The organism is Methanobrevibacter wolinii SH (genome assembly GCF_000621965.1).
Taxonomy (GTDB): Archaea; Methanobacteriota; Methanobacteria; order Methanobacteriales; family Methanobacteriaceae; genus Methanarmilla; species Methanarmilla wolinii.
In genome coordinates this window covers 115,051-317,697 of sequence record NZ_KK211376.1, presented here as the reverse complement: position 1 = coordinate 317,697, position 202,647 = coordinate 115,051, and the positions used below count along the sequence as shown (strand labels likewise).

Here is a 202,647-nt window from a genome sequence, read left to right as displayed (position 1 = left end):
GTTAAGTGTTTTCAGTATTGGGTGAAAGTGTGTAGTTTTTTATTATCATTATTATCAATATTGATTGTTATTTATTGTTATTTATTGTTTTTTTGTTTTGATTGTTGTTTTTTTTGTGATTCCTTTTTTTTGTTATTTATTGTTATTGTTCGTGTTTATGTTTGTAGGTTTAGCGGTCATAGTGATGGGGTTATACCTGGTCTCGTTTCGATCCCAGAAGTGAAGTCTGTTACGTTTTGTTTAGTACTATGGAGGTATCTATGGGAGTTTCATTTCGCTGCTAGCCTTTTTTTTATCTTGTTTTGTATAACGTTGTTATATTGTTTTTTGTGTTTTTTTCTTTTCTTATTTTTTTGTATTTGTGTTTTAAGTAGTTTCTTAATTTTTTTAATTAATTAAAATAAGTTAAGTTTTTAATGGAATTTAATCTTTAACAGATTTTATTTTATTTTTTATTGTTTCCATTAATTATATATACAATTTTTAAGAAAATTTATATTGTCGTATCATTTTTTTAATTTTGGAAATTATTTTTCCATTGCTGATTAAGATTATTAAAATGACTGATGCCTTAGGTCCTTTTAAGAGGGAAGTTTATACTGTCTATGATTAAAAGCAACCCAGCATTAGATAGGCTGCCCGTTTCTGAGGGTTACTCGTGGAGGGAAGGGTAAACTACCTGTGAAGCATAAGAGTTAGTTTACGGGCAAAATTTTTTATATTCTTTTTTTTACAATGGTATTATTCTTTTTTATAATAATTTTTATTTTTTAAACTTTTTATTTTGAATATTTTTTTAAAAAAGAGTTAAATTTTTAAATAAAATAGTTTTGTATGGTTTAAATATTTGTTTTTTAAAAATAGTTTATTTATAGTAATTTGTTTGGTTTTTTATTTATTTTATAATAAATTAATTAATGTTCTTTGATTTATTAAAAAATATTAAAAAAAGAGTTTAATCATTTCCCATATATTTAAGCACAGTAAATACACCTAATATTAAACTTATTACAAATCCAACAAATCCAAGTATTGGCATATCTTCTATCATTGGTCCTTTATCAATACTCATTACATATGATGATCCAATAAGTAATGCTGAAATAATTAAAGCTAAAGATATTTTATTTGTTATTCTATTAAGATTTTCTAATTCTAAATTTATCTTAATTTCTCCTTCTTCAACTTTATAAAATATTTTATTAATTCTTTTAGGTAATATTTTAATCATATGTTCTATACCAAACATACTAGTTTTAATTGAAGATGCGATTTTTTTAGGACTATATTTTTTAGTTATAATTTTTCTTGCAATTGGTTGTAATATAGGAACTACATCAAAACTTGGATCTAAGTTTTGACCAATATCTTCTACCATTGCAATTCCACGTGCCATTAAAACAAATTCATTTGGAAGTTTTACTTGATATTTTGTCATTAAATTTATTAAATCATTCATTGCACCTTTAACTTGACCTAATTCTGCACCATAATATCTACTGAACATATCATTTAAGTCTCTTTTTAAACTTTTAATATCTACCTTTTCAGTAAGAATTTCCATGTACATTAATTGATCTATTAAATTGTCTACATTATTATCTGTAAATAATATCATTAATTCTGCAAGGTTTTCTTTAAATTCCCTATCAAGAAGACCCATCATTCCTTCATCTATGAAACATACTACATTGTTATCAAGAATAAAAATATTACCTGGATGAGGATCAGCATGGAAGAATCCATTAATAAATATTTGTTGAAAATATGCTTTTACTCCTCTATCTGCAATGATTTTTTTATCAAATTTAGGATCATCACTATTAAATACATCTGCTAATTTAACTCCATCAATATATTCCATAGTAATTACTTTTTTAGAACAATATTCTGGATAAACTTTTGGAATATGTATGGTGTTATCATTTTTAAAATCATATGCTAAATGTTTCATATTCATTAATTCTTGATTATAATCTATCTCTTTTTTTATAGATCTTTCAAATTCATCAATAATACCTGGTAAATTATAAATTTTTAAAGAATTAATATATTTATCTGCTTTTTCAGCAATGAATTTCATTATAGTTAAATCAGTATCAATGGTTTCTTCAATATCTGCTTTCTGTATTTTAATTGCTACTTTTTCTCCAGTTGGTAATATTCCTTCATGGACTTGTCCTATTGATGCTGTTGCAATTGGTTTTTTAGAAAAACTTTTGTATAAATTAGGTATGGATTCATGTAATTCTGTTTCAATAGTGTTTTGGATTTCATCATAACCTACACTTGGATTATTATCTTGTAATTTTGATAATTCATTAGCAATTCTTCTTCCTACAATATCTGGCCTTGTACTTAATAATTGGCCTAATTTTATGTAAGTAGTACCAAGTTCTTGAAACATTAATCTTAAACGTCTTGGTAAATCAGTATCTAATGCTTTTTTTACATCATCAAAATCTGAAGAGCGAAATGGGTTATATCTTTTTATTGTTGTTTGTCCTAAAAGATAACTAAATCCATATTTTCTAAAAATTTTGAGGATTTCATTAAATCTTCCAAAAATTTTTTTATTATTTGAATTCCTAATTTTCATTATAAAATAATTTATTATTTCTATTATAAATAATAAATGTTTAATTTAATTTTCAGTTTTTCATTTTCTTTTTATTTTTGTTTCTTTTTAGGTTTATTAGATGTTTTTATTAAGTTATTTTTTTATTATTTCTTCTAAAATTATTTTTTGTCTAAAAAAGTATATATTTGAATTTTATATTATTCTTGAATACATTTATTAAAATTAAATCATATTAATTTATATTAATTTTTATAAAATAAGATGTAAAATTAGTGTTTTTTAATTATTTATTAGCTGTATGTTTTTGTGTTGGGGTGTAAATTAGTGTTTTTTATTTCTTAAGTAAATATTTAAAATTAAAAATAAATAAGTATAATTGACTTATTTTAAGTCAATTAAAATTATCTAATGCTTGTATAAGTTTTAAAGCATAATCATTTTTTTTCTCTTGTGAATATCCTTGATTTACTTCAAATAACATTGTTTCAATGTTTTTGTTTGCAATAGGTTCTGTTACATATTGAGGACTTGTTCCTGCACTATATGTAGATTGTTTTACAACACCAATAGAATTTGCAAGTTTTTGTGCATCTTGCTCTCCTTTTGAATCTTCAGTTATTGGTAACATAAATGTTGTTCTATCATAATAAACTTCCATTTCATGAACATCCATAACTAATTGAGGATTATATTGTTCTACATCATTTACAATAAATCTATTTGCAAGCATTTCTCCCATATGCCTATTTGTATTATATTCACTTACATTATATTTTTTCTGGTTATGGTTTATTTTCACAAAATAAACTACATATTTCTTAGAAAGTTTGTTTTCTTTAGTTAAATTACTAAGAGTTTCATTTGTAGCATTATGTATTCCACTTTCTAAGTCATGTACACCAAGAATAACTACAATAGTTTTATTTGATGATTGATTACCATAATAATATTTATGTACTGTACCATTTTCATTATGTCCTATAATACTTTTATCAGGATAAAGTTTATTATTGATTTTATGGTACAATTTGTCTAAAACAGTTGATGAATTATGTTCTTGTAAATCATAATCTGATATAATAGTTTCATCTGTTATAATATATGAAATTGCACCAAGTATACAACATATAATTATTATTATAATAATAAGCGTATGACTTTTTTTCATTTTATAAAATCCTACTTTTTTATTACAATTTAATACTTTTTATTTTATCTTATTTAAATTTATTATTTTTCTATTCTATTTATTGTATATTACTTGTTTAATAAAAAATTCATTTTAATTTTAATATATTTGTTTTTAATAATTTTCCTATTTTATTTTAATTATTGGCTTTTAATTTTAATCTTTTATTTTAATTTCTTTTTAATGTTAAATTATTTTATTTAAAAATACTTATTTTTATAAATTTTTTATTTATGTTCTATTTATTAGAAATTAACAGTGTATAGTTAATTTTTAACTTATTTGCTCATATTTTTAAGGATTTAATATTTTCATTTTATTTAATTATAATATTAGTTTTCAAATGCTCTTTCTAAAATTTATTTATATTTCTTAAATAAAATATCTATTAATTTTATTAAAAAATTAATTTAACAATTAGGTTTGGTATTATGTCTAATGTAAAAAATGAAAATAATTCTTTACAGTTACAGAGTATTAAAGGTGTAGGTAATAAATTATCTTCGAAAATTTTAAAAGAAGTAGGTGGTGAAGATAATCTTAAAAGAATTGTTGATAATTTGGAACTAGAAAATTTAATATCTATTGATGGAATTTCTCAAAGAAAAGCAATTGAAATAATGAATGAATTACTTGGAAATCCTAAACAAAATTTTTTAAAAAATGAAAAAGCATTTCAATTATATGATGAAATCATTGAAAAAATTTTGTCTTATTCAAATACAGATTATTCTAAAAATAGAATTCTTTTAATTTCACCTTTAAAAGATGAGGAAGAAATTAATAATAGATTAAATTTTGTTACGGATGCTAAAAAAGTAGTTTCTGATTTACCTATAATAAAACTTAGAGGTTTAATGAAAAATTTAACTGAGCCTAAGGAATTTGAATTGACTTATGATTCAAGTAAATTAATTGTTGTTGAATCAGAAGAAGATAATCAATATCTTACAGAATTAGGTTTAAATCAATATTATCCAATTGTAACTGCAGTTAACTCTCCAGAATTTGCTGAAGAATTACATAATTATGAATTAATATTTTATATTTATTCTAATGGTACATTAGACTTCGGTGAGTTAAATAATCTTATAATGATTAGTAAAGAATCATCTATTAATGAGATTATTCCAGATAAAATTATTGGTTATTTTAATAAAAATAGATTTCTTTTTAGTCAAGTTTCCCAAATTAGGAAAATCTTAAACAAAGAAACAGTTCTTAATGATATTGATTCAATATTAGATAGTATTAATTTAGTTGAAAAAGAAAACATCGACTTTGATGAAATATTATCAAAAGTTAAATCTTATGGTGATGATAGACTTAAAAATGAAATAAAAAAAGTTGATCTTGAAGGAGATGAAATTCTTGACTTATTAAATCATGAGATGCCATCTAAACTTGATAAAATATTTAATAATATTTTAAATGAATTAAGTGAAATGGTTTATAAAAAAACTTCTATTAAATTCAATCCATTTCTTGAAAGATATCCTTTAGAAATTGATGATAATGAAGTTTGTCGTATTAAACAAGATTTAAATTCAAAAGTTGAAAATAATCTTTTTGATATGAAAATTAAAGTAGCAAAATATCTTTCAAGTATTAAAGATAAAGCTTATGATGAAGTTATGGAAATTATTAAATTTGATTATATGTTTACTCTTGGAAGTTTTGCTTATGAATATGATTTACATAGACCTTATATTTCTAATGATTTTAAACTTGAGGGTGCTATTCATTTAAATCTTGCATTAAAAGATTCTAATAAAGTACAAAGAATAAACTATGAACTTACAGAAGATGATAATATTGCACTATTGACTGGTGCAAATAGTGGAGGTAAAACTACATTATTAGAAACCATTTCTCAAGTTTCTATAATGACTCAAATGGGACTTCCAGTTGCTTGTAATCATGCAGAAGTACCTATTTTTGATGAATTGTATCATTTTTCTAAGAAAAGATCATTAGATGCAGGAGCATTTGAATCATTTTTAAGGGTTTTTATTCCAATTGTTACTACAGATTCCAAAAAGCTTGTTCTACTTGATGAGCTTGAAGGAATTACAGAACTTGATGCATCTGTAAAAATTATTTCAAGTTTTATAGATCTTATTAAAAAAACAGATTCTTTTGCTGTTATTGTTACTCATATGGCTAAAGAATTAATAAATTATACAGATATACGTGTAGATGGTATTGAAGCAAAAGGTCTTGATGAGAATTATGAATTAATTGTAGATAGAACTCCCAAAATGAATTATCTTGCTAGAAGTACTCCTGAATTAATTTTAAAAAGGATATATGAAAATTCTAATGGATGTCTAAAAGAAGTTTATGGGGAAATATTAAAAAAATTTGAATAATTTTTTATATTTTCTCTATTATAATTATATTCCTTTTGTTTTTTAATCTAAATTATATTCATTTATTAATTTAAGATTTCCTTTTTCACATTGGGGACATTTATCAAAATTCCATACTGCATCTATTTCTCTTCCACATTCTGGACAGTTTCTATGATAAATACTTTTTAAATTTGTAGTGAATATTATTTTATCATGTTTTGATAATTTCATAATAAGTTTTTCTACTTCTCTTATACTTAATTTAGTTTTATTTGAAACAATATCATATTCATCTACAAAATCTTTACAATGAATACAATACCATGTATGTATAAATCCAGAAATCTTGGAAGCAGTCATAGCTCTTGAAGATAATATACCTAATGCTTCTTCAGTCATTTCATTTAAATCATCATTTATATAAAATACAACATCTTTATTCTCAAATATGAAATTGCAATTATCACACATAAACATTGAATATCTTGTCATAAAATTAGTATCTATTTATATTTTTAAATAGTTTTTTATTTAATATTTAATTGGTAAAATCATTCTTAAATTAAATATTTAAATATCTATGTTTTTAAAGTTTTATTTTTTAAAATTAAGTTTAAAAAAATTATAAAGATTTAAATAAAGTTTATTTATAAATATTTGAAAAGTAGTTGTTTATTAGATTTTTTTATGAAATTAAAAAAATTTAATATAGTAATTATATTTTTTCATTACTATATTTGATTATTTTATTTAATTGTTCTTTTGCTTTTCCATTTGCTACTAATTCTTTAGAAAGTTCTACACCTTCTTTAAGATTTTTAACTTTATCTGCAACATATAACATAGCTGAAGAATTTATTAATGCTAAATCTAATTTAGCTTTATCTTCTTTAGTATCTTGTTTATTATTTAATATGTTTTTAATAATTTCTACATGTTCTTCTAAAGTGTTAGGTGCTTTTATATATTCTGGATTAACTTTTTTGCATCCAAAATTTTCTGGACTTATGTATTTAATCTCAATTTTTTCATGATCTATGAATGCTACTTTTGTTTTTCCAATTATTGAAATCTCATCCATAGCAGGATTTCCATTTTGATCAAATCCATGTACAATCATTGCACGTTCTCTTCCTAAATTTACTAATACTTTAGCAATATCTTCAATAAGATTGGGATTATATATTCCCATCATTTGTGCATTTAAATTTGATGGACAAGTTAATGGTCCAAGAAGATTAAAGACAGTACGTGTGTTTAAACTTTTTCTTATTCCCATTACATTTTTTGTAGCAGGATGGTATATTGGAGCAAATAAAAATCCATAATTACAATGTTCTAATGAGTTTTCATTAACTTTTGGTCCAGCACTAATGTTTACACCTAATGCTTCAAGTACATCTGCTCCTCCACATTTACTACTAACACTACGATTTCCATGTTTTGAAATTTCTGCTCCACCACTACTTGCAATGATTGATGCTGCAGTACTTACATTAAATGTTTTAAAAGTATCTCCACCAGTACCACATGCATCTAACATATAACCTTTAGGTTTGTAATCAACATGTTTTCCATGATCTCTCATAGATTTTGCAAATCCTGTAATTTCAGGTATGGTTTCACCTTTAATTCTAAGTGCAATTAAAAATGCTGCTATGATATTATCATTACATGTTTCATTAATCATATCATCCATACAAGCATAAGCTTCTTCTTCAGTTAAATCTCTTTGTTTGTCTATTAATTCATCAAATATTTCAGTAATCATTTAACATCATCTTTTTTAGTAGCTAATTTCATAGAACTAACATATTCTTTAATATCATTTAACATTTTTTCTTTATTGTCTAAATTATCAGCAATAATGTTTATAATAGCACTACCTACAATTGCACCATTAGCACCAGAATTTATTACTTCTTTAACATGTTCTGGTTTAGAAATACCAAATCCAACACATAAAGGCATATCTGTGTGTTTTCTCATTCTTTTAATCATATCTGTTGTATTGTGTTCTACTTTATCTCTTGCACCTGTAATTCCCATAACAGATACAGTATATATAAATCCACTTGCATAATCTGCAATTAATTTTAATCTTTCAGTTGTTGTACTTGGTGCTGCAATAAATATTTCTTCCACACCATATTCTTTAGAAGCTTTACGTACATATTCTGATTCTTCTGGAGGTAAATCTGCTACAAGTACTGCGTTTACTCCAAGTTTACTTAATCTTTCATAGAATGCATCAATTCCATATTTATAAATAATATTATAATAAAGAAGTAAACCAAATGGTTTATCAGTATATTCTCTTAATTCTTCAAGAAATTTAAAACATTTTTCAATGGTTGTTCCAGATTTAAATGATCTAATATCTGCATTTTGAACAGTTTTGCCATCTGCTACAGGGTCACTAAATGGAAATCCAATTTCTAATGCATCTGCTCCATTATCTACCATTGTTTTAGCAATTTCTATGGAAGTTTCATAATCTGGATCCCCTACAACTAAGAATGGTATAAATATTCCTTCATTTTTAGATTCTGCTTCTTCAAATGTTTGTTTATATGTTTTCATATTCATTTTATTAACCTTCTTAATTGTTTAATTATATTTCTACTCCTAATTCTTTAGCAACAATATTCATATCTTTGTCCCCTCTTCCTGAAAGATTGACAATAATTGTTTTACCTTTATTTTCTTCTTTTTTAGCATATTTAATTGCATATGCAATAGCATGTGCACTTTCAAGTGCAGGAATAACTCCTTCGACTTCACATAATGTTTTAAATCCATTAAGTGCTTCTTCATTATTAACAGATACATATTCTGCACGGTTAATACTATCTAAATATGCATGTTCTGGTCCTACACCAGGATAATCAAGTCCTGCTGATACACAACTTGCTTCTTCAATTTGTCCTTCATCAGTTTGGAGAACTTTAGATAATGCACCATGTAATATTCCATCACTACCATTTTCAATGGTTGCAGCATTTTCATCAGTATTTGCACCTTTTCCTCCGCCTTCAACTCCTATTAAATCAACATCTTTATCATTTACAAATCCTGAAAATATCCCCATTGCATTACTTCCACCACCAACACATGCAATAACAGTGTCTGGAAGTTTACCTTCAATTTCTAATATTTGTTTCCTTGCTTCTTTTCCAATAACACTTTGGAAATATTTAACCATTGTTGGATATGGGTGTGGACCCATTGTTGTACCTATAAGATAATGGGTTGTATCAACATTTGAAATCCAATCTCTAAATGCTTCATTAATTGAATCTTTAAGTGTACAACTTCCTGCATCTACTGGAATTACTTTTGCTCCAGATAATTCCATTCTAAATACATTCATTTTTTGTCTTTCAACATCTTTTGAACCCATATAAATATCAACATCTAAACCTAATTTTGCACCAATAACTGAAGTTGCAATACCATGTTGTCCAGCTCCAGTTTCTGCAATAAGTCTTGTTTTACCCATATATTTTGCAAGTAATCCTTGTCCTATAGCATTATTAATTTTATGTGCTCCTGTATGTAACATATCTTCTCTTTTAAGATAAATTTTACAACCTAATTTTTCAGATAAATTCCCAGCATAATATAATCCTGTTGGTCTACCTGCAAATTCTTTTAAATATTTATTTAATTCTGAGTTAAATTTAGGATTATCTTTATATTTGTAGAAAGCTTCTTCTAATTCTTCAATAGCAGGCATTAATAATTCTGGAACATAAATTCCCCCATACTTACCAAATTTTCCATCGTGATTCATATTTTTAACTCCATTTTAATAATTTTAATTTTTATCTAAAATTTATTCTTTAATATTTTTAATTTTATGATTAATTTAGTTAATTTTTATTTTTTAATTTTTAATTAATTCAACGATTCTTTTAATTTTTCCTAGATTTTTGATTCCGGGACTATCTTCAACACCACTATTTACATCAACCATATCAAAATTATCCAAATATTCAAAAATTTCTTTTAAATATTCATAATTTAATCCACCTGCAAGTATTGCATTAACTTTTGGGTTTTTATTTTTTATAATTTTACTTGCTTCTACTGCAGTTTCAATAGGTATATGTGTATTAGTGCCTCCAGTTAGTCCATCTTTTATATAATCAAATAAAATATTATCTACATATTGAGAATATTTCTCTAAATTATTTTTAACTTCTGAATCAATTTTATTTTTAATACCAATTACCATAGTAATATTTATTGTATTATTAAGTTCTTTTAACTTTTTAATATTCTTTATAGTAATATTAGAATGGAATTGAACATTTTTAATTTTCGTTTTATTTATTTTATTGTTAATTTCTTCTGGATTTTCATCATCAATTACTAAAGTTAAAAAATTTTTATTTTCAAGGTTTTTTGTTAAATCATTTATTTTATCAAGACTAACAAAACGTTTTGATCGTTTAATATTAATGAAACCTAAATAATCAATATTTAATTTGGATAATTCATTTACAATATTTTTATCAGTCATTCCACAAATTTTAATTTTTGTAGACAATTCAAACACCTAATTTTTTAAAACTTTATTTAAATCTTTAATAAAATTTTTAGTTTCAATATCATTTTTATTTTTAAGGAGACTAGTGCCAATTAAAAGTGCATCTGCACCATATGATTTTAATATTTTAGCATCATTAGTTGTTTCAACACCACTTTCAGATATTAAATAACCATCAACAAGTTTTCCTAAATTTTTAGTAGTATTAAAATCAATTGTGAAATCTGCAAGATTTCTATTATTTATTCCAATTATAGGTGCTTTTATATCATTGGCAAATTCAATTTCTTCTTTATTGTGACATTCTATTATATAATCAAGGCCAAGATTTGAAGCAATATTTTTATACTCTTCTATATCTATATCTAAATTACTAATTAATAAGATACAACTTGCACCATTAAGTGCTGCTTCATAAATCATATATTCATCAATAAAAAAGTCTTTCCTTAAAATTGGTTTATTTGTAATTTTAACTGCTTTTTTAAGATTATTTAAGTTACTCTTAAAATATAATTCCTCAGTTAAGCATGAAATCATATCAACAGGACTTTCATTATAGATTTTTATTATATCCTCTACTTTAACAGAACTTATATCTCCTTTTGAAGGAGATGCAGGTTTAAATTCTGCAATAAGTTTTGTACCTTTGATATTATTAAATTTTTCTTGAAATCTAAATTTTTTATCTCTTGTTGAAACGAAATCTTCAGCTTCTTTTTTAATTTCATTTAATGGTTTTTTATCTTTTAATTTAACCATTATTTTTTTCTTATTTTCAATTATTTCTCCTACTTTGTCCATTATATTACCTTTTTTACATATTCAAGAAATTTTTAACAATAATATCAGAATAATGTCCACCAATAGATTCTGGATGGAATTGAATACCATAAGTAGGATATTCTTTGTGTTCAATACTCATAATAATATTATCTTTATTATAAGAAGTAACTTTTAATTCTTCAGGTATAGTTTCATTATCACAAATTAATGAATGGTATCTAATTATATTAAATTCTTCAGGAATTCCTTCAAATAATTCTGATTTGTCATGTTTTATTCTGTCTTTTTTACCATGTACTGGTGTTGATTTTTTTATTTCTCCACCATATGTATAAAAGATACCTTGGTGTCCAAGACATACTCCAAGTATTGGAGTTTCTTTAAACTTTTTAATTACTTCACTACATATTCCAAAGTCTTTTTTATTTGTAGCATTTCCTGGTCCTGGTGAAATAATAATATGTGATGGATTTAATTTCTCAATATCTTTAATTTTAATTTTATCATTTCTTATAACTTTTATATCATTTTCAAATTTTCCAAATAATTGGTATAAATTGTAAGTAAATGAGTCATAATTATCAATAAGTAAAATCATTTTATCACCTAATATTTAAAATCTCCAGATTCTTCAAGGGCAGTTACAATAGCTTGTCTTTTTCTTGCACATTCTTCATATTCATTCTCAGGTATAGAATCATAAACAATTCCTGCACCTGCCTGAATTTCTGCAAGTTCTCCATTGGTTGTTAATGTTCTTATTGTTATTGCAAAATCTGCATTTCCATTAAGTGAGAAATAACCTACTGCACCACCATAAGGTCCTCTTGCAAAATTTTCATTATCATTAATGATTTTCATAGCCCTTATTTTAGGTGCTCCACTTAAAGTTCCTGCTGGGAAAAGACTCATAAATCCATCTACTGCATCTAAATTATCTTTAAGTTCTCCTTCAACATGACTTACAATATGTTGTACATGTGAAAATTTTCTAATACTATATAATTCAGGTACATTAACAGTTCCTATTTCAGATACTTTTCCTACATCATTTCTTGATAAATCAACAAGCATTAAATGTTCTGCACATTCTTTTTTATCATTAAGTAAATCTTCTTCGATTTTTTTATCTTCTTCTGGATTTTTACCCCTTGGTCTTGTTCCTGCAATTGGGTAAGATTCAATATGTTTACCTTCAAGTCTCATTAACATTTCTGGTGAAGATCCTATAATTTCTCTATCTCCTAATTTTATATGATACATATATGGTGAAGGATTAATTTTTCTTAAATGTTCATATAATGGTAATTTACTACCTTTTAAAATATAATGTTCTGAATTTGATAAAACAACTTGGAATATTTCTCCATCGTTGATAGCTTTTTTTGCTTTTTTAACAATGTTTATATATTCTTCTTTAGTAAAATCATCTTTTTCTTTTTTATATTCTAAAATACCATTACTATGTACTTCTGTGTATATTTTTTCAATTAATTCTTTTCTATCATTATTAAATGTAATATATTTACATGTGTTATTTATTCTATCTTGAATTACACAATCTAAGAATAATCCAAATTCAAAATCAGGGTATAAACTTTTATGTGTAGGTACATCTTCAATATATTTTATTGATTCATAAGAAACATAACCTAAAAGACCTCCAAAGAAACTTTTTTCTTCAAATCCAAAATTAATAAGTTTTTTTAATTCTAAAAAAGGGTTTTCACTTTTAAATTCAACAGTTTTTCTATCAGTTGTAACTGTTATAACATGGTCTTGTACTTTTATTTTTGCAATAGGATCAAAACCAATAATTGAGAATCTTGAAAGTTTTGAATCATTTTCCATTGATTCTAAAATAAATGCATCTTTATAATTATAATATAAATTTTTAAATAAGATAAATGGAGATTCAATATTTATTTCACTTACTTTTGGTTTATCTGCAATTAAATCTCTTAATTCATCTATAATATTTCTTTTTAAAATAATATCACCTAAATAATCTTGATTAATAATTTATAAGAATAAATTTAGGTATAATAAAAATTTTAATGTTTGGGATGAAAGTCTTAAAATTTTTTATATCATACCTATATATTATAATACTTGAAAGTACTATTTAAAACTTTAGTGCACAAAAATGTACATTTAATATTTTTTGAAAAATTTAATATATTTTTTTTACTTAAATTAATTGAATTATTTCTATTTATTAAAATTAACAATTGTTAAACTTAATATTAAATAATATTTTTTCTATTTTATATTTTAAAGGTTTTTCTTGGAATCCTATTTTTTTAAAAATAGATAATAGTTTACTTGTAAATCAAGTTAATACTTTTTTTTTAAAAGGCTTAATAGAACTATTTTAAAAATCTCTTTATTATCTATTATTATTTTCATTTTTAATTAAATTTTAATTAGTTTATTTATTTTAAAATATAATATGATTTTATTAAAAATAGTAAATTTTTTTCTTTTATAATGATTTTATTTAAAAAACTAAAATAACTTTAATTAAATAATTTTTTTTTAAATTTAAGAAGTTTAAAAAATTGAAAAATTAAGTATTTAAATTTTATAATAATTTCTTATTATAATTTAAATTACTTGTTTCAAGCCAATATTTTTCTAGATTATTATTTAATTTTTCAAGAGTATTGTCATCTAATTTATTTTTTATACCTTCATTAAATAAATCAATGATGTTATTGATATTATATTTATTTTCCCATCTTAAATCAATTGCATAATTTTTAATTCCAAATTCTTTTAATTCATTTAATTTATTAAGTAAAGATAATTTTTTATTGTATAAAATTAATAACTCTTGGCTTATAGTACTTTTTACAGGATAATATTCATTTTTAATATTTTTTATAGATATATTTAAATCAGTATCTTTAGTTATTTTAATGTTTAATTTTTTCTTAATATTTTTAATGTCTTTTTTACGAAGTATTGGTTTTCTTGTAATCATTGCTTCAAGAGTTCCACCAACAATCATTTCTAATTTATCTTGGGAATTTTCAGAAAGTTCTTTAATATCATTTTTACTAAGTTCTGGAGATATTGTAAGTATATCAAAATTATTAAGATTTTTAACACTTTGACTATTATAAATATTTAAATACTGTGAACCATATGCTTTTATTTCATGATTTTTTAATATTTCATCTATACCTAAAATACTAGTCATTATATCTAAATTAACTCCTAATTTTGAAAGAATTCCATAAGTTTTAAAAAGACCATTTAATGTGTCTTTTGTAGCTATTTCTGGCCATTTCCATATTAATTCATAATTTTGATTTTTGCTAATAGAATATGCTTCTTTTAAGAAGTTAACACAATAATTTATATTGAATTTTTCTTTATGATTTTTAAATAAAAAATTCATATTTTTTTCAGGAATTTCAAGATATATTCTGTTTATTGATTTTTTATTATTAAGTTCTTTAAGTTGTTCTAAGCTATTTAAATATACTGAAAGTTTATAGTCTTTATTTGGTATTTTTTTGTTGAATTTTTCTTTATAATAATTATCCTTAAATTTTTTAGAATTTTCTTTAATTTTATCAATATTTTTAGGTAAATATGATTCTTCAATTTCTTTTACTAAATTATTGTAGAAATCTCTTCTAAGTTTATTAAGATTACTTATTGGTGTAAATAAATTTTCTAGATAATTGATGTTAATATTTCCTATGTAAAATGGTAAATGATCTATTTTTCTTAAATTGTTTTCTATTTGTTTAGAGGATATTGGTTTATTTTTTGCTTCTTCCCATTTATTTTCTGCTTTATATTTGTACTTAATTATTTTACCATTTCCAAGTTTTAATCTAGATTTTATTATTGGATAATTATTTTTATTAATTTTGAAATCAAGATTTAAGATAGATTTTTTATAACTCTTATTTTTTCCAGTTAATGCTTGTTTGGTTTTGTTGCTTATTTTATTTCTTTTAGTAATATATACTTTAGATTCATTATCTATTTTAATATCAATATTTTTGTTTTCTCTTATTGTTTTAAGAATTAAAGTGTCCTCTTGGACTTCTGAATCTACTGATAATTCAAATCCATAGCTTGCTTTAGAATTATTTTCAAGGGATTTACCTTCTATTAATATTATATCTCCTTTATCTGGAATAATATGACTTGATTGATTTATTTTAATTATGTTTTTACCATTAAATTCTTTAACATTTCCAATATATAATCCATTATTTGATGGTTTTTTATAATTTATAATTTTATTAGGGTTATCAAATAAATGGCCTCTTGTAAATTGGCGATTAAATACAAGACTTAATTCTTCATTATCTTTTCTTCTTTTATTATGTTTAAGTTTATTTAATCCTTGTCTATAAGCATGAACTACAGTAGAAACATAATCCTCATTTCTCATTCTTCCTTCTATTTTTAATGAATCTACAAATAGGATTTTGTCTAAATCTTTATATAATGAAAGATCTTTAGGTGATAATGGGTAATTTTTACTTAATTCTATTAGAAAATTTTCATCTAAATTTTCACCATTTTCACAGGAAACTGTATATTTTTGTCTACATGGTTGTGCACATGTTCCTCTATTACCACTTCTTCCTCCAATGTATGATGATAAAAGACAATGCCCAGAATAGGAGTAACATAATGCTCCATGAACGAAAATTTCAGTTTCTATATTATTTTTATGTGCATATTCTGTTATTTCTTTAACTTCATCAATTCTTAACTCACGAGGTAGTACTATTCTTTTAATACCTTGAGATTTAGCCCAATCAACACCTTCAATATTATGTATATTTAATTGTGTTGATGCATGGATTGGAAAATTAGGGAGGATTTCATGAATTATTTTAATAAGTCCAATATCTTGAACTAAAACTGCATCTACTCCAATATTATATAAATCTATTAGATAATTAATTACTTCCTTAATTTCTGATTCTTTTATTAAAATATTAACAGTAACATAAACTTTTACATTATATAAATGTGCGAATTTAACTGCTTTTTCAATTTCATCTATATTAAAATTTTCAGCATACTTTCTTGCACCAAATTCTTTTCCACTTAAATAAATAGAACTTGCACCATTGTATACTGCAAGTTTTAAATGATTCATATTTCCAACAGGGGCGAGTAATTCTGGTAGTTTCATTTTTATCCTCTAAAATATTATATTCATTATTTTATAATTTTTAAATATTAAATTTTAATAATTGTAAAGAAATTAATTTATTAAAATATGTTCTGTTGATATTTTATTTTCTAAAGTTTATTTATTTTTAAATTAGAAATAAATTTTATATTAAAAATAAAGAGTTTCAACATAGTTGATTTTATTTAAAAAAATAAAATTACTAAAAAATAAGTTAAATTAAAAAAAATAATATTAAATTTAAATTTTTATCTAATTGAAAAATTATATTCTTCAATTTATTCAGGTAATTTAAAAGCAAATCTATATTCTTGGTTTACTATTTTAAAACCAATGAATTCACCGTTTAAAATATCTGCTATTTTTGTTAAATCTTCTGTAGTTATTGCTTTACCAATGTTTATAGAAGAAAATATGTTAATTACATTATCATCTGTAATAAGATAATTTAAAATATAATCTTTTTCTTTGTGGTATGGTTTAACAATTGCTAAGACTTTTTCTTCAGTTTCTTTATCTAAATCTACCATGGTTATTCACCTCTTTAATTCTATTATAATCTAAGACTTATTTATATTTATTGAATTATTTAAGACTAATTTTATTTAACTTAATTTTTTTAATTTTTTAGTTTAATAAATTATATTAATAATTTTTATCTTCTAATCTTCTACCATCAATAAAATTACCATTGTCTAATGGTGATTGAGATATTGATGAAATGGTTTCTTTAAGTGTTTCTCCTTCTGCTTCTTTGTTTATTGCTTGTATATATAAAGATATTATTTTTGAAACATATTTTTCACTTGAAAATCTACAATCAAGGGCAATGGTATCAAGTCCAATACTTTTAAGAGTATCTATTTCATCTATTAAACATAAACAGTTTTGATTGAAGAAGTGAGTGAAATTATTATAATCAAATCTAATTTTGATTTTAAGTTTTCTTTTTTTATCTTCTAAAGTTACATAATCTTTATTATTTTTTAATTTAAGTTCTTTATCTCCATTTAATTTAGTAAAATCATCTTTACTTGTCATTAATTCAAGATTTCCATGTACAAGTAATTCTAATGGTATATTTTTATCATTTCTTACAGTTAATGCTTTAATTTCATCTTTGGATAATTCATTAGATATTGTAAGTCCTGTAAATCCACTTTCATATAATGTTTCTACACTATAACTATTCCAAATATTTAGATTATGGTGTCCATAAACTGGACAATCAAATATATTACTTATTCCTGGTGAATCAGTCATAACTGAAATATTTATTCCTTTTTTCTTAAGACTATTAATTACATCATTTGACTTAGCAATATCTTTTTCTGATATAAATGATGATAAAACCCATACAAGCTCTACACCATTAGCTATTTCATATGCTTTACTGAGTTCCTTATTAATATTGTTGAAATAATCTTTAGAATCTTTAAAATTAAATGATGGATCGTAGTATACTCTTAATATTGGATGTTTACATACTTCTTTTAACAAATCAAGATTATCTACATAAACACTTAATCCAATATATTTTTCATAATTTGTATCAAAGTTAGATTCTGTAGCTTCAATAAATTTTCCACGTTCTTTATAATTTTTACCATATTTTTTAATTTCTTTCTTAATGGTTTTAACTTCTTTTTCATTTGGGATATAATAATCAAGCATTAATTCTGTTGCTTTGTTTAATATTTCTCTTCGAATTTCATTAAGTTTACCCATTGGAATAAATAAATCATCTTTAATTTCTTCAATATTAATATTTTCAATGTAAAATGGAGTATTTCCTGTTTTTGACATTTGTTTAATTATTTTTTCACTACTTATTGGTTTTTTGATTGCTTTTTCAAATTTTTCAGTAGATGTATAATTAAATTCAATATTATCCTCTTGAACTTTAAATTCTACATGAGCTTCTAATAAATTATCTTTATTAATTTTTAAATCTAATGATATTGGATAACTTGGTTTTACTTGTTCTTTAGTATATTTTTTAAGTTTATCATGTGCTTCTTTTGAATAACTTAGATAAACTTCACTTCCAACTCTTATGTCTCTTGTAGTATTAAGTTGGATTTCTTTATCAGTTTGTTTTATGATATTATCTATGTATATTCCTTTAATTTTATTATGATATTTAAATCCAATTCCATCACCATTTTGAAGTTTAATTGGATGTTGTTTTTTACTTGTATCAATAGTAATTAATTCTCCATCAATATCACTTATTACTCCAACATAAATTCCTTGATGATATGAACTTTCTCTTCCCATAACATCTCCTGGTGCATCATTTAAGATATAACCATTTGTATAATATCTATTAAATGCAAGATCAAGATCATATTTTAATTCATCAATAATTTCATTTTCAGGTTTCCCATTAATTATTATTGGTGATTTATCTCCTTCTTTTTCCATTTTTTCTCTTTTTTCTAGGATATCTAACATTGTTCTATAAGAATGTACAATAGTTCCTACATAATCTGCATTTTTAAGACGACCTTCAATTTTTAAAGAACAAACTCCTGCATCTGAAATACTTTTAAGATCATTATAGGTAGCAAGGTCATGGGTTGAGATTAAACATCCATTACTTATTGTATGGTTATTGTATCTTAATCTATATTTATTACGACAAGGTTGGGAACATGCTCCTCTATTTGCACTTCTTCCATTGTTAAAAGAAGAAATATAACATTTACCACTTAAACAATAACATAATGAACCATGACCAAATACTTCTAGGTCCATTTTTATTTTATCTTCTTTTAATCTTTTTGAAATTCTTGAAATTTCTTTTACACTCATTTCACGAGGTAATATTACACGTGACATACCTTGTTTTGATGCCCATTTTATACTTTCATAATCTCTAAGTGTCATTTGTGTTGAAGAATGAATTTCAAGATTTGGAATAAATTTATGTGCTAAGTTAACTACTCCTAAATCTTGTACAATTACAGCATCAACACCAATACGATATAAATAATGTAAATATTTTAATACTGAAATTATTTCAAAATTATTTATAAGAGTATTTACTGTAACATGTACGGTTGCACCATTTAAATGAGCATATTCTACTGCTTTTTCAAGTTCTTCTGAAGTAAAATTATGTGCAAAAGCTCTTGCCCCATAACGGTGTCCTGATAAATATACTGCATTTGCTCCAGTATTTATAGCTACTATAAATACTTCCATTGATCCTGCAGGTGCTAATAATTCTTTAAGTTTCATAATGTTTCTCCATTAAATATGATAAAAATAATTTATTAGAAATTATATAATATGTATAATAATTAAATATTGATTTTAATTTATTTTAAATTATGTACAATTAACCTTTTATTAAAAATTTTAATTAATTTTTAACATTTACTTATTTAAAAAATCGTGATTAAAATGTATATTGTTTTTGAAGGAATTGATGGCTCTGGTAAATCTACACAGTCTAAATTATTAAAAGATTATTTAATCTCAAAAGGTTATGATGTTGAACTTTTTGTAGAACCAACAGATAGTGATATAGGCAGATTAATAAGAAGATTATTACAAAATCCAGATGCAAGATCTGATTTAATGCAAAAAACTTTTGGATTACTTTTTGCTGCTGATAGGATGATTCTAATGAAAAAAATTAATGATTTAGAATGTAAAAATAAAGTTATAATTAGTGATAGATCTTTTTATTCAAGTCTAGTTTATCAAGAACCTTATGATTGGATTAAAGAAATTAATAGGTATGCTAAACAACCAGATTTAGTACTTTTATTAGACATGGATTTGAAAACAGCTGTTAGTAGAAGCAAAGAAACTGATGAATTTGAAAATGAAGAGTTTTTATCTTCTGTTAAAGAAAAATATTTAACACTTGCAAGGAATTCATCAAATTTCAAAATAATTAATGCTAATAATAATTTAGAAGAAGTTTCATCTGATATAAAAAGAGTTGTTGATTCTGTCTTTGATAAAAATTAATAATTTATATTAAAATTAAATATAAATTTTTAATTTATTTTATATTGTGTTTTTTATTATATACTTCTCTAGGGTTTTCTAATTCTTTAAGTCTTTTTTCAATTGATTTTTTAAAGAATTCTTGAACTTTTTCTAATTCTTCCATAGATCCAATTAATTTTGGACCATACTCTGTCTGTTTTAACTCAATATCAAATTTTTCATATGCTTCAGAAAGCATCTCTTCTCCAATACCATTTGGAATTCTCATTTCATAATCCATTTAATCACCCTATTAATCTTTTAATTCTTGGATTTTTATAATAAATATAATCTATTAATTTTTTTCCATATATTCTCTTACAGGTCTTAATAATTCAATCATATAATTACTTATTCCGTTTTTTAAGTCCATTGGGTGTAAGTTACCTTCACTATATACTTTAATAAGTTCTTCTTTAGTGAGTTCGAGATTTCCACCAAATTTTTCAGGTCTTTCAATTAATAATTTTTCTTGATATGGGTAGACGAAGTGTTCTGCAATTTCAATCATTGGATTATCTTTAACTTCTCCTTTAGGACAGTAACTTTTGTTTATTTTATTTTTAATATCTTTTTCACTATCATCTACTGCAATGAAATTTCCTTTACTTGAAGACATTTTAGCATCACCATCAAGACCATGTAATAATGGTGTGTGTATACATACTGGTGCTTCAAATCCAAGTTTTGGTAATTCTTCTCTTGCTAACATTTGTATTTTTCTTTGTTCAAGACCACCTAATGCAATATCTGTATTTAATGCTACCATATCTGCAGTCTGCATTAAAGGATAAATAGTACTTGCTACTTTAGGATTATCATCATCTCTACTTACCATATCCATACTTCTTCTAGCTCTTTTTAATGTAGTTAATGTAGCTAATTTATATACAATATTAGTATAATCTTCTTTTGTTTCAAATTCAGAACCTAATATAAATTCAGTATCTTCAGCTAAACCTAATGCTTGGAAACATTTTTTATTATATTCTGCAGTTTTTGAAATTTCTTCAAGACTTCCTTTTCCATTTAGGTATGCATGAAAATCTGCAAGTAATATTTTGATTTTGAAACCTAAAGACTGTAATTGTTTTAATTTCATTATAGTAATTGCATGTCCTAAATGGATTTTTCCAGAAGGTTCATATCCAGTATAAGCAATTGGATTTTCTTTATTTAATTTTTCTTTTAATTCTTCTTCTTCAATTACTTCAACAGTTCCTTCCTTAATTAATTTGATTTTTTCTTCAGTATTCATATAATCACGATTTTTTTTATTGTATATTTTAACTAATAATTATTGTTGATTTTGATTAGTTTACTAATGGATAAAATTCATTATTAATTTTAATAACATTTATTTCATCTCCAATATTGATATCTTTATATTTGTCTTTCATTTCAATATCATACTCTAAATATGTTTCTGGATTTAATATTTGGAGTGTTGAAGGAGATTTTGAAATAACCATTGTTTTTTGGAAATCTTCTTTTCTTTCAATAAGATTTACTTCTTCATAATGTGCCCATGATGCTGAAAAAGTTTTATCTGTTTTTAAATCATTAAATAAACTTTTATCTGCATTAATATCAATTACTTGTCCTGTTTTATCCTGATATTTTATAATATCTCCTAATTGGAATTTTGGAATTCTAATTGAAATCCAGATTCTATATAATTTTTTACCTGTAGACTTATCTTCTGATATTAATCTTGGAGATTCTTTGATTATTCCACCAAATTGATCTTTAAGTCTATTTATTACTTTTTTTCCTGATTTATAGGAGCCTATATAATAATCAGTTCCTTCTTTAAGTTTTGCTTTTTCTTGAAGAACTGCTAATTTATCTTTTTTATATTGTTTATTTAGAACAGTATTAACAATATTATCTGCAATTTCTTTTTCTTCAGGTTTGAGTTCTCTATCATCAGCTCTTAATTGTATTACTACTTCATAATATCCTGAAGCTATTTTAGAACAATTAGGACAAGTTGAATTTTTTATTTGAACTTCAGTATTATAATGTTCTCTAAGTTCTCTTCCTTTAAATTCACCTATTGCATCAATAGTACATTCTGCAATTGTTCCTCTCATCTGTCTAATTTCAAGATCTATGATTTCATTTTCAATCATTTCATCTACATGTATATTGTCTTCTAAAGTTCTGTAGATAACTTCTTCCTCAGGAATAGCTGCATCAATCCAATTTCCTCTAAAGTACTTAGCATTACAATGTTTACATATAGTAATATTAATATGTTGAGGAATTTCTAAAAATTTGTAATTTTTTAAAAAACAGTCAATACAAATGTCGCCAATCATTTCTTTATCAGAACTTCCACATTCTGGACAAAACATAACTACACTTCATATTTTTAATTAGTAAAAATTTAAAAACTCATATAAAATTAAATATAAAAAGTTTATTTTAATATATTATTTAAATAATATTAAATTTATTTTATATGATTTTTTTTTTGCTTTTTTGAAAATTTATTTAATAATTTAATTTTTTAAATTCTTAAAAAATTTTTATTTTAAATTTAATCTTTTCAATAAAGCTTTTTTATTTTATTTTATTAAATAAAATATTTATAATGGTTTAACTGGAGCTCTTGCACCACAAGCTAAACATTTAAGTAAAAATATTCTATCTTCTCTTATGATTTTAGTATCTGGTCTGTTACATTCAGGACAGATAACATATTTATCAACATAATCTTCAATTCTATCATTAATTACATAATGAGTAAATTTACCTTGTAATATTGCTCTTCCACCTTCAAGGTTTCCTGCAGTACCTAACTCTCTAAGTAAGAATTTTAATAAATGTTGTGGATCTCTGTTTAATCTTTCTGCAACATCTTTAAAATTTTTAATAAAAGTTCTATTTCCTTGAATGTCAGAATATGCTCTAGGTATTTTAAACCTTTTTGTTTCAAATACTTCTGGAGGTAATTGGTCAATTGCTCTGTTTAATAAATCTTCATAATCACTCATATTATCACTCCTTAATAAAATTTATTGTGAATAAATAATTATAATGATATTAAATTATAAAATTATAATAAATATATTTTTGTTTTTAATCCTTTATTAATGTACTTAATATATATTTTAAAATATTGTTTTAAGATTTTATTAAATTTTTATAAAATTAGTTTATATTTTTTCTTTTAATATTTTAATTTAAAAAGTAATGGTTGTATAAATTAGGAATAATTTATTCAACTAATTTGAAGTATCCATTACTTGGTTGGAAGATGATACCTTTTTGACTAAGTGATTTAATAATTCTCTTAGATTTATCTTCATCCATACTATATTTATCAGTTAAATTAGATATTAGAACATTTTCTGGTGCTTGATCACCATATTCTTCTTGTAAATTTCTAATTTCTTCTATAACTTTTTGTATTTTGTCTCTGTCTGATTGTGGTGTTCTTCCTTCAACCTTATCAATATCTATTTCACCAGTCTCTGGGTCTAGACCAACTTCTTTAAGACATGAAAGTTGTAATTTCACTGCTTCATGCGCATCATTTGCATCTACTGTGTCTTTAAGTTTAATTTTAGCACAAGCTTCTGAAAGCCTAATTGTAGCCTCAAGTTGTCTTGCAGTTATTGGTACAGGACCTTGTTCTTCAGCAGAACTATTTCTTGTTGATACATAAAACTCTTTTAATACTTCCATTGCTTCATCACTAAGCCTTGGGTGGCAATTTTTACGAGCATATGCAATATATTTTCTTAATAATTCTGGTTCAATTTCATAATTTATGTCTTTTGCTTGGTGAGTTTTTAATATATGTTGAGCAAGTTCTGTATCATTTTTAACATCTGGTTTATCCTCAATTACAAAGATTAAATCGAAACGAGAAAGAATTGGTGAAGGTAAATCAATTTGTTCTGCTAATGCTTTGTATCTATCAAATCTTCCAAATTTTGGGTTTGCTGCTGCAAGTACTGAACATCTTGAATTTAATGTAGCCATAATTCCTGCTTTTGCAATACTTACAGTTTGTTGTTCTAAAGCTTCGTGAAGTGCAGATCTATCTTCAGGTCTCATTTTATCCAATTCATCAACACAAACATTTCCTTGATCTCCAAGTACTAATGCACCTGCTTCAAGAGACCATCCTCCAAGTTCATCTCTAACTGCTGCTGCAGTTAAACCTGCTCCAGTAGTACCTTTACCACTAGTATAAATACTTCTTGGTGCAAGTCTTGATACGTATTTTAATATCTGAGATTTACCAATACCCGGGTCTCCAACAATTAAAATATGAATATCTCCTCTTAAACGAGTATTATCTTCAAATAATTTAGCTGTTCCACCAAATAATTGGAATGCAATAGCTTTTTTTACATCACGATAACCTCTAATTGAAGGAGCTGTTGATTTAATAATTTTTTCTTCAATATTTGGATCTTTAGAAAGTTCTATAATTTCATCCTCTTCTTCTTCACTTATTTTTAATTCTTCAAATTCTTGTTCTAATGGTTCTATCTGATTTACATAAATATAATTTCTGAATTGTCCAGTACGGTCTTCTCTAAATGTTTTTAAGGTTCCAGTAATTCTAACTTTATCACCAGGATTTAATTCATCTACAAGATCATCTTCAAGAATCATTAGCATTTGTTTAGGTTCTGTTCCTCCAGAAAGATTTTCTAATGGTTCTTGCATACGTGCTGTTTGTGTGTCAATATAATGGGATTCTTCTTGTAATAATCTAAATGAACGTCCACCACAATTAGGACACATAGATGGTTCTATAATATGATTAGATGATGTTTGTTCTACTTCATATTTCTTCATACAACCTCTACATTCAAAGACACCTGTTTCAATCCTTGGTCTAATTTCATCAGTTTTTCTTACAATACCATCAGCAGCTATAAAACTTCCAATATATTTACTTAATAATATTTTAAGAGGTATAACATTTGTAAGACTAGATATTCTAACATTTAACTCAGCATTCTGATTTAATGGATCAATATTTTTAATTGCTTTTTGAGCAGAATTTAAAATTTCTTCTGGTGATTCAATTAAATGATCTGCTAAATCAGGATCAAACATTTCTAAATCAGTGTAATCTATTGTAACTGATCTTTCCTCAGGATATGCTTCTAATGCATTAAATATTTCATCCTTATATTGTGTTGAGAAAAATTCCTCAAATTTTGTAATCGTTGTATTTATTTTTTCATTTGAATTCATTATATTAACATTGATTTTCTATATATAAAAAATTAGTTAATTACTAAATTTTTAATTGTTTTTTATAATTTAGTACTTGAATATTATTCATATTTTTATTAAATTTTTATAATTTTGTATAAATATTTTTTATTATTTCATTGATTTTATATAAAATTACTAATTTTTTTTATATGAATTTTAATTTTATAATCATCATTTTTTAGATTTTTTATAATTATTTTTTAATGGTATTCTTAGATTATATGTTTTTTCTTATTTTTAATGGGAATTATTTTTTTAAATTAGTTTTTTATTAATTTTTTAATTTATAATAATTTGAATTTTTAATAATTTTTTATATTTATAGAAAATTTTAAAAATAATTTAAAATATATAATAAATATACTTTTTATAATTTCAAACTATTATTAAATAATCTTAAAAAAAGGGATTTTTTATGAAAAAATCAAGATTAAATTTATTTAAGTCTACTTCCATGTTAGTATCAATACTTGGAGTAATCATGATTATTGCTACTATTGTGGTCGTGGCTTATATTGGTTTTAATATGGTTTCTTCTGGAATTACCACAGGTATTTCTTCTGGAAATCAATATGATGAATTATCTCAATTAAAATCAAATTACTCTGCTTTAGAATCACAATTTAATAATTCTCAAAGTTCTCTAGATAATACTAAATATGATGATATTAAGCTTGAGTTAACTAGATCTAGTGGGGATATTGATGATGTTGATAGTGCTTTAGCAGCAGGTAAGTCTTCGGAAGAAGTTAACAATAGAATTGCTATTGCTAAAAAAGAACTTAACTACACTAAAAAACTATTAGATGAATCTACTAATTCATCATAATATTATTTTTTTATTTTTTATTGTTTTTTTAATTGTTTTTGTATTTTATACTGTATTTATGTAAGCTTGTTTTTTTTAATTGTTTTTCTATTATTTATATGGGCCTTAAATTCAAATTCTATAATTTTATAATCTAAATTCCTATTTGAATTTTATAAATAATAATATAATTTTATATAGATTTTTTAATAGTTTCTTTAAGAATTAATGAGTTTTGATTTTATTTTTATAATAATATAAATAGTATTTTTTTTAAAATTAGAAGAATTTAAAAAGGTTAAAAAGTAAAAAAGTAGTATTTTAATTATTTTTAGGTTTTTTAAAACCTATTCCTACAATATACATTTCTCTACTTTTTTTACGTGATGATGGTGGTTTTGTTGTTTTTAAAATTTTAAATTTCTTTTTAAGTTTTTCAATTAAATGTTTATATTCTGGGCCTTGGAAAACTTTAATCACAATATTTCCATGTTCTTCTAAAATATTGTCTCCAATATCAATTACAACATTTATTAAATCAATACTTCTAAGATGGTCTATATCCCTAATTCCACTGAGTGAAGGGGATGCATCAGAAACAATTACTTTTGCTTTACCTCCAATTAGTTTCATTATTTTATTTTGAACTTCTTGGCTTGTGAAATCTCCTCTAATTCTATAATAATTTTCATTTGGAAGAGGTTTTATTCTATTTAAATCTACTCCAACAACAATTCCATCTTCTTGAACTTTTTCAAGTGCTATTTGTGACCATCCACCTGGAGCTGCACCTAAATCTACTACAGTGTCTCCTTTTTTTATAATTCTATATTTTTTATCTAATTGTTTTAATTTATAAGATGCTCTTGAACGATATTCATTAGCTTTTGCTCTTTTATAATATGGATCATTTTTTCTTTCCATTTCCCATCTACTACCCATATTTCATTACCTTCTTTTAATGTTTATTTTTCTACTGAATTTTTATGTATTTTATTTTTATTTAATAATTTAATTTCTAAATTATTATTTATTTTAAATTTTAATCTTGTTTTTTAAATATTTTTAATATAAATTTATTTTTTTCTATTTTATAAAAATTTAAAATTATTTAATACTTGAGAATTAAAATTAAAAAGTTTATTTTAAGAATTAAGATATTTTCAAAAAATCATTTTTAATTTAAAGTATTATATTTTATAAATTTAAATAAACATCTTTTAATAGATTCTATTTTTTCATATTTTTTTCTAAAAACATCGTTGATTTACAAGTTGGTTTTCCAACCTTTATTGCTTCAATATTCACATTTTTATCATTTATTTCCATTACCATTACTGAGGGATCTGAAAGTCTTGGGCTTGTTGGACTTCCAGGATTAACTAAAAGAACATCTTTTACAGTGTCAATTGCAGGAATATGGGAATGTCCACTAATAAGTATTTTTACACCTAGTTCTTCTGCTAAATAATATAATTGTTGTTTATCTCCTCTAGGATAAACTTCTCCATGAATTAAGCCTATTTTTATGTTTTCTTTTTCAATTATTTTATATTTTGGAAGATTTATATTATTGTTTCTATCCATATTTCCTTGTACTGCAATTGTTGGTGCTATTTTTTCTAATTCTTCTATAACCGATTTATCAGTTAAGTCACCAGCATGTAAAATTAAATCAACAGATTCAAATGCTTCATAAACTTTTTTAGGTAATTTATTATATCTGTCTGGTATATGTGTATCTGAAATTAAACCTATTTTCATATAATCACCATTATTAATATTATAGTTGATTTATTATTTTTATTTTTAATTTTTTATTTTTTTATCTAATAAATTATAAATTACCTTTTATTATATTTAATTTTATTAAAAATTAAATAAAAAATATTATATGTTTTTAATTACATAGTGAAAATTATATCTATTTTTATGAAGGAGATTAATAATGGGAAAAATTAAAAAGGAACATATTTTGGATATTTTAAATGGGTATGATAAAGATAATATTACTATTGCTACTTTAGGTAGTCATACTTCTTTACATATTTTGCGTGGAGCTCAATTAGAAGGTTTTAAAACTGCTATAGTATGTGAAAAAGGTCGTGAAGTTCCATATAAACGATTTGGTGTTGCTGATGAATTTATTATGGTTGATAAATTTAAAGATATCGTTAATGAAGATGTTCAACAGAAACTTCGTGATATGAATGCTATAGTAATACCACATGGATCTTTTGTTGCTTATGCTGGATTAAGTAATGTTGAGGATAAATTTAATGTACCTATGTTTGGTAATAGGGATATCTTAAGATGGGAAGCAGAACGTGATAAAGAAAGAAAAATGTTGGTAAATGGTGATATTAGAATTCCTAAAAAATTTGAAAGTCCTTCAGACATCGATTGTGAGGTAATGGTTAAATTCCCTGGAGCTAGAGGTGGTAGAGGTTACTTTATTTGTTCTAGTCCTGAAGAATTTAATAAAAAAATTGATGAAATGAAAAATCGTGGATGGATTAAAGACTCTGATGTTGCTGAAGCACATATTGAAGAATATGTTTGTGGTTGTAATTATTGTATACACTATTTTTACTCTGCATTAAATGATGAAGTTGAGTTAATGGGTATGGATAGTAGGTATGAATCTTGTATTGATGGTTTAGTAAGAATGCCTGCTAAAGATCAAATTGAAACTAATTTATCTCCGTCCTATGTTGTAACTGGTAATCACCCTGTTGTTATAAGAGAATCATTACTTACTCAAGCATTTGATTTAGGTGATAAATTAGTAAAAAGTGCTAAAGAATTAGTTAAACCTGGTTTAAATGGCCCATTTTGTTTACAAACTCTTGTAAATGATAATCTTGAATTAGTTGTTTTTGAAACTAGTGCTAGGATTGATGGAGGAACTAATACTTTCATGAATGGTTCTCCTTATTCTTATCTTAAATATGGTGAAGGTATGAGTATGGGTAGGAGAATTGCTCTTGAGATTAAAAATGCTATTGAAAAAGGAGAATTAGATAAAATAATTACATAATTAATCTAATTTAATTTAATGTCTTGATGACAATATAAAAAATAGAGTAAGATAATTTCAATTATCTTATTTAGTATTTTTTTTAGGATTTTTCTTGTTTATTTATTCTCTTAGTTTAATTTTTCCTATATTTTTTCTAAATATAATTAATACCTAGTTTTTTTTTAATTATTTTTTTTTTAAAAACAATTTATTAAGTATTAATTTTCTAATATTCTTTTTTAAAGTAATTTTTTATTTAATTTTAAGTTTTAGAATTAGTTTAATAAAATAAGTAAGTAAGTATTCTTTTTAGATTTAGTTTAATAAGAGCAGTAAATAACTATTTTTTTAGAATTAGTTTATTTTTAATAAAAAATTAGTAAATATTTTTAAAGTTAAAAAAATAAAAAAGATTTATTTTTTTCTAAATCTATTTTTTAGTTTATTGATTGCTGGTTCAATAGGTCTTTTTTTAACTTTAACATTTTTCTTTCCTTTTTTCTCATTTTCAGCCATTTCTAATGCTTTTTCTCTATTTGCTTTAAATAGAGTTCCAACAATTGCTATAAATCCACCCATAATAAAGCATATTACAATTACAAGTATATTCATAGTGTACATATCAAACATTGGTGTAGTATAAGGTCCAAGATATCCATATATAGTTGCAAGGCTTAAAAATATTCCTGAAATACCACCTACAATAAATCCTTGTTTGTAGTTCTTAGATTTATATCCAATATATAATGGGCCTGCTGCTGAGAATGGAACTATCCAATCTATATTATTATGATATCCTAAGATTGGTAAACATACAAATATTGCAGTTCCAATAAGGAATGCAATATAATCAAAGTCATGTAGTTCATCTAGATTCATTTAACCACCTTTCTGATTATTCCTCCAACTCCTCCAGCAATACCGCATGCAAGAGTGTATATGATTAATTGTTTGATTACAGGAATATAATAATCATTTCCTGAAACAGTAAATCCTCCAATTCCTCCTGCAATTGATTGCATAGGCATTCCTACAACGCTTACATATAGTATAAATATTATATCTATTATTATCACCCCAATGAATGCTGATTTACTAGCAGTAATGAATCCTTTAATTGGTTTTCTATTTAAAAATCCTAATAATAATCCAATTATTATTAATCCAGCATTCATATATGGGTTGAAAAATAATCCTAATATTAATATTAAGATTATCCCAAAAATAGTCATTAATTTCATATTAAAACCGTTGTAATTATACAATAAATTTTTAGTTCTTAATATTATAAAATATTTTCTTTTTGATTTTTAATTAATTTTATAAGCTTTTTAATATTTTAAATCTTTAAAATTAATTATTTTTATTAATTTATAATATTTTAAATTAAAGTGTAAAATTTATTATAAATTTATAGTTTCTATGAAATCTTTTATTTTTGCATTTGGGTTTTTAAGATCTTCATCTGTTAAACATAAATTAGCAATACTTTGTTTTCCTGCAACTTTTGATATTTTATCACAGGTTTTTTCTGCACCAGAACCTTTACATGTTGCAAAACATGCTATTTTTCTGAAATTATTTCTATTCCTTTCAGCATAAGTGATTACAGGACTTGCAGGACTTGATGCCCATACTGGACTACCTATTATTGTTATATCATAATTCATTGGGTCTTTTTCTGGAAGTATTATAGAAGAACCTTTTCCTATTATTGATTCTAATGCTCCTTTTACATATCCTCTTTTTCCTTGATGTGATTGATTATCTCTAATTTCTTCAATATCACATTCAATATTTTTAGCTATTTTTTCTGCAATTTCTTTTGTATGGCCATCTCTTGAATAATATACAATTAATGCTTTCATAATATCACTTTCTTATTTTTAAATAAAAATAATTGTACTTATTTTTTAATCATGTTTATTTATATTTAAATATTGTGGATATTGTTCATGTAATTTTTTAAATTTATTATTTTTTGATGCTATTAAGAATATGTTTATTGAAATTTTAATTTTTTAAATTTATTATTTTTTGATGCTATTAAGAATATGTTTATTGAAATTTTAATTTTTAAAATTTTTTATTTTTAATTTTAGATTTGATTATTTCCTAAATTCTATGAAATTAAAGATTTTTAGTTTATTTTTAATTTTAAGTTTTTATTATTAATTTATTTTTTTTATTTACTATTTTTAATAGTAATATTCTTCTTTTAATTTTGTTTTTATTTTTTCAAGGATTGCTTTATGCATTCTTTTTACATATTGTGCTTTATCATTATTATTTAAAACATCAAGATATCCTTGTGAAACTAAATTAAATGCAAATGGACTTGGAATTACAGTATTTATGGTTTTTATTTCCATTTCTTGATTTTCAATTGCTTTAATTACTTTAAGAGCATTTTCTACATCCATATATTCTTCAATAGATTCTCTTCTTGCTTCTTTAAGTATTGGAAAATTTTGATCCATTTCTTGAACATATTTAAGTAATATTTTACTTCTAACTTGTTGACGTCCAGTTGTTTTTGTATGGCCTTTATAATGTCTTAATGTCATAAGTGATCTTCCAGCACAATCTCTAAATCTATGGGATAAGATTTCTGTTTTATTAATTGATTGTATTAGAATATTTCTAAAATTTTCACTAGTTAATTTTTTAAATGATTCAAGAGCTCCGATTTTACCTTCATCTGCACTTAAATAAAATCCATTATCTGATATAGATATGGTAACATTGACATTATAGTTTCTTGATACGATATATGCAACTGCACGTGATAATGCATCATTTACTCTTCTTCCAAATAAAGAATGAAAAACAACGAATCGTCTATTTCCATATCCTTTATAATATTCAATTAATAATTTTTTATAAGAAGGAACAACTGCATATACATATTGTTCATTAAAGTATTCATAGATTGCATTTGCTGCAAAATCATCAACATAAAGGTATTCATTAATGTAATTAATAACATCTTCTTTACTTTTACTATATTGAAGTTTTGTTTCTATATTTGCTCTAAATCTTTGGATATCTAATGCTAAATCATAAGATAAAGGAAGTTGTTCTGAGAACCATCTTGGGATTGTTGGAGGTCCACTTGCTGGTGAAACATTAATGACCATTCCTCTTCCATAATTGAATCTAAATGTGGTTCCTCCTAATACAAAGGTGTCTCCTTTTTTAAGTTTTTCATAAAAATCTTCTTCAACTTTACCTACTACTTCACCATTACATTTAACTAAAACACCTGATCTATCTGGGATTGTACCAATATTTGTTGAATATAACATTCTAGCTAATTTTCCACGTTTTCCAAATGTATTTTTATCATAGTCAATCCAGATTTTTGGATATACATATCTTTCTTCAAGTTCAACATATTCTCCAGCAAGATAACTTAATACATCTTCATAATCATCTCTTTCAAGATTTCTAAAGCAATAACTTTTTTTTATTATATCAAAAGCATAATCTATATCCCATGGATTTTCAATAGCCATTCCATAGATATGTTGTGATAAAACATCTAAACTATTTTCAGGGATTTGTATTCTATCTATTTTACCTTCTTTTGCATCTTTTACAATTACACTACATTCTACAAGGTCATCTCTATCTGTTACTATAATACGTCCTTTAGATTTTTCATGTAATTTGTGACCACTTCTTCCAATCCTTTGAAGAGCACGAGATACAGATTTTGGAGAATTAATTAAAATAACTAAATCTATATACCCAATATCAATTCCTAATTCAAGTGATGTTGAAGATACAACTGCTCTTAAATTTCCTTTTTTTAAATTTTCTTCAGTTCTAAGACGTACTTCTTTTGAAAGTGAAGAGTGGTGTGCCATTAAATTATTACTATTATAATGGTTTGGATACATCTTTTTTAAATTGTAAACAAAACTTTCTGTACCACTACGTGTATTTGTGAATATTAATGTTGTTTCATGTTCTTGTATTAAATCGTCTACTAAATCATACATTGCAAGACGTGTATCTTCATTATCTGCAATTACTATATCATTTACAGGACACATTACTTCAAGATCTAATTCTTTTAAATAATTAACATCCACTATAATACAATTTCTTTCTACTCCATATTCATTACCTACAAGAAATCTTGCAACATTTTTCAGTGGAGATACTGTAGCTGAAAGACCAATTCTTGTAAAACCTCCAACAAGTGCCTGAAGTCGTTCTAATGATAAACTTAAATGTACTCCTCTTTTGTTTTCTGCAAGAGAATGTATTTCGTCTATAATAACATATTTTACATTTGCTAATTTAAGTCTAAACTTAGGTGCAACAAGGAGAATAGAAAGTGTTTCAGGGGTTGTTATTAATATGTGAGGTGGTTTTTTAAGCATTTTTTGTCTTTGATATTGTGTAGTGTCTCCAGTACGTACTGCTTTTCTTATTCCTAAATCTTTTCCTGCTATCTTTTCAATTTCTTTAAGAGGGATATCTAAATTCCTTTCAATATCATTATCTAATGCTTTAAGTGGGGATATATAAATACAATATACCTTATCTTCAAGTTCTCCTTTGTCTGCAAGTGTAGTAAGTTCGGATATAATTGATAAAAATGCAGTTAATGTTTTTCCTGAACCTGTTGGTGATGATATTAATATATTGTTTTGTTTATGTATTTCAGGAATAGCTTGTTTTTGAGCAGGTGTAAAATCATCAAAATTATCATCAAACCATTTTTTTACTGCAGGATGAAGAATTTTGTAAATTTCTTTTTTAGTATATGTTTTTGTCTGTTTTTTTATCATTTTATCGATATTCTTCTTTTCTTTTATTTAAATATTTTAATTAATAATTTATTTAATATTTTAAATCTAAATTGTTGATTTCTTAATTGTATTTTTATTTAAACAAATATTAACTTTATTTAAATTATTTAAATTATTTAAAATTAAATTTTCAATTTAAAGATTTTAAAAAAATTAAAATTTCAAATAAAAAAATGTTTTTTAGTAAAATAAATATTTTAATTTGTTTATATTATTTAAATTATTTTTTTATTTTAAGATTTTTTATAAATTTGGATTTTTAGAAAAATATTAATAAATTAAATAATAAATATTTTATTACTTTATTAAAGTTTTATTTTTATATAATATAATCTTAGAGGAAATATGATATTATGGGCAATTTAACTGTTGAAGAAGCAATTTTAAAACTTAAAGATAATGATGTTGAAGTAAGAAAAGAAGCAATTAAAAATTTATATGGGGTTAAAGATGAAGCAGTTATTGACCCATTAATTGATGCTACTACTGATGAAAATACTAATGTAAGATTTAAAGCAGCTCAAATTTTAGGAACTTTTGGAGATGTTGCTGTAAATAAGTTAATTGATAAATTTAATACTGCTACTGGTTCAGATAAACGTTATTTAATTTTTGCACTTAAAGAAACTCATAGTCCTAATACTATTGATGTTCTTGTAAGTGCAGTTAATGATGAAGATCCAAATGTACGTAAAACAGCTATTCGTGGTTTAGGTGCTCTTCAAGCAAGAGATAAAATGGATTACATTGCATCAGGTCTTAATGATGATGACTGGGGTGTAAGATTATATGCAATTTATGCATTAGGTGATCTTGCAACTCCTGAATCTATTGCTTTAATTAAACAAGCAAGACGTAAAGAAAAGGATAAAGACTTTAAAAAATCTTGTAATAAAACTATTAAAAAAGCTGAAAAAGTAATGAAAGAAGGAGGTAAACTTAAACCTGCTTCTAAAGCAAAACCTATGAAAGATATTAAAGTTTTAGAAAAAGAAGATATTGAAGCAGCTGCAAGAGAGTATGAAGTATATGTTAAAGAAAAAGCAACAAGTCAAGCACCTTATAAAAGGTTATGTATTCTTTATCGTAAAATGAATAAATATGATGATGAAGTACGTACCTTAAATGTAGCTATTGAAACATTATCAAAATTAAATCCAGGTAAAGAAGATTGGTTCCAAAAAAGATTAGATAAATTAACTAATTAAAGTTAATATTATCTATTTTTTAGCTATTTTTTCAATTTTATATAAATCATCACGTCTATTTTTAATTATTGGAATTTCATTTCTTACTTTATTTATTTTATCTAAATCAATATTAACTACTTTAAGTTCTTCATCATATCCACATTCTGCAATAACATCTCCCCATGGGCTTGCAACTATGGAATGACCAAATGACTTATAATTTGAATTTTTATTTAATGCAGGTGCGACACCTATTGTGTAAACTTGATTATCTAATGCTCTAGATCTAAATAATAATTCCCAATGAGCAGGTCCTGTTGTAAGATTAAATGCACCAGGATAAATTAATATTTTAGCACCATTAAGTGTTAATATTCTTCCAAGTTCTATAAACCTTATATCATAACATATGCCTATTCCTATTTTTACAAAAGGGGTATCTGCTATTGTAAAATCATCTCCAGCACTTAAGGTGTCAGATTCCATGAATCTAATTTTTCCTTTCACATCTATATCAAATAGGTGCATTTTTTTATGATTTGCAATGATTTTACCATTATTATCGAAAAAATAACTACTATTATATATTTTATTTTCCTTTTTTTCAGGAATACTTCCTGCAAGTATGTATATGTTTAAATCATTAGCAAGTTTTGATATTGTTTTAAGGGTAAAACTATCTTCTTTTGTTTCAGCATATTCTACAAACTTTTCATTTTCATATGGGCAATTAAACATTTCTGGAAGTATTGCAATATCTGCTTCTTTTTCATTTGCTGCTTTTATCATGTTTACTGCTTTTTTAATATTTGTTTCTTTATTATCAACTACATTCATTTGACATAATCCAATTTTAAGATTATTGTTCATTTTATCACTAATATTTTTTTATTGTTTTAATTTTTAAAATATTTTTTTATATAATTTAATATTAATATATTTGAATTAAATTTAGAGAAATCTTAAAAAGAAAGTTTTTTTAATTTATATAACTAAATATAATTAATAATTATATATTAATTTTAATTTTATTATTATAAAAAATAGTGATATTATGGTAAATACTGATAAATACGTTGTTAAATGTGATGATATTGATTATGCAATTTATACAGTTGGTGAATGGAAAAATGATTATAAAATAAATCTTATTGGTACTTCTGATGAAATTCCAGTCACAAAAGTTACACGTGAGCATGTTTTATTTAGTTTAGATCAAATTAGAAAATCTGTATTTAATATTAATGGAAAAGAAGTTAATGGTTTAGTTGCACTTGGTAGACAATTAAATCCAGAAATTCAAGAAATGCCTCTTGATGATATTATTGCTCTTGAAGAAAAAGAATATAAAAATATTACTGATGAAATTCTTGAATTACCTATGTTACCTGAAGATGAAGAAATAGATTTAGCAACTGAAGATTATTTAATTTATAAACTTGTAAAAGAAGAACATAGTATTACTGCTTCAAAACCTGCAAATAAATTTACTTTAGATCATCATATGAATGAAATTAAAAAATTACAAAAACGAAATAATATAACAAATTAGTTTTTTTAAATTTTATTTAAAAATATATTATTTCTTTTTGTTTTAAATTATTTTTATTTCCAAATTAAAATAAAAAAATTTTAAGTTCAATGTTTTAATAATTGTTTTTTTTAGTTTTATGGTTTTATGTTTTTTTAATGCTTGTTTTTTCTTTTTTTTAGTTTTATGGTTTTATGTTTTTTTAATGCTTGTTTTTTCTTTTTTTAGTTTTATTGTTTTCATTGTTTTTTAATGGTTTAATTATTTAAATTAATTTAAATATACTTAACATAGCTAAAATAGCTATTATAAATCCACTTAAACATATTAAAAGTTGAATTAGTCCGTGTTTTCTAATTTTTGAATTTGATGAATTTATCATATAAAATGGTAAAAATAATCCAAAGAATCCAATAAATCCTATTCCACTTAATGCATTTAAAAATAATAATGGAACCCATCCCCAACCAAAGATAATTGAAACTATGTATCCTATGAGAATTATTTTATCTTCATTATAATTTATTGGATTTGTGTATGTTTGTGTATTGTCAAATCCTTGAGTATATGTTTCTTTGTTAAAATCCTCTTCAAGAAGTGATTTGCCACAATAATTACAATATCTTGCCCAATCTTCATTAACAGTTCCACAATATTTACATTTTTTCATATTATCTTCCTATAATTATTTTATTTACTTATTATTTATTTAAATAAGTCTAATGTTACTTTTTTATCTTTTTTAAGTTCTTTTGGAGGTTCACATGCTACAAATTCAAAATTTTCTTCTTCAATCATCTCTTTAGCATCATTATCTATTTTTGGAGCTACTAATATTCCTCTTATTCTTTTCTTATTATTGTCTGTTTCAAATTCTTTATTTTCTGTGTTTTTTAAATCTTCAACATAACGTCTTATTTGCTTAACTGCACTTACTCCAATTTTACGTGATTTTAACTCTAAAACCATTAAATTTCCATTTTTATCTTTACCTAAAATATCAATAAATCCACTGTTTACACTGTACTCTCTTGAGCTAGGTTTAAATCCTTCTTCTATTATATGTGGGTTTTTCATAATCATGTCACCCATATCTTTTTCATAACCTGCTTGTTCTAATTCTTCATAATCTTCAAGAATAGCATAAGTTCCAGTTTCAATATTATTTATTTCTACTTCTAATCTTTCTCTTGGAGTTTTTCTATTACTTTCTAAAAATAACTTATTATTTTTAATATAAACTTTAGTTCTTGATTTTGGTGGTTGCCAATTTACTGGTTCTACTTTTTTATTTTGATGAATTAAAAAGGATCCATCAGGTTTAATTATTATTAAACGTTCACCATAATTAAGTTGACTAAGAGCACGTCCTTCATATTCTACTTTACAATATGTGTATAAGCTTATTGTTGCTCTTTTACGAAGTCCTTCTTCTATGAAATTATAACTTTCATTTATATTTGGTTTTTCAATATTTTTGTAATTCATTGTTTTATTCTTTTCTAAATTTTCTTTTATAAATTTAGTTATTAGTTTGATTTTCTTAAAATCTTATTTTTTTAATAATCTAAATAGTATTTATAGTTGAAATTTAAATTTAAGAAAGTTTTTTTTAAAAATTATAATGATTTCAACAAGGTCATTAATTTATTAATTTAGTATTTATTTAATTAGTTTTAATTTAATAAATTATTTAAGTAATTTAATTAAATATATGTTTATATATTAAGCTTTTAGAAATTTATTTTATTTTTTTTAGGATTTGTTAAAATCTTAAATTATAATATTTTCAATTTAAAAAAAATAAATTGATTTTATAAATTAATTTTTTATTAAAATATATTTTATTAGTTTCATTTTTACATGATTAATATTTAGAGGTTATTTATTTGTTTTCAGAGATTGACTTTACAAAACCAAAATATTTTACTTTAGATGAGTTTAAATTTTCTACTGGTGATATTTTAGAAAATGTTGATGTAGAATACATTACTGCAGGTACTCCTATATATAATGAAGATGGGGAAATAATTAATGGAGTATTATATTGTCATGGTTCTAGTGGAGATTATGGTTCATTAAGACGTATTAATGATATTTCTGGTAGTGGTGAAGTTTTTGATACTGATAAATTATTTTTTATTTCATTAAGTGCACTTGGTTCACCAAGGTCTCTTTCACCTTCAATGACTAATCTTAAAGGTGATTTTCCACATTATTCTATATTGGATATGGTTAATTTTCAAAGAGAATTTTTAAGAGAAAAATTTAATATTACTCATCTTAAGGGGATGATTGGAAATTCTATGGGTGGTTTTACAGTTCTTACATGGGCTGCATATTATCCTTTAGAGATGGATTTTGTAATTTCACTTGTAAGTAGTTATAAGGTAGCAGGACATAATTATGCTTTATCTCGTATTATGGATGATATTGTTAAATCTTGTCCAGATTATAATAATGGGGATTATGTTGAGTCTGAAGAATTAGATAGAACATTTAGACTTGCAAATGAAATAATGTTTAATTATGGTTTTTCAAGAGAATATTATCGTAATAAATCTAATTCTGAAATTGATTTAAGTATTAATGAAATGCTTAATGAAGATACTCTTGATGATATTAATGATTTAGTTTATAGAAATGATGCTTCTTTAAATTATGATATTGAAGATAAACTTAAAAATATTGTTGCAAAAGTATTAATCATTGCTATTAATCAAGATCAATATTTTCCACCTAAATTAGATGCTATTCCTATGTCTCATATGATTAAAAATTCAGAACTCTTAATATTTGATTCAATTAATGGACATATTGGTTCACGTGAACTTATAAAAATAGAATCTGATTTAAAAAGATTTTTAAATGAATTTATTTAAGGTGTATATTATGATGAATGTTGAAATTACAGATTATGGTTCAAAAGATAAAGATGATAATTTTATTGTTTATACTGTTAGTAATCTTGATGATGGTGCTTTAAATTATTTGGATAATCATATTAATGATAAACATGAAATTATTAATAATGATCTTATAATTACTATGAATTTCACTGATAAATATTATCCATTTGCTTCTGATCTTGCACTTTTTAAATTTGATGATTTTAAAGCTCGTGAAGAAATAGAAATGACTTGTTATCTTTCTGGTGTTTTAGAAGATATGCTTTATTAGGTTTTTTTTTAATATTTAAATAAATTATAAAATTAATTTTATATGATAAAAAATAGTAGTTTATATTTTAATTTAATATAATCTAATTTATTTAAATATATTTTAGATAAAAATATAATTTTTTATTTAGTCTTTTAAAAAAATGTTAAATGAAAGAGTTAAAATTTATTTAGATGCTTTTAACATTCTTTCAACAGATTGTTTAGATTTTTTAACTAATTCCTCAGGAACTTTAATTTGAGGTTCTTCATTAAGAAGACAATCTCTTACTTTTTCAAGAGTATGTAATTTCATAGTTTTACATATAGCATCATCAAGTAATGGATAACATTTTTTATCTGGAATTTCAAGTTCTATTCTAGATATTATGTCTCTTTCTGTTCCTAAAATAAATTCGTCTTTATCTGATTCTTTAATATATTTTAACATATCTCCAGTACTTAACACTAAATCTGCAGCTTCTTGTACATCAATATTAGATTCTGGATGAACAAGAACTTCTGCATTAGGATGTTCTTCTTTTTTAAAAGCTACATCTCCAGGATTGAACATTTTATGTACATAACAATGTCCATCTCCAGGTATTGGGATTATTTCTTTATCTGTAAATTTTTGTGTGTAATTTGCAAGATTTGTATCTGGTCCAAATAAAACTACATCTTCATCTAATGCATTAACAACTTTTGTTGCATTACCACTTGTAACTAATATATCACTTTCTGCTTTTGCTTCTGCTGTACTGTTTACATATAGAGCAACTGCAGCTTCAGGGTATTGTTTTTTGGCTTTTCTAATTTGTTCTGCAGATAACATATTTGCCATTGGACAATCTGCTCTTGCATCAGGGATTAATATTTTTTTATCAGGATTTAATATGTATGCTGTTTCTGCCATGAAATCTACACCACAGAAAACAACTATGTCTTTATCTTTGATTTGTGTTGCTTTCATACATAATCCTAATGAATCTCCTAAATAATCAGCGATTTCTTGAATTTCTTTCCTTTGGTAATTATGTGCAAGTATAATTGCATTTTTTTCTTCTTTTAAGTCTATAATTTCTTTTTGTAATTCATTTAACATTTTTAATCACCTAACCCTTAGATGTAATTATATTATTTTAATTATATTATTTAATTTTTAAGTTTTAGTAATTAATTATCATAATTCATATTTTATTAATCTTATTTACTCTTTTTATTTAAGTATTACTTTATTTGTATTTGTATTCTGTGATTTATTCATATCATTAATAATTTTTCTAATTTTATTTGCAATTATTAATCTATACCTCTCAATATTTTCATAGTCACTTACTCCAATAACTAAAACTATATTTGTACCCATTTCATTTATTTCTTTTACATTAACTTTCATTACTGAATCTTTAACTGTAAAATCAAAATTTTTACAAGTTTCAATAGCTTTTTTTTCAAATTCTTCAATATCTATATTAGGACTAAGAAGAATAGGTAATGTTAAAAGAGTTGTAAGTTCATTAGTATTATTTGCATAAGGGGTATTACCTAATTGGGAGTTTGGTATTGTTATAATCACATTATCTGCTGTTTTTATAGTGGTTGTCCTAAATCCAACTTGTATAACTTCACCTTTGAAATTATTTACTGTAATAGTTTCTCCTACTTTTACAGTTTTATCTATTAATAGAAACATTCCACTCATAATGTTTGATATTGCATCTTTAGCAGCAAAACCTATTATAATACCTACAATTCCTATACTTACAAGAATACCTTGAATATTTATTCCAAATATTTCTAAAATAAGTAAAGCTGCAACAATATATATTGTATATTGTAGTAAATCACGGATAAGGTATGGTCCTGTCATATCTATATCTGTATTTTTTTTAAGATGTTTCATTGAAAAAGTTATTAATCTAAGAAGTATTGTTGCAAGAACAATTATAATAATTATAAAAAATACTTTTTCATAGTTATTTACAGGATGTGTTAATATTTTAATAAAATTAATCATTAATTCCAATCCTTTTTTATTAATTATTTAAATATGCTTTTGATATCATATTTAAATTTTTTATAATTAGTTTTTATGATATTAAAATCTGTATTTTAAATTAAACTTTTATTTTTAAAAATATTTTTAATTATTATTTTTAATATTTTTACTTAAAATATTTATAAATAGCTATTTTTTAACTTATTTTTATATTTAATATTAATTAATTTCACATTTTGAAAAAATTTTTAATATAATTTATATTATAATATAAATTTTAACTTTATTTTTTAAAATTTAATTAATTTGAATTTCATTTTTGTTTTTTATTATGACTTGCATAAAATCTTTAGCAACTGTTGTATTTTTAAATATTTCTTTTGTTTCTTTTTTAAATGGTTTAATATTTGTATAACGGTTACTAAAATGGGTAATTATTAATTTGTTAACATTAGCATTTTTTGCTATCTCTGCAGCTTCTTTAGTAGTTGAATGTCCGTTTTCAATTGCTTTATCTTTGTCTTCTTCTAAAAAAGTTGCTTCATGTATTAAAAGAGAACTATCTTTTGCAAGATTAACCATATTATCACAAGGTCTACTGTCTCCAGAATAAGTAATTTTTATGCCTTTGCGTGGTTTTCCAAGAACCATTTCTGGTTTTATTGTTTTACCATTTACTTCAACTTCTTCTCCATTATGAAGCTTTCCAAAATCAGGACCTACTTCTACTCCAAGGCTTATGGCTTTTTCTCTTAAAAATCTTGGTTTTTTCTTTTCTTCAACAGAATATGAATAATTTAATAAGTTATGTTTTGTTTTTTCTGTTTTTATTATGTATTCATCATTTTCAATAAGAGTTCCACTTTCTTTTATTTCTACTACATTTACTTCAAAGTTAACTAAGTTAAATCCATTATTAAAGAAGCAATTCTTGATTTTTAAGATTCCTTTAGGACCATAAATTGTTAATGGTTCTTCTCTTCCTCTAAATGCCATTGATTGTATAAGTCCAGGTAATCCAAGTATATGATCTCCATGAAGATGGCTTATAAATATTTTTGTAATTTTCATTGGTGATATGTTTGTAAAATTGAGTTGCCTCTGTGTACCTTCTCCACAATCAAATAAAAAAACCTCACCAAAAGCTTTTAGGGCAATAGATGCATGATTTCTATTTTTTGATGGTATTGCAGATGCAGTTCCTAAAAAAGTAATTTCCATTTTTATCACAATATAATTTCTTATAAATTAAGTATTTAATAGAAATTTTTTATTTCTAATTTTTTTTTTAATAATTGTATTTTATTAGAATTATAATTTCTATTAAGTATAATTTAGTTTTATTTTTAAAATTAAGATATATTTATTATAAAATATATTTTCTTAGATATGCAAATTATCGTTAAGAAAAATAAATTCTTGTAATATATTATTATTTAATGTCTGTTGAAACCCTATTTTTTATAAAAATTTAAATTTAGTTAATACTTGAAAATCAATTTTAAGAAAGTTTATTTATAAAAATTTTGAGGATTTCAACAAAGTCATTATTTAATTAAAATAGTGTTTTTTAAGAAAATAATTAAAAATTGATATTCTTATTTTTTATCTTTAATTTATTTCTTATAAAAGTTATAGTTTACTTATATTATTTAATTTATTTTTAATCTTATAGTAAATTTATTTATATAAATAATTATATATTATATTTAGTTTTTATTTGATTATTAAAATTCTTAAAAAAGTTTTTTAATAGTATTATTTAATTATGTAGTTGTGTTTATATGGATAAGATAATTAATTATATTCTAGATGAAGATAAAGGTTTTGGAGATATAAGTTCTGAATCAGTTATTCCTAAAGATTTAAAGGTCACTGGGTTTATTGTATCTAAAGATGTTGGAATCGCTGCTGGTATGGATATTGTAGAAGATATCTTTAAATCATATGGTATACGCGTTGCTAAAAAAGTAGAAGATGGACAAGAAATAGAAAAAGGAGATATTCTTTTTAATTTCTCTGGTGATGCAAGAACAATTCTCCTATTAGAACGAACAGTTTTAAATATTTCTATGAGAATGTCTGGTGTTGCAACAAGTACTAATGAAATTACTAAAATCGTACATAATGTAAATCCAAACATTATTATTGCAGGAACACGTAAAACTTCACCAGCATTTTCTCATTTTGATAAAGCTGCAATAAAAATTGGTGGTGGAGATCCACATCGTTATGCTTTAGATGATATGGTTTTAATTAAAGATAATCATATTGCAATTGCAGGTTCTCCTCTTGAAGCATTAAAATCTGCTAAGAATAATGTAAGTTTCTCTAAAAAAATAGAAATTGAAGTTGGAACTATTGAAGATGCTATTGAGGTTGCTAAAAATGGTGCAGATATAGTAATGCTTGATAATTTTGATCCAGATAAAGTTAAAGAATGTATTAAAAGATTAAAAGAACTTAATCTTAGAAATAATGTTCTAATTGAAGTTTCTGGTGGAATCACAAAAGATAATATATTAAATTATGCTCCTTTAAATATTGATATTATTTCACTTGGTTACTTAACTCATTCCGCAAGAAGTCTTGATTTTAGTTTAAAAATTAATCAGGTGTAAATATTGGATTCTTGGATATATCTTGTTATTGCAGGAATTTTTGAAATGTTATGGGTAGTTGAATTAAAACTTTCAAATGGTTTTAATAAAATTATACACTTAATACTTGTTGTTATATTTATGGTTTTAAGTTTAGTATTTCTATCTATGTCATTTAATAATATTCCTATGGGTACAGCTTATGCTTGTTGGACTGCAATTGGTGCAGTAAGTATATGTATTGTAGGTATGATCTTTTTTAATGAACCTTATGATTTATTTAGAATCCTATTTTTGGTGCTTATAATTATTGGTATTGTTGGTTTGAAGTTAACTTCTAATGCTTAATATTTTTTATTTTAAATATTAGATAAATTAAAATTATATGATTAGTTAAATTTTTAACTATTTTTTCTATTTTTTATAAAAATTTAATATTAAAAAATAAGTTTAAGAATTTTTATTCTAAAATTATTGACTTTAATAAAATATTTTATTATAATTAATTTTAAATCATTGATTTTGTTTATTTTATGGAAACTATTTTTTTGATTTTTAGTTCATTATTAAAATATTGATTTTACATATAATTATTTTGATATTTTAATATAAAACTATTAAAATTATAGTATATCTTGTTAAATAAACTATATATTTATATATGATTTTAAACAAAATTATTAGTGTAGTATTGCTATAGTAATTCTTTTTTCAGATTTTATTAAGATTCCTTATTATAATGAATATTCCTTTTGTTTAAAAGTCTTATTAAATAGAATTATTATATTGCAATTATCTTTGTTTTAAAAATTTATGGAGACTAAAAACATGGTAGATATCGAAGATGAAAATTTAGTTGAAGGCGAAGAAATAAATGATAATGAAATAGCAGAAAATACTGAAGAAACTACTGTTGAAGATGATTCTTTACCTTTTGCTAAAGCAGAAGTTGTTCGTTTAATGAAAGAAAACCTTGATGATGATAAAATGATCAGGGAAAGAGTAAAAGTAGAAATGAACAAATTTTTAGGTGATGTTCTTAAAAATGTTTGTAAACAATTAAACGATTACCCATATACTACTATTGAATATGAAATGTTAAAAGAATCCATTTATCCTTATACTAATATTACAAGGATTAATCAAGAGAAAAAAAGAATTTTATTACATTTAGAAGCTATTAAAGCTGATTGTGATGCATTATCCATGGATGTTAAAAAAACACTTAAATTAAAAGACACTGAAGAAGAAGAAAGCTTCACTCTTTTTGATGATGAAGATGAATCAATAGAAGAATAAATTTCTTCTATATTTTTATTTTCATTGGTTTTAGTTATTTGTTTTTTGTGTTTTTATTTTCATTGGTTTTAGTTATTTGTTTTTTGTGTTTTTATTCTATTAATTTATATTTTATCTGTTTTTATTGATTTTTATTTTTGTATTTAATTATCTGTATTACTTTTTTTATTTTCTTCTTTTTTGATTTCTTCTCTTTCTTCATTTAAATCTTCTTGATCAAGAATTGTAAATCCTGTTTTTAAAGTTTTAAGTTCTTCTTCAGTTAATGGAACACTTTTTGCTTTTAAATCTACAATTTTACTTTGACCATAAGGATCTTCTATAATTAATGTTGCTTCATTTTCTCCTTTAAGAATGCTTTCAAGGAAGTTTTTTGTTGCTATAATATTTTTTATAGATTTTTCATCTTCATCATATAATGCACGTGCTCTATGGGTTGCATTAATAAATCTTTCAATTACTCCCTCTACATTAGATACATATCCTTGTGATTTTGGTCCTGGTTCAACTTTAATTCCTGCTTCTGGAATTGATACAGTTGAAGTTTGTGATCTAACTACTCTTGAATTTAAATTATTTTTATTTATAGTTAATGTGTGTTTTGCTGGGTCGTTTTTTTCAACTGACATCACATCACTATGTTTAAATCCACAATGTGGGCATGTAATGGATGTTTCTATAACTTCTCCAAAATATGGGATATTTGTTGTATCCATTTTAGAAATAGCTCCATTTTTTACTCCACATACAGGACAATCAATTTTCATATCCATAGTATCACCTCATTTTATTAAATTAATATTTTTTATTATTTTTATCTAGTTACTATATTTAAATATATTATTTTACATATATTTAATAATAATAAAATTAATAAATCTAAGTGAATATATAAATCTTGATATTAAATGGAATTTATTTATTTTTTAATTTAATTTTAATAATCATAATTTATCGTATGAAAATGTTTTTTTTAGGAGTGATAATTTGTATTCTGTAGCTTCAGTTAAAGAGATTCAAGAGCTAAATCCATTTGTAGTAGTTGGTGCTGGTGGAGGTGGAGAAAAATTCTCTAATCTTGAAGGTGTTGAAACTGTAGGATTTATTGATGATGCTGAATTTAAACAAGGAACTGAATTTTTAAATCATACTGTAAGAGCATCATTAGATGAAGTATTAGAAAAAGATGGTTCTGCAAATAGTATTGCAATTATGTTGCCTATTGGGGCTGAAGGTTCAGCATTAAAATATGCAGTACAAGCTATTGATAAAGGATTAAATGTTGTCTGTTCTTTTAGATCATTATCTGTTCAAGATAATCTTTCATTAGCTAAATTTGCTAATGAAAAAGGAGTTGTAATTAAAGAAATCAACTCTAGATTAGATGTTGTTAAAAAAATATTTGGTGTAGCACCTGAAAAATGTACTGAGGTATTACCTAAGATTTCATATAAACCAAATGCAAAAATAGTTTATATTGGTGGAACATCACAAGAATGTGGTAAAAGAACTACTACTAGGCTTTTAGGTAAAGAAGCTAGAAGTAGGGGTATGAATGTAGGAATTATATCAACTGATGAAATGGGTCTTGAACCACCTACTGACTTTAATTTTAGGGCAGGAAGTTTATCTGTTATGGATGTGCCTTCTGCAGTATTAGGTGCAATTAGATATATGGATCAAAAACAACATCCTGAGATAATATTTATTGAAAGTCAATCTAGTTTAACTGAAGATGGAAATCCACACCCAAGAGGATTATCTGCATCTATTTTAGTTGGTGCACATCCTGATGCAGTCATTGTTGGTCATAGACCTAACCACCCATATCGTGAGCCTAGGGGTATTGAATATGAAGTTAAAGCTATTGAAGCTGTTGAACCTACTAAAGTGGTTGGTCTTTCAATTAACCTTAGAAATGCTGGAGATTTAACTGTTGAAGACTTCGAAGAAAAATATGGTTTACCTGCAGTTGATATGCGTAATGGTGGAGCTCCTAAATTATTAGATGTTATTTTAGATTATTTAAAGGAGAATGAAAAATGAGTTTTATGGATGACTTAAGAAGGAGTTTAGGTTTTGAAGAGAACCAAAACAATCGTTCAAATCAAAATACAAGGTCATCTTCTTATAATAATCATGCAGATTTATCTCGTGGTGGATCAAATCAATTTTATAATTCATCAGGATATGATTCTACTTATAACTCTTATGAAGATGATTTTTCTATTACTCCAGAGCAAGATGTATATGATATCATATTAAGTAAACCACTTGATACTGATGATATGGATTATGTCTTTGATCAAGTAGTTGAAGAAAATAATACTGTTATTGTAGATTTATCTAAATTAGCAAAAGCTCAAAATGGAGATTTTAGAACAGCTGGTCAAATGCTTAGTTCTCTTAGAAAAGATTATGGTGCTGAAGCTATTCTTTTAGAAAGGAATAAAAATAGAATCATGATTTTAATTACTCCAAAAAGAGTTAATGTTATTAAAAAATAGTTTTTTATTTTTAATTTTTTATTTGATTTTTTATAATCAAATTAAATTTCTTATTTGTTTTCTTATTTTTTAAGTTCTTGTTTTTTGGATTTTTTATTTTTTTAAGTAAGTTTCTTGGTTTTGTTTGGAATTTTATATTTTTTTAAGTAGGCTTGTTTTTGTTGAATTTTACTAATTTTTAGAATAAGATTTCTTAAATTTATTTTTCAAGTATTTGATTTTTAAAATATAAAAAAATAATATAATAAAAGTTTAAATATTAAAAAATTTTTCAGCATTTTTATATGAAACTTTTTTTATACATTTTTTAGAGTATCCTAATTTTTTAAGTGTTCTAACAGTTTTAGGTACTGATAATGGATCTGAAGGTTTATTACTAATATCACTGTTTAATAAAAATTTATCAAAACCATAATTATCTAATATATAAACTGCTTCAGAAACATCCATTTTTTGAGGTTGTACTGTAAGACCTAATGTGAAATCTTCATCAATTACATCATCTACAACTTTAGGATTAATATGGTCTATTACAACAAGTTTTGGATTAATTGTGTCTAATACAATTTTTTTAATTTCTTTTAAAACGGATTTCTTATTTTTTCTAGGTGTATGTATAATTGCTTTTGTTTTTGTTTCATCAGCTATTTCTAATTGTCTTTTAAATACTTCTTTTTCTTTTTTTGTTAAATCTTCAAGACCTATTTCACCAATTGCTACAATATCTTTATTTTCAATATATTTGTATAAATTTTCATAGATTAAATCTGGTTTAATATTAACATTTGCAGGATGTATTCCAAGTGCAACTTTTAAATCAAGTCCATATTCTGCAGCACGTTTTGTATCATAATTTAAAATTCTTTCTAAATGATTTAATAGAACAGTTTCATTCATTAAATCATATGGATAGAAACTACATGTAATTGCAGTATCAATTCCTGCAGTATACATTTTTTCAAAATCTTCACTACTTCTTGAATCACAATGTGTATGTGTGTCTATCATATTATTACTTCCATTTTAACAAACAGTATAATTTTATATTTTAATTCTTATTTAATGTTTATGTTTTTATTTATATTACTATTTTTTATTCGGATTTCTTTTAAATTATTTGTATTTTGTATAATTTTTTTATATTCTTAATATATTTAATTTCTATTAATTTTATATTTATCTAATTATTCGATTATTTTCTTATTATTTTTATTTTTAAGAATTATTTGTTAATATACATCGGTTTTAACTATTTATGTATCTTAAAAAGATTTATATAGTAGTTTAATCAATTATTTAATTAGTTAAAAGATTTTTAAATTTAAAGTATTATTTATTTTTAATATAATGATTATAAAATTAATTTTTTTTATATTGAAATTATATAATTTTTATTTTTATTAATCTTTTATTAGGGTATTTTTTCTATTGTATTTTTTTAGATGTTTGGGGATTAAATTTTTTCATATTATTGTTTAAAAGGTGTCAATATGAATAAATTAATTGAAAAAAATAATTTAGAAAGAAATTACTTAATTAAATTTGATAGTATCTTTGATGAATTGTCTTTTTTAACAAATTCTAATGATCGTTTATATATTTTAAAATATCTTTTAATGTATGAATGTGGAAACTTCTCTGAAATGCATAAGAACTTAAAATTAACATATCCAACATTGAGCAATAATATTAATCGTTTAAAAGAATTAGGTTTTGTAATTAAAAAAGATTCAAAATTTTATTTAACTAATAGTGGAAAAATAAAAACACAATTAATTTTTAATCTTAATAATTCTATTAAAGTTATAGATTCATATAAATTATTATGGTCTAATCATACTGTTGAAGATTTCCCAGAAGAACTTTTATTAAACATTAGTCTTTTAAGAAATTCTAAAATTATAACTTCATCTAGAACTAATATTTATGGTTTAGATAATATGATTATAGAAAATATGAAGAAAGGTAAATTTATTTATCTTATGATTTCTGAGGTAAATTTTAAGTATGCTGATTTAATTTCATATTCTTTAAATAAGAATATTCCTGTTTATTTGATTCTTCCTCGAAATATTTATAATAAATTTCTTTCATTAATAGATGAAGAAATATTAAAACTTGCTTTTTATAATAAAAAATTACATCTATTGGCATCAAATGAATTATTTAAATTTAATTTATTTTTAAATGACTTTGTTTTTTGTATTAATCTTTTTTATGATAATGGTTTAATAGATAAAAATAAATTACTTATTTCATATGATATTGATTCATTAACTTGGGGAAAATCTCTTTTTGATATTTGTTATAATAGTGGAGGTACAAAATACGGTTCATTTATTAAGTCTTAATTTGTTTTTTAATAATGAAAATTGTATTTAAGAAAAAATCAGTAGATTTTATAATGTCTAATTATTTATTAATAAAAAAGGGATATTATGTCAAATAAAGAAGAATTATTATTAAATAAAACAATTTCTTTAACAAGATCTAAACTTAAATCTTATGTATTTTTAAATTTAATTAATCAAAATAAAAATTTTTCTGAACTGAAATTATTAGGACAAACATCATCTATATCAAATACTATTCATTACTTTGAAGATAATAATATTATTGAACTTAAAAACAATGAAAATTATGGTCTTGCATCTGAAGGACAAATTATTGCTATTAATTTTTTAAATTTTTTAGATGCTTGGCCTACAAAAGGGATTTCTGAATTTTTAAATAAACATATAATTAATGATATTCCTAGTCACTTAATTGATGAATTATATTTACTTCATAATGGAAAATTATTAACTTATGATTTTAATTCACCATATGAGTCTTTTAATGTATATACTGATTTGCTTAGTAAAACTCATAGTTTAAACATTGTTTTATCTATATGTTCAAGTGAACATATTAATATTTTATATGATTTAGTAAAAGATGATTCTAATTTTATTTTAAATATTATAGTTACAGAATCTATTTTATATGAATTGTATATAAATCATATAGATAATTTTAATAATTTACTTAGTTTATCAAATGTTAATTTTTATAAATCAAATGAAGAATTAAATATTTTTTTAAACTCAGGAAGTAATTTTATAAGTATTCAATTATTTGATTTAAATAATGAGTATGATACAATGTTTATGTTTTATGATACTTCTAAATCTGGAACTCATTGGGGTAAAGAATTATTTAATTATTTTTTAAATAATTCAAAATATCTTAATATTAAATCCTCTAATGATTTAAAAGAATATTTTATTAAAAAATGAGTCTGTTTAAATCTTTGTTTTTTATAAATAATTTAAACAGTATTAATATTTAAAAATTAAATTTAAGAAACTTATTCTAAAAATTAGGTGATTTTAACAAAGCTTAAAATAGTTTTTTAACTTTTAAATAAGAAATATATAAAAATAGTATTATATCTTGAAATTTATTCTATTTATGGTTTTAGAATATTATTAAGTTTAAATTTAAAATTTTTAGATTAATAGTTTAACTATAACTATTAATCTTTATATTAGAATAAATTAATATTTTATTCATTAAAATAATTATTAATATATTCATTTAATTTATTAATATTGATTCTTTCTTGTTCTTCTGTATCTCTATTTCTTACAGTAACAGAGTTATCTTCAATACTATCAAAATCTACAGTAATTGCAAGAGGGATACCAATTTCATCTGCTTTTGCATATCTTTTACCAATAGATCCAGATATATTGTAATCTACAGAATAACCTTCTTCTCTAAGAGAATTTGTAATTTTTTGACTAATTTCTGGCATTTCTTTTTTGTTTTGAAGTGGGAATACACTTATTTGTATTGGTGCAATTTCTTTTTTAAATTTGAAATATTCTTTTTCTCCTTCATCAACAAAAGAATGTAATAATACGCAATATAATATACGATCAATACCAAAGGAAGGTTCAATTACATGAGGAATTATTTTTTCTCCTTTAAGCTCTTCTTCAATATCTTCAAATTTAATATGTTCTGGTAATAACTCTAAATCAGTATCTAATTTAATTATATATTTTCCTTCATTCTCAATTTTTGTTTTAAGTTCTTGAACTTCTTCTGAACTTAAATTATCAAGATATGCTTTTACTTTAGGACTGTATTGTTTAAATGAAGGTCCAAATTTAGCCATATTTGGTCTGATAATTGTTTTTTTAACTATTTTTGCTTCATCATATGGTATATAAACGTTTAATTCTTCATTACTTTCTTTAGAATGTGCAGTTAAATCATAATTTCCTCTATCTGCAATACCTATAATTTCAACCCATCCATATTTATCAGTTTTACATTCAACATCCCAACAGTCAAGAGCATAATGTGCCATTTCTCCAGGTAAATGTTGTCTAAATCTTAATACATCTTCTGGGATTCCAAGTTCTTCTAAGAATTTTCTTGCAAGATATAATTGATAAATAAGCATTTCACTAGATACAATACCTTTATCAAGTGCTTCTTTAGCTGTTACAATTATTTCTTCAGTTTCATTCATTTGAACTTCTTGTGAACATAATCTAAATTTAACATTTTCAATAGTATGGAATTTTGGGTGTTTTTTGTTATTTGGATTTAAAAATATTTCTGCTTCTGCTTGTGTAAATTCACGAAGTCTAATAACTCCTTGTCTTGGTGAAATTTCATTTCTGTATGCTTTTCCAAGTTGAACTACTCCAAATGGTAATTTTCCTCTAAAATATCTTAACATTCTTTTAAATAATATGAAAATACCTTGTGCAGTTTCTGGTCTCATATATCCAACTTTATTTCCTTTTGCACCTATTTGGGTTTTGAACATTAAATTATAATCCCAAATTTTAGAAAGTTTTCCACCACATTCACTACATCTAATATTATTATCTTCAATAATTTTATCTAATTCTTCGTTTTCTAAACTTTCAACATCTTTATTAATATTTTCTTCAATAATGTGGTCTGCTCTATATACTTCACCACATTCTGTACATTTACACATTGGGTCTGTAAAATTATCAACATGTCCAGATGCTTTAAGAACTTCTTTTGGCATTACAGTTGGTGCTTCAATTTCTGAGAAACCTTCTTGTACAACATATTGTTTTCTCCATTTTTGCATTATGTTGTTTTTTAATGTAGCTCCAAGAGGTCCATAATCTGTAAATCCAGAAACTCCTGAGTAAATTTCAAAAGAAGGCCATAAAAAACCTCTTTTTCTACTAATATTAGTCATTTTATCATGATTCATTTAATAACACCAAAATAATTTTTTTATTTAAATTTATTATAATAGTTAAACTTTGTTTTAAATTTTATTTTATTTATTCTAACAAAGTATAAATTTATAAATATTATTTTTATAATTAATTTTTATTAATTCTATAGTTTTTAAATTTTTAATTGAAATATTTTTTTAAAATAATAATTTAATTTGGAAAAAATAAGTTTAATTTAATGAATTTTTAAGATAAGCTTTTTATCTATTTAATTCATAATCATATTTAATACGACTTGTTTCAGGACTTTTTTGTCCCATATATTTACTATTTCTGTCAGGATGCCCATATGGCTTTTCTGCAGGATTTGTCATAGTTTCAAAAACAAGTTGGCATACTCTTTGTCCAGGATATAATGCTACAGGCATTGCTCCTATATTTGAAATTTCAAGAGTAATTTTACCTTCAAATCCAGGATCTATATAACCAGCAGTTACATGCATTGTAACTCCTAATCTCCCCATAGAAGAACGGCCTTCTACACGTGCAACTAAATCATTTGGAACTTTAACATATTCATAGGTTGTTGCAAGTGCAAATTCTCCTGGATGTATTATAAATGCATTATTATTCTCAACAATTATTGATTCCATATATGATGCAAGGTCTTCATCATCCTTTGGGTCAATATATGGTTTTCTAATGACTTTAAATACTTTAAATTCATCACCTAATCTCATATCTACTGATGAAGGTTGTATTTGTTCTTCATCTTTTAATGGATCAATAATGATTTTCTTATTTTTTATATATTCTTTAAGATCCTGATCACTTAATATTGCCATATTTTATCCTCAATTTCTTCTTTTAATTAATATTTAATTATTATTCTTTACCATGTAAAACTTGATTAATATGTCTTAAGATACCTATAAATGTATGTGCTTCTCGACCTGTGATAAATGCACGATTTATAATATTTTTAAAAGTTTTTAATCCATTTTTCTTTTTATGTTCTGGGATATTTAATGTATCTATAATTTCTTCCATATCTTTTAGTAAATATTTCTTTTCAGTGTAAGTACTTTCTGTTAATCCTTCTTTAGGGAAAGTATTTCTATTTTTAAATATTTCATAAAATATTATTGCTGCTGCATGAGTTATATTCATTATTGGATAACTTGGATCAGTAGGAATAGATACAATCATATCACACTTGTCTATTTCATTATTAGTTAGTCCGTCCCCTTCTCTTCCAAATAATATTGCACTAGTATTATTTGTATTTATTTTTTTACCTAATTCTTCAGGTCTGATAGGTATTCTTGAAAGATTATAACTTCCACCAGGTGCACCAGTAGTTCCTATAACAAAATCGATTTGTTTGGATTCTAAGAAAGTATCTAAATCTGGATAAATTTCTGCTGTTTCTACAATACTTTTTGCGTGCATTGCTTGATAATATGCATCATCTTTTAATTTACATGGATTTATTAATACAAGATTTTTTAAACCGAAGTTTGCCATAGTTCTTGCAAGAAATCCTACATTTCCAGAAGTTTCACATTCTACAAAAACAATATATAAATTATTTCTAATTTCTTTTGCAGCATCTGAAAAATTATTTTCATTATTAACGATTCCACGAGTCTTGGATTTTGAAATAGCTTTAGTTTTAGATTTGGATTCTGTATCTTTTTTTTCAGTTTTTTCAATTAAAGGTGTGTTTTCTATAATAATTTCTTCTGTTGCAGTATCTCCGATATTAACACCTTCTATTAAATTTCATCAGCATAAGCTTCTTTTAATAATTCTATAAGATTTATTGCTTTAATGTTTAATCCTTCTTCATTTAATGCATCTTGTATATTTCTTTGGCAGAAGGGACAAATACTAATAAGATTTTCTGCTCCAGTATCTTTAATCATATTTACTTTATCTTTTGCTAAATTCATTGCTATTTCTGGTTTTGCACTTTTTACTCCTCCACCAGCACCACAACATTGGGAAGGATATTTCATTTCTCTAAATTCAATTCCAGGTATTTTTTCTAAAATTTCACGTGGTTCCTCTGTTATTCCTTGTCCTCTTGCAAGATGACATGGGTCATGCCAAGTTACAATTTTGTTTACTTCTTTCATTTTTGAATAATCTAATTTATCAATAAGGAATTCACTAATATCTTGTACATTAAGTGTTGAACCATATTTTGGATGGTCATTTTTAAGTGTAGCACCACAACCTGCACATATTGTTATTATAACATCATAATCTTTAAAAACTTCATTGTTTTTATCTACAAGTCCTTGTATTAGATCAGTTTGACCAGTTCTAATAAGTGGTGAACCACAGCATACTTGTCCTTCAGGTACATCAACTTCGATTCCATTAGCTTTAAATACATCCATTAATGCATAACCCACTTTCTGTAATCTATAATCAACCATACATCCAGTAAATAATGCATATTTTGCTTTTTTATTGGATTTATGTGTTTTGTTATAATTTTCAATAAATCCTCCTTCTTCAGGATAAGATACAGATCTTGTTGTTTCTTTAACTGATTTATGTATTCCTTTATGTGCATCTAAAGGTCCAAGATTATTATTTACTATTAATGCTCTAAGTTTTTCTATTGCATCCCCATAATTATTAATATTTTTAGGACAAACTTCTTCACATTTTCTACAGCTTGTACAATCATAAATTCCTTCAGATAATATTTCATTTAAACGATTATTGTCATTTCTTGGATCAAATTGAAATTTAGATAAATATCTCATAAAGTAAGGTCCTGCATATTCATCACCAAATTGTTTAACTACGGGGCAACTTGTAAGACAAGAATAACAATCAATACATGTTCTAACTTTTTTTGTTTCTTCAAGTTCTTCAGGACTTAAATTGAGATTAAGTTTTTTACTTTCTTTAGAATTTAATTCTAATTTTAATTTGGAAGTTTTATTTTCATAAGGTGTTCTATCAACTATTAAATCTTTAATTATTGGTAAATTTAATGGTTCAATAATATCTCCATCTTTTATTTCTCTTTTACAAGCAAGTGCTCCATTTCCATTAACTTTAACACCACAAGAACCACATTGTCCCGCTCTACAAGAGCTTCTGAAACTAATATCTGCATCATATTTATCATTAATAAAGTTTAATGCATCTAAAACTTTCATTTTATTTGTTTCTTCAATTTCATAACTTTCAAAATAAGGTTCTTTGTCTTTTTCTGGGTTGAACCTTAACACTTTAATTGTAATCATGATGTATTCAAATCCTTTAATTTTTTTCTTAAAGTCTATTAAAAAGTAATTATTAATATTCTAATTTTATATTTTATATATAAAATAATTATTTATTATACCTAATTTTAACAAGATTTTCTCTTTATTAAAATTTTTATTATTTCGATATTTTTTATGAAAAATATTATAATAATTATATATATTTCCTTAGACTAAAATATAAATTAATAAAGTATATTTTTATCTAAAATTTGTATTTATAAATATTTTCTTAGAATTTTTTTATTTTTATTAAAATTAGCTTTGATTTGTAAAAATTCTTTATTTTTTAGAATTTTTTTTATTAAATTTAATTTTGATTCATGATAAAATTCTTTATTTATCTAATTTACAAATTTAAAAGTATAATTAATTTATTATTATTTTTAATAACTTTTTATAAATATTGAGGTAAGTTTATGGGTTATGAACAATTAGTTAATGGTAAAAAAGGAGATAAATTATTTTTACTAGGTAATGAAGCAGCAGTAAGAGGAGCTATTGAAGCAGGTTTATCTGTTGCAGCAACTTATCCTGGAACTCCTTCTTCTGAAATTGGAAATATTTTATCTGTTGTTGCTAAAGATGCAGGTATTTATTTTGAGTTTTCAACTAATGAAAAAGTAGCTATGGAAGTAGCAGCTACTTCAGCTGTTTCTGGTCTTAGATCTTTTACATTTATGAAACATGTTGGTTTAAATGTAGCAGCAGATTCATTTGTTACAACTGGTTATTCTGGTGTTCATGGTGGAATGGTTATATTAGTAGCAGATGATCCATCAGTGTTTTCATCACAAAATGAACAAGATACAAGAAATTATGCTCGTCTTGCAAATATTCCTGTACTTGAACCATCTAATCCACAAGAAGTAAAAGATATGATGGTTTATGGTTTTAATCTTTCTGAAAAACTTGAAATTCCAGTTATTGTAAGAACTACTACTCGTGTTTCTCATATGAGGGGAATTGTTGAACTTGGAGATATTAGAAAACATAATGGTAAAGAAAGTGAAAATCATTGGAATCTTGGTCACTTTAATAAAAATCCTGAAGCATATGTTCCAGTACCTGCAAATTCTGCAGGAATGCATGAAAGACTAGTTAATAAAATAGATGATTTCTCTAAAAAAGCAGCAGATTCTGAATTTAATCAAGTAATTACTATTAGTGAAAATGCTAAAATTGGAGTAATTTCATCAAGTAGTGCATTTAATTATGTATATGATGTTGTAAATGAAGATAATATAGAAGCTAATTTCTTAAAATTAGGACTTTCTTATCCAGCTCCAAATGATTTAATTTTAGATTTTGTTAAAGATTTAGATCAAATATTTGTTGTTGAAGAAGTTGATCCTATTATTGAAAGAGATGTTTTAGTTGTAATTGGTTCAAATGGTCTTTCAATACCAGTTCATGGTAAATTTGATGGAACTTTCCCTAAATTTAAAGAATTTAATTGTGATATCATAAGAAAAGGTATGTCAAATGCTTTAGATTATGAAACTGAGAAAAGATGTTTTGCAAAAACTGAAGATCTTAAACAAATCATGGAAAATTTACCTGGAAGAGCACCTACATTATGTCCTGGTTGTTCACATAGGGCTACTTATTATGCTGTAAAACAAGCATTAAAAGAATCTAAAATATCTCAAGATGATGTTATTTTTGCATCTGATATTGGTTGTTATACTTTAGGTATTAATGCACCATATAGGGAAGCAGATTATCTTTTAAGTATGGGTTCAAGTATTGGTGATGGTTGTGGATTTAGTGTATCTACTGATCAGATGGTTATGAGTTTCATTGGAGATTCTACTTTTTTCCATAGTGGTGTGGCTCCTCTTATTAATGGTGCACATAATAAACATAAGTTCATTGTAACTGTACTTGATAATCGTATCACTGCAATGACTGGAGGTCAACCTAATCCTGGAATGCCTGTAGATGGTATGGGTGATGAAGCACCTGAAATTTCTATACGTGAACTTGCAAAAGCTTCAAAAGCAAGTTTTGTTAGGGTAGTAAATCCTTTAAATTTAAAACAAACAGTGGATACATATAAAAAAGCATTTGAAAATGATGGTGTTTCTGTAATTATTGCAAAATCTCCATGTACTTTAATTAAAGGATTCCATAAAAAACCACCAGTTTATGTAAATTATGATAAATGTACTAATTGTGATACTTGTATTAATGAATTAGCATGTCCTGCAATTAGTAAAATTGATGGTAAAATTGTAGTTAATCAATCTATGTGTACTGGTTGTTCTATTTGTATGCAAATCTGTCAATATGGTGGTTTTGAACAAACACAAGAGTGAGGTATTATCATGAGTGAAAATAATTATTCAATTTATATTTGTGGTGTTGGAGGTCAAGGAATTATTAAGACTTCTACTATTATTGGTGAAGCAGTAATGAATGAAGGTTATAATGTAGTTATGAGTGAAATTCATGGAATGTCTCAAAGAGGAGGTTCTGTTTCTACAGAACTTAAAATAGGTGATTTTAAAAGTTCTATATTAGAAAATCATACTGCAGACATGATTCTTGGATTTGAACCTTCTGAGGTTATTAGAGGATTACATAAAGCAAATAAAGACACTTATTTAGTATTTAATACTACTCCTGTTGTTCCTGCACAACTTGCAAGTTCAAAACAATCTTATCCTAATGTTGATTCAATGATAAATGCTTTGAAACAGAATTTTAATAATGTTCATCCTGTTGATGGAAATAATTATGCTAAAGAAGCTGGAAGTATTTTATCTTTAAATATGGCGTTACTTGGTTCAGCAGTTGCAGTTAAATCTTTCCCTATTTCAAAAGATTTAGTTATTGATGCAATGAAAAACAACCTTAAAGAAAAATACCATAAAATGAATATTAAAGCTTTTGAATTAGGATATAATGCAGTTAAACAGTAAATATTAGTTTTAAATTAATATTTATTTTTTATTTTTTCTATTTTTATTAGGTTTTTAGGTTTTTTTTCTATTTTTTTATAGGTTTTTTTATAAATTCTTTTGTTTTTATTCTTTTAATTTATTATTCATCGAATTTTTCTGTTTTTCATTTTATATGGAATAATTTGAAATTAAACTATATTTTATTTTTAATTTTAAAATAACTTGATTTAAGAGCTTAAATTTTTAAATATTCTGATTTTTTTCGTGTTTTTATTTTTAATATTTTAAATTTTATTTTAAAAAAATTTTAATATTAATTATTATAAAGTTAATATTAGGTGAGGAAATGTCATATAAAATTAAAAATGCTATTATTAAAAGAAACAATAATGGAATTAATGAATTCAATTTATTTGATTCTAATAATGAATTTAAAGATAAAGATGTATTAGTTGCTATTGATAGTGATGATTTAATTACTATACAATTAATAATAAATGCAATTATTAATAATGATTTTAAAAAATGGAATGAAATTGAAGTAGATGAGTCTGAATCACTTAAGACTTTATTTGTAAAATTAGGTTATACTAGAGAAGAATTACTTGAATTATTAAAAGAAATATAGCTTATTTATATATATTTCACTTGAAATTAAATAGATAATTTTATATGTAATATTTAATTAATCTTAAATTGAATTTAGTTTCATTTAAAAGAAGAAGTGTTTTTATGCAGTTCTTAAAATTAAATGGATAATTTTATATGTAATATTCAATTAATTTTTAATTGAATTTATTTTCTTTAAAACAAAAAAATATTAAGGTGGTTCAATATGCCTGAATTTAAATTAACTAATTTGTCTAGTTCAGCAGATTGTGAGATTCAAATGGCTATTGATTATGATGATGATGGTGAAGTAGAGAATCAAGAATTTTATACTGGTTCAGATTGGACAGATAATCCTGCAGAGTTAAGGGAGAATACTACATTTATCTGTGATGAAGAAGAACAAGAAGAGTGGAATTATTTCTTTAATGGTTTTATGCATTTATTAGAAAGTGGAGAATTAGTTGAAGAGTTAAAAAATCTTAAAGAAATTAATGATTCTTATGAATTTGATGATGAAGATATTAAAGTTGAATTAGTTGATGATGATTAACTTATTTCATCATCTTTAAATTAATTTAATATATAATTTAATTTTTTTATAATTGTAATAATTTTTATGTTTTGTTTTAAATTTTGTATTTTTTTATAATTTTTTTTAAAAATTAGTTTTTTTTAAGTGTTTTATGGTTTATATCTTTTAGAATTAGTTTTTTATTTGCTTTGTGGTTTTCTTTAGAAAATTAGTTTCTTATTTTAAAAGTAGTTTATAATTAAATTTTTTATTAAATATAAGGTTTATAATTATTTAAAAATTTTGAGAAAATATTAAAAACTTTATAAGTTTTCAATATCTTCTTCATCGAATAAATGTGCATTTTTGCTTTCTAAAAGTTTTTTAGCTTTTTCATAATCTTCTACTTTTATTACAACTACTGCTTCATCAGTTTTATTATTTGCAAATGCATATATGTATTCGAGATTGATTTTTTCTGTTTCTAATGTTTCAAGAAGTTCATTTAGTCCATTTGGTTTATCTGGAATTCCAATAACTATAACTTCTGTTTCTCTTACAATAAAACCTTCTTTTTCAAGAAGTTCTTTAGATTTTTTATTATCTGTTACAATTAATCTTAAAATTCCAAATTTTGATCCATCTGCTACAGATAATGCACGTATGTTAATCCCTTTTGAAGAAATAGAATTAATTGCTTTTTTAATTCTTCCTTCAGTATTTTCAATAAATATTGAAATTTGTTTTACTACCATAGTATCACCTATTCAAAATTTCTTTCATCAATTACACGAATAGCTTTACCTTCACTTCTTGGAAGTGATCCTGGTTCAACTAATGTAACATTTACTCTAAGTCCAATTTCTTTTCCAATACTTTTAGCTATTTTAGCTTCGAGTTTATCTAAATCTTTCATCTCATCTGAAAATAGTTCGGGAGTAATTTCAACTTTAACTTCAACTTCATCTAAAGTTCCAGGTCTTGTAATGTGTATTTGGTAATTAGGGCTAGAGTTACTTACTTTAAGTAATCCTCTTTCAATTTGTGATGGGAAAACCATTACTCCTCTAATTTTGAACATATCATCAGTTCTTCCTGTAATACGAGTCATTTTAACTGTTGTTCTTCCACAGGAACATTTTCCATGTACAAGTGAAGTTACATCTTTAGTTCTAAATCTTAAAATTGGCATTCCAGTTTTTGTAAGACATGTTAAAACAAGTTCACCTTTTTCATTGTCTCCTAAAACTTCTAATGTTTTTGGATTAATAATTTCTGGATAAAAATGATCTTCTTGTATATGCATACCTGTTTGTTCTTCACATTCATTTGCTACTCCAGGCCCCATAACCTCAGTAAGACCATAGATGTTTAATGCTTTAATTCCTAATTTTTCTTCAATTCTATGTCTTAATTCTTCAGTCCACATTTCTGCACCGAAAATTCCAGATTTAAGGTTAATATCTTCAGGACCATATCCTTCTTCTTCAAGTGCTTCACCAAGATACATTGCATATGATGGAGTACAAGTTAAAATATCACTTTTAAAATCTCTCATAATTTCAAGTTGTCTTTTTGTGTTTCCTGATGACATAGGTATAACAGTTGCACCGAATTTTTTAGCACCATGGTCAATACCAAATCCTCCAGTAAATAATCCATATCCATAACAATTCTGGATTTTATCTTTTCTTAATCCTCCAGCCATTCCAATAGCTCTTGCAGTTATTTCTGCCCATATGTCAATGTCTTTTTCAGTATAACATGTTACTGTTGCAGTACCTGTAGTACCTGATGAAGCATGAATTTCAACAATATCTTCAGGTTCTGCTGCAACCATATCAAATGGATATGCTGCTCTTAAATCATCTTTAGTTGTAAATGGTATTTTTTGAATATCTTCTAAACTTTGAATATCTTCTGGTTTAAGTCCTATTTCATCAAATCTTTTATGATAAAAAGGTACTTCATGATATGCTCTTTGAACGGTTTTTTTTAATCTTTTAAGTTGTAACTCTTTCCTTTCTTCAAGATTCATACATTCCATTTTTTCATTCCATATCATTATATCACTTGGTTGTACTTTTTATAGTAATAAAAATGAAAATTATTTTTTCAATAATTTATATTATAGTAATATATATTTTAAATTACTATTTAAATTTTAATTTATTTGATTATTGAATAATTTTTATATTTTATATGGTTTATTAATAATTTTTATAAATATTTTAATTTAAATCTAAAAATTTATATATTTTATAATTGTTATTTAATAATGTAGAAAATTTTTTAATGAATTTTTATATGAGATATTTTAAAAAAATATTTTTTGTCTTGTTTAAATTTTTATGATAATTTTCATATACCTATATTTTATGAATCAACTAAAATTATTAACTTTGAGAAAATGTTTTTTAAAATGGTATAATTTTTGAGATTAATTTAAAGTGGGATTCTTGTTCTATTTTTTATTCATTTGTTTATCTGGAAGTTAATAAATTATTTTAGTTTTTATTATTTTTTTGATTAAATTTAGAGGTTTAAAATGAATTATTTAATATTAAGTATTGTTTTCATAGTCTACTTATTTATGGTTGTATTTGTAGGTTATGTTGCATATAAAAGAACTGATTCCTCTGAAGATTATTTGATTGCAGGTAGAGATACTCATCCTTATGTTATGGCATTAAGTTATGGTGCAACATTTATTTCTACAGCTGCAATTGTTGGTTTTGGGGGTATTGCAGGTCAATATGGTATGAGTATTTTATGGCTTGCTCTTTTGAATTTAGTAGTTGGTATATTTATAGCATTTGTGTTTTTAGGTAAAAGAACACGTAGAATTGGTGCTAACTTGAAATCAGTTACGTTTCCAGATTTTCTATCTCTTAGATATAATAGTAAGTTTTTAAAAATATTTGCAGGACTTATTATATTTTTAGGTATGACTTTATATTCTTCTGTTGTACTTATTGGAGCAGCAAGATTTATGGAAACATCACTTTCAATTAATTTCCAATTAGCATTACTTATTTTATCTATAATTATTGCAATGTATGTATTTTATGGTGGTATTAAAGGTGTTATGTATACTGATGCTTTACAAGGTACTATCATGTTTTGTGGAATGATCTTTTTATTATTCTTCACATTTTGGCAATTAGGTGGAATAAGTCATGCAAATATGGCATTAACAAACATGGCTCCACTATATCCTAAAGAAGCACTTGCTCAAGGTGGTACTGGTTGGACTAGTTTCCCTAAATTTGGAAGTCCTTTCTGGTGGTATTTAGTATCTACATTAATTATGGGTGTAGGTATTGGTACTATTGCTCAACCTCAATTAATTGTACGTTTTATGACTGTTAAATCTGACAAAGAATTAAATAGATCTGTTTTAATTGGTGGAATATTTATTGCTGTAATGCCTGTTACTGCATATGTTGTAGGTTCATTATCTAATGTATATTTCTATCAAAAATTAGGTAAAACGGCAGTTCAAGTTGTGGGGGGAAATATTGATAAGATTATACCTACATTCATTAATATGGCACTTCCAGAATGGTTTGTTTATATATTTTTATTAACATTACTTGCAGCAGCAATGAGTACTTTATCTGCATTATATCATACTCAAGGAACTGCACTTGGTAGTGATGTAGTAGGTTCATTAAAAAAATTGAATAATGATTCTTTAATTAGCACTACTAAGATTGGTATTCTTATTGCTGTAATTATCTCATTATTACTTGGTTATATATTACCATCAAGTATTATTGCATTAGGTACTTCTTTATTTATGGGTATTTGTGCAGCTGCATTTTTACCATTATATATTGCATCTATATATTGGAAAGGCACTACTAAAGCAGGAGCTATTGCAGGAGTTGTCTCTGGTTTGTGTACTAGTTTATTCTGTTTATTATTTGTATATAAAAAAACAGCAGCAACTTTAGGTATTTGTAAATTCATAACTGGTCAACCATTTTTAATACAAGCAATGCCTTGGCCTTCTATTGATCCATTAATATTTGGAGTACCAATATCTGCAATATTTTTAATTATTGTAAGTTTAATGACTAAACCATTAGATGAAGAATTAATTAATAAATCTTTTAAAGGAATTGATTAGGTGATAATATGATGGTTTTAGGTATTGAAGATCCAATGATTTGGGGATGTTATGTCCTTATATTAATATTTCTAATTATTTGTGTTGTATATGGTATAATAAACTGGAACAAAGGAGATGAATAATTAAATTTTTTTATTTTTTTATTTTTTATTATTTTTTGACTATTTTTAAAGCTTATATTGTTTAAAAATTTTTTAAAAAGATTTTTTATTTTTTAGTTATTTTTGTTTTTTGTTTTAATTGTTTTTTGTTGTTTTTGTATTTTTTCTGTTGTTTTTAGTAAGTTTTTATTACTTTTTTTTAAAATATTGTATTTTTTGATTTTTTTTAAAATTTATTTATACTTTAAAATACATAATAATTATTAATATATTTCTTAAAATATTGGAGGAAGCATCATGAGAATAGTTAAAGATTTAATTGGTAAAGAAGTATTAGATGCAGATGTTAATAATATGGGTGTTGTTGATGATGTAGAAATTGACAAAGAAACTAGTACTGTTTTATCACTTGTAATTAAAAAGAAAGGTATTTCTAATGCAATTAGAGCTTCTAAAAGTGAAGATATTATTCCATTTGATTTAGTTAAAACAGTTGGGGATAAAATTATTCTCAAAGATACATATGATATATAAAATTATTATTTAGGTTATTTATATGGCTTCAAAAGATTATTTAATTAAAATTTTAAAAGAAAATAAAGTTTTTGAAAAAGGACATTTTGTTTTAGCTTCTGGTAAAGAAAGCGATTATTATGTTAATATGAAAAAAGCTATTACTAATCCAGAAATTCTTAAAACAATTGCAGAATTAATTAGTGAAAAAATTGAAGGCGAAAATATTGATAAAATTGCGGGGCCTGCTTTAGGTGCAGTTCCTATTGCTGTTGCATCTTCTTTAAATACTAAAATTCCTCTTTTGATGATTAGGAAAGAGAAAAAAGGTTATGGAACTTCAAAACAAATTGAAGGTGAATTAAATACTGGAGATAATGTTATTGTAGTTGAAGATGTAACTACTACTGGTGGTTCTCTTCTTAAAGCAATTAAAGTTATTAAAGATAATGGTGGTATTGTAAAAAGAGCATTTGTTGTTGTAGATAGAGAAGAAGGAGCAATTGATGCTTTTGAAAATGAAGGTATTAAATTAGAACCGTTAATTTCTGTTAGTGAATTTTTTAAAGATTAACTAATTCTAATTTATTCTATTTTTGATTATTTTTTAATTCTATTGAAAAGAGTTTTACTTAAAAATTTAATTTTTATAGTGGAATTAAATAGTATCTTAAATTTAGAGAATTTCAACAAACTTAATATTTTAGTATTGTTTTTTTTATTTTTTAAGTAGATTCTTCTCTTTTATTTTAGTATTGTTTTTTTTATTTTTTAAGTAAAATCTTTTTTTTGAACTTATAATTAAGATTTTTATCTATATTTTTTTTAAATTGAAATTATTAATTTAATTTTTTAGTTAAAAATAATTTTTTTGTATTTTTTAAATTAAATTATTAATTTTACATATTTTATTTAAACATAATTTATATGATTATAACTTATATTTTGAATTTTAACTAATATAAAATATTATAAGAAAATAAATTAATTTTACTTATTTATTTATTATTTTCTTGTATGTTTTACAATATGAGCAATTTCATCTTTAATTATATTCATAGCTGTTTTAACTGCATTTGGTGATCCTGGCATTGAGAATATGAGTGTTTTATTATAAACCCCTGCAGAGGCTCTTGATAATAATGCTCCTGAACCTAACTCTTCATATGATTTTAATCTAAATAATTCTCCAAAACCTGGAACTTCTTTATCATATAATGGTTTTAATGTTTCTATTGTAATATCTCTTGATTCTAATCCAGTTCCACCAGTAGTAAATATAACATCAATAGATTTTTTGTTCATCTCTTTTATTGTTTTTAAAAGTAAATCTTTATTATCTGGAATAATTGTATATTGTTCTATTGTATGATTTCTTTTTTCTAATATTTTTATAATATTTTCTCCAGAAATATCTGTATTTTTATTATTTTTTGAATCTTCATATTTACTATCACTTAATGTAATTACTCCACATTTTACATCAGTGGGAACATGTTTTTTATGTTCTTCCATACTTAGACTTTTCATATTTTGACTCCTATTAATTAATTTTTATATTATTCATATATTTTGTTTATTTTTTATAATAAAATTTATTAATTCTAAAAATTTAATCTATTATTATGGTTAAAAAGTATAATATTTTAGATGCTTCTGCTTTTATCGGTGGTTTTGAACCAAAAAATAATTTAAATTTTACTGTTCCTGAAATAACATATGAAGTTAAAGATTTAAAGTCTAAGATTCTCTTAGATCAATGTATTGATCAAGGTAAGATTGTAATTAAAAGCCCTGAAGATAAATATCTTAATGAATTAGATAATATTATTTCAGAATCTGGTGATGATTTAAGATTATCTTATCCAGATAAACAACTTTTGGCTCTTGCTCTTGAAATACAAGATAAAAAAGGAAATATTTGTGTTTATACTGATGATTATTCTATTCAGAATGTTTTGAAAATTATAAATCTTCCATTTAGTTCAATTATTACTGAAGGTATTCATGAAGTATATAATTGGATAAAAACATGTGAGGGATGTAAAAAAGAATATCCTTCTGATTATCCTGAGGATGTTTGTGAAATTTGTGGTTCTAAAATATTTAAAAGAAGAATTAAAAATTAGTTTTTACCTCTAAATTTTTAATTAAGTTTTTTTAGTATATTTTTAAATTTTAATTTATGTATTTTTAAAATTATTATTAAGTATTTTAAAAGTTTTTTAGTATATTTTTAAATTTTAATTTATGGATTTTTAAAATTATTATTTAAGTATTTTAATTCTATTTTTATAATTTATTTAAGTTGGTTTTATGAAAATTGGTGTTGTTGTACATGGTCCAAACATTATAGATTCTGGTTATGCAAGTGAGATTATTGATTTTTTATCAAAAGATAATGAGGTATACTGTAGATTAGGTGGTACAATGGGTAGAACTGCAGTTATTGATGCTTCTCTAGAAGATACAATTGATATTTCACATAAATTGCTTCCAAGTGAATCTTTGTCTCTTTTTGCTAATGAGAATGTTGATGTTATATTTTTACTTAATTATGGTAAATCTTCTACAACAGGGCATGTTTTTGGGTATAAAGTTTTCAACCATTATTTAAAAAGGAATTTTAATGAAAATATTCCATTAATACAAATTGAACGTCCTGGGGAAGATGATGGATCTATTGTTTTATGGAATTTACCTATTAATAATAAAGATAATGTATTTAATATAGTGTCTCAATTAAAATCTATTTTTAATATAGTTGAAGTTACTCCCTCTGAAATTGAAAAAAAACATTTCTCTGTTTTAGATACTGTTGATGTAAATAAATATGGAAAAGATGTGGTTAAACGTAAAATTCATGGTGTAAGTCCTGGAGAAAATATTCTTGTTAATGGTACAGTTATTGGTAAATCTGAAAGTGAATCATTGATACTTATTAGTAAAGATGGTATTATTGTTGATATTATTGGAGGTAAAATTAAGCAGCATGGTGTTGATAAACTTGGAAAAATTGATCTAAAAAAAGCAATTGTTAAAACAGGTCTTTTAAGAAGAGCTGAAGTATCTCCAAGAATTATTGGACATGACTCAAGTAAAAATATTTTTAAAGTAGGTTATCTTGACCATGCTGCAGAAGATGTTTATAGTTTAAAAGATATGGATTTAATTGTCACTGTTGGGGATGATACAACACTTCTAGCATCTGATATTCTATTTAGGTTTAAAATCCCAATTATTGGAATTACTGATGGTGATTTAGATAAGGTTGTTGAGAAAGGTTATAAATCAAATGATTCTATAATTTTCCAAGTTCAATCTGGGTATGATGATAAAATAGGTCATAAAATATTTAGTGACTTATTTAATTCAAATAATTTTTTTGAAGTTTCTTCAGATTCATCTACTTTAACAGAAATTATTTCTGAACTTTCCTTGGAAATTATGGAAATTATAAAATACATGAAAATTAAATACATAATTAAATAATTTTTTTTTAAAAATTTTATAAAATAAGTAGAAGGTGTACTTTTTGGATTTGGCTAATCTAGTTAAATTAATTCAAGATTTTAAAGGCGTTACTAGAAAAAATTCTATTTCTGAGGTTACTAATTTATTAGAAAGTGTTTATAATATTTCTGGTGATGTTCTTTTAGACTTTGGTGATGATGCATCAGCAATTGACATTGGAAATAATCAAGTAATATTATTTGCAGCAGATGGTATTTGGGGTCAATTAATAGAATTAGATCCTTACTGGGCAGGTTATTGTGCTGTTTTAGTAAATGTAAATGATATTGCTGCAATGGGAGGTAAACCTCTTGCAATGGTTAATATATTAGCTGCAAATAATGATAATGTTTCTGAAGAATTAATTAAAGGAATTAAATGTGGTTGTGAGAAATTTAATGTTCCTATGGTTGGGGGACATTTCCATCCTGATGCAGAGTATAATTCAGTTAGTGTTGCAATTATTGGGATAATGGATAAAGATAAAATTATTTCTTCTTCTGGTGCAAATGTTGGAGATAAAGTTCTTGTTGCAATTGATTTAGAAGGAAGATTTTATGATGAAGAAACTAAATTAAATTGGGATACTACATATAATAAAGATTTTCAGCTTGTAAGAGACCAAATAAGTGTTATGAATAAAATTGCAAATGAAAAATTACCTACTGCTGGTAAAGATATTAGTAATCCTGGAATTCTTGGGACATTAGAAATGTTACTTGAGGCATCTGGTGTTGGTGCAGTTGTTAATCTTGAGAAAATCCCTAAAAATGAAGATGTACCGTGGGAAGTTTGGCTTAAAGCTTATCCTGGTGCTGGCTTTGTTTTAACAGCTCCAAGTGAAAATTGTGATAATATTATTAAAAATTTAGAAAAGTATTCCTTAACTACAAATGTTGTTGGTACTGTTACAAATGAAAAAGTACTTTATTTAGAAAATGAAAATGAAAAATTAGCAGTATTTAAACAAGATGAAAATCCTGTTTTAAAATTTGGAGATTATTAATATTTATTAAAATTAATATCTTTAACTTGTTGAAATTATTTAAATTTTAAATAATATTTATTTTTAATTTAAAGTTATGTAGTTTTTTGATATTTTAATTTTAAATACTCTCTAATTTTGGTTTAAAATTAATTAATCTTTTATATTTTAAATTTTAGAGGTATTTATTTTTTATTTTAAAAATAATTACTTTATATAACTTAAATTTTTAAATTAAATTAAGTTTTCAACATAGTTATTTTTTATTATTTTTTTAATTATTTAGAAAGATTTTTTTATTATACTTTTTATATAATTATTTAAGATATTTTTTATAAAATTAATTATATTTAAAAATCTAATTAAGGAGATTTTATGTTAATAAAAATCAATGGAGAAGAAATAAATATTAAAGATGGCTCTACTATTAAAGATGCTATTGAATATTCTAATGCTCCTTATAATCCTGGAAGTATTCTATGTTTGATTAAAGGAGAAAAGGAAATTCAGAAGAATATTAACAAATTTAAAATTAAAACTCCTAAAGGTAGTATAATTATTGAGATGTCTGATAAGAAAGAGGCAAAACCTCTTGTAGATATTTGGAAAAATCAATATAAAGAGATTATTGGTTGTCCTATCAGATGGTTTTCTTCAACAGAGGTGGCTGCTGGTCCTTTTGTTACTGATTTAAAACCTACTCATAATGAATATAGATATATGGATTTAGAAGTGATTTTAAGTTTATCTGGTTTTAGTAATGAGTCAACTCATATTATTTTTTCTAAAGATAAACATAATAGTATTTATGGAGTTCCTGATTATAATAGGGGAGTTTTTGCTGAAGTTATTGGTGGTAGAAAAACTCTTAATAAATTAAATGAAGATGACTCTATTTTAAATATTGAACCAATTATTGAAAGAACCACTACTACAGATAGTGCTTCTGTTTATGATTTAGACACTGAATTGAAAGAAGGTTATGAACTATTTACTTATGTTGAAATTAAACCAAATTTTAATTCACCTAATTCTGTAGAACATTTATTTTCATTAATTGATGATGGTGTTATTAAAGTAGATTATGATGCTAATTCTTTCATTGGTTTTTACCAACTACAAGGTATTGGAAGACCTCTTGAAGAAACTGGGGTTCGTAAACGTGGTACTATTACTATGAGAAATACAGGTAGTGGAATTGGTAATATTTATATTTATAGGTCTGAAAGAGTAGAAGTAGATTCTCATACTATTGTTGGTAATGTTGTTAAAGGTATGGAACTTATTGATTCTGCTAAATTTGGTGACACTATCACTATTAGATCAAATCCACAAAGAATAATGACATTAAATAAAACTCAAAAAGAAGCTAATGATTTATTAGATTCTATGGGTATTGAACAAATTAGAGATGGATTTAAAGATGATGATGCAATTGTTGTTTCTCAAGTACCAGAATCAACTTTAGATATTATTAAAGAAGGTAAAGTTACTACTACTGCATACCCTGAAAAAGATATTACTATTATTGAACTCACTGATAAAGCACCAAGAACTGTTTGGTACTTTAGAAAATTAACTGGATTGGTTGAAAAACCAATTGGTCAATTAAAAGTTCATTTTGCTTTTCCTGGAATGAATATGTCCATATTTGAAGGAGATTCTAAAGATGCTAAAGGTCTTATTCCTGAAAATACTCCAAATGTAGATACTATTGATGCAGGTATTATTGGTGTAACTAATATGGTTAAAAAGAATGTTGGTTTAGTAGGTGTAAGGTTTGAACCAAATAATGATTTTGGTCCAACAGCTGAACCATTTGAAGCTACTAATATTATTGGAAAAGTTATAACTGATTTAGAATTAATTGGTAGATTAAAAGAAGGAGAGATTTTATATGTCCGCGAACTTAAGCATTAGTCCTAAATTATCTGCTGAAGAATCTGATCCTGATTATGCAATTAGAATGATTATATTAGGTCCTAAAGCTAATGTTAGTGAAAATCAAATTGCTAATCGTATGCATTTACTAAATTTACCTTTAACTATTAAATGGACATGTTATGGTGCAATGGTTAGTGGTAAAAGAGAATATGTTGAAGAAGCAGTAAAAGAAGTAAGAAAATTAGATCCTTATAATATATTTACTAAATCTAGAGGATTTCCACCAGGAGATCCTAGACGTTGTAGAGGTCATAGGTATGGTCCTAGAGAAGGTTTTCACCAAATGGAGAAAGAATATGAGATTCTTGGTGATGTTGGTGATGCATTAAAACATCCTAAAGAAGTTTATGTTGAAAGACCTAAACCTGTACCTGTTAATGATTTAGTTGATATTGTAAATGAAATAATAGAAAAAGAAGATTCCAAAGAAGAATCATAATTTTAAATATTCTTAATTAGATTAAATAAAAATCATATAAGATTCATGATTTTAAATATTCTTAATTAGATTAAATAAAAAACATATAAAAAATAGAGAGATAATATGATTATGGTGATATAATGGTAAAAGTAGCTATTTATCCTCCCAATTCTTTAGTTTTAGGAGATTTAATTGAAAGAAAAGGCCATACTGTATTGGCTTTACAAAAAGCAATGTCTCAAAAAGTAAGAGATCCTGAGATAGATTCTCCACCTATGAATATTACTGAGGAAGATCCTTTAAAAGGATTAAAATATGCAGCTATTGAAGTTCCTTCTGGAGTAAGGGGAAGGATGGCTGTAATCGGCCCATTAATTGATGATGCAGAAGCAGCAATTATTATCGATGATGCACCTATTGGTTTTGGTTGTGTTGGTTGCGCAAGAACTAATGAACTTGCTATGTTTTGTTTACGTAAAAAAAATATTCCTAAATTAGAACTTTCATATCCTACTAACCGTGATGAAACATTTGATATGGTAAATAAAATTAATGCATTTTTAGATTCATTAAATGAAGAAGGAGGAAATTAGTATGGTAAAGATAGCATTAGTTGGATGTGGTGTAGAATACAGTGGTATTCTTAAAGAAGTTGAAAAAGCTGCTTTAACATTTGGTGCTGAAATCATACTTCCTGATATTGATTTAGATTATATTGAAGAATCTTATGTTAAGTTTGGTTTTTCAGCTCAAAGTCCAAACTTAAAATTGATGATTGCACGTGCTATGAGTATTGTTGAAGGACGTACAAAAGCTGATGCAGTATTTGTATGTACTTGTTTCAGATGTGCTGAAGGTGCATTAATAAGAAATGAAGTTAGAAGATTTATACAACAAAACTCCCATATACCTGTAGTTACTTATTCTTTCACAGAAAAAACTAAAGCAGATGAATTATTTATTCGTATGGAAGCTTTAGTAACTACTGTTGCTAGAAGAAGTATTCTTGCTCGTGAAAAACAAGAAGGATTAACTATGGGTATTGATTCTGGTTCAACTACTACTAAAGTTGTTTTAATGGAAAAAAATAAAGTAATTGGTACTGGTTGGACTGCAACTAAAGATATTATGGAATCTGTTAATAAAGCTGCAAGTGATGCATTTGGTGAAACTGGATATGGTTGGAATGATCTTGATGGTATTGGAACTACTGGATATGGTCGTTTAACTATAGGTAAACAATTAAATGCAGAACTTATTCAAGAAGAAATTTCTGTAAATGCTAAAGGTGCAGTTTATCTTGCAGATAAACAAAGAGGTGAAGCTACTGTTTTAGATATTGGTGGTATGGATAATAAAGTAATTACTGTAAACAATGGTATTCCAGATAACTTTACTATGGGTGGTATTTGTGCAGGTGCTTCTGGAAGATTTTTAGATTTAACTTCTCGTCGTTTAGATGTAGATATTACAGAACTTGGTCCTTTAGCTGTTAAAGGTAATTATAGAAATGCTACATTAAACAGTTACTGTATTGTATTTGGTATTCAAGATTTAGTAACTACCTTAGCAGCAGGTGGATCTAAAGAAGATGTTGCAGATGCAGCATGTCACTCAGTAGCTCAACAAGTCTATGAGCAACAACTTCAAGAAATTGATATTAGGGAACCTTTAATCCAAGTAGGTGGTACTTCTTTAATTTCTGGTCTTGTTGAAGCTGTAAGTGATATTTTAGGTGGAATTGATATTATTGTACCTGAATATTCACAACATATTGGTGCTGTTGGTGCAGCATTACTTGTATCTGGTTTAGGAAATAGGAATAATGAATAATTATAGTGATTTTTATGTTAGTTGAATCATATGATGAAAATGGTGCTGAAGTTTATGATATGATTATTAAACAAATATTTCAAGATCTTCAGTTAGGGCCTTCTGTTTTGGATTTAAGGGCATTTGTAAATCCTGATGATGCAGTTTTTATTATTGCTATTAAAATGAAAAAGACTGCATCTACTAAATATCTTAAGGATGTTGCTAAAGCAAAATATTCTGAATCAGATAATCAAACTAGAGTATTAATTGATGATGAAAATTATCTTCCAAATATTCTTAAAGTTTTATGGAGAGAATATGATAGAGAAAATGTTCATCAACCAGATAGATATACAATTATTTTAGATGGTGATGAATCTAGAGCAAATGATTTCATTGTTGATAATCCATTTATTAATCTTCAAAAAAGAATATATGATGGGATTTATAGGATTGTCCCAGAAGGTTTTAAAATAATTAAAGATATGTCAATTAATGATATTGTTGCAGTTGTTGCAACTGATGAGTTAATTATGGATAAATATGTTGAAAAAGCTGAAGAATATATTAAAGAATTAAGTTAATTTTTAAGTATTTTTTATATTTTTAAAAATTATTTAATCTTAATTCTCATTATCTCTTTATTTTTCGTTTAAATATTTTGGTTATTTTACTAATTTTTTATAGATATTTTTTATTTTAATTTTATATTTTCAAAAAAAGATATATTATAAAATTATAGTAAAATTTATAAACATGATTTTATAATATAATTTTAATTAATTCGTATATTTTCGAATAAGTTTTTATTTATTTAATATTAATATTTCTGAGGCAGATAATATGAGTAATATTAATAATAAGCAAGATCAAACAGGACCTTTATCTAAATTAGGTCAAGGAGAACACAGAGCAACTAAATTTGCACATCTTACTAAAGCTCATCCATGTTTTAATGAGAAATTACATGATAAAGTAGGTAGGGCACATGTACCTATTGCTCCTAAATGTAATATTGGATGTAATTTTTGTGAAAGGTCATTACATAATCCTGATGAAGATAGACCTGGTGTTGCAGGATGTGTATTAAATGCTAATGAAGCAATTGAACATGTTGATAAAATTTTAGATGAAGAACCTATTGCAGTTGTAGGTGTAGCTGGACCTGGTGATTCATTAGATAATGAAGAAACATTTGAATTTTTTAATAAATTAAATGAAACTCACCCTGAGTTAATTAAATGTATGAGTACTAATGGTCTTTTACTTCCAGAGAAAGCACAAGAAATTGCAGATTGTGGAGTAAACAGTGTAACTGTAACAGTTAATGCAGTTGATCCTGAAATACTTAAAGATATTGTTGGTTTTGTTCATTATCATCATAAAGTATATAAAGGTGTTGAAGGAGCAAAAATTTTAATAAAAAATCAACTTGAAGGTATTGAGGCATTAGATAAATTAGGAATTATTGTAAAAGTTAATTCTGTATTAATTCCTGGATTAAATGATAAACATATTGTTGAAATTGCAAAAGAAGTTTCAAAAAGAGGCGCTTCATTGATGAATGTACTTCCACTTATTCCATTAAATAAAATGAAAGATTATCAACGTCCTGACTGTATGATGATTGAAGGAGTAAGAGAAGAAGTTGAGGAGATAATACCTGTATTTAGAGCATGTACTCAATGTAGGGCGGATGCTTATGGTATTCCAGGTAAAAAATCTCATGATCATCATTTAGGTGGTAGTCAAACACCACAAAGTCATTTCTAATTTAATTTTTTAAAATTTAAATCTATTGATTTTTTAATTTTTTAAAATTAATTTATTTTTAATGAGGTAATTTATACCTTATTTTTAAATGATTTTAATAAAAATCTTTTTTTTTAGTTTATTGTATTAATTTTTAAAGTTAAATTTTAAAATAATTTAAATATTAACTATTTTTTGAATTTAAAATTATCATTTTTTATTATGTGTTTTTTTAATTTAATTATAATTAAATACTTTTTTTAAATTTTATCAAAACTTTTTTTAATTTTTAAATTTAATAAATATTTATGAAAACTTTAGAATGGGAAAATAATAAACTTAAACTTATTGATCAAAGAAAATTACCTGATGAATTAACATATGTTTACTGTGATAACTATAAAGATGTTATTAAGGCAATTAAAAACATGACTGTAAGAGGCGCTCCTGCTATTGGTGTATCTGCAGCATTTGCTATGGTTCTTGCATATATTAATGATGTTGATTTAAATAAAGCTGCAAAAGAAATTAAAGATGCAAGACCAACAGCAAAAAATCTTTTTTGGGCAGTAGATAGGGTTTTAAATAGTAAAAATCCTTTGGATGAAGCTATTAAAATGTATAATGAAGATATGAAAATTAATCGTTTAATTGGTAAATATGGTGCAGAAATCATTGATGATGGAGATACTATACTTACTCATTGTAATGCTGGAGCATTAGCATGTGTTGATTATGGTACTGCTTTAGGAGTTATAAGGGCGGCAAATGAACAAAATAAAAATATTAATGTTATTTGTGATGAAACTCGTCCTCGTGGTCAAGGTGCTAGCTTAAGTGTCTGGGAAATGCAACAGGAAAACATACCTGTAAAACTTATTTGTGATGTTGCAAGTGGTTATCTTATGAGTCAAGGTATGATTGATAAAGTTGTAATTGGTGCTGATAGAATAGCAAAAGGAGGAGTTGTTAATAAAATAGGTTCCTTTATGGTTGCTCTTGCAGCTAAACGATTTAATATTCCATTTTATGTTGCTGCGCCTTACTCTACCTTTGATAATGAAATTTCAATTTATGATACTAAAATTGAAGAAAGATCTGCTGATGAAGTAACTCATTATGGAAAATGTAGAATCTGTCCTAAAGGTACTGAAGTAATTAATCCTGCATTTGATATTGTTCCTAATGATTTAATTACTGGAATAATTACAGAAAAAGGAATTATTGATCCATTATGATTTTAAGTATTAAAATAAGAAATAGTAACAGGTTTTAATTAATTTTTTAAAAATTTATTATTTTTTTTTGCTTTCTTGAAATTCTCAAAATTTTTATAAATAAACTTTCTTAATACTGATTTTTAAATATTAATTATTCTTATAAAAATTGGATTTCAATAAAATCTATTTTTTTAAAATATATATTTAATAAAGATATTTTCTATCTTTATTTTTTTAGTATTTTACTCTACAATCAAAAGCCATTTGCCACATTCCTGGACTTGTAGAACGTACTTTATGGCATTTTTCAATTTTTACTTTCATATTATGTTCTTTTGCTTTTTTTTCTAGTTTTTTTCTACCTTCTTCACAGTTAGGTGCAAATTCATAATAATGTATTATACCATTGTTTTCAATAAGTTCAAATGCATAATCAAGAAAATCATAAGCAGTTCCAGGTAAATTCATAAGAATCCTATCAAATTTTTGATTTTTTAATTTATTTTTAATAACCTCTTTAATATCTCCACAAATTGGGGTGATTCTACCTTTTAATTTATTCATCTTTATATTTTCTTTAAGATATTTGATTGCAACATCATTTATATCTACTGCAGTTATATCAACATCTTTTCTTGATGCAATTACTATTGGGAATGGTCCGACTCCACAGAACATATCTAATATTTTTTCACCATCATGACTTATATCACGGATTCTTTTTCTTTCATTAGTAAGTCTTGGTGAAAAATAAACTTTACTTACATCTAATTTTAAACGTATTTTTTGCTCTTTATGGATTGTAACTGGATTATTTACTCCACATAAAAATTCAATATCTCTAACTCTTGTGACTCCTTTTATAGGACTATTTTTCATATAAACTGAATTTCTTTTAGTAAATTTAAGGGTTGTTTCTCCAATTAGCTTTTTATATTTTCTTAAATCTTCTGGAATTTCAACAATTACTATTTTACCAATTATATCATAAGAGTTTCTAAGATCAGTAATTTCCTGGTCACTAAGTTTATCCTTTAGCATTTCTCTAATGCTATGGGGATATCTTGGAATTAATTCTAATTCTTTATCAACAACCTCTATTTCTAAAGGTTCTCCATTAAGTAATTCTTGGACTTTTTTTACTTTTCCTGCTTTTTCTTTCATCATCTGTATTTCTTCATCATTAACTGGTGATGTAATTCCAATGTAACCATATTTTTTTTCTGGTTTAATTCTATGGTCCATATCCATAATTTCCATATCCATTAGAATTTTACGTACTTCATCTACAGCAGGTAAACTTATTTTCAAAGATTGCATAATATCATTAATTAAATTGATTTGTTAATAAAAATATTTAATTGAATTATTTTATTTTTAAGTTTATTACTTGATATTTCAATTAAATTATATAAAAATTAATTGCTTTTTTTTAGTAATATTTTTAAAATTTTAAATTATTGTTATTCATTAAAATTTATTTTCAAAATATTAAATTATTTTATAAAATTTAGGAATTTCAATAAATCCATTATTTATTATATATAAAATATATTTATTTTAACTAATAAATTAATATTAGTAAAAAGTTATTTTATATTCTTGGAATATTTATTTTAACTAATAAATTAATATTAGTAAAAAGTTATTTTATTTTCTTGGAATATTTAATATATTTTAGTAAATATTCTATTTTCATTGTAAATTATTGTTTTAATATAAATTTAATTATAAAAGGTTTAAAAAAATGTTTTATTTAATTGGTTTAGGATTATTTGATGTTACTGATATGTCACTTAAAGCTATTAATGTTTTAAAAGAAGTAGATATTGTTTATGCTGAATTTTTTACTTCAAGATTAATGGGATCTAATTTAAAAGCTATTGAAGATATTATTGGTAAAAAAATTAATGTTTTAGTTCGTAATGAAGTTGAAGAAGATAGTCCATTTATTGAAGAGGCTAAAAATAAAAAAGTTGCTCTTATTACTGGTGGTGATCCTTTAATTGCAACTACTCATTCTGATTTTTTAGTTCAATGTAGTAAAAAAGGAATTGATTATCAAGTAATTCATGGTTCTTCTATTATATCTTCTGCTCCAGCTATTAGTGGTCTTCAAGCATATAAATTTGGTAAAGTTACTACTATTCCTTTTCCAGATCATAATTTCTTTCCAAAATCTCCATATATAGCAATTAAAGAAAATTTAGATATGGATATGCATACCTTAGTTTTACTTGATATTCAAGCTCATAAAGATAGGTATATGACTATTAATCAAGGTCTTGAATATTTATTAAAAGTTAAGGATACTCTTCCAGAAGAAGAACGAGTAATTGATGAAGATACTTTAGCAATTGGTATTGCACGTGTTGGTTCTAAAGAAGGTATTATAAAAGCAGGTAAAATAAGTGAATTAATTAATTATGATTTTGGAAGTCCTTTACATTGTATTGTTATTCCTTCTAAATTACATATAGTAGAAGCAGAATATCTTGTTTATGTTGCAGGTGCTGATAAAAGTATATTAGATAATTGTTAATTTTCTTATAAATTAATTATTTTTTTAAAATTATTGTATTTAGAATTTTTATTTTTTTTATTTTGACGATTTTTAAATCATGTTTTTAATTTTTTTTAGTTTTATATGATTTTTACAGGTATTTAAAAAGTTAATAATGTTGAATTAATATTTAATTTCTAATAATTTTTATTTTTATTAATTTTTTACTGGATAAATCATTTAAATAATTTTAATTTATTAAAAAAAGTAGATTTTATTATTAAATTAGGGTGAGGACACAACTTCGTTAGTTTCTAATCCTAACCAATTTTATATTGGTTAATAATTTATAGTTATGCCCTATGTTTCTAAATCTGTTTAAATATGGAGATTTATTATATTTTTTTATAAAAATATACTTCCCTATTATCTATTATTATTTTTTTACTTTATAAATTTTATTTATTGATTTTCTCTTAAAACTAAATTTTTTATTAATTTTTATTAATTTTAATTTTATAAATTATAAATTAATTCTAAAAATAGTATCTGATAAATAATTTTTTATCTTTTTTACATTGTTTTTATAAAATAAAAAGAGTATATATTGTGTAGAGTATTAAGAATTTTTTACAGATAATATTTTATTTAGTGGTAAGTAATTTTATGATTTTAATTCTTAATATTCATATTACTCTTTTATTTTATATGAATTCTCTAAATTTTAGTATAGATTATAAAATGGTTGAGATATTCAAGATGTGTAGATTTATGCACATCGTATAATAATTGATTTTTATAAGTTATAAATCTTTTGATTTTTTTCTAAAACAAAAATAATTTAAATTTATTAAATTAATTTTTTAAATTAAAATTCTTATTTTGAATATTAAATTTTCTTGAAAATGTTTAAATTTATTTATTGTCTGTTGAAATTCTATTTTTTATAATAACTTAACAATATTAATATTGAAAATTAAATTTAAGAGTATTATTCTAAAAATCAGAAGGATTTCAACAAAATTTTTTATTTTAAGTTTTTAAATAAGTAGTTTTTTTAAACATATTAAACTATTGATTATTGTTAATTTTTAAGAAAATATAAAATTTTTATAAAACTTTTATATAAATAATTTTTTTTAAAAAAATTTAAGTATACTTAAACTATATATTATTGTGAATTATTGATTATTTTTAAATAATTCTTTTAATTTAAATTATAAAGGTGTTTAATATTAGTTCTAAAAACACTAAAAATAAAGATGAATATAAAAATAAATATGAATTTAAATCATATGAAGATTTAAATATTGATTATACAGTTTTAAATGATAAAGAAAAGAAAATAGCGAAAAATCCAAATATTTATCGTAAGAATGCTGAATTAATTAGTATTTGTTTACCTGGTATTGGACTTGTTTATCTTGGTAAAAAAATTCAAGGTATTTCTATTTTTATAATATTTGTAATACTTGTACTTTTATTATTTAAAATTTCATATGGTAAATGGATTATTGCTATTTATTATATTGCTCAATTAATTTATACAGTATTTCTTGCTTATGATCAAATAAATAAAGTTTTATTAAAATCTTCTAAATAATTTTATTAACTTTTATTTATTTTTATAATAACTTAATGCTCCAGATTTACATTTATCTATTGTTTTTTTAATTTCTTCTGTTGTTCCATTCTCTATTTTTACCCATGGTCTTTCTGCAGGTTTAAATACTTCAGGTAAATTTCTCCAACATTCACCTAAATGTTGACATTTTTGAGGTTTCCAAACTATGGTTATTTCTTCATTTGAATATTCTTTAATTTTTTCTTTATTTTCCATTTATATAACTCCTTGATTTTTTTCAATTAAATACTTTATATTTTTTAATTTTTATATATTATTATCTCTAAAACCCTATTATTTGTATATTATTTTTTTATACTTAGTTCATTTTCGATAAATATTAATATATTAAATTACATAATATTCAATACAATATAGGAGGTATGTTTTATGGCTAATTTAAAAGGTAGTAAAACTGAAAAAAATTTAGAAGCTGCTTTTGCAGGTGAATCTCAAGCAAGAAATAAATATTCTTATTTTGCAAGTAAAGCAAAAAAAGATGGATATGTACAAATTTCTCAATTATTTGAAGAAACTGCACATAATGAAAAAGAACATGCTAAAATATGGTTTAAAATATTAAGTGGTGGAGATATTCAATCTACTGAAGAAAACCTTGCAGCTGCTGCAGCTGGAGAACATTATGAATGGACTGAAATGTATAAAACTTTCGCTGAAGAAGCTAAAGAAGAAGGTTTTGATGAAATTGCATTTTTATTTGAGAAAGTTGCAGATATTGAAAAACATCATGAAGAAAGATACAACGAATTACTTGAAAATGTAAAAGACGGTTCTGTTTTCAAAAAAGATAAAGAAATTGTTTGGATTTGTGCTAATTGTGGACACGTTTATATTGGTGAAGAACCTCCTGAAATATGTCCAGTATGTGCTCATCCAAAAGCATTTTTCCAAGAAAAAGCAGAAAACTATCATTAAGTTTTCTATTTTCTTTTTTTCTTTTTTATAATTAATTTGATTTATTTTAATTTTAGATATTTAATTAAACTTGCCTTATTTTCTTAATATTTGAAATATCAATATTTAAATTTATAAAAAGATTTATCTTATTTTTCTTTTATTAATATTATTCTTTATATTTTCTTTTTAAATATCGAAATATTTAAAAGTCATGCTTATATATAATTATTATATTATGTTAGATTGACTTTTTCAATACTAATTTTTTTAAAATTTATATAAGGGATTTTATGGCTGATAATGAATCGAAAATTGCAAAAGGTAGTTTTATATTACTGCTTGGTACATTTATTTTTCGTATTGGTGGGTTTTTATACCGTTTTCTTATGACGTGGCTTATGACTGCTGCTGATTATGGTATACTTGGTTTAACACTACCATTTCAGAATTTCTTAAACATCACTGCATCTGGGGGTCTTCCTTCAGCAATTGCAAAATATGTTGCAGAGTATTCGGCTTTAGATAATGAACAAATGGAACAACAAGTAATTAGAACATCTTTTAAGCTGATTATTATTATGGCAATAATTGGTGCAACTATAATGTTCTTGATTGCAAAACCTATTGCTTTAGGTTGGTGGCATAAACCTGCAGCAGTATTACCTCTTGAACTTGTTGCTGTTATTACTCCATTTAGTGTTATTGTTGGTTTGTATCGTGGAGTTTTCCAAGGTTATTATCAAATGACTAATATACTTATTACAAAAGCATTTGAACAATTAGGTATGATTTGTTTTGCTGTTTTATTAGTTGTTATTGGATGGAGAGTTTCTGGTGCAGTTTTAGGTACTGTTATGGGATTTTTAATTGCATCATTATCTGCTATTTGGTTATTTAAAAAAGATGTAACTTCTAAATTTAAAACTGGTCGTAAAAAGATTACAAGAGCTCAGGAATGGGATATTATAATAATGCTTCTTAAATTTTCAATTCCTGTATTAATTACTGGTGTTGCTGAAGTTTTACTTTATGATGTTGGTACATTATTTATTGGTGCATATTTAGCAAGTAACTTTGCAGGTTATTATACTAATGCAAGTGCTATTGCACGTTTACCTTTAATTATTTCAATGTCTGTTGCAACAAGTGCACTTCCTGCAGCTTCAGAAGCATTTTCATTAAAAGATCATTCTTTACTTGAAAAATATATTCATCAATCATATAGGTATGTTATTATAGTTGTATTACCCCTTTGTGTTGGTGTTGCAGTATTTGCACAACCTATTCTTGGATTATTATTTGGTGTAGAATATACTTTAGGTACAACTGCATTGCAAATATTAGTTCTTGGTATGTTGTGTTTTGCAGTATATACTATATCTTCAAGTATTACTCAAGGTCTTGGAAAACCTCTTGTTCCAATGATTGCACTTATATTAGGTGTAATAATTCAATTCGTATTAAGTATGTTTATGGTATTGTGGTGGAATATTAATGGTGCTGCATTAGCTACATCTATTAGTACTGCATTTATCATGGTAGTTTGTATAATTTATACTCATAAAGTATCTAATGTTAAATTTGAAACTGTTGATTTCTTAAAAATATTATTTGCTTCTTTAATTATGGGATTAGTATGTATGTTTATTCCTAAAAATATTATTGGTATGATAATTGGTTTTATTGTAGGAATATTTGTTTATATTGGTTCTTTAGTTGCAGTTAAAGGATTAAAAAAAGGAGATTTAGTATTAATGTATAAAACAGGTTCTAAATTAGGTCCTTTAAAAGAATATGTTTATAAATTTACAGATAAATTAGAAAAATATGCTAAAGATTAATTTTTTTAATCTTTTTTTTACTTTTTTTTTATTAGGTTTTTTGTTAATTGTTAAGAAATAGATTTAATGTTTTTTTTTATTGGATTGTTTTTGTTAATTGTTAAGAAATAGATTTAATGTTTTTTTACTTTTTAAAGCTTATTTTATTTAAAATTTATTTTTTTAGATTTAAAATTAGTTTTTATGTTTTATTAAGCTTTTTTAGAAATAATTTTCTTTTTAGGTTTTTTTTAATAAAAAAATTAGTTTTAAGATATTTTTTTAAAATTAGTTTTAATTAAATAATTTTATTTTAAAAAAGAAATAAAATAAAAAAATTATTTATTTGCTTTTTTAATTTTTTGTTTTATTTCTTCCCACATTGCTTGTTCTTCACCACATCCTGTCATTAAAATATATTTGTATTTTGACTCTTTAACAAGATTACACATTCCATCAATTCTTTTTTTCATTTCTTCATAAGGATATGGATAGAAATCTGCATTAAATTCATCTTTTATTTGATTATAATATTCTTTTGCAATATCTACTGATTCTCTTCCTGGAATAACAATTAAATGTTCTGGTTTAATTGCACGTATTGCTTCAAGATGATCTTCAAATACTTCTTCTTCACTTACATCTGGTGTAGTATAAATAAATTCAAGTGGACCTTGTATATATGGTTTCATACATAATACATTTACTTTAAGTGCATCTCCATTATCTCCTTGTCCTAATCCAACGAGTCTATTATCATTAAGTTTTACTACTTCAAAACGTCCTGGTGGTAAAATTGCCATTGTTAAACTGGAGAACACTTTTTTTGCTGTTTTTTCAATTTTTTCAGGAGTAGGTGTAAATGTTGCATATACTGTTGTAGAACATATTATATTGTATAAATTATGAATACCAAAATTTGGAACATTAGTATCAAATTTAAATGAAACATTTTTACCAACAGTGTAATTATATACTTCTCCTTTAACTGTTATGTACCATCTTTCAGGTTTTAATTTGAAATTTATTAATTTAACATTTGGTTCTGGTCTTTTAAATCCACATTCACACTCATAAATTCCTCTATGGTTCATGAATCTTTTAGAATATTTAAGGTTTTTTCCACATCTTGGACATTTAACTGGTTTTTCTTCAAAAATATCTTCTACATTGTCTATATCAAATCCAAAATAATTAACATGGACATCTTTTTCTTTATTTTTACCAATAAATGTGGTTCTTGGATCATCTGCATTTGTAATTATAGCTCCTCGAGTCATATTTTTACTTAATTCTGCTTTTGCAGCTAAATATTTTTCAAAAGGATTTTTTACTCCAAGAACTTGGGTATGTTCTCTAGATATTGTAGTATAAGTTACTCCAACTGGATCTACAAGCCTTTGAACTTCTCCTGGGATTCCATGTTCAAAATCTCGTATTCCATATTCAAATACTCCTAATTTTGAATTTGTTTTAAGTAATCCTGTTGCTATAGCATTAATAGTGTTACTTTCAAAGTTTGAACAAATTTCTGTATCTTCTGATAATAATTTAATTGTTAGTGTTGTTGAAGTTGTTTTTCCATTAGTTCCTGTAATAATAATTGATCCATATTCTGGTTCTTGAGCTAAGTTGTTTAAAGCTTCATAAGATCCAATTTTTAGAAATAACCATCCTGGGAAACTTTTTCCCATGCCTCCATTTAATCCCACTATTTTTTTACCAAATTTTCCCATTGCTTTAGCAATTTTATATCTGAAATTTCCAATCATATTATTATGCCCTTTATTATTAATATTAAATTAAATATTAGTAAAATCTTTGTTATTTTTAATATTTATAATTGATTATTTTTCTTATAATCCTTATTATTTTTTATAAATTAGTTTATATTTTTTGAATTATTATATAAATTGGATATATTATTTAAATCCTTATTTATTTTATTTTTAAGTGATATAAACTTTTAATCATTATTAAAAGTAATTTTCATATCTTATTCATTTAAAAGAAGTTTTTTTTAAATATTTATTATTGAATAAATTTTTATATATTTAAAGTATTCATAAATTTAAAATTCATTTTTTGTCTAAATTTTTAATTAATTTTTATAAATTAAAATTATTATTTTAAATATTAAGCTTTAATTGAATATTAAATAATTATTTACCCCCTAAATTTTAAAAAAAAGTATTGAAAATCAATTAAGATTTCCAAGAATATTTATTGTTAAATTTATATTTTAAAATTTAAATTATTCAAAATAATTTATTTTTAAATTAAAAATAAGTTTTATCTTATAATTAATTTATAAATAAATTAAATATTTTTAAAGATTATAACTAAGATTTTATCTGATTTATATTTCTTTTATTATAATCTGTGTTTCCTCCTCCGTTTTTGGAGAATATTTGTTTTATAACACCATAAAATGTTTTTAAAACCATTGGACCATCTATTAAAAATTCTTTAATTAAATATTGTGGTCTTAAATAAAATTTAATAAATGCTTTGGCTTGTATTTTTCTTAAATCACTAATTGAACAATCAATAGTTTCTAAAATTGGTGAAATTAAAGTAAATTTTGACCAATCTTTAACTTTTATTAAATTTTTCTCAAATGCTTCTTTATAGAACCTAGTTCCAGGGTATGGTGTTGCAAGACTGTATATTGCATAATTTGGTTTTAAGCTATGAACAAATTTAATTGTTTTATTCATTGCTTTTTTAGTATCTCCAGGCATTCCTAAAGCAACAGAAGCTATAGTTCTAATTTTTTTCTCATGAGCTATTCTAAATGCTTCTTTAATTTTAGGAATATTTGTTCTTTTACCCATTTTATCAAGAACATTTTGGTCTGCTGATTCAACACCCATAAATATACATATACATCCAGATTGTTTCATTTTTTCAAGAACTTCTTCATTTAATGTATCTACTCTTGCAGTACAACCCCACATTATGTTAATATTTCTATTTATGATTTCATCACAGAGTTCTTTTACTCTTTTTTTATTTATTGTAAAAGTATCATCCATAAAAGCTATTGTTTCAATTCCATAATCATATTTTAAATGTTCTATTTCATCTACAATATTTTTAATACTTCTTCTTCTAATTTTACGACCATGCATTGCTGCAGATGAACAAAATGAACATTGTATTGGACAACCTCTACTTGTAATCATTGTACTCATATGAGTATCCATATTTAATAATTTATAATGATCCATTGGAAGAAGATGTAATGCTGGGAATGGAAGTTCATCTAAGTCCATGATTGGTTCTCTATCTGGAGTTACAATCATTATTTTATCACCATTCTCATTTTCTTCTTCATAGACTATTCCTTTAACTCTTGATAAATCTCCACCTTTTTCTATGGTTTGAACTAAATCTAACATGGTGTATTCACCTTCACCACGTATAACAAGGTCTACATTTTCATCATGTAATGTTTCTTCAAAGTTAAATGTTGGATGGTATCCACCTAAAATTACCATTGTATCAGGAATAGTTTCTTTAACTATTTGTGCGCTTTCTAATGCACTACCAATAGTTGGAGTAAGTGCAGATATTGATACGATATCTGGATTTTCTTTTTTAATTCTTTCTGATAAGTCTTCTAAGGTATAATCTAGTGCACATGCATCAACTATACTTACATCATAATTATTTTTCTCAAGTACTGCAGCAATATATGCCATACCTAATGGGGGTGCAATTACTCCCATAAATTTATATTTTGATGCTGTTTGTGGTGGGTTTATAAAGGTTATTTTCATAGTATCCCCTTTTTTTAAATTATTACATTAATTTATTTTATATTAATATATAATAAATTGTTTTGTTTATAAAATATATGCTTATTTTTATTTTTTATAAAATTATTTTTTTGCTTAAGACATTTTTAATTATTTATCTTTAAATAGAATTTTAAAATTATTAAAATATATATCTTATTTTTTAAAATAATTGTGTATTTTTTAGTAGATAATCTTCATGTTCTTTATCAAGTATTTTAAGAGCAGCTATATTCTGAGGACTTGTTGTTGATCTTTCTTCTACTAAATTTCTTAAACTTCTATTTTTCATATGCCATCTTACTTCTCTTAATACTAAATCTAATGTATTTTTATTATATTCTTCAATTTCTTTTCTTTCCATATTTTCATATATTTTATAAATATTTAAGTCATAATTTTTAGTAGGAGTCATAAGAACATTCATATAACTATAATATTTACTTGAATCTATTAAAAATCCATCAACCCCCATATATGAAAGTAATGGTATGAAAGAGCATTCTGAAAATGGGAATATTAAAAAACTATTTGGATTAAGATTTTCTCTTAGATTAACAATTAATTCAACTAAATCTTTTGGATGTTGTAATAAATCATCTCCATTTGCTATTAAAAACATATTATATCCTAATTCTTCTAATTTATTGCAACAATCAATACGTAAATCAATATATTTTCCACCTTGAATAACTGCAATATCTGAGTTTTTAAATACTTCTTCATCTGATGATTTTTTAATTGTTTCATCAACACTCCATTTAGCTAATTCTTTTTCAATATTATATGCAAGTCCTTGATTATCTGCTATTTTAAAATCTTTAGTATCTATTAATAAGGGTGTTTTTATTTTATTTAAACGACCAAATCTTCCAGGCCCATCATGTGATTTAATTTCAAATTTATTCATAGTATCCTCTTGATAGATGTTTTTCTATAAAAAATTTTTTATATATTTAATAATAAATAATCTTGGATTTTTTATATATAATATATTATAATAATTATTTTTTTATATATTTTTAATAATTTTTTGAATATCATTTCATAAATTTCATATATTGATGTCACCTTTTAGGTTACAGTTTTGAATTTTTTAGTAATCTTTATATACTATTCTATTAAAAATTATATTAAGGATTTGAGGTAAATTAGTCCTGTGATTTTCCTAGGGTGTGTTTTTCATGTCTGTGTTTTCTTTTATTAAATCTTTATTTGGAAAAAATGAAGATAATAAAAAGGCTAAAGAAGTTAAAGTTAAAGCTTCTGTTAAATTTGAGAAATCTAAACAGACATCTTCTGATAATGCCATTAATGAAAATGGTGTTTCTGGAATTAAATCTTCTGAACCAATAACTAAAAGTTCAAATGATGAAGTAAAACCTCCTGTTGAAGAAGTTAATACTTCTACAATTGATGAGGAAACTAAATTAGATGATTCTATTAAAGAACCAGAAGTTTCCCAAAAAGAAATTATTAACTCTGAAGATACTTCTGAAGAATTAGTTAAAGATGAAATTTCTAATTCTGAAAGTTTAAGTGAAAATGAAGAAGTATCTGAAGAAAAAACTGTTTCTGTTGAAGAAACTGAAGTTTCTAATCCTGAAGAATCTTCTGAAGAAGAAATTGATGAAGTTAAAATTTCAGTTGAATCTGAAGATAATTCTGAAGATGAAAACGAAATGGATAATGAGAGAGATAATATGACTTTATTAAAAGATAATGATATTTATACAATGGATGACATCGATGAAGATTTCAAACAAAGATTTATTGATGCAGGTCTTGAAACAGTAGATCACTGTTTCCAATGTGGTACTTGTGGTGGAAGTTGTCCATCTGGTAGAAGGACTCCTTACAGAGTAAGACAAGTTGTTAGAAAATGTTTATTAGGATTAAGAGAAGAAGTTATTTCTGATCCTGCTTTATGGATGTGTACTACTTGTTACACTTGTCAAGAAAGATGTCCTAGAAGTGTAGAAATTGTTGAAGTTATTAAATTTGCACGTAACGAAGCTGCTCATGCTGGTTACATGGCTGATGCACACAAAGCTACTGGTAGGTTCGTATTAGAAACTGGTCATGCAGTACCAATTAATGATAAATTCAAAAACTTAAGAAAAGAAATTGGTCTTCCTGAAGTACCTCCAACAACTCACAAATATCCAGAAGCTTTAAAAGAAGTTCAAGATATTTGTAAAATCTGTGAATTTGATAAATTAATTGGATATGAAGGATTATAGGAGGAATTTTAATGGAAATTGCATACTTTTTAGGTTGTATTGTAAATAACCGTTACCCTGGTGTAGAAAAAGCTACTAGATTATTATTTGATAAATTAGGTGTAGAACTTAAAGATATGGAAGGAGCTTCTTGTTGTCCTGCTCCTGGTGTATTTGGTTCTTTCGATCAAAAAACCTGGGCAGCTGTTGCAGCACGTAACCTTTGTCTTGCTGAAGAAATGGGAGACGACATTGTCACTGAATGTAACGGATGTTTCGGTTCTTTATTTGAAGCAAATGAAATGTTAAAAGAAAACAGTGAAAAAAGAGATGAAATCAACGAAATCTTAGCAAAAACTGGTGATCATGAATTTAAAGGTACCATTAATGTAAGACACTTTGCTGAAGTATTATATAATGATGTTGGTTTAGATAAAATCTCTGAATTATTTGAAAAACCTTTAGATATCAATGTTGCTGTACACTACGGATGCCACTTCTTAAGACCTACTGCTGAAAAACAAATTGATGATGCAGAAAACCCATCTATTTTAGATGAATTAGTTGAAATCACAGGTGCTAAATCTATTGACTATGACAACAAAATGATGTGTTGTGGTGCAGGTGGAGGATTAAGAGCTAGAGATAAATCTGTAAGTACTAGTTTCACCCATGAAAAACTTGAAAGTATGAAAAAAGCAGGTGCTGATTGTATTGTAGATGTTTGTCCTTTCTGCCACTTACAATTTGATGTAGGTCAAGGTGAAGTTAAAGAACAATATGGTGATGAATACGATTTACCTGTTTTACACTTAGCACAACTTTATGGTTTAGCTATGGGATTATCTCCTGAAGAATTAACTTTAGGTGCTCAACAAGTAAGTTCTGAACCACTTCTTAAAAAATTAGGTTACTAAATTTTTTTATAGAGATTTTTTATCTCTATTTTTTTATTCATTTATACTATTTTTTGTAGTTTTTAATTATTGTTTTATTTTTTATTATTGTTTTTTAGTATTTTATTTTTTAAAATCCTTCTAATTTTTTAAAAAAGCTTTATTAAATTTAAATTTTAACTATAAATACTATTTATATTATTAAAAAAATAGTTTCAAACAGAAATATTATTTTTTTAGAATTTTTATTAAAAAAACTTTTATATAACTTTTAATTAAAATAGAATTAACAAAATTTTGATGTATATATAATATAAATTATATATTATATTTATAAATTTTTTAGTTTAAAACGTTGAGGTGGTTTAATGTTTATAGCTACATTAGGTGGATTATTTAAATATGAAGATTTACCTGAGGAATATGGTCCTTATGTAAAATTCAAAGCAACTATTGAAAAAAGAGAAGTTAAAAATGATGATTTAATAGCTATTTTGGATATTACAGGGACTACTAGTCATCATGTTCTTTTTTTAGATTCATATGATAATATAGATCAAATTAAAGAAGAACTAAAAGATGCAGATGCTAAGGTCAACGTAAATACATTAAAAATATTAGAAGGTCATTTATGAATTTACCAGCAGAACAGGTATGGCTTGTACTTTCCGAGTTTTTATCTGATTTAATCAAAAGAGATATTGAAGTTCCGACAGATATTAATAAAAACATGGGATTTACTAAAACACAAATTAGTTTTTATAAAAAAGATACATCTCATCCAGATATGATTAAAGAACTTTCAAAAGCTAATATAACTTTATCTGAAATGCAAAACAAATTACTTGATGTTGCATCAGAAAATGTTTCTGAAGAGTATGCTAATGAATGGTTTGATAAGTTAAAAAGAGCAAATAGGGGAGAAAAATTATATGATACTCCAGATATTCACTCTAAATTTAATTTAAATCCACCACCAGGATTTTCTACTGGTCGTATAACTTTGAAAAAACCAATAACTGAAGATAGAGTTCAAGAAATTGCAGAATATTATGGTTTAATAATTGAATTTGAAGATGATGTAACTTTATCTTTATATGGTGATAAATCTGATGTTAAAAAAGGAATTCAAGAAATGGCGGGCTTCTTTTTTGACTAATATTTTTTTATTTTTCTTTTTTTCTTTAAAATTTATTGTTAAATTCTTAAGTTTTATATTTAAATAATTCTAAGCTATTTTTTTTATTTATTATTTAAATCTTATTCTGTTTTTTAATTTTTGGATTTCTTGCTTTCTTGATTTTTAGAATAAACTTTCTAATATTGATTTTTAAATATTATTTTTTTATAAAAAATAAGATTTTAAAAGCCATAATTTTTTTAATATTCATTTATTTTTAAATTTAGAATAAATTTTATAATAATTTCAAAATAAATTTAATTAATTTATATATGATTTTTGTTTAAACTTTAAAATTATTTTCTTTTAAATCTTTATTTATTTAAGATATTTTATTTAATTCATATAGAAAATTTTATTATATTATGGATAAAATATTATTAATTATATTATAATTTTTAAGAGGTGCTTCTGTTGAAAATTTTATCAATTAGTGATATTCACAGTGAAAAAAATGAAAATTTTTTTGAATATTTAAAGAATAATGAGGAGAATATTGATTTAATATTAATTAATGGGGATTTAACTGATTTTGGACCATTAGAGTTTGCATCAGACTTTCTTAATAAAATTTCTGATTTAGGTTTTGATGTTTTTGCAGTTCCAGGTAATTGTGATCCTAATGGAATTTGTAATGTTATTACTGATACAAATGCAGTTTGTCTACATAATCAAATTATTGCATATGGTGATGTTGTAATATTTGGATTTGGAGGATCTAATGAAACACCATTTGATACACCTGGTGAATTTAAAGACCCTCATATATATGATGCAATTAAAGAGTTATATGCTGAATATGATTTCATGGCTAATGATAAAATACCTAAAGTAAAAATATTACTTACTCATGCACCACCTTTTGATACTAAAGCTGATAAAATACCCGATGGTTCTCATGTTGGTAGTAAAGCTTTAAGGAAAGCTATTGAAGAATTTAAACCTGATATTAATTTATGTGGTCATATTCATGAAGGAAGGTCAATAGATAAAATAGGTGATACTATTGTTGTAAATCCAGGTATGCTTAAAGAAAATTATGGATGTTTAATTGATATTGATGAAGATTCTTTAGATTATGATGTTGAAATTATTTCTTTTATTGAATAATTTCATTTAATTATTTTTTTTATTTTATTCTTGTTTTATTTGTTTATTTTTTATTTTATTCTTATTTCTTTGTTTATTTTTTAAATGTCTTTTTTATTATTTTTAGATTAATGATTTTTCTAGAACTTATTTTTTCTTTAAATTTAATTTATTTCTATTTTAATTGTTTTTTATTGTGTATACTATTTTTTTTAAGAAAAAAGATTTAGTAAATTTTATTATATATAAATTTAATAATATACATTAGGTAAATAATATCTTTGAATATTCTATAATTCATATAATAATATTTTTAGTATTTAGTTTTTTATTTAATTAATATTTAATTTTTTATAATGTGTTCATTAAATGGTTAGAGGCGTGATGAAATGATTTATGTACAAGGAGAAGTTAGTGGAAAAAAATATACGGAACCGTTTTCTAAAGGTGTTTTAGCACGCTCTTTAATTCGGGCAGAAATGAACTTAACTAAAGCTTATGATATAGCAAATTCTATTGAAAATAAACTTAAAAATGAGAATATTGAAGTAATAGCTATAAAAGATTTAGTAGAAATTATTGTTGAAGTTTTAAAAACTGTTGATCCAATTATTGCTGAGAAATATATTAATTGGAGAAAAATTAGAAAATCTCAAGAACCTTTAATCATTTTAATTGGTGGTGCATCTGGTGTTGGTACATCTTCAATAGCTTTTGAAATAGCTAATCGTTTAGGAATAAGAAATATGATTAGTACTGATATGATTCGTGAGGTTATGCGTAAAATTGTTTCAAAAGAATTGTTTCCTGTAATTCATAAATCTAGTTTTAATGCATATAAAGTTATGAGAATACCTTCTCCTCCTGAGTTTGATGAAGTTATTGCAGGTTATAAAAATCAAGTTGATGCTGTAGCTGTTGGAGTTGCTGCTGTAATTGAAAGATCTTTAGATGAAGGTATAAGTATTGTAATTGAAGGTGTACATATTGTTCCAGGTTTTATTAAAGAAGATCTTTTAGAAAGAGATAATGTTGTTCTTTTTACTTTACAAGTTAGTGATGCAAATATTCATAAAGAAAGATTTTATTCAAGAAGTAGGCAAATGTGGGCTAGGAGACCTTTAAAAAGATATTTAGATAATTTTTATTCAATTAGAAAAATTCAAAGATATATTGTAATGCAGGCTAATAAATATAATATACCTGTAATTGAGAATATTAATGTTTCAAATACTATTGATTATATGATTAAAACTATTACTAAAGTTTATGGAGGTAATAATAATGAGTAAATTAGGGAATTTAAAAGTTAAAGATTTGATGACTAAAGAAGTTATAACTACTGATCCTAATCAAGAGGTTGTTTTCGCTTTTGAAAAACTAATGAAAGAGAAAATTAGTTCAATGCCAGTTATTGATAATAATAAAATGGTAGGTATTGTAACTGCAACTGATTTAGGCCATAATCTTATTTTGGATAATTATACTTTAGGTACTAAAGTTGTTGATGTTATGGTAAAACAAGTTGCATTCGTTAATCCTGAAAATTCTATTATTGATGCAATAAATGAAATGAATAATAATTCTCCAGGTAAATCTATTATTAATCAATTACCTGTTTTAGATCATGGTAAACTTGTAGGTATTTTATCTGATGGTGATATTATTCATGCATTAAAAGATGAACTTTAAGTTTTTTCTTGAAATTTTTATAATTTTTAAAATAGTTTATTAAATTTAATTTTAAATTAAAATTTTTATAAAAATTAAGGTTTTAACACTTTTTTTTTATTTTTTTTATCTTAAAATATTTTATATAAATTTTTTAAATTAAATATTATTTTAACTTCTTAATTAGACATAATTTAATATAATATAATTTATTTATTCTAATTTTAATGTTTTTAATTATAATTTTATTAAATAATATAATTTTATTTAATTATTTTCTTTATAAAGACTAATAATTTCTTTATTTTTGAATTTAAGTAGTATTCAATTATTAATTTAAAGTTTATAATTATGATTAGTAACATTTATATAATATTATGTCAATATATTACTATGGCTAGACTGGAGGGTTAGGGGTCCTCTGTAAGCACACATCCCCTTTGGTGCAGTTGAAATCTGAAAGGCGGCTTTTGGATATAATAAAGGCCTTAAAAATTGATATGGAAACTTCGTCCTGCAGGATTAATGGTGTCTTGGTTTTTACTGGAGGGTAAAAATTATTAGGCTTTATTGTAGGAATGTGTCAGGTCCGGAAGGGAGCAGCTCTACTATTTACAATTAATGCTTGTAGAGTAGCGGAGTGGAGTTGATTTTTAAGATAACCTCTATTGTTGAATTTAGTCCACTTTCAGATGTGCCATTTTTTTTAAAATATTATATTTTATATTAAATAATATTGAAAAATAGAAAAGTTTTTATATTATTTTAAATATAATACTAATAGTTAATTGATATTTGACTTAATTCTATTTTTTTTCATTTGTCGGGATGGCCCAGCCTGGTACGGCGTCGGACTGCTAATCCGATTATCTCATGGATAACACGGGTTCAAATCCCGTTCCCGGCGTTTATTTTTGTTTTAACTATTTTTTTATTTTCTTTATTTCTTTTTATAAAAATATTTAAATACTATACTATTTGTTTTCAATCACTGTTTAGGTCAACCCTTTATAAGCACCTGCATAAAAAAGTATATACTATGACTATCAATGATCCTTATTTTAATAAATTTTTGAAAATGAAAAACTTGTCCCCTGCAACAGAGTTAAATTATAGTAATGTGATAAAATACTTCACAGAAGCAAATAATATTACATTCACTGAATTTGTAAAGAAAACGAAAAATGAACAATATGATTATATCCAGGACAACAGGATAATCCGTTATGACCCTGAGTTCTCAGATATTGCTGTGTATATAGATACATTCATTGAAACAGTGCAAAAGAATGGTGCAAGCAATGTAACCATAAACGGCTACCTAACAAAACTGAAAGCAGTACTTAATTTTTTTGATATACAATTACCAAGATTCCCAGAGTTACCAGATGACTCCCAAGAATGGTATCCGCTAACAAAGGAAGAAATAAAATACATTATAAACATTTCAGACATCACTTACAAAGCAATAATACTATTCCTAACTACTACAGGTGTAAGAAGAACTGACCTTGTGAATTTCACAATAAAAGACTTTATGAAGGCAACAAAAGATTATCATAATTATACTGATGTAGATGAATTTATAGATCATGCACCCAGTGGTATGGTTCCTTTTTTTGATTTTTATCCTCAGAAGACTAGGAGGCATAATATTGAGTGTAAAGTATGTTGTACACCAGAATGTTCAAATATGATATTGCTTATGCTTCGTGAAAGAAAGCAGACTATGAAAAAATTATACCCAGAACTTGTAATTTCAGGTGATGATAAGCTATTTTCAACAAAAAGAAAACATTACAAAGAATCAATGAAACCATCAACAATAACAAATGTATTCTATCACAAACAAATCAAATTAATGCAAGAAAGAAGAAGAGTACTTGACTATAAACTTGTTAATAATGAGATTTCAAAAGAATTACATGATTCTTTACTGCATGAAGAACCTAGCTTCAGTCCACATGCATTAAGAAAGTATTTTATTACAAATGTTGCTGAAAATGTGGGGAATCTTCGTGTTTGTGCTTTAATGGAAGGACACCGCCCCCCAATGGGCTTAGACCGTAATTATGTTAAGATTTCTGATAAACTTGTAAAAGAAGAATACTTAAAAGTAATACCCGCATTAACATTTAAAGATGTTAAAGTTGATTTCCTTACCAGTAAACGAAAAATAGAATTAGAAGAAAAAATAAAACATCTGGAGAAGGAGAATAAGGAAATCCGTAGGAATATTCATGATGAAGCAAAAAGAGCTATAAATACTGTTTTATCAGAATACTTCCCAGAAAAATAAAGCTAGAAAAAAAGATAACAATTATATGGTGTAGTATTTATGGATGAAAATTTAAAATACAATTCTGAAAAATTTAAAACAATGATTCATTATATTATTAGTCGTTGTGAAAATAAAGATAATTTTGATAATGTAGTATTATACACATTATTATATTTCTCAGATTTTAATTACTATGAATTATATGAAGAACCTATTACTGGGGAAACATATAGTAAAAAAGCGATGGGTCCTGTACCTATCCATTTTCTGGAGGCTATTAATGAATTAATTGATGAAGGGAAAATCTCTGTAAACAGGAAAAGATAATAAAAAAAAGGGGAAAATTTTTATTTATTTTTTTTATAAACCTTTTTTTTAATAATTTATTTTTTTTTAGTCTGTTACATCAGCTATACCATATTCAGCTGTTGTACTTGACTCTTTTGTAACTTTCCCGTTTTTAATTATCTGTATTTTTAATTCACCATCACCACTGTCTCTTTTCTGTGCATTTGCACTTATTAAGTCAGTAGTACTATCACTTACATTTATTGTTTCAGTACCAGATCCTTCTATTGATTTACTGTTTCCAGTACCGTTTGCTAGTGCTCCACTCCATGAACCGTCATAAATTACTTTTACTTGGGTTCCACTTACTGTATTATCATTTGTACCAGTATTAGTACTAGTGGTGGTTGTAGTTGTATTGTTACTAGTTGATGCACCAATTATTCCTAGTATTATGAATATTATGATAATACCTAATACAATTTTTAGTTTTTTATTCATATTATTTACCCCCTAAAAAAATAATATTCAGTTTTTTTAGGTGTTTATTACTTTTGTTTTTAATAATTATTATTTTTTCCGATTTAAATTTTTTACACATATAATATTATTATTATTTTTATTTGAACAGTAAACCACTTTTACAGTCTACTGGTTAAACATGAAAAAATGATTTGCATGTATTTCAAAAATCTGTGTTGAACAAAAACATAACATATACTAGTATATGTTGAACATTAAGCTATTTTAATGTTTAATCAGTGAATAGATAAATATTTATATAGAAAAACAGAAAATAAACAATAAAGAAAAAAAATATTAGTAATGTAATTAATGATTTTCTAGCTATTTTATTATTATTATTATTATTATTAAATTAATAATAATATAATATAATATATAATACACTTGAAATCCAACCATTACAAGTATTTCAACTGAAAAAAATAATCTATATAATACCTGTACATACTTGTACATACAGTATGTACATGTATGTACACACATACCTTTGAAAAAAATTTTAAAAAAATAAGAATTAAAAAAATTAGTTAAAAAATAATCTTAGAGTCAAACGATTAAAAATCAATGCGCCAACAAAAAATTTTTAATCTCCTCTAAGATTTGGTTACAAAAAATAAAAAAAGCATCTCGAAGTGATAACATTTTTTATAGTAACCACTTCTATTTTTAATTTTTATATTATTTAATATTATTTAAAATTTTGAAATGTTTTTATTATTATTTGATTTTTCAACAATAATATACATTTCATCATTTTTTGTTTCAATTTTCCAATTTAATTTTGAACCATGTTCCAAATTTAATGCATTTATTATCTCTTTGGGGATTGTTGTCCTTAAGGATTTGGATCTAGGATTGGTTCGTGTTACATTGGATTCTGTTTGAATCATTATCATAACCTCTATTTATGTTTTTAATTTTATTTATATATTATAATATTAGACTTTATATTATATATAATTATTCTAATAATAATATAATATTAACCTAAATATAGGCAACATTTATATACTATAAAAACAAAAGTATGTACAAGAAAGAATTACAATCGCCAAATCGTAATTCTTCCTAAAAAATTTAAACTCGAAGTGATAGCATGATAAAAGTTAAAAAAGGATTTATCCTTCAAAGGGACGCTTATGTCCTTGAAGAGGATGAAAAAGAATTATTTTTGCAGTTCCAAAAATTCTACGAAGACTACAAATCTGGAGTCTTTGTAGAAAAATCTGCAAAAGAAATGTCAACTGATTTTATACAAACACAATATGCATCTCAAGGTGATTGTGATGTTTAACCCAAAATATGAGTTAGATCCTGACCAATATTTCGAAGAAGTGTATCTTCTTCAAGAGCCTGCTGATGACTTGGACCTTGATTTTGATAGTGAAAATTATGGATATCTTAAGTATATTCAGAGGATGGGGGAAGAACACTATGACCATTAAGAAACTATTAACATCTGATGTTGATTCAGATGTTATAAACCCCGTAATAGAAGCTTTTTTACAAACACAAACCAGTTTGAAGGAGGATTACAGTATTGAAGAATTAGAAAAATTCTTCAATGAACAATACTCCAGAGGAAACCAATCTAACAAAGATTGGTTAGCTATTTGGAACTTCAATAAGGTGATTACTGAGTTTAGAGGTGTTTCATCATGAATTTAAAACAATTAAAAGAAGAGCTTACAAGTAAGCTCTTCAATGATATTGATAATCTGCTTTCTGAGTACAGATTTGCAATGAAAGCAGTAGAAAACCTTGAAAAATCAAACCTTCACAGGAGGGATGATGAATATGACTACTAAATCAATTTATCAAAAAATTGGGGAGGTTCAATATGCATTATTGAATATGGAACTCCCAAAAAGTGGGTATAATAAATTTGGGAAATTTCATTATTTTGAACTTAAAGACATCATGGGACCAATTGTTACTGAATGTTATAAGCAAAAATTACTGCTTACATTCTCTTTTATGGAGGATTATGCAGTGTTGAAGATTAGGGATAATGAGTCTGGTGATTTGTTTGAATCTAATCGGGTTTCAGTACCTGAACTTCATGAATTGAACAAGGGTATGAACATAATGCAGTCATATGGTAGTTATATGACTTACCTCAAAAGATATTTGCTTATGAATACTTTTCTCCTTGTGGAGGATAGTTTTATTGATTCAAATGCTGCTGAAGATAAATATCTTCATGATACTCCTGAAAAGCAGCGGGTTGTAAAGAAACCTGCTGTTAATGATGAGGTTAAACTTGAAAAGCCTGAGGATTATCTTAAGTTTTTTGAGAATAACCTAATAAAACAGGGGTTAAATGTGAATACTATCACTTTGTATAAGATGTGTACTTTGTATGCTAAATCACATAATGATTTTAATCAGAAAGAAGTTCGTGAGTTAATTAAACAGAAATATGGGGGTAAAAAATGAGGTATAATCCCCCAAACAGGATATTTAAAAAAGCTTCTGAAATAAGGGACTTGGATATTCGTCCGGTCTTTGTTAGTGGTGATGAAATTCAACTTGAATTTCATTCATCACAAAACGGTCCTAACCTCGTAACTGTGAATGATTACGGGTTGTGGAATTGTACCTGTGAAAATTACCAGTTTGGGAAAGCGGGTAAGTATGGAGAATATTGCTGTAAACATATTGTTGCAGCTATTATTTTCATTTCAAAGTACAAAGGACAGTTGCAAAGCATGGTTAAAGAAGATAATTCTTCTATACAAACAACATTTTAAGGGTGATTTTTCATGGGAACAAAAAGATTGCCAAAAGAAGAATTTATTGGTGCAAGAGTAACAAGAGCTGATAAAGACTTCTTAAAAAAGCATGGTGTTTCTGGAGGGGAAGCAATCAGCAAATATTGTGAATTAATGAGAAACAAGAAAGAATTCTTGTTTGCAGAGAAAAAATTAATTGAAAATCAATTAGCTATTAAAAAAAAGGAGATTTTTGATATTGAAATGCGGTTAGATGATGTTAAAAGTCAAATTTCTGAATTAAAGCAGAATGAAAATAAATCTATTGAGGATCATTGTATTGAAGCGGTTGCAGAAGTTATTATGGATAAAGGGTTTGCTAAGAATAATGTAGATTATGATATTTTTAATAATGTTCATGTTTTGGATATGGTTTCTAATTATGCTTATAAGTGTGATATGGATTGTGAGGTGTTTAAAAATAAGGTTGTTGAATTTGTTTTACAATAATGTTTAACATTTTTGTGAAGCTATTGTGGGTTGTGTTTAACATTTGATGTTGAAATGTTTAACATTGTTTTGTATAACTTTGTATATTTGTTATACATTGTTTGTTTAACATTATTATTATTATTATTATTATTATTATTATTATTATTATTATTATTATTATTATTATTATTATTATTATTATTATTATTATTAATTTAATAATATAATATATAATATAATACAGTTGAAATCCAACCATTACAAGTATTTCAACTGAAAAAAAATAATCTATATAATAGCTGTATATACTTGTATATACTGTATATACATGTATATACACACATACCTTTGAAAAAAATGTTGTAGGTGGTTATAATGGTTAAAGTTTTGACTAGGAAAGAGTTTGATGATAGGTATGTGTTTTTTGCTTTTGGTAAAAAACAATTAAATGAACAATTAAAAGAGAGAGGGCAGACTGTTGATGATGTGGTTTGTCTTGGTGATGGAATATACTTTGATAAGGAGGGTTGGGAGTATTGTAAGGTTCATCCTTGGAATACTCTTAAATAGCTACATTGGAGTTGATTATTATGAGTGAAGAGTTTAAGAAGAAATGCGATAAATTAACTGAACTTATTGAATCTTGTTGGGATGAAAACAATCCCAACGATGGTTTAACCTTTGATGAACGATTGCAGAAAAGATTGTCTGAGAATCCTGATTTGAAGAAATTTTCAGATGAATATCAAATCTGTGATTAGATTATGTATGTGAATCAGGAGGGGATCATGAAGTACAAACGGGTTCATGGTCCTAGGATTCCTTGTAGTAATTGCAGGTATAATGCAATCAGAATTTCAATAAAGGATAAATTTAAAGTTGATGATTATTGTATCAGATACAATAAATTTATCACTTCTTGCAGTATATTATACCAATGCAAGAATTACAAGGAAAATAGCTATTTCAGACATATTGTATTAGTGATATAAATGGAGTTAATAAAAACAGTATTATGGGTTGTGAGCATTGCAGTGTTATTTGCTGTAATGTGCTTCATAGCAGTAGAACGATAAAATAAATGGAGGGGTTCTGTATGGATTGTGAGCAGCTAGAATATATTCTAGATATAGTGAGTAGTGAAGAGTATATTAAAGTTGATTTCTATGCATATAATGGAATGCCTTTAGGCTGTATAGATAGTACTACTCGTGTTTGGAGTACTGAGAAAGGTTTATTAATTATAGATAATGGGCAATATACTTATTTTATAAATATTGCTGATTTAAGTCATATTATCATTAAAAATAAGAACGAAGAAGTTTATGAAAGTATTAATAAAGTAGAAGAAGAAATTTTATCAGGCAAAAATTGGATTGTATTTGATTGGAGTAGTGTTAATGAAGAAAGAAAAAAACAAAACCTCCCCAAAATCAGCAATCAAGCAATGAAAGACGCATACATTGCTGAATTATTAGAAGATTTGACAGAAGAATACAATCAGATGAAGATGGAGTATCAGTATCTTCACGAAATCTGGAAATTTAAACTAAGAAACAACATTTAAAAAAAAGAAGGAGTTGATTATATATGAATGTATTAAATCAAGAAATTCAGGCACTACAGTATACTATTGTGTTTCATCAGAATTATTTGGAAAGGTTTGAAAATGCAATCATGTATGCTGATTTGACATTGACTGAAAAAAGAGAATATCAAAAACGGATTGAATATCATCAGCAACAAATAAAGAAGGCAGCTGAAGAATTAAATATCCGTTTAAATGAAGCAAAAGACCTATGACAAGCATGGCAAAAACTGTCCAGTTAACCCTTGAAGGCGAAATATACTACAAAAACAAGTGTATATACTGCGGAAAAGGGTTTAACAAGACAGAAAACAAACAACTATACTGTTCTGACTATTGCAGGACTCAGGCAAGAAAAGAACAAAAAGCAGAATACCAACGGAGAAGAAGGAAGCTTATCCGTGATGGTGTGCTTATTGTGCATGATAATGAGAAAGCACCACTAGGTTCAAGTTTTCTTAGTAAACATGCACATAAGGATTTTGTAAGAGAGCGTAATGCTCTTTTGAAGGAAAAAAGGAGATTAGGTTTATAAAAAAAAGAAGTTGAAGGAAAAGACCTAAATAGTCTTTTCATTACTATTTTTTAAAAGATTAATTAGTTTTTCATTGAAGCTATTTCCTTCAATTTCATCAAATCTTTGTTTTGTACTTATAGAAACTCTGAAACTTAATGTTTCAGTCTTATAAGCATATTTATCTATATGATTTTTGTATAAATCACAGATAAATTTGAAAAGATTTTTTTTCCTTTCATGATCATTAAGTGTTTCATCACTTAATAAATCATTATATCTGTTTAAAAGTTTTAGTTCAATTTCGTCTTCACGGAACCAGGTGTCTGTTCCGCATGATAGTCCCATACCGCTAAAGTATAAGGATATCATGTAGCCGAAGCTACATGATTCAAATTGAGTTAAATTCATTTTTTCTATTCCGATGTAAACAGCATATGCGGTCCACCGGTTTGATTCAGAGTCAGATACTCTGAATCCTAGTTCTTTTTTGTTGATGAACTCTTGTAAGAATTCATCAGTTATTTCTTCTTGACTTATTTCTTTGATTTTTGTATTATCAAAAAACATATCTATCACTGTATATTATTTTTTGTAAACAATTATATATAGTTTATTGTTTTAAGGTAAAAAATAAGATTTTCTACCTTAAACAATATTTTTTAATTAACTCTTCAAGCTCAGCAGTGTACTCCACTACGTAACCTATTGCTCCTGCTCCACCAGTTTCAACATTATTCCTGCTCCAATCTGCTCCATCAAAACCATTATTTTTAAGGAGCCAGATTTCATTTTTTTCTTTATTTATGATAAACATCCTACCCCCTCCGTAGATATTCCACTCGTAGGAAGGGTCTTCATATTCAGTTCCTTCAGGTTTAGCTTTTTCGGGGGTTTCTGCTTCCTCAAAAGCTTTCATGATTTTTTCTTTAATTTCTTTTTGTTTTCTTTTTTCTTCTGCTGCTTTTTTCCTTTCTTCTTCAGCTTTTTTCTGACGATATTCTAACCTATTTTCCGGTTTAATCATATTGCTTAATCTTTCTTCTACTTCATAAGGAGCAGTAGTAACCCATCCGGTTATAGATCCTACTGCGTCAAATTCATCATCCTCAGGATTATAATTATTGTACCAGAATAAATCTTTGATTTTTTTCCAGACATCATAATCCACACGGGTGGATAATTTGTAATAGTTTAATCCACTACTCCAGCTTTTTCCGCTGCAGTAAAGGTGGAGGTTTTCTTTTCTTTGTTTTTCCATTTCTTGTTCTTCTTTTTTAAAATCCTCCGGAGTTTTAATTACTTTAATTTCTCTTCCGCAAGAGTTGCATTTAACGATGTTTTCTTTAGGGAAATATTTGAGGGTGAAACCTTTTTCCACAAATATTTCTGTTTTTACTTTTCTTGACATTCCTGCTTTATTTACACATTGTCCACAAATTAATTCTTTTTTAGGGGTTGCAAAAACAATATTATCTTTGTTGACTAACCCATTCATTTTTTTTCCTTTACTATTTATTAATACAATATTTTCCATAATATCACCAGTTGTATATTTTTTGAAGTATCTTTATACTTCCTTGTATACTTATTTATGCAAACAAGTATATAAACTTTTCTATTAAATAGCTATTTTTTTAGTAGTGTATTTGTCCACCTTATATATTGAAGAATAAAACTTTTTTTTATTCTTTATCATATTATCCTTTTTTATTAGAAAGGATAATGAAGTAAAATTTGGTTTAAAATTTAGTGAATATAAAATACCCAAAAAAAGAAGTATCTGGGGGATTGAAGAAAGAAGAATGTTTTCTTCTATTATATTCTCTCTTTTTTTTAATCCTACTGTAAAAAAAGTCTGTTAAAAGAAAGTATTATTGATAGTTAAAAATTAAAGTTTTTATTAAAAAAAGTTAATGAAATAATTTATTAATAAAGTTAAATTAAAAAGATAATTTAATTTAAACCCCCCTAAAAGAGAGAGGATACTGGAGGGGAAAACATTTCATTATTCTTTTACTCTTTCCCCAATACTTCCTTTTTCAAGTATTGAAACCATATTAAACCAAAGTATTTGTTTGTGTAGTTTAGGGAAGTAACACTCCCCACCATGAAAACATTGGATTGTAATTTAGGATATAATTTGACTGTGTATAATGGTTATTTCAGCTATTTAAATAAACACGTTTTAATAAATTCAACATTTTATATCTTATACCTTGATTAGTTAAATTATAAATCTTTTAAATCTTAAATTAAATATATTGGACGAATAAGAAACACGTAAATATTTGTACTGCATTAATAATTCCACACGTTAGACATATTTATAAGTCCGCTTGTATCATATTATCTTGCTATTTAGTTATATTTCACTCTTTGAAATAGAATTCTTATTAAAAAACACAGTCCAAACCTATATTACAACCATGGAGGGGGTGTTGCTTCCCTAAACTACATAAAACATGATATAAATTACTATTTTTTCACAATTACACTTAACTGCTTATTTTTTAATGATTATCGTACTTCTGCAGGTTTAGAAAGAAAAACTTGCAAAACCCATAAAATGGAGGAAAAGGAAAATGAAGCTTAAAGAATACCCCGAAGAAACAATAAAACAAGTACTAGCAGTATATGATGAAATGATACTACAAATACTAGACTACCACTACTTCAATTTTGATGATTATAACAAAGAAGATATACAAGACTGTCTTGAAAAAATACTACTCAACCTTGAATACAAACCAGAAACACAGAATCTGTATATGGATCTGTATGATTCTGAAAGTGTTGATGTATTCAGATTATCCTTTGAAATTCAGAAAAAAATTAACAGGGGAGAAATAGGATAATATTTTCGGTGTTCTATTTGTCCACCTTATAATTTGAGAATATACCAAATTATTCTTTATAAAATCCGTAGGAGGTTATGTTACAATTTTTCTCAAAGCTACAAAAAACTGGAAAAATAAAACAATGCGATGAATGCCACAACACAAACATAATGTATGATTCATCACATGACGAAATCTTCTGCCACGATTGTGGATTAGTACTTTTGCAAAATTATCACAATTATATGAAAAACGAACCAGAAAAAAAGCATAAGAGGAAAAACAGTAACAAAACCCCAAGAAACGGAATAAGATACTTTGAATATTCTCTACAAAGATATATACAATATAAAACCTCCAAGAAAGAAAAAAGAACATGGAAATAAAAAGATAATCCTTGCTCTTCCTGTGGGGGCTGGTAGGTGCAAAACGAAAACCACTATTTTTTATATAATATTAAATCCTACACCCCCACACAGAAAAATGGTATTATTTTTTTTTATTCTTCTTTCTTTTTCTTTCAATTTATAGCTATTTTTTTTAAAACAAAAATTTTTTTTATAATAATATAATCAAGTATGAAGGAGGTGAAAAGTATGGAGATAGATCAAGCAACAATATCAAGCTATGTTATATTAATTCTCACACCTGTTATGGGTTATTTTGCAGTATCATCAGAAACCGCAAACGCAGTCTACGGATTAATAACTGCAGTAATAGTATTATTCCTTGCAGTTTGGAATGAAAAACATAACAGTACACTCCTCACAGGAGAAAAAAACACTGAAAACGAAGATGAAAATGAAGTTGTAGGAGACTAAGAAGATGAAAGAACAACATGACAACTGCATACATGAAAAAGAAATTGCAGAAATAAGACAACAAATCAAAACACTATACACACAAGACGCACGTATAGAAAAAACCCTAGACAAAATAGACTCAACCCAGGAAATGCTCCTACAACAAGTAACAACACTAAACACAACAATATCCACACTCAAATGGGCAGTAGCAATATTCATCACAGCAACCGGTGGAATATTCATCTTCCTAACAACAGAACTAATAAAACTAATCTAATAAAATAAATAGCTAAAACACTTTATTAGCTATTTAATCACCCCTTTTTTTAACGTGGTGTATCTATATGAAAGAATGGGAAAGACAAAAAGGAGAATCAAGCAAAAGCTTTGCATGGTTCAAAGTATACAGAAATCTAGGACCACTACGAACCTTCCCCAAAGTCATTGAATACATTGAAAACCCAGAAATTGTAGAAAACATGGGGAAAAGTGTGGTAGATGACGTAAATATTATACCTACACCTACATTAAGACAACTTGAAAACTTAAGTCGGAAGTGGCATTGGGTTAAACGATGTACTGCATGGGATAATTATCATGATGAACAGGAACAGTTGCAATATAATGAAGCCTACCGTCAAACTAAGGATAGGTTGATTGATATGGGTAATGATATTCTTGATGTTACTGAAAATATCTTAGATGAACTTAATGATGATGAGCGTAGTCAAGCTACAAGTAAAGCACATGCAGTAAAAAGTCTTAGTGATAGCTTTGAAAAGACTACTAAGACAATAAGACTGTTATATAATAAGTCTACTGAAATCAAGGACGGTAAAACTGAAGTTAATGCTGAAGTTGAAGCAAAACTTGATAATAATGTTGAACTAGAAACTTCACAGAACATTATTTTAGATCCTGATTATGTTGAGTTGTCTAAGGAGTTGTTGAATAGGTATTCTGAAAATTGAACAATCTTATAATATTGTGTTTTCGGTGTTGAACATGGCAAAATAAATCCTATGGGTTTTTTGAAATCATGGTTTATTTTGTTTAATGTTATCTTATTTTTTATGAACAAAATAGCTATTTCACATAATAATTTTAATATAATCTTATTTTTTTATTATATGGGGGGATATTTTTGAATCAACTACCACTCAACCCAGGAATCTTTGCAATGAAAGCAAGCGAAGGAGCATGGAAACCATACCCCCACCTCAACCTCGTAATAGAACTACTACTTTATGTAATTCAAGGAAGAGTATCACGTACAATGATATTCATGCCTCCAAGACACGGTAAATCAGAATTAATCAGCTACTACTTCTTAACTTGGCTATTTGGATATTTTCCAGATACTCGTGTAATTCTTACTACTCACAGTGCACGTTTTAGTCGTAAGTGGGGTCGTCGTGTAAGAAACCTACTCAAAGCAGTAGGAAAAGACATATTCCCTGAACCCATAGAACTTGCAGAAGACAGCCAGGCTGCTGGTCAATGGGATATAAAAAACCATAAAGGCGGACTAGTAACAGCAGGAGTAGGAGGAAGTATTCTTGGTGAAGGTGCTAATGGATTCATAATAGATGACCCAACCAAAGGATTTAAGAAGGCAGCTTCCAAGACCCACCAACAAGAGCTTAATGATTGGTGGTATACTGAAGCTAAAACAAGGCTTGATGCAGATTTGAATAATGGTCGTAAGCCGTGGGTTGTAGGTATATGGCAAAGACTGAATGTTAATGACCTTGCTGGACAAATACTGAAAGAAGAACCACAAATACCATTCACTACAGCTATAGAGTTACTAAGGAATGGTGGTAGTATACCTTATGGTACATGGGTTATACTGAACTTGCCTGCTATTGCTGAGGCAGAAGACCCTCTTGGAAGAAAACCAGGTGAACCTTTATGGCAGGAAAAAATCCCCATAAAAGAACTAGAAGCAATCCGGAAAGAGATGGGGAGCTTCCGTTTCGAAGCACTATACCAAGGAGTACCAAGAAATCCTGAGGGGGATATTTTTCATCGTTCAGATTTCCAGAATAGTAAGGTTCATGACAATGATATTATTTTACATACAATTGACATGCCGAAGCTCAGGTACTGGGATTTTGCTGCTTCTGGTGAAAAAGGAGACGCAACAGCAGGAATACTCTCAGCATGGGACGGAGAATACCTATACTTCCTAAAACTCAAACATGGACGATACAAAGCAACACAAGTATTAACTTACTATGTTGAAACAACACTTCAAGACGGAAAAGAAGTAGTATCACGTATAGAACAAGAACCAGGTTCAGGTTCAAAGTTGCTTATTAAGAAGTTTCAGAGAATGCGGAAACTTCAAGGTTACCATATAAGACCTGATAAATTGTCAAAAAATAAGGATGGGGATAAGCTTACTCGTAGTTTTGACCTTCAAGCACTTGTAGAAGACCATAAAGTTAAAATAGCTTCATCTATTTTTGATAAGGTTGTGAATGAGCTTGTAGAGTTTACTGGTGAGGAAGGTGGAGAAGATAATATTGTTGATACTTGTACAGGGAGTGCAAGGTATTGGCTTAGACCTCGTAGGAGAATTAGAGTATGAAAAACAAGAAGAATAATGAGAATAATGTTAATCGTAAGTCAGATTCATTTATTGTAACACAGAAAGATGATGACATCAATTTAATATCTAGTAGTGTACTTGAACAGTATGCTATTAAAGCAGATGTGAATGCAGACGGTACAAAACAAGTCCGTACCGATGGTTGGGATTATAATCAATTATTAGAACCATTATATGACCCATACCGTCTTACAGAGTTGCTTGATTTGTATACTTATCATGAGCTTTGTTGTGATGCAGTAGCTGCTGATAGTAGTGGAAATGATTATACATTCAACCCAATATCCAACCAAAAACAGACAGATGGGGGTTTTGATAATCAGCTTGTAATTGACTTTTTTGAAAACCTTGAACCCGGAATAAACGAAGTTCTTTACAAGCGAATGTATGACCGCAGAGCCATGGGGTACGGTGCAATAGAAGTAGTACGTGAAGATAGAAGCAGAAGTCTGCCAGTTTCTTTAAAACCTATACAAGCACACACACTACGCCGCCATAAAGATGAATTCCGCGTAAAACAGAAAGTCGGAACACGTGAAGTCTGGTTTGTAATTTATGGTAAGAATATTGTTGATGGTGTACCTGTTGATGTTGATGCAGATACAGGTGAAATCTGCCCATACAATAGTTTACCTGCTGAGAAAAGAGCAAACGAACTATTATGGACTGAAGAATACACTCCACGTACTCCTTATTATGGACGTCCACGGATTGTAGGTTCACTTCCAGCTATTCAAGGAGACCTTTCACGTGCAGCATACAATAACAGTTTCTTCTCCAATTATGGTGTACCTGCATTTGCAGTAACTGTAACTGGAGATTTTACTGATTATGATGTTGACCCTGATAATCCTGAATTTGATTATACCAAGACTTTGAAGTATAAGATTAGTCAGCAGCTCCGAGAGGTTATGAAACATCCACATTCTGCTGTTACTATTCTTGTCCCGTCTGAGGGTGAAGAAGGTAATGTAGAGGTGAAATTACAACAATTATCAGTTGATAGTAAGGAGGCTTCTTTCCGTTTGTATCGTTCTGATAATCGTGATGAAGTTATTAATGCACATAAGGTACCCCCTTATAGGGTAGGAGTAAATATTACTGGTACTTTAGGCGGTAATAATTCAGAAATTAGTGATGAAATTTATAAAGACGGTACAATTACTCCGCTCGTACGTGCAAATGAAGATGACATCAACTTCCTTCTTAAGAATGAGTTTGGACTTTCAGATTGGAGGTTCCAGCTTGAAGGTATAAACAAAAAGAATACAAAAGAAGAGTTTGAAATAGCTAAGAGTCTTGTTGAACATGCTGCTATGACACCAAATGAATTACGGGTTTATTTTGGTGAAACTTATGGTTTAACTCGTAGTGAAGATACATTATTAGATCTGTTTTATATGAATGGTAAAGCATTAGATGATACTGCAGTAGACCTTCCAGCGGCAAATGATAAAGTTCTTGATGACCTTGAAAACAGTTTATGGGGTTTAGATAATGACAAATCAGAAGACAATCAAGAAGATACAGAAGATTCATCAGTCAAGAAAGCTCTTAACTCTCTTAACAGGACTGGATAATGAAACAAGACTCCTTGAAAAACAACTAACATTACAAATCAAAAAATTTTATAGCTATTTACAAAAAATTATCCTAGACGAATATCTAGATACCCCTGAAGAACAACACAAACTCTTTCAAATGAAAGTACCTATCTTAATTAATAAAGAGATGGATTTATATGAAAAACTTCTTCAAAGGTATAATATTAAAGCAGCAATTCTTGGTTTAACATATGGTAAACTTTTAACAGAATATAGTTTCAATCAAGCAATACAAAAAAAAGACGATAAAATAGCTACAAAAAACAAAGAATACCTTGAATTCCACAAAACCAACCCCAGGGTAGAACAATTAATCAAGGATAATACAAAATTATCAACTGAATATACTAAAAAAAGATTAAACAAGGAAATTAACAATGTACTCTCAGATGCATACAATGAAGGTCTTGGAAGAGAAGATGTAATCAAGAAACTACAAGCAAAATTCTCACAACTAAAACGTGCTGACGCATACAGGATTGCAGTAACAGAAATAAACAGTTCCAGGAACACTGCAAACTATCAACAAATACAAAATGATAAAATTTCATATAAACAGTGGGTTACTGCAGAAGATAACCGTGTAAGACCAAGTCATGTAGATCTACATGGACATATTACAAGTACAGAAACAAGATTTAGCAATGGTCTACTATACCCTGGAGATAAATCTGGGAGTATTAAAGAGTGGATTAACTGTCGTTGTGTAATATTACCTTACCTTATCCCATGGGGTAAAAAAGCACCTGGTCTTGTGGAGTTTACAGAGGCAGACCTTCTCAATCAAGAGGAATGGACTGCTGAAGACATATTCAAAAAATTCAAAAACCCCCAAGAAGGTACAGCTAGAGCTCAAGTTTTCAGTTTAAATCCTGAAGAAAAACAAATCTTGATGGATTTTAATAAAACAAATGATACTGGATTATTAGTTAAAATTCTTAATAAATTCAAAAATAAAAAACAGGCTGCAGTTAATATGATAAAAAATATTAATGGTACTAAAATTCAGCCAAGAAAAACAATATTCCTCACATCAAAAGAAGACCAGAAAGTCTATGCTAAATTATCCTCCCCAGAGGAATGTGCTGACTTTTTCGAACTAAAATACAGACCACAAATTAATAAAGCTACTGGGAAAATTGAAGCTATTATTTTTGAAGATACAAAAAATAATACTGAAATATACTTTGATGATTATTTCATAAATGGTAGAGGTGGAAAAAATTTACTTGATTGGAAAAATAAAGGGACTAAAGAATATGATTTGAAACAAATTCTAAGGTTTTACGATGAAGCACCTTCCCTGTCAAAAGCATGCACTAACTCAGTAGCTATCACCAAGATTGAAAGTAAAAAATTAAAAGGTACTCTTGGATGGACTCACCCATCATATCCCTATGAAGGAGATAGGAAACAGTCTAATAGAGTTAATTTGTGCCCTATAAGTTTTAAGCAAAAAATAAATGAACGTGGAAATCCACAACAAACAATGTATCATGAAATGGGACATTGTATTGATTTTTCATTCATGAAAAAAGAATCTGCTGAAATTATACAAAAAAGAGGAGGAGTACCAAGAGGGGTAAATTTTTATGGTTTATCTTATAGTGATGAGTTTGTTCAAATCAGAAATAAAAGAACTATTTATCAAAAAGAACATGGAATGAAAGAGAAAGGGGCTTCATGGTATGGGGATAAAAAAATTAGTGAAGATTTTGCTGAAACAATGGCAATGGCAAGTTTTTACAAAAATCCAGATAAAACAGCTGCAGTTATGGAATATTATGGAGAGAAAGGCTATTATTTTGTAAAATATAAGGATTGGCTTCCTTCACAAAAACCAACATATGATTATTGTGTAGACATATTAAAAAATTATAATCCTGCTAAAAGAACATATCCTCCAGAAAATCATTATACTATCCGGGAAGCATTATTAGATGAAAAAATCTATAAAGCAAGAGGGCATGAAATAAGACCTACTCCTGAACAAATAGATGAATACAAAAGATTATCTCTTACAGACAATCTAAATAAAAGAGATATGGAAAAATTAGAGTCTCTTGATGAAATTATAAGACTTAGTGAATATACTGCAAGGAATTTTTCAAATCGCAGATTCTTAAAGGCAGAATATGAAGATTTCAAAAAATTATATAATAAAAATCAAGACTACTTTGGTTCAATTAGTTTTGATAATTATGTTGAAGGTGGTTTGAATAGTTCAATACAAAAACTTCATAAAAATGATTTGAAGAAAAGAAAAAAGTAAAAGTAAAAAATATATATTTAATTGGATATATATAATAGTACTAATGACATAATGAGGTTAATGGTTATGGAAACTGTTAGTGAAGTGCTTAAAAGATTCAATCTTTCATTAGATTTAACCCCTGAATTATTATCACTTGAAGTTAAAGGGGGTTATAATAAATATGAAATTGACGAAGATGATGATGAAGATGAATATATAAATAAATCAATTGCTTATATTTTTACTTCTGATTATCAAAAAGACAAAGATAATACTGATGATCCTAACGATGAATATATTGCTTTACTTATAATTTCTGTTTCAGAGGATGACTGTTCTGTCGCAGATCTTATTCAACCTGCACCAGGTAGACCTGGTATGGGGTATATATATAATAGTAATGGAGATTGTGCTATAACTTAAATTTAAATTTTTTTATGTTGTTTATTTTATATTGTTTCTTTTTCTGTAATTAACAACTAATTACACTTTTTTTCTTTCTTATTTTACATGTTGTTTTTTTTGGGATAGCTATTCCCTTTTTTTATTGTATTTCTTTTTTTTGGGTGGTTCTATTTGTCCACCTTATATTATTGAAGGGAAGAATAAAAAAAATATTGTTTATCATTAGTTATTACCTCTGATTATTAAAAGAAAATTAAAATATTGTTGTTACTTGTTTGTGTGTGTTAAAATTTTCGTGTTTTATTCTGTTTTAACACATATTGTTTTACTTTTATAATTTAATTCAATTAATTTTTTACATCTAATTTTAAACAATTATTAAAGCTATTTGATTTAACTAATGTTGAAATAGCTTTAAATTCTAGATTTGTTAAAGCTTCTTTTATTTCATCCCTTCAATTCTAATTTTAAAATAAAATAATTAAAAACAATTATAAAGGTGATTTGCATTGAAATCACTACAACAAATATCACAAAAAAGTGATAAAACCAACGAACTACTTTTCACTGCCCCAGTAATGATACCAGGAGAAGCAGACTGTGATTTCCACCGTGGAGAAAAACCATTCACAGCAGACGAAATCCGGAACATTGCTGAAGCATACAAAAACTACGGTATAGTAGAAAAAGACCATGACTACCTATTCACCCACCAAAAGGTCGGTGTAGCGGAAAAATCATGGATTACAGATACACCAATGACCCTGAAATATATTGATGGTGAGGAAACCGTAATACCTGCCGGTACATGGATGGCTACAACCAGAATCACAGACCCCACAACCATAAAACGGGCACTAAACGGTGAATTCACTGGTTACAGCCCCACAGTACTAAACCGCGAACTAGCACAAAAAATACAAGAAGCAGGCATGAAATCTTCTGCAGGAAAAATTATACATGATATTGATGATCCTGTAGGTTTTGCTATTAGTCTTGTTAAAAGTCCATGTTTGCGGAAAGCGAAATTTTGTGAATGCAACAAAGAAAAGAATAATGAACATAAAGATGATATTATGGATGATGTAACTTTTAAAACACAATTAATGGATTTTCTTGGCTTAAACAAGAATGAGGCTGAGGAAGAAGTTTCTACAAAATCAGAAAAAGAAGAAGTAGAGACTGTAGAGCATGAGGATTTTGTAACTGTACAGGATTTTGAAAAATTTAAAGATGAATTCTTTGCAGCTATGAAATCTAGTAAACCTAGAAAACAGAAAAAACCTGAACCTGATGAACCTGATACTGCAGAAGACAAAAACAATGCTCCTGCAGAAGACACTTTATCAGATGAAGATATTGATAAAAAAATAGCTCAACTTCAAGCACAAATCCAAAAACTTCAAAAAATGAAAAAAGGCAGCAGCAATGATGTTGCACAGAAAGGAAAAGCATTATCTGAACATGAAATCAGAGAATCCACAGCAACCAAATCTGATGCACAAACTGTCTACGAAATCATGGGTAGAAATCCTTCTACACACATGAAAACCAGAAAATAAAGAAAAAACAATTATAAGTAAATGGAATGATAATTATGGATAATTCACAAATACTTAATCAACTTGTAAATGAAAATGAAAAAGCAGCATTCAAATCCATGTACACAGACATGGTAACTGGGAAAGCAATCCTTAACCCAGAACAATTAGGGCAATTCCTCCGTTATGCTACCTTACCTCAAACCATTCTTAACGATGCTAAATTTGAATTAATGAATCGTCCTAAAAAAGAATTAAACAGGACTGGAATTAATGGAAGAGTACTCACAAATGGTTATAACAGTGCTGGAGTAACAGATGGTTCAAATATCACTGCAGCAGATGTAGACTTCGGTGCAAATGAATTAGATGTTAAAAAACTTAAAGCAATGTGTGAAATCACAGATGATGAAAAAGAAGATAACATTGAACAAGCACAATTTGAACAAACACTCCTTGCAATGATGGGAGAAAGAATAGGGGAAGACCTTGAATACTGGGCTTTATTTGGGGACACTACAAAAACCTCAGATGGTCTTCTTGCTACAAATGATGGTTGGTTAAAACTTGCTGGTCAACAACTCAAAAGTAAAGGTGTAGATTCTGCTGCTGGTAATTTTGACTTGGAAAAAGGAACTGTTGAAGACATGTTCGATTCCATGATAAAAGCAATGCCTTCAAGATTCAGAGACAGAAACAACCTTAAATTCTATGTTCCTTTCGAAGTAGAAGATGCATACAGAAACCTTCTTAAATCCAGAGGAACTGCACTTGGTGATTCTACTCAAACTGGCTTCAGCGGTCTTGCATACAAAGGAATCCCAATCCAACAATGTGTAACACTTGATGCGGAAGATGCAAGAACTGTTACTGGGGATGTGAAATGTACACTTCAAGACCCAAGAAACATGAACTACGGAGTCTACAAACAGATTACTGTTGAACCAGAAAGAGAAGCAGCAAAAGAAAACACTAAATACTGGTTCAGAATGAGAGCTGACGTTCAATACAATTTCACAGAAGCAGCAGTTGTAGCTTCAATCAGTACTGAAGAAGCAGGAAAAATCCAAGAATCCCACAAAGTATAAATGGGGGGTTTTCTTGATGAATAAGCTTCCAGAATGGAATGAACTTACAGGTCTTCAAAGACAATCCACTAAAGCCTTATGGGGTATTCTTTGTGATGCGATTAATGGTGTTGAAGATACAAGTGTGTCTTCAACATACAATCTTAAATGCAGTATCACAGATGAAGAAGATAAACCAATAAAAGATGCACAAATCCGCCTCCAGGGGGTTGAATCTTATTCTGCAGTTACTGGTAGTGCTGGAGGCTGCACAATCAAAGCAGTACAATCTGGCAAATACAGTATCAGTATTGAAGCAGAAGACTATAAGACATTAGAGGATATAGTTGAAATCAAAGGAAATTCTAGTTTAAATTTCAAATTACAAAAAAAATAGCTACAAAAAAACCCCAATATGTGTGGGGGGTGAGGTAATATTATGTATTGTAGTATAGAAGATGTAACAAACCTAACTGGGGTTAAAAGCAAGCAATGGTTCAAGAATTCAGATAATCCTGAAGAGGAATTACAGAAACTCTTGGAACAGTGGATTACTCTTGCTTCTGATGCAATTGACAAATATTGTAACAGACAATTTCCTAGTTTATCTGAAACCACCACTCCACCAGGGACTGTACGTTTAGCTTGTAGTTTGATGGTTTCTAATTTAATGGCTTTTGCACAAACAAGAAGAGACACACCTATTATCAAGCATAATGATTGGAATGTAGACTTCTTAAAAGTAGAATTCATGGATGATAATATCCGTGAAATGCTTGAAGAATACCGTGTCAGTAAAGTAAATTCTAGCAAATTATCAATATTCACAATCTACAGAGAGGATTAATTATGATAAGATTCACTGTAGATCTACAACGAACTGGAGTAGACCCATCATATGTAACCCGGAATGTCATCCGTGGGACAATGAAATATTCTAGTGAAGAATTAAGAAGACAATTAACCCAGAACAGCCCAAAAGGAGAAACCAAATTCCTTTATGCGTCTTGGTATATTGAAGAAAGTGGAGATTTACAAAGAGCAGTATATTCAGACGTTAAATATGCTGAATGGGTTAACAATGGAACTGGACTTTTTGGACCTAGGCATGATGTTATCCGTCCTCGTCGTGCTTCTGTACTTGTTTTCAGTGTACATGGTGAGACAATTTTTGCACGTTATGTACGGGGGCAGAAAGGTCAGAAGTTTGTTGAAAAAAGTATTGAGAATGTTCAAGATAGACTTGATGAAATGTTTGCTAGAGCATTACAAGAAAACTACAATTAAACATTAGTGGGTGTGTATTTTTATGAATAGACCTAGTTTTGTAAAAGCATTAAGCAGAATACAACCTGCAATACTAGAAATACTAGAAAAAGAACATACAAAAGAAGGACTCCTCAGTGATGTAGATGAAATATATTTGGGAGACAAACAATTACAGGGGGTTGATTATCCCGCTATCTGGATTGTTGAAGACAGAGTATTTCTTGAATCTACTGGGGTAGGAAATCAGTCTGAAATGTATGTTGCACGTTACAATTTCTTTGCAATTGACTATGACAGTGAAGACCCCACAGAAGGGCAAATGAAAAGCAGAAACCTTGCATTACGGATAGGAAAAACCTTAGAAAAAGGTTGGAGATTAACAAACATTGATAATGATAATCCATCAAGGGGCAAACTATTTGATAATATGAAGTTTCAAGAACTCCTTGTAACTGGAGAAGACCCCAACGGGGCAAGTAATAGTATTAACATGTCTGTTATTGTCTATGACTTCAAACTTCGTGCAAAAAGGTTCTGCGGATAAAGAACTTAAAACTTAAGAAAATAATTAATTAATTAATTAAAAAAATGAATAGAGGTAAATAAATATGGGACTTCGTGTACTTGGAATAAAAGAAGAATCCACTTACGGAAAACCAGCAGTAGCACCAGACTGGCACCAACAAGCAACCAAACTCAGCGCTGCACTCAACGCTGAACCAGTAACCAAAACTGGTGGTTCAAGAATGATTAAACGTGCAAGAGCTGGAGCAATCAAACCAACATCAAGCTTTGAATCAGTAGTAGATATGAAAAGAATAGGACACTACATGAAAGCATTCCTTGACAACTATAAATTCACAGCTGGAACAAAAACAAATTCACATGAATTCTGGGGTGGAGAATCAACCAGTTTGAACAGTTTCACATTATGGGAGACTTTCGATGTAGCAGAAAAAACAATCGTAGGAGCATTACTTGACGGACTCAAATTAGAAGTATCAGATGAGTACATGACCATGGCTGCAGATTGGATCTACAAAGATGAAACAATGGAAAGTATTGATGCAAACACTTACAATCAAGTGTTAATCGATGGTGATATCCCAGTAATGTTTTATGATGTTAGTGTTGAATTAGATAATGATGTACCTCCCGGAATCGTATCATCATTCAGTTTTGAAGGTAAAAACAACCTTAACCAAGATAAAACAGTTGGTCTTGGTAGTCGTATGCCTCAAAGGAAAGCAGCAGCACAACAAAGAGAAATCACACTTAGTATTGTTTCAACATTAGAAAAAGAAACATTAGAACTTATTCAGAAAGCTGAGTATGGTGAAGCTGGAACATCTCCTTCTGAATGTAAAATCTACAAAATGCCGTTAAAAATTATTACAAACATTTGTGAAGACCGTTCAGACAAATTAGTAATCTTCTTCCCAGAATGTCTTGTAAGTGTTGAATATGAAGGCTCAGAATCTGATGAAATTGAAGTAACATTCAACCTTCAAGCTGTAGGTACTGGAAAAGCAACTCTTAAAGATGGAACTAGTGTAATAACTGATATGTATGTTGAATTAATCAACAATCAACCAGAGATAGCTGCTAGTGCTGAAGGTACTGCAACAAACGTAACAGTCAAAGTAGTAGATAAATCAGGAAAAGCAGTTGAAAATGCAAATGTAACTATCACCTCAAGAGATGATAAATCTATTAATATTGCAGCTGCTGCTACTGGTAGTGATGGAACTGTAACATTCCCTAGTGTGATTTATGGTAGGTATTCTACTTCAATTGAAGGATACACTATCAACAAGAATGGTTTGTTCAGTGTTAATGAGTCTACTGAAACAATTACAGTTACAGCAACAAAAAACGAATAGCTATTTACTAGTAAAAAGAATATATGGAGGATAACAGATTATGGCTAGAAAAATAAACATTTCAGATATTATTGCAGGAAAAAACAACGTAAAAGCTTACCCAATCAAATCACTTGAGGGTGAAGTATATCTTCGTCCATTAACTCAAGGAGAAATCAATGAAATTAGTGAGATTGAAGCTGCAGCTATCGGTACTTTTGAAACAAATGAAAAAGCAAACAATCGTACCGCAAGGTCAAGGAATATCAAATCACAACTCGAAAGTAAAGGAAAATTATCTGTTTTGAAAACTACTCAAGCTCAAAATCAAGCAAAAATCAAAGCAGTAGTATATTCACTTGATAATGAACAAAACAAAGATGAAAAAGAAAATATCACTGAAGAAGAATTACTTAATGCTCCTTCAGTCGTTATTAATGAAATCTATGAACACGTTCAAAGAATATCTGGATTAAATAACCCAGACCTTGAAAGTGATGTAGATGAATTTCCTAAAGACTGATGAAGCAAAAAACATTATCTGGCTAGATTATTGTGGATATCATATAGCTGATAATCAGAATAATCTTACTTTTATCCAGAATATCTTTATCAGTAAAGGAAGAATGCAATTGTATGAGGAAATGAACCGTGTAGAATAGCTATACTGCCATTTTGGTTTGTTTCCTCCTCTCTTTTTTTTAGAACAAAATTTATAGCTATTTTTTATATAAAAATTCTTTATTTTTTTATTTTTATTTTTAGAGGTGAATAAATTGGTCTCACAACACATTATAAACATTATACTTAAAGCTGAAGACCAAATATCAAAAACCGTGGAGAAAGTTAAAAAATCAATGGATGATATGGGAAACACCTCAAAACAGTCAATGAGCAAATCAACACAAGCCTCAAATCAGTTCAGAAATAGCTTATCCTACTCAGAAAAGGCACTCCGTGAAATGGACATGAGTTTACTCCAATCTGGTAAAATTGGAAAAACAGCTTTTAATAATCTTACACAAGCTCAGAAACAAGCATTAATGAGTACAAAAAGCTACGGACAAACCGTAACCAATGTTTACACAGCAATTGCAAACAAAACCAGGATTGTTGGAATTGGTGCTTCAGAAGCTGCAAACAGATTACACCAAATGAAACTAGATCCAAGCCTTGGTTCAAATCTAGATCGTGCAAGGTTGAAAATATCTCAGATGGGAGTTGATATTTCAAGTACCAAGGGTAAAATCATGGTCTTGGGGACTGCTGTTCGTACTGGTCTTGGAAATAGTTGGGAGATAATCAGGTCTAAGGTTCATAGTGTAGCAAGCAGTATCCGTTCAAGGCTTGGTTCTGCTATAGATTCAGTGAAATCAAAGGTTACTGGGCTTGGAAATAGCTTCCAAACCATGGGTGGAATGATAGCAAGTGCCGTTGGTGCAATGGGAGTCAATAGTATTAAAGACCTTACAGTGGGTTTGAGTCTGTCTCGTGAAAAGATGAGTAGTTTGAATACTGCGATTATGGGTTCTAAGACTGCTAGTGATTCACTCTTGAATAGTCTTGATACAATGACAAATACAAGTGTTGTTGGTATGGATTCAATGGTAAATGCTTTAAACAAGATTAAATTATCCACTAGTATGAGCAATGAACAACTTGCGGGTACTAAAGAGGCTGTTATGAAGCTTGGTGAAGCTAGTATCTTGATGGGTAATGATACTGCAACAGCAGCTTACCAGATGGGAGAAGCATATTCTGGTCTTAATGGTGATTTCCAAATACTCAAAGAGAATTTCGGTATCACAAAAGAAAAAATGAAGGCTATGGGCTGGAGTGGTGAAGCTTCAGATGTAGAAGGATACACAAGAGCATTAAATAAATGTCTTGGTGGTCTCGGAGACCTTGGCGGAGTAATGGATACTACAAGTGGTAGTATTGAAATGCTCAAGAAAAGGTTCCGTGTAGCAGGAAGACAAATCGGTGATGAATTAACACCGTACATTAAGAATGCTTGTGATGCTTTCCTTGAACTTGACCGCACAACACCCGGCTTAACCAAGGGTATTATTGCTGTTGGTGGAGCTATAGCTGGATTTGCAACAGTAGCACCATACATCAATGATTTTGCAAAACCAATGTCAGACGCAGTATTCAGTATTAAAACATTGGGTGGTGCTGCAAAAGATGTTGGAAGGTATATTAAAGATGGTTTTACTGCTGCAAGAACTGCAGTAGACCTTTTGACTGGTGCAACTACATTGAATACTCTTGCTGAAGAAGGTAATGCATTTGCTGCAGGTCTTCTTAGTGTCAAAACTTCACTTTTAGCTACAAAGAATTTCATTGCAGCAGTTGCTACTGGAGATTTGGCAGCAGCAAATGAGATTTTGAATGCTTCATTCCTTGCAAGTCCTGTTGGTCTTGTTGTAGCAGGAGTAATAGCATTAGCAGTAGCTGCATATGAAGTTGGAAAATACTTTGGCTGGTGGAAAGATATTCCTACAATGTTTGAAGCAATGACCGCCGGAATTAAAAGATTATGGGCAGCATTCATAAACAACCCTGACGTTCAAGGATTGATTAAAGGTATTAGTGATGCTTTTAATTGGCTTTGTGATGCAATAAAGCCTGTTACTGATGCTTTTAGTAATGTTTTCCCTGAATCTGCTACTGGTGAATTTGATATTGTACGGGCTATTATTGATGCAGTTGGCTATTCCTTCCAAGTCTTGAAAGGAATATTGATAGCTATTACTGTACCTGCTCAAGCAATGATTGAAGTAATCACTCAGATTATTGAAATCTTATCACCCTTATTGATACCTGTCCTTGAATTGATTGGTCAAGTACTCTTAGATATGGTTTCTGGTCTTTTACAAATAATTGACTTGTTTGCACAGTTTGGAGAAGGTCAAATCACATTATCCGAACTATTAACCGGTATTTGGACTATACTTCTTGATACTTTCACACTTATCTTAACCACTATTGTAACTACTATAGCTGGCTGGATTATTCAAATAGCTACTATGGCACTACAAGCGGGTATGAACTTTGTATATGGTATTATCTCTTGGATTAGTCAATTACCTGGTCGTGTTTTTGCTTGGATTATTGCTACTGCAAGCCGTATTGCAGCAGGTGCTTCCCGTTGGGTGAGCATTGGTAGGAGTCGTGCTTCTAGCATGGTATCTGCAGTAATATCATTTATTAGTCAGTTACCTGGTCGTGTTGCAAGCTTTATTCTTAGTACTGCTGGTCGTATTGCAGCAGGTGCTGGTGCATGGATTAGTAATGCAAGAAGCAAAGCAGCAGGAGTAGTCTCAGCTGTAGTAGGGCAAGTCTCACAACTCCCGGGAAAAGTGTATACTGAATTCATGAACATTGGTTCAAGGATTATGAGTGCTGGTTCTGACCTTGTAAACAAAGCAAGGCAAATAGGACAAAATATCGTAAATGGAATGTTAAATGCTATGCATATTCATTCTCCTGGTATTATTCAGAAGAAGGTTGTGAAAGAGTTTGAAGATACTCTTGCAAATGTTGCTGATATGACAAGTCAAGCAGAAAAAGCAGGAGCAAACGTAGGTGAAAGTCTTGTTTCAAGTTACAAGAATTTTGAATTACCAACCCAGACTTTGAATGTTGAAGCAAACACCACACAAAGCAATAGTGCTGATAGTGATGATGGTGATGAAAGAGCACAAGAAGAAGTAGCAAATCAAAACAAGACACTAGCAAGCATGGTTGCAAATGTAAATCAAAAATACAATCAAATGAAATCACTTGCAGGAATTGACCTTTCACAATTACAACTAATGAATACACAAGCATTCACCAATATCCGTGCAAATGAAATGACTCAAATGAACCTTATGGCAAACCATATCAACAGTAGCCTACTTAAAATCATCAATTACACTCAAACAGGTCTTCTACAAACAAGCAATATCACAAAAGACAATTTAAACAAAATGCAAAACAGCACCTCCAAAATCACAAAAGAAATGGTGAAAGCTTGGAATAGTATGAAGAATAGTATTGTTTCTGCAGCAAAAAACATTAAAAACGAAGCTACAACCCACTTCAACACCCTATCCTCCACAATAGGTGGATTCTACCGCAAACTCCAAAATCCAAACCTTTGGGGTGCAGGACCATCTAATTCTGGTATGATGCAAAGAAACCGTGTTGTAGGAAGAGCAAGCAGTGGTGGAGCAAGCAGTGGAATGAGTCTAATGAGCAGTATACTTGCAAACAGTATCCGCCGTGAAAAAAACATACCACAGTACATTACACCGCTTCAAGCACAAAGCATACCATGCCTAACCTCAGGAAATATTGAATACAATACCAATAATGGTAAAATAGATACAACAAGCCTTATCCGTTCTGGAGCATTATCTGGAGTATGTCTTGACTGTGCTTCTGGTGCTGGTGCATGGGAAAATACCGCAGCACCAAACATCAAAAAAATTAAGGATACTACTAATAATTGGAGTATGAAAGGACCAGCTATCCACACTGGAGCTGGAAACATTCAAACAGGTCTTGCTTTCAAAGTAAAAGACTTTGCAAGCGGAACACCTAATATAAGTTTCAGTGCTTTTAAACAGATTGGGGCAGCATTATTTGCTCCTGGTTCTGGAATACCTTATGATCACTACTGCGATAGTGAAAAATATGGTACTTGGCAAAATGCAATAGCTGCAGGCAGATGTAATTGTAGTGATGGAGCAGACGCATTACTTGCTCTTGCAAGGACCTGTGGTTTCCAAGGTGAAAAAGTCCATTGTTATTGGGATGGTGAAGGTCATTTCTGTACACGGATTAATGGTGAAATCTTGGATACAACTGCAATGCAACAAAGAGGAATGTGGGTATCTTCAGCAGTTACTGGTTATGGTAGTGGTCCTGCACCAAAACGTGTAGGTCGTCAAACTGTAGCACGTAGCAGCGGATTCACAGAAAACAATGAAGAAAACACCCCTGATAATGGGGAATTCACATTAAACGGTGAAATCACAGTAAACCACACCTTCGAAGGCTTACCAGAAAATGTTGATGAAGATACTATAGTCCGCATGATCCGTGAAACAACAGATAGTGATAACTGGATTAAAAACCTTGCAAATAATATCCGCTTCCAACTTGAAGATGCAAAGGCAAAAACAAGGCTTGAAAGAAAAGCAAACAGAAGTAGAGGTATAACATGAAAAAATACACTGTATACCCCGATGACACCCGGGGAATTGGTAATATAATGAACAGTATAAGCAGTACTGATGAGATGCTGGGGAGTAATTGCACTCCCTCCCTCACTGGTCAGAAGATAACATATGATAATATTGATTTCCCCGTTTTTGAGATTAAATTAAAAGGTGAAACTGCATTACTCACAATTGACGCGGAAACCTGGAGTATTGAACCTAATGGTGAGGTAGATCTTGTTGCAACACTAAAGAATACTGAAGGTGAGGCAATAAGTAATGTTGATGTATACTTCTATGAAAACGATATACTATTAGGTTCTAGTGAAACTGTAGATGGTACATGTCAATACACTTACAGCAGTGATATAAGGGGTGATCATACTATCATCGTTAAAACATTAGATGAACTTCAGTATGATGCTACTAGTACTAGTGTTCATGTGTTTGTTTATCATACTACTAGTCTTGAGATTAGTGTTTCTCCTTCTGTGATTGATTCTGCTGATACAATCACAGTTACTGCTGATTTAGGTTATGATGAAGGTGCAGGTGTTGTCGCTGGTGAATCTGTTGAATTCTACAACAACACTACATTATTAGGTACTGGGGTTACTGGTGATGATGGTGAAGCTATCTTCACGGTAAGTGCACATGACCTAAAAACCACAAGTGATAATGTTAAATTTTATGCCCGATTTGGGCAGACTGTTCAGTATCTTGCTTCTGAATCAAATACTGTAGAATCTGTGATAAATCTCAGTAAACCGATTATTGTTCTTCAGTACCCAATACAACAGTACAACATGGGTGATACTGTGCCTTTAACTGTTGTTGTAACTGATAAGAATAATAATGCACTTGAAGGAATACAATTAACCCTCACCGCAGGGGATATAACATTAAATGGGGTTACTGATGAGACTGGTGAATTACAAGCAGATTATACATTCACAGCAAATGAAGATGTAGAAGTAACAATCACAAATACTGCTGATAACTTCTTTGAAGCAGTAACCACAACAGCAATCGTCAAATGTGGTAAGCTTGCAACAACAACTAACCTTACATTGAATAGTAGTAGTACTAGTATTAGTTTTGTTGAAGATTATACTCTTGTTGCAACTGTCTCCGCCGCTGATGAATCCACACCCACAGGGGACGTGGTATTTTATGAAGATGACACTATTATAGGCACTGTCTCTTTATCGGCTGGTTCTGCACAATTACCATACAATAATGGTAGTATTGGTGAGCATGAGTATTATGCTGTTTATAATGAAACAAGCAATTATCTTGCTTCCACAAGTCAAACAAGCAAACTAACAATAACAAAGGACACCCCACGGCTTACTGTTCTTACGGGGGACTTGTATCAAGGCTGGTACACTGCATGCATACTAACAGACAGTAAAGGAAACCCTCTTGGTAATAAGAATATTGTTATCAGCGTTAGTCGTGATAATTCAAGTTTCACAGATTACAGTCAAGTCAGCACAACGGACGGTAAGTCTAAGTTGCAGATGAATTGGTCTCCTTGCAAAGTATACAGTAAATACATCTTTAATGGGGACTCTCAGTATAATAATGTCTCAACAAACACTACATTCACAATCAAAAACCCATTATCACAAAGAAAAGTAGGTAATCCAATGGTAAGTAATCCATCTAGTAATAGTGGTAATTATAGGGCTTGGACTGATGTATCAACGGATGGGGAAATCAATCCTTGTGGTTGTCCTTCTGTAGCTTCAAAGTCTGGTACATATAGGATACCTGCAAATCTTCAAAAGAATAATTGGGGTTTCACAATACCTTCATCAGCGAAGATTAATAAGATTGTTTGTGAGTGGAGTGCAAAGAATGGTACTCAATCTTCAGTTGCTGTTTGTATCAACATACCTGCAGCAACAGTAACACTTGAAGGTTCTGGAAATGGTAAAACACTAACGGGTACTGGTGTTGTTGGGGGTAAGAATACTTTCACAAAAAGTACTGTAACATGGAATAATCCTGGTTCAACAGCTGCAAGAGTAAGTTATAAGGATATGCTACTTACATTAAAATTTGGTGCAAATACAACAGGTAACACTGGGAATTTCTATGTCTTAGGACCTATATTGACTGTTTATTATATTCCAGCACAGGGGGAGATTTAATATGGCTAGTCAGAAAAGATATGCAAGCAATATCACCCAAACAACGGGGAAATATAGTAATGAGAAGTATTATCGTACTTGGAGCAACCTTAACAACCTAAAAAACAGTGGTGGGGTCTCTTATTGTGGTGTACGGTCAAATAATGATAATTACACTATGATTGGGAGTAAAGCAGGAACATGGAATCGTCCTTCAACAATCAACCTTAAAGACTTCAAATTCAATATCCCGGACGGTGCAAGAATTACAAAAATCCGTGTGGGGTATAATCATGAAAGAGTCAAATATAACAACTGCTACGGTAGCTTTGCTGCACCAACAATCAGATTATTGAATACCCGCTATTCTAGTAAAGGATATAGTCTTCCTTTTGATACAAACAAGAATAAGTCATTTGTAACTGAATTCACAAACACCATCACTACTAACACCATAAATAGTGGTAATTTTGGGGTTCAAATCAACTACCCCGCAAATACAAGTGGGAATGTGTGTCAAATCAAGCTTTCAAATGTATATATTGAAGTAATCTATGAAGATTATGAATTCTACCTCAACACAACAACAGAAAGCAGTGAAATCTACAATAATGAAGAAACCACCGTAAACTTAGCTATTTCTAGTAAAAATAAGACGGTTTCATCTTATACATCGAAAATAGAATTCACACTACCAACAGGCTTAACCTTCAAAGGCAAAACAGCTGGTGAAGGAACATTTACCGTTACAGGTCAAAAAGTAACCTGGACAGGAAAATTCCTTAACCAAAGAAGCATTAATGTATCCTTCAAAATAAAAGCAACTAGTTTAGGTAGTAAATTAATTACTTTCAAGGAAACTGAAGCACTTGTAACAACAAAGCTTCTTTTAGATGTTGTTGAAAATAATGCAAAATTAACATGCAATTATGACAATGTACATACTGAAAGAGAAGAATTCAACATACAATTTGACCTTACAGCAAAAGAAACGGGACTTCATGCTGATACTGTTACAATAACCTTCCCCGAAACAATAACTGTCAGTAATGTTGATTCAAACATCACTGTTAATCCGGGACAGAATAATGTTTTCGTTATAAATCCTGATTTTATGGATACTACTGGTAATTTTGTTAATTTCACTGTTTCTTCAAGTACTAGTGGTTTACAGCATTTTACAAGTGTATTTAATAATCAGACTGTTGTTTATACTGTTAAGATTAAACCTTCTGACCTTACAGTACCTTATTTTACTTGTATAAGGCTTGATGAACATGAATTAGACCGTCTCGGGGACGGTAAAACCTATAATGTAACTAGTATCTTAAAATGTGTTATAGGGGAGGAAAATCTTGAAGTATATGACCCTTATGATTACAATTACCGTCTTGGTGTGTTTAATGCTCCTGAACAAACAGGTTACACTGCATTAGACTATATCAGCAATGCGGTTTGGAGTGAACCCGTCTCAGAAGTGAATTCAGAGGAAGAAATAAGTATTGACTTTGATTACTCACGGGACTGCCCGGTAATTATCTTTATTACTGGTGAGTATCTTGAAGCAAATGCACGTGCTATCAAACTACAATACACCTACCCCGTAGTCATGGAGAAGGAATTCAAAGAACACTTAGAAGAACCTGGAATATTCCCCTACCCAATCAAGAAAATAGCTACTGTTGATGAATACTGCATATCAGAATTAAACACTCAATCAACAACAAACAATATCCGTGCATACAAGATGGATATGTCTGGTTTGATTGTGAATGAAAATACAGTAGTACAAGGAATAACAGTAGATTTTGATATTAATTGTGATTCAGAATTTGCATTATTAATGAAATTGATAACTAATGAAAAGACTGGTCAAAGAAGTATAAACATTAATGAAACAACTGGACATGCAAGTATTGGTGGTCAATTTGACCTTTGGGGATTGGATTTTGAAGATTTCCTTGAAGACAACCTAGAAAACGTAGAATTAGAAATCAACCTCAGCAACCCTTTCAGTCATGATTCACACATTGAAATCAATAACCTGCATGTAACATTCCATTACATTGAAGTTGCTGATTCTGTTGTGAAGGCTTGGGTGAATGGTAAGGATCTAAGATATTATAATATGTTCCTTGAGTCTGTTGTTGTACCTGCAGGAACTGAAAACGAAGTAAAGTATCTTAATGTTGATGGTACTGATTCTACAGTAGCATACCGTAGTAATATTCAGAAAAAGAAAATTAAAATCAAATTCATTGTTGGAGGCTGTGATATCACAGAAACAAGTCAATTCATGGAGCGGATTGGTCGTCTATTCAGTAATGAAAGAGATAAATTTAATAAACCTATCTTGAATACTATAGAATTCAGTAATTACCCAGACAGAGTATGGTATTTCTTGATGGAGGATTCCATTGATTCTGAAGTTGAATTTGCAGATTACGAAGGAAAAATTGAATTAATTGTCCCGTCTGGTACTAGCTATTCCAAAACACCGAACATAAGTAATGCTTATGGTGTTAATAGTAGTATTGCAAAGATAAACCCAGAAATTTACGTTATAGCTACAGAAAACATTTTAAACATCACAGAAGAGTTATCTGGTCAGAAAATGGTTATCCGTGATGATAACCTAGCTGGGAAACTCTTGCGGATTGATTGTGCAAATAGACAAGCATATGTCCTAACAGAATCAAATGAGACAATCGGTGAATATGTGAACACTAGTATCACAAAGAGTGTTGATTTCAATTCAGATTGGTTTATCGTGTACGGGGAGTATCGTTTCAACTGCAACAACACTGGAAACATTCAATCAGTTAGTTTCTATGAGAGGTGGTAGATTATGGGTTTTACAGTACTTGTATTAGACCAAAATGAAAACCCTTTGGAGTATCTTGATAGTGAGGTTCTTGAAATATCCCAAACAAGTGAAGTGGGAGAGTTACAAACACTCTCCATCACCTACCCCTTGGATGATGAAAATATCAACAAAACAAGAAACTTATTCAAAATAGGAAACAAAGTTTGGGTTCCAGGTACAAACGGATTAGACCCATGCCTTTACGTAATCTCAAACAGCACAAAATATGATTATTGGGATAAGAATCATATTGTAATTGAATTAGAAGAAGTACTAGTAGAATTAAACTATGTTGAGCTATTTCAACAATATTCAGCTGAAACAAAAACAATCAACAGAACACTACTTGAAGAACAGTTCGGGAAATATTACAATATCGGAAATGTAGAAACCTGTATGGGTAGCCGTGGAAACGTAGCATTAAATGGTACAATGACTAAGCTTGAACTTTTACGGTACATTGAGGAAGAAACAAGTAATATCTTTAAAACTAGGTATGAAAAAGATAAAGATAAAAACATTATTCACCGTTATTTGGATTTTTTACAGCCGGGGAATGTGGGTAAAGAACATGATACTGTAATTGATTTGTCTTTTAATGCTGAGAATATTGAGTATGAGGTTGATGAAGCTGATACTTACCGTGCTATTGCACCAGAATTCAGCCTCACAAGTAATGTTGCTTCTGTTAGTGCTAGTGCTGGGGTTGGTAGTGTTGTTTCAACAGAAATGACACGGGCAGACCTTCAAAAAGTAATCAATGATTGGAGTAATCTTGCAGTCTCCAAAGGTCAAAATATCCCTATGATTATTGAAAAACAAACCACCACGGATTCTAATGGTAATACTACTGAAAATGAGGTTGTAACAGCTTACTGGGCAGCACCTTTCAGCAAGAAAAAAGGAGACCTATATATCCGCGATGAACTGGATACTGGAGTGGAATATGAGAAGATATATTCAAGACCAGACCTCCCAGACGGAGAGCAGATAACAACCCCCAAAGTAGGGACAATTCAAACCTCAGAAACTAATAATTATGTTATATATAATCGTTGTGCAAATACCTTGATTGATAAAAGATATCCTGAAATTAATTTGAATGTTGATTTAAAAGACTTGGAGCAAGTAACAAGCAATAACAGTGGATTTAGCCTTTATGATAAGGTTTTTGTGAAAATACCTGATTATGCAACTTTAATCCGCGCACAAGTTGAAAAGATTGTGAAAGACCCCCAAATGCCTGGAGAAACAAAGATAACCTTGGGTAATGCTGAAATCGGTACTAGAATTAATCAAATAGCTACTAGTATTCAAGCACAATCAAAGATAACATTAAGAAAAGGTCAAAATGCAACAGCAATCCTAAAAACTGAGAACGGACCCCTTGCGGGGAAGTATTGTAGTATCACGGTTATTAAGGCACAATCAACTACAACAAGTACGAAGACAGAATACACTAATAAGACTACTACAAAGACTGAGACTGTAGATGAATATGCATACAGCCGCTGCGGTGTAAGTAAGGATAAAAAGACTATTATGGCGATTGGTAAACCTTCAACTAGTGCAGAATCATCAAGATACAGTTACAGCTACTGGAAAAGTGTATTCAAGAACCGTTGTCCGCATTGTGGGAATGCTACTCTTGTTTGGGACATTTGGTGGGCTGGAAAAAACACTAACTGGGGTTATTCAAGCTGTAAAGGAAATAGTGAAGGTGGAAGTATAGAAGGACACATCTTCTGTAAGCATTGTGATGCAGACTACGGTTGCGTAGGTGGAAATGAACATTACAGCTGGAGTAAATACAAGCTTACACGTGTTAGTGGTCCTACCCGTAGTAGTGAAGCAGAAGCACAGAAGCTACGTAGTGGGAAAATGACAAAGAAAACCACCACCACCAAGAAGGTTACTACAAAAGAACCGAAAACCGTTACAGTTACCAATACTGATGCTGGTTTTACAAAGGCTTATAGTATGAAAACAGACTCCAATGGTGTTTTTAAGTTACCAATAAACCTTAATAAAGGAGAATACACCTTAAAATTTAATTTTGGTGGAGATATTGAGAATGCAGCTTCCAGTGCAGAAGCAAAACTAATAGTACAATAAAAACGGTTGTGATTAGGTATGAATATTTTAGAGATGATAGTAGCTATTTTTGAAAAATTATTCACAAAAAAACAATACACTGAAGAAAAAGTTGAAACTGTAGATCCAAAAAATGAAACTGAAACTGTAGATCCTAAAAATGATACTGAAACTGTTGAAAATAGTGTTGAAAAAGTTGAAGAAACCACCAAAAAAGTAAAGCTTGATACATATCTAGTAGGTGAAAACATAACAATTACAGAAGACACTTACTATACTTACAAAGTCAAGCTATTAAATAAAAACAATAACAATCCAATACTAAATAAGACAATTCAACTAAAAATTAATGATAAAAATTACATCTACACAAAAAATCAAGACGGAACATACACCTTCCCCATCAAACTCACACCTGGAACCTATACTTTAACATCTTATTTTGATGGTGATGACATATGCAACCCCACAAAAGTAACTACAACAGTTGTAGTTCAAAAGAAAAAACAAACAATCACCCCCAATACTAAAGGAGAATACTGGAACCCAAGATACCTTACTGGGACAAGTCTTAAACAAATAAATAGCTATTTCTGCGCCCCCGTAAGTATAAGTCAAGTCTGGTATGAACTTTATGGTACTGATGAATCACAGACTGAAATATCCCGTTATGCAAGCACTACTGTTGCAGGTACAAGCCACACTGGGATAAATAATGCATTGCAAAAACTAGCAAGCAAATATGGTAAAAAAATCAGTGTTGAGTGGAAGAATTATTCTGATATGAGTCTTCAAGAATTAGCGGAAATCGTTGCAGACCCCAACCGTGCATTAATATTGCATGTTATGTGGCATAATTTGAACAATTGGAACGATAAAGGTGGACATTACACTACACTTGCATGTGTAAACCCCAAAAGCAAGTATGTGTATGAAATATATTCTCTTTCTGGTCCAGAATTAATTAAAAGGTCAGCTGATTATATGAAGACTGTAACCGGGGAGATAAGTCAGCAATCTGTATGTATCATTACAAAAATTGATGAACCTGCAAAGACAACCACAACCACAACCACCAATAATAATAATGGTGGTGTTAAAGGATTATTTGTCAAATCCTCAGATTCTGGAAAAATATCATTCACAGAACTCAAACAAAAAGGATATAATCACATATTCCTTTCACATATGATTTTCGAAGACAGAGGAGAAGAGTATGTAAAGAAATTCCATGAAAAATGTAAAATTATAGGTGCAAAGCTTATAATATTCTACACAACCTATTACAACGGTTCAGGCATGGTTAATCCAACTTCTTCAGAAGCTAAAAGCAGAATACAAAAAATAATAAGTATTGGTAAAAAAGATTGTGTTGATGGAGTCTGTCTTGACTACAACAGACACAATAGTAACAATCATAATGACAATATAATGAATACTATTACATCAAATACAAACAATGTAGTTACTGCACTATCAAACAAAGAAGTATATGCTACTTGTATGTATGAACATCCTGATACTTTGAAAAGTTATTATCATCAAGATATAGGAAAATGGAAAGCAACACCGCTTCCAATGGCTTATAAATATAACTATAATTACACTGACTATAAAATGAATGAAATAAAACAATTAATACAAAAAACAAACAATAAATCTATCTTAATATTCCAAAACTACCTCGGGGATAACAATGTTCGTGATGTTGGATCTAGTCAGTTACAACATGATATTCAATCTTGCAAAGTCAAAGATTATGTGATTTTCCGTTATGGTACTGGAGCTATTTAAATAAAATTTTTATTTTTTTTCATATTTTTTCATCAAAATTTTCAGAAATTTCACAATAAACACACATTACAAGAAAATTTTAAATACTATAAAAAATATAACAATAGTTATATTTAAATTTTTTAATAAACTTTTTAATTAAAGTATCTATAAATTTATTAATTTTAAATTATTTTAATATTCTCAAGTAAAATCTTTATAAGAACTTTGTAGTTATAAATAATTTAAAAGTTTATTTTTAATAAATAAATTTTAAATATTGTTTTAATATAATTTAATATGAGGTAAAAATATGTGTGAATTATTTGCTTATTCTTCTAATAAACCATTTGCAATAAATGAATATTTAAAAGATTTCTATTCTCATTGTAATCATCATCCTCATGGGTGGGGTTTAGCTTTATTAGATTCTTCAAATTATTCTATTTATAAAGAACCTATTAATGCAAGAAGAAGTTTAAAATTAAAAAATATTTTAAAAAATCCAATAATTAATAAAAATGTTTTTGCACATATTAGATTAGCTACAATTGGTGATTTAACTTATTCTAATTGTCATCCTTTTAATAAAAAAGATGACTCTGGTAGAATTTGGACATTAATTCATAATGGAACTATTTTTGATAGTTCTGATTTATGTAAATATTCTATGATTCAAGAAGGAACTACAGATTCTGAAAGAGTTCTAATTTATTTTGTTGATAATATTAATAAGGAAGAATTTAGAAAAGGTAGGAAATTAAATATTAAAGAACGCTTTAACTTATTAACTAATTTAGTTAATAATTTATCATTTAATAATAAATTAGATTTCATGCTTTTTGATGGTGAATATCTTTATGTTCACATGAATTGTAAAGATTCTCTACATTATTTTAAATTTAATAATGGTATAATGTTTTCAACTAAAGCATTAAGTAATGGGAATTGGAAAGATTTGCCTTTAAATACTTTATTATGTTTTAAAGATGGTAAATTATTGTTTAGAGCTGAACCTCATAATAATGAATACATTGAAACTCCAGAACAATTAATCTTTATTAAAAAATTTTTAAGTTCATTAAATGATGTGTCTGAAGGAGATTATGTATGGTAAATAATATTAATACTGAAGATATTAAGAATAAAATTTATCAAAAATTTATATCACCTACTAAAAATAATAATGAGGAATATATTGGAGTTGAAATTGAAGTTCCTATTCTTAATTTAAATAAGGATCCTGTAGATTTTAATGTTGTTCATAAAGTAACTGAATTATTTAAAAATAAATTTCCTTCTTTTGATGTAGAGGGTATAGACTATGATGGAAATATTTGTTCTTTAAAAAATAAAGATAATGGAGATATTCTTTGTTATGACTGTTCTTATAACAATATAGAATTTGCAATGGGTAAAGAAAAAGAATTATTTTCTATTAATGAACGTTTTACTGAGTATTATAAATTTATTAATGAAGAATTTGAAAAAAGGAATCATACTTTAACTGGAATGGGTATTAATCCCTATTGGAAATATAATCTTAAAGAACCTATTCCTAATGAAAGATATTTGATGCTTTATCATCATTTAAAATCTTATCCTAAATATAATGATATTATGTACTTTCATGATTATCCAGAATATGGTTTATTCTCAAGTGCTTCTCAAGTTCAGTTAGATGTTCCTTATGATGAATTATTAGAAACTATTAATACATTTTCTAAATTAGAACCAATTAAAGCAATTTTATTTTCTAATTCTGTTTTTTTAGGGAATAATGAAGATTATCTTTGTTTTAGAGACATATTTTGGGAGAATAGTACTCATGGTATAAATTCACAGAATATTGGTATGTATGATTTTGAATTTAAGAATATTTCTCAATTATTAAATTATTTATCTTCTTTAAATATTTATAGTGTAGTTAGAGATGGTGTTTATATAAATTTTACATCAATGAGTTTATATGAATATTTTAGTAAAGATGAAATTACTGGTGAATATTATGATAATGGTGAGTATAAAACTATTAGATTTACTCCTTCTTTAGATGATATTGATTATGTAAGATCATTTAAATTTATTGATGTTACATTTAGAGGTACAATAGAATATAGAAGTGTATGTACTCAACCGATTTCTGCTTCAATGTCTGTTTCTGCATTTCATGTTGGTTTAAAACATAAACTTCAAGAAATTAATGAACTAATATCTAACTCAGGTTTATATGATAATGCTTATTCACCAACAGAGTTACGTAAATTATTTATTAAAAAGGATCTTCCAAAATTTATTTCTGAAGATAAGTTATATGATTTATGTAAGGATATTGTAGATTTAGCATTCCAAGGTCTTAAGGAAAGAAATTATGGTGAAGAAGTTTTCTTAAAACCAATATATGAAAATATTAAAAATAGGACAAATCCTGCTAAAAGATTATTGTCTTTACTTGATGAAAATATTAGTTTAGAGGAAATTATAAAAGAATATGGTAGTTTATAATAGTATAGGTGATATTATGGAAGATATTTTTAATTTATCTACTGTAAAAAAATATTTTACTGGAGAACAGTTATTAGATGGTTTATTTGGAATTGAATGGGAAGGATTAAGAACTTTAAAAGATGGAACTTTATCTCTTAGACCCCATCCAGAAATATTTGGAAATAAATTAAATAATCCTTATATCACTACTGATTTTTCTGAAAGTCAAGTTGAAATCATTACTCCTGCATTTAATAGTGTTGGAGAAGCATTTCAATTTTTTTCATTTATTTCTGATTTAGTTAATACTTCTTTAGATGATGATGAATATATTTGGTTTCAATCATTACCCTGTATACTTCCAGAATCTAGTAAAATACCTATTGCAAAATATTATGGTAAAAAAGAATTAGCTGAGAAATCTATGGATTATAGAAGGGGTCTTGCAAAAAAATATGGGCTTCGTAAACAATTAATTTCTGGAATTCATTTTAATTTTTCATTTAAAGATAAAATGGTTCAAGAATTTTATAAACATATAATTGAAGACACATTCATTGATATTAATTATAAAGAATTTAAAGATAGCTTATATTTAAAAATTACAAGAAATTATATTAAACATGTTTGGTTTATAATTTATCTTACTGGATGTTCTGTTGCAGCTCATAAAAGTTTTACTGATGAATGTACTAAATTAATGAATCATACTGATAATAAAGGAAGTTTTTACACTGAAGATGGACCTTCTTTAAGAAATTCTTCATGTGGTTATAAAAATTTAGAACCATTATATCCTAGTTATAATAATGTATGTGAATTTACTCGTGATGTTCAAAGTTTTATTGATAAAGGTATATTATCTGAAGCTAAAGAATTATATACTCAAATTAGATTAAAACCTAAAAATCCAAATAAAATGCTTTCATCTTTAAATGAAAAAGGAATTCAATATCTTGAAGTTAGAACATTGGATATTAATCCTTTTTATAAATGTGGTCTTATTCGAAAGGATATGGATTTTTTACATATATTTTTAATATATCTACTTCTCTTAGATGAATCTGATTATGAAAATTGGCAAGAAGAAGCTTTTATAAATGAGATAAATGTTGCTCAATATGCTTATACTCCTGATTTAAAATTATTAAAAGATGGTGAAGAAGTAGATTTTGTTAATTGGGGTTTAGAAATTTTTGAAGGTATGGAAAAAATGGTTTATGAATTTAATATGGATTATTATAAACCAATAATTGTTTCATTGAAAAAAAGATTTCTTAATCCATCTTTGACTTATGGTAAACGTCTTCTTAATTTAATTAAAAAAGAAGGTTTTATTGAAAGTCAAATGAAATTATCTATGAATAATAAGAAAACAAGTGAATATATTATTAATAATACTAATTTATTAAATGATGAAAAATTTAAAAAATATATTCCTATTGCTCTTCAAGGAAAATATTCTAATTAAATGGAAATATTTGAATTAAATATATCAATTAAATAATTACTTAACATATTAAAAATTTAATTGATATATTATCTAATTGTTTTTTTTGCTTTATGTTGTGATAAGTATTTTTATCTGATTTTGGCTTATTTTATAGTTTTGTTAATGGGTATTTTTATCTGATTGTTTTTTGATTTGTTTTATGTTGTGATAAGTATTTTATTCATCTAATTGTTGTTCATGATTATATTTTATTCCATAAGGGCATGCATGAGCAGTAACTCCATGGATAATTTCTATATTATTTTCTATTTTGTCTTGTACTTCATGTGTAATTTTATGTGCCTCAATAATACTTAAATCTGGATTTACAGAAACATGGCAAGTTACTGTAGCATATGAACCAAAAAAATTAACTCTAATATCATGTATTTCAATTGCACCTTCTACTGAATCTCCAACTTTTTCAATTTCTTTAATTAATTCATCTGAAGGAACTTTACCCATAATATTATCAATATTATCTTTTCCAACTTCATATGCAGTTTTTAAAACTAAACATCCAATACATAATCCTATTATAGAATCAATTTTAGTAAATCCTAAATGAGCAATAATTACTCCAATAACAATTGCAAGGGAGGATAATAAATCTACTCTTTGGTGTTTACCATCTGCTATAATTGCTGGGCTGTTTATACTTTTTCCAATTGAGATGATTTTTTGACTCATAGCAATATTTGTTAATATTCCAATTACAGCCATAACACCTGCAAGATATGATGGTACAGTAGATACTTGTGCAAATAATAATTTTCTAATAGCACCACTTATAATTTCATATGCAACTACTGCTAAGAATATTACAATTACAAGACCACTTATTGCCTCTGCTCTTCCATGACCTAATGGATGGTCATGATCTGCAGGTTTGCTTGCAAGTTTAAACCCTATAAAAGCAATGATTGATGTTGCAACATCAGATAATGTATGTGCACCTTCTGCAATAAGAGCATAACTTCCTGAAAATATTCCAACAACTATGTTAAATATTGTAAGAAAACTATTACCTACAATTCCAACCATTGCAGCATTTTTACCGTATTTATCCCGTTCTTGTTTTTTCATTTTTCTTATTTCTCTATAATTTGTTTAGTTTTTAGTTTATTTTTTGTAATATTTAAAAGAATTCTTTTTTAATTGTATAATATAATTTTACTTAATTTTTAAGTGTATAAAAATTTTAAATTATTTTTTTTTATTTATTTTATTGATTTTTTGTATAAATGTTTTTTTTTAAATTATTTTTTTATTTATTTTATTGATTTTTTGTATAAATGTTTTTTTTTTAAATTATTTTTTGTGTATTTTTATTAGATTTTGTATAAATGTTTTTTTTTAAATTATTTTTTGTGTATTTTTATTAGATTTTGTAAAAAAAAGTATTTTTAATTTTTTTATTTTTTATCTAAATATGATTTAATTATGAATATTTACCTTTAAGAGCAATTGAATATATTAATTAGTAAATATTATTTTTAAAAATAAGATTGTTGAAATTATTCTTAATTTTTAGTATAATCTTTCTTAAATCTAATTTTAATCTATTATCTTTAAATTATATAAAAACTAAGAGTTCAACAAATATAAATTATTATTTTGTTTTTATTAAAAATATTTATTAGAGTATTTACTCTAATTTTTTAATTCATGTTTTTATATTTTTTCAAGTATATCCATTGCTTTTTTAATATTATCATATGAATTAGCATAAGACATTCTAACATTTTCTTTTCCCATAGATCCAAAGGCAAGTCCAGGTACTGTAATTACTCCTGCATCTGCAGCTTCTTTAACGAATTTTTCTGGATTTTCAATTTTAGGGAATACATAAAATGCACCTTCTGCTTTTACACATTCATATCCCATATCATTTAATCTACTTAAAATAAGATCTCTTCTTCTATTAAATTCATTAACCATTTTTTTAACTGAGTCTTGTGGTCCTTTTAATGCTTCATATGCTCCTACTTGTGATATTGAACTTGCACATGCTGTAGCATACTGATGTACTTTTAATAGTTCTTTAGTTAAATTTGAAGGAGAACTCATATATGCTATTCTTAAACCAGTCATTGCATAAGTTTTTGAAAAACCATTAATTGTAATTACATTATCACTATATGCTCCAGGTGAATAATGTTTTTTATTATCATAAATAATTTTTTCATATATTTCATCAGATATGATTATAAAATTGTAATCTGTTGCTAATTCAGCTATTCCTTTTATATCTTCTTTATCCATTACTGCACCTGTTGGATTAGAAGGTGAGTTTATAATTAATCCTTTGGTGTTAGGTGTGATTGCTTCTTGTATATCTTCCACTTTAAGTTTAAAATCATTTTCCATTGGTGTATTTACACTTATTGGATTTGCTTCAGATAATTTTACACATGCTTCATATGATAAAAATCCAGGATTTGGTATTAATATATCATCACCTTTTTCAAAAAATGCTTGACAACAATCATATAATGCTTCACTTGCTCCACAAGTTACTATAATATCATTTATTTCTGATTTTATATTGTTATCTTTGTTTAATTTTTTTACAATTTCTTCTCTAAGATTTTCAAAACCTCTGTTTGGTGTATAATGTGTTAATCCGTCATTAATTCCTTTTTTCATTGCTTCTTTGATATTTTCAGGAACATCAAAATCAGGTTCTCCAATTCCAAGATTTATTGCATTTGGGTTTGTATTTTCAAACATTTTTCTAATTTGTGATAATTCTATTGATTTTGTTCTTTTTGTTTTTTTAATCATTTTCACACATCTTTAAATTTTATTATAAAAATTTTTTAATAAGATTATATCTTTTCCTTAATTATTGGGCTTAATAAATAATATTTTATAATTATGAAAATCCTGTAATTTATTAAAAATTTAAATAAATATTTGTAAGTTTTTTTAACTTTTTAATTTGAATCTGATATTATATATTTTATATATTATTTATAATTTAATAAATTATAAACAATTATATTTACAATTATAACATTTATATTCTTCACACCATGGTGTTATTTCATTGTTTTTGATTTTTTCTCTTTCTTCTTTTAAAAAGTCATTATTATATCCTAAATTAATTTTAGACCATGGAAGTTCATCAGAGATATCATAATGAGGAATATATTTTTTCCAAGTATTTGTATTAATTTTATTTTGAATTGAATATTCTAAAAGTTTTGAAATATTTTCTCCTCCACAAGATAATACATATTGTTTTAAACCAATTTTAGCACTATCAAATTTTACATTTACTCCTTTAAGTTCATGTTTAAGATAACGTATCTTTGATTTAATATCATTGATATCATATTCTTCCCATTGTAATGGTGTTTGAGCTTTAGGAATTAATGGATTTATACTAAATTTTATTGAAATTCCTTTTCTTTTTTTAGAATCAATTCTTTTTATATATTCTGCAAGTTCTTTAATATCTTCATTATCTTCATTAGGAAAACCAATAATAAAATATAGTTTTAGATTAAAACCCATTTCTATTGCTAAATTACATATTTTGTCTATTTTTTCATCTGAGATATCTTTATTTATTGAATGTCTAAGTTTATATATAGATTCTGGTGCAATTGTAAGCGTTTTTTGTCCACTTTCTTTTAATGATTTTAATGATTCTTTTGTAATTGTTTCAATTCTCATAGATGGTGTTGATATTTCAAAAGATCTTTTATTTAATTCATTTGTTAATTTATTAATATTGGAGTAATCACTTACAGAAGGAGCAATTAATGCAACTCTATTAAGATTGCTGTTTTTTCTTGCTATTTCACTGATTTCTATTAATTTTTCAAGTGAACTTTCTCTTTTTGGTCTGTATAGATATCCAGACATACAGAATCTACACCCTCTAGAACATCCTCTTGAAACATTTAATAAAATAGCATTTCCAAACACTGGTTTATAATCAGGATTATCTGTATTAATTACTATTGGATATTTTATGTGGTAAGATTCATCCATATCTTCTACAAGTGCAATTTCTGTTTCATTATTGAATTTAGGTATATAAATTCCATCAAGATCTAAAAATTCTTCAAGATGTTCTTTAGGATTATCTAAACTTCTATAAATATCTATAAACTTATTAAAGACTACTTCTCCTTCACCAATTATAAATATATCAATAAATGGACTAAGGGGCATAGGATTTGCAGTAACACATGGACCTCCTGCTATAATTAGAGGATCTTTATCTGTTCTATCTTTACTATATAATGGAATATCTGAAACTGCAAGCATTTTTACTAGATTAAAATAATCTTCTTCAAATTGAATTGTAAAACTTAAAATATCAAAGTCTTTCATTGGACTATTAGATTCAATACTTCTAGTTTTAGGATAAATGATTCTTTCACAATAGGTATCATCAATATCATTTAATAAATTATATAATATTTGATAACCTAATGAAGACATAGCTACTTTATAAACATTTGGATAGATTAATCCAAAACGAATATTAATGTCTTTTAATTTCTTTTTAACTATGTTTTCTTCATATAACATTTTATCCCTTGTTTGAATATTTTTTATTAAACTTTAATCTGCTTTTAATATGTGTTGATGCTTAGTTTTTTTATTTTGGTTTTATTGATAATTAATTTATTTATATTCTTATGATTATATTGAGTAGAATTTTGCATTTATGAGTTTTATTGATAATTAATTTATTTATATCTAATTTTTATTTTATATTTTTTATTAAAATTATAAATTATTTTTTTAAATATATAAAAATTTAAATAAAGCAAGTTACATACTAATTTTAATAATTGATTTAAGGATTTTATGATTAATAAAAGATATAAAAAAGTTGTTGTCGGTGGAACCTTTGATAAGTTTCATTATGGTCATAGAAAATTATTGGAAACTGCTTTTCAATTAGGGGATTTTGTTGAAATAGGGGTTACTTCTGATAGTTTCGGTGGTCTTAAAGGGGATATTGATCCTTGTAAAGTACGTATGCAGAATTTATCTAAATTTTTTAAGGATTATGATAATTTTCACTTATGTAAATTAGAAGATAAATATGGTCCTAGTATTTATGAAGAAGATTTTGATGCAATTGTTGTTACTGAAGAAACAGAACCTACAGCAATTGAAATTAATGAAATTCGTAAGAAAAAATCCATGAAACCTTTGGATATTGTTGTTGTGAGTTTTGTTTTGGCAGATGATAATATTCCTATATCTTCTACGAGAATACGTAATGGTGAAATAGATAAAAAAGGTAATCTTCTTGATTAATTTATTTTATATTTAGGATAAAACCGACATGTTTATATATACACTTCGTTATATTTATTATTAAGAAAATTTTTTATGGTGATTTAATGGCAATTATTATAAATGCAGATAAATGTGGACATATTGAAAATTGTCCTGGTGAAGGTTTATGTATAAAATTATGTGAATCTGGTGCTCTTACTAATGTTGATGGTGATGTATCTGTCGATAATAGTAAATGTGATGAATGCGATTTATGTATTCAAAACTGTCCTAATCAAGCTATATCTAAAGCATAGAATTAAGGGGTATTTTCATGTCACTTGTTAAAAGAGAAGGTGTTGAAAGTAGGGAATTAATTCATGATAATGATAAATGTGTAGGATGTGGAATTTGTGCAGATATTTGTCCTACAGAATCATTAAGATTAGGTCCTATTGTACCTATTGCACGTGGTTTATTAAAAATGGATTATATTTCTTGTAATTCAAAAAATTGTGTATTATGTGGATTATGTGCAAGTGCTTGTCCATTTGATGCTTTATCTTTAAAAATCGATGATGAATTTATTTCTAATATTGAAAATTATCCTGTTTGGCATAATGGTGCAGAAATTAATGAAGAAGACTGTTTATATTGTGAAAACTGTGTAGAAGCATGTCCTAGGGATTCAATATTCTTTAAAAGAGAATTACCTAATCGTAATGACTTACTTATTGGTACTATTGATGTTAATGAAGAAGATTGTATTTATTGTAAAGTATGTGCAGAATTATGTCCTGCTGAAGCAATTAAAATTAGCTCAAATAATGAGTTTGGAATTCCAGATACTATAGAAATTTCTGATGATAAATGTGTATATTGTCAAGTATGTAAAAGGGCTTGTCCTCAAAATGCTATTAAAGCAATTTGTTCAACATGTATGCATCAAGAAGAAATTGAAAAACCTAAAATTACAGGTACAATCTTTATTGAACAAAAATGTGTTAACTGTGGATGGTGTGAGTCTGTATGTCCTGCAGATGCTGTTGAAGTTAACAAACCATTTATTGGTGAGGTATTAAGGAATCCTGAATTAGTATGTAAAGGCGAATCTTGTCATGCATGTCAAGATGTATGTCCATGTAATGCAATTGAGATTATTAATAATGAATCTTCTATTAATCCAAGTTATTGTGTTTTATGTGGTGCATGTGCTAAAGCTTGTCCTCAACATTTACTCACTATTAAACGTAACAGTATGAAATTAGATAATATTCAATCTCCTTCATGGAAAGATATTCTTGGAAAATTAGTTGAATAATTTTTAATTTTAAGATTGTTTTTTCAATCTTTTTATTTCTTTTTTTAATTATTTCTATATTTTAAGATTTAATTTATTTTTTTTTAATTTTAGGGAGTCTTTATTAAAATTTTTAAGAATTTTAATAAGATAGTTTTATTTAAAGATCTTATTTCTATTTTTTATAAAAATTTAAACAGTATTTAATATTTTAAAATTAAATTTAATAGAGTTTATCTTTTATTTTTTATAAAAAATTTATTAGTACTTTAAAATTAGATTTAAACTTATTTTAAAATTATTGATTCTATTAATGGATAAATGGAATGGATATTTCTTTGCTGATTTTAATATTGATTTTTAATTTTAAAATTTATTAATAAGTAGAATATCTATTTACAAATTATTTAATGTTGTATTTCTACCTATTTCAATAAGATTTTTTAATTTAATATTTATATCATTATTTAATTTAAAAATAAATTTTCCAATAATTAAAACAAATATTAATGTTAGGCCTATTAATAAAATCAGTTCTGAACTTATCTGTCCATTTTTATCCTTTTTTATATTCATTTAATCACATATTTTTTATTAATTCTTAATGTTTTTAAGTCTATTTAGATGTATTTAATTTATTAATTATGCAGAAATGTTTTCTCTAAGTTTGTCCATATCAGAACTTGCATTTAATTTATTTGCACTATTTTGGAAGTATGATTTATAAATTAATATTGCAGCTATTGCAATTACAATAACACCACCAAATAATAGGATGTATTCTGCAGCTCCTTGACCATTTTCTTCATTATTTAATTTCTTAATTGAAAATTTTATTTTATTCATTTATAATCACCTAAACTATTTTATAAATAAAAAGGTAATTATATCTTGATTATTTTTAATTTAAATCTCTTTTAAATCTTAATTTTCATCTAAAAATTTTTATTTTTTAGTATTTAAAAAAATTTTCAAGTTTTTAATTTTTTATTATTACTTTAATTTAATTTTTATTTTTTAAATTAAATGATGTTGTTTTATTTATCTATTAAATTATTAAATTTTCAATAAATTAGCTATTTTTTTAATTATAGTAATAAACTTTAAATGTTTATAAGTTATAAATATTATTAATTTAATTTTAATTAGATTATTGTTTTATAAAACAGTTAATGTAGGTGTAGTTTGTGGCTGATTTATTAAAAGTTTTTTCAGGTTTTTTATTACTTGCTATGGGTGTAGCAATTTTTATATTGAATATATTTTATTATTTAAAATCATTTATCTTAATAATTGGATTAATTTTAGCTCTCGCCGGGTTATATTTAATTATTAAAGCAACTAATGTTATATCTATTGAAAATACTAAAGAAATTTTAAATGATTCAACAAAATCTAATACAAAACTTAATAAATTAAATTCTAAAGGAATTACTGACAGTATAAACTTTAATCTCGATAAAAGAAATGTTGAAAGTATGCCTGAATTTAATTTTGATTCATTAAAAAATGCACCAGAACATCTTACTAATAAAGTTGATAACTTTTATGAAGATACTAATGATGCAAGTGATGTAATGTCAAAAGCTGTTTTAAAAGTAAAACCTACTAAATCTAATTATACAAGTAAAACTTATCAATTTACACCTAATTATGAAAGACCTGTAAAAGTTACTCGTCGTCCAGCTAAGAAACAGTCTACTGGCTTTGATGTTTCTAAAATTCCAGAATCAGAAAAAGCTCATGAAATTGATGAAGAATTAGTTAAAACTAATGATGAAGCAATGATTTATAATCAAAATTCATCTAATTATAATGTTCCAAATAGTGATGAGTTTATTGAAGTTCAACATGATTTAAATGATAATGATGAAGATTATGGAGTATATAATGATTTTGATTTAGATGATTCTGAAATTTATGGTGAACCATTTGAGTTAGATAATACAGTTAATGATATAGAATCAAAACCAGTTAGCTTAAGTAAACCTAATAAAACTAATGATGATGAAATTAAAATTGATCCTAATAATCCAGAATCTCTTCCAATTCCAAAACTTCTTAAAAGTTATGTTATAAGTCCTGAAGGAAGAATTTCAACTCAAGAAGCATCTGAAAAATTATCTGCTATGGCAGTTAATAATATTTTATTAATTACAAAATCATTAAATGATATGTCTCATAAATTTTTAGATAATTTATCAAATGTTTATACTAGAATAATTGTTGAAGATTTTGATTCTTCTGATTTATCAACAGCTCTTGTCATTAGTTCATTAATTGGTAAAAATGTTGAAATAAGAACTATGCCTGTTTTAGATGCTATCAATTTAGTTATTGATGATTCATATGCTTTAATTGTATCTGATGATGAAACTAATAAAGAGTTCCAATATGGTGCTGTTTATTCTGATAAAAAATCTATTAGTGATATTAAATCTATGTTTGAATCAACATGGAATATAGCAGAACCAGTTAAAGAAGATTTATTTAATAATTAATCTTTTATTTTTTTATTTGAATGTATTTATATTAAGTTTTTTAGATTTTATTTAGTTTTAAATTATGAATAAATATTATACTAAATTTGAAAATTTCAATAAATCTTTTTTATTATTAAATGAACTTCTCTTTTTAAGACTTATTTTTAATATTTTTTTAAGATTCATTTATTTTTATTTTAAATTATTATAATCTTAATGGATTTAATAAAATTAAAATTTTTAAAAAAATATTTATTTTTTTATTTCCATAATTAATATTAATTAAAATATTATGGAGGAATATTATGGAAATTAAATGGTTAGGTCATTCTGCATTTGAAATTATTACTAGTGATACAACTATTCTTATAGATCCATTTATTAGTAATAATCCTGTATGTAGTACACCAGTTGAAGAATTAAATCCAGATATTATTTGTTTAACTCATGGACATTCTGATCATTTTGGGGATTTACTTGAACTTGCTGAAGTTAATAATCCTGTTGTGGTTACTAATGCTGAACTTGCTGTATTTTTACAAAAACAAGGAATTGAAGCAGTTAGTATGAATATTGGAGGTTCAATTTCAGTACGTGATATTAGGATTACTATGTTAGATGCTAAACATTCATCAGACATTGATTTTGTAGAAGAGAATTGTATACCTGGTGGTAGTGCAGCTAGTTTCCTATTTACTTTTGAAGATGGAACTAAAATTTATCATGCAGGAGATACTGGATTATACAGTGATATGGAAAATATTATTGGTAGAATTTATAAACCTGATGTACTTATGGTACCTATTGGGGATAAATTTACAATGGGTCCTTTTGAAGGTGCTTTAGCAACTCATTGGATGTCACCAAAAGTAGTTATTCCAATGCATTATAATACATTTCCTGCAATTGAACAAGATCCTGTAGTTTTCTCTAATTTTGTAAAACAATTAAATCCATCTATTGATGTAGTTATTATGAACCCTGGAGAAACTTATGAGGTTCCAGATTTTAATGATGAAGATTAATTATTTCTTTATTTTAAAAATTAGTAATTCTTAAATAATATTTTATTAATTTATTTTATTAAAATATTATTTTAATTAATTTTAAAATCTTTAATAATTTATTTATAACTTCTTATTTTTAAGTAGAAATTTAAATTACTTAAAAATTTTATTATTTTATAAAAATTAGAAAGATTACTTTGATATTTTATTTTTAAAATTATTTCATATTTAGGACAATTAAATTTTTTTTATTTTTTTAAAAACTTTAAATTTAATTTCAAGCTTAAATAATATATATTATTATAAAAAATAAGATTTTAACAGATATTTGATGATATTAAAAATTTATTTTAAGAATTATAAATTCTTAAAACTATTTTTAGTAATAATCACATTTGCCCGTTGGTAGAACTTTTACAATATCATCTAAATCAAGAATATTGTCTTCATTTATTTTAGATAATATACTTTTTGCCATAGCTTCTTTTTTAGTAAAACCAGGTTTTATTAAAACATATTTATTAGTTTTTGCTTTTACTGCATCTTCTGGTCCAGCCATAACTCTTTTTCCTTCATAATCTACAATTCCAATAGCTATTTTTAATTGTGCACTATGAACATAGTTTCTATGACCTCTTATAACAAATGAACCTTTAGGTAAAAATTCTCCAGATTCTGGACTTTTACTAACTTGGTCTGGTTCTACCCAATATACATCTTGTGTAGAATATCCATCTTTCCAAGCAGATGAAAATGATGCTGTGAATATTGCAGATTCTTTTAATGTTTGTTCATCTATTTCTTTTCCTTGTAATTTTACTGCTATTGATGGTGCACCATGTATATCCGCATGCATATAAATATCATTATTGTCTAAGTGTTTTTTTACAATATTTTCATTACTATTTGCATCACGACCTCCAATTACTAAGACACCTGTAGAACTTATAAACCATCTAAATTTTTCAAACCATTTTAATTCTTTTTTAACTCTTTTCTTAATTGTAGTAATATTTTTCATAGCTATTTCTTTTTTATCTTGCATTTGTTTTAATTGTTTTTTAGTATTTTCAATAGCTATATTTGCACCTTTAATTTTATGTTTTGCTTTTTTAGCTTTTTCATAGTAGGTTTCAGCATTTTCATTTATTTTTTTACGTGTATCAATATTAATTTGTATATTATCAAATTCAACAGTCATAGCCCCCATTTTATCAAGTGATACAAAGTTTTTCGTTGCTTTAAGTCCATCTTTTTTAGCTTTTTTCAGTCTTTTATTAATTTCTTTATAGGAATAATCTTTATCTCTTGCAGCTTCAATTACATTAATAAGGGATTCAATTTCAGTATAATTAGAATAAATTAATTCTCCTTTTTTCTGTGATTTTTTTATTGTTTCATGAAAACCTTGGAGTGTTTCTTCTTGTAATTTAAGCCTTTTTTCATATTTTCCAACTTTTTTATTCCAAATTTTTTCTTCTTCATTACTTATAGTTTCATTAATTTTTTTAGAATAAAATTCATCACATGCTTTATTAAAGTTTTCAAAATATTCATGTTTAAAATCATGATATTTTTCAAGTTCAATAGGTACTACATCTTCTTTTTTACCATTAACAATTTCTGGTTTAATTTTACCTTCTTTTAATGGTTCAAATATTAATTTAAAACTTTCATAAATATCATCAATATCAGAATTACTTAAATCATTTGGATTAATTTTTTTATCAATTTCATCTAAGTTTTTATTTTTTCTTAAAATATTAGTTCTTAATAAAATCTCTTCAGCATATAAACTTCCAAGACCATTTTTAGCAAGAGTCCTAATTAAATCATCTTCAGAATTATTTAATAATTCTTTTAATTCTTCTTCTTTAATGGTTAGTGGGTTTATAGTATTTTCTGGAGGATATTTATATTCCTTATTAGAACTTATATCTCTATTACTCCATGATTTCCTTTTAAGTGGCATTATTATATTTTTTTCTTCGTCTAATAATATTATATTTCCTTTTGAGAATAATTCTATAATTAAACTATATTTTTGTTCTTTTTGCATTGTAATTTCAACGATACGATCAAAACCATGTTGTTTAACACTTACTACATTTGCTCCACTTAATTTTTTTCTAAGTAACATTGGAAATGATGGTGGTTGTGTTGGGTTTTTAATAGGATATTGTGTTTGATGTATTCTTTTTCCTGCTTCCATTACAATATCTATTCTTCCATACCCTGCTTTGTGAAACTTCATAACTACAATATTCTTTGTAGGTTGATATGATTTTTCAACTCTAGATCCTTTAAGTAGATTGTTTAATTCATGAGTAATAGCATAGATATCTACATTAGTCATTGTTTTCATATTTAATCCTTCTTTAGTTATATTTGGTTTTAAATCTTGTTTTTTATAGTTTATATTAAATTTTAATGTTATTTAATTTTGAGTTTAAATTGAATTTATAAAGTTTATTTTAATTATTAAAACATAATAATCTTATTAATTTAAATTTTTAAAATGTTTTTTATTTTTATTAACATAATTTAATTTTTATATTTAAATTTTTAGAAAATATACTATTTTTATTATTTTTAAAAAATTATATGATAATTGGATATTTAAATAACATATTTTAAATATGATTACATAAATATTCTTAATAGTATAAATATTATATCGATTTTTTTTTAAAATTTGTCTTAGAATTATATAATATTATTATAGATATTAGTTATTATTATAATTATTATTTTAGATTTTTAATTTTATAATTGGAGGAATAAAATGGATAATATTCAAAAAATTACTGGTATTAATCTTATAACTGGTGTTATTTGTGGAATTTTATCTGCAATGTTTTCTTATGGGACTTTAGGTCTTAAAAATGAGGTTCTTGCTTCTATTTTAGGTATTGTTGTTGCATACTTTATTGGTAAATGGTGTATGAATAAATTTCAAGATGACATTGAAAGTTCTAGAGATTATTTTGGTAAAGGAATTTTCCCATTTGCAGTTGGTTGGTTTATGTTATGGGTTCTTTGTTTAAGTTATGCTAAATTTTTACCATTTATGTAAATTTATTCAATTTTTTTAAATTTTTGTTTGTGTATTTATTAACTTTTTTCATGTTTTTTTTAATTTTAATTTTGTTTTTTTTATTTTAGGCTTTTCATGTTTTTATTCGTGTTTTTTTTTATTTTAGGTTTTTTTGCGTTTTTTATGTTTGTTTGTGTTTTTTATTATTCTTATTTATAGATTATTATTTTTTTTAAATAAATTAAAAATAGTTTCTTAATTAGAATATTAATCATATAATAAATTGGAAAATGGTTTTTTAATTAGAATATTAATGAAAATGGTTTAGTTAAAATATTAATTATAAAAGAATATTAAGGAAAAATGCTTTAGTTAGAATATTAATTATAAAAGAATAATTAGGAAAATCTAGTTAAAATTTAAAAGAATAATAAATTAAAAAAATAGTTGGTTAGTTAAAATACTAACCATATTATAAAGAATAATGAAAGAAGGAATGTAATTGGTGCAGTAAATTTACTTATTTGTACAGTTGAACTTATTGTTGATATAAGTTCAGTTGCATTATTTGGTCCAAATGTTCTAAGATTTTTAATATCTTCAACTGTACAGCCAACTTCTACTTCTTCTAAATCTTCCAATGCTTCTTTAATTGTTTGTTTAACATATTTTATTATTGTTTCTCTTTTGGATAATCCAATCGGATTGTATCCTCTTGAAATGGTATTTACAGAATGTGTATCTGTAGTCATTACTTCTCCTTCATCTATTCCAAGTTTTTTAATTTCATCAAGAATTTCTTTTCTAAATCCAATTTCCATATTATTTGAATCAAATAAGATATATGCAGTTTTTTGTCCTGCAACATCTATAATCATAGTTTTTACACCACTTTCTCCAACACCATTATTTTTATCAAGTGTTTCCATTAAACTTTGACTACATCCAATTTTAATATCATCATATTCTTCTTCTTTTTTAATTTTATCAATAGTGTCTAATAATTCAAATACTCTTGGATTACCTGGTAGGACTCCACCAGACTCTTCTGTAAATGAGTTATGGCAATCAACTATTATTGCAGATTTTGTGTTGAAATTTTTAGATGCTTGTACCATCATTGTAAGTCCTACACTAAATTCTATATCGTCACTACCTTCTGGTGCAAAGGTGGATAATAATACTATTCCATCATTAAAGAATTGCACACCAATATTTGCAGATTTATTGCTATATCTTATAAATTTACTAGCTTTAGAGGAATATTCTATTTTATTTATTCCATTTCTTATAGCATCTTCTATTTTATCAAGTTCATTAATACTTGTTGGATTAAAGTCATGTGTAGAAGGTCCATGAGCAACCATTGTAAAAGCTTCAAACCTATTTGCAATATTTGTAGGCATATTTCCACCACCAATATTACCAAATGGTCCAGGATGTACTGAAGGACTTATAAATAATGATTTTATTTTACCTTCTTTATTTCTAAAACTTATGATACTTACATTAGTATCAATATCTTCACCAGTATAAGATAAGGTATTTTCTAAATCATGGGATCCTTCATTCATATGTTTAATAAAAAGACTTATTAATTCAAGCATATTTATGTTTAAGTTCTTTTTTAATGGTGCTGCTGATGTTTTAATAAAGAGATAGATTGCAATTAAAAATATAACAGATCCAATAAATACTTTAGCAAACATCATTATTACAAGATTAACACTTATTAGATTTAAACCAGTATTACTTATAGATAATAATATGAGTATTATTAATGGTTGTATTAATGCTAAGAATGCTGATTTAGTAAGGCTAATTAATGTTGAACTCCAAAATACAAGGAAACTAAATGAAAACATAATAATACAAGCAAATTCTATTGCACTAACATATGTATTAGGATCATTTCTAATAATTACACTTAGGACTGTGAAAAAACAGATTCCCACACAATTTAATAAGCATAAAAACATAGAATGTTTATTTTTAAGGTTTATTCCATGCATTGAATGATTAATCTTTTGATTAATAAAACCACATAAGATTGCACTAATACCAAATATTATAAAATAAAATACTCCACTTCCAATTATTTGCATAAAGATATTTCCTTTATGAGGACTTAATAAATCAATAATAACTCCTGTTATGAAGCTTATTAAACTTATTCCTATAATGGATGTTTTAATATTTGGAAGTGTGGTAATATATTTTGATAAACTTGCTACACTACTCATACTTGACATTTTATTTCCTCTAAACTTTTATAACAATATTAATTTTAGAATTTAAATTAAATAAATTTTATTTGTTTAATTTATATCTTTTTGTAATTTGTTAATATTTATATTTTTTATATTATTCATCATCTTTTTAAAAATTTTTATATTTATTAAATTATATAAATTAATTAAGTAATTATTATATATTTTAGAAAGTATTAAACTTTTATAAAATTAAATTATTTAATAATGTATTAAATGTGGTGATTTAATGATTGATTTAACTACTCCAATTCATTCAGAAGATGTTAAAGATTTAAAAGTTGGAGATGTAATTAATGTTTCTGGTACAATATTCACTGCTCGTGATCAAGCTCATAGACGTATTGTAGAAGAAGGAGAACCATTTAGTTTAGATGGTAATGTAATATTTCATGCTGGACCAATTATAAGAAAAAATGGGGAAAATGATTATGAAGTTGTAGCTATTGGACCAACTACTTCTATGAGGATGAATCCATATGAAGCAGATGTTATTGATAAAGGAGTAAGACTTGTAATTGGTAAAGGTGGAATGGATGATACTGTTCGTGAAGCTTTAGTAAAAAATAATGCAGTTTATGCAGTTGCTACTGGTGGATGTGCTGCATTATATGTTAGTTCTGTTAGAAAAGTAGATAGTGTTACTTGGTTAGATTTAGGTGTTCCTGAAGCAATGTGGGAATTAGAAGTAGATTCTTTTGGACCTTTAATAGTTGCAATGGATTCAGAAGGTAACTCTTTATATGATTAATAAAAATATTTTTTATATTTCTAAAATTTTATAATTATTATTCTATTTATATTTTTGAGCCTTTTGAAATCTTATTATTTTATAATAATTTGAATAATATTATGTCTGTTGAAAACTATTTTTTATAAAATTTTAAATTTAGTTAATACTTGAAAATCAATTTTAAGAAAGTTTATCTATAAAAATTTTGATAATTTCAATAAAATTATAATATTAATACTTAAAAATTAAATTTAAAAAAATTTATTCTAAATATTAGAAAAATTAATAGGATAATAATTAAATTTAAAAAAAATTTATTCTAAAAATTAGAAAAATTTTAAAAATCTTATTTTTTATATAATTTTAAAATTTATATTCATGAATTTATTTATAATTATTTTTTAATTTTAATTTACAACAACATTTATATATTGTAAAAAAATAAAACTAATTAAGATTTAAATTTAAAATTTATTTTACTTAAAAATTATTTATAATTTAAAAATGGTGATAATATGGCTGATTTAAAAGAAGCTGCTGAAAAAAAATATAAATCTAGAATGAGAAAATTTAAAAAAGTTGTAAAAAGTGATGAAGAAAAAGATAAATTTTTCTCCCAATTAGGTGCTTCATTTGAAGTATTTTTACCTACTAAAAACCCTGATGAAATGAGTGATAGTATTTTATTCTACTGTGATCCTGATGGTAAAGTTGTTCAAGGTGAATACTCCTATAATGAAGGAGAAGATTTTGAATCTGTAGATATTAAAGAAAAAGATTTAAAAGTTTTAATTGATGCTTTTAAAGATTTTAAATTAGAATTCTTGGAAGAATAATTTTCTTCTAAAATCTTATATTTTTTTAATTTACTTGTTTTTTTGTTAGTTTGTTTTTGTTTTTTTTATTGTGGTTTTATATTTTTTTAATTTAGTTGTTTTTTGTTTTTGTTTTTATTGTGGTCTTATATTTTTTTAATTTAAAATTAAGGTTTTAAATAAATATCTTTTTAATAGAATTTAGAATATATTAAATTATTAACATTTAATTATTTTTTGAAATCTAAAAATATTACTATAATGTTTTATAAATTATAAATATAAGATATTATTTTAATTAATATAATTTTTTTTAAATATTTAAAAGCCTCATTAAAAAAATAATCTATAATTAAAATAATTAAGTAAAAACTAAGATATTTATAATTTATTGAAATTTAATTTATATTTTAGAAGGGGCCTTTTTTAGTAAACTATATTATGTGATATTATGATTGTAGAAAATTCATTAGATGAACTTAAAAAAAGAGAAGCAGCTTATAAAATTATTAAAGATATTATTGAATCAAAAGAAGATATTCCATTATATGATTTAACTGGGCTTTCTGGAGGTTTTTTAGCTTCAGAAGATGAATTATCTCTTCTTCAAACTTATATTGGTCCAGCTATTTTTGAAGATAAAATTCAAGAAATTGGTAAAAAACATATGGGTGGAGAAAAACTTGTACCATTAAATAGGACTAGTTCTGGAATTCTTGCTACAATTTTATCACTTGTTAAAAAAGGAGATAATGTAGTACACTTTTTAAAAGCTCATCCTGCACATCCTTCTATTACAAGAGCATGTGATTTAGTAGGTGCTAATTATGAAGAATTCATTGATATTAATAAATTCAATATTCCTGAAAATACTTCTCTTGTAATTATTACTGGTTCAACTATGGATCATCAGGTTCTAGATGAAGAAACATTTAAAAAAGTTATAAAAATGGCTCATGAGAAAAATATTCCTGTATTTGTTGATGATGCTAGTGGTGCAAGACTTCGTACAGCTATTTTTAATCAAAAACCTGCATGTGAATTAGGTGCTGATCTTGCAATTACTAGTACTGATAAATTAATGAAAGGACCTCGTGGGGGATTACTTGCTGGTCGTGAAGATCTTGTAAATATGGTTAAAACTAAATCTAATGAATTTGGTCTTGAAGCTCAAGCACCAATAATACTTGCTATGATTAATGCACTTAAAGATTATAATCCTGAAAATCTTAGAGCAGCTATTTCAAAAAAAGATGAGTTATTTAATTTATTAAATGATTCTTTTGATATGTTTGAAACTACTCCAACGGGTGTTAGAGTATCTAAAGAATCTCTTTATAATGCAGTTAAATCTAAAGTTGATACTAAATTATCTAATACTGATTTATGTTTCTTATGGAGTATGATTTTACTTAAAAATGAGAAAATTATTACTATTCCTGCAGTATCAATGCCAGGTGCATCTACAACAATTCGTTTTGATTTATCTGCAAATGATGCAAATAAACTCGAAATTAAAGATATTTTTAATAAAATTAGTAATTCCTTTGATTTATTAATTAAAGTTTGTGTTGATGTTGATAAAAGTAGAAAAATTATTTATAATGAATAATTTAATGTCTTAAAACTTTAATTTAAAATTTTTTTTATATTTTTTAATATAATCTTTTTTGTTGAAAACTATTTTTTATAAAAATTTAAAATTAGTTAATACTTGTAAATTAATGTTAAGAAAGTTTATTTACAAAAATTTGAGGATTTCAACAAAGTTATCTTTTTTTATAATTTTACTTGAATTTAAATACGTATGAAGTAATTGTTATTTTTTTATTTAAAAAAAGAATGTGAGTTTAATTTATTTTAAAACTCTACATTCTCCAGAATAAATTTTGACTAATTTTCCATTATTTTTTTCAATAATTAATGCACCTTCTTGGTCAATTCCTACTGCATATCCAGTAATTACTTTTCCATAAGGTTGTTTAATTTCTACATTTTTACCTATTGTGTGGTTATATCTTCTCCATTCATCAAAGATAAATTCAAAGTCTTCTTCTAAAAATTTATTATAACAATATTCAAATTCTTTTAAGAAGCATACAAGACCTTTAGTATTATTTACATGGTCAACTACATCATTAAGGGATATTGAAGTTTTTCTAATTTCTTTAGGTAATTCATCAATATTTACTTCTGAATTAATACCTACACCAACAATAATACTTTGTAAATCATTGAATTTAGCAATAGATTCTGTTAAAATTCCACATACTTTTTTATCATTAATTAATACATCATTTGGCCATTTAATTTTTGAATCAATGTTAAATGATTTTAATGTACGTGTTACTGCAACTGCAGTAGTAAGTGTTAATAAAGGTGCTTTTGCAGGGGATATATCTGGTTTTAATATAATGGATAACCATATCCCTCCTTCAGGAGATTCATATTTTTTTCCAGATCTTCCTTTACCCATAGTTTGTGTTTCTGAAAGAATTATAGTACCACTTGAAACATGGTCTGATAGGAATTTAGCAACTATATTTGTAGATTTTACAGATTTAAAACAATATATTTCTCTTCCTATCTCTTTAGTTTCAAGTAAACCTCTAATTTTCTCTCTAGGTATTGAATCTATAGGTTCTGTACCTAATTCTTTAACACTTTTTGTTAAATCATCAATACCTATTTGTAATATTTCTTCTGCACTTTTATCTTTTAAATTCAATTTATTTGATAAAAGATTTAAAATATCCTTATTCATTTTATCACAGGGTTATTTTTTTATTTTCTATTAATTTCCTTAATTTTAGTTTCATTTAAATATGATCCAACTGCTGCAGAGATTGCTGCAATTTTTTTAGCTGGCATGAAAGTGGATTTTAAACGATTTACACGTTCAATATCTTCAGCAACTACTTTTTCCATTTCTTCATAAATTCCTTTTTTATTTTCATCAATGAAGTGTGTATTTAAATCTCCAGATAAAAAGTTTGGATTTCTAATAATTGCTTTATGGAAAGGAATTGTTGTTTTTACTCCAAGAATAATATATTCACTTAATGCTCTTTTCATTCTACTAATAGCATCATTTCTTGTTCCACCCCATGTAATTAATTTAGAAATCATTGAGTCGTAAAATGGAGGTATTGTATAATTCATATATACACCACTATCTAAACGTACTCCTGGTCCACCTGGTGATCTGTATCCTGTAATTTTACCTGGGTTTGGAGCAAATCCATTAAATGGATCTTCTGCATTTATACGACATTCAATAGCATGTCCATGTGGTTGAATATCTTCTTGTGATAATTTTAATCCTTCACCAGATGCAATTTTTAATTGTTCTTTTACAATATCAACATTAGTTATGATTTCAGTAATTGGATGTTCTACTTGAATACGAGTATTCATTTCAAGGAAATAATATTTTCCATTATCGTATAAATATTCAATTGTACCTGCACTACTGTAACCAACACATTCCGCTGCTTTTACAGTACTTTCTCCCATTTGTTCTCTAAGTTCTTTAGTCATAATTGGAGATGGTGCTTCTTCAAGTAATTTTTGATTTCTTCTTTGTATAGAACATTCACGATCACAAAGATGTATTGCATTTCCATCTTCATCTGCTAAGATTTGGAATTCAATGTGTCTTGGTTTTTCAAGGTATTTTTCAATAAAAACAGTTGAATCTCCAAAATTAGTTTTAGCAACTGATTGTGTTGATTCAATAGCACGTACTAATTCATCTTCTTCATAAACAGCACGCATACCAATACCTCCACCACCAGCGGAAGCTTTGATAATAACAGGATAACCAATATCTGCTGCAATTTTTTTAGCTTTATCAATATCAGTTACACCTTTATCTGTACCTTCAATAACAGGGACTCCTGCTTTTTTCATCATTTGTTTTGCTGTTATTTTATCTCCCATTTTTTCAATAACATCACCTTTAGGTCCAATGAGTTTTATTCCATTTTTTTCACATTTTTTCCCAAATTCTGAATTTTCTGCTAAAAATCCATATCCTGGATGTATTGCATCTGCTCCAGAATCAATAGCAATGTCAATGATTTTATCAATATTTAAGTAAGATTTTTGAGGACTTGGATTTCCTAATGGATATTTTTCATCTGCATAATTAGTGTAAAGAGAAGTTTTATCTGCATCAGAATATATAGCAACACTTTTAACATCAAGTTCACGGCATGCTCTCATAATTCTAATTGCAATTTCTCCTCTATTTGCAATTAATACTTTATCAAACATTTGAAACCTCTTTTCTTTTTTTAACCTATTTAATACTACTTCTAATTCATATATTATATTTAAGTTAAATTAAGTGGAATATTAAATATTGTTTTTTAAGTACTAATAATATATAATATATTATATATTTTAATCTGTTTTTTAAAGTATTAACTTTTTTTTATTATTATTTTATTTTTTTCTTTAGGATATTTTTTAATATATATAATTTTATATTCTTTTTTCAAGGTTTAATTAGAATTTTAATATAAAGTTTAGGAAATTTAATATAATATTTTATTAAAATATTATAGTAATTTATTTTCTTGTGTTGATACTATGAGAAAAATTAGAAAAAAGAAACATTTAGAAATGATTATACAGAATATTCCATCACATCCAAATCCTAAGGTTGAACTTGAACAATATTCTACTCCTGCAAATATTGCTTCTGATATTATGTGGAATGCATATTCTTTAGGTGATATTAAAGATTTATCTGTTGTAGATTTAGGTTGTGGTACTGGGATTTTTGCTATATCTTCATTACTTCTTGGTGCAAAAAATGTTCTTGGTATTGATATAGATAGTGAATCATTAAAACTTGCAGAAAAAACAGTAGTTGATATAGGTGTAGATGCACAAAAATTAAATAGTTTACATTTTTTTCAAAGTGATATAAATTCTCTTAAAAAAATTAATGATTTGAATATTTCTGGATTTTTAGAAGAGAAAGTAGATACAATCATTCAGAATCCACCTTTTGGATCTCAGGAAAGAGCAAAAAAAGGTGCTGATAGAAAATTTATTGATTTTTCTGTTGAAAATAGTTCTGTTGTTTATTCATTTCATATGGCAAGTACTAAAGATTTTGTTGAAAATTATTTCAAAGATTTAGGTGCTAGGATTACTCATGAATTTTTTTATAATTTTTCATTGAAAAATATTTATAAATTTCATACTCATGAATTAAAAAATGTAGAAGTTATTGTTTTTCGTGTTGAAACTTTTTAATTTTTGTTTTTTTATATTGTCTTTATTTTTTTATTTTTAGTAATTTTTATTCCATATATTTTTGTTTTATTTTATTTTACTAAGACTTATTTTTTCTTTTTTTCATAACTTCTTTTAAATCTTAAATTTATCATTAAAAAACAATACTTTTATATACTATTATAATCAAAGTAATATTATTATATTCATGAGAATATAATATTTTTTTTGTAGCTGAGCTACTGGTATTATAGTTGATATAATACTGTTGATAAGTTTATTTAGTGATAGCTATCAAAAATTTGCATACATTTATATAGTATTTTTAACAAATCTTTATAAATGCAAAATATTAATTTATCTTTATTTATACCTAATTCATATCTCGCAGAAACTAATGACTTGAAGTTAAAAACCTATAAAATAGGTATTATCGGTAGAGCATTAGCTGTTTTTCGTTTGAATAAGGTAATTATCTATAATGATAGTTCCTTTAATGATCAAAAAGGCCGAAAAGATGCTAAATTCATGTATGATGTTTTAAGCTATATGAATACTCCTCAATATTTGAGAAAAAGAGCATTTCCTATTCAAGCTGATTTAAAACATGTTGGAATTTTACCACCTTTAAGGACTCCGCATCATCCTACTAATGATAATCCTAAAAAAGGAGATTATAGGCAAGGATTTACGGTTAAAAGAAATAAAAAAGGAACCTTTGTAGATATAGGTATGGATAAATTAGCTTTTTGTAAAGAGCAATTATCTGTTAATAAAATTTTTAGCTTTAAAATCACTAAAATTGCAAAAGAAGTAATAGTCACACCTGAGAAACCAGATGACATTTACTGGGGATATGAGACTATTTATAATAATGAAAGTCTTAATAAAAGTTTAAATAAACTTAATCCTGATTTTGTTGTTATTACAACAAGATATGCAGATACAATAAATTCTATTTTTGATGAATTAAGGTATAAAGTAAATAAATCTAATAATATTGCAATAGTCTTTGGTGGTCCTTACTCTTCTGTAGAAGGTAATCTTAATAATCCTAATTGGGAGACTATTAAATTAAATACTATTCCTAATCAAGGAACTAAGACAGTTAGGACTGAAGAAGCAGTTGTTTCTACATTATCTTTGTTTAATATGCTTTTAGCTGATTAATTACTTTTTAAAATTTTTTTATTGATAGTTAGCTTATTATAAAAGTTTATAATTGATGGTTATTCTTTATTTTATATTGTAAACTTTTTATTTTGAATTTAATTCTGTTTAAATTCAATGTATTTAATAATATTTATATAACTTAGTCTACATTATGTAAGATTTCGTTATTTATTCTTAGGATTGTTTAATAATCTTATTATTTTATAATTCTATTTCAAATGTAGTCAATTTAATTAAAAGATAATTATTGACTTTAAATGTGTCTGAAATTAATTAATACTAATTAATTTATGGAAAAAAATAATAAACCGGAGGTTAAATTAAATGGTTAGACATCATCAACCAAGAAAAGGTTCTGTAGCATTTAGTCCTAGAAAAAGAGTAGCTAAAGAAACTCCTAGAATTAAATCATGGCCTGAATGTGATGAATCCAAATTACTAGCAATTGCTGGTTATAAAGTTGGTATGACTCATGCTACTGTAGTAGATAATAATAAAAATTCACCTACTTTTGGTATGGAAGTCTCAACTCCAGTCACTGTATTGGAAGTACCACCTGTTGTAGTAATGGGTATTAGATCATATGAAAAAACAAATCGTGGATACAAAGTAATTACCGAGGTTCTTGCAGATAATTTAGATAAAGAACTCTCTAGGAAAATTTCACTTCCTAAAGATTATAATAAATCAGATGCTATTGCAAAAATCCAAGATAATTTAGATCGCACTGCTGAAATTAAAGTATTAATACATACTAATCCTAAATTAGCTAGTGTACCTAAGAAAAAACCTGAAATATTCGAATGTGCTATTGGAGGAACTTCTGTTGAAGAAAAACTCAATGCTGCAATTGAATTATTAGGTAATGAAGTTAAAGCTAGTGATGTATTCAACGAAGGTCAATTTGTAGATGCTATTGCAACCACTAAAGGAAAAGGATTCCAAGGTGTAATTAAAAGATGGAATATCAGAATCCAATATGGTAAAGCTGCACGTAGTAGTAAAGAAAGACATGTTGGTTCTATTGGTCCATGGACTCCTAATAGGACTATGTGGACTGTTGCACAAGCAGGTCAAATGGGTTATCATAAAAGAACTGAATTTAACAAAAAAATTTTAAAAATTGGTGAAAACACTACTGTTAGTGAAGTAAATCCAGATGGTGGATTCATTAATTATGGATTAGTTAAAAATGATTATGTTTTAGTAAAAGGTTCTTTACCAGGTCCTAGTAAAAGGTTAGTTATTTTAAGGAAAGCAATCAGACCTAAATCAACTGATGAATCAGCTCCACAAATTAACTTTATTAGTACTGAATCTAAACAAGGGGTCTAAATATGAAAGTAAATGTTTATTCTATTGAAGGAGAAGTTTCTGGTGATGTAGAACTTCCAGCTATTTTTAATGAAGTATATAGACCAGATCTTATTAAAAGAGCAGTTATATCATCACAAACTGCTAGAATTCAACCTATGGGTAATGATCCTATGGCTGGTAAAAGAACTTCTGCTGAATCTTGGGGTTCAGGTAGAGGTGCAGCTATGGTACCAAGGATTAAAAATGGTGCAAGGACCGCTTTCGTTCCACAAGCTATTGGTGGAAGAAAAGCTCACCCAATAAGGGTTGACAAAAATCATCATGAAAAAATAAACAATAAAGAAAGAAGATTAGCTATTAGATCAGCTGTAGCTGCTACTGCTAATAAAGAATTAGTAGAAAAAAGAGGACATAAAGTTGAAAATGTTCCAGCATTTCCTTTAGTTGTTGAAGATGATCTTGAATCAGTTAAACAAACTAAAGAAACTCGTGAAATCTTCAAAAACTTAGGTGTTTATGATGATATTGTCCGTGCTAAAAACGGTAGAAAAATAAGAGCAGGTAGGGGAAAAACTAGAGGTCGTAAATATAAGAAAGCTAAAGGACCTTTAGTAGTTGTTGGTGATGATAAAGGTATCAAATTAGGTGCTAGAAATCACGCTGGTGTAGATGTTGTATCTGTAGAAAATTTAAATGCTGAATTATTAGCTCCAGGTACTCACCCAGGAAGATTAACTATTTTTACAAAATCTGCTGTTGAAAAATTAGGAGGATTATTCCAATAAATTCTTCTAGGATTTATTGTAAAAGAAGGTAGATAAAATGGATCCATACGCAGTTATTGTTAAACCTCATGTTACTGAGAAAACTATGAATGCAATTGATTTTAATAACGAACTTACTTTCGTTGTTGCTAGAGAATCTACAAAAGCAGATATCAAAAGAGCTTTCGAAACTTTATATGATGAAAAAGTTAAAAAAGTTAACACTCATATAAGTCCAAAAGGTGTAAAATTAGCTTTCATTACCCTTGAAGAAGAAGAAAAAGCTGAAGATATTGCTGTTAAAATAGGAGTATTCTAAGGAGGAAGTTGAATGGGAAAACGATTAATACATCAAAGAAGAGGTAGAGGAAATCCACCTCATCGTGTAGCATCACACAGATTTAAAGATAAAATTCAATATAGAGTTTATGATGATATTGAAAAAGAAGGAAGTTTAAAAGGTATTGTTACTGATATCGTTCATGACCCTGCTAGAACTGCACCTATTGCTAAAGTTAAATTTGAAAACGGAGAACAAAAATTTATTTTAGCACCTGAAAGTATTCAAATTAATGATGAAATTGAATGCGGTATTTCTGCTCCTATCAGTTTTGGTAATACATTACCTCTTGCAGAAATCCCTGAAGGTACTCCAGTATATAATATTGAAAATAGACCTGGAGATGGTGGTCGTTTCGTAAGATCATCCGGTACTTATGCTTCTTTAATTACTCATGATGCAGATAAAGCAGTTATTGAATTACCATCTGGTGAACTTAAATCTTTCAATCCTAAATGTCGTGCAAGTATTGGTATAGTTGCTGGTGGAGGAAGAAAAGAAAAACCATATCTTAAAGCAGGTAATAAATGGTATGCAGCTAAAGCTAAAGGTAAAAAATCTATGACTGTTAGAGGAGTTGCAATGAACGCAGTAGATCACCCTCATGGTGGAGGTAATAGACAACACCCAGGACGTCCTACTACTATTTCAAGACATGCATCCCCTGGTAGAAAAGTTGGTTCAATTGCTGCTAAACGTACAGGTAGACGAAGATAATTAAGGAGGTGGCTTCTTGGCTAAAAAAATATATAAGTATCGTGGATATACTTTAGAAGAATTACAAGATATGTCTTTAGAAGATTTTATTAAATTATTACCAGCAAGACAAAGAAGATCTTTAAAAAGAGGATTTTTACCTAGACAACAAATTGTCTTAGATAAAATGAGAAAATTAAACAAAGAAGGAAGTAAAGATGGTAGACCTATAGTAATCAGAACTCATTGTAGAGATATGATTGTTCTTCCTGAAATGGTTGGAACTACATTTGGAATATATAATGGTCAAACCTTTGAAGAAGTAACTATTATGCCTGAAATGATTGGTTGTTACTTTGGTGAATTTGCACCAACTAGACAAAGAGTTCAACATGGTGACCCAGGTATGGGTGCTACAAGATCATCTATGTTTGTACCATTGAAATAAGGAGATTTTTAACATGGCTAAAAAATATGCTTATAATGAAAAAGAAAATGAAGAAAAACAAACAGCACGTGCTATGGCTAGATCTCTTAAAGTTTCCCCTAAACATTGTGTAGATATTTGTAATGCAATTAGAGGAATGGATGTACAAAAAGCTAAAGCTTATTTAAATGATGTTATTGCAGAAAAACAAGCTGTACCTTTCAAAAAACATAATAAAAAAGTTGGTCATAGAAAAGGTATGAAAGGATGGACTGCAGGAAGATACCCTGTTAAAGCTGCTAAACAAGTATTAAGAGTTTTAAAAAATGCTGAAGCAAATGCTGAATACAAAGGAATGGATACTGAAAACCTCAAAATTGAACATATTTCAAGTCACAGAGGAATGGTTATTAGAGGTGCAATTCCAAGAGCTTTTGGAAGAGTAACTCCATTTAATACACCAACTACTCATATCCAAATAGTTTTAATGGAGGCTTAAGTTTATGATAGAAAAAGATTTTGTTACTGAAGGTCTCAAAAGAACAAAAATTGATGAGTTCTTAGAATCTGAACTTGAAAGAGCAGGATACGGTGGAATGGATTTACATAATACACCTCTTGGAACTATGATTGTAGTTTATGCTGAAAGACCTGGTATGGTTATTGGTAGAGGTGGAAAAACCGTAAGAGCTATTACTCAAAATATTAAAGAAAAATTTGATCTTGATAATCCTCAAATTGAAGTTAAAGAAGTTGATGTTCCAGAATTAAATCCTAGAATCATGGCTGCTAAAATTGCAAACATGTTACAAAGGGGAATGCATTTCAGAAGAGTTGCTTATTCCAATATTCGTAGAATTATGGGAGCTGGAGCACAAGGTGTAGAAATTACAATTTCTGGAAAAATTAGAGGTTCCAGATCTGCAGTTGCTAAATTCGTAGAAGGATATATTAAAAAATGTGGTGAACCTTCAATTAAATATGTTCAAGAAGGATTTGCAAGTGCAAATTTAAAACCTGGTGTTTTAGGTATATATGTAAGAATTATGCCTCCTGAAGCAGTCTTACCTGATAAAGTTGAAATTATTGCTCCTAAAGTAGAAGATATTGTTGAAGAAGTTGAAGTTTCTGAAGAACCTGAAGAAGAAACTACTGAAGAAGTAGAATCTTTAGAAGAAACTGAAGAAATTGAAAACTTAGAAGAATTAGAAGAGATTTCTGAAGAAATTTCTGAAGAAGAAGTTTCAGAGGAAGTTGAAGATTCTGATGATGAATAGATGGGGTTGAAATAATGGCAATCTTAAGAAGCAGAGAAATTTGGGAAATGGAAAATGAAGAAATCCAAGAAAAATTACTTGAACTTAAAGCTGAATTAGCTAAAAATGTAGCTAAAAGTTCCGCTTCAGGTGTTATTGAAAACCCTGGTAAAATTAGAGAACTTAAAAGAACAATTGCTCGTGTTCTTACAATCATGAATGAAAAGGAGAAGGAGAATTAAATGTCTAAAATCTGTGAAGTATGTGGTCTTCCTGAGGAACTTTGTGTTTGTGAAGAAATTGCAAGAGAAGTTCAAACAGTTAAAGTTTATACAGTAAAACGTAGATTTGGTAAACTCATGACTATCATTGAAGGTATTGATGAACATGATATTGATATTAAAGAGCTTACTAAAACCTTAAAAGCAAAATGTGCTTGTGGAGGAACTGCTAAAAATGGTCAAATTGAACTTCAAGGTGACCATAAAGTTAAAGTTAAAGAAGTTTTATCTGATTTAGGATTTTCCTCAGACACTATTGAAATTAAAGATTCTAAAAGGAATAAAAAACGAAATCATCATAGACATTAAAAGTTTATTATTAAGGGATTAATATGATAACTTCAGAGAATATTATATTTCATGAATTAATAGGCTTAGAAGTTGAGGTTATTAATAGTTTTAATGAATCTTTAATTGGAATTAATGGAAAAGTGGTTGATGAAACAAAGAAAACTTTATTGATTGAAACTTGTAATGATTCTGAAAAGTTATTACCTAAAGATGTTTCAATCTTTAAATTTACTCTTCCTAATGGTTCACATGTTGAAGTTAATGGAAAAATTTTGTTGAATCGTCCTGAAGATCGTATTAAGAAAAGGCATAAAAAATTTAATTGGTGATAATATGGTTGGTCTTAATGTAAAAGAACCAGAAAGAGAATGTAATGATCCAAATTGTCCTTTCCATGGTGATTTACCTGTAAGAGGACAAGTTCTTGAAGGAACTGTTACTACTAATAAAGCTGAAAGAACAGTTACTGTAGAACGTAGTTATTATAAATTCATTCGTAAATATGAAAGATATGAAAAAAGAAAATCAAGAATCAATGTTCATAAACCTGATTGTATTGATGTAAATGTTGGAGACGAAGTTAAAATAGCAGAATGCAGACCTTTAAGTAAAACTAAACATTTTGTTATTGTTGAAGTAAAAGGAGAATAGAAGCATGAAAGCAATTACATCTAAAGTTTCAAAAGCATTACCTATTGGTGCAAGACTTAATTGTGTTGATAATACTGGTGCTCGTGAAATTGAAATTATTTCTGTTAAAGGTTTCAAAGGTGTCCGTAGAAGAATAGATACTGCTGGTGTTGGCGATTTAGTTATCTGTTCTGTTAAAAAAGGTACTGCTGATATGAGAAGAGAAATAGTTCAAGCTGTTGTTGTAAGACAGAAAAAAGAATTTAGACGTGTAGATGGTCTTCGTGTTAAATTTGAAGATAATGCTGCTGTAATTATTACTCCTGAAGGATTATTAAAAGGATCTGAAATTAGAGGACCAGTAGCAAAAGAAGCAGCTGATAGATGGCCTAGTGTAGGTAGTGCTGCTAGTATTTTAGTATAGGTGATTTGATGACTAAACAACCAAGAAAACAAAGAAGAAATATGTATAAAGCACCTAAACATCAACGTCATGCTCGTATGGCTGCTACTTTAAGTAAAGATTTAAAACAAGACTTAGGTAGAAGATCTTTACCTGTTAGAGTTGGAGACAAAGTTAAAGTACTTCGTGGTGACTTTAAAGATCAAGAAGGTAAAGTCGAAGCTGTTAACTATAAAAAATATACTGTCAGTGTTGAAGGTGTAACTTTAAATAAAGCTGATGGAACTACTATATATCTCCCAATTCACCCATCTAATTTGATGATTATTGATGTTGATTTAGACGATGAAAGAAGAATTAAAGTAAGTGAGGAAGAATAATATGGCAAAAATGGGATCTAGAAAACATTTAAAAACTTTTAAAGCACCTAAATCATGGCCTATTCATCCAAAAGAACATACCTGGACTGTAAAACCACAAGCTGGACCTCATGCTATTGAAGAATCTTTAACTTTAATGGTAGTTGTCAGGGATATTTTAGCTCTTGGTGATAATTCTAGAGAAGCTAAAAGAATTATTAATACAGGTAATGTTTTAATTGATGGAACTCCTAGAAAAGATTATAAATTCCCAGTAGGACTTATGGATATTATAACTATCCCTAAAACTGGTGAATCTTATAGAGTGCTTTTAGATAATAAAAATAGATTAACTTTAAACCCTATTGATGATAATAGTTTTAAATTATCTAAAATTGTTGGAAAAACCACTATTAAAGGTGGAAAAACTCAATTAAATCTCCACGATGGTAGAAATGTTATTGTTGATGAAGATGACTACAAAGTTGGAGATGTTATTAACTTAAAAATACCTGAACAAGAAATTGCTGAAGCTTATCCTTTAAAAGAAGGAGCTACTGTTCTTGTAACTGGTGGTAAACACACTGGTGAATTAGGTAATGTTAAAGAAATCATTGTTAATGATTCATCAAAACCAAATACTGTTATTATTGAAAACGGAAGTAAAGATAATTTCTTAACTTTAAAAGATTATGCTTTCGTTGTTGGAGAAGATAAACCAGTTATTTCTTTATTGGAGGTTAATCAATGAACCCAATGAATGAAGTTATTATATCAAAAGCTACTATTAACATAGGTGTTGGAGAAGCTGGTGAAAAATTATCTCGTGCTATTAATTTACTCGAAGATATGTTTGGTCAAAAACCAGTTAAAACTTTTTCAAAAGTTACCAACCCTGAATTTGGTATTCGTAAAAGACAACCTATTGCATGTAAAGTAACTTTACGTGGAGAAAAAGCAGTTTATGCTATTAAAACTGTTTTATCTGGAATTAATAATAATATTAAATCTACTCAATTTGATGATATAGGAAATCTTTCTTTTGGTATTGCTGAACATATTGATATTCCTGGAGTTAAATATGATCCTGAAGTTGGTATATTTGGTATGAATGTTTCTGTAACTTTTGAAAAACCAGGATACAGAATAAATAAAAGAAAAATCCAAAATAAAAGAATACCTAAAAGACATAGAATTTCTAAAGAAGAAACTATGAAATATATGGTAGATCATTTTAATGTTAACTATGTAGATTTAGAATAGATAGGTGTTATTTATGGCAAAAAAATATGGTAAAGGATCTAAAAAATGTTCTAGATGTGGAGATCATTCTGCTATGATTAGTAGATATGGTCTTAACCTTTGTAGACAATGTTTTAGAGAAGTTGCTCCTAAAATAGGATTTAAAAAATATAACTAGAGGTGTAATTATATGACTCTTATGGACCCTCTTTCAGATGCTTTAACTAATATCAGGAATAATGAGTTACAAGTAAATTCTTCTTGTACTATTTCTCCTGCTTCCAAATTAATTGGACATGTTTTAAGTGTTATGAAAAAAGAAAATTATATTAGTAATTTTGAATATGTAGATGATAATAAAGCAGGTAAATTTGAAGTTGAATTAGATGGAAACATTAATCAATGTGGTGTAATTAAACCTCGTCATGCTGTTAAAAAAGACGAATTTGAGAAATTTGAAAAAAGATATTTACCAGCAAAAAATTTCGGTATCCTTATTGTAACTACTCCTGAAGGTATTATGACTCACAGAGAAGCTATTGAAAAAGGTATCGGTGGAAGATTGTTGGCTTATATGTATTAGGTGATTTTAAATGGTATTAGCTGCAGCTATAAGGGAAGAAATTGATATCCCTGAAGGCGTCGAAGTTAAAATAGGTAAAGGGGTTACTGTTAAAGGACCTCAAGGTGAAATCAGTAGGGAATTTAATTATCCAAATATTTCTATTGATGAAGAAGATAATAAAGTTGTTTTAAATGTGGATTTCCCGAAAAGTAGAGATAAATCTATGATGGGAACTATCAAAGCACATATTTCTAATATGATAACTGGTGTAACTGACGGTTTCACATATCATATGAAAATCGTATTTGCACACTTTCCAATGACTGTAAAAGTTAAAGGAAATATTGTAACAATAGATAATTTCGTAGGTGAAAAACACCCAAGGACTTCCAAAATTGTTGGAGACGAAACTAAAGTTACAGTTAAAGGGGACCAAGTTACTATAACTGGTATTAATAAAGAACATGTTGGTCAAACTATGGCTAACTTAGAACAAGCAACTAAAATCAAAGGAAAAGATCCTAGAGTATTCCAAGATGGAATATATTTAGTAAGTAAAGAATAGGTGATAAGATGGCTAAAAGGTTTAAAAGGCAAGAATACGCTAGATATAAAAAACTTGGAGACAAATGGAGAAAACCTAGAGGAAGAACTAGTAAAATGAGAAGATATGAAGCAGGAAAACCTGATATGCCTGCTATTGGATATGGAACTCCTAAAGATACTAGATATTTACATCCTTCTGGTTATAAAGATGTTCTTGTTCGTAATTTAAAAGAATTAGAAAACTTAGATCCTGCTACTGAAGCTGCAAGATTAAGTTCTTCTATAGGTAAAAATAAAAAATCACAGATGTTAGAAAAAGCATCAGAACTTGGAATTAAAGTATTAAATAAATAAATTAATTCTAATTATTACTTTTATTTTAAATTTTATTTTATTATAAAGGGACTTAAATATATAAATATTTAAGTATTATTAAGCTAATGGAGGTTTATTAGAATGAATCTTACTACTCAAAAAAGATTAGCTGCAGATATACTTAAAGTAGGATTAAATCGTGTATGGATTGATCCTGAACAAATTGAAGAAGTATCAAGGGCTATTACAAGAGATGGAGTTAGGCAGTTAATCAATCAAGGAGCTATTAAAGCAAAACCTAAAAATGGTATTAGTAGCTACAGGTCTAAAAAAATTGCACAACAAAAGAAAAAAGGTAAACGTAAAGGTAAAGGTAGTGTTAAAGGAGCAAAATATGCAAGAACTCCTAAAAAACAAGCTTGGATGTCTACTATCAGAGCTTTAAGAACTGATTTAAAAGATATGCGTGCTGCTGGTGAAATTGATCCAACTACCTACAGAAAATTATACAAAATGGCAAAAGGTGGAGCATTTAAAAGTAAATCTTATATGAAAAACTATGCTCGTGACCATGACATGATTAGGAGTGAATAGAATGGCTCAAGGATCTAATTATAAAGTAGCATTTAGAAGAAGAAGAGAAGGAAAAACTGACTATGCTGCAAGATTTAGATTAGCAGATTTAGATAAATCTAGATTAGTTGTCAGAGTTTCTAATGCTAATGTTATTGTTCAAATTATTAATATTCGTAATGGCGGTGATGAAACTGTTGTTTCAGCACACAGTAAAGAACTTAGAAAATTAGGTTGGTTAGGTGGAGCTAAAAACACTAGTGCAGTATACTTAACCGCTTATTTATGTGCTAAAAAAGCATTAAATGCTGGTATTGATAGTGCTGTTTTAGATATTGGTTTAAAATCACCTATTAAAGGATCTAAAGTGTTTGCAGGTCTTAAAGGTGCAGTAGATGCTGGACTTGAAGTACCTTATGGTGAATCTGTAATCCCTGGTGATGACCGTATTACTGGTCAAACTGTTGCAGATTATGCAGATCAATTAGATGAAGAAGAATTAAATAAACATTTCTCACAATATTTAGCAAGAGGTCTTAATCCTAAAGACTTACCTAGCCATTTTGAAGAAATTAAAAATAAAATTGATGAAACTGAGGTATAACTATGAGTTTTAATATGGATGAATGGGAACCTAAAACCAATGTCGGTAAAATGGTTAAAGATGGAACTATTACTGACATTGATGAGATCTTTGAAAAAGGTCTTCCAATTATGGAATTAGAAATTGTAGATGCTTTACTTCCTGATTTAGAAGAAGAAGTAATGGATGTTAACTTAGTTCAAAGAATGCACAAATCTGGAAGAAAAGTTAATTTCAGAGTAATTGTTGCAGTTGGTAACAAAAATGGTTATGTTGGATTAGGTCAAGGTAAAGCTAGAGAAGTAGGTCCAGCAATCAGAAAAGCAGTCAACAATGCTAAATATAATATTATTAAAGTAAGAAGAGGCTGTGGTGATTGGGGTTGTGTATGTGGTAAACAACACACTGTTCCTTTCAAAGTACAAGGTAAAGCTGGAAGTGTAAATGTATCTCTTATGCCTGCTCCTGCAGGTGTAGGTCTTGCAATTGGTGATGTTGGTAAAACTATCATGTCTCTTGCAGGTTATCAAGATGTATGGTCTCAATCTAGTGGTCAAACTCAAACTACCATTAATTTTGCAAATGCTGTCTTTGATGCATTAAAAGAAGTATGTAATGTTAAAGCTAGTGATAAAGATCTCAAAACTATGGGAGTAATTTCTAAATAGATGGTGATTTTAATGTTTTTAGTTATTAGAATTAGAGGTACTACTGGTGTAAAAAGAGGTATTGCAGATACTTTAGATATGTTAAGACTCAATAGAATTAGCCATGCTGTTTTAGTAGATGAAACTGATAGTTATAAAGGTATGCTCCAAAAAGGTAAAGATTACATTACTTGGGGAGAAGTTAATGCTGAAACTTTAGCTAAAATTATAGCTAAAAGAGGAAGATTAGTTGGTGACGCACATGTTACTGATGAATACCTTAAAGAAAATACTGATTACAAATCTATTGAAGAATTAGCAAATGCTTTAATTAAAGGTGAAATTAAAGCTCAAGATGTTGGTATGAAACCGGTTTTCCGTTTCCATCCTCCAAGAAAAGGATACAAAGGAATTAGAAAACCAGTTACTGAAGGTGGTTCTTTAGGTTACCGTGGTGAAGATATCAATAATCTTGCTATAAAAATGGCATAAGGTGGATTATATGATTAGACAAAAACGTAAAATTACTAAACAACGAGGTACCAGAACTAATGGTGGTGGAGTTGTTAAAAATAGAAGAGGTTATGGTAACAAAGGAGGAAGAGGTAACGCTGGTGCAGGTAAACAACACTGGACTAGAACCGTCCTTACTAATAAAAACTACTTCGGTAAACATGGTTTCAAAAGACCTCAAAAAATGATTAAAAAAGTTAATCCTGTTAATGTTAGTTATTTATCTGATCAAGCTGAAAATCTTTTAAATGATGGTTTAGCTACTAAAGACGGGGATTCAATTGTTATTGATGTAACTGAATTAGGTTATGATAAAGTTTTAGCTAAAGGTTCTGTTGATAAAAAACTTGTAGTTAAATCTCCAAAATTCTCTGCATCTGCTATTACTAAAATTGAAGAAGCTGGTGGAGAAGCAGTAGAATTATAATAATATTTTTATATTATTATTATTTTCTTTATTTTCATAGTTTAATTGATTATTTTGAAGTTGAAAGAGGCAAATTATGAGTAGTTTAGATGCATTAACTCCATTGTACAAGCTTATTCCTGAGGTTAAATCTCCTATTCATAGGCAAGATTTTAAGGAGAAAAGTAAATGGACTATTGTAGTTTTAATTCTTTATTATATTCTTTCAGAAGTTCCATTATATGGGTTGAGTAGTAGTGCAGTTGATCAATTTGCACAATTAAGAGCAGTTATGGCTGGAAGTTTTGGTTCTATTCTTACTTTAGGTATTGGACCTATTATTACTGCTTCAATTGTTCTTCAGTTATTAGTTGGTGCAAAATTATTAGATTTAGATTTATCTACACACCATGATAAAGCTCTTTTCCAAAGTACACAAAAAGTATTAGCTATAATATTTACATTATTTGAAGCGATTGTATTAGTATATACTGGAAGTTTAACTCCTATTGACGCTTCTTATATGCCTGTTTTATTATTACAACTTGTTATTGGAGCAGTTTTAATTCTTTATTTAGATGAAGTTGTTTCAAAATGGGGTTTTGGTAGTGGTATTGGTTTGTTCATTGCTGCTGGTGTAGCAGAACAAATTATTGTTGGTACATTTAACTTTATTCCAACTGCAAGTGGTTCATTACCAGGTATTATTCCTGGATTTATACAAGCAGCTGCAGGTGGAAGTCCTGATTTCTCAACTTTAATTCCTTTAATTGCAACTATTGGGGTATTTTTAGTTGCAGTATATGGAGAAAGTATGAGGGTAGAAATTCCTATTTCACATGGTCAAGTTAGAGGACATGGTAGAATAAGGGGATCTGTTGGTAAATATCCTTTAAAATTTATATATGCAAGTAATATGCCAGTTATTTTAACTAGTGCTTTACTTGTTAATGTTTCTTTACTTGCAAGTATGTTCCAAAAATTAGGATGGCCTATTTTTGGTAAAGTTGAAGGAGGTAAAGCAGTTAGTGGTTTAGCTTTATACTTATCTACACCTTCTGGTGTAAGTATTTTATTTACTAATCCATTAAGGGTTATATTTTATGCAGTATTTTTCTTATTATTCTGTGTATTATTCTCATGGTTATGGGTTGAAATCAGTGGATTAAATGCAAAAGAAGTTTCTAAAAAATTATATCAATCTGGAATTCAAATTCCTGGTTTTAGAAGTAGTAAAAGACAATTATATAAAATTATGAAAAAATATATTCCTGCATTAACCATTTTAGGTGGTCTTTTTGTAGGTATTTTAGCATTTGGTGCAGATTTAACTGGTGCTCTTGGTGGAGGTACTGGTGTATTACTTACTGTTGGTATTGTTTATAGACTTTATGAAGAAATTGCACAAGAACAACTTATGGAAATGCATCCAATGTTAAGAAGATTCTTAGGACAATAAGAAATTTAATTGAGGCAAAATTATGAAATTAGTAATTTTAACTGGTATTCCTGGTACTGGAAGTACAACAGTTTTAAACAAAACTTTAGAGAAAGTGGATTATCTTCATTTAAACTATGGAGATGTTATGACTCAAATTGCTATTGATAATGGTATTGTTGATAATAGGGATCAATTAAGAAAATTATCTCCAGAAGTTCAAAAAGATATTCAAAGACAAGCTGCAGTTAAAATTAAAAAACAATCTGAAAATAAAAATATTATTGTAGATACTCATTGTACAATTAATACTCCATCTGGTTATTTACCAGGTCTTCCAAAATGGGTACTCGAAGAATTACAACCAGATATGTTTATTTTAGTTGAAGCTTATCCAGATGAAATTATTTATAGAAGATTAAATGATGATTCTAGAGAAAGAGACACAGAAAAAGCTAAAGATATTCAATTACATCAAGAATTGAATAGAGCTGCTTCTATGGCTTATGCTGTTTTAACTGGTGCAACTGTTAAAATAATCCAAAATCATGATAATCATTTAGATTCTACTGTTGATAAATTAGCTAAACTTTTAGATAATTTCTAAAAGTTTTTTCTTTTATAAATAGGCGTTTATAATGTTTGATGTAATTATACCATTTTTGGACAGTGTATTTAATCCATTGTTAGCTTTAGATCCTACTCCAAATAATCCTATATTAACTGTATTTGTTATTTCATTTATTGTAGCTTTAATTACTACAGTTGCTAATAAGTATCTTGTAAATCAAGATGAAATGAATAGTATACAGAAGGAAATGAAAGAGTTCCAAAAAGAACTTAAAGAGGCTCAAAAAAGTGGGGATTCTAAAAAGTTATCTAAAATGCAAGCTAAACAAGTGGAAATGATGCAAAAACAAAGCCAAATGATGTCTCAACAATTTAAACCAATGATTGTTACTATGATTCCAATATTATTAGTTTTCTGGTGGATGAGTGCTTCTACAGTTAAAAACACAGTTGTTACTTTACCACCTTTAGTATATTATTGTACTTTAACTCCAATTTGGCATTTCATTGGTCCTTTAATCCCTGGATATGGTGCTGCTAATCCTAATGCACTTCCATGGACTATTGGTTGGTTATTATGGTATATGCTTTGTACTCTTGGATTGTCTCAAGTTCTTAGGAAATTTATGGGATTTGAACAAGGATTCTAATTAGAATATCTTTGATTCATTTTTCATTTTTATTTTTTAATTTTTTATTAAAAATTATTGAATTTAATCAATTAAACTCTTATATTTATTAATAACAAAAGGTAATATATTAATGATAAATATTTTATTATTATATATTTTATAGAAATTTTTAAAATTAATTTAATTAGGTGATATAATGCCTGCAAATAGGTTTAGATCTCGTTCATATAAAAGAATGAATAAAAATACTCCTGGCGGAGATAATGTATTAAGGTATAAAAAGAAAAGACCTAGTAAGCATGTTTGTGCTGAATGTGGTGCTGTTCTTCATGGTGTCCCACGTGGTCGTCCTTATGAAATAAATAAATTATCAAAAACTCAAAAAAGACCAAATCGTCCATTTGGGGGATATTTATGTCCTAAATGTGCTCGTAAACATTTTAAAGATGAGGCTAGAAAATAATGATTATAACAATCGGTGGGTCTGCAGGTAGTGGAACTACTACTGCAGCAAAGGTATTATCTGAAAAATTAGACATTCCATATTTATCAACAGGTTCTATATTTCGTCAAATGGCGAAAGAACATGGAATGAGTGTAATTGAATTTAATAAATTCTCTGAAAATAATGCTGACATCGATAAAGAACTTGATAAAAGACAAGCTGAAATTGCCTATGAATCTGGTAATATTGTTGTAGAAGGAAGGCTTTCAGCTTACTTTATTGAAGCTGATCTTAAGATTTGGTTAACTGCCCCATTGGATGTACGTGCTAAAAGAATTTCAGAAAGAGAATCAAAATCTGTTGATGTTGCACGTAATGAAATTAAAATACGAGAAGAAAGTGAAGCTTCAAGATACATGGAAATTCATAATATTGATATTAATAATTATGAAATTTATGATATGATTTTAAATACTGATAGGTTCAATCCTGAAAGTATTTCACAAATTATTTTAGAAACATTAAAGGTGATATAATGGCATCTATAGAAGTAGGAAGAGTATGTGTTAAAACCGCTGGTAGAGAAGCTGGCGAAAAATGTGTAATCGTTGACGTTATCGATAATAACTTTGTAGAAGTTGTAGGTGGATCTGTTAAAAATAGAAGATGTAATATTAGCCACTTAGAACCTACTGAAGATACTGTTGAAGTATCTGATGATATCGAAGCTGTTAAAAAAAGTTTAGAAGCTTTATAGAACAATTATTATAATTGTTTTATAATTTCTACTTATTTTACATTTTTTGTTATTTTTTACTGTTTTTTATTTTTTTATATTGAAAACTTATTTTATTGAAGTTTTATTTTTAAATTAAAAATATATAATTTTATTTAATAAAAACTCTTTTTGAAGTGTATATAACTTAAAATAATTAAATTTCTATTTTTATAACTCTATTAATTATCATTTTTATGAAAGTCAAATCCTTTTAATTTTCATTAATTTTGAGTAATCTTTTTATATAAATTAAATAATATATTATTTTAGGTTATTTAATTAAAATTTTAATAGGTATTATTTTAATTTTATTTATCTTTAGTTTAATTTTAAATAGTATGTACTTAATTTTATTTTTAATTAGCATTGGTTTAATTATATGGATTATGTACTTAATTTTATTTAATTAATATTAAAAAATGTTCTAAGGAATTTTATTTAATTTTAAGTTTATTTAAAATAATATCTATTGTTTTATTTTTAATTATTATTGTTTAAATTTTATTTAATTATATTTTTAGTGGGAATTATGGTTGACTTATATCAAAAATCTAAATCAGAAACAAATTATGATTATGGTTGTAAACCTGAAGAACGTTCTATTGAAGAACATTTAAAAAAAGGAGTTATTAATCTAGATAAACCTTCTGGACCTACATCTCATGAAGTGGATTCTTGGGTTTTAAAAATTCTTCATTGTTCTAAAACAGGTCATGGTGGAACATTAGATCCTAAAGTTACTGGTATTTTACCTATGGGTTTAAATAATGCAACTCGTACTATTCAACTTTTATCCTCTGCATCTAAGGAATATGTTTGTCTTATGAATTTACATAAAAATGTAAATGAAGATACTATTTATGATATTTTTAATGAATTTACTGGTAAAATATTTCAGTTACCTCCAGTAAAATCTGCAGTTAAAAGAGAACTTAGAGCACGTAATGTTTATTATGCAAATATTGCTGAAATTGATGGAAGAGATGTTTTATTTAGAATTGGGTGTGAAGCAGGTACTTATGTAAGAACTTATTGTCATGATATTGGTGAAGCTTTAGGTGTTGGTGCACATATGGCAGAGCTTAGACGTACACAAGTTGGTTCTTTTTCAGAAGAAAATAATCTTGTAACTTTACAAGATATTACTGATGCATATTATTATTGGGTTCATAATGATGATGAAAAAGAGTTAAGAAAGGTTATTATGCCTATGGAAAAAGCTGCAGATCATTTACCTAAAGTTTATATTAAAGATTCTTCTGTTGCTGCAATTACTCATGGTGCAAAACTTGCATCTGGTGGTATATCTTTACTTTCTGACAATATTAAAAGAGGAGATATTGTAGCGATTGAAACATTAAAAGGTGAAATCGTTGCATCTGGTATTAGCCTATATTCTAGTGAACAAATTTTAGAAAAAGAAAATGGTATTGTTATAAATACTAATCATGTATTTATGGATGAAGATGAATATCCAATTATGTGGAAATAATTTTTTTTATTGTTTCTTTTTTTTAATTTTTTATGATTAAATAAAAAGATTTATTTATTAGAATAAACAAAATATAATTGATTAAATAATATATTTATTTTTATTGTTTTAAATGATAATATTCTTAAATTTTTTGTATTTTTAGAATTTTTATATTAATTTAATAAAATAACAATAACCTTTATATATGGTAAGCAATAAATATTATTATATCATACTATTTTAGTCAATAGTGTGTATGTAAGTTTAATCAAAACTTATTTTTTTCATTGGTATCATACATTTTTTCTATTGAAAATGTTAGAATATCTTATGCCGAGATAGTCTAGCCTGGTAAGGCGCAAGACTGGAAATCTTGTGGAGGTTCTCTCCGCCTGGGTTCAAATCCCAGTCTCGGCGTTTATTGGTATAATTATCAAATTATTAATTTAATTTTTTTTTTAAAATTTAATTTTTATTATAAAGTATTATCTTAATATTTGTAAATTAACTAATAATTTGTACTTAGATTTTTTTTAATCTAAGATTTTTGATTGTTGAAAAAACTGTGTTTTGTAGAAATTTATATACTTTTTTTAAAGATTTATTATTTTTACAAAATATTCGAATCTACTATTAATCCGTCTCGTAGGTTCGCTCTGATAAATGGAGGTTATGAAATGGAAGACGAATTTAGACATTTAGTACGTATTTCAAGAAAAGATGTTGATGGAAATAAAACTTTCGAATATGCTTTAACTGATATTAAAGGTATTGGTTTGTCTTTATCTAGAACCATCGGTCTTACTTTAGGTTTCGATTTAAATGCTAAAATTGGATATATTAAAGATGAAGATGTTTTAAAAATTGAAGAACTTTTAGAAAATCCTCAAAAATTTGGTATACCTGATTGGATGTTAAATAGAAGAAACGATTATACTACTGGTGAAACTGTTCATTTAATTGAATCTGATCTTGATATGACTTTAAGAGATGACTTAAATAGAATGAAAAAGACCAGAAGTTATAAAGGAAGAAGACATGAACTCGGATTACCTGTCAGAGGTCAAAGAACCAAATCTACTTTCAGACATGGTTCTTCTGTAGGTGTAAAACGTGATAGAACAAGCTCAAGTTTATAAATTACTTTTTTTAAAATAAATGAGCTTTATCTTAATTAATTTTTTTATAATAATTATATAGGAGATATTTTTATGGGACATCCACGTAAAGCAAGAAAAAAATATAATACCCCTCCTCATCCTTGGAATGCTGAAAGAATTAAATCAGAAAACAAGTTAATGGTTAAATACGGTTTAAAAAATAAAAAAGAAATTTGGAAAGCTGATACTTTAGTTAGGAAATACAGTAGAGAAGCAAGGTATTTACTTGGTTTTGCTCAAGATCAAGCTGTTGAAGAAAAAAATCAATTATTAAATCACTTAGTTAGAATAGGTGTTTTATCTGAAGAATCTCGTCTTGAAGATATTCTTAACTTAAATGTTGAAGATATTTTAAGAAGAAGATTACAAACCATTGTATACCGTAAAGGTTTAGCTCGTACTGCTAAAGAAGCTAGAATGTTTGTTGTTCATGGTCATATTGCTATGAATGGTAAAAAAGTAGATTCTCCAAGTTATATGGTTAAAAAAGGAGAAGAAGAACTTATCGGATTCTATGGTAACTCTTCTGTAGCTAAACAAATTGAAGAATATAATAAAAATGCTAATAAAGCTGAAGAAAAAGCTGAATAAAAAGGTGTAATATATGGCAAAAGATGAAAAATGGGGAATAGCTAATATTTATTCATCATTCAATAACACTATTATAACTGTTACTGATATTACTGGTGCTGAAACCATTACACAATGGTCTGGTGGAAAAGTTGTACGTTCTGATAGACAAGAATCTTCTCCTTTTGCAGCTATGGAAGCTGCTAATCGTGTAGCAGAAGATGCTAAAGAAAAAGGTTTTATTGGTTTACATATTAGAGTAAGAGCACCTGGAGGTAATGGTCCTAGAAGTCCAGGTCCTGGTGCACAAGCAACTATTCGTGCTTTAGCAAGAGCAGGTATTAAAATAGGTAAAATTGAAGATATAACTCCAATTCCTCATGATGGTACAGGACGCCCTGGTGGTAAAAGAGGTAGAAGAGTATAAGAAGGTTTTTATATGGAGATTGAAGTCAAAGATCAAAATGATGATGAAATTGTTTTCATTATCCGTGATGCTGAAGTTCCTTTTGTCAATGCAATTAGAAGAACCGCAATGATGTCTATTCCTAAATTAGCTATTGAAGATGTCAATATTGTTAAAAATGATTCTGCTATGTTTGATGAGGTACTTGCGCATAGATTAGGATTAACTCCTTTAGTTTCTGATTTAGAATCTATTGAAGGTCTAGTTCTCCCTGATGAATGTGATTGTGATGATTACTGCCCACATTGTAGTGTATCATTTACACTTAATAAAAAAGGACCTGGAGTTGTCTATTCTAAAGATTTAGTCTCTTCTGACCCCAAAATTAAACCTGTTTATGATACAATTCCTTTAGTAAAATTAAAAGAAAATGAAGAAATTGAACTTGAAGCTGTAGCTAAATTAGGTTTCGGAAAAGAACATGCTAAATGGATGCCTACTACAGTTTGTGCATATAAACAATATCCAAAAATTACTTTTGATGAAAATATGGATGTAGATTATGATTGTGCTTCTGCATGTCCTAGAGGTATATTAAAAGCAGATCGTAGATCTAAAATTATTAAAGTATTAGATATTGAAAATTGTGCAATGTGTAAAAGCTGTGAAAGGGCTAGTGTCAAAGACAACGAGGGTAATACATATATTCATGTTGGACATGAAGAAAATGATTTTATTTTTAAAATTGAAACTGATGGATCAATGCCTCCAAAAGAGGTTTTATTGAAAGCTTGTGATGTTTTAGAAAATAAAGCAGATCAACTTATTGAATTTAGTAAAGGAGGAAAATAATAATGGTTAAGAAAGTAATTAAAACAAATCCTAACCTTATTCAACTTATTAGAACTCTTAAACGTCAATCTAATCAAGAAAATGTAGCTATATGGAAAACTGTTGCTTCTAAACTTGAAAGATCTAAAAGGAGTACTGCAGAAGTTAATATATCTTCAATTAACAGATATGCTAATGAAGGAGAAACTGTTTTAATTCCTGGAAAAGTATTATCTAATGGAAATTTAGATAAAAAAGTTACTGTTGCAGCATTAAACTTCTCTGCATCTGCTGAAGAAAAAATTATTAATGCTGGTGGAGAATGTCTTAGTATTAATGAGATTCTTGAAAAAAATCCTAAAGGAAACAATATTAGGATTATGGAATAATCACAAAAACTAATGGTGTTATTATGATTGTAGATGGTGAAGGAAGCATTTTAGGAAGACTTGCTAGTACTGTAAGTAAAGCACTTCTTAATGGTGAAGAAGTTGTAGTTCTTAATGCTGAAAAAATTATAATTACTGGTAATAAGGATTGGGCTTATGCAAGATACAAACAACGTGTAGACAGAAAAAGTATCTCAAATCCTAGAGATTTAGGTCCTAAATATCCTCACAGACCAGATGATATATTTAGAAGAACTGTAAGAGGAATGTTACCTATTAAAAAAACAAAAGGTAGAGTTGCTTATAAAAATTTAAAAGCATTTGTTGGTGTTCCTAACGAATATAAAGATGCTGAAATTACAGCAGTTCCTCAAGCAGAAATTGAAAATGTTAAAAAAAGTATAGAATTAGGCGAAATCTCAAGATTATTAGGCGCTAAATTCTAGATAGTTTTATGGGATGTGTATTTATGAAAGTTGTTCATACTAGTGGAAAACGTAAAACTGCTATTGCAAGAGGTACCGTTAAAGAAGGTACTGGTAGAGTAAGAATTAATAAACAACCTTTAGAACTTTACTCTCCTGAACTTGCTAGATTAAAATTAGAAGAACCTTTAGATATTGCAGGAGATATCGTCGATAATGTTGATATTACTGTAAGAGTTAGAGGTGGAGGAGTTATGGGTCAAGCTGAAGCTGCTCGTATGGTAATTGCTAAAGGTTTAGTTCAATATACTAATGATATGGATTTAAAAGATAAATATATACATTATGATAGGACTATGCTTGTAGGTGATCCTAGAAGATCAGAACCTAAAAAATTCGGTGGTCCTGGAGCTAGAGCTCGTAAACAAAAAAGTTACAGGTAAATTAGTTGTTTTATTATTTTGTTATTTAAATAAAAAAATGGAAATGATGATTTAAAATGATTCCTATACGTTGTATAAGTTGTGGAAAACCAGTATCTGCTTACTTTGATGAGTATAAACGTAGATTAGAAAATGGTGAAGATTCTAAAGATATTTTAGATGATCTTGGTTTAACTAGGTACTGTTGTAGAAGAATGTTAATTTCTCATGTTGAAACTTGGGAATAAATAAATATTTACTATTCCTTAATAGGTTTATTTATTTTCATTTAAAAGAAGATTTTTTATTAAATCCTTTTATAAAAACCTGTTAATTAGATTTTTATAATGTAGGGATAAATTTTTTATTAAATCTTTATTTCAATTCTTTTATATTTAATAGACATATTTTTATGACTATTAATTAGGAGATAAAAAAATGACTAGAAAAGATTTAACTAGATTCGAAAGAGCTAGAATTTTAGGAGCTAGAGCAATTCAAATTTCAATGGGTGCTAGACCTTTAGTTGAAATTAAAAAAGTTGGCTCTTTAGATCCTATTGATATAGCTTATAGTGAATTAGAAGCAGGTGTTTTACCTTTAAATGTTGTAAGGGAAGATGAGGAAGAAAAATTTTAATTTTCTCATTTATTAAACTCTGCTTGGTCGTTTAAATATTTAAAAAAATAAATAAAAAATATCATAAGATTCTATAAAAGAAAATACTATTTTTTTTAATGATTATTTTTTATAAATAATCTCATTATAGATATTAGGGTAATAAATTGAACAAGCACTTGGGGTGTTTTTTTGGATAGTGTTATTGAAGATGTCCGTGTTAGGAAAATCTTAGATAGTAGAGGAAATCCAACTGTTGAAGTTGATATTATAACTTGGAACGGTTTTGGTAGAGCTTCTGCTCCTAGTGGTGCTAGTACAGGATCTAAAGAAGTTGCATCCTACCCTGAAGGGGGAGTTGATGAGGTAATTAGTGAAGTTGAAGATGTTATTTCTTCAGAACTCATTGGAATGGATGCAGAATATTTAAATGATATTGATTTAGTTTTAAAAGAACTTGATGGAACAGACAATATGTCTGCTATTGGTGGTAACACATCCGTTGCAGTATCAATGGCTGCAGCAAAAGCAGCTGCTGCATCATATAGTATGCCTTTATTTAAATTCCTTGGTGGAAATATGGTTAATGAAATTCCATTCCCTCTTGGAAATATGATGAATGGTGGTGCTCATGCAGGTGCTAATGCTCCAGATATTCAGGAATTTTTAGTTATTCCTATTGGAGCAAGTAATATTAGTGAAGCAATATTCGCTAATGTATCAATTCACAAAAAACTAAAAGAATTAATTTCAAGTAAAGATCCTAATTTTACTGGTGGTAAAGGTGATGAAGGTGGATGGATTCCTAATGTTAAAAATGATGTAGCATTAGATATTCAATCACAAGCTTGTGAAGAAGTAAGTGATGAACTTGGATTTGAAATCAAACCTTCTATTGATTTTGCATCATCTGAATTTTGGGATGCTGATAAAGGTAAATATGTCTATAAACAAGATGGCATTCAAAGAGATACTGGCGAACAAGTTGAATATGTTAAAGATATTATTGATACTTATGGAATGTTCTATGTAGAAGATCCATTTGATGAGAATGACTTTGATGGTTTTAGTCAACTTACATCAGAAGTTTCTGATAAATGTCTTGTTTGTGGTGATGATTTATTTGTTACAAATAAAAATTATTTATCAAAAGGTATTAAACAAAATGCAGCAAATGCAATTATCATTAAGCCTAACCAAGTTGGTTCTTTATCTGACGCCTATGCAACTGTTAAATTAGCAAAAGAAAATAATGTTATTCCTGTTGTTTCTCATAGATCTGGTGAAACTACTGATGAAACTATTGCTCATTTAGCTGTAGCATTTGGAGCTCCTATTATTAAAACAGGAGCTGTTAGTGGTGAAAGGATAGCAAAATTAAATGAACTTATTCGTATCGAAGAAGAATTGGCTAATCCTAAAATGGCAAGTTTTGATTAGCTATCAAAATTAATATAAGATTTATGGGATTTATCTATTAAATTCTATTTATTAAAAATTTATAGTAGGGGTTAAGATTATACTTATAAGTATTGATTATGATAAATGTCAAGGTCTTGATTGTGGTGAATGTGTTGATATTTGTCCAATGGAGATATTGGTATTTGATGATGATAAAGTAAAATTTATTAATCCTGAAGAATGTAGCTTATGTGAAGTATGTATGGATATTTGTCCAGAAGAAGCTATTGTCGTTTATGATGACGACTATTATTAAATTTATATAATATTATAATAAGGTGATAAAGTGTCAGAACTTTTAATACAATTAGATAGTTATTTAGCAGCAGGTTTACACATTGGAACTCAACAAAAAACTAGTGATATGGAAAAATATATTTTCCGTGTAAGATCCGATGGTTTACATGTTTTAGATATTAGAAAAACTGATGAAAGAATTCAAAAAACAGCTAAATTCTTAGCAAAATATGATCCACAAGATATTTTAGTAGTATCTACTAGATTATATGGTCAAGCTCCTGTTAAAAAATTTGGAGAAGTTATTGGTTGTAATACTATTCCTGGAAGATTTATTCCTGGAACCTTAACTAACCCAGAATATGCTAAATTCATGGAACCTAAAGTTATTGTTGTAACTGATCCAAGATCTGATAGTCAAGCTATTTTAGAAGCTAAACAAAATGGAATCCCTGTAGTAGGTTTATGTGATACTGAAAACTTACTCAGTTATATTGATATTTGTGTTCCTGTTAACAATAAAGGTAAAAAAGCTATTGCTTTAGTTTACTGGTTACTTGCAAGACAAATTTTAAGAGAAAAAGGTACTATACCTGAAGATGGTGATTTAGACTTAGAACCATCTGACTTTGAATTAAAAGTTAGAAAATAATTTTTTTAACTTTTTTTTATTTATTTTAGTTTTCTTGTTTTTTAAGTTTCTTTATTTTTATTGAATTTTAATGTTTTTACTATTTTTTACTTTCTTTAAATATTTCTAATTTTTAGTTTAAACTTTTTTTAAGTTTCTTTATTTTTTTTAAACATGGATTTATTAAAGTCTTATAATTTTAATAATATAAAAATTAAAATACTTTTTAAATTAATATATTAAATAATTAGTTTTAAAATTATATTTTAAAAAAATTATTGAGGAAATACTATGTTAAGAAAACCAGCAGTTGCAGGATCATTTTATCCAAATAATCAAAATGATTTAGAAAAAATTATTGAGTATAGTTTTAATATGGGTATAGGTAAACTTCCTAAATTAAATAAAAGTTTTAATGGAAATATTACTGGTATAATGGTTCCTCATGCAGGATATATTTATTCTGGATATGTTGCATCATATGCTTATTATCAACTTGTAGAAGGTGGTTTTCCAGATACATTTGTAATATTATGTCCTAATCATACTGGATTTGGTTATGATATTTCTGTATTTGAGGAAGGAATTTGGGAAACACCTCTTGGTAATATTGAAGTAGATAATGAGTTTGCAAAGAAATTTATTAAAAACTCAAAATATGCAAAATCTGATACTAATGCACATTTAAGGGAACATAGTATTGAAGTAGAACTTCCATTTTTACAATATTTTTCTTCTGATTTTAAGATTGTACCTATTTGTATTGGAAGACAAAATCTTCAAACATCAATTGATATTGCAAATGCAATTAAACTTACAAGCCAAGAAGTTTCAAATTCATTTTCTTTAATTTCAAGTACTGATTTATCACACTTTCTTAGTCAAAGTGCTACAATAAATAAAGATAATATTGTTTTAAATGATATTAGTAAAATGGATTATGAAAAATTAATAAAAGATGTATATGAATATGATATAAGTATGTGTGGTTATGGAACTGTTGCTGCAGATATTATCTATTCATTAAATTTAGGTGTTAAATCTTGTGAAATTTTATCACATAAAACTAGTGGTGATGTTTCTGGAGATTATAGTTCTGTAGTTGGTTATGCATCTTCTGTATTTAAAAAAGAGTAATTTTTTAATTTATGTAAAAATTATTTATTAATTTAAAAATTTTATCTTTTATTATTTAAATAATATAGTTTAAATTTTATAAAAAACAAAGTATTAGTGATTGAGTTATTTTATGATTTTTATATCATATTATTAAATAATAAATTTTTATTTAATATAATTTTTAATAACTTATTTTTCAGTAATTTAAGTATTTTAAATCTATAAATTTATTTAAATTTTATACTTATCTTACATACGGATATTAGTTATCAATAATTTAGTATAATAAATAGGCTAAGTATTTTCTTAAACTTATATTATTGATATAATAATTGTTAATGGGAGTAATTAATTAAATTTTAATTATTTAATTTAGAATTAATATTTAATTTAATAAATTATCTTTTAATCTATGATTTAGTGGATAATTTTTAAAATATTTAATTATTAATATGATAATAAATCTTAAACAATACAAGAAACATTTTGTTTAAGTTTTAATAATATTTAAGTAATTTCTAATGTTTTTAATATAATGTTTTAACTTTATTTTATGTTAATTTAGTAAAAAGATAAATTATTTATTGTCTTATGCTTTTATTGTAAGGTAGTAGATTTTATTTCTCTTTTAAACATTATTTAAATAATAAAGTGAAAATTTTATATTTATTTAAAAAACTATTTTTAACAATTATTTTTTGCTAATAAATTTATTTAAAAAAATTATTGTAAGGGATAATAATGGAAGTTATTGCATCAGCTCCAGGTAAAACAATATTATTTGGAGAACATTCTGTAGTTTATAGTGAACCAGCTATTGCTGCTGCTGTAAACAAAAGAGCAACAATTCGTATTGAAACTAGTAAAAATAATAAAACAATGTTAAAATCTAAAGATTTAGGTTTTGAAGCTGAACTTGATACTAAAAATAAAAAGTATTCTTTAAAAAAAGGTAAACCTGGTATTATTAGGTATATTTTAGAGGCATTATATATGGCTCATGATCATAGTCCTATTAATATTGACTTATCAATTGATATTCCAATAGGTTCTGGTTTAGGGTCATCTGCAGCTGTTACTGTTGCTACACTTGCAGCATTGTATCGTTATCATAATATTCATTTTAATAAAAGAACACTTGCAGAAAAGGCTCATCAAGTAGAATTTTTAGTACAAGGTGAAGCAAGTCCTCTTGATACTTTAGTTTCAACTTATGGTGGTTTAATTTATTTAAATCGTAAAAAACAATTACAAAAGATTAGGACAGGTTTTAATTCACCATTTGTAGTTGGAGTAACTTCTAAATATGGAAGTACTGGTAAAATGGTGGCTAATGTTAAAAAATTAAAACAAAAATATCCAAAAATTGTAAATCCTATTATTAAATCTATGGGTGAGTTAACTGATGAAGCTAAACATGCTATTGAAGTGGGAGATGTTAATAAAGTTGGAACATTAATGAATATTAATCATGGGCTTCTTGATTCAATTGGAGTAAATACTAAAGAGTTATCTCGTATGGTTTATATTGCAAGAAGTGCTGGAGCTATTGGTTCTAAAATTACTGGTGCTGGTGGTGGAGGAAGTATAATTGCATTATGTCCAAATAATGATAATGCTGTATCTAAAGCTATTAGTACTTATGATTCTTCATTTAAACTTAGATTCTCAAGAAAAGGTGTAAGTTCTAAAGTTATTCATGGAAATGGTAATCATAGACATAAAAGAGTAAATAATAATCAAAGAAAAAATAATAGGAGAAATAAAAACAAATATTATAACAAAAAATCAAATAATAAAATTAAATTAACAAATAATAAAAAAAATTTATCATATAATAAAAAATCAGTAAATAATTCTAAATCTAAACAAAAAAGTAATAAATCTCAAAGTTCTGATGGTATTAAAATTGAAGATAATAAGGTAGTCTTCAAGAAAAAAGCTTTTAAAACAATTAATAATAAAATTGATTATTCCAGGTGATTATGTGATAATTCTTAAAATTGGTGGAAGTATAATTACTGATAAAAATTCAATAGAACCTAAAGTAAATTATGATAATTTAGATAGAATATCTAGTGAGATTGCTAATGCTTTTAATAATAAAAGTTTAGATATTGCTGATGGATTAATTATTGTTCATGGTGCTGGATCTTTTGGTCATCCACCTGCTAAAAAATATAAAATTGGAGAACCTTTTAATAAAGAAGAATATCCATTAAAAAGAAAAGGATTTTCTGAAATTGTTCTTTCAATGAAAAAATTAGATTTATATGTATGTGAATCTTTATTAAAACATGGTATTCCAGCTATTCCTATACAAACATCTGCAGTTATTAAGGCATCTAATAAAAGAATAAATAACTTTGATTTAGAAATGATTAAAAATTATTTAAATGAAGGATATGTTCCAGTATTATATGGTGATATTGTTCTTGATGATAAACTTAATATGTCTATTCTTTCTGGAGATCAAATAATTGAATATATTGCAAGTTTTTTAAATCCGGATAGAGTTGTTTTAGGTACTGATGTAGATGGAGTTTATAATAAAAACCCTAAAATTCACAAAGATGCTAAATTAATTGAAAAACTTAGTTCTTTAGATGATATTACTCAAATGGAATCTACTACTAATGTAGATGTTACTGGTGGTATGATTGGTAAGGTTAAAGAACTTTTAACTCTTGCAGATAATGGTGTTGATTCAGAAATTATTAATGCAAATAAACCTGAGATAATTTCTAAATCTTTACAAAGTAAAATAGTTAAAGGAACTAAAATTTCTAAAAAATAATTTAATTTTTTTTGCTTTTATCTATTTTTAAAAAATTTTAGATTTTATGGGATTATATATTTTTAATTTTTTAGTTTTTATCTATTTTTAAAAAATTTTAGATTTTATAAAATTATATATAAAATAGTCATTAGCATTAAATATGATAAAAAATATAATTATAGTAGTTATAATTTTTATATTACTTTTTTACTTAATTTAATAAAAAATTATCAATTTTTAATTTTTGATAATTAATATTGAAATTTATTTAATTTCATAAATTAAGTTTAATTTAATTATAAAATGATTTAAGGGATTTTTAGTTAAAATAATTAAATTTTAACTTATGGAAACAGATTTTAATAATATATTATAGGTAGTGTTATTTAAGGAAAATTTATTTTTAAAATATGTGGAGGAAGTTTTAGATATCTTATTTATTAAATTAAGTTGAAAGTAAATTATAACCTTTTCATGTTTATATAAGGATTAATATTTAATTAAAATCTATTGTAAAAACTTTCTATTTTAAATTTTAATTTAATTAGATTTTTTTTAATGAATTATTGTTTTATATTCTATTTTTAACAATTATAGTTTTTAATAATATTAACACCCTTATTTATTTGATTAATAATAATTTTAACCAATATGCTATTTTAGAGGAAAATAATGATTCAGGATAGAAAATTACAACATCTTTTAATTTGTAGGGATTATGATGTTAATTATAAAAGGACTACAGGATTTGAGGATATTGAATTAATTCATAGAGCCCTTCCAGAAGTAGATATGGCAAATATTGATATTTCTACTACTGCTTTTGGTAAAAAATTAGATTCACCTTTATTTATTTCTGCTATAACTGGAGGTCATCCAAAATCTGAAGAAATTAATAAAGAATTGGCTATTGCAGCTGAAGAAATGAATATTGCTTTAGGACTTGGTAGTCAAAGAGCTGCTGTTGAAAATCCTGAACTTAATTCTACTTATACTGTAGCAAGAAAATATGCTCCTAATGCATTACTTTTAGGTAATATTGGTGCTCCTCAAATGAAGTATGCTGAAAAAGCAGTTGAAATGTTTGATGCAGATATTCTAGCTATTCATTTAAATCCTCTTCAAGAAGCTATTCAACCTAAAGGGGATGTTGATGCTACTGGATATATGGAATCTATTTCTGAGATATCTGATTTAGTTGATGTACCTGTTTTAGTTAAAGAAACTGGTGCAGGTATATCTGCTAATGATGCTATTAAACTTCAAAAAGCAGGTGTTGATTTTATTGATATTCAAGGTTCTGGAGGAACTAGTTGGGCTGCTGTTGAAACTTATCGTAATGAAGATAAATATCTTGGTGAAGAATTTTGGGATTGGGGAATTCCTACTGCAGTAAGTACTGTAGAAGTTTGTTCTTCTGTAAACATTCCAGTTATTTCTTCTGGAGGTATACGTTCTGGTTTGGAAGCAGCAAAAGCTATTGCTCTTGGAGCAGATGCTGTTGGTATGGCTTTACCTTTCTTAAAAAGAGCATTTATTGGGCACAAAAGTATTATTGATTATGTTAATAAGTTTAATGAATCTTTAAAATTAGCTATGTTTTTAGTTGGTGCACAAAATATTGAAGAACTTAAAAATGTGGATATTGTAATTAAAGGAGATACTAATACATGGCTTAATGAAAGGGGATTTAACACTAAACGATTTAGTAGGAGGACAAAATTTGACTGTTGAAATAATAGCAATTGGCGGTTATGAAGAAGTTGGTAAAAACATGACTGCTGTAAAAGTTAATGAAGATGTTATTATTTTTGATATGGGAATCCATTTAGATAGGATTAACATACATGAAGATACTGATATTGACAGAATGCATAGTTTAGATTTAATTGAAAGAGGAGTAATTCCTGATGATACCTTAATGAAAGAGGTAGATGGTAAAGTAAAAGCTATTGTATTTTCTCATGGACATCTTGATCACATTGGTGCTGTTGCAAAATTAGCACATAGATATGATGCACCTCTTATAGGTACTCCATATACTATGGCTCTTGTTAAAAAACAAATTAAAGGAGAACGTAAATTTAAAGTAAATAATCCAATAAGAATTTTAAATCCAGGTAGTAAATTAAAATTATCTAAGGATATTACTTTAGAATTTGTTCAAACAACACACAGTATTCCACAGGCAGTAACACCTGTATTACATACTCCTGATGGAATAATTGTTTATGCTCTTGATTTTAAATTTGATAATCATCAAAAAGTATCTCCACCACCTGATTATGAAAGATTTAAACAATTAGGTAAAAAAGGAGTACTTGCACTTATTGTTGAAACAACAAATGCAGCTAATTATGATCAAGTAAAAACATATTCTGAAAGAGTACCTCGTATTGTTTTAGAAGATTTAATGCGTGAACCTTTAAAAGAAAATAAAGGTATGATTGTAACTACTTTCTCTTCACATATTGAAAGGATTCAAACTATTGCAGATATTGCTAAAAAAAGTGATAGGGAAATTTTATTCCTTGGAAGATCTATGGAAAGATTTTTAGGAATTGCAGAAAAATTAGGAATATTAAAATTACCTAAAAATGCTTCTGTACATGGTTCACCAAAAGCTGTTAATAGAGCTTTAATGAAAGCAAATAAAAATCGTTCTAAATATTTACTTGTTACTACTGGTCATCAAGGAGAACCTGATGCTTTACTTCCAAGGATTGCAAGTGGTAAAACACCATTTACTGTTAAAAAAGGAGATAATATTATTATTTCAGCTCCTATTATTCCAAATCCAACTAATGCTGCAAATAGACATATTATGGAAGCAAAACTTAAAGCATCTGGTGCAAGAATCTATGCTAATGCACATGTATCTGGACATGCTGGAAGAGAAGATCATAGGGAATTCTTAAGAATGCTTAAACCTAGTCATATTATTCCAGCTCACGGTGATCTTAATATGTTAGTTGCATATGGTCAACTTGCAGAAGAAGAAGGATATAGAATAGGTAGTAATGTTCATATATTAAGAAATGCACAAGCTCAAGTTTTCAATGATTTTGATTAAATTTCTTAATTAAAATCATTCTTTTTTCATGAAATTAATTAAAAATTGAATTTATTTTAGCTCTTTTTATTAAATTTAAGTATATTAATAGTTAATTATTAATACTAAAGAATGGAAAATATATATTAATTATTTATAAACTTTATTAATTTTAGATTTTTTAAAGTAATTTCTATTGATTTATTAAAATATTTAATTTAAAAAATTTTTAATAAGATTTTAAAGTAATTTTATTTGTTTATTAAAATATTTAATTTAAAAAATATAGGAAAAGTTTTTATTAACTGGAGGCAATTTATGTCAGAAGTAACAGATATTCTAAAAGATTATTCTATTGATGTTAAAAAGGTAATTGAGAATCATTTATCTACTATTGATCCTAAAGAATTACAAGAATCATCTATATATTTAACAAAAGCAGGTGGAAAAATGTTAAGACCTGCATTAACTCTTTTAACTACTCAAGCAGTTGGAGGTTCTAAAGAACAAGCACTTAAAACTGCTGCTGCATTTGAACTTATTCACACTTTCTCTTTAATACATGATGATATTATGGATGATGATGATATGAGGAGAGGTAAACCATCAGTACATACTGTATGGGGTGAACCATTAGCTATTTTAGCAGGAGATACCTTATTCTCAAAAGCATTTGAACTTGTTATCTCTTCTAAAGAAGATAATGTACATCCAGAACGTGTTGCTAATGCTTTAAGTGTTGTAGCAGACGCATGTGTAAAAATTTGTGAAGGTCAAGCTTCTGATATGGGATTTGAAGGTAACTTTGATGTTAATGAAGATGAATATTTAAATATGATTTTCAAAAAAACAGGAGCTCTTATTGCTGGAGCATGTGAAGCAGGAGCTATTTTAGGTGGAGCAAATCAAGAAATTATTGATGCAATGTATGAATATGGTAAAGCTATAGGTTTAGCATTCCAAATTCAAGATGACTACCTTGATGTAATTAGTGATGAAGAAGATTTAGGTAAACCTGTTGGTAGTGATATTGCTGAAGGAAAAATGACTTTAATGGTTGTTAAAGCATTAAATGAAGCTAATGATGAAGATAAACAAACACTTATTAAAATCTTAGAAGATCAAAATTCACCTATAGAAGATGTAAATAAAGCTATTGATTTATTTAATAAATATGGTTCAATTAAATATGCTCACGATCTTGCTTTAGAAAATGTTAATAAAGCAAAAGAAATACTTAATATTTTACCTGATTCTTCAAGTAAAAATGCTCTTAGTATGTTAGCAGACTTTGTAATTGAAAGAAAATCTTAGTTTTAATTGATTTTTTCTATATTTTTTAATTAAATTTTTTATATTTTTTTTGGCTTTGTTGAATTCCTCAAAATTTTTAGAATAGACTTTCTTAAAATTGATTTTCCAGTATTAATTACTGTTTAAATTTTTATAAAAAATAGGATTTCAACAGACCTTATTTTTTTATTAAAAGACTACTTTTTTAATTTTTATATTGGGTTTTGTTGAAATTTCCTTAATTTTTAGAATTAACTTTTTTTAAATTATTAAATTTTGTTTAAATTCATATAAAAACAGAATTTCAATAGATATTATTTTTTTAAATAAACTAAACTTTATTTTATATTAAATAGGTTTTTAGTAAAACTATTTTTTTTTAGTTTTAATTTTTATTTTATATTAAATAGGTTTTTTTATAGTTTTTACTTTTCAAATGCTGTCTATAGTTTAATATATTTTAAAAATGGAATTTTATATTATTAACATTTAGTTGATATTATGGGAATTGAAATAGAAAATACTAAAGAAGAATTATTTAAAAAAGGAAAATTTGCATATAAAAGAAAACAATATGAAAAAGCATTATCTTTTTTTAATGAATCATTAATATGTGATGAAAATTTTTCAAAAGCACTTCTTGGAAAAGCTAAGTCACTTTATAAATTAGGTAGACTAAGTGAATCTTCAATAATTTATGATGAATTATTTAACTCTAATTGCTTAGATTCTTATATTTGGTTAAGAATTGGTAATTTTTATTTTTATGTTTTAAATAATAATTTAAAAGCATTAAAATCATATAATAATGGAATTAAATTTGATAAAGATTTATCCGTTTTATGGCTTAATAAAGGTAAAGTATTAACTTCTATGAATATGTATGAAGAAGCATTAAATTCATTTATAAAAGCATCTAAACTAGATAATTCTAATTATAAAATATATAATAATATTGCTAATTCTTATAGATTATTAAATTTTATGGATAATGCATTAAATGCTTTTAATAAATCTTTATCTATTAAAACCAATCTTTATGCATTATTAAATAAAGCAATTATTTTAAATTATATTGGACGATTTAATGAAGCATTAAATAGTATTAATAATGCTTTAAATATTAAAATTAGGTATGATTTATTGTATTATAAGGCTTTAATTCTTTATAATATGGAAAAATATGAAGATTCTCTTAATATTATAAATCAATCTTTAGATATTTGTGATTATAATGATTCTTGGGAACTTAAAACTAAGTTATCTTATATTCTTGGAGATTTTAAAAATACATTAAAAGCATCAAATCATGTTTTAATTTCTAATCCATTAAATATTGAAATATGGTTTTATAAGATTAATTCTTTAATCTATTTAAATAAGCTTGAAGAAGCTTTAAATTCTTGTAATGAAGTTTTAAAATATGATTTTAGTGAATATTTTATTTATAAAAAAGCAAGTATTTTATTAGAACTTAATCGTTTTGAAGAATCTATTAAAATTTGTGATATCTTCCTTTCTATGGATTATAATAATTCAGATTTTTTATTATTAAAGTCTAAAATTTTTTATAGATTAAGTGATTTAGATAATGCAATAAAAACTATAAATAAATTACTTAATTTTAATCCTCTTTTAGAAGAGGCAATTGAATTTAGGGAGTTTTTAAATAATTTTTAATTTTCTATTTTCTTTTTAAAATTTAGGTTTTGTTGAAAGACTTATTTTATTTAATAGAATAACTAATTTCTTAAATATATAAATGATTTCAACAAAACTTAAGTAGTATTATTTTTTCCACCAAATCAAAATCCAGTCTGCTTTATCTTTTTTATTATATAATTTTCCTGTTTTTGGATCTTTTTTTAGTACTTTATTAAGATATATTTTTAATTCTTCTATTTCTTCATCATTTAATAAATCTACTCTAAATTTACCATTGTCCATTGCATCTTCAATAGTATCATATTCTCTATATGATTCTATATCCATTCTTTCTACATTAGCATAAATTCCCATATTATATAATATATTAATTAAGTAAGTATATGCTGGAAAATCTTTAGGATCATTTCCAATGTATTCTTGGAATTCTCGCTCTAGTTTCCAGTTTTCTGGTCCAAATAATGTTATAAAAACATATTTATTAGCTATTTTATTAATTTCTTTTAATGTTTCTTTAATTGGTATTATACTGTTTAATGATCTTGATGCAACTACTACATCATAATTTCCAATATCTTTATATCTAATTTCTTCAATTGGTTTAAGAATAGTATTTACATTATTTATATTTTCTTTATTGGATTTTTCATTAAGTATTTTAAGCATGTTTTCTGCAGAATCTATTCCTGTAACACTTTTTACTTTTTTAGCTATTGGTATTGTAATAGTTCCTTCTCCACAACCAATATCTAAAACTGTATCGTTTTTACTTAAAATATCTAGTTTTTTAAGAAGTGCAGTTTTATAATCATCTCTTAAATTACTTTTATGAAAATGAGGTGCAGCTTTATTCCAATCTTTTTTACGGTCTTTTTTTCTTTCTAATTGTTTACCCCAAAAATATTCCCAATCAATGTCTTCTGGACTTTTAATATAATGTTTATCTTTATTCATTTTCTTCCCTTCTATTTTTAATTATTAATATTTTTATTAAATCTTATAAATTAATTTGATTATTTTATTATATTTTTGGCCTTCTTGAAATTTACTAATTTTTAGGATATGTTTTTTGATTTTATTTTTTTTACGTATTAATAATGTTTAAATTATTATAAATAATTTTAATTTTAATTTTTAGGTATTAATACTGTTTAAATTATTATAAAAAGTTTTTAACAGGTTTTATTTTTTATTTATTGTTTTAAGATAATGTTTTTTAATTTTTTGTTTAAGATATTTTTAAAAATTAAATATTTATATATTTAGTAGATTAAAAATAATATTGTATTTTTATAAATATTTTTATTAAAATTTTATAAACTGATTTTATTTTAAATAAATATCTTCTTATTAGCTATTTTTAAAGTGGCGTATTTATTTAAAAATTATTATTTTTAATTATTTAATGTGATATAATGGATGAATTAGAAAATATTGTATATAAACATGCTTTGTTAAATGCTACAAAACATAAAGGTAGTGCTAGTCCTAAAGCAGTTATGGGTTCTATAATGTCTCAAGAAGCAGAACTTAGATCACGTGCTAAAGAAATTGGTCCTTTAAGTGCTAAAATTGTAGCAAAAGTTAATGATTTATCTGAAGAAGAACAACATAAAGAAATGGAAAGATTAGGTGTTGTTGTTAAAGAGAAAAAACAAGTTAAACGTGAAGGTTTAGAAGAATTACTGGGTTCTCATGAAAATGTTGTAATGCGTTTTGCACCTAACCCTAGTGGACCTTTACATATTGGACATGCAAGAGCAGCAGTTCCTAATGGTGCTTATGTTAAAAAATATGGTGGAAAATTTATTTTAAGAATTGAAGATACTGACCCTAAAAGAGTATATCCTCCTGCTTATGATATGATTCAAGAAGATCTTAAATGGTTAGGTATTGAACCTGATGAGGTATACTATCAATCTGATAGATTTGAAATATATTATAAATATGCTGAAGAATTAATTAAACGTGGAAAAGCATATATGTGTACTTGTGATGGTAAAGAATTTAAAAAACTTAAAGATAATTGTGAACCTTGTCCCCATAGGAATAATTCTGTTGAAGAAAACCTTAAATTATGGAAAGATTTCCCTAATATGGAAGCAGGTTCTGCAGTATTAAGAGTTAAAACTGATATTAATCATAAAAATCCAGCTATACGTGATTGGGTTGCATTCCGTCTTGTTGATGAAGAACATCCTAGACTTGGTAATAAATACAGAGTATATCCTATGATGAATTTTTCAGTATCTGTTGATGATCATTTAATGGGCATGACTCATGTTTTAAGAGGAAAAGATCATATGGCAAATAGTGAAAAACAAAAATATTTATATGATCACATGGGTTGGGAAACTCCTGAGTTTATTCATTATGGTAGACTTAAAATGGAAGATGTTGCATTAAGTACATCTAAAGCTAAAGAAGGAATTGAATCAGGTAAATATTCTTCATGGTCTGATCCAAGACTTGGAACTTTAAGAGCTATTAGAAGAAGAGGTATTCAAGCTAAAGCTATTTGGAATTTAATGGTTGAAATTGGAGTAAAAATGTCTGATTCAGCAGTAAGTTGGAAAAAAATATATGGTTTAAATAGAAAACTTATTGAAGATAAAGCAAATAGGTATTTCTTTGTTGGTAATCCTGTAAAAGTAGATATTAAAGATTGTCCTAAAGAATATAAAGAAATTAAATTAGAAAAAGAATTACATCCTGATTTTCCAGATAGAGGAAATAGAATATTAAATTTTGAAGGTTCTGTATATATTTCTAAAGATGATTTTAAAGAGGGGATTGTACGTTTAATGGATTTAATTAATGTTGATATTAAAGATGGAGAAGTTATATTCCACAGTGAATCTTTTGAGGATGCTAAAGCAGAAAAAGCTAAAATCATTCAATTTGTACCAAGTCAAGAAGCTATTAAATCTAAAGTTATTATGGATGATGCTTCAGTTATTGAAGGATTTTGTGAAAAAGATTGTGAAAACCTTAAAGTTGGAGATATTGTCCAATTAGAAAGAGTTGGTTTTGCACGTCTTGATGAAATTAAAGATGATGAATTAATTTTTTATTATGCACATAAATAATTAATTTATTATTTATTGAATCTTTTTGAAAAATTATTTACTTAAAGCTTTAATTTATTAGATTTTATTAATTTTAAAATTTAGATAAATTTTATCTTAAATTATTAAATTTCAATAAATTATTTTTTTTTTTAAATTTATAATTTTTAATTTTTTTATTTTCTATTTTTTTTATAGCTATTTTGAATCTTTGAAATCTTAGTTTTTTATAATAATTTAACAGTATTAATATTTTGAAATTAAATTTAATGTTTTATTTTAAAAAATTAAAATGATTTTAATAAAACTAATTTTATTTTAATTTTAACTTGCTCTTGGTCAGTACATTATAATGAATACTCCTATTAATGCAATACACATCCCAATTATATCAAATTGGTCTGGTTGTACATTATCTATTTTCCAACCCCATAAAACTGAAAGTGCAATAAATATTCCACCATATGCAGCATAAACTCTTCCGAAATTTGCAGGTTGAAATGTTGGAATAATTCCATATAATATAAGTAAAATAGCTCCTAATATTGCAAAGCTAAAACTTTTTCCCTCCCTAATCCAAGACCATATAAGATATCCACCACCTATTTCAAAGAATCCTGCTATTATGAAAAAGATTAAAGATTTTATGGTGTCTATTAACATGTTTAACCTCTTATTTTTAATAATTCTTGATTTAATATTAATATTTTTTTATTAATTCTTTTTTATTTTTATAAATCCATTAATTTTATTTGTAAAAACAAATTCTCCAAATTTATATAATTCTATTATAATAATACTTATTGCAGCTATTAATTGAAATATTGCAAAGTAATATAATGGCATAATATTTATATTAATACTTAATAAATAATTATAAAACATTTTTCCAGCTGTTGCATTAATAGCTAATGTAAACGTATATGCAGCATGATTTGGTAACCAATTAAAATCTAAATAATACCTTATTATTTTATATATTATATAAACATACCAACAAGTTGTAAATAAATAGATAGGTACTACAATCCAAAAATTAATATTTTGAACAACTGTTAAATACCCAACTAAAACAATAATAGGTGCAGCGAGTATTGCAATTATTGGTTTAATTGGATCAGGTATAGGAATTTTAATATATCTATACATAAGAATTATATATAAAATAATCATAGATATTATTCCCATAATTATAAAAAAATGGCCTATTGTATTTTCTAAACCATAATAAGGAGATGTTATACTTATCATTGAAACTCCTACATATGAAATTAAAATACTACTATAAATATCTTTAAGTTTTAGTTTAGGTAATATCCAAAATGTAAAATATATTGTTAAAATTAATTGTATTATTATTGCAAATAACCATAATCCAAGTGAAATTTTTGGTATAAACTTTTCAATATATGTACTAAACATCATAAGACCCATGGGAAATGTTCCAAGCATTCCAATTGCTATTGGATTTTTTAGTTTTATTTTAAGCCTTTCTGGATATTTGATAAATTTACTTATAGAATGTGAAATTAAGATAAGTCCAATTATTCCACATATTATTAAAACTAGTGGTGAATATTGTTTTAGAAGATTACCTAATGAAAACACTCCTAAAGCTAATCCAAATGAAGGGATGGATATTAAGATTGCATTTTCTTTATTATAATTCATATTTCATATCTCTTTTGTTTTTATAAGAAATTAATAATATTAATTGATAATTTGTTTAATATTAATTTTTGGTATATGAATAGAAACTTATTTAATTTAGATTCTTTGATTTTTAAATTTATTTTTTTATTTTTTAGAGCTTAATTTTATAGTATTTTATAATTTTATTAGTTTATTTTTTTTTATTTTTTAGAGCTTAATTTTATAGTATTTTATAATTTTATTAGTTTATTTTCTTATTTTTTTATTCATGTTGAAATCCTTCTAATTTTCTAAAAAACTTTTTTAAATTTAAATTTCAGCTATATATACCATTTATATTATTATAAAAAACAGTCTTTTAATAGATTTAATTTTATTAAATGAATTTTTAATTTATCTTTAAATTTTTCTTATTATTTTACTTTATGTAATAATCTATTAGAATAGTAGTTAATTATTTTATTTTATTATATTTATTCATAATTTTAATATAATTATATGTTCTATTTTCATACTTTATTTTTTATCTATAAATACATATAAACTCTAACTTTTATGATTTTTCTTAATTTTAATTTTTTAATCGATTTATTATTAAAATATAAAATATTTTTTTAACTTTTAAAAAAATGGATTCTAAAGATATAACAATTTTTTTAGATTTAAAAATAGAAATGCTTTAAAATAATTAATTTTTAAGTAAATTAATTTTAAAATATTTTAAATTAGAAAAAGTTAGTAAATATTTATTTATATATAATTGATTTAATTTTAATATTTTTTTAGAAAAAGAAAGTTGAATGAATTTTATTTAATAAAATTCATCGTGTTTAAAATACTTTGGTAATTTTATCTGCTTTAATCCAGATTTTTTTACCTCTATAAGTAACATTAATATTATCTCCATTTACACTATGGATAGAACTACCATATTTCTCACCATGATGTTGGTAAATAATACTCATACCTCTTTTTAGTGTGTGGTTTACACCTTGTATATTAACAACTGATTCACCATCATCTTTGTTAACTGGTGTTTTATTTGTAGTTTTTTCTTTTTTAGGTTCAACTTTATGTCCTTGGTATTCTTTATGGAATCTTTCTGATGGTTTCATTTTTTTGTTACTTACTGGTTTTACTTTTGGTTTATTACCTACAGTAATTTTCATGTCATCAGTTTTAGATGCAACATATTTGTTTTTTTCATTTTGGTTAAGTTCATCATTAAATTCTTCTTCTAAATTATCAAAGTATGAAATTTCTTCAGGAGTTAATTCTGTAGTATCACTATTTATATTATTGAAAACATCATTAGTATCATAATTGTTGTTTAAGCTTTCTTCATATTGTCTAATTTCTTCTGGATCATGTAATGGTGTAATTGCTACGAATTCATCATTATCATCATAATAATCTTCTTCTGTAGAATTATCATTTAAGATTTCTTCAAGAACTGCATCGTTTGTATAACTGTTAAGATTATCTCTTAATTCTGGATTAATCTCATCTTCTTCTTTATCTTTATCATGACTTAAGAATGTTGATTTTATTGAGTTAAATGTTCCTTTAACACTTTTAAGTGGAGCATCTATAAATTCTTTAGCTTTTTCTGGTTCATTATAATCATCAATAGTTACATTATTTGTTTCTGTTTGTGAAGCTTTTCTAGTTTCATTAATAATATTTTGATGTTGAGCTTCAATAGGTTCTTGTGAAATATGTGCTTCAGTTGATTTAGTTTTAAGTTCAAATGGTTTTTCTTCGTTTGTTGTTTTTATTTCTGTTGGTTCTGGTTTTTCTTCTTTT

At 26.4% G+C, this 202,647-nt stretch carries 205 protein-coding genes, 2 tRNA genes, 1 rRNA gene, 1 other RNA gene and 2 pseudogenes; 149 read left to right on the top strand and 62 right to left on the bottom strand.

What is annotated here, in order from left to right:
* Nucleotides 1-168 precede the first annotated feature (168 nt).
* A 5S ribosomal RNA gene (rrf, locus tag T523_RS06600) occupies nucleotides 169-286 on the top strand.
* A gap of 669 nt (nucleotides 287-955) precedes the next feature.
* Here rrf and T523_RS06595 read toward each other — a convergent pair.
* Together T523_RS06595 and T523_RS06590 are read right to left on the bottom strand one after the other, a co-directional pair.
* On the bottom strand, nucleotides 956-2,599 hold the full coding sequence (locus tag T523_RS06595; RefSeq protein ID WP_042708139.1) for an ABC1 kinase family protein: 1,644 nt from the start codon (nucleotides 2,597-2,599) through the stop codon (nucleotides 956-958).
* 373 nt (nucleotides 2,600-2,972) lie between these two features.
* Entirely contained in the window at nucleotides 2,973-3,749 is a 777-nt protein-coding gene (locus tag T523_RS06590; protein WP_042708138.1) for a hypothetical protein, read from the bottom strand.
* 452 nt (nucleotides 3,750-4,201) lie between these two features.
* Here T523_RS06590 and T523_RS06585 point away from each other — a divergent pair, with 452 nt between their 5' ends.
* Nucleotides 4,202-6,142 carry a MutS-related protein gene (locus T523_RS06585; protein ID WP_042708137.1) on the top strand — a complete coding sequence of 647 codons (1,941 nt, stop codon included), beginning with the start codon at nucleotides 4,202-4,204 and terminating at the stop codon, nucleotides 6,140-6,142.
* 42 nt (nucleotides 6,143-6,184) lie between these two features.
* On the opposite strand, the gene T523_RS06580 is transcribed toward T523_RS06585, so the two are convergent.
* The 11 genes from T523_RS06580 to T523_RS06530 form a co-directional block, all read right to left on the bottom strand.
* Nucleotides 6,185-6,616, bottom strand: a complete 432-nt coding sequence (locus T523_RS06580; protein ID WP_156929608.1) for a hypothetical protein — start codon at nucleotides 6,614-6,616, stop codon at nucleotides 6,185-6,187.
* Nucleotides 6,617-6,839: 223 nt separating this feature from the next.
* Nucleotides 6,840-7,895 (bottom strand): anthranilate phosphoribosyltransferase, encoded by a 1,056-nt coding sequence (trpD, locus tag T523_RS06575; RefSeq protein WP_042708135.1) that lies wholly within the window; start codon nucleotides 7,893-7,895, stop codon nucleotides 6,840-6,842.
* On the bottom strand, nucleotides 7,892-8,713 hold the full coding sequence (gene trpA / locus T523_RS06570; RefSeq protein WP_042708134.1) for a tryptophan synthase subunit alpha: 822 nt from the start codon (nucleotides 8,711-8,713) through the stop codon (nucleotides 7,892-7,894). Before trpA ends, trpD begins: the two co-directional genes overlap by 4 nt.
* Before the next feature lie 25 nt (nucleotides 8,714-8,738).
* Entirely contained in the window at nucleotides 8,739-9,920 is a 1,182-nt protein-coding gene (gene trpB, locus T523_RS06565; protein ID WP_042708133.1) for a tryptophan synthase subunit beta, read from the bottom strand.
* A 93-nt stretch (nucleotides 9,921-10,013) separates the two neighbouring features.
* Nucleotides 10,014-10,679: a phosphoribosylanthranilate isomerase gene (locus tag T523_RS06560; RefSeq protein ID WP_042708132.1), complete on the bottom strand. Its 666-nt coding sequence runs from the start codon at nucleotides 10,677-10,679 to the stop codon at nucleotides 10,014-10,016.
* Nucleotides 10,680-10,688: 9 nt separating this feature from the next.
* Nucleotides 10,689-11,483 carry an indole-3-glycerol phosphate synthase TrpC gene (locus T523_RS06555; protein ID WP_042708131.1) on the bottom strand — a complete coding sequence of 265 codons (795 nt, stop codon included), beginning with the start codon at nucleotides 11,481-11,483 and terminating at the stop codon, nucleotides 10,689-10,691.
* A 13-nt stretch (nucleotides 11,484-11,496) separates the two neighbouring features.
* Nucleotides 11,497-12,063, bottom strand: a complete 567-nt coding sequence (locus tag T523_RS06550; protein WP_042708130.1) for an anthranilate synthase component II — start codon at nucleotides 12,061-12,063, stop codon at nucleotides 11,497-11,499.
* A gap of 8 nt (nucleotides 12,064-12,071) precedes the next feature.
* A complete protein-coding gene (locus T523_RS06545; protein ID WP_394296275.1) occupies nucleotides 12,072-13,370 on the bottom strand; it encodes an anthranilate synthase component I family protein in 1,299 nt (432 codons plus the stop codon).
* Between the two features lie 679 nt (nucleotides 13,371-14,049).
* A complete protein-coding gene (locus T523_RS06540; RefSeq protein WP_052334668.1) occupies nucleotides 14,050-16,641 on the bottom strand; it encodes a peptidase U32 family protein in 2,592 nt (863 codons plus the stop codon).
* A gap of 278 nt (nucleotides 16,642-16,919) precedes the next feature.
* The gene (locus tag T523_RS06535) at nucleotides 16,920-17,171 is read right to left on the bottom strand and encodes a hypothetical protein (RefSeq protein ID WP_042708128.1); all 252 of its coding nucleotides are present in this window, start codon (nucleotides 17,169-17,171) and stop codon (nucleotides 16,920-16,922) included.
* A 115-nt stretch (nucleotides 17,172-17,286) separates the two neighbouring features.
* Nucleotides 17,287-19,887, bottom strand: coding sequence for a U32 family peptidase (locus tag T523_RS06530; protein ID WP_042708127.1), 2,601 nt, complete (start codon nucleotides 19,885-19,887; stop codon nucleotides 17,287-17,289).
* Between the two features lie 165 nt (nucleotides 19,888-20,052).
* On the opposite strand from T523_RS06530, the gene tmk reads away from it, so the two are divergent.
* Entirely contained in the window at nucleotides 20,053-20,628 is a 576-nt protein-coding gene (tmk, locus tag T523_RS06525) for a dTMP kinase (protein ID WP_042708126.1), read from the top strand.
* A 34-nt stretch (nucleotides 20,629-20,662) separates the two neighbouring features.
* Here the strand turns inward: tmk and T523_RS06520 are convergent, their stop codons facing one another.
* From T523_RS06520 to mcm, 5 genes are all read right to left on the bottom strand, one after another.
* The gene (locus T523_RS06520) at nucleotides 20,663-20,890 is read right to left on the bottom strand and encodes a hypothetical protein (protein WP_042708125.1); all 228 of its coding nucleotides are present in this window, start codon (nucleotides 20,888-20,890) and stop codon (nucleotides 20,663-20,665) included.
* Nucleotides 20,891-20,944: 54 nt separating this feature from the next.
* Entirely contained in the window at nucleotides 20,945-21,907 is a 963-nt protein-coding gene (locus T523_RS06515; RefSeq protein WP_042708124.1) for a tyrosine--tRNA ligase, read from the bottom strand.
* A gap of 55 nt (nucleotides 21,908-21,962) precedes the next feature.
* A complete protein-coding gene (locus tag T523_RS06510; RefSeq protein WP_042708123.1) occupies nucleotides 21,963-23,009 on the bottom strand; it encodes a 60S ribosomal export protein NMD3 in 1,047 nt (348 codons plus the stop codon).
* A 234-nt stretch (nucleotides 23,010-23,243) separates the two neighbouring features.
* A complete protein-coding gene (locus T523_RS06505; RefSeq protein ID WP_042708122.1) occupies nucleotides 23,244-23,651 on the bottom strand; it encodes a translation initiation factor IF-2 subunit beta in 408 nt (135 codons plus the stop codon).
* Nucleotides 23,652-23,874: 223 nt separating this feature from the next.
* Nucleotides 23,875-25,878 carry a minichromosome maintenance protein MCM gene (gene mcm, locus T523_RS06500; RefSeq protein WP_042708121.1) on the bottom strand — a complete coding sequence of 668 codons (2,004 nt, stop codon included), beginning with the start codon at nucleotides 25,876-25,878 and terminating at the stop codon, nucleotides 23,875-23,877.
* A 439-nt stretch (nucleotides 25,879-26,317) separates the two neighbouring features.
* On the opposite strand from mcm, the gene T523_RS06495 reads away from it, so the two are divergent.
* Nucleotides 26,318-26,731: a hypothetical protein gene (locus T523_RS06495; RefSeq protein ID WP_042708120.1), complete on the top strand. Its 414-nt coding sequence runs from the start codon at nucleotides 26,318-26,320 to the stop codon at nucleotides 26,729-26,731.
* A gap of 300 nt (nucleotides 26,732-27,031) precedes the next feature.
* Here the strand turns inward: T523_RS06495 and T523_RS06490 are convergent, their stop codons facing one another.
* On the bottom strand, nucleotides 27,032-27,652 hold the full coding sequence (locus tag T523_RS06490; protein ID WP_042708119.1) for an RlmE family RNA methyltransferase: 621 nt from the start codon (nucleotides 27,650-27,652) through the stop codon (nucleotides 27,032-27,034).
* A gap of 288 nt (nucleotides 27,653-27,940) precedes the next feature.
* A complete protein-coding gene (locus T523_RS06485) occupies nucleotides 27,941-28,474 on the bottom strand; it encodes a metallophosphoesterase (RefSeq protein WP_042708117.1) in 534 nt (177 codons plus the stop codon).
* Nucleotides 28,475-28,658: 184 nt separating this feature from the next.
* On the opposite strand from T523_RS06485, the gene T523_RS06480 reads away from it, so the two are divergent.
* Nucleotides 28,659-29,750 (top strand): formate--phosphoribosylaminoimidazolecarboxamide ligase, encoded by a 1,092-nt coding sequence (locus T523_RS06480; protein WP_042708116.1) that lies wholly within the window; start codon nucleotides 28,659-28,661, stop codon nucleotides 29,748-29,750.
* A 396-nt stretch (nucleotides 29,751-30,146) separates the two neighbouring features.
* Here T523_RS06480 and T523_RS06475 read toward each other — a convergent pair whose 3' ends face one another.
* The 4 genes from T523_RS06475 to T523_RS06460 form a co-directional block, all read right to left on the bottom strand.
* Nucleotides 30,147-30,611, bottom strand: coding sequence for a hypothetical protein (locus T523_RS06475; protein WP_042708115.1), 465 nt, complete (start codon nucleotides 30,609-30,611; stop codon nucleotides 30,147-30,149).
* Nucleotides 30,608-30,964: a hypothetical protein gene (locus T523_RS06470; protein WP_042708114.1), complete on the bottom strand. Its 357-nt coding sequence runs from the start codon at nucleotides 30,962-30,964 to the stop codon at nucleotides 30,608-30,610. The genes T523_RS06475 and T523_RS06470 overlap by 4 nt, the downstream gene beginning before the upstream one ends.
* Before the next feature lie 171 nt (nucleotides 30,965-31,135).
* Nucleotides 31,136-31,600 (bottom strand): flavodoxin family protein, encoded by a 465-nt coding sequence (locus T523_RS06465; RefSeq protein ID WP_042708113.1) that lies wholly within the window; start codon nucleotides 31,598-31,600, stop codon nucleotides 31,136-31,138.
* Between the two features lie 330 nt (nucleotides 31,601-31,930).
* Complete coding sequence (locus tag T523_RS06460; protein WP_042708112.1) at nucleotides 31,931-34,537, bottom strand: ATP-dependent helicase; 2,607 nt, start codon at nucleotides 34,535-34,537, stop codon at nucleotides 31,931-31,933.
* 374 nt (nucleotides 34,538-34,911) lie between these two features.
* Here T523_RS06460 and T523_RS06455 point away from each other — a divergent pair, with 374 nt between their 5' ends.
* Nucleotides 34,912-35,766: a HEAT repeat domain-containing protein gene (locus tag T523_RS06455; RefSeq protein ID WP_042708110.1), complete on the top strand. Its 855-nt coding sequence runs from the start codon at nucleotides 34,912-34,914 to the stop codon at nucleotides 35,764-35,766.
* A gap of 12 nt (nucleotides 35,767-35,778) precedes the next feature.
* Here T523_RS06455 and T523_RS06450 read toward each other — a convergent pair whose 3' ends face one another.
* Entirely contained in the window at nucleotides 35,779-36,618 is an 840-nt protein-coding gene (locus T523_RS06450; protein ID WP_042708109.1) for a carbon-nitrogen hydrolase family protein, read from the bottom strand.
* A gap of 184 nt (nucleotides 36,619-36,802) precedes the next feature.
* Between T523_RS06450 and T523_RS06445 the strand changes: the two genes are divergently transcribed.
* The gene (locus tag T523_RS06445) at nucleotides 36,803-37,300 is read left to right on the top strand and encodes a hypothetical protein (RefSeq protein WP_042708108.1); all 498 of its coding nucleotides are present in this window, start codon (nucleotides 36,803-36,805) and stop codon (nucleotides 37,298-37,300) included.
* 244 nt (nucleotides 37,301-37,544) lie between these two features.
* On the opposite strand, the gene T523_RS06440 is transcribed toward T523_RS06445, so the two are convergent.
* Both T523_RS06440 and nucS read right to left on the bottom strand, forming a co-directional pair.
* Entirely contained in the window at nucleotides 37,545-37,949 is a 405-nt protein-coding gene (locus T523_RS06440) for a zinc ribbon domain-containing protein (protein ID WP_042708107.1), read from the bottom strand.
* A gap of 35 nt (nucleotides 37,950-37,984) precedes the next feature.
* Complete coding sequence (gene nucS, locus T523_RS06435; protein ID WP_042708106.1) at nucleotides 37,985-38,767, bottom strand: endonuclease NucS; 783 nt, start codon at nucleotides 38,765-38,767, stop codon at nucleotides 37,985-37,987.
* 401 nt (nucleotides 38,768-39,168) lie between these two features.
* Here nucS and T523_RS06430 point away from each other — a divergent pair, with 401 nt between their 5' ends.
* A complete protein-coding gene (locus T523_RS06430; RefSeq protein WP_042708105.1) occupies nucleotides 39,169-40,161 on the top strand; it encodes an alpha/beta fold hydrolase in 993 nt (330 codons plus the stop codon).
* A 10-nt stretch (nucleotides 40,162-40,171) separates the two neighbouring features.
* Entirely contained in the window at nucleotides 40,172-40,459 is a 288-nt protein-coding gene (locus T523_RS06425; RefSeq protein ID WP_052334667.1) for a DUF5750 family protein, read from the top strand.
* 165 nt (nucleotides 40,460-40,624) lie between these two features.
* Here the strand turns inward: T523_RS06425 and nadA are convergent, their stop codons facing one another.
* From nadA to rnz, 3 genes are all read right to left on the bottom strand, one after another.
* Complete coding sequence (nadA, locus tag T523_RS06420; RefSeq protein WP_042708104.1) at nucleotides 40,625-41,542, bottom strand: quinolinate synthase NadA; 918 nt, start codon at nucleotides 41,540-41,542, stop codon at nucleotides 40,625-40,627.
* Between the two features lie 114 nt (nucleotides 41,543-41,656).
* Nucleotides 41,657-42,457, bottom strand: a complete 801-nt coding sequence (locus T523_RS06415) for a mechanosensitive ion channel family protein (RefSeq protein ID WP_052334666.1) — start codon at nucleotides 42,455-42,457, stop codon at nucleotides 41,657-41,659.
* Nucleotides 42,458-42,736: 279 nt separating this feature from the next.
* Complete coding sequence (gene rnz, locus T523_RS06410) at nucleotides 42,737-43,660, bottom strand: ribonuclease Z (RefSeq protein ID WP_042708103.1); 924 nt, start codon at nucleotides 43,658-43,660, stop codon at nucleotides 42,737-42,739.
* 563 nt (nucleotides 43,661-44,223) lie between these two features.
* Here rnz and nadC point away from each other — a divergent pair.
* From nadC to T523_RS06395, 3 genes are all read left to right on the top strand, one after another.
* Nucleotides 44,224-45,060: a carboxylating nicotinate-nucleotide diphosphorylase gene (gene nadC / locus T523_RS06405; RefSeq protein WP_042708102.1), complete on the top strand. Its 837-nt coding sequence runs from the start codon at nucleotides 44,224-44,226 to the stop codon at nucleotides 45,058-45,060.
* 3 nt (nucleotides 45,061-45,063) lie between these two features.
* Complete coding sequence (locus tag T523_RS06400) at nucleotides 45,064-45,387, top strand: DMT family transporter (protein ID WP_042708101.1); 324 nt, start codon at nucleotides 45,064-45,066, stop codon at nucleotides 45,385-45,387.
* A gap of 480 nt (nucleotides 45,388-45,867) precedes the next feature.
* A complete protein-coding gene (locus tag T523_RS06395; RefSeq protein ID WP_394296274.1) occupies nucleotides 45,868-46,338 on the top strand; it encodes a hypothetical protein in 471 nt (156 codons plus the stop codon).
* A 143-nt stretch (nucleotides 46,339-46,481) separates the two neighbouring features.
* On the opposite strand, the gene T523_RS06390 is transcribed toward T523_RS06395, so the two are convergent.
* The gene (locus T523_RS06390) at nucleotides 46,482-47,111 is read right to left on the bottom strand and encodes a ZPR1 zinc finger domain-containing protein (protein WP_052334665.1); all 630 of its coding nucleotides are present in this window, start codon (nucleotides 47,109-47,111) and stop codon (nucleotides 46,482-46,484) included.
* Nucleotides 47,112-47,325: 214 nt separating this feature from the next.
* Between T523_RS06390 and T523_RS06385 the strand changes: the two genes are divergently transcribed.
* Nucleotides 47,326-48,384: a DUF1611 domain-containing protein gene (locus tag T523_RS06385; RefSeq protein ID WP_042708100.1), complete on the top strand. Its 1,059-nt coding sequence runs from the start codon at nucleotides 47,326-47,328 to the stop codon at nucleotides 48,382-48,384.
* The gene (locus T523_RS06380) at nucleotides 48,381-48,845 is read left to right on the top strand and encodes a cell division protein SepF (RefSeq protein WP_042708099.1); all 465 of its coding nucleotides are present in this window, start codon (nucleotides 48,381-48,383) and stop codon (nucleotides 48,843-48,845) included. Before T523_RS06385 ends, T523_RS06380 begins: the two co-directional genes overlap by 4 nt.
* Before the next feature lie 252 nt (nucleotides 48,846-49,097).
* On the opposite strand, the gene T523_RS06375 is transcribed toward T523_RS06380, so the two are convergent.
* Nucleotides 49,098-49,853 (bottom strand): TatD family hydrolase, encoded by a 756-nt coding sequence (locus tag T523_RS06375; protein ID WP_042708098.1) that lies wholly within the window; start codon nucleotides 49,851-49,853, stop codon nucleotides 49,098-49,100.
* A 482-nt stretch (nucleotides 49,854-50,335) separates the two neighbouring features.
* Here T523_RS06375 and T523_RS06370 point away from each other — a divergent pair, with 482 nt between their 5' ends.
* Together T523_RS06370 and T523_RS06365 are read left to right on the top strand one after the other, a co-directional pair.
* Nucleotides 50,336-51,196, top strand: a complete 861-nt coding sequence (locus tag T523_RS06370) for a helix-turn-helix transcriptional regulator (RefSeq protein WP_042708096.1) — start codon at nucleotides 50,336-50,338, stop codon at nucleotides 51,194-51,196.
* A gap of 87 nt (nucleotides 51,197-51,283) precedes the next feature.
* The gene (locus tag T523_RS06365; RefSeq protein ID WP_042708095.1) at nucleotides 51,284-52,123 is read left to right on the top strand and encodes a helix-turn-helix transcriptional regulator; all 840 of its coding nucleotides are present in this window, start codon (nucleotides 51,284-51,286) and stop codon (nucleotides 52,121-52,123) included.
* A gap of 269 nt (nucleotides 52,124-52,392) precedes the next feature.
* On the opposite strand, the gene glyS is transcribed toward T523_RS06365, so the two are convergent.
* The 4 genes from glyS to tfrB all read right to left on the bottom strand — a co-directional run bounded on the left by glyS (nucleotide 52,393) and on the right by tfrB (nucleotide 57,339).
* Entirely contained in the window at nucleotides 52,393-54,099 is a 1,707-nt protein-coding gene (gene glyS / locus T523_RS06360) for a glycine--tRNA ligase (protein WP_042708094.1), read from the bottom strand.
* Between the two features lie 228 nt (nucleotides 54,100-54,327).
* Nucleotides 54,328-54,912 (bottom strand): dCTP deaminase, encoded by a 585-nt coding sequence (dcd, locus tag T523_RS06355; RefSeq protein ID WP_042708093.1) that lies wholly within the window; start codon nucleotides 54,910-54,912, stop codon nucleotides 54,328-54,330.
* 40 nt (nucleotides 54,913-54,952) lie between these two features.
* Entirely contained in the window at nucleotides 54,953-55,846 is an 894-nt protein-coding gene (locus T523_RS06350) for a TrmJ/YjtD family RNA methyltransferase (RefSeq protein ID WP_042708092.1), read from the bottom strand.
* Entirely contained in the window at nucleotides 55,846-57,339 is a 1,494-nt protein-coding gene (gene tfrB / locus T523_RS06345; RefSeq protein ID WP_042708091.1) for a fumarate reductase (CoM/CoB) subunit TfrB, read from the bottom strand. The genes T523_RS06350 and tfrB overlap by 1 nt, the downstream gene beginning before the upstream one ends.
* A gap of 440 nt (nucleotides 57,340-57,779) precedes the next feature.
* Here tfrB and iorA point away from each other — a divergent pair, with 440 nt between their 5' ends.
* The 4 genes from iorA to T523_RS06325 all read left to right on the top strand — a co-directional run bounded on the left by iorA (nucleotide 57,780) and on the right by T523_RS06325 (nucleotide 61,431).
* Nucleotides 57,780-59,681 carry an indolepyruvate ferredoxin oxidoreductase subunit alpha gene (iorA, locus tag T523_RS06340; protein ID WP_042708087.1) on the top strand — a complete coding sequence of 634 codons (1,902 nt, stop codon included), beginning with the start codon at nucleotides 57,780-57,782 and terminating at the stop codon, nucleotides 59,679-59,681.
* Between the two features lie 9 nt (nucleotides 59,682-59,690).
* Nucleotides 59,691-60,287: an indolepyruvate oxidoreductase subunit beta gene (locus tag T523_RS06335; RefSeq protein ID WP_042708086.1), complete on the top strand. Its 597-nt coding sequence runs from the start codon at nucleotides 59,691-59,693 to the stop codon at nucleotides 60,285-60,287.
* A 328-nt stretch (nucleotides 60,288-60,615) separates the two neighbouring features.
* Nucleotides 60,616-60,897 carry a hypothetical protein gene (locus T523_RS06330; protein ID WP_042708084.1) on the top strand — a complete coding sequence of 94 codons (282 nt, stop codon included), beginning with the start codon at nucleotides 60,616-60,618 and terminating at the stop codon, nucleotides 60,895-60,897.
* A 207-nt stretch (nucleotides 60,898-61,104) separates the two neighbouring features.
* Nucleotides 61,105-61,431, top strand: a complete 327-nt coding sequence (locus T523_RS06325; RefSeq protein ID WP_042708083.1) for a hypothetical protein — start codon at nucleotides 61,105-61,107, stop codon at nucleotides 61,429-61,431.
* A 284-nt stretch (nucleotides 61,432-61,715) separates the two neighbouring features.
* Here the strand turns inward: T523_RS06325 and T523_RS06320 are convergent, their stop codons facing one another.
* On the bottom strand, nucleotides 61,716-62,147 hold the full coding sequence (locus T523_RS06320) for an acetolactate synthase (protein WP_042708082.1): 432 nt from the start codon (nucleotides 62,145-62,147) through the stop codon (nucleotides 61,716-61,718).
* 8 nt (nucleotides 62,148-62,155) lie between these two features.
* Nucleotides 62,156-63,457, bottom strand: coding sequence for a phenylacetate--CoA ligase family protein (locus T523_RS06315; protein ID WP_042708081.1), 1,302 nt, complete (start codon nucleotides 63,455-63,457; stop codon nucleotides 62,156-62,158).
* A gap of 483 nt (nucleotides 63,458-63,940) precedes the next feature.
* On the opposite strand from T523_RS06315, the gene T523_RS06310 reads away from it, so the two are divergent.
* From T523_RS06310 to pyrE, 4 genes are all read left to right on the top strand, one after another.
* Nucleotides 63,941-65,527, top strand: coding sequence for a sodium:solute symporter family protein (locus T523_RS06310; RefSeq protein ID WP_042708080.1), 1,587 nt, complete (start codon nucleotides 63,941-63,943; stop codon nucleotides 65,525-65,527).
* Between the two features lie 8 nt (nucleotides 65,528-65,535).
* Nucleotides 65,536-65,652 carry a symporter small accessory protein gene (locus T523_RS09375; RefSeq protein WP_332248289.1) on the top strand — a complete coding sequence of 39 codons (117 nt, stop codon included), beginning with the start codon at nucleotides 65,536-65,538 and terminating at the stop codon, nucleotides 65,650-65,652.
* Between the two features lie 276 nt (nucleotides 65,653-65,928).
* Entirely contained in the window at nucleotides 65,929-66,165 is a 237-nt protein-coding gene (locus T523_RS06305; protein WP_042708079.1) for a PRC-barrel domain-containing protein, read from the top strand.
* Between the two features lie 22 nt (nucleotides 66,166-66,187).
* Complete coding sequence (gene pyrE / locus T523_RS06300) at nucleotides 66,188-66,718, top strand: orotate phosphoribosyltransferase (RefSeq protein ID WP_042708078.1); 531 nt, start codon at nucleotides 66,188-66,190, stop codon at nucleotides 66,716-66,718.
* A gap of 431 nt (nucleotides 66,719-67,149) precedes the next feature.
* On the opposite strand, the gene T523_RS06295 is transcribed toward pyrE, so the two are convergent.
* Nucleotides 67,150-67,674: a MogA/MoaB family molybdenum cofactor biosynthesis protein gene (locus T523_RS06295; RefSeq protein ID WP_042708077.1), complete on the bottom strand. Its 525-nt coding sequence runs from the start codon at nucleotides 67,672-67,674 to the stop codon at nucleotides 67,150-67,152.
* Between the two features lie 95 nt (nucleotides 67,675-67,769).
* On the opposite strand from T523_RS06295, the gene T523_RS06290 reads away from it, so the two are divergent.
* From T523_RS06290 to mtnA, 10 genes are all read left to right on the top strand, one after another.
* Nucleotides 67,770-68,273 carry a PIN domain-containing protein gene (locus T523_RS06290; RefSeq protein ID WP_042708076.1) on the top strand — a complete coding sequence of 168 codons (504 nt, stop codon included), beginning with the start codon at nucleotides 67,770-67,772 and terminating at the stop codon, nucleotides 68,271-68,273.
* Between the two features lie 187 nt (nucleotides 68,274-68,460).
* On the top strand, nucleotides 68,461-69,636 hold the full coding sequence (locus tag T523_RS06285; RefSeq protein WP_042708075.1) for a DUF2117 domain-containing protein: 1,176 nt from the start codon (nucleotides 68,461-68,463) through the stop codon (nucleotides 69,634-69,636).
* Between the two features lie 43 nt (nucleotides 69,637-69,679).
* On the top strand, nucleotides 69,680-70,663 hold the full coding sequence (locus T523_RS06280) for a methanogenesis marker 2 protein (RefSeq protein WP_042708073.1): 984 nt from the start codon (nucleotides 69,680-69,682) through the stop codon (nucleotides 70,661-70,663).
* A gap of 354 nt (nucleotides 70,664-71,017) precedes the next feature.
* Entirely contained in the window at nucleotides 71,018-72,562 is a 1,545-nt protein-coding gene (gene mmp3, locus T523_RS06275) for a methyl-coenzyme M reductase-associated protein Mmp3 (RefSeq protein ID WP_042708072.1), read from the top strand.
* Entirely contained in the window at nucleotides 72,540-73,025 is a 486-nt protein-coding gene (locus T523_RS06270) for a methanogenesis marker 6 protein (protein WP_042708071.1), read from the top strand. Before mmp3 ends, T523_RS06270 begins: the two co-directional genes overlap by 23 nt.
* Before the next feature lie 122 nt (nucleotides 73,026-73,147).
* Nucleotides 73,148-73,600, top strand: coding sequence for a methanogenesis marker 5 protein (locus tag T523_RS06265; RefSeq protein ID WP_042708070.1), 453 nt, complete (start codon nucleotides 73,148-73,150; stop codon nucleotides 73,598-73,600).
* A gap of 1 nt (nucleotide 73,601) precedes the next feature.
* Nucleotides 73,602-74,840: a methanogenesis marker 15 protein gene (locus tag T523_RS06260; protein ID WP_042708069.1), complete on the top strand. Its 1,239-nt coding sequence runs from the start codon at nucleotides 73,602-73,604 to the stop codon at nucleotides 74,838-74,840.
* A 14-nt stretch (nucleotides 74,841-74,854) separates the two neighbouring features.
* Nucleotides 74,855-75,406, top strand: a complete 552-nt coding sequence (locus T523_RS06255) for a methanogenesis marker 17 protein (protein ID WP_042708068.1) — start codon at nucleotides 74,855-74,857, stop codon at nucleotides 75,404-75,406.
* Between the two features lie 259 nt (nucleotides 75,407-75,665).
* On the top strand, nucleotides 75,666-76,595 hold the full coding sequence (locus T523_RS06250) for a radical SAM protein (RefSeq protein WP_042708067.1): 930 nt from the start codon (nucleotides 75,666-75,668) through the stop codon (nucleotides 76,593-76,595).
* Nucleotides 76,596-76,882: 287 nt separating this feature from the next.
* Nucleotides 76,883-77,812, top strand: coding sequence for an S-methyl-5-thioribose-1-phosphate isomerase (gene mtnA, locus T523_RS06245; protein ID WP_042708066.1), 930 nt, complete (start codon nucleotides 76,883-76,885; stop codon nucleotides 77,810-77,812).
* A 216-nt stretch (nucleotides 77,813-78,028) separates the two neighbouring features.
* On the opposite strand, the gene T523_RS06240 is transcribed toward mtnA, so the two are convergent.
* Nucleotides 78,029-79,114 carry a class I SAM-dependent methyltransferase gene (locus tag T523_RS06240; protein WP_042708065.1) on the bottom strand — a complete coding sequence of 362 codons (1,086 nt, stop codon included), beginning with the start codon at nucleotides 79,112-79,114 and terminating at the stop codon, nucleotides 78,029-78,031.
* Between the two features lie 427 nt (nucleotides 79,115-79,541).
* Here T523_RS06240 and dph5 point away from each other — a divergent pair, with 427 nt between their 5' ends.
* A complete protein-coding gene (dph5, locus tag T523_RS06235) occupies nucleotides 79,542-80,336 on the top strand; it encodes a diphthine synthase (protein WP_042708064.1) in 795 nt (264 codons plus the stop codon).
* 1,186 nt (nucleotides 80,337-81,522) lie between these two features.
* Nucleotides 81,523-81,900, top strand: a complete 378-nt coding sequence (locus T523_RS06230) for a hypothetical protein (protein ID WP_042708063.1) — start codon at nucleotides 81,523-81,525, stop codon at nucleotides 81,898-81,900.
* Between the two features lie 12 nt (nucleotides 81,901-81,912).
* Here T523_RS06230 and T523_RS06225 read toward each other — a convergent pair whose 3' ends face one another.
* The gene (locus T523_RS06225; protein WP_042708062.1) at nucleotides 81,913-82,137 is read right to left on the bottom strand and encodes a (4Fe-4S)-binding protein; all 225 of its coding nucleotides are present in this window, start codon (nucleotides 82,135-82,137) and stop codon (nucleotides 81,913-81,915) included.
* Nucleotides 82,138-82,311: 174 nt separating this feature from the next.
* Here T523_RS06225 and rbr point away from each other — a divergent pair, with 174 nt between their 5' ends.
* Together rbr and T523_RS06215 are read left to right on the top strand one after the other, a co-directional pair.
* Nucleotides 82,312-82,857: a rubrerythrin gene (gene rbr, locus T523_RS06220; protein ID WP_042708061.1), complete on the top strand. Its 546-nt coding sequence runs from the start codon at nucleotides 82,312-82,314 to the stop codon at nucleotides 82,855-82,857.
* A gap of 272 nt (nucleotides 82,858-83,129) precedes the next feature.
* Nucleotides 83,130-84,680, top strand: a complete 1,551-nt coding sequence (locus T523_RS06215; protein ID WP_042708060.1) for a flippase — start codon at nucleotides 83,130-83,132, stop codon at nucleotides 84,678-84,680.
* A gap of 317 nt (nucleotides 84,681-84,997) precedes the next feature.
* Here T523_RS06215 and T523_RS06210 read toward each other — a convergent pair whose 3' ends face one another.
* From T523_RS06210 to T523_RS06200, 3 genes are all read right to left on the bottom strand, one after another.
* The gene (locus tag T523_RS06210) at nucleotides 84,998-86,431 is read right to left on the bottom strand and encodes a Mur ligase family protein (RefSeq protein WP_042708059.1); all 1,434 of its coding nucleotides are present in this window, start codon (nucleotides 86,429-86,431) and stop codon (nucleotides 84,998-85,000) included.
* A gap of 570 nt (nucleotides 86,432-87,001) precedes the next feature.
* The gene (locus T523_RS06205) at nucleotides 87,002-88,444 is read right to left on the bottom strand and encodes a B12-binding domain-containing radical SAM protein (RefSeq protein ID WP_042708058.1); all 1,443 of its coding nucleotides are present in this window, start codon (nucleotides 88,442-88,444) and stop codon (nucleotides 87,002-87,004) included.
* A gap of 181 nt (nucleotides 88,445-88,625) precedes the next feature.
* Entirely contained in the window at nucleotides 88,626-89,372 is a 747-nt protein-coding gene (locus tag T523_RS06200; RefSeq protein WP_042708057.1) for an archaeosine tRNA-ribosyltransferase, read from the bottom strand.
* Between the two features lie 274 nt (nucleotides 89,373-89,646).
* Here T523_RS06200 and hdrC point away from each other — a divergent pair, with 274 nt between their 5' ends.
* The 9 genes from hdrC to T523_RS06160 all read left to right on the top strand — a co-directional run bounded on the left by hdrC (nucleotide 89,647) and on the right by T523_RS06160 (nucleotide 96,427).
* Nucleotides 89,647-90,705: a CoB--CoM heterodisulfide reductase subunit C gene (gene hdrC, locus T523_RS06195; protein WP_042708056.1), complete on the top strand. Its 1,059-nt coding sequence runs from the start codon at nucleotides 89,647-89,649 to the stop codon at nucleotides 90,703-90,705.
* Nucleotides 90,706-90,716: 11 nt separating this feature from the next.
* The gene (hdrB, locus tag T523_RS06190; RefSeq protein ID WP_042708055.1) at nucleotides 90,717-91,601 is read left to right on the top strand and encodes a CoB--CoM heterodisulfide reductase subunit B; all 885 of its coding nucleotides are present in this window, start codon (nucleotides 90,717-90,719) and stop codon (nucleotides 91,599-91,601) included.
* 347 nt (nucleotides 91,602-91,948) lie between these two features.
* Complete coding sequence (locus T523_RS06185) at nucleotides 91,949-92,215, top strand: DUF749 domain-containing protein (protein WP_042708054.1); 267 nt, start codon at nucleotides 91,949-91,951, stop codon at nucleotides 92,213-92,215.
* A complete protein-coding gene (locus T523_RS06180; RefSeq protein ID WP_042708053.1) occupies nucleotides 92,212-92,739 on the top strand; it encodes a DUF2096 domain-containing protein in 528 nt (175 codons plus the stop codon). Before T523_RS06185 ends, T523_RS06180 begins: the two co-directional genes overlap by 4 nt.
* A 435-nt stretch (nucleotides 92,740-93,174) precedes the next feature.
* Nucleotides 93,175-93,870, top strand: a complete 696-nt coding sequence (locus T523_RS06175; protein ID WP_042708052.1) for a metallophosphoesterase family protein — start codon at nucleotides 93,175-93,177, stop codon at nucleotides 93,868-93,870.
* Between the two features lie 368 nt (nucleotides 93,871-94,238).
* The gene (locus tag T523_RS06170; RefSeq protein ID WP_042708051.1) at nucleotides 94,239-95,141 is read left to right on the top strand and encodes a 2-phosphoglycerate kinase; all 903 of its coding nucleotides are present in this window, start codon (nucleotides 94,239-94,241) and stop codon (nucleotides 95,139-95,141) included.
* On the top strand, nucleotides 95,134-95,541 hold the full coding sequence (locus tag T523_RS06165; protein ID WP_042708050.1) for a CBS domain-containing protein: 408 nt from the start codon (nucleotides 95,134-95,136) through the stop codon (nucleotides 95,539-95,541). The genes T523_RS06170 and T523_RS06165 overlap by 8 nt, the downstream gene beginning before the upstream one ends.
* Nucleotides 95,542-95,910: 369 nt before the next feature.
* Nucleotides 95,911-96,224: signal recognition particle sRNA (gene ffs / locus T523_RS08890), an RNA gene on the top strand.
* A gap of 118 nt (nucleotides 96,225-96,342) precedes the next feature.
* Nucleotides 96,343-96,427 (top strand) — tRNA-Ser (locus T523_RS06160).
* A gap of 410 nt (nucleotides 96,428-96,837) precedes the next feature.
* Here the strand turns inward: T523_RS06160 and T523_RS09295 are convergent.
* Complete coding sequence (locus T523_RS09295; RefSeq protein ID WP_232229047.1) at nucleotides 96,838-96,975, bottom strand: hypothetical protein; 138 nt, start codon at nucleotides 96,973-96,975, stop codon at nucleotides 96,838-96,840.
* Between the two features lie 58 nt (nucleotides 96,976-97,033).
* Here T523_RS09295 and T523_RS08885 point away from each other — a divergent pair, with 58 nt between their 5' ends.
* Both T523_RS08885 and T523_RS06150 read left to right on the top strand, forming a co-directional pair.
* Entirely contained in the window at nucleotides 97,034-97,819 is a 786-nt protein-coding gene (locus tag T523_RS08885) for a hypothetical protein (protein WP_332248288.1), read from the top strand.
* Between the two features lie 39 nt (nucleotides 97,820-97,858).
* Entirely contained in the window at nucleotides 97,859-98,128 is a 270-nt protein-coding gene (locus T523_RS06150; protein ID WP_042708048.1) for a type II toxin-antitoxin system antitoxin SocA domain-containing protein, read from the top strand.
* 66 nt (nucleotides 98,129-98,194) lie between these two features.
* Here T523_RS06150 and T523_RS06145 read toward each other — a convergent pair whose 3' ends face one another.
* Together T523_RS06145 and T523_RS06140 are read right to left on the bottom strand one after the other, a co-directional pair.
* Complete coding sequence (locus tag T523_RS06145) at nucleotides 98,195-98,590, bottom strand: hypothetical protein (RefSeq protein ID WP_042708047.1); 396 nt, start codon at nucleotides 98,588-98,590, stop codon at nucleotides 98,195-98,197.
* Between the two features lie 716 nt (nucleotides 98,591-99,306).
* Nucleotides 99,307-99,504, bottom strand: a complete 198-nt coding sequence (locus T523_RS06140) for an AbrB/MazE/SpoVT family DNA-binding domain-containing protein (protein ID WP_042708046.1) — start codon at nucleotides 99,502-99,504, stop codon at nucleotides 99,307-99,309.
* 281 nt (nucleotides 99,505-99,785) lie between these two features.
* Between T523_RS06140 and T523_RS09355 the strand changes: the two genes are divergently transcribed.
* The 11 genes from T523_RS09355 (at nucleotide 99,786) to T523_RS06100 (ending at nucleotide 103,623) form a co-directional block, all read left to right on the top strand.
* Complete coding sequence (locus tag T523_RS09355) at nucleotides 99,786-99,908, top strand: hypothetical protein (protein WP_269593652.1); 123 nt, start codon at nucleotides 99,786-99,788, stop codon at nucleotides 99,906-99,908.
* On the top strand, nucleotides 99,898-100,059 hold the full coding sequence (locus T523_RS09045) for a hypothetical protein (RefSeq protein WP_156929607.1): 162 nt from the start codon (nucleotides 99,898-99,900) through the stop codon (nucleotides 100,057-100,059). Before T523_RS09355 ends, T523_RS09045 begins: the two co-directional genes overlap by 11 nt.
* 76 nt (nucleotides 100,060-100,135) lie before the next feature.
* Nucleotides 100,136-100,276 carry a hypothetical protein gene (locus T523_RS09040; protein WP_156929606.1) on the top strand — a complete coding sequence of 47 codons (141 nt, stop codon included), beginning with the start codon at nucleotides 100,136-100,138 and terminating at the stop codon, nucleotides 100,274-100,276.
* Complete coding sequence (locus T523_RS09035) at nucleotides 100,273-100,422, top strand: hypothetical protein (RefSeq protein ID WP_156929605.1); 150 nt, start codon at nucleotides 100,273-100,275, stop codon at nucleotides 100,420-100,422. The genes T523_RS09040 and T523_RS09035 overlap by 4 nt, the downstream gene beginning before the upstream one ends.
* Nucleotides 100,403-101,053, top strand: coding sequence for an ERF family protein (locus T523_RS08775; RefSeq protein ID WP_084486447.1), 651 nt, complete (start codon nucleotides 100,403-100,405; stop codon nucleotides 101,051-101,053). The genes T523_RS09035 and T523_RS08775 overlap by 20 nt, the downstream gene beginning before the upstream one ends.
* The gene (locus T523_RS06120; protein WP_042708043.1) at nucleotides 101,050-101,367 is read left to right on the top strand and encodes an SWIM zinc finger family protein; all 318 of its coding nucleotides are present in this window, start codon (nucleotides 101,050-101,052) and stop codon (nucleotides 101,365-101,367) included. Before T523_RS08775 ends, T523_RS06120 begins: the two co-directional genes overlap by 4 nt.
* A 12-nt stretch (nucleotides 101,368-101,379) precedes the next feature.
* Nucleotides 101,380-101,838: a hypothetical protein gene (locus T523_RS06115; protein WP_042708042.1), complete on the top strand. Its 459-nt coding sequence runs from the start codon at nucleotides 101,380-101,382 to the stop codon at nucleotides 101,836-101,838.
* Between the two features lie 357 nt (nucleotides 101,839-102,195).
* Nucleotides 102,196-102,390, top strand: a complete 195-nt coding sequence (locus T523_RS06110) for a hypothetical protein (protein WP_042708041.1) — start codon at nucleotides 102,196-102,198, stop codon at nucleotides 102,388-102,390.
* Between the two features lie 20 nt (nucleotides 102,391-102,410).
* Nucleotides 102,411-102,581 carry a hypothetical protein gene (locus T523_RS09030; RefSeq protein ID WP_198016036.1) on the top strand — a complete coding sequence of 57 codons (171 nt, stop codon included), beginning with the start codon at nucleotides 102,411-102,413 and terminating at the stop codon, nucleotides 102,579-102,581.
* Between the two features lie 335 nt (nucleotides 102,582-102,916).
* Nucleotides 102,917-103,387 (top strand): hypothetical protein, encoded by a 471-nt coding sequence (locus T523_RS06105; protein WP_042708040.1) that lies wholly within the window; start codon nucleotides 102,917-102,919, stop codon nucleotides 103,385-103,387.
* Between the two features lie 23 nt (nucleotides 103,388-103,410).
* On the top strand, nucleotides 103,411-103,623 hold the full coding sequence (locus T523_RS06100) for a hypothetical protein (RefSeq protein WP_042708039.1): 213 nt from the start codon (nucleotides 103,411-103,413) through the stop codon (nucleotides 103,621-103,623).
* A gap of 344 nt (nucleotides 103,624-103,967) precedes the next feature.
* On the opposite strand, the gene T523_RS06090 is transcribed toward T523_RS06100, so the two are convergent.
* Entirely contained in the window at nucleotides 103,968-104,492 is a 525-nt protein-coding gene (locus T523_RS06090) for a hypothetical protein (RefSeq protein WP_042708038.1), read from the bottom strand.
* 73 nt (nucleotides 104,493-104,565) lie between these two features.
* On the bottom strand, nucleotides 104,566-105,420 hold the full coding sequence (locus T523_RS09025) for a hypothetical protein (protein ID WP_156929603.1): 855 nt from the start codon (nucleotides 105,418-105,420) through the stop codon (nucleotides 104,566-104,568).
* Between the two features lie 1,087 nt (nucleotides 105,421-106,507).
* Here T523_RS09025 and T523_RS06080 point away from each other — a divergent pair.
* The 26 genes and pseudogenes from T523_RS06080 to T523_RS05960 all read left to right on the top strand — a co-directional run bounded on the left by T523_RS06080 (nucleotide 106,508) and on the right by T523_RS05960 (nucleotide 138,229).
* A complete protein-coding gene (locus T523_RS06080; protein ID WP_042708035.1) occupies nucleotides 106,508-106,780 on the top strand; it encodes a hypothetical protein in 273 nt (90 codons plus the stop codon).
* A 578-nt stretch (nucleotides 106,781-107,358) separates the two neighbouring features.
* On the top strand, nucleotides 107,359-107,583 hold the full coding sequence (locus T523_RS06070) for a hypothetical protein (RefSeq protein WP_042708033.1): 225 nt from the start codon (nucleotides 107,359-107,361) through the stop codon (nucleotides 107,581-107,583).
* A gap of 4 nt (nucleotides 107,584-107,587) precedes the next feature.
* Entirely contained in the window at nucleotides 107,588-107,845 is a 258-nt protein-coding gene (locus T523_RS06065) for a longin-like domain-containing protein (RefSeq protein ID WP_042708032.1), read from the top strand.
* 214 nt (nucleotides 107,846-108,059) lie between these two features.
* Nucleotides 108,060-108,539, top strand: coding sequence for a hypothetical protein (locus T523_RS06060; protein WP_156929602.1), 480 nt, complete (start codon nucleotides 108,060-108,062; stop codon nucleotides 108,537-108,539).
* A gap of 209 nt (nucleotides 108,540-108,748) precedes the next feature.
* A pseudogene (locus tag T523_RS09395) lies at nucleotides 108,749-109,555 on the top strand (terminase large subunit); the annotation flags it as partial.
* A 105-nt stretch (nucleotides 109,556-109,660) separates the two neighbouring features.
* A complete protein-coding gene (locus T523_RS09290; RefSeq protein ID WP_232229043.1) occupies nucleotides 109,661-110,164 on the top strand; it encodes a phage terminase large subunit family protein in 504 nt (167 codons plus the stop codon).
* Complete coding sequence (locus tag T523_RS06050; protein WP_052334660.1) at nucleotides 110,161-111,765, top strand: phage portal protein; 1,605 nt, start codon at nucleotides 110,161-110,163, stop codon at nucleotides 111,763-111,765. The genes T523_RS09290 and T523_RS06050 overlap by 4 nt, the downstream gene beginning before the upstream one ends.
* 121 nt (nucleotides 111,766-111,886) lie before the next feature.
* On the top strand, nucleotides 111,887-114,061 hold the full coding sequence (locus T523_RS06045) for a phage minor head protein (RefSeq protein WP_198016035.1): 2,175 nt from the start codon (nucleotides 111,887-111,889) through the stop codon (nucleotides 114,059-114,061).
* A gap of 66 nt (nucleotides 114,062-114,127) precedes the next feature.
* Nucleotides 114,128-114,466: a hypothetical protein gene (locus T523_RS06040; RefSeq protein ID WP_156929601.1), complete on the top strand. Its 339-nt coding sequence runs from the start codon at nucleotides 114,128-114,130 to the stop codon at nucleotides 114,464-114,466.
* Nucleotides 114,467-114,957: 491 nt separating this feature from the next.
* Nucleotides 114,958-116,010, top strand: a complete 1,053-nt coding sequence (locus T523_RS06035; RefSeq protein ID WP_042708027.1) for an XkdF-like putative serine protease domain-containing protein — start codon at nucleotides 114,958-114,960, stop codon at nucleotides 116,008-116,010.
* A 35-nt stretch (nucleotides 116,011-116,045) separates the two neighbouring features.
* Nucleotides 116,046-117,077: a phage major capsid protein gene (locus tag T523_RS06030; protein ID WP_042708155.1), complete on the top strand. Its 1,032-nt coding sequence runs from the start codon at nucleotides 116,046-116,048 to the stop codon at nucleotides 117,075-117,077.
* A 16-nt stretch (nucleotides 117,078-117,093) separates the two neighbouring features.
* Entirely contained in the window at nucleotides 117,094-117,453 is a 360-nt protein-coding gene (locus T523_RS06025; RefSeq protein WP_042708026.1) for a carboxypeptidase-like regulatory domain-containing protein, read from the top strand.
* Nucleotides 117,454-117,594: 141 nt separating this feature from the next.
* Nucleotides 117,595-117,903 (top strand): hypothetical protein, encoded by a 309-nt coding sequence (locus tag T523_RS06020; protein WP_156929600.1) that lies wholly within the window; start codon nucleotides 117,595-117,597, stop codon nucleotides 117,901-117,903.
* 80 nt (nucleotides 117,904-117,983) lie between these two features.
* Nucleotides 117,984-118,343: an HK97 gp10 family phage protein gene (locus tag T523_RS06015; RefSeq protein WP_156929599.1), complete on the top strand. Its 360-nt coding sequence runs from the start codon at nucleotides 117,984-117,986 to the stop codon at nucleotides 118,341-118,343.
* Nucleotides 118,344-118,644: 301 nt separating this feature from the next.
* A complete protein-coding gene (locus tag T523_RS09020; RefSeq protein ID WP_156929598.1) occupies nucleotides 118,645-118,869 on the top strand; it encodes a hypothetical protein in 225 nt (74 codons plus the stop codon).
* Nucleotides 118,870-118,933: 64 nt separating this feature from the next.
* Nucleotides 118,934-120,208, top strand: a complete 1,275-nt coding sequence (locus tag T523_RS06005; RefSeq protein WP_052334659.1) for a phage tail tube protein — start codon at nucleotides 118,934-118,936, stop codon at nucleotides 120,206-120,208.
* A 40-nt stretch (nucleotides 120,209-120,248) separates the two neighbouring features.
* Nucleotides 120,249-120,710, top strand: a complete 462-nt coding sequence (locus T523_RS06000) for a hypothetical protein (protein ID WP_042708022.1) — start codon at nucleotides 120,249-120,251, stop codon at nucleotides 120,708-120,710.
* Nucleotides 120,691-120,849, top strand: coding sequence for a hypothetical protein (locus tag T523_RS09015; RefSeq protein WP_156929597.1), 159 nt, complete (start codon nucleotides 120,691-120,693; stop codon nucleotides 120,847-120,849). The genes T523_RS06000 and T523_RS09015 overlap by 20 nt, the downstream gene beginning before the upstream one ends.
* 114 nt (nucleotides 120,850-120,963) lie before the next feature.
* Nucleotides 120,964-125,406, top strand: coding sequence for a phage tail protein (locus T523_RS05995; protein ID WP_042708021.1), 4,443 nt, complete (start codon nucleotides 120,964-120,966; stop codon nucleotides 125,404-125,406).
* Nucleotides 125,403-127,559: an Ig-like domain-containing protein gene (locus T523_RS05990; protein WP_052334658.1), complete on the top strand. Its 2,157-nt coding sequence runs from the start codon at nucleotides 125,403-125,405 to the stop codon at nucleotides 127,557-127,559. The genes T523_RS05995 and T523_RS05990 overlap by 4 nt, the downstream gene beginning before the upstream one ends.
* 1 nt (nucleotide 127,560) lies before the next feature.
* Nucleotides 127,561-130,383 carry a phage tail family protein gene (locus T523_RS05985; protein ID WP_042708019.1) on the top strand — a complete coding sequence of 941 codons (2,823 nt, stop codon included), beginning with the start codon at nucleotides 127,561-127,563 and terminating at the stop codon, nucleotides 130,381-130,383.
* Between the two features lie 3 nt (nucleotides 130,384-130,386).
* Nucleotides 130,387-132,519: a phage tail protein gene (locus tag T523_RS05980; RefSeq protein WP_042708018.1), complete on the top strand. Its 2,133-nt coding sequence runs from the start codon at nucleotides 130,387-130,389 to the stop codon at nucleotides 132,517-132,519.
* An 18-nt stretch (nucleotides 132,520-132,537) separates the two neighbouring features.
* A complete protein-coding gene (locus T523_RS05975; RefSeq protein WP_042708017.1) occupies nucleotides 132,538-134,292 on the top strand; it encodes an Ig-like domain repeat protein in 1,755 nt (584 codons plus the stop codon).
* Between the two features lie 292 nt (nucleotides 134,293-134,584).
* Nucleotides 134,585-135,388 (top strand): class II glutamine amidotransferase, encoded by an 804-nt coding sequence (locus tag T523_RS05970; RefSeq protein ID WP_042708016.1) that lies wholly within the window; start codon nucleotides 134,585-134,587, stop codon nucleotides 135,386-135,388.
* Nucleotides 135,382-136,776, top strand: a complete 1,395-nt coding sequence (locus tag T523_RS05965) for a glutamate--cysteine ligase family protein (protein WP_042708015.1) — start codon at nucleotides 135,382-135,384, stop codon at nucleotides 136,774-136,776. The genes T523_RS05970 and T523_RS05965 overlap by 7 nt, the downstream gene beginning before the upstream one ends.
* 16 nt (nucleotides 136,777-136,792) lie before the next feature.
* The gene (locus T523_RS05960; protein ID WP_042708153.1) at nucleotides 136,793-138,229 is read left to right on the top strand and encodes a glutamate--cysteine ligase; all 1,437 of its coding nucleotides are present in this window, start codon (nucleotides 136,793-136,795) and stop codon (nucleotides 138,227-138,229) included.
* A 198-nt stretch (nucleotides 138,230-138,427) separates the two neighbouring features.
* Here T523_RS05960 and T523_RS05955 read toward each other — a convergent pair whose 3' ends face one another.
* From T523_RS05955 to T523_RS05945, 3 genes are all read right to left on the bottom strand, one after another.
* Nucleotides 138,428-139,336, bottom strand: coding sequence for a cation diffusion facilitator family transporter (locus T523_RS05955; RefSeq protein WP_042708013.1), 909 nt, complete (start codon nucleotides 139,334-139,336; stop codon nucleotides 138,428-138,430).
* A gap of 588 nt (nucleotides 139,337-139,924) precedes the next feature.
* Nucleotides 139,925-141,037: a pyridoxal phosphate-dependent aminotransferase gene (locus T523_RS05950; protein WP_042708012.1), complete on the bottom strand. Its 1,113-nt coding sequence runs from the start codon at nucleotides 141,035-141,037 to the stop codon at nucleotides 139,925-139,927.
* 204 nt (nucleotides 141,038-141,241) lie between these two features.
* Complete coding sequence (locus tag T523_RS05945; RefSeq protein WP_042708010.1) at nucleotides 141,242-142,801, bottom strand: radical SAM protein; 1,560 nt, start codon at nucleotides 142,799-142,801, stop codon at nucleotides 141,242-141,244.
* Nucleotides 142,802-143,083: 282 nt separating this feature from the next.
* On the opposite strand from T523_RS05945, the gene T523_RS05940 reads away from it, so the two are divergent.
* The 3 genes from T523_RS05940 to fwdF all read left to right on the top strand — a co-directional run bounded on the left by T523_RS05940 (nucleotide 143,084) and on the right by fwdF (nucleotide 144,824).
* Nucleotides 143,084-143,542 carry a phosphopantetheine adenylyltransferase gene (locus T523_RS05940; protein WP_042708008.1) on the top strand — a complete coding sequence of 153 codons (459 nt, stop codon included), beginning with the start codon at nucleotides 143,084-143,086 and terminating at the stop codon, nucleotides 143,540-143,542.
* 86 nt (nucleotides 143,543-143,628) lie between these two features.
* Complete coding sequence (locus T523_RS05935) at nucleotides 143,629-143,820, top strand: 4Fe-4S binding protein (RefSeq protein WP_042708007.1); 192 nt, start codon at nucleotides 143,629-143,631, stop codon at nucleotides 143,818-143,820.
* A 17-nt stretch (nucleotides 143,821-143,837) separates the two neighbouring features.
* On the top strand, nucleotides 143,838-144,824 hold the full coding sequence (gene fwdF / locus T523_RS05930; protein ID WP_042708006.1) for a tungsten-dependent formylmethanofuran dehydrogenase subunit FwdF: 987 nt from the start codon (nucleotides 143,838-143,840) through the stop codon (nucleotides 144,822-144,824).
* 375 nt (nucleotides 144,825-145,199) lie between these two features.
* Here fwdF and T523_RS05925 read toward each other — a convergent pair whose 3' ends face one another.
* Both T523_RS05925 and T523_RS05920 read right to left on the bottom strand, forming a co-directional pair.
* Nucleotides 145,200-145,379 carry a hypothetical protein gene (locus T523_RS05925; protein ID WP_042708005.1) on the bottom strand — a complete coding sequence of 60 codons (180 nt, stop codon included), beginning with the start codon at nucleotides 145,377-145,379 and terminating at the stop codon, nucleotides 145,200-145,202.
* A gap of 66 nt (nucleotides 145,380-145,445) precedes the next feature.
* Nucleotides 145,446-145,649, bottom strand: a complete 204-nt coding sequence (locus tag T523_RS05920) for a class III signal peptide-containing protein (protein ID WP_394296273.1) — start codon at nucleotides 145,647-145,649, stop codon at nucleotides 145,446-145,448.
* Between the two features lie 341 nt (nucleotides 145,650-145,990).
* Between T523_RS05920 and T523_RS05915 the strand changes: the two genes are divergently transcribed.
* Together T523_RS05915 and T523_RS05910 are read left to right on the top strand one after the other, a co-directional pair.
* Nucleotides 145,991-147,304 (top strand): hypothetical protein, encoded by a 1,314-nt coding sequence (locus T523_RS05915; protein WP_042708004.1) that lies wholly within the window; start codon nucleotides 145,991-145,993, stop codon nucleotides 147,302-147,304.
* A gap of 287 nt (nucleotides 147,305-147,591) precedes the next feature.
* Complete coding sequence (locus T523_RS05910; protein WP_042708003.1) at nucleotides 147,592-148,311, top strand: metal-dependent hydrolase; 720 nt, start codon at nucleotides 147,592-147,594, stop codon at nucleotides 148,309-148,311.
* Between the two features lie 361 nt (nucleotides 148,312-148,672).
* Here the strand turns inward: T523_RS05910 and rqcH are convergent, their stop codons facing one another.
* A complete protein-coding gene (rqcH, locus tag T523_RS05905; protein ID WP_042708002.1) occupies nucleotides 148,673-150,658 on the bottom strand; it encodes a ribosome rescue protein RqcH in 1,986 nt (661 codons plus the stop codon).
* 420 nt (nucleotides 150,659-151,078) lie between these two features.
* Here rqcH and T523_RS05900 point away from each other — a divergent pair, with 420 nt between their 5' ends.
* Nucleotides 151,079-151,369, top strand: a complete 291-nt coding sequence (locus T523_RS05900; protein WP_042708001.1) for an EMC6-like membrane protein — start codon at nucleotides 151,079-151,081, stop codon at nucleotides 151,367-151,369.
* A gap of 416 nt (nucleotides 151,370-151,785) precedes the next feature.
* Here T523_RS05900 and T523_RS05895 read toward each other — a convergent pair whose 3' ends face one another.
* Nucleotides 151,786-153,582, bottom strand: coding sequence for a DUF2070 family protein (locus T523_RS05895; protein WP_042708000.1), 1,797 nt, complete (start codon nucleotides 153,580-153,582; stop codon nucleotides 151,786-151,788).
* 247 nt (nucleotides 153,583-153,829) lie between these two features.
* Between T523_RS05895 and T523_RS05890 the strand changes: the two genes are divergently transcribed.
* From T523_RS05890 to T523_RS05880, 3 genes are all read left to right on the top strand, one after another.
* The gene (locus T523_RS05890; RefSeq protein ID WP_042707999.1) at nucleotides 153,830-154,351 is read left to right on the top strand and encodes a FumA C-terminus/TtdB family hydratase beta subunit; all 522 of its coding nucleotides are present in this window, start codon (nucleotides 153,830-153,832) and stop codon (nucleotides 154,349-154,351) included.
* Between the two features lie 497 nt (nucleotides 154,352-154,848).
* Nucleotides 154,849-155,169: a hypothetical protein gene (locus T523_RS05885; RefSeq protein ID WP_042707998.1), complete on the top strand. Its 321-nt coding sequence runs from the start codon at nucleotides 154,849-154,851 to the stop codon at nucleotides 155,167-155,169.
* A gap of 430 nt (nucleotides 155,170-155,599) precedes the next feature.
* Nucleotides 155,600-156,760 (top strand): TIGR03576 family pyridoxal phosphate-dependent enzyme, encoded by a 1,161-nt coding sequence (locus T523_RS05880; RefSeq protein WP_042707997.1) that lies wholly within the window; start codon nucleotides 155,600-155,602, stop codon nucleotides 156,758-156,760.
* A gap of 243 nt (nucleotides 156,761-157,003) precedes the next feature.
* Here T523_RS05880 and T523_RS05875 read toward each other — a convergent pair whose 3' ends face one another.
* Together T523_RS05875 and T523_RS05870 are read right to left on the bottom strand one after the other, a co-directional pair.
* Nucleotides 157,004-157,912 (bottom strand): biotin--[acetyl-CoA-carboxylase] ligase, encoded by a 909-nt coding sequence (locus T523_RS05875; protein ID WP_042707996.1) that lies wholly within the window; start codon nucleotides 157,910-157,912, stop codon nucleotides 157,004-157,006.
* Between the two features lie 20 nt (nucleotides 157,913-157,932).
* Nucleotides 157,933-159,426, bottom strand: coding sequence for an acetyl-CoA carboxylase biotin carboxylase subunit (locus T523_RS05870; RefSeq protein WP_042707995.1), 1,494 nt, complete (start codon nucleotides 159,424-159,426; stop codon nucleotides 157,933-157,935).
* A 318-nt stretch (nucleotides 159,427-159,744) separates the two neighbouring features.
* Here T523_RS05870 and T523_RS05865 point away from each other — a divergent pair, with 318 nt between their 5' ends.
* The 53 genes and pseudogenes from T523_RS05865 to T523_RS05605 all read left to right on the top strand — a co-directional run bounded on the left by T523_RS05865 (nucleotide 159,745) and on the right by T523_RS05605 (nucleotide 196,135).
* Nucleotides 159,745-160,419 (top strand): METTL5 family protein, encoded by a 675-nt coding sequence (locus T523_RS05865; protein ID WP_042707994.1) that lies wholly within the window; start codon nucleotides 159,745-159,747, stop codon nucleotides 160,417-160,419.
* A 321-nt stretch (nucleotides 160,420-160,740) separates the two neighbouring features.
* Nucleotides 160,741-161,568 carry a putative RNA uridine N3 methyltransferase gene (locus T523_RS05860; protein ID WP_042707993.1) on the top strand — a complete coding sequence of 276 codons (828 nt, stop codon included), beginning with the start codon at nucleotides 160,741-160,743 and terminating at the stop codon, nucleotides 161,566-161,568.
* Nucleotides 161,569-161,895: 327 nt separating this feature from the next.
* Nucleotides 161,896-162,906: a 50S ribosomal protein L3 gene (gene rpl3p / locus T523_RS05855; protein WP_042707992.1), complete on the top strand. Its 1,011-nt coding sequence runs from the start codon at nucleotides 161,896-161,898 to the stop codon at nucleotides 162,904-162,906.
* Nucleotides 162,907-162,908: 2 nt separating this feature from the next.
* Nucleotides 162,909-163,673 (top strand): 50S ribosomal protein L4, encoded by a 765-nt coding sequence (rpl4p, locus tag T523_RS05850; protein ID WP_042707991.1) that lies wholly within the window; start codon nucleotides 162,909-162,911, stop codon nucleotides 163,671-163,673.
* A gap of 37 nt (nucleotides 163,674-163,710) precedes the next feature.
* Nucleotides 163,711-163,971, top strand: a complete 261-nt coding sequence (locus tag T523_RS05845) for a 50S ribosomal protein L23 (protein ID WP_042707990.1) — start codon at nucleotides 163,711-163,713, stop codon at nucleotides 163,969-163,971.
* Between the two features lie 12 nt (nucleotides 163,972-163,983).
* Nucleotides 163,984-164,709, top strand: coding sequence for a 50S ribosomal protein L2 (locus tag T523_RS05840; RefSeq protein ID WP_042707989.1), 726 nt, complete (start codon nucleotides 163,984-163,986; stop codon nucleotides 164,707-164,709).
* A 16-nt stretch (nucleotides 164,710-164,725) separates the two neighbouring features.
* Complete coding sequence (rpsS, locus tag T523_RS05835) at nucleotides 164,726-165,136, top strand: 30S ribosomal protein S19 (protein ID WP_042707988.1); 411 nt, start codon at nucleotides 164,726-164,728, stop codon at nucleotides 165,134-165,136.
* 13 nt (nucleotides 165,137-165,149) lie between these two features.
* On the top strand, nucleotides 165,150-165,614 hold the full coding sequence (locus tag T523_RS05830) for a 50S ribosomal protein L22 (RefSeq protein ID WP_042707987.1): 465 nt from the start codon (nucleotides 165,150-165,152) through the stop codon (nucleotides 165,612-165,614).
* A gap of 4 nt (nucleotides 165,615-165,618) precedes the next feature.
* Entirely contained in the window at nucleotides 165,619-166,392 is a 774-nt protein-coding gene (locus T523_RS05825) for a 30S ribosomal protein S3 (RefSeq protein WP_042707986.1), read from the top strand.
* A 14-nt stretch (nucleotides 166,393-166,406) separates the two neighbouring features.
* Nucleotides 166,407-166,613 carry a 50S ribosomal protein L29 gene (rpmC, locus tag T523_RS05820; protein ID WP_042707985.1) on the top strand — a complete coding sequence of 69 codons (207 nt, stop codon included), beginning with the start codon at nucleotides 166,407-166,409 and terminating at the stop codon, nucleotides 166,611-166,613.
* A complete protein-coding gene (yciH, locus tag T523_RS05815; protein WP_042707984.1) occupies nucleotides 166,614-166,961 on the top strand; it encodes a stress response translation initiation inhibitor YciH in 348 nt (115 codons plus the stop codon).
* A gap of 23 nt (nucleotides 166,962-166,984) precedes the next feature.
* Entirely contained in the window at nucleotides 166,985-167,272 is a 288-nt protein-coding gene (gene rnp1, locus T523_RS05810) for a ribonuclease P protein component 1 (RefSeq protein WP_042707983.1), read from the top strand.
* A gap of 4 nt (nucleotides 167,273-167,276) precedes the next feature.
* Nucleotides 167,277-167,594, top strand: coding sequence for a 30S ribosomal protein S17 (locus T523_RS05805; protein ID WP_042707982.1), 318 nt, complete (start codon nucleotides 167,277-167,279; stop codon nucleotides 167,592-167,594).
* Nucleotides 167,595-167,598: 4 nt separating this feature from the next.
* Nucleotides 167,599-167,997 (top strand): 50S ribosomal protein L14, encoded by a 399-nt coding sequence (locus tag T523_RS05800; RefSeq protein WP_042707981.1) that lies wholly within the window; start codon nucleotides 167,599-167,601, stop codon nucleotides 167,995-167,997.
* 8 nt (nucleotides 167,998-168,005) lie between these two features.
* Nucleotides 168,006-168,356 carry a 50S ribosomal protein L24 gene (gene rplX, locus T523_RS05795; protein ID WP_042707980.1) on the top strand — a complete coding sequence of 117 codons (351 nt, stop codon included), beginning with the start codon at nucleotides 168,006-168,008 and terminating at the stop codon, nucleotides 168,354-168,356.
* A gap of 1 nt (nucleotide 168,357) precedes the next feature.
* On the top strand, nucleotides 168,358-169,086 hold the full coding sequence (locus T523_RS05790) for a 30S ribosomal protein S4e (RefSeq protein ID WP_042707979.1): 729 nt from the start codon (nucleotides 168,358-168,360) through the stop codon (nucleotides 169,084-169,086).
* Nucleotides 169,083-169,598: a 50S ribosomal protein L5 gene (locus T523_RS05785; RefSeq protein WP_042707978.1), complete on the top strand. Its 516-nt coding sequence runs from the start codon at nucleotides 169,083-169,085 to the stop codon at nucleotides 169,596-169,598. The genes T523_RS05790 and T523_RS05785 overlap by 4 nt, the downstream gene beginning before the upstream one ends.
* A gap of 13 nt (nucleotides 169,599-169,611) precedes the next feature.
* Complete coding sequence (locus T523_RS05780) at nucleotides 169,612-169,755, top strand: 30S ribosomal protein S14 (RefSeq protein WP_042707977.1); 144 nt, start codon at nucleotides 169,612-169,614, stop codon at nucleotides 169,753-169,755.
* Nucleotides 169,756-169,767: 12 nt separating this feature from the next.
* Nucleotides 169,768-170,160, top strand: coding sequence for a 30S ribosomal protein S8 (locus T523_RS05775; protein ID WP_042707976.1), 393 nt, complete (start codon nucleotides 169,768-169,770; stop codon nucleotides 170,158-170,160).
* 10 nt (nucleotides 170,161-170,170) lie between these two features.
* A complete protein-coding gene (locus T523_RS05770; RefSeq protein ID WP_042707975.1) occupies nucleotides 170,171-170,707 on the top strand; it encodes a 50S ribosomal protein L6 in 537 nt (178 codons plus the stop codon).
* An 8-nt stretch (nucleotides 170,708-170,715) separates the two neighbouring features.
* Nucleotides 170,716-171,042, top strand: a complete 327-nt coding sequence (locus T523_RS05765; RefSeq protein ID WP_042707974.1) for a 50S ribosomal protein L32e — start codon at nucleotides 170,716-170,718, stop codon at nucleotides 171,040-171,042.
* Nucleotides 171,043-171,144: 102 nt separating this feature from the next.
* Nucleotides 171,145-171,597 carry a 50S ribosomal protein L19e gene (locus T523_RS05760; protein ID WP_042707973.1) on the top strand — a complete coding sequence of 151 codons (453 nt, stop codon included), beginning with the start codon at nucleotides 171,145-171,147 and terminating at the stop codon, nucleotides 171,595-171,597.
* A gap of 1 nt (nucleotide 171,598) precedes the next feature.
* A complete protein-coding gene (locus T523_RS05755) occupies nucleotides 171,599-172,180 on the top strand; it encodes a 50S ribosomal protein L18 (protein ID WP_042707972.1) in 582 nt (193 codons plus the stop codon).
* 2 nt (nucleotides 172,181-172,182) lie between these two features.
* Nucleotides 172,183-172,827 carry a 30S ribosomal protein S5 gene (rpsE, locus tag T523_RS05750; protein ID WP_042707971.1) on the top strand — a complete coding sequence of 215 codons (645 nt, stop codon included), beginning with the start codon at nucleotides 172,183-172,185 and terminating at the stop codon, nucleotides 172,825-172,827.
* A gap of 12 nt (nucleotides 172,828-172,839) precedes the next feature.
* Complete coding sequence (locus T523_RS05745) at nucleotides 172,840-173,298, top strand: 50S ribosomal protein L30 (RefSeq protein WP_042707970.1); 459 nt, start codon at nucleotides 172,840-172,842, stop codon at nucleotides 173,296-173,298.
* A 10-nt stretch (nucleotides 173,299-173,308) separates the two neighbouring features.
* Nucleotides 173,309-173,746, top strand: a complete 438-nt coding sequence (locus T523_RS05740; RefSeq protein WP_042707969.1) for an uL15m family ribosomal protein — start codon at nucleotides 173,309-173,311, stop codon at nucleotides 173,744-173,746.
* A gap of 76 nt (nucleotides 173,747-173,822) precedes the next feature.
* The gene (gene secY / locus T523_RS05735; protein WP_042707968.1) at nucleotides 173,823-175,184 is read left to right on the top strand and encodes a preprotein translocase subunit SecY; all 1,362 of its coding nucleotides are present in this window, start codon (nucleotides 173,823-173,825) and stop codon (nucleotides 175,182-175,184) included.
* A gap of 22 nt (nucleotides 175,185-175,206) precedes the next feature.
* On the top strand, nucleotides 175,207-175,770 hold the full coding sequence (locus T523_RS05730; protein ID WP_042707967.1) for an adenylate kinase: 564 nt from the start codon (nucleotides 175,207-175,209) through the stop codon (nucleotides 175,768-175,770).
* A gap of 31 nt (nucleotides 175,771-175,801) precedes the next feature.
* Nucleotides 175,802-176,383 (top strand): DUF106 domain-containing protein, encoded by a 582-nt coding sequence (locus T523_RS05725; RefSeq protein WP_052334657.1) that lies wholly within the window; start codon nucleotides 175,802-175,804, stop codon nucleotides 176,381-176,383.
* A 178-nt stretch (nucleotides 176,384-176,561) separates the two neighbouring features.
* Nucleotides 176,562-176,828 carry a 50S ribosomal protein L34e gene (locus T523_RS05720; RefSeq protein WP_042707965.1) on the top strand — a complete coding sequence of 89 codons (267 nt, stop codon included), beginning with the start codon at nucleotides 176,562-176,564 and terminating at the stop codon, nucleotides 176,826-176,828.
* Nucleotides 176,828-177,346 (top strand): (d)CMP kinase, encoded by a 519-nt coding sequence (cmk, locus tag T523_RS05715; protein ID WP_042707964.1) that lies wholly within the window; start codon nucleotides 176,828-176,830, stop codon nucleotides 177,344-177,346. Before T523_RS05720 ends, cmk begins: the two co-directional genes overlap by 1 nt.
* Nucleotides 177,346-177,567, top strand: coding sequence for a 50S ribosomal protein L14e (locus T523_RS05710; protein WP_042707963.1), 222 nt, complete (start codon nucleotides 177,346-177,348; stop codon nucleotides 177,565-177,567). The genes cmk and T523_RS05710 overlap by 1 nt, the downstream gene beginning before the upstream one ends.
* A gap of 550 nt (nucleotides 177,568-178,117) precedes the next feature.
* A complete protein-coding gene (locus tag T523_RS05705) occupies nucleotides 178,118-179,080 on the top strand; it encodes an RNA-guided pseudouridylation complex pseudouridine synthase subunit Cbf5 (RefSeq protein ID WP_042707962.1) in 963 nt (320 codons plus the stop codon).
* A gap of 314 nt (nucleotides 179,081-179,394) precedes the next feature.
* Nucleotides 179,395-179,479, top strand: a tRNA-Ser gene (locus tag T523_RS05700).
* Between the two features lie 260 nt (nucleotides 179,480-179,739).
* Complete coding sequence (locus T523_RS05695) at nucleotides 179,740-180,201, top strand: 30S ribosomal protein S13 (RefSeq protein WP_042707961.1); 462 nt, start codon at nucleotides 179,740-179,742, stop codon at nucleotides 180,199-180,201.
* A gap of 72 nt (nucleotides 180,202-180,273) precedes the next feature.
* Nucleotides 180,274-180,813 (top strand): 30S ribosomal protein S4, encoded by a 540-nt coding sequence (locus tag T523_RS05690; RefSeq protein ID WP_042707960.1) that lies wholly within the window; start codon nucleotides 180,274-180,276, stop codon nucleotides 180,811-180,813.
* Between the two features lie 13 nt (nucleotides 180,814-180,826).
* A complete protein-coding gene (locus T523_RS05685; protein ID WP_042707959.1) occupies nucleotides 180,827-181,219 on the top strand; it encodes a 30S ribosomal protein S11 in 393 nt (130 codons plus the stop codon).
* A 12-nt stretch (nucleotides 181,220-181,231) separates the two neighbouring features.
* Nucleotides 181,232-182,050: a DNA-directed RNA polymerase subunit D gene (locus T523_RS05680; RefSeq protein WP_042707958.1), complete on the top strand. Its 819-nt coding sequence runs from the start codon at nucleotides 181,232-181,234 to the stop codon at nucleotides 182,048-182,050.
* A 2-nt stretch (nucleotides 182,051-182,052) separates the two neighbouring features.
* On the top strand, nucleotides 182,053-182,418 hold the full coding sequence (locus T523_RS05675; protein WP_042707957.1) for a 50S ribosomal protein L18e: 366 nt from the start codon (nucleotides 182,053-182,055) through the stop codon (nucleotides 182,416-182,418).
* A gap of 23 nt (nucleotides 182,419-182,441) precedes the next feature.
* Complete coding sequence (locus T523_RS05670; RefSeq protein ID WP_042707956.1) at nucleotides 182,442-182,864, top strand: 50S ribosomal protein L13; 423 nt, start codon at nucleotides 182,442-182,444, stop codon at nucleotides 182,862-182,864.
* Between the two features lie 23 nt (nucleotides 182,865-182,887).
* Nucleotides 182,888-183,286, top strand: a complete 399-nt coding sequence (locus T523_RS05665) for a 30S ribosomal protein S9 (protein ID WP_042707955.1) — start codon at nucleotides 182,888-182,890, stop codon at nucleotides 183,284-183,286.
* 56 nt (nucleotides 183,287-183,342) lie between these two features.
* Complete coding sequence (locus T523_RS05660) at nucleotides 183,343-183,513, top strand: DNA-directed RNA polymerase subunit N (protein ID WP_042707954.1); 171 nt, start codon at nucleotides 183,343-183,345, stop codon at nucleotides 183,511-183,513.
* 190 nt (nucleotides 183,514-183,703) lie between these two features.
* A complete protein-coding gene (locus tag T523_RS05655; protein ID WP_042707953.1) occupies nucleotides 183,704-183,904 on the top strand; it encodes a DNA-directed RNA polymerase subunit K in 201 nt (66 codons plus the stop codon).
* A 171-nt stretch (nucleotides 183,905-184,075) separates the two neighbouring features.
* Nucleotides 184,076-185,323, top strand: a complete 1,248-nt coding sequence (eno, locus tag T523_RS05650) for a phosphopyruvate hydratase (RefSeq protein WP_042707952.1) — start codon at nucleotides 184,076-184,078, stop codon at nucleotides 185,321-185,323.
* A gap of 76 nt (nucleotides 185,324-185,399) precedes the next feature.
* Entirely contained in the window at nucleotides 185,400-185,600 is a 201-nt protein-coding gene (locus tag T523_RS05645) for an indolepyruvate ferredoxin oxidoreductase subunit alpha (protein ID WP_042707951.1), read from the top strand.
* Nucleotides 185,601-185,630: 30 nt separating this feature from the next.
* Nucleotides 185,631-186,233 carry a 30S ribosomal protein S2 gene (gene rpsB, locus T523_RS05640; RefSeq protein WP_042707950.1) on the top strand — a complete coding sequence of 201 codons (603 nt, stop codon included), beginning with the start codon at nucleotides 185,631-185,633 and terminating at the stop codon, nucleotides 186,231-186,233.
* Nucleotides 186,234-186,503: 270 nt separating this feature from the next.
* A complete protein-coding gene (locus T523_RS05635; RefSeq protein WP_042707949.1) occupies nucleotides 186,504-187,349 on the top strand; it encodes an MEMO1 family protein in 846 nt (281 codons plus the stop codon).
* A 723-nt stretch (nucleotides 187,350-188,072) separates the two neighbouring features.
* Nucleotides 188,073-189,026: pseudogene (gene mvk, locus T523_RS05630) on the top strand (mevalonate kinase); the annotation flags it as partial.
* Between the two features lie 292 nt (nucleotides 189,027-189,318).
* The gene (locus tag T523_RS05625; RefSeq protein ID WP_042707947.1) at nucleotides 189,319-190,128 is read left to right on the top strand and encodes an isopentenyl phosphate kinase; all 810 of its coding nucleotides are present in this window, start codon (nucleotides 189,319-189,321) and stop codon (nucleotides 190,126-190,128) included.
* A gap of 654 nt (nucleotides 190,129-190,782) precedes the next feature.
* Nucleotides 190,783-191,844 (top strand): type 2 isopentenyl-diphosphate Delta-isomerase, encoded by a 1,062-nt coding sequence (fni, locus tag T523_RS05620; RefSeq protein WP_042707946.1) that lies wholly within the window; start codon nucleotides 190,783-190,785, stop codon nucleotides 191,842-191,844.
* A complete protein-coding gene (locus T523_RS05615) occupies nucleotides 191,834-193,183 on the top strand; it encodes an RNase J family beta-CASP ribonuclease (RefSeq protein ID WP_042707945.1) in 1,350 nt (449 codons plus the stop codon). Before fni ends, T523_RS05615 begins: the two co-directional genes overlap by 11 nt.
* Before the next feature lie 297 nt (nucleotides 193,184-193,480).
* On the top strand, nucleotides 193,481-194,476 hold the full coding sequence (gene idsA / locus T523_RS05610; protein WP_042707944.1) for a short chain isoprenyl diphosphate synthase IdsA: 996 nt from the start codon (nucleotides 193,481-193,483) through the stop codon (nucleotides 194,474-194,476).
* Nucleotides 194,477-194,956: 480 nt separating this feature from the next.
* The gene (locus T523_RS05605; RefSeq protein WP_042707943.1) at nucleotides 194,957-196,135 is read left to right on the top strand and encodes a tetratricopeptide repeat protein; all 1,179 of its coding nucleotides are present in this window, start codon (nucleotides 194,957-194,959) and stop codon (nucleotides 196,133-196,135) included.
* Nucleotides 196,136-196,243: 108 nt separating this feature from the next.
* On the opposite strand, the gene T523_RS05600 is transcribed toward T523_RS05605, so the two are convergent.
* On the bottom strand, nucleotides 196,244-197,074 hold the full coding sequence (locus tag T523_RS05600; RefSeq protein ID WP_042707942.1) for a class I SAM-dependent methyltransferase: 831 nt from the start codon (nucleotides 197,072-197,074) through the stop codon (nucleotides 196,244-196,246).
* 461 nt (nucleotides 197,075-197,535) lie between these two features.
* Between T523_RS05600 and T523_RS05595 the strand changes: the two genes are divergently transcribed.
* Entirely contained in the window at nucleotides 197,536-199,209 is a 1,674-nt protein-coding gene (locus T523_RS05595; protein ID WP_042707941.1) for a glutamate--tRNA ligase, read from the top strand.
* A gap of 318 nt (nucleotides 199,210-199,527) precedes the next feature.
* On the opposite strand, the gene T523_RS05590 is transcribed toward T523_RS05595, so the two are convergent.
* From T523_RS05590 to T523_RS09175, 3 genes are all read right to left on the bottom strand, one after another.
* The gene (locus T523_RS05590; RefSeq protein ID WP_198016033.1) at nucleotides 199,528-199,851 is read right to left on the bottom strand and encodes a YnfA family protein; all 324 of its coding nucleotides are present in this window, start codon (nucleotides 199,849-199,851) and stop codon (nucleotides 199,528-199,530) included.
* Nucleotides 199,852-199,902: 51 nt separating this feature from the next.
* A complete protein-coding gene (locus T523_RS05585; RefSeq protein WP_084486446.1) occupies nucleotides 199,903-200,859 on the bottom strand; it encodes an SLAC1 family transporter in 957 nt (318 codons plus the stop codon).
* Between the two features lie 812 nt (nucleotides 200,860-201,671).
* A partial coding sequence (locus T523_RS09175) for a hypothetical protein (RefSeq protein ID WP_198016032.1) occupies nucleotides 201,672-202,647 on the bottom strand: 976 nt, incomplete at its 5' end.

Coding starts and splice junctions, on each gene's coding strand:
- nadC (WP_042708102.1), top strand. CDS start 44,224: ATGGATAAGATAATTAATTATATTCTAGATGAAGATAAAGGTTTTGGA.
- T523_RS05945 (WP_042708010.1), bottom strand. CDS start 142,801: ATGTTATATGAAGAAAACATAGTTAAAAAGAAATTAAAAGACATTAAT.
- T523_RS05965 (WP_042708015.1), top strand. CDS start 135,382: ATGGTAAATAATATTAATACTGAAGATATTAAGAATAAAATTTATCAA.
- T523_RS05860 (WP_042707993.1), top strand. CDS start 160,741: ATGCAAAATATTAATTTATCTTTATTTATACCTAATTCATATCTCGCA.
- T523_RS06580 (WP_156929608.1), bottom strand. CDS start 6,616: ATGACAAGATATTCAATGTTTATGTGTGATAATTGCAATTTCATATTT.
- T523_RS06270 (WP_042708071.1), top strand. CDS start 72,540: ATGTCCGCGAACTTAAGCATTAGTCCTAAATTATCTGCTGAAGAATCT.
- T523_RS06495 (WP_042708120.1), top strand. CDS start 26,318: ATGAAAAAATCAAGATTAAATTTATTTAAGTCTACTTCCATGTTAGTA.
- T523_RS06440 (WP_042708107.1), bottom strand. CDS start 37,949: ATGAAAAAATGTAAATATTGTGGAACTGTTAATGAAGATTGGGCAAGA.
- T523_RS06050 (WP_052334660.1), top strand. CDS start 110,161: ATGAAAAACAAGAAGAATAATGAGAATAATGTTAATCGTAAGTCAGAT.
- T523_RS05585 (WP_084486446.1), bottom strand. CDS start 200,859: ATGAATTATAATAAAGAAAATGCAATCTTAATATCCATCCCTTCATTT.
- rpl4p (WP_042707991.1), top strand. CDS start 162,909: ATGAAAGTAAATGTTTATTCTATTGAAGGAGAAGTTTCTGGTGATGTA.
- T523_RS06585 (WP_042708137.1), top strand. CDS start 4,202: ATGTCTAATGTAAAAAATGAAAATAATTCTTTACAGTTACAGAGTATT.
- pyrE (WP_042708078.1), top strand. CDS start 66,188: ATGGCTTCAAAAGATTATTTAATTAAAATTTTAAAAGAAAATAAAGTT.
- T523_RS05790 (WP_042707979.1), top strand. CDS start 168,358: ATGGCAAAAATGGGATCTAGAAAACATTTAAAAACTTTTAAAGCACCT.
- secY (WP_042707968.1), top strand. CDS start 173,823: ATGAGTAGTTTAGATGCATTAACTCCATTGTACAAGCTTATTCCTGAG.
- T523_RS06550 (WP_042708130.1), bottom strand. CDS start 12,063: ATGATTTTACTTATTGATAATTATGACTCATTTACTTACAATTTATAC.
- T523_RS09035 (WP_156929605.1), top strand. CDS start 100,273: ATGAATTTAAAACAATTAAAAGAAGAGCTTACAAGTAAGCTCTTCAAT.
- T523_RS06215 (WP_042708060.1), top strand. CDS start 83,130: ATGGCTGATAATGAATCGAAAATTGCAAAAGGTAGTTTTATATTACTG.
- T523_RS05660 (WP_042707954.1), top strand. CDS start 183,343: ATGATTCCTATACGTTGTATAAGTTGTGGAAAACCAGTATCTGCTTAC.
- rpsE (WP_042707971.1), top strand. CDS start 172,183: ATGAGTTTTAATATGGATGAATGGGAACCTAAAACCAATGTCGGTAAA.
- T523_RS05920 (WP_394296273.1), bottom strand. CDS start 145,649: ATGAATAAAATAAAATTTTCAATTAAGAAATTAAATAATGAAGAAAAT.
- T523_RS06365 (WP_042708095.1), top strand. CDS start 51,284: ATGTCAAATAAAGAAGAATTATTATTAAATAAAACAATTTCTTTAACA.
- T523_RS09020 (WP_156929598.1), top strand. CDS start 118,645: ATGAAAAGCAGAAACCTTGCATTACGGATAGGAAAAACCTTAGAAAAA.
- T523_RS05770 (WP_042707975.1), top strand. CDS start 170,171: ATGGTATTAGCTGCAGCTATAAGGGAAGAAATTGATATCCCTGAAGGC.
- rplX (WP_042707980.1), top strand. CDS start 168,006: ATGACTAAACAACCAAGAAAACAAAGAAGAAATATGTATAAAGCACCT.
- T523_RS05885 (WP_042707998.1), top strand. CDS start 154,849: ATGGCTGATTTAAAAGAAGCTGCTGAAAAAAAATATAAATCTAGAATG.
- T523_RS05925 (WP_042708005.1), bottom strand. CDS start 145,379: ATGAATATAAAAAAGGATAAAAATGGACAGATAAGTTCAGAACTGATT.
- T523_RS05970 (WP_042708016.1), top strand. CDS start 134,585: ATGTGTGAATTATTTGCTTATTCTTCTAATAAACCATTTGCAATAAAT.
- T523_RS06115 (WP_042708042.1), top strand. CDS start 101,380: ATGGGAACAAAAAGATTGCCAAAAGAAGAATTTATTGGTGCAAGAGTA.
- T523_RS06535 (WP_042708128.1), bottom strand. CDS start 17,171: ATGGTAGATTTAGATAAAGAAACTGAAGAAAAAGTCTTAGCAATTGTT.
- T523_RS05830 (WP_042707987.1), top strand. CDS start 165,150: ATGGCTAAAAAATATGCTTATAATGAAAAAGAAAATGAAGAAAAACAA.
- hdrC (WP_042708056.1), top strand. CDS start 89,647: ATGTCTGTGTTTTCTTTTATTAAATCTTTATTTGGAAAAAATGAAGAT.
- T523_RS05875 (WP_042707996.1), bottom strand. CDS start 157,912: ATGAATAAGGATATTTTAAATCTTTTATCAAATAAATTGAATTTAAAA.
- T523_RS06170 (WP_042708051.1), top strand. CDS start 94,239: ATGATTTATGTACAAGGAGAAGTTAGTGGAAAAAAATATACGGAACCG.
- trpB (WP_042708133.1), bottom strand. CDS start 9,920: ATGAATCACGATGGAAAATTTGGTAAGTATGGGGGAATTTATGTTCCA.
- T523_RS06335 (WP_042708086.1), top strand. CDS start 59,691: ATGAGTGAAAATAATTATTCAATTTATATTTGTGGTGTTGGAGGTCAA.
- T523_RS05600 (WP_042707942.1), bottom strand. CDS start 197,074: ATGAATAAAGATAAACATTATATTAAAAGTCCAGAAGACATTGATTGG.
- T523_RS06320 (WP_042708082.1), bottom strand. CDS start 62,147: ATGGTAGTAAAACAAATTTCAATATTTATTGAAAATACTGAAGGAAGA.
- T523_RS06380 (WP_042708099.1), top strand. CDS start 48,381: ATGAGTTTTATGGATGACTTAAGAAGGAGTTTAGGTTTTGAAGAGAAC.
- T523_RS05950 (WP_042708012.1), bottom strand. CDS start 141,037: ATGATTAAAAAAACAAAAAGAACAAAATCAATAGAATTATCACAAATT.
- T523_RS05730 (WP_042707967.1), top strand. CDS start 175,207: ATGAAATTAGTAATTTTAACTGGTATTCCTGGTACTGGAAGTACAACA.
- T523_RS06315 (WP_042708081.1), bottom strand. CDS start 63,457: ATGATATGGAATGAAAAAATGGAATGTATGAATCTTGAAGAAAGGAAA.
- T523_RS05665 (WP_042707955.1), top strand. CDS start 182,888: ATGAAAGTTGTTCATACTAGTGGAAAACGTAAAACTGCTATTGCAAGA.
- T523_RS05595 (WP_042707941.1), top strand. CDS start 197,536: ATGGATGAATTAGAAAATATTGTATATAAACATGCTTTGTTAAATGCT.
- T523_RS06180 (WP_042708053.1), top strand. CDS start 92,212: ATGAATTTACCAGCAGAACAGGTATGGCTTGTACTTTCCGAGTTTTTA.
- T523_RS09375 (WP_332248289.1), top strand. CDS start 65,536: ATGATGGTTTTAGGTATTGAAGATCCAATGATTTGGGGATGTTATGTC.
- T523_RS06250 (WP_042708067.1), top strand. CDS start 75,666: ATGAGTAATATTAATAATAAGCAAGATCAAACAGGACCTTTATCTAAA.
- T523_RS06185 (WP_042708054.1), top strand. CDS start 91,949: ATGTTTATAGCTACATTAGGTGGATTATTTAAATATGAAGATTTACCT.
- T523_RS05710 (WP_042707963.1), top strand. CDS start 177,346: ATGGCATCTATAGAAGTAGGAAGAGTATGTGTTAAAACCGCTGGTAGA.
- T523_RS06520 (WP_042708125.1), bottom strand. CDS start 20,890: ATGGATTATGAAATGAGAATTCCAAATGGTATTGGAGAAGAGATGCTT.
- T523_RS06240 (WP_042708065.1), bottom strand. CDS start 79,114: ATGCAATCTTTGAAAATAAGTTTACCTGCTGTAGATGAAGTACGTAAA.
- T523_RS06120 (WP_042708043.1), top strand. CDS start 101,050: ATGAGGTATAATCCCCCAAACAGGATATTTAAAAAAGCTTCTGAAATA.
- T523_RS06255 (WP_042708068.1), top strand. CDS start 74,855: ATGTTAGTTGAATCATATGATGAAAATGGTGCTGAAGTTTATGATATG.
- rbr (WP_042708061.1), top strand. CDS start 82,312: ATGGCTAATTTAAAAGGTAGTAAAACTGAAAAAAATTTAGAAGCTGCT.
- T523_RS05865 (WP_042707994.1), top strand. CDS start 159,745: ATGAGAAAAATTAGAAAAAAGAAACATTTAGAAATGATTATACAGAAT.
- T523_RS05725 (WP_052334657.1), top strand. CDS start 175,802: ATGTTTGATGTAATTATACCATTTTTGGACAGTGTATTTAATCCATTG.
- trpA (WP_042708134.1), bottom strand. CDS start 8,713: ATGAATATGAAAACATATAAACAAACATTTGAAGAAGCAGAATCTAAA.
- T523_RS06105 (WP_042708040.1), top strand. CDS start 102,917: ATGGATTGTGAGCAGCTAGAATATATTCTAGATATAGTGAGTAGTGAA.
- T523_RS06110 (WP_042708041.1), top strand. CDS start 102,196: ATGGTTAAAGTTTTGACTAGGAAAGAGTTTGATGATAGGTATGTGTTT.
- T523_RS09295 (WP_232229047.1), bottom strand. CDS start 96,975: ATGTCTGAAATGTTTATAATGTATTTTATTTCTTCCTTTGTTAGCGGA.
- T523_RS06590 (WP_042708138.1), bottom strand. CDS start 3,749: ATGAAAAAAAGTCATACGCTTATTATTATAATAATAATTATATGTTGT.
- rpl3p (WP_042707992.1), top strand. CDS start 161,896: ATGGTTAGACATCATCAACCAAGAAAAGGTTCTGTAGCATTTAGTCCT.
- T523_RS06465 (WP_042708113.1), bottom strand. CDS start 31,600: ATGAAAGCATTAATTGTATATTATTCAAGAGATGGCCATACAAAAGAA.
- T523_RS05935 (WP_042708007.1), top strand. CDS start 143,629: ATGGCAATTATTATAAATGCAGATAAATGTGGACATATTGAAAATTGT.
- tfrB (WP_042708091.1), bottom strand. CDS start 57,339: ATGATTACAATTAAAGTGTTAAGGTTCAACCCAGAAAAAGACAAAGAA.
- T523_RS06415 (WP_052334666.1), bottom strand. CDS start 42,457: ATGATTAATTTTATTAAAATATTAACACATCCTGTAAATAACTATGAA.
- T523_RS06375 (WP_042708098.1), bottom strand. CDS start 49,853: ATGATAGACACACATACACATTGTGATTCAAGAAGTAGTGAAGATTTT.
- rnz (WP_042708103.1), bottom strand. CDS start 43,660: ATGGAAATTACTTTTTTAGGAACTGCATCTGCAATACCATCAAAAAAT.
- T523_RS06490 (WP_042708119.1), bottom strand. CDS start 27,652: ATGGGTAGTAGATGGGAAATGGAAAGAAAAAATGATCCATATTATAAA.
- T523_RS05775 (WP_042707976.1), top strand. CDS start 169,768: ATGACTCTTATGGACCCTCTTTCAGATGCTTTAACTAATATCAGGAAT.
- T523_RS06080 (WP_042708035.1), top strand. CDS start 106,508: ATGAAGCTTAAAGAATACCCCGAAGAAACAATAAAACAAGTACTAGCA.
- mcm (WP_042708121.1), bottom strand. CDS start 25,878: ATGAATTCAAATGAAAAAATAAATACAACGATTACAAAATTTGAGGAA.
- T523_RS05955 (WP_042708013.1), bottom strand. CDS start 139,336: ATGAAAAAACAAGAACGGGATAAATACGGTAAAAATGCTGCAATGGTT.
- T523_RS05685 (WP_042707959.1), top strand. CDS start 180,827: ATGGCAAAAGATGAAAAATGGGGAATAGCTAATATTTATTCATCATTC.
- T523_RS05760 (WP_042707973.1), top strand. CDS start 171,145: ATGAATCTTACTACTCAAAAAAGATTAGCTGCAGATATACTTAAAGTA.
- T523_RS05765 (WP_042707974.1), top strand. CDS start 170,716: ATGGCTAAAAGGTTTAAAAGGCAAGAATACGCTAGATATAAAAAACTT.
- T523_RS05675 (WP_042707957.1), top strand. CDS start 182,053: ATGGTTAAGAAAGTAATTAAAACAAATCCTAACCTTATTCAACTTATT.
- T523_RS06540 (WP_052334668.1), bottom strand. CDS start 16,641: ATGAAACTACCAGAATTACTCGCCCCTGTTGGAAATATGAATCATTTA.
- T523_RS06205 (WP_042708058.1), bottom strand. CDS start 88,444: ATGAAAATAACCTTTATAAACCCACCACAAACAGCATCAAAATATAAA.
- iorA (WP_042708087.1), top strand. CDS start 57,780: ATGGGTTATGAACAATTAGTTAATGGTAAAAAAGGAGATAAATTATTT.
- mmp3 (WP_042708072.1), top strand. CDS start 71,018: ATGTTAATAAAAATCAATGGAGAAGAAATAAATATTAAAGATGGCTCT.
- dph5 (WP_042708064.1), top strand. CDS start 79,542: ATGTTTTATTTAATTGGTTTAGGATTATTTGATGTTACTGATATGTCA.
- T523_RS05825 (WP_042707986.1), top strand. CDS start 165,619: ATGATAGAAAAAGATTTTGTTACTGAAGGTCTCAAAAGAACAAAAATT.
- T523_RS06310 (WP_042708080.1), top strand. CDS start 63,941: ATGAATTATTTAATATTAAGTATTGTTTTCATAGTCTACTTATTTATG.
- T523_RS05780 (WP_042707977.1), top strand. CDS start 169,612: ATGGCAAAAAAATATGGTAAAGGATCTAAAAAATGTTCTAGATGTGGA.
- T523_RS06040 (WP_156929601.1), top strand. CDS start 114,128: ATGGAAACTGTTAGTGAAGTGCTTAAAAGATTCAATCTTTCATTAGAT.
- T523_RS06295 (WP_042708077.1), bottom strand. CDS start 67,674: ATGAAAAGTCTAAGTATGGAAGAACATAAAAAACATGTTCCCACTGAT.
- T523_RS06100 (WP_042708039.1), top strand. CDS start 103,411: ATGAATGTATTAAATCAAGAAATTCAGGCACTACAGTATACTATTGTG.
- T523_RS05670 (WP_042707956.1), top strand. CDS start 182,442: ATGATTGTAGATGGTGAAGGAAGCATTTTAGGAAGACTTGCTAGTACT.
- yciH (WP_042707984.1), top strand. CDS start 166,614: ATGTCTAAAATCTGTGAAGTATGTGGTCTTCCTGAGGAACTTTGTGTT.
- T523_RS05605 (WP_042707943.1), top strand. CDS start 194,957: ATGGGAATTGAAATAGAAAATACTAAAGAAGAATTATTTAAAAAAGGA.
- T523_RS05985 (WP_042708019.1), top strand. CDS start 127,561: ATGGCTAGTCAGAAAAGATATGCAAGCAATATCACCCAAACAACGGGG.
- T523_RS05705 (WP_042707962.1), top strand. CDS start 178,118: ATGGTTGACTTATATCAAAAATCTAAATCAGAAACAAATTATGATTAT.
- T523_RS06485 (WP_042708117.1), bottom strand. CDS start 28,474: ATGAAAATAGGTTTAATTTCAGATACACATATACCAGACAGATATAAT.
- tmk (WP_042708126.1), top strand. CDS start 20,053: ATGTATATTGTTTTTGAAGGAATTGATGGCTCTGGTAAATCTACACAG.
- T523_RS06370 (WP_042708096.1), top strand. CDS start 50,336: ATGAATAAATTAATTGAAAAAAATAATTTAGAAAGAAATTACTTAATT.
- T523_RS09015 (WP_156929597.1), top strand. CDS start 120,691: ATGAATTTCCTAAAGACTGATGAAGCAAAAAACATTATCTGGCTAGAT.
- T523_RS06330 (WP_042708084.1), top strand. CDS start 60,616: ATGTCATATAAAATTAAAAATGCTATTATTAAAAGAAACAATAATGGA.
- T523_RS06390 (WP_052334665.1), bottom strand. CDS start 47,111: ATGGATATGAAAATTGATTGTCCTGTATGTGGAGTAAAAAATGGAGCT.
- T523_RS06290 (WP_042708076.1), top strand. CDS start 67,770: ATGGTTAAAAAGTATAATATTTTAGATGCTTCTGCTTTTATCGGTGGT.
- T523_RS05720 (WP_042707965.1), top strand. CDS start 176,562: ATGCCTGCAAATAGGTTTAGATCTCGTTCATATAAAAGAATGAATAAA.
- T523_RS06145 (WP_042708047.1), bottom strand. CDS start 98,590: ATGAATAAAAAACTAAAAATTGTATTAGGTATTATCATAATATTCATA.
- mtnA (WP_042708066.1), top strand. CDS start 76,883: ATGAAAACTTTAGAATGGGAAAATAATAAACTTAAACTTATTGATCAA.
- T523_RS05880 (WP_042707997.1), top strand. CDS start 155,600: ATGATTGTAGAAAATTCATTAGATGAACTTAAAAAAAGAGAAGCAGCT.
- T523_RS06470 (WP_042708114.1), bottom strand. CDS start 30,964: ATGACTATTTTTGGGATAATCTTAATATTAATATTAGGATTATTTTTC.
- T523_RS05590 (WP_198016033.1), bottom strand. CDS start 199,851: ATGTTAATAGACACCATAAAATCTTTAATCTTTTTCATAATAGCAGGA.
- T523_RS05890 (WP_042707999.1), top strand. CDS start 153,830: ATGATTGATTTAACTACTCCAATTCATTCAGAAGATGTTAAAGATTTA.
- T523_RS06030 (WP_042708155.1), top strand. CDS start 116,046: ATGGATAATTCACAAATACTTAATCAACTTGTAAATGAAAATGAAAAA.
- T523_RS05840 (WP_042707989.1), top strand. CDS start 163,984: ATGGGAAAACGATTAATACATCAAAGAAGAGGTAGAGGAAATCCACCT.
- T523_RS06265 (WP_042708070.1), top strand. CDS start 73,148: ATGGTAAAAGTAGCTATTTATCCTCCCAATTCTTTAGTTTTAGGAGAT.
- T523_RS06425 (WP_052334667.1), top strand. CDS start 40,172: ATGATGAATGTTGAAATTACAGATTATGGTTCAAAAGATAAAGATGAT.
- T523_RS05680 (WP_042707958.1), top strand. CDS start 181,232: ATGGAGATTGAAGTCAAAGATCAAAATGATGATGAAATTGTTTTCATT.
- T523_RS09025 (WP_156929603.1), bottom strand. CDS start 105,420: ATGAATGGGTTAGTCAACAAAGATAATATTGTTTTTGCAACCCCTAAA.
- T523_RS05990 (WP_052334658.1), top strand. CDS start 125,403: ATGAAAAAATACACTGTATACCCCGATGACACCCGGGGAATTGGTAAT.
- hdrB (WP_042708055.1), top strand. CDS start 90,717: ATGGAAATTGCATACTTTTTAGGTTGTATTGTAAATAACCGTTACCCT.
- rqcH (WP_042708002.1), bottom strand. CDS start 150,658: ATGAAAACAATGACTAATGTAGATATCTATGCTATTACTCATGAATTA.
- T523_RS06305 (WP_042708079.1), top strand. CDS start 65,929: ATGAGAATAGTTAAAGATTTAATTGGTAAAGAAGTATTAGATGCAGAT.
- T523_RS06475 (WP_042708115.1), bottom strand. CDS start 30,611: ATGAATCTAGATGAACTACATGACTTTGATTATATTGCATTCCTTATT.
- T523_RS06515 (WP_042708124.1), bottom strand. CDS start 21,907: ATGAATACTGAAGAAAAAATCAAATTAATTAAGGAAGGAACTGTTGAA.
- T523_RS06505 (WP_042708122.1), bottom strand. CDS start 23,651: ATGAGTGATTATGAAGATTTATTAAACAGAGCAATTGACCAATTACCT.
- T523_RS09290 (WP_232229043.1), top strand. CDS start 109,661: ATGCCGAAGCTCAGGTACTGGGATTTTGCTGCTTCTGGTGAAAAAGGA.
- fwdF (WP_042708006.1), top strand. CDS start 143,838: ATGTCACTTGTTAAAAGAGAAGGTGTTGAAAGTAGGGAATTAATTCAT.
- T523_RS05940 (WP_042708008.1), top strand. CDS start 143,084: ATGATTAATAAAAGATATAAAAAAGTTGTTGTCGGTGGAACCTTTGAT.
- T523_RS05910 (WP_042708003.1), top strand. CDS start 147,592: ATGGAAATTAAATGGTTAGGTCATTCTGCATTTGAAATTATTACTAGT.
- T523_RS06530 (WP_042708127.1), bottom strand. CDS start 19,887: ATGAAACTTAAAGAATTATTAGCACCTGCAGGATCAATGGAAGTATTT.
- T523_RS05690 (WP_042707960.1), top strand. CDS start 180,274: ATGGGACATCCACGTAAAGCAAGAAAAAAATATAATACCCCTCCTCAT.
- T523_RS06455 (WP_042708110.1), top strand. CDS start 34,912: ATGGGCAATTTAACTGTTGAAGAAGCAATTTTAAAACTTAAAGATAAT.
- trpD (WP_042708135.1), bottom strand. CDS start 7,895: ATGATTACTGAAATATTTGATGAATTAATAGACAAACAAAGAGATTTA.
- T523_RS06045 (WP_198016035.1), top strand. CDS start 111,887: ATGAAAGTACCTATCTTAATTAATAAAGAGATGGATTTATATGAAAAA.
- T523_RS05755 (WP_042707972.1), top strand. CDS start 171,599: ATGGCTCAAGGATCTAATTATAAAGTAGCATTTAGAAGAAGAAGAGAA.
- T523_RS05960 (WP_042708153.1), top strand. CDS start 136,793: ATGGAAGATATTTTTAATTTATCTACTGTAAAAAAATATTTTACTGGA.
- T523_RS05845 (WP_042707990.1), top strand. CDS start 163,711: ATGGATCCATACGCAGTTATTGTTAAACCTCATGTTACTGAGAAAACT.
- T523_RS06555 (WP_042708131.1), bottom strand. CDS start 11,483: ATGGACAAAGTAGGAGAAATAATTGAAAATAAGAAAAAAATAATGGTT.
- T523_RS05740 (WP_042707969.1), top strand. CDS start 173,309: ATGATTAGACAAAAACGTAAAATTACTAAACAACGAGGTACCAGAACT.
- glyS (WP_042708094.1), bottom strand. CDS start 54,099: ATGAATCATGATAAAATGACTAATATTAGTAGAAAAAGAGGTTTTTTA.
- T523_RS05785 (WP_042707978.1), top strand. CDS start 169,083: ATGAACCCAATGAATGAAGTTATTATATCAAAAGCTACTATTAACATA.
- T523_RS06025 (WP_042708026.1), top strand. CDS start 117,094: ATGAATAAGCTTCCAGAATGGAATGAACTTACAGGTCTTCAAAGACAA.
- T523_RS05655 (WP_042707953.1), top strand. CDS start 183,704: ATGACTAGAAAAGATTTAACTAGATTCGAAAGAGCTAGAATTTTAGGA.
- idsA (WP_042707944.1), top strand. CDS start 193,481: ATGTCAGAAGTAACAGATATTCTAAAAGATTATTCTATTGATGTTAAA.
- T523_RS06395 (WP_394296274.1), top strand. CDS start 45,868: ATGGTAGATATCGAAGATGAAAATTTAGTTGAAGGCGAAGAAATAAAT.
- T523_RS05805 (WP_042707982.1), top strand. CDS start 167,277: ATGGTTGGTCTTAATGTAAAAGAACCAGAAAGAGAATGTAATGATCCA.
- T523_RS09030 (WP_198016036.1), top strand. CDS start 102,411: ATGAGTGAAGAGTTTAAGAAGAAATGCGATAAATTAACTGAACTTATT.
- rpmC (WP_042707985.1), top strand. CDS start 166,407: ATGGCAATCTTAAGAAGCAGAGAAATTTGGGAAATGGAAAATGAAGAA.
- T523_RS06005 (WP_052334659.1), top strand. CDS start 118,934: ATGGGACTTCGTGTACTTGGAATAAAAGAAGAATCCACTTACGGAAAA.
- dcd (WP_042708093.1), bottom strand. CDS start 54,912: ATGGCAATATTAAGTGATCAGGATCTTAAAGAATATATAAAAAATAAG.
- nucS (WP_042708106.1), bottom strand. CDS start 38,767: ATGAATTACAAAAATATTGAAAAACCAAATATAAATGAAAGTTATAAT.
- fni (WP_042707946.1), top strand. CDS start 190,783: ATGATTCAGGATAGAAAATTACAACATCTTTTAATTTGTAGGGATTAT.
- T523_RS05980 (WP_042708018.1), top strand. CDS start 130,387: ATGGGTTTTACAGTACTTGTATTAGACCAAAATGAAAACCCTTTGGAG.
- T523_RS06260 (WP_042708069.1), top strand. CDS start 73,602: ATGGTAAAGATAGCATTAGTTGGATGTGGTGTAGAATACAGTGGTATT.
- T523_RS05900 (WP_042708001.1), top strand. CDS start 151,079: ATGGATAATATTCAAAAAATTACTGGTATTAATCTTATAACTGGTGTT.
- T523_RS05745 (WP_042707970.1), top strand. CDS start 172,840: ATGTTTTTAGTTATTAGAATTAGAGGTACTACTGGTGTAAAAAGAGGT.
- T523_RS06450 (WP_042708109.1), bottom strand. CDS start 36,618: ATGAACAATAATCTTAAAATTGGATTATGTCAAATGAATGTAGTTGAT.
- cmk (WP_042707964.1), top strand. CDS start 176,828: ATGATTATAACAATCGGTGGGTCTGCAGGTAGTGGAACTACTACTGCA.
- T523_RS06285 (WP_042708075.1), top strand. CDS start 68,461: ATGAAAATTGGTGTTGTTGTACATGGTCCAAACATTATAGATTCTGGT.
- T523_RS05870 (WP_042707995.1), bottom strand. CDS start 159,426: ATGTTTGATAAAGTATTAATTGCAAATAGAGGAGAAATTGCAATTAGA.
- T523_RS06510 (WP_042708123.1), bottom strand. CDS start 23,009: ATGTTTTGTCCAGAATGTGGAAGTTCTGATAAAGAAATGATTGGCGAC.
- T523_RS05635 (WP_042707949.1), top strand. CDS start 186,504: ATGTTAAGAAAACCAGCAGTTGCAGGATCATTTTATCCAAATAATCAA.
- T523_RS06070 (WP_042708033.1), top strand. CDS start 107,359: ATGGAGATAGATCAAGCAACAATATCAAGCTATGTTATATTAATTCTC.
- T523_RS06460 (WP_042708112.1), bottom strand. CDS start 34,537: ATGATAAAAAAACAGACAAAAACATATACTAAAAAAGAAATTTACAAA.
- rnp1 (WP_042707983.1), top strand. CDS start 166,985: ATGATAACTTCAGAGAATATTATATTTCATGAATTAATAGGCTTAGAA.
- T523_RS06015 (WP_156929599.1), top strand. CDS start 117,984: ATGAAATATTCTAGTGAAGAATTAAGAAGACAATTAACCCAGAACAGC.
- T523_RS06140 (WP_042708046.1), bottom strand. CDS start 99,504: ATGATTCAAACAGAATCCAATGTAACACGAACCAATCCTAGATCCAAA.
- T523_RS06000 (WP_042708022.1), top strand. CDS start 120,249: ATGGCTAGAAAAATAAACATTTCAGATATTATTGCAGGAAAAAACAAC.
- T523_RS06210 (WP_042708059.1), bottom strand. CDS start 86,431: ATGATTGGAAATTTCAGATATAAAATTGCTAAAGCAATGGGAAAATTT.
- T523_RS06445 (WP_042708108.1), top strand. CDS start 36,803: ATGGTAAATACTGATAAATACGTTGTTAAATGTGATGATATTGATTAT.
- T523_RS06595 (WP_042708139.1), bottom strand. CDS start 2,599: ATGAAAATTAGGAATTCAAATAATAAAAAAATTTTTGGAAGATTTAAT.
- T523_RS06325 (WP_042708083.1), top strand. CDS start 61,105: ATGCCTGAATTTAAATTAACTAATTTGTCTAGTTCAGCAGATTGTGAG.
- nadA (WP_042708104.1), bottom strand. CDS start 41,542: ATGTTAAATGAATTACAAAAAGAAATTATAGACTTAAAAGAAGAAAAA.
- T523_RS05695 (WP_042707961.1), top strand. CDS start 179,740: ATGGAAGACGAATTTAGACATTTAGTACGTATTTCAAGAAAAGATGTT.
- T523_RS08775 (WP_084486447.1), top strand. CDS start 100,403: ATGATGAATATGACTACTAAATCAATTTATCAAAAAATTGGGGAGGTT.
- T523_RS06090 (WP_042708038.1), bottom strand. CDS start 104,492: ATGTTTTTTGATAATACAAAAATCAAAGAAATAAGTCAAGAAGAAATA.
- T523_RS06150 (WP_042708048.1), top strand. CDS start 97,859: ATGGATGAAAATTTAAAATACAATTCTGAAAAATTTAAAACAATGATT.
- T523_RS06480 (WP_042708116.1), top strand. CDS start 28,659: ATGGGAAAAATTAAAAAGGAACATATTTTGGATATTTTAAATGGGTAT.
- T523_RS05800 (WP_042707981.1), top strand. CDS start 167,599: ATGAAAGCAATTACATCTAAAGTTTCAAAAGCATTACCTATTGGTGCA.
- T523_RS06065 (WP_042708032.1), top strand. CDS start 107,588: ATGAAAGAACAACATGACAACTGCATACATGAAAAAGAAATTGCAGAA.
- T523_RS06200 (WP_042708057.1), bottom strand. CDS start 89,372: ATGAATAAATTTGAAATTAAATCACATGATGGGCCTGGAAGATTTGGT.
- T523_RS06165 (WP_042708050.1), top strand. CDS start 95,134: ATGAGTAAATTAGGGAATTTAAAAGTTAAAGATTTGATGACTAAAGAA.
- T523_RS06225 (WP_042708062.1), bottom strand. CDS start 82,137: ATGGAAAATAAAGAAAAAATTAAAGAATATTCAAATGAAGAAATAACC.
- T523_RS05895 (WP_042708000.1), bottom strand. CDS start 153,582: ATGTCAAGTATGAGTAGTGTAGCAAGTTTATCAAAATATATTACCACA.
- T523_RS05975 (WP_042708017.1), top strand. CDS start 132,538: ATGAATATTTTAGAGATGATAGTAGCTATTTTTGAAAAATTATTCACA.